The organism is Terrimonas alba (genome assembly GCF_042434975.1).
Lineage (GTDB): Bacteria > Bacteroidota > Bacteroidia > Chitinophagales > Chitinophagaceae > Terrimonas_B > Terrimonas_B alba.
Genome location: NZ_JBHMQM010000002.1, coordinates 806,809 through 1,001,895, shown reverse-complemented (window position 1 = coordinate 1,001,895; position 195,087 = coordinate 806,809). Strand labels below are relative to the sequence as shown.

136 protein-coding genes, 1 tRNA gene and 1 pseudogene (1 of these 138 only partly in view) are annotated in these 195,087 nt (G+C 41.4%); 51 read left to right on the top strand and 87 right to left on the bottom strand.

Annotated features, from left to right (window positions below; all coding sequences use genetic code 11):
• Nucleotides 1-103: 103 nt before the first annotated feature.
• From ACFEL9_RS08980 to ACFEL9_RS08970, 3 genes are read right to left on the bottom strand one after another with little or no spacing between them, the layout of a single operon-like run.
• Nucleotides 104-349, bottom strand: a complete 246-nt coding sequence (locus ACFEL9_RS08980) for a discoidin domain-containing protein (protein WP_385888606.1) — start codon at nt 347-349, stop codon at nt 104-106.
• The gene (locus tag ACFEL9_RS08975) at nt 342-800 is read right to left on the bottom strand and encodes an alpha-L-fucosidase (protein ID WP_385888602.1); all 459 of its coding nucleotides are present in this window, start codon (nt 798-800) and stop codon (nt 342-344) included. Before ACFEL9_RS08975 ends, ACFEL9_RS08980 begins: the two co-directional genes overlap by 8 nt.
• On the bottom strand, nt 797-2,437 hold the full coding sequence (locus tag ACFEL9_RS08970; protein WP_385888599.1) for an MGH1-like glycoside hydrolase domain-containing protein: 1,641 nt from the start codon (nt 2,435-2,437) through the stop codon (nt 797-799). The genes ACFEL9_RS08975 and ACFEL9_RS08970 overlap by 4 nt, the downstream gene beginning before the upstream one ends.
• Nucleotides 2,438-2,625: 188 nt before the next feature.
• On the opposite strand from ACFEL9_RS08970, the gene ACFEL9_RS08965 reads away from it, so the two are divergent.
• Complete coding sequence (locus ACFEL9_RS08965) at nt 2,626-6,123, top strand: VCBS repeat-containing protein (RefSeq protein ID WP_385888596.1); 3,498 nt, start codon at nt 2,626-2,628, stop codon at nt 6,121-6,123.
• 224 nt (nt 6,124-6,347) lie between these two features.
• On the opposite strand, the gene ACFEL9_RS08960 is transcribed toward ACFEL9_RS08965, so the two are convergent.
• The 3 genes from ACFEL9_RS08960 to ACFEL9_RS08950 form a co-directional block, all read right to left on the bottom strand.
• Nucleotides 6,348-6,773 (bottom strand): hypothetical protein, encoded by a 426-nt coding sequence (locus ACFEL9_RS08960; protein WP_385888594.1) that lies wholly within the window; start codon nt 6,771-6,773, stop codon nt 6,348-6,350.
• 241 nt (nt 6,774-7,014) lie between these two features.
• Nucleotides 7,015-8,463 carry a RagB/SusD family nutrient uptake outer membrane protein gene (locus ACFEL9_RS08955; RefSeq protein WP_385888591.1) on the bottom strand — a complete coding sequence of 483 codons (1,449 nt, stop codon included), beginning with the start codon at nt 8,461-8,463 and terminating at the stop codon, nt 7,015-7,017.
• Nucleotides 8,464-8,595: 132 nt separating this feature from the next.
• Nucleotides 8,596-11,649, bottom strand: coding sequence for a SusC/RagA family TonB-linked outer membrane protein (locus tag ACFEL9_RS08950; RefSeq protein ID WP_385888588.1), 3,054 nt, complete (start codon nt 11,647-11,649; stop codon nt 8,596-8,598).
• Between the two features lie 340 nt (nt 11,650-11,989).
• Between ACFEL9_RS08950 and ACFEL9_RS08945 the strand changes: the two genes are divergently transcribed.
• The 3 genes from ACFEL9_RS08945 (at nt 11,990) to ACFEL9_RS08935 (ending at nt 14,913) form a co-directional block, all read left to right on the top strand.
• Nucleotides 11,990-12,823 (top strand): ROK family protein, encoded by an 834-nt coding sequence (locus ACFEL9_RS08945; protein WP_385888586.1) that lies wholly within the window; start codon nt 11,990-11,992, stop codon nt 12,821-12,823.
• A gap of 220 nt (nt 12,824-13,043) precedes the next feature.
• Complete coding sequence (locus ACFEL9_RS08940) at nt 13,044-14,207, top strand: DNA-binding transcriptional regulator (protein ID WP_385888583.1); 1,164 nt, start codon at nt 13,044-13,046, stop codon at nt 14,205-14,207.
• A 247-nt stretch (nt 14,208-14,454) separates the two neighbouring features.
• On the top strand, nt 14,455-14,913 hold the full coding sequence (locus tag ACFEL9_RS08935; RefSeq protein WP_385888581.1) for a hypothetical protein: 459 nt from the start codon (nt 14,455-14,457) through the stop codon (nt 14,911-14,913).
• A gap of 132 nt (nt 14,914-15,045) precedes the next feature.
• Here the strand turns inward: ACFEL9_RS08935 and ACFEL9_RS08930 are convergent, their stop codons facing one another.
• Nucleotides 15,046-15,201 (bottom strand): hypothetical protein, encoded by a 156-nt coding sequence (locus ACFEL9_RS08930; protein ID WP_385888579.1) that lies wholly within the window; start codon nt 15,199-15,201, stop codon nt 15,046-15,048.
• Between the two features lie 341 nt (nt 15,202-15,542).
• Nucleotides 15,543-16,019 (bottom strand): energy transducer TonB, encoded by a 477-nt coding sequence (locus tag ACFEL9_RS08925; protein ID WP_385888576.1) that lies wholly within the window; start codon nt 16,017-16,019, stop codon nt 15,543-15,545.
• A gap of 554 nt (nt 16,020-16,573) precedes the next feature.
• Here ACFEL9_RS08925 and ACFEL9_RS08920 point away from each other — a divergent pair.
• Together ACFEL9_RS08920 and ACFEL9_RS08915 are read left to right on the top strand one after the other, a co-directional pair.
• On the top strand, nt 16,574-18,133 hold the full coding sequence (locus tag ACFEL9_RS08920) for an NAD(P)/FAD-dependent oxidoreductase (RefSeq protein ID WP_385888574.1): 1,560 nt from the start codon (nt 16,574-16,576) through the stop codon (nt 18,131-18,133).
• A 71-nt stretch (nt 18,134-18,204) separates the two neighbouring features.
• A complete protein-coding gene (locus ACFEL9_RS08915; RefSeq protein ID WP_385888571.1) occupies nt 18,205-19,464 on the top strand; it encodes a glycosyltransferase family 87 protein in 1,260 nt (419 codons plus the stop codon).
• Between the two features lie 46 nt (nt 19,465-19,510).
• Here ACFEL9_RS08915 and ACFEL9_RS08910 read toward each other — a convergent pair whose 3' ends face one another.
• The 11 genes from ACFEL9_RS08910 to ACFEL9_RS08860 all read right to left on the bottom strand — a co-directional run bounded on the left by ACFEL9_RS08910 (nt 19,511) and on the right by ACFEL9_RS08860 (nt 47,316).
• A complete protein-coding gene (locus tag ACFEL9_RS08910) occupies nt 19,511-19,939 on the bottom strand; it encodes a hypothetical protein (protein WP_385888568.1) in 429 nt (142 codons plus the stop codon).
• A 74-nt stretch (nt 19,940-20,013) separates the two neighbouring features.
• Entirely contained in the window at nt 20,014-20,844 is an 831-nt protein-coding gene (locus ACFEL9_RS08905; protein ID WP_385888565.1) for a hypothetical protein, read from the bottom strand.
• Nucleotides 20,845-21,088: 244 nt separating this feature from the next.
• Nucleotides 21,089-23,149, bottom strand: a complete 2,061-nt coding sequence (locus ACFEL9_RS08900) for a hypothetical protein (protein ID WP_385888563.1) — start codon at nt 23,147-23,149, stop codon at nt 21,089-21,091.
• Between the two features lie 155 nt (nt 23,150-23,304).
• The gene (locus ACFEL9_RS08895; RefSeq protein ID WP_385888561.1) at nt 23,305-25,845 is read right to left on the bottom strand and encodes a beta strand repeat-containing protein; all 2,541 of its coding nucleotides are present in this window, start codon (nt 25,843-25,845) and stop codon (nt 23,305-23,307) included.
• A gap of 188 nt (nt 25,846-26,033) precedes the next feature.
• Nucleotides 26,034-26,831: a toxin-antitoxin system YwqK family antitoxin gene (locus tag ACFEL9_RS08890; RefSeq protein ID WP_385888559.1), complete on the bottom strand. Its 798-nt coding sequence runs from the start codon at nt 26,829-26,831 to the stop codon at nt 26,034-26,036.
• Nucleotide 26,832: 1 nt separating this feature from the next.
• Nucleotides 26,833-35,400, bottom strand: a complete 8,568-nt coding sequence (locus tag ACFEL9_RS08885; RefSeq protein WP_385888557.1) for a DUF6443 domain-containing protein — start codon at nt 35,398-35,400, stop codon at nt 26,833-26,835.
• 25 nt (nt 35,401-35,425) lie between these two features.
• A complete protein-coding gene (locus ACFEL9_RS08880) occupies nt 35,426-36,346 on the bottom strand; it encodes a hypothetical protein (protein WP_385888554.1) in 921 nt (306 codons plus the stop codon).
• Between the two features lie 28 nt (nt 36,347-36,374).
• A complete protein-coding gene (locus ACFEL9_RS08875) occupies nt 36,375-43,217 on the bottom strand; it encodes a hypothetical protein (RefSeq protein ID WP_385888551.1) in 6,843 nt (2,280 codons plus the stop codon).
• Nucleotides 43,192-43,764, bottom strand: coding sequence for a hypothetical protein (locus ACFEL9_RS08870; protein ID WP_385888548.1), 573 nt, complete (start codon nt 43,762-43,764; stop codon nt 43,192-43,194). The genes ACFEL9_RS08875 and ACFEL9_RS08870 overlap by 26 nt, the downstream gene beginning before the upstream one ends.
• Nucleotides 43,754-44,869 (bottom strand): hypothetical protein, encoded by a 1,116-nt coding sequence (locus ACFEL9_RS08865; RefSeq protein ID WP_385888546.1) that lies wholly within the window; start codon nt 44,867-44,869, stop codon nt 43,754-43,756. Before ACFEL9_RS08865 ends, ACFEL9_RS08870 begins: the two co-directional genes overlap by 11 nt.
• A gap of 8 nt (nt 44,870-44,877) precedes the next feature.
• The gene (locus ACFEL9_RS08860; protein ID WP_385888543.1) at nt 44,878-47,316 is read right to left on the bottom strand and encodes a hypothetical protein; all 2,439 of its coding nucleotides are present in this window, start codon (nt 47,314-47,316) and stop codon (nt 44,878-44,880) included.
• Nucleotides 47,317-47,530: 214 nt separating this feature from the next.
• Here ACFEL9_RS08860 and ACFEL9_RS08855 point away from each other — a divergent pair, with 214 nt between their 5' ends.
• Together ACFEL9_RS08855 and ACFEL9_RS08850 are read left to right on the top strand one after the other, a co-directional pair.
• Nucleotides 47,531-49,447: a hypothetical protein gene (locus ACFEL9_RS08855; RefSeq protein ID WP_385888542.1), complete on the top strand. Its 1,917-nt coding sequence runs from the start codon at nt 47,531-47,533 to the stop codon at nt 49,445-49,447.
• 76 nt (nt 49,448-49,523) lie between these two features.
• Nucleotides 49,524-51,596 (top strand): phage tail-like protein, encoded by a 2,073-nt coding sequence (locus tag ACFEL9_RS08850; protein WP_385888539.1) that lies wholly within the window; start codon nt 49,524-49,526, stop codon nt 51,594-51,596.
• Between the two features lie 265 nt (nt 51,597-51,861).
• On the opposite strand, the gene ACFEL9_RS08845 is transcribed toward ACFEL9_RS08850, so the two are convergent.
• From ACFEL9_RS08845 to ACFEL9_RS08830, 4 genes are all read right to left on the bottom strand, one after another.
• Entirely contained in the window at nt 51,862-52,056 is a 195-nt protein-coding gene (locus ACFEL9_RS08845; RefSeq protein WP_385888536.1) for a hypothetical protein, read from the bottom strand.
• A gap of 125 nt (nt 52,057-52,181) precedes the next feature.
• Nucleotides 52,182-52,634: a DUF1572 family protein gene (locus tag ACFEL9_RS08840; protein ID WP_385888533.1), complete on the bottom strand. Its 453-nt coding sequence runs from the start codon at nt 52,632-52,634 to the stop codon at nt 52,182-52,184.
• A gap of 96 nt (nt 52,635-52,730) precedes the next feature.
• The gene (locus ACFEL9_RS08835; protein ID WP_385888531.1) at nt 52,731-53,699 is read right to left on the bottom strand and encodes an MBL fold metallo-hydrolase; all 969 of its coding nucleotides are present in this window, start codon (nt 53,697-53,699) and stop codon (nt 52,731-52,733) included.
• Between the two features lie 107 nt (nt 53,700-53,806).
• Nucleotides 53,807-54,130, bottom strand: a complete 324-nt coding sequence (locus ACFEL9_RS08830) for a hypothetical protein (protein ID WP_385888529.1) — start codon at nt 54,128-54,130, stop codon at nt 53,807-53,809.
• 99 nt (nt 54,131-54,229) lie between these two features.
• Here ACFEL9_RS08830 and ACFEL9_RS08825 point away from each other — a divergent pair, with 99 nt between their 5' ends.
• Nucleotides 54,230-54,601 carry a hypothetical protein gene (locus ACFEL9_RS08825; protein WP_385888527.1) on the top strand — a complete coding sequence of 124 codons (372 nt, stop codon included), beginning with the start codon at nt 54,230-54,232 and terminating at the stop codon, nt 54,599-54,601.
• 229 nt (nt 54,602-54,830) lie between these two features.
• Here the strand turns inward: ACFEL9_RS08825 and ACFEL9_RS08820 are convergent, their stop codons facing one another.
• On the bottom strand, nt 54,831-55,424 hold the full coding sequence (locus ACFEL9_RS08820; RefSeq protein ID WP_385888524.1) for a YciE/YciF ferroxidase family protein: 594 nt from the start codon (nt 55,422-55,424) through the stop codon (nt 54,831-54,833).
• Between the two features lie 468 nt (nt 55,425-55,892).
• Between ACFEL9_RS08820 and ACFEL9_RS08815 the strand changes: the two genes are divergently transcribed.
• A complete protein-coding gene (locus ACFEL9_RS08815; RefSeq protein ID WP_385888521.1) occupies nt 55,893-56,078 on the top strand; it encodes a hypothetical protein in 186 nt (61 codons plus the stop codon).
• 285 nt (nt 56,079-56,363) lie between these two features.
• On the opposite strand, the gene ACFEL9_RS08810 is transcribed toward ACFEL9_RS08815, so the two are convergent.
• A complete protein-coding gene (locus ACFEL9_RS08810) occupies nt 56,364-57,188 on the bottom strand; it encodes a Rieske (2Fe-2S) protein (protein WP_385888518.1) in 825 nt (274 codons plus the stop codon).
• A gap of 451 nt (nt 57,189-57,639) precedes the next feature.
• Between ACFEL9_RS08810 and ACFEL9_RS08805 the strand changes: the two genes are divergently transcribed.
• On the top strand, nt 57,640-57,855 hold the full coding sequence (locus ACFEL9_RS08805; protein ID WP_385888516.1) for a dodecin family protein: 216 nt from the start codon (nt 57,640-57,642) through the stop codon (nt 57,853-57,855).
• Nucleotides 57,856-57,873: 18 nt separating this feature from the next.
• The gene (locus ACFEL9_RS08800; RefSeq protein WP_385888513.1) at nt 57,874-58,701 is read left to right on the top strand and encodes a universal stress protein; all 828 of its coding nucleotides are present in this window, start codon (nt 57,874-57,876) and stop codon (nt 58,699-58,701) included.
• A 156-nt stretch (nt 58,702-58,857) separates the two neighbouring features.
• Here ACFEL9_RS08800 and ACFEL9_RS08795 read toward each other — a convergent pair whose 3' ends face one another.
• Entirely contained in the window at nt 58,858-59,415 is a 558-nt protein-coding gene (locus tag ACFEL9_RS08795) for a DUF4142 domain-containing protein (RefSeq protein ID WP_385888511.1), read from the bottom strand.
• 279 nt (nt 59,416-59,694) lie between these two features.
• Here ACFEL9_RS08795 and ACFEL9_RS08790 point away from each other — a divergent pair, with 279 nt between their 5' ends.
• A complete protein-coding gene (locus ACFEL9_RS08790) occupies nt 59,695-60,384 on the top strand; it encodes a TVP38/TMEM64 family protein (RefSeq protein WP_385888508.1) in 690 nt (229 codons plus the stop codon).
• Between the two features lie 218 nt (nt 60,385-60,602).
• Here ACFEL9_RS08790 and ACFEL9_RS08785 read toward each other — a convergent pair whose 3' ends face one another.
• The 3 genes from ACFEL9_RS08785 to ACFEL9_RS08775 form a co-directional block, all read right to left on the bottom strand.
• Nucleotides 60,603-61,883, bottom strand: a complete 1,281-nt coding sequence (locus ACFEL9_RS08785; RefSeq protein ID WP_385888506.1) for an MFS transporter — start codon at nt 61,881-61,883, stop codon at nt 60,603-60,605.
• A gap of 118 nt (nt 61,884-62,001) precedes the next feature.
• Entirely contained in the window at nt 62,002-63,111 is a 1,110-nt protein-coding gene (locus ACFEL9_RS08780; RefSeq protein WP_385888503.1) for an MBL fold metallo-hydrolase, read from the bottom strand.
• A gap of 10 nt (nt 63,112-63,121) precedes the next feature.
• Entirely contained in the window at nt 63,122-63,790 is a 669-nt protein-coding gene (locus tag ACFEL9_RS08775) for a metalloregulator ArsR/SmtB family transcription factor (protein WP_385888500.1), read from the bottom strand.
• A gap of 128 nt (nt 63,791-63,918) precedes the next feature.
• On the opposite strand from ACFEL9_RS08775, the gene ACFEL9_RS08770 reads away from it, so the two are divergent.
• From ACFEL9_RS08770 to ACFEL9_RS08755, 4 genes are all read left to right on the top strand, one after another.
• The gene (locus ACFEL9_RS08770; protein ID WP_385888497.1) at nt 63,919-64,701 is read left to right on the top strand and encodes a methyltransferase domain-containing protein; all 783 of its coding nucleotides are present in this window, start codon (nt 63,919-63,921) and stop codon (nt 64,699-64,701) included.
• Between the two features lie 47 nt (nt 64,702-64,748).
• Nucleotides 64,749-65,303: a TlpA family protein disulfide reductase gene (locus tag ACFEL9_RS08765; RefSeq protein ID WP_385888494.1), complete on the top strand. Its 555-nt coding sequence runs from the start codon at nt 64,749-64,751 to the stop codon at nt 65,301-65,303.
• A complete protein-coding gene (locus ACFEL9_RS08760) occupies nt 65,303-65,770 on the top strand; it encodes a protein-disulfide reductase DsbD domain-containing protein (RefSeq protein WP_385888491.1) in 468 nt (155 codons plus the stop codon). Before ACFEL9_RS08765 ends, ACFEL9_RS08760 begins: the two co-directional genes overlap by 1 nt.
• A 403-nt stretch (nt 65,771-66,173) precedes the next feature.
• The gene (locus tag ACFEL9_RS08755) at nt 66,174-66,851 is read left to right on the top strand and encodes a TapB family protein (protein ID WP_385888488.1); all 678 of its coding nucleotides are present in this window, start codon (nt 66,174-66,176) and stop codon (nt 66,849-66,851) included.
• Between the two features lie 182 nt (nt 66,852-67,033).
• On the opposite strand, the gene ACFEL9_RS08750 is transcribed toward ACFEL9_RS08755, so the two are convergent.
• From ACFEL9_RS08750 to ACFEL9_RS08705, 10 genes are all read right to left on the bottom strand, one after another.
• On the bottom strand, nt 67,034-68,629 hold the full coding sequence (locus ACFEL9_RS08750; RefSeq protein WP_385888485.1) for an FAD-dependent oxidoreductase: 1,596 nt from the start codon (nt 68,627-68,629) through the stop codon (nt 67,034-67,036).
• Between the two features lie 706 nt (nt 68,630-69,335).
• The gene (locus ACFEL9_RS08745; protein WP_385888482.1) at nt 69,336-71,210 is read right to left on the bottom strand and encodes an FG-GAP-like repeat-containing protein; all 1,875 of its coding nucleotides are present in this window, start codon (nt 71,208-71,210) and stop codon (nt 69,336-69,338) included.
• Nucleotides 71,207-72,724: an FG-GAP repeat domain-containing protein gene (locus tag ACFEL9_RS08740; protein ID WP_385888480.1), complete on the bottom strand. Its 1,518-nt coding sequence runs from the start codon at nt 72,722-72,724 to the stop codon at nt 71,207-71,209. The genes ACFEL9_RS08745 and ACFEL9_RS08740 overlap by 4 nt, the downstream gene beginning before the upstream one ends.
• Before the next feature lie 9 nt (nt 72,725-72,733).
• Nucleotides 72,734-75,208 carry a GH32 C-terminal domain-containing protein gene (locus ACFEL9_RS08735; RefSeq protein WP_385888477.1) on the bottom strand — a complete coding sequence of 825 codons (2,475 nt, stop codon included), beginning with the start codon at nt 75,206-75,208 and terminating at the stop codon, nt 72,734-72,736.
• Nucleotides 75,209-75,233: 25 nt separating this feature from the next.
• Nucleotides 75,234-77,420 (bottom strand): glycoside hydrolase family 32 protein, encoded by a 2,187-nt coding sequence (locus tag ACFEL9_RS08730; RefSeq protein ID WP_385888474.1) that lies wholly within the window; start codon nt 77,418-77,420, stop codon nt 75,234-75,236.
• 7 nt (nt 77,421-77,427) lie between these two features.
• Nucleotides 77,428-78,996 (bottom strand): glycoside hydrolase family 32 protein, encoded by a 1,569-nt coding sequence (locus tag ACFEL9_RS08725; protein WP_385888472.1) that lies wholly within the window; start codon nt 78,994-78,996, stop codon nt 77,428-77,430.
• Between the two features lie 263 nt (nt 78,997-79,259).
• The gene (locus ACFEL9_RS08720) at nt 79,260-80,954 is read right to left on the bottom strand and encodes a RagB/SusD family nutrient uptake outer membrane protein (RefSeq protein ID WP_385888469.1); all 1,695 of its coding nucleotides are present in this window, start codon (nt 80,952-80,954) and stop codon (nt 79,260-79,262) included.
• Between the two features lie 28 nt (nt 80,955-80,982).
• Nucleotides 80,983-84,012, bottom strand: coding sequence for a SusC/RagA family TonB-linked outer membrane protein (locus ACFEL9_RS08715; protein ID WP_385888466.1), 3,030 nt, complete (start codon nt 84,010-84,012; stop codon nt 80,983-80,985).
• A 28-nt stretch (nt 84,013-84,040) separates the two neighbouring features.
• A complete protein-coding gene (locus ACFEL9_RS08710) occupies nt 84,041-84,949 on the bottom strand; it encodes a carbohydrate kinase family protein (RefSeq protein ID WP_385888464.1) in 909 nt (302 codons plus the stop codon).
• Between the two features lie 11 nt (nt 84,950-84,960).
• A complete protein-coding gene (locus tag ACFEL9_RS08705) occupies nt 84,961-86,292 on the bottom strand; it encodes a sugar porter family MFS transporter (RefSeq protein ID WP_385888462.1) in 1,332 nt (443 codons plus the stop codon).
• Between the two features lie 285 nt (nt 86,293-86,577).
• On the opposite strand from ACFEL9_RS08705, the gene ACFEL9_RS08700 reads away from it, so the two are divergent.
• The 6 genes from ACFEL9_RS08700 to ACFEL9_RS08675 all read left to right on the top strand — a co-directional run bounded on the left by ACFEL9_RS08700 (nt 86,578) and on the right by ACFEL9_RS08675 (nt 95,614).
• Nucleotides 86,578-89,403 (top strand): hybrid sensor histidine kinase/response regulator transcription factor, encoded by a 2,826-nt coding sequence (locus ACFEL9_RS08700; RefSeq protein WP_385888459.1) that lies wholly within the window; start codon nt 86,578-86,580, stop codon nt 89,401-89,403.
• 412 nt (nt 89,404-89,815) lie between these two features.
• Nucleotides 89,816-91,222 (top strand): 3-isopropylmalate dehydratase large subunit, encoded by a 1,407-nt coding sequence (leuC, locus tag ACFEL9_RS08695; protein ID WP_385888457.1) that lies wholly within the window; start codon nt 89,816-89,818, stop codon nt 91,220-91,222.
• 46 nt (nt 91,223-91,268) lie between these two features.
• Nucleotides 91,269-91,865, top strand: coding sequence for a 3-isopropylmalate dehydratase small subunit (leuD, locus tag ACFEL9_RS08690; protein WP_385888454.1), 597 nt, complete (start codon nt 91,269-91,271; stop codon nt 91,863-91,865).
• Nucleotides 91,866-91,954: 89 nt separating this feature from the next.
• Entirely contained in the window at nt 91,955-93,484 is a 1,530-nt protein-coding gene (locus ACFEL9_RS08685) for a hydroxymethylglutaryl-CoA lyase-like TIM-barrel protein (protein WP_385888452.1), read from the top strand.
• Between the two features lie 33 nt (nt 93,485-93,517).
• Nucleotides 93,518-94,591, top strand: a complete 1,074-nt coding sequence (gene leuB / locus ACFEL9_RS08680; protein ID WP_385888449.1) for a 3-isopropylmalate dehydrogenase — start codon at nt 93,518-93,520, stop codon at nt 94,589-94,591.
• 249 nt (nt 94,592-94,840) lie between these two features.
• The gene (locus ACFEL9_RS08675) at nt 94,841-95,614 is read left to right on the top strand and encodes a M90 family metallopeptidase (protein WP_385888446.1); all 774 of its coding nucleotides are present in this window, start codon (nt 94,841-94,843) and stop codon (nt 95,612-95,614) included.
• A 271-nt stretch (nt 95,615-95,885) separates the two neighbouring features.
• Here ACFEL9_RS08675 and ACFEL9_RS08670 read toward each other — a convergent pair whose 3' ends face one another.
• A complete protein-coding gene (locus ACFEL9_RS08670) occupies nt 95,886-96,239 on the bottom strand; it encodes a GIY-YIG nuclease family protein (protein ID WP_385888443.1) in 354 nt (117 codons plus the stop codon).
• A gap of 309 nt (nt 96,240-96,548) precedes the next feature.
• Here ACFEL9_RS08670 and ACFEL9_RS08665 point away from each other — a divergent pair, with 309 nt between their 5' ends.
• Entirely contained in the window at nt 96,549-97,355 is an 807-nt protein-coding gene (locus ACFEL9_RS08665) for a phosphatase PAP2 family protein (protein WP_385888442.1), read from the top strand.
• 111 nt (nt 97,356-97,466) lie between these two features.
• Here ACFEL9_RS08665 and ACFEL9_RS08660 read toward each other — a convergent pair whose 3' ends face one another.
• The 6 genes from ACFEL9_RS08660 to ACFEL9_RS08635 all read right to left on the bottom strand — a co-directional run bounded on the left by ACFEL9_RS08660 (nt 97,467) and on the right by ACFEL9_RS08635 (nt 104,027).
• Complete coding sequence (locus ACFEL9_RS08660; RefSeq protein WP_385888440.1) at nt 97,467-97,688, bottom strand: hypothetical protein; 222 nt, start codon at nt 97,686-97,688, stop codon at nt 97,467-97,469.
• Nucleotides 97,689-98,075: 387 nt separating this feature from the next.
• Nucleotides 98,076-99,488 (bottom strand): hybrid sensor histidine kinase/response regulator, encoded by a 1,413-nt coding sequence (locus tag ACFEL9_RS08655; RefSeq protein ID WP_385888438.1) that lies wholly within the window; start codon nt 99,486-99,488, stop codon nt 98,076-98,078.
• Nucleotides 99,489-99,584: 96 nt separating this feature from the next.
• On the bottom strand, nt 99,585-100,028 hold the full coding sequence (locus tag ACFEL9_RS08650) for a response regulator (RefSeq protein WP_385888435.1): 444 nt from the start codon (nt 100,026-100,028) through the stop codon (nt 99,585-99,587).
• Between the two features lie 20 nt (nt 100,029-100,048).
• Nucleotides 100,049-101,473, bottom strand: a complete 1,425-nt coding sequence (locus tag ACFEL9_RS08645; RefSeq protein WP_512701505.1) for a sensor histidine kinase, YfiR-like protein-associated — start codon at nt 101,471-101,473, stop codon at nt 100,049-100,051.
• Between the two features lie 23 nt (nt 101,474-101,496).
• Nucleotides 101,497-102,060, bottom strand: a complete 564-nt coding sequence (locus ACFEL9_RS08640) for a TOL_0243 family YfiR-like periplasmic protein (RefSeq protein ID WP_385888432.1) — start codon at nt 102,058-102,060, stop codon at nt 101,497-101,499.
• Nucleotides 102,061-102,074: 14 nt separating this feature from the next.
• Nucleotides 102,075-104,027: a TOL_0244 family TonB-dependent receptor gene (locus ACFEL9_RS08635; RefSeq protein WP_385888429.1), complete on the bottom strand. Its 1,953-nt coding sequence runs from the start codon at nt 104,025-104,027 to the stop codon at nt 102,075-102,077.
• Between the two features lie 389 nt (nt 104,028-104,416).
• On the opposite strand from ACFEL9_RS08635, the gene ACFEL9_RS08630 reads away from it, so the two are divergent.
• A complete protein-coding gene (locus ACFEL9_RS08630) occupies nt 104,417-105,556 on the top strand; it encodes a toll/interleukin-1 receptor domain-containing protein (RefSeq protein WP_385888426.1) in 1,140 nt (379 codons plus the stop codon).
• Nucleotides 105,557-105,676: 120 nt separating this feature from the next.
• The gene (locus tag ACFEL9_RS08625; protein WP_385888424.1) at nt 105,677-106,129 is read left to right on the top strand and encodes a hypothetical protein; all 453 of its coding nucleotides are present in this window, start codon (nt 105,677-105,679) and stop codon (nt 106,127-106,129) included.
• 561 nt (nt 106,130-106,690) lie between these two features.
• Here ACFEL9_RS08625 and ACFEL9_RS08620 read toward each other — a convergent pair.
• Nucleotides 106,691-107,758, bottom strand: coding sequence for an AI-2E family transporter (locus tag ACFEL9_RS08620; RefSeq protein ID WP_385888421.1), 1,068 nt, complete (start codon nt 107,756-107,758; stop codon nt 106,691-106,693).
• Between the two features lie 388 nt (nt 107,759-108,146).
• Here ACFEL9_RS08620 and ACFEL9_RS08615 point away from each other — a divergent pair, with 388 nt between their 5' ends.
• Both ACFEL9_RS08615 and ACFEL9_RS08610 read left to right on the top strand, forming a co-directional pair.
• On the top strand, nt 108,147-108,962 hold the full coding sequence (locus tag ACFEL9_RS08615; RefSeq protein WP_385888419.1) for an HAD-IIA family hydrolase: 816 nt from the start codon (nt 108,147-108,149) through the stop codon (nt 108,960-108,962).
• A 204-nt stretch (nt 108,963-109,166) separates the two neighbouring features.
• Complete coding sequence (locus ACFEL9_RS08610; protein ID WP_385888416.1) at nt 109,167-109,577, top strand: fasciclin domain-containing protein; 411 nt, start codon at nt 109,167-109,169, stop codon at nt 109,575-109,577.
• A 63-nt stretch (nt 109,578-109,640) separates the two neighbouring features.
• On the opposite strand, the gene ACFEL9_RS08605 is transcribed toward ACFEL9_RS08610, so the two are convergent.
• Complete coding sequence (locus ACFEL9_RS08605) at nt 109,641-110,243, bottom strand: hypothetical protein (protein WP_385888413.1); 603 nt, start codon at nt 110,241-110,243, stop codon at nt 109,641-109,643.
• A gap of 263 nt (nt 110,244-110,506) precedes the next feature.
• On the opposite strand from ACFEL9_RS08605, the gene ACFEL9_RS08600 reads away from it, so the two are divergent.
• The 8 genes from ACFEL9_RS08600 (at nt 110,507) to ACFEL9_RS08565 (ending at nt 117,934) form a co-directional block, all read left to right on the top strand.
• Nucleotides 110,507-110,749, top strand: a complete 243-nt coding sequence (locus ACFEL9_RS08600) for a hypothetical protein (protein WP_385888412.1) — start codon at nt 110,507-110,509, stop codon at nt 110,747-110,749.
• Between the two features lie 147 nt (nt 110,750-110,896).
• The gene (locus tag ACFEL9_RS08595; RefSeq protein WP_385888409.1) at nt 110,897-111,178 is read left to right on the top strand and encodes a hypothetical protein; all 282 of its coding nucleotides are present in this window, start codon (nt 110,897-110,899) and stop codon (nt 111,176-111,178) included.
• A 382-nt stretch (nt 111,179-111,560) separates the two neighbouring features.
• A complete protein-coding gene (locus ACFEL9_RS08590) occupies nt 111,561-112,199 on the top strand; it encodes an adenylate/guanylate cyclase domain-containing protein (protein WP_385888406.1) in 639 nt (212 codons plus the stop codon).
• Between the two features lie 178 nt (nt 112,200-112,377).
• On the top strand, nt 112,378-113,436 hold the full coding sequence (locus ACFEL9_RS08585) for a helix-turn-helix domain-containing protein (protein ID WP_385888403.1): 1,059 nt from the start codon (nt 112,378-112,380) through the stop codon (nt 113,434-113,436).
• 74 nt (nt 113,437-113,510) lie between these two features.
• Nucleotides 113,511-115,019 (top strand): PQQ-dependent sugar dehydrogenase, encoded by a 1,509-nt coding sequence (locus tag ACFEL9_RS08580; RefSeq protein ID WP_385888401.1) that lies wholly within the window; start codon nt 113,511-113,513, stop codon nt 115,017-115,019.
• Between the two features lie 300 nt (nt 115,020-115,319).
• Nucleotides 115,320-115,496, top strand: coding sequence for a hypothetical protein (locus ACFEL9_RS08575; protein WP_385888399.1), 177 nt, complete (start codon nt 115,320-115,322; stop codon nt 115,494-115,496).
• 72 nt (nt 115,497-115,568) lie between these two features.
• Nucleotides 115,569-117,224, top strand: coding sequence for a hypothetical protein (locus ACFEL9_RS08570; protein ID WP_385888396.1), 1,656 nt, complete (start codon nt 115,569-115,571; stop codon nt 117,222-117,224).
• A 266-nt stretch (nt 117,225-117,490) separates the two neighbouring features.
• On the top strand, nt 117,491-117,934 hold the full coding sequence (locus ACFEL9_RS08565) for a septal ring lytic transglycosylase RlpA family protein (protein ID WP_385888393.1): 444 nt from the start codon (nt 117,491-117,493) through the stop codon (nt 117,932-117,934).
• Nucleotides 117,935-118,013: 79 nt separating this feature from the next.
• Here the strand turns inward: ACFEL9_RS08565 and ACFEL9_RS08560 are convergent, their stop codons facing one another.
• The 6 genes from ACFEL9_RS08560 to ACFEL9_RS08535 all read right to left on the bottom strand — a co-directional run bounded on the left by ACFEL9_RS08560 (nt 118,014) and on the right by ACFEL9_RS08535 (nt 126,105).
• On the bottom strand, nt 118,014-118,520 hold the full coding sequence (locus ACFEL9_RS08560; protein WP_385888392.1) for a transposase: 507 nt from the start codon (nt 118,518-118,520) through the stop codon (nt 118,014-118,016).
• 290 nt (nt 118,521-118,810) lie between these two features.
• On the bottom strand, nt 118,811-122,269 hold the full coding sequence (locus tag ACFEL9_RS08555) for a carboxypeptidase regulatory-like domain-containing protein (protein WP_385888390.1): 3,459 nt from the start codon (nt 122,267-122,269) through the stop codon (nt 118,811-118,813).
• Between the two features lie 68 nt (nt 122,270-122,337).
• Nucleotides 122,338-122,646: a hypothetical protein gene (locus ACFEL9_RS08550; RefSeq protein WP_385888389.1), complete on the bottom strand. Its 309-nt coding sequence runs from the start codon at nt 122,644-122,646 to the stop codon at nt 122,338-122,340.
• A 687-nt stretch (nt 122,647-123,333) separates the two neighbouring features.
• Entirely contained in the window at nt 123,334-123,654 is a 321-nt protein-coding gene (locus ACFEL9_RS08545; RefSeq protein ID WP_385888386.1) for a hypothetical protein, read from the bottom strand.
• Nucleotides 123,655-123,767: 113 nt separating this feature from the next.
• Entirely contained in the window at nt 123,768-125,027 is a 1,260-nt protein-coding gene (locus tag ACFEL9_RS08540) for a toxin-antitoxin system YwqK family antitoxin (RefSeq protein ID WP_385888383.1), read from the bottom strand.
• 529 nt (nt 125,028-125,556) lie between these two features.
• Complete coding sequence (locus ACFEL9_RS08535; protein WP_385888381.1) at nt 125,557-126,105, bottom strand: pyridoxamine 5'-phosphate oxidase family protein; 549 nt, start codon at nt 126,103-126,105, stop codon at nt 125,557-125,559.
• A gap of 350 nt (nt 126,106-126,455) precedes the next feature.
• On the opposite strand from ACFEL9_RS08535, the gene ACFEL9_RS08530 reads away from it, so the two are divergent.
• On the top strand, nt 126,456-127,187 hold the full coding sequence (locus ACFEL9_RS08530; protein ID WP_385888378.1) for a DUF1028 domain-containing protein: 732 nt from the start codon (nt 126,456-126,458) through the stop codon (nt 127,185-127,187).
• A 452-nt stretch (nt 127,188-127,639) separates the two neighbouring features.
• On the opposite strand, the gene ACFEL9_RS08525 is transcribed toward ACFEL9_RS08530, so the two are convergent.
• The 3 genes from ACFEL9_RS08525 to ACFEL9_RS08515 all read right to left on the bottom strand — a co-directional run bounded on the left by ACFEL9_RS08525 (nt 127,640) and on the right by ACFEL9_RS08515 (nt 130,822).
• The gene (locus ACFEL9_RS08525) at nt 127,640-129,253 is read right to left on the bottom strand and encodes an amidohydrolase family protein (RefSeq protein WP_385888376.1); all 1,614 of its coding nucleotides are present in this window, start codon (nt 129,251-129,253) and stop codon (nt 127,640-127,642) included.
• Nucleotides 129,254-129,262: 9 nt separating this feature from the next.
• Entirely contained in the window at nt 129,263-130,039 is a 777-nt protein-coding gene (locus ACFEL9_RS08520) for a uracil-DNA glycosylase family protein (protein WP_385888374.1), read from the bottom strand.
• Between the two features lie 444 nt (nt 130,040-130,483).
• The gene (locus ACFEL9_RS08515) at nt 130,484-130,822 is read right to left on the bottom strand and encodes a hypothetical protein (RefSeq protein WP_385888371.1); all 339 of its coding nucleotides are present in this window, start codon (nt 130,820-130,822) and stop codon (nt 130,484-130,486) included.
• A 701-nt stretch (nt 130,823-131,523) separates the two neighbouring features.
• Here ACFEL9_RS08515 and ACFEL9_RS08510 point away from each other — a divergent pair.
• Nucleotides 131,524-131,988 (top strand): hypothetical protein, encoded by a 465-nt coding sequence (locus ACFEL9_RS08510; RefSeq protein WP_385888368.1) that lies wholly within the window; start codon nt 131,524-131,526, stop codon nt 131,986-131,988.
• Nucleotides 131,989-132,483: 495 nt separating this feature from the next.
• Here the strand turns inward: ACFEL9_RS08510 and ACFEL9_RS08505 are convergent, their stop codons facing one another.
• Complete coding sequence (locus tag ACFEL9_RS08505) at nt 132,484-134,226, bottom strand: hypothetical protein (protein WP_385888365.1); 1,743 nt, start codon at nt 134,224-134,226, stop codon at nt 132,484-132,486.
• Nucleotides 134,227-134,391: 165 nt separating this feature from the next.
• Between ACFEL9_RS08505 and ACFEL9_RS08500 the strand changes: the two genes are divergently transcribed.
• Entirely contained in the window at nt 134,392-134,730 is a 339-nt protein-coding gene (locus tag ACFEL9_RS08500) for a helix-turn-helix domain-containing protein (RefSeq protein ID WP_385888362.1), read from the top strand.
• A 99-nt stretch (nt 134,731-134,829) separates the two neighbouring features.
• Here the strand turns inward: ACFEL9_RS08500 and ACFEL9_RS08495 are convergent, their stop codons facing one another.
• Entirely contained in the window at nt 134,830-135,315 is a 486-nt protein-coding gene (locus ACFEL9_RS08495; protein WP_385888360.1) for a hypothetical protein, read from the bottom strand.
• A gap of 205 nt (nt 135,316-135,520) precedes the next feature.
• Between ACFEL9_RS08495 and ACFEL9_RS08490 the strand changes: the two genes are divergently transcribed.
• The gene (locus ACFEL9_RS08490; RefSeq protein WP_385888357.1) at nt 135,521-138,292 is read left to right on the top strand and encodes an HD domain-containing protein; all 2,772 of its coding nucleotides are present in this window, start codon (nt 135,521-135,523) and stop codon (nt 138,290-138,292) included.
• A gap of 177 nt (nt 138,293-138,469) precedes the next feature.
• Here the strand turns inward: ACFEL9_RS08490 and ACFEL9_RS08485 are convergent, their stop codons facing one another.
• The 12 genes from ACFEL9_RS08485 to ACFEL9_RS08430 form a co-directional block, all read right to left on the bottom strand.
• A complete protein-coding gene (locus ACFEL9_RS08485; RefSeq protein WP_385888355.1) occupies nt 138,470-140,323 on the bottom strand; it encodes a DNA/RNA helicase domain-containing protein in 1,854 nt (617 codons plus the stop codon).
• Nucleotides 140,324-140,326: 3 nt separating this feature from the next.
• Nucleotides 140,327-140,656: a nucleotide pyrophosphohydrolase gene (locus ACFEL9_RS08480; RefSeq protein ID WP_385888352.1), complete on the bottom strand. Its 330-nt coding sequence runs from the start codon at nt 140,654-140,656 to the stop codon at nt 140,327-140,329.
• Between the two features lie 660 nt (nt 140,657-141,316).
• Nucleotides 141,317-143,962, bottom strand: a complete 2,646-nt coding sequence (locus ACFEL9_RS08475) for a DUF7133 domain-containing protein (RefSeq protein WP_385888349.1) — start codon at nt 143,960-143,962, stop codon at nt 141,317-141,319.
• 201 nt (nt 143,963-144,163) lie between these two features.
• Nucleotides 144,164-145,987 carry a right-handed parallel beta-helix repeat-containing protein gene (locus ACFEL9_RS08470; protein WP_385888346.1) on the bottom strand — a complete coding sequence of 608 codons (1,824 nt, stop codon included), beginning with the start codon at nt 145,985-145,987 and terminating at the stop codon, nt 144,164-144,166.
• A 67-nt stretch (nt 145,988-146,054) separates the two neighbouring features.
• Nucleotides 146,055-149,042, bottom strand: coding sequence for a LamG-like jellyroll fold domain-containing protein (locus tag ACFEL9_RS08465; RefSeq protein ID WP_385888344.1), 2,988 nt, complete (start codon nt 149,040-149,042; stop codon nt 146,055-146,057).
• 101 nt (nt 149,043-149,143) lie between these two features.
• Nucleotides 149,144-150,682 carry a sulfatase family protein gene (locus ACFEL9_RS08460; protein ID WP_385888341.1) on the bottom strand — a complete coding sequence of 513 codons (1,539 nt, stop codon included), beginning with the start codon at nt 150,680-150,682 and terminating at the stop codon, nt 149,144-149,146.
• 91 nt (nt 150,683-150,773) lie between these two features.
• Complete coding sequence (locus tag ACFEL9_RS08455; RefSeq protein ID WP_385888338.1) at nt 150,774-152,894, bottom strand: family 20 glycosylhydrolase; 2,121 nt, start codon at nt 152,892-152,894, stop codon at nt 150,774-150,776.
• A 43-nt stretch (nt 152,895-152,937) separates the two neighbouring features.
• Nucleotides 152,938-155,253: a hypothetical protein gene (locus tag ACFEL9_RS08450; RefSeq protein ID WP_385888336.1), complete on the bottom strand. Its 2,316-nt coding sequence runs from the start codon at nt 155,251-155,253 to the stop codon at nt 152,938-152,940.
• Nucleotides 155,254-155,295: 42 nt separating this feature from the next.
• Nucleotides 155,296-157,848 carry a hypothetical protein gene (locus ACFEL9_RS08445; protein ID WP_385888333.1) on the bottom strand — a complete coding sequence of 851 codons (2,553 nt, stop codon included), beginning with the start codon at nt 157,846-157,848 and terminating at the stop codon, nt 155,296-155,298.
• 114 nt (nt 157,849-157,962) lie between these two features.
• Nucleotides 157,963-158,145, bottom strand: a complete 183-nt coding sequence (locus ACFEL9_RS08440; RefSeq protein WP_385888332.1) for a hypothetical protein — start codon at nt 158,143-158,145, stop codon at nt 157,963-157,965.
• A 256-nt stretch (nt 158,146-158,401) separates the two neighbouring features.
• Nucleotides 158,402-160,144 carry a RagB/SusD family nutrient uptake outer membrane protein gene (locus ACFEL9_RS08435; RefSeq protein ID WP_385888329.1) on the bottom strand — a complete coding sequence of 581 codons (1,743 nt, stop codon included), beginning with the start codon at nt 160,142-160,144 and terminating at the stop codon, nt 158,402-158,404.
• Nucleotides 160,145-160,247: 103 nt separating this feature from the next.
• The gene (locus tag ACFEL9_RS08430) at nt 160,248-163,355 is read right to left on the bottom strand and encodes a SusC/RagA family TonB-linked outer membrane protein (protein WP_385888326.1); all 3,108 of its coding nucleotides are present in this window, start codon (nt 163,353-163,355) and stop codon (nt 160,248-160,250) included.
• 240 nt (nt 163,356-163,595) lie between these two features.
• On the opposite strand from ACFEL9_RS08430, the gene ACFEL9_RS08425 reads away from it, so the two are divergent.
• Nucleotides 163,596-164,486: an AraC family transcriptional regulator gene (locus tag ACFEL9_RS08425; protein ID WP_385888324.1), complete on the top strand. Its 891-nt coding sequence runs from the start codon at nt 163,596-163,598 to the stop codon at nt 164,484-164,486.
• Nucleotides 164,487-164,576: 90 nt separating this feature from the next.
• Here the strand turns inward: ACFEL9_RS08425 and ACFEL9_RS08420 are convergent, their stop codons facing one another.
• From ACFEL9_RS08420 to ACFEL9_RS08375, 10 genes and pseudogenes are all read right to left on the bottom strand, one after another.
• The gene (locus ACFEL9_RS08420) at nt 164,577-166,454 is read right to left on the bottom strand and encodes a glycoside hydrolase family 97 protein (protein WP_385888321.1); all 1,878 of its coding nucleotides are present in this window, start codon (nt 166,452-166,454) and stop codon (nt 164,577-164,579) included.
• 133 nt (nt 166,455-166,587) lie between these two features.
• A complete protein-coding gene (locus ACFEL9_RS08415; RefSeq protein ID WP_385888319.1) occupies nt 166,588-169,056 on the bottom strand; it encodes a hypothetical protein in 2,469 nt (822 codons plus the stop codon).
• Nucleotides 169,057-169,275: 219 nt separating this feature from the next.
• On the bottom strand, nt 169,276-169,722 hold the full coding sequence (locus tag ACFEL9_RS08410; protein ID WP_385888318.1) for an L-rhamnose mutarotase: 447 nt from the start codon (nt 169,720-169,722) through the stop codon (nt 169,276-169,278).
• A 116-nt stretch (nt 169,723-169,838) separates the two neighbouring features.
• Entirely contained in the window at nt 169,839-171,389 is a 1,551-nt protein-coding gene (locus tag ACFEL9_RS08405; protein WP_385888315.1) for a sodium:solute symporter family transporter, read from the bottom strand.
• Between the two features lie 17 nt (nt 171,390-171,406).
• Nucleotides 171,407-172,579, bottom strand: coding sequence for an enolase C-terminal domain-like protein (locus ACFEL9_RS08400; protein WP_385888313.1), 1,173 nt, complete (start codon nt 172,577-172,579; stop codon nt 171,407-171,409).
• Complete coding sequence (locus ACFEL9_RS08395; protein WP_385888310.1) at nt 172,572-173,480, bottom strand: aldo/keto reductase; 909 nt, start codon at nt 173,478-173,480, stop codon at nt 172,572-172,574. Before ACFEL9_RS08395 ends, ACFEL9_RS08400 begins: the two co-directional genes overlap by 8 nt.
• 222 nt (nt 173,481-173,702) lie before the next feature.
• Nucleotides 173,703-173,933, bottom strand: coding sequence for a site-specific integrase (locus tag ACFEL9_RS08390; protein WP_385888307.1), 231 nt, complete (start codon nt 173,931-173,933; stop codon nt 173,703-173,705).
• Nucleotides 173,918-174,145, bottom strand: a pseudogene (locus tag ACFEL9_RS08385) (phage integrase SAM-like domain-containing protein); the annotation flags it as partial. The pseudogene ACFEL9_RS08385 and the gene ACFEL9_RS08390, both read right to left, overlap by 16 nt.
• Nucleotides 174,146-174,314: 169 nt before the next feature.
• A complete protein-coding gene (locus ACFEL9_RS08380; protein WP_385888304.1) occupies nt 174,315-174,455 on the bottom strand; it encodes a hypothetical protein in 141 nt (46 codons plus the stop codon).
• A gap of 338 nt (nt 174,456-174,793) precedes the next feature.
• A tRNA-Cys gene (locus ACFEL9_RS08375) sits at nt 174,794-174,864 on the bottom strand.
• A 129-nt stretch (nt 174,865-174,993) separates the two neighbouring features.
• Between ACFEL9_RS08375 and ACFEL9_RS08370 the strand changes: the two genes are divergently transcribed.
• From ACFEL9_RS08370 to dapF, 4 genes are all read left to right on the top strand, one after another.
• Nucleotides 174,994-175,875 (top strand): nucleoside phosphorylase, encoded by an 882-nt coding sequence (locus tag ACFEL9_RS08370; protein WP_385888301.1) that lies wholly within the window; start codon nt 174,994-174,996, stop codon nt 175,873-175,875.
• Between the two features lie 80 nt (nt 175,876-175,955).
• Entirely contained in the window at nt 175,956-176,192 is a 237-nt protein-coding gene (locus tag ACFEL9_RS08365) for a four helix bundle protein (protein ID WP_385888298.1), read from the top strand.
• Complete coding sequence (locus ACFEL9_RS08360; RefSeq protein ID WP_385888295.1) at nt 176,192-176,422, top strand: four helix bundle protein; 231 nt, start codon at nt 176,192-176,194, stop codon at nt 176,420-176,422. The genes ACFEL9_RS08365 and ACFEL9_RS08360 overlap by 1 nt, the downstream gene beginning before the upstream one ends.
• 207 nt (nt 176,423-176,629) lie before the next feature.
• Nucleotides 176,630-177,415 (top strand): diaminopimelate epimerase, encoded by a 786-nt coding sequence (dapF, locus tag ACFEL9_RS08355; protein WP_385888293.1) that lies wholly within the window; start codon nt 176,630-176,632, stop codon nt 177,413-177,415.
• Between the two features lie 227 nt (nt 177,416-177,642).
• Here the strand turns inward: dapF and ACFEL9_RS08350 are convergent, their stop codons facing one another.
• Complete coding sequence (locus ACFEL9_RS08350) at nt 177,643-180,090, bottom strand: ABC transporter permease (RefSeq protein ID WP_385888290.1); 2,448 nt, start codon at nt 180,088-180,090, stop codon at nt 177,643-177,645.
• Nucleotides 180,091-180,669: 579 nt separating this feature from the next.
• On the opposite strand from ACFEL9_RS08350, the gene ACFEL9_RS08345 reads away from it, so the two are divergent.
• Nucleotides 180,670-181,608, top strand: coding sequence for a magnesium transporter CorA family protein (locus ACFEL9_RS08345; RefSeq protein ID WP_385888287.1), 939 nt, complete (start codon nt 180,670-180,672; stop codon nt 181,606-181,608).
• A 5-nt stretch (nt 181,609-181,613) separates the two neighbouring features.
• On the top strand, nt 181,614-182,078 hold the full coding sequence (locus ACFEL9_RS08340; RefSeq protein ID WP_385888285.1) for an NUDIX domain-containing protein: 465 nt from the start codon (nt 181,614-181,616) through the stop codon (nt 182,076-182,078).
• A gap of 138 nt (nt 182,079-182,216) precedes the next feature.
• Here ACFEL9_RS08340 and ACFEL9_RS08335 read toward each other — a convergent pair whose 3' ends face one another.
• Entirely contained in the window at nt 182,217-183,017 is an 801-nt protein-coding gene (locus tag ACFEL9_RS08335) for a queuosine precursor transporter (protein WP_385888282.1), read from the bottom strand.
• Complete coding sequence (locus ACFEL9_RS08330) at nt 182,992-183,294, bottom strand: hypothetical protein (RefSeq protein WP_385888279.1); 303 nt, start codon at nt 183,292-183,294, stop codon at nt 182,992-182,994. Before ACFEL9_RS08330 ends, ACFEL9_RS08335 begins: the two co-directional genes overlap by 26 nt.
• A gap of 259 nt (nt 183,295-183,553) precedes the next feature.
• Here ACFEL9_RS08330 and ACFEL9_RS08325 point away from each other — a divergent pair, with 259 nt between their 5' ends.
• Genes ACFEL9_RS08325 through ACFEL9_RS08315 form a run of 3 tightly spaced genes read left to right on the top strand, consistent with a single transcriptional unit; the run spans nt 183,554 to nt 187,946 of the window.
• Entirely contained in the window at nt 183,554-186,037 is a 2,484-nt protein-coding gene (locus tag ACFEL9_RS08325) for a YfhO family protein (RefSeq protein ID WP_385888277.1), read from the top strand.
• A complete protein-coding gene (locus tag ACFEL9_RS08320) occupies nt 186,034-187,164 on the top strand; it encodes a glycosyltransferase family 4 protein (RefSeq protein WP_385888274.1) in 1,131 nt (376 codons plus the stop codon). The genes ACFEL9_RS08325 and ACFEL9_RS08320 overlap by 4 nt, the downstream gene beginning before the upstream one ends.
• Complete coding sequence (locus tag ACFEL9_RS08315; protein WP_385888272.1) at nt 187,161-187,946, top strand: glycosyltransferase; 786 nt, start codon at nt 187,161-187,163, stop codon at nt 187,944-187,946. The genes ACFEL9_RS08320 and ACFEL9_RS08315 overlap by 4 nt, the downstream gene beginning before the upstream one ends.
• A gap of 13 nt (nt 187,947-187,959) precedes the next feature.
• Here the strand turns inward: ACFEL9_RS08315 and ACFEL9_RS08310 are convergent, their stop codons facing one another.
• Complete coding sequence (locus tag ACFEL9_RS08310; RefSeq protein ID WP_385888271.1) at nt 187,960-188,898, bottom strand: glycosyltransferase family 2 protein; 939 nt, start codon at nt 188,896-188,898, stop codon at nt 187,960-187,962.
• Nucleotides 188,899-188,912: 14 nt separating this feature from the next.
• Entirely contained in the window at nt 188,913-189,746 is an 834-nt protein-coding gene (locus ACFEL9_RS08305) for a glycosyltransferase (protein ID WP_512701504.1), read from the bottom strand.
• Nucleotides 189,747-189,848: 102 nt separating this feature from the next.
• Here ACFEL9_RS08305 and ACFEL9_RS08300 point away from each other — a divergent pair, with 102 nt between their 5' ends.
• The gene (locus ACFEL9_RS08300; RefSeq protein ID WP_385888266.1) at nt 189,849-190,685 is read left to right on the top strand and encodes an FkbM family methyltransferase; all 837 of its coding nucleotides are present in this window, start codon (nt 189,849-189,851) and stop codon (nt 190,683-190,685) included.
• An 8-nt stretch (nt 190,686-190,693) separates the two neighbouring features.
• Here the strand turns inward: ACFEL9_RS08300 and ACFEL9_RS08295 are convergent, their stop codons facing one another.
• Nucleotides 190,694-195,087, bottom strand: the 3' portion of a protein-coding gene (locus ACFEL9_RS08295) for a T9SS type B sorting domain-containing protein (protein WP_385888263.1). The gene runs 433 nt beyond the window's last position; only the last 4,394 of its 4,827 coding nucleotides appear in the window; the start codon falls outside the window, past its right edge; the stop codon is at nt 190,694-190,696.

The following is a 195,087-nucleotide window of genomic DNA, read 5'->3' as shown; positions in this document are numbered from 1 at the left end:
TTCATGAAAAAATAATACCGTTATGAATATAGCTAACTTTAATATTCCCGGAATGCACAACCGATTGTGCTATTTTTTCACTTATCGGATCTTCCTGGCCGGTTTAAGGCTGCTTATAGATTCCAAACGTATGAATGGCAGCACATGCTTTGCCAGATGTAATCCGCAGACGGACTTTTGATGCCGTTACAGGTTTGAATTTGACAAGCCATTTATACCCGATAGATTGTTTGCCTGCTGCTTCCGGAATCGCTGTCCAGTTTTTGCCGTTTGTTGAATAATCAATTGACCAGCCTGTAGTGCGGTGGCCCAACTCAATTACTTCCTCCAGCATTACAACGTCAAACATCCTTTTGGGAACCTAAATCAAAAGTGATGGTATCAGTTGCAAAAGCATCAGCCGTTGCATAATAACTGCTTTCATTATTATCCAACATGTTAGATGGTTTATAATTCGCTCCACGGGAATGCAATGTTTTTATTTTCGCTCCGGTGGCAAGATTGGTTTTAAACGTGCCATTGATTAAATAGCGCAGGCTATCTGTTCTTTGCGCATCAATAGGAGAAATTAATCCTTCCTTATTCGGTGGATAGTTTAATAATAACACACTATTTCGTCCAACGGAATTAAAATAAATATCCCAAAGCTCTTCAACCGTTTTCACTCTTGTATCCTCTTCGGGATGATAAAACCAGCTTGGGCGAATGGAAACATCCGATTCGGCAGGTATATAAGCTGTACCATTGACTTCACCTTCATTCAATTCTTTTATATGTCCTGCCTCATCTCCCCCGTTCAATATTTATTGATACCAGGTTTAATTTCGATCTCCTCAGTCCCTCCCGCCCAGGATACCGCCAGCTTTATCGCCATATTGGATTCAATCAGCAGTTGTGGTTTTTGTTTTGCATTGCTTCGACTTGCACAACGAAATGAGATAAGACCATCCTTACCCACCGGGTATTTATCAATGCCATGTTCTTCTGTCAAATTGATATCCCATTTTATCAACTGTTGTTGAATATTGGCTGTCATTCCAAAAATAGATTCAATTAAAATGGAAATAGGAACGAGCCCCGTCCAGCCGATAAAATCAGGACGGGCTAAAAAGCCAGGCGCTGCAGATTCAGGAGCATAATATTCAAAAAAAGTTTTCTCTTTCTTATACACTTCCGCTACTTGCTGATGATGTTTGATTGCCAGGTCAAAAGCCATTGACCTGAAGTTTTTTTTCTTCAATCCTGTAATGACCATGTAATTTGTAGGAGCCCACACCCCGCCCTGCCAGTAACGTCCGTCTGCCTGGTATTTTTCGTGATCGGCGGGCATGGATGGAATGGGATGTTTTCTTGCAAAAGTTTTGGGATCATTTAAATGTGCGACAAAACGTTGGAGCTCTTCCGGTGTAAGTATATCTGTCCATAGCGCCCAATAAGCGCCTATACTTTTTAGTGTCCCTTTTGAACCATCTGCGTAACGATCATAAAAGAAAGATGTTTTCGGATCCCACAATTTTTCCCGGATATATTTTCTAAGAAACTTGGTCTCTTCCTCGATGTCTTCAATTTCCTGCCACCTCTCCGTATAAAAACCAAAATCTACCAGGATCTTACCGATAAACAATTGTTGTAAACAGGTATCAAGCCAGGTCATGTGTCCATTTGAATAAATCGGGTTGTATTGTTTCGGCACACGTGGCTGATTGTCCATTCCTGTGCCCCAGCCGCTTGACCAGTAGGAACCATCCTGCCAGGTGCGGTATAGTCTCAGCCATTGATAATATCCGCAGAGAACCGGAAAAATTTTATGAATTCTATTCAGGTCTCCGAATTGGTGATAGTACTCCAGTTCACTCCAGGGGATAAGGTTTGGTCCTGTGCTCGTAGGATCGAAACGATGAAAACAATCGCCCCCGGTTTGGCCCCAAATTTCACGGCAAATAAATCCATCCGGATGTTGCTTGCAATAGAAATTATTTAATGTTTGTTGAAAAGGATATGCCTTCGATCCGTAACGGGCAAACATGGTGATAAAAGCGGAATCCCACATGAAGATATTTCCGTTGTAAGCCGTATCAATGTAGGAACAGATAAAACCTGATTCAGGAGCAGGATTTTTGATATTTCTGAAAGCGATTTCCCAGGCCTTCCAATACATCTCAATGGCCAGGTCATTACCCTTCCACACCGGCGCCGGCAACAATTCCTTCGCTTGTTGAAATGCAGGAGCGTTTACAATAGTTGGTTTGGCATTCCGAAATTCATTCTCGGTTACAAACACATTCTTTACATACGTGTTTTTGAATTCACAGCCACCATCAGCGATCTCTTCACCTTTGTGGATTTTTTTTTCATTTGCTTTTAGTACAGAACCTGGGACAGCTGTTGAAGCAGCTATTATTACACTGTTGCGTAAAAATTTTCTTCGTGAATCCATGGCAAATAAATTATAAAAGATAAAGGTAATCGGTTAAAAAGCTACCCTTGCTAAGATATCCCCGGTGGCAATATCGTTGCTGCGCAATTGCGCAATTAGTACTTCAAAATACGCAATAGAAAATAAATTGAACCCCAAAATATTTTTGAAAAGAAACTATTTTTAATCTCTTAATTACAGGCATTAAAATGCACAAACTCATTCCGCTTTTTCTTTTTGTGATCGTGTTGTTCTCCATCTCCGGATGTAAGAAAAACAGCAACAATATTGTACTGCTCGAACTACTGCCACCTGAAAAAACCGGTGTTGCATTCACTAATGAAATCAGGGAAGATGAAAACCTGAACATTTTATCATTCGAATATTTTTATAACGGCGCCGGTGTGGGCATTGGCGATTTCAACGGGGATGGTTTGCAGGATGTTTTTTTTAGCTCCAACATGGGCCAAAGCAAGTTATACCTTAACCGGGGCAATTTTATTTTCGATGATATCACTGATTCATCCGGAATCAATACCACCGGCAGATGGGCCGCAGGTGTTTCCATTGTGGACATTAACCAGGACAGTTTGCCTGATATATATCTATGTTTTGCGGGCCCGCACAATCCGGAGAAAAGAGCCAACTCACTGTACATTAATAACGGTAATAACACATTTACGGATAAAGCGAGTGAATATGGATTGGCGGATACCGGTCACAGTGTACAGGCTGTTTTTTTCGATTATGACAGGGACCAGGATCTTGATATGTACCTGCTCACAAATATTACTGATGAAACGGGACCCAATATCATCCGGCCCAAACGCAACAATGGAGAAATGGCTAATACGGACCGCCTTTATCGCAATAATGGGAATAATACTTTTACAAATGTTTCAAGGGAAGCAGGCATAACACACGAAGGATATGGATTAGGTGTGTCGGTCGCTGACATCAATGAAGACGGATGGCCCGATATTTTTGTATCCAACGATTATATTTCCAACGACCTGTTATACATCAATAATAAAAACGGCACATTTACCGATGTGGCCGGTACTGTCTTTAAACACACCAGTTATTCCGCCATGGGAAATGATATTGGTGATATCAACAATGACGGAAAACCTGATCTTATCGAGGTAGATATGTTGCCTCCTGATAACTATCGAAAAAAAATGATGCTGGGTTCAACGAACCATGACCGCTACCGTTCAGAATTGCAATACGGGTATGACCCGCAATTCATGCGAAATACCCTGCAATTGAATCGTGGCATTGATGTAAATGGAAATCCCAGTTTCAGTGAAATTGGCCAACTATCGGGAATAGCAGCAACTGACTGGAGCTGGAGCCCGTTATTGGTTGATCTCGACAATGATGGCTGGAAGGACCTGGTGGTAACCAATGGTTATCCGCGGGATATTACCAATCGTGACTTTATTACTTACAGGACGCAAGACCGTGGAAGTGAAAGTAGAAGTAAAAATTTATTTGCTGCTTTGCAGAAACTTGATGGCGCATTACTTCAGAGCTTTGTTTATCACAACCAACAAAATCTTATTTATAAAAACGTATCTGCTGAATGGGGCATTACTAAAAGTGCTTATTCCAGCGGCGCTGCTTATGCCGACCTCGACAACGACGGCGACCAGGATCTGGTCCTTGTAAATACCGGAACTCCGGCTAGCATATACCGGAACAATACCGATAGCCTGAAACAGCATCATTATCTAAGTATTGCATTGGCCGGCCCTGTTGGAAACATGAATGCTTATGGTACAAAAATCAACTTGTATGCAAATAAGCTGGCATTGTCCCAGGAGTATAACCCGGTGCATGGATACCAGTCATCGGTTGCGGGTCCTGTTTATTTTGGCATTAACAAGGAATCAAAAGCAGATTCCGTCATCATTACATGGCCGGACGGAAAAATAACCCGGTTATATAATATCAAGGCTGATCAGCAAATTCAAATCGCTTATTCTACCGGCAATTTTTCCGACAAAGAAATAAGTAAAGGGGATGAAATAATTTTTCAGCCGGTGAACAAGCAATACAGCATTCACTTCCTGCATAAAGAAACGCCTTATACAGATTTCAACATACAGCCTTTGCTACCGCACAAATTTTCGCAAAGCGGACCAGGCATTGCAGTTGGCGATATGAACGGAGATGGCCTGGATGATTTTTTTGTCGGTGGTGCATATCATCAATCCGGAGAACTTTTCTTTCAACAAAAAAATGGGACTTTTATTTCCATGCCTTTGGAAAACAGGAAGAAGCCGGAAGAAGACATGGGTTCATTGTTGTTTGATGCGGATAACGATAAAGATCTTGATCTGTATGTGGTGAGTGGTGGTAATGAATTCGCCGCCGGCTCCAGGTATTACCAGGATCGTTTGTATACCAATGATGGTCACGGTCGCTTTAAACTTAACACAGCCGCTTTACCTGTCGAAAACGCAAGTGGGTCCTGTGTTACCGCTTGCGATTTTGACCAGGATGGTGATCTTGATTTATTTGTAGGAGGTAAAATAAATCCACAACACTATCCCGAAGGAGGAAATAGTTTTTTGCTGGAAAACAGCAATGGAAAGTTTATTGATGTCACTGATGAAAAAGCTCCCGGGTTAAAAAATATCGGGATGGTAAATGCCGCGATCTGGTCTGATGTAAATAATGATCATCGCCGCGATTTAATCATAGCAGGTGAATGGATGCCGATTACCGTATTCATTAACGAACAGCAACAGTTCAGGAATGCGACACGCCAGTTTGGACTGGAGAATACTGTTGGCTGGTGGAATAGTATCCATGCCGGAGATTTCAATCGTGATGGAAGGATGGATTTTATCCTGGGTAATTTAGGCAGCAATAGCCGCTATACCACGTCGGCAACAAGTCCCCTGAGCATTTATACCTATGATTTTGGAAACCTGGGGAATCGCAATCCGGTCATCACTTATAAAGAAAACGGGAACAGTTACCCCATTCATCCACGGGATGATATGATGATGCAGTTACCCGGCCTGAGAAAGAAATTTCCCCTGTATCATGATTATGCAAAAGCCAGCATCACTGATTTATTTTCCCCGCAGGCTTTGCAGCAGGCGAAGCAGGTCACTGCAAATACTTTTCAGTCGGTGCTGCTGCAAAATAAAGGCGATCAACCCTGGGTGATTTCTCCACTTTGTACGGAGGCGCAATTCGCCCCGGTATTCGGCATTCTCGTCAATGATTACGATGCAGATGGCTTTGAAGATATATTGCTTACCGGAAACTTTTATGGACCGGAAGTAATCAATGGACAGTATGATGCATTTAAAGGGCTTTTCCTGCAAGGGAATGGCCAGGGAGAATTCAAGGTTAAAGAGAATGGCTTTCGTATCGAAGGTGATGGCAAGGGCCTTGCAGAAATTTTGCGGGCAAATAATGCACCCATTATCCTGGCGGCATTGAATAGTGATTCCCTTGTTGCAATGGAATGTCTTTCTCCTGACGAAGGGCTTCGAATACTGAAGGCAAGCGCTGATGATGCTTTAGCGATTATTCAGCTTGACAATGGAAAAACAATCAGGAGGGAATTTTATTATGGTTCCGGCTATTTATCCGGCACTGCAAGATATCTGCGACTACCTGGCAATGTGAAATCGGTGGAGCTATACAATTACAAAGGCGTGAAAAGAAAATTATCGTTTTAACGTGAGTTTGGGATGTTTTTCGATGATAAATGCCTTTCATTGCTCGTTAGGAACCGATGGTGGGTTGATATTATAAATGTTTGCACCCGGAGGTTGTCTGAAAAGTGTTTAGTAGCAAGAAGGACACTAAGAAAATACAAAGGGCACAAAGAAATCAGTACTTGTGTTCAAACGTTGTGTTCTTTGTGTCCTGCGTTGTGTCCTTTGTGCTCCGCAAATTAATGTCATTTTAATTCAACCGCATCAATCCTGGTAAAATATCGTACTTCGTATCTTACCTGGTTTTTTCCGGGAAATAAAAATTTCCTATTCTTTTTAAGCGCCATCCTGTTTTTGTCAAGGTGAAGGATAATAAATGCTGAAGGCTGATTACCCGATGTATCAGTTAACGTCAACGTTGAATCCGTTAAGTTATACCGGTACTCCATTTGCTCACCCATACCCTTTCGCAACACCGTATTATTTTTCCGGTATTCATACACTTCCTTCGGATACGGATTTGTATTGGTAAAACTAAATCCATTATAATTATCATAAATAGAATCCATGCGCCAATTACCGATGATTTGAACATCGGCTGATTGGTTACAGGATACACAGGCTAACCATAACGCCACTACTAAAATTCTACCAGCTATTCCCAAACTCATAATTTTGTCATTCGACTATATCAAAATAAGGTAATAAGGTTATTATCCATTTGGCATTTAAAGTTACTAAGGTAATAAGGTGTAGTCAGCAAGAGACCGAATAAACTGCCAGTTAACTTAGGACGAAAATAAATATCACGCAACGGCGCAGCGTCGCAACGTGCTTTGGTCATCAACAACTTTAAACGTAGCGCCGCAGCGTCGCCGCGTCGCCGCGAGAAAAAAAACCTTTGGAGTAGCTTTATTTAAAATCCGGGTTTTGTATCAGCACGCCGTTACTCAGATCAATTTGCCGTTGTGGTATCGGAAAGAGATAATTTTTCGGACGCTGAAAATTTCTTCCCGGTTTAAACTGCCCGCGATTTTTTGCATAATGCGTTTTGATATCTATTAAACTGGCTCTGTCCCAACGCATCAAATCCTGGTGTCTTTCATTCTCACCAGCCAATTCTACTCTTCTCTCGTGGATCAATTGCGTCATCGTAGCATTGGTAACATTGCTTAAACCGTTTCGGCTTCGTAATTTATTTATTTCAACATCCCCATTTGCTCCCGACCTGATCTTAGCCTCCGCAACGAGTAAGTATACATCTGCCGCTCTCAGCATCGGTATATTCATATTATTATCCAAACCACCATCGGGTCTCCAGCTAACATTTTTCCTGAAAAAATATCCTGTATTCGTAAGACCAACGGGAACAGCTTGCGGTCCGCCATTTGACGCACCCGGATCGATAATATCACCTACTTTTCCTATTGTATACGTCAATCTTTCATCATTGGCTTCAAACTCATCTGCAAGGTCTTTGATAGGCTCTGTGAATCCCCATCCACCCCAGGGCCTGGGAGCGGCATAAATAGCCTGAACATTCTCTGTCCAACCATCTGTACACTGGATAGCAAATAACATTTCAGGATTATTCTTCGTATCTGGTTTGAAGTTGTCTCCAAAGCTGGGAGCAAGCGCATAAGGCCCGGTGATCACTTTATTGCCGGTTTCAATGGCTTTAGCCCAATTTTCCTGGTACACATAAAACTTAGTGAGGTATCCCCAGGCTGAACCTTTCGTGGCTCTGCCAAGATTAGCTTCATCATGTTGCAAGGGCAAAAGTTCTGCTGCAGTTGTCAAATCAGATTCAATGATCGCTTTCATTTCATCCACTGTTCCTTTCGCCACGTTGTAAGTATTGCTAAGCACATTCTCTTCTTTGATAATAGGAACCTGTCCGTAGATCCGGTAGAAATGCCAGTAGATAAATCCCCTGATAAAATGAGCTTCCCCCAGTATCCTGTCTTTCAACGTTTGGTCCATATCGATATTCGGAACATTAATAAGCACTGCATTGGCACGGGAGATCACTTCGTATTTCCGGGACCAACTTTCATTAAGCTGCGGATTGCTTGGCTCATAAGTAAATTCTTCAATTGCCTGATCCTCGGGATGGTCACCCGCTCTCCACATATCATCTGAACAGATATCCCATGTTTGCTCGGTATGTGCAAACATATATTCATCACCAAGAAAAGAGTAAAGTGCATTGGAAGCTGCTATCGCATCATCCGCATTGCGCCAGAAATCAGCTGATGTGGACTGACCATAAGGTGTCGATTCCAGGAGATTTTTTTTGCAACTGCTTATTGATAGGACCGTCAACAAAACGAGTCCGCTTTTTATTACAATATGTTTCATCTGTCTATTTATTATTGTTTTTGGCCAGAACTTGTCCCGAACCTGTTTTCGGGATGGAACCTCGCAGATAATCATTCCTCTGTGTAAAAAAATTCTCTTGCTCGGTTTCATGTTAGTTAGTACGTTAATCAATTAAAAGGTAATGTTGACACCAAAAATCCATGAACGGGATTGCGGATATTGGGCAAAGTCCACATTGATTTGTCTATTACCATCTGTGTAACCGAGTTCAGGATCTAACCCCGAATAGTCTGTGATTGTAAATACATTTTGCCCCGTGATGTAAAATCTTGTACGCCCTATACCCATTTTACTGGTGATCTTTTCATTCAACGTGTAGCCAATCACCAGGTTTTTTAACCGGAAGAAGTCACCCTTTTCAATAAACATGTCGGAAGTTCTGTAGTTGCGGTTACTGCGGCGGGTCGTCATTCTGGGAATAGTGTTACTCGTATTGGGGCCCGTCCAGCGGTTGATTGTTTCTGCATACATATTGAATGAATAAGTAGGATCTATTCCCTGCATCCTGTCTGCGTTATAAATTTCCAGTCCGGCATTACCTAGGAAGAACAGCGACAAATCAAATCCTTTATATCCTACATCAGCATTTAAGCCATATACTACTGCAGGGTGCGGACTACCCAATTTAACTCTGTCTTTGTCATCGATCAAACCATCCCCGTTTGTGTCTATAAACCTAACGTCGCCTGGTTCAATCTGTCCTCCGGTTCTCCTGGGATCATTGGCAATGCTTGGATCTTTACTGATATCTTCTGCTGTCTGGTACAGGCCATCTGTTTTCCAACCCCAGAAAATACCAAGCGGCTGTCCCTCGTAGGTTCTGGAAATTTCTTCGTTTGGACGACCATAGGTTTGCGAGCCAATGAAATTCCCATCATATAATTTTGTCACTTTATTCTTGATGAAAGAAGCATTAGCACTTACACCATAGGTAAACTCACCCAATTTATTGCGATAAGCCAGGTCAACTTCTACCCCACTATTTTTAAGAACGCCTACGTTCTGATCCGGAATAGATAATGTACCTACGGTTCCAATTGTAGGAGGTGACAGCAACATATCGCGGGTTGTCTTGTTGAAATAGTTCAGTGAAAGTTGAAAGCGATTGTCAAACAGGTCTGCAGTAAGACCGATGTTGCTCATCTCTGCTGTTTCCCATGAAATATTCAAATTAGGCAAGCGGGTTTGTGTTGCTGATACAACCGTATTATCATTAAAGGAATATCTTCCTCCATTGCCAATTAATGCCAAATACTGTAACCCGCCTACATTTTGATTACCTAATTGTCCCCATCCGGCAGTTAATTTTAATTCATCGATAAAGCCTACATTGAAAAATTGTTCTTGCGATATTCTCCAACCAACAGAAAAGGCTGGAAAGTATCCCCATTTGTTTCCTTTTGCAAATTTTGAAGAACCGTCTGCACGAAATGTACCGGTAAACAAGTAACGTTTATCATAATCATAGTTTACCCGGCCGAATACAGACTGCAGTGCATCATAGTAGCGGTTGCCTGAGATGCTCCCCAGTGTCTGTCCGGCATCCAGATAACGTTGATTCGGATCTTCATTAAGATAGTCTCGTTTACTGGCGGAAAACACATCGCCATCGAAAGTCTGGGCCGTGTAACCGGCCACAACATCTAATTTATGTTTGCCGGCGAATGTTTTGTTATAAGAAAGAAAATACTCGCTTAGTAAAGAATAGGATTCGCTAAAGCTTTTGTTAAGGGAATTATTATTAGTAGTACGTGTCTGATCTGAAACAATAATATTGAAATTGCGTCCGGTATAGTGGTTTCCATCGAGACCAAAATTGACTTTCAATTTCAAACCATTTATTATTTGGTATTCAGCATTTAAATTTCCGAGGAGGCGGGTGTTGACATTGGATGCATCCACACTATTGGCCGTAAAAATCGGGTTATTGATATCTCCATATTCATTGGAAGCCTTTGATGTTCCCCAGGTACCATCATCATTTTTTACCGGTATAAACGGCATGAAACGAATAGCGCTCCAGATTAAACCATCCTGTGCAGATGTGGTGTTAAGACTATTATCATTGGAACGGGTCAATTGAAGGCTTTGACCAATCTTTAATCTTTTTCCAACCTTGTGATCTGAATTCAGGCGCACACTGTATCGCTTAAAATAAGAATTGGTAATGATACCTTTTTCATCATAGTATCCGGCAGATAACATAAATGATGATTTCGCGGAGCCACCTGTCAGGCTAAGATCCACGTTATTTACTTTTCCTTGCCGGAATAATTCATCCTGCCAATTGGTACGTTGAATTTTATTGGAAGGTTCATCCCAAACAGGATTAATAGCTAACCCATCATTGGTATATCGTTCCCGTTTCAGTTCCACCAAAGAAGCAGCATCTAACATGTCGATGGTTTTTCGTGCATTGGAAATGCCCGTGTAAGCATTCACCGAAATTTTAGTCGGTTGCTCAAAGCTTCCACGTTTTGTCGTTACAATTAAAACACCGTTTGCGGCACGGGTACCATAGATGGCGGACGCTGAAGCATCTTTCAATACTTCTATAGAAGCAATATCATTTGGATTCACTGAATTCAGGTTTCCTGCAGGAACACCATCAATAATAATGAGTGGGTCTGCATTGTTAATGGTACCTGTTCCGCGGATGCGGATAGACCCGGAATTCCCGGGACTTCCTCCATTTCTTACCACATTCACACCAGCGGTGCGCCCCTGCAATGCCTGCACTGCACCTGATACCGGCAGGTTTTCAAACTGATCGCCTTTAATTGATGCAACTGCACCGGTAACATCTTTCCTGCTTTGTGTTCCATAACCTACTACTACTACTTCGCCAAGGCCGGTTACGTTTGTTGCCAGCGACAAATCAATGGTCGATCTCCCATTAATGGCCACTTCTTCCGTTGAATAACCCGAACTTGAAAATACTAATACAGTATCACCGGCAGCTAATGCGATTGAATACGCACCATCATTATTGGACACTGCGCCCCTGGTGGTTCCCTTTACCGTGATGTTGACATTGGGAATTGGCTGGCCCGAGCCCTGGTCAGTTAGTTTACCTCTAACAGTGGACTGTGCGATAGCTATTGCACAACTTAACATAGTCAAAGCAAAAACCAATACAGGTCTTCGCATATGCGTTATTGTCATATTTTTTGGGTATTTGTCAGTTAATTTGGTGAAATGCATAGTATGGCAATACATTTTTATAGTGCTTCACGTAATCGGAGTATTTGAAGCACTCATTCAATAAGACAGTTATCGTTTTTTCTTTCCTAAAGATAAATTTCAACTGTCCGGGAACAATGCGCAAATGCGTATATTAACCATCTAATTGCGCAAGACCTGATTTTGATATTGAAAAAATAATCCGCTACGCATTTTGAAGAAATTACTGCGCAATTGAATCTGTTGCTTTGTAAAGGCAAGAATATATTTGTTGGAAGAACCGAAAAAAATTTCCCTTTATTTTATTCATTCATAGCAAATCATGATCATTGGAATTGATTTGGGAGGCACAAATGTCCGGGCTGGGTTGGTTGACAATGGCAGAATCCTTCAAATTCATCAGTCGGAACTTTCCGAAAAAAATTCGTTAGAGAGCACTCTTCAACAATTGTTTTCCAGCATTTCTTCTTTTACCAGCTATGACATAAAAGGAATCGGTATCGGCGTTCCGTCAATAGTCGACACAAAAAAAGGAATTGTCTATGATGTCGTTAATATTCCTTCCTGGAAAAAAGTTGATCTGAAAAAAATACTGGAGGACAAGTTTAGCATTCCGACGTTTGTAAATAATGATGTGAATTGCCTGGCTCTCGGAGAGCAGTTATTTGGACAGGCTTCCTCGTTCTCTTCTTTTGTGACGATTGCTATCGGCACAGGTCTTGGGGCAGCCATTATCATCGATCATAAATTGTATGAAGGTGTACAATGCGGATCGGGTGAAATAGGTTATATCCCTTACCTGGACAAGAACCTTGAGTTTTATGCCAGCGGCGCTTTTTTTGAAACCTTTTCCACTACTGCCCTTGCAGCTTACGATGCTGCCTTAAACAAAGATGAATCAGCATTACAAATGTGGGCATCGTATGGACATCATTTAGGACAGGTAATGAAGGTGATATTATATACCTATGCTCCTGAAGCAATATTTATTGGTGGTAGCTTGTCCAATGCCTTTCCTTTTTTTGAAACCTCGATGTACCAGAGCATGAGTGATTTTATCTATCCCGGCCTGCTTAAACAAGTACAGATACGCCCTTCTTCGGTAAAAAACATTGCCATTCTAGGAGCCGCTGCTATGGCTTATTCCAGGCAATGAATAAGGGGTGCGCTCCAAATCTTCGCAGTGTTGGGTTTTTCGCTGTTACAATTAATGAACTCTGCATCCCCTCCGTCGGAGGGGTAGAAGTGATTTCGCATAAAGGAAATTCAATTGGGGTTGGTTTGGAAAAACGAAAATCTGTGATACGCCATGAAGTATAGTAAAACCAAATTCTTCAAATTGTATTAAGTTTGAATGAACACATTTTACCACTGCAATGAATAAGATTATTTTGTTGTTCGATATCTCTGAACAATATGGTCAGAGCCTTTTATCAGGCATCGTGAATTATTATAAGGAAAATGAACCTGCTTTATTTTGCCGCATGCCCATTTATTACCGGGAAAAAATTGGTATTAAAGGAATATTGAAGTTTGCGAAAGAATGGGGCGCCCATGGAATCATAGCGCAATTGGATAATACCCGGGATGTAAAAAAAATTGCGGACTCAGGTATCCTGTTGATATTGGAAGATTTTAAAGAGCGGTTTGATGAATATCCAAATATTACCGGCGGGTACTATGAAACAGGTCAAATGGGTGCAGAATATTTTGTAAAAAAAGGATTCAAGCATTTTGCCTTTTATGGCTTTCGGGATATTGTCTGGTCGAGGGAACGGTTGGAAGGTTTTGAAGAATATTTGAATACACGTGGTTTTGAAGTATACAATTTTGAACATGAAGAAATACACGTGACTGATTTTTGGCTTTATAGACCCTCGGCGTTGAGTAAATGGTTAAAATCGCTTCCCAAGCCTATTGCAATCATGGCTTGCGATGATGCCCGGGCGCAGCATATTACAGAAGCCTGCAAACATGCCAATATCAAAATACCGGAAGATGTAGCGGTGCTGGGAGTAGACAATGATGAAATGACCTGCAATCTATCAGATCCTCCTATATCGAGTATCAGCCTTGATACAGAGAAGGGAGGATATGAAGCCGCCAGGCTAATGGACCTGATGCTCCGGGGCAAAATAAAAAAACCACGAAATGTGATGGTGATGCCCACTTATATTGTCACCCGTCAATCCACCGACATCACCGCTACCACCAATGCGCATATTGCCGTTGCTTTGAATTACATTCATAAAAACATAGAGAAGAACATTAACGTGAGCAATGTTTTGACGCAAATTCCTACCTCGCGGCGATCGCTTGAAAAGAGATTTTATGAAGTAACGGGAACAAGTATATACCAGTATATATTAAAATTGAAGATGCAGCGGTTTTCGCAGCGTTTGCTGAAAACAGACAAGAGAATTTCAGAAATTGCCCTCGATGCGGGCATAACGCTCACCAATAATTTATCCCGTCAATTCAAGCAAATTCACGGTTGCAGCCCCGGTGAATACCGGAAGAAACATTTGCCGAATAAGTAGGTGAGTTTATGATTCATCACTATCCGGGATGCAATCCTAAAGGTTGCATCCCACGAGCCAGCTATTTACCGGCTGCGCTTTTACCCTGACGTTAATAGGGAGTATCCCTACTGTAACCCTACATGAAACCGGGCATACAGCAGGGAGAACGCCGGTCAAAAACGGCAAAATCGGCATAAATGGCATAAATGGCCCATATGGACATCGGCCACTATGATTTGTGGCAGCCGATTTGTAATTTGGAAGTATGGCAAAACAAATCGGCCCGTTTTTTATCAGGGGTACCATCGACGGCATCTGTTTTTATAAAATGGATGGGGTGTATTATGCCCGGGCCAAAAGCAGTTTGGACAGGAAGCGGGTAAAACGGGATCCGGCATTCCGGGAAACCATGCGCTATGCAGGGTTGCTTGGTAAAGCGGCTAAAATTGCTGCTGCTATATACCGGAAAATAAAGGAAGACGGGAAAGGTTTGGTTTCGTATCGCCAACTTACTGGCCAGGCGATGCGGTTACTCAAAGAAAATAAAACAGTCGAGGAAGTGAGGGATTTGTTGCAACGGCAGTGGGTGAAGGATATCCCTGTTGTTTTAGCAAAAGAGAATAGTAGTGAGAGGATATTGTTTGGAGAGGAAGTATTGTTGTTGTTGTTTGGTGACATGAAAATCAGTAAGGAGAAATTTTGTTGTGATGTGCCGGCGCCGTGATGAGAAGACTGATGACATGCGGGCATAGGAGTATGGAGTTTATAAATGATTTTTATTCTTTTTCTTTTTCCTTAGATGGAATACTTCGGCAAGCTCTGGAGAAACCTGCTTGCTAGCAGGCAGGCAAAAAGATCAAGCCCCGATAACAATCGGGTCGGCCAACGCACGTGATGAGCCTGATGAATTGTAAGCCGTTGCCGTTTTAGGTATGGAAGGATAAAGTCCCTGTGTCTTGCTGTTGGAAGCAATGTGAGGCGCTGTTTTTTCGCTTGTAGTGTTTACAATCATTTCTCTCTTTTCTTTTTCCCTTAGATGGAAAAAGAAACAAAAAGATCAAGGCAAACACGATGGCTCCGCCGTTTTGCCGGGCCAACGCACGTGATTACCCTATTGAATTGTGAGCCGTTCCCATTTTCGGATTGGAAGGTCGAAGACTCTTCATCGTGCCATGCGGGGCAACGAAAGGCGCTACTTTTTCGCTTGTAGTGTTTACAGCAGAACGAGGTTGACAAATGGCGAAAAAGAGGCGCTGCAAGATTCATGTAGTGTTGAGGAAGATGTCATGCTTCGGCAAGTTCAGTATGATCTGTATTCATAATTGCGATGTGCCTGAAGCAGCCAGCTTGATTTTACGATTTTGTACCTGCAGGTGGCAAATTCACGGCTCTTACTTCAAAGCTCATCGCACCAATCTCTTTATTTTTTTTCTTTTTATTAAATACAGTGACCAGCACTCTTCCCGGTTTGGAAACACGGGCGATGAATTTGCCGTCTTCATTATAGATAATAGTTCCTTCCGAAATGGTTGCCTCAAGGTCTTCCGGTTTTACTTTGTCCACGTCAATGGTAAGCTCATTGTTTGCATCAGCATAAAGTACGTAAGGTGTCTTTGTAAGAATATTAAAACCATCCTGGGAAGTCATAAAAGTAACGGGTTGTTTCCTGTACGCATTAACCGGTCTACTGTTCTGTATGGCGGGAGTCCACATACCTGATTTGCGCATGATGCGTACCACCTCCTGTTCCATTCCGTATCCTTCCCTGGTCAGCGCTGTGATATCGGACACACGGCCTTCTTTATTGACAACAAATTGAACAATGATCAAATACCGTCCACAGGGAGCCCCGTTATCTACCCGTACACCGGGATTTAAGTTCTTTTCAAGAAATTTCCGCCATGCCTGTTCGCCGCCCGGAAAGGCAGCCTCAATTTCAACTCTAAGAAAACAGCAAGGACAATGCGATTAGTGTTGAGGTCCGGATCATCTGGTAAAGTTTAAAGATTGGCTGTTTATTTATTTTTAAGAATTGGCAGCGAAGGTAAATTTCGAACTTGAAAAACACAAGTTGTTACTCTTAAAACAATCATCATGACGTAAAAGACGACTTATTCTCCAGTCTTCGGAGCGCTGCGAATGCCACAAATCCGAAACACAAGGCCATTTGAAACATAACATTAAAAGAATTGGACTAAGCCTCTTGCTCAATATCGATCAGTTCATTAGTTTTCCTGGCACCTCAAATTATTAATTAGCCGGGCAAAAACGATAGCATTTAGGTCCATTGCTTATCTTTGTTTGGTTAACTTATTACTTATTTCAGTAATAAATTATAATATCTTTTACTTATCATTTACTACTACAATTTTCTCAAAAAATAAATGTCAAAAACAGCTATCATTATTGGAGCTGGGCCTGCAGGGCTTACAGCCGCTTATGAGCTATTACATAAAACAAATATTAAACCGATCATTCTCGAAAAAACAAGCGACACCGGGGGATTATCAAAAACTGTAAATTATAAGGGTAACCGTATAGATATTGGTGGCCATCGTTTTTTTTCCAAGTCAGAGAAAGTAATGCGCTGGTGGCTCAATATCCTTTCACTTGAAAAAACAGAGACGGAGGAATTTTCACTTCACTATCAAAACAAACAGACACAAATTTTTCCCCGTAATTATTCAAACAGCAATAATGAAAACGAAGAAAAGGTGATGCTGGTCAGGAATAGGGTTTCACATATTTATTACTTAAAAAAATTTTTTACTTACCCTGTTACTATATCATGGGACACTATCAGGAAATTAGGTTTTACAAAGATCATTCGCATATTCTTTTCTTATTCGTACATCAGGCTTTTCCCTCGTAAAGATGAAAAAACTTTAGAAGATTTTTTTATCAACCGGTTTGGCAAAAATCTTTACCGCACTTTTTTCAAAGATTACACGGAAAAAGTATGGGGAATTCCTTGCTCGGAAATACCTGCTGAATGGGGTGCCCAGCGAATCAAGGAATTATCAATAACAAAAGCTTTATTGCATTCCCTCAAAAAGAAACTGCCCTTTCGCAAAAAAGAAGACCTTGCCCAAAAGGATACGAGTACCAGTTTAATACAACGTTTTTTATATCCTAAATACGGGCCCGGTCAATTATGGGAAGAAGTTGCTAACATTATTAAAGCCAAAGGCGGTGAAATTCATTATAACCAGGACGTAACACGAATAACTACAAATAAAAATAAGATTATCTCTGTCGAAGCCGTTCCTGAAAATGGTACGCCCATGATATTCAACAGCGACTATTTCTTCTCTACAATGCCGGTAAAAGAGCTGATTGCAGGTATTAAAACCGGAGTACCGGAACAAGTAGCAAAAGTTGCTGAAGGACTTCAATACAGGGATTTTATCACTGTCGGATTATTGGTTAAAAAATTAAAAGTTGGAAATAAAAATAAAACTATAAAAGATAATTGGATATACATCCAGGAAAATGAGGTAAAAGCAGGCCGGCTGCAAATATTCAATAACTGGAGTCCGTATTTGGTTAAAGATCCCAGTACTACCTGGGTGGGTCTTGAGTATTTTTGCAATAAGGAGGACGCTTTCTGGCAACTGAGTGATGAAGAGATTAAAAAAATCGCTATTCATGAATTGGCCAAAATCGACCTCATTGAAAAAGAAGATGTACTGGATCATACTTTGATACGTATGGAAAAAACATATCCGGCTTATTTTGGAACATACAACCAGTTTCATCTCATCAGGGAATATCTTGATCAGTTCGAAAATCTTTTTCTCATAGGGAGAAACGGTATGCATAAATATAATAATGCAGACCACTCTATGCTTACTGCTATGGCAGCCGTTGATAACATTATACTAAACTCAACCAGCAAACAAAATATATGGGATATAAATAGTGAGCAGGATTACCAGGAATAATACTGATCCATGCTATAAAAGAAATATTTTTAACCGCTATAAACTATACATTGCCAAAAATCACAAGATATTTGATTATTTGTATTACAGGATTTTTTCTCCTGCTAACGATATTCAAATCACTTTATTTCACCAACAAGAATGGGGGTACTGATCTTCGCATCCGTGTGATAGCCTCCCGCTTGTTAGCTACTAACCATTCACCTTATTTCTATAAATGGAATCCTGCGGATGGCGAATACCTGTTAGATCCCAATGACCATGCAAACAGACTGGTAAATGGGAGTGTCGTGACACCTGCAATGCTGTATTTAATTTATCCTTTATCCTGGCAGTCATATCCGATGATACGGATAATATGGACGATTGTGCAATTTATCCTGGCTTTTATCACTCTATTTGTTTTGCTAAAAAACAAAGACAGCTTTCTGGCGTTTGTACCAACTTCTGTATTGCTGATCGGCTTGATAGCTACAGATGTTTGGTTGCTAAATATTGAACGTGGCCAGATTTACATATTTTATGCTTTCCTCTTTGCTCTTATATACAGCTTATACACTTCAACCAGTAAGCATAGCATGCTATTATCGGGATTTATCGGCGGCTTTTTTATACTATTCCGCCCTTTTGCCGCTATCATTGGTTTGGTCTTTTTACTAAGCGGAAAAAAGAAATGGGTGTACGGATGTATTACAGGCTTTATAGCAGGATGTTTCATGTTTGTGTTACCGCAACCATCTCTTTGGAAAGACTATTTTAAAGCGATGCATGAATATAGCAATGAATACACTGGCAATGCACATATAAATAGTAATGCAAAAGAATATACAAAACCTGCTGTCATTGAAGGGGCAGATAACCTGGGTCGGGGGCAGGGTTTTAATATTAGTTCATTAGATACTGTATATGATTATTTAAAAAAGACAGGCATTACTATTTCACAAAATCAGTCGTATATCTTATATGCCTTAGTGGTTTTTATCCTCTGTTTTTTCTTTTTCAAAGTACAAAAAAAAGATATTACACCTCAATCATTATTTCTTTTTGCATTCCTGCTGTATCTCCTGGCGGAACTATTTGTAACAGTGCCACGTGGTCGCTATAACCTGATACAATGGGTATTTCCGTTAGCACTTATTTTTTTACAGAGCAGATTTAACCAGCCTCAATTTATTCTATTAATAACCGGCTTATTATTATTGCATAATTTTCCTTTTGTTTTTCCTTACCAGGCTGTTTGTGCAGAGCTTCTTTTTATAGGCATCACCATTTATAATATATTTTTTACCAGCCCATTCAATAGGTTACAACAGGAGATCAGCAAAACCTGACGTACAAGTAAACAATAAGATTAAGAGATGAAATAAATTGAATGAATTAATATTTAACAATTGAAACCCTGAATGTTCCACTTGCAGGATCAATTGTTCCTGACGAATTGTTATTAAATCGTATCGTCACAGTGTTGGCAGCGCTTACCCAGGCACTATAAGAACTGTTGTCATTAACTGCAGCATTGGGGACACCCAGACTTACTGCATCACCATCTGCTGCACCTGTTATTGTAACAGTAAGATTAGATCCACTTTGCGCTGCTGTACTGGCAAAATCAAGCGTTGAAGAGGCGGTCAGCGTTTTAGCTAATGTATATCTTGTATTTGCAGAAGTAACAAAATAATTCGTTCCATCGTATTCGATAGCTCCGTTCTCAGGTGTACTCAAATTGGTGCCAGCCGTTAATTTTACTGGAGCCATGCCTGTCGATGCAGACCCAGCAGCAATCTGTAATTTTGCGGTTGGTGTCATGCCTATGCCTAAGTTGCCAGAAGCCGATAGTGTCATCCTCAGTATTTCACTATTTAATGTACTGCCGCTAACACCTACAGGAGTAGTGTAAAATTCAATGTTGCCTCCTGCGGCTGAGCCTGTACTTTTTCCCCTGCTATCTTTAATGTTTTACCAATAATATTTGTTCCAGAGACATTAGGAGTACGCAGAGTGGTGTTAACACTTATGTTTCCTTCTACCTGTAATTTATTTAACGAGTCATCCGTCGTTTTACCAATCAATATATTGCCTGTATTAGCGACTGCTCTGAGCCTTACTGTGCTGCCACCTGTGAAAATATCTATCCCCCCTGAACCACCCACTTTTAAAAATCTATTATTTGCGCCATTGTTTCCATCGGCCCAAACCCAACTCGCTCCTTGGTATTCAATGAACTTTAATCCTTTATTTTGGTAAGAAGGATTAGAAGGAAACCCAAATTCAATTGATTGATAAAAACCCGGATTACTATTAAAAACAATATCATAGCCGGAGGAGTTTGAGCTTGACACAATAGCCGCATCTTTGACAAAAATTTTTCCATCTACCCGCCCATTTCCTGTGATCCAAAAATTTGCATTTTGTCCTGATGCGTTTTGATTTTGAATGTAACTGCCGGACAGATTACCCAGTCTAAGTGTATCTCCTCCAAAAACATATACACTATCATTTACTTTTATCATTGATTTTCTGAACTCCGTTCTGCCATTGCCTTTGTTGTACAAAAAGCCAAGTATATGCTTTGTACTGTTTTCAAGGTTTAGCTCAGCATTGCAGGAATCATTGGTGATTAAAACACTATCGGCTTTTATTTTATGAATATATTGAGAATGGGAAAGCATGGATGCCAATAACAATACCAGGATAAACAATATTTTTCTCATTGACTATAGTGATTTTAGTTTTAGTTGCCATGGAGAGAAGATAACAGTTTTCGATTTTATTTATTATTTCCTTCTTTTGATCCGGCTCCTTGGTTCGTGTCTCACGAACCAATATTTTGACAAAAAACACAGCACCTGTTTCAATATCTGGCTTGCATTTATGCTTAAAAATATCTTCGACTATACAATTAGCTTATTTGGTTCCGGTTCGTGGAGACACGAACCGGGGCTTTGGACGAAACAATTAAAATGTTACGCCTGTGAATTTTAGCCATTGAGTTGATGTTCGTAGATAAATATTGCCGCTTGCATCCCGCTTAATATCTCCGTCACTACCGGAGGGATCACTTGAACTTGTTGGTGCTGTTGATGCTGGAAGGTTTAAACTATTTGCCTTAATTCCACCATTTACCTGTAATGCTGTTACGCCATCGTCAACCGCCCCGCTTAAAACGGTTCGTCCTGTCGGCTGTAAAATGTTTCCTGAAAACTTACTTGCCCCATTCACATAAATTTTATATGAACCTAAATTGACAATAGAGGTGTCGCCTATCAACAAACCGGCACCGTAAAATCTTCCAACTTCATTTAATCCGTTTTTAAACCTTATGTACCCGTCACCCGTGCTCATTAAATGAATATTATAATTTGTTTTTGTAAGTGGTGATTCGTAGTTGTACGAACTTACTCCGGAGTATATTTTTATATCGCCAGCTTTTACATTTTCCCCTATACCAGGATTCCCCCAACCACTTGTTGCCATTAATAAGTCAAGCCGCCCCTTAAGAGATTTAAGATTAAAAACATCAAAAATGGCAGTTCTGTTTGGCCCGGCTGCCGTTGTATCCGGGTCATTTGTGTTGTCTAATCTTAAAGATGGTGTTGTTGGGTGCTGTATCATTACATAGCCACGCCCCGCCGCTGGCTGTGGGTTCAACTGCATATAGCTACTTGTCCTTATTTGGCTTCCATTATGAACAGGGCCGCTTTCAAAATAAATGCTCGTATTGTTAGGCATTGTAAATTTCGAAGCTCCTTTTGACTGCAAAGAGCTAATCCCGTCATCAACCGCCCCACCCAAAATGGTTCGTCCTGTTGGCTGCAAAATGTTTCCCGAAAACTTGGAGGAACCATTTACATAGAACTTATGTACGTCCGCATTTACCAAGTTTGAATCTCCAATCATGGTCTGCCCTGCGAAATAATTTTTATCATTGACCCCCACCTGTTGAAATGACCAATACCTGTCAGCCGTATTGGAAGCTGCCAAAGCTGGGGCAAAGTAGCCTATAAGATTCCTTGCTCCGGATCCAGTAGTTTTCGAACCAACTGGATTTATCATATAAGTGTAAAAAACAACATTATCAAAGGTGTCCGCCCTGTTTACCTGCCATCCTGCCTGATACCAATTCACAGCGCCAGCATATCGGTTGCCACCTGAATTATTATTAAAATCAATATAATTAAGCATATTAACCCATCCAGCACCGCCAAAGGTGGCTTTGAACTTTCCAGTGGAGCCACTTGTCTTACCAAAGTTAGAGGTAAGCCAAAGATTATGGTTTCTCCAATCATCGGTATGAAGCGTATAATTAGGGTAAGACGGATAACCCTTAAATCTATGTATCATGTACAGTGAATTAGCATTGGGCATATAATACAAAAGATTAGCGCCATTCCGTGCTTTGTTAAAAAAAGTGTCAATATTGCGATATACATGGCTATTAAAAGCGGGACCTCCCCACAGATCGTAGGAGCCACGACTGGCAGGCTGCGATACCGTCAATATAGCATCTTCCCCGTAAGGTCCACCCTGCGCCCCCCAATAGCCGCCTCCCTTTGTCAGATCAGCCGTCGAAGTGTCGGCATCTTTTACACGGGCAGTAATATATATCTTTCCTTCATTGATGATAGTGGTAACCTTTCCAGAGGTATCAGAGGAAATTAATTTTTGTCCCTTTAACGTATCAATCCAAGCGTTAGCGGTTTGTTTTTGTTGAAACTGATTTTGAATGTAGTTGCCGGATCCGCTTGCCGGAGCTCTACCAATTAACTTTAGTGTATCACCACCTATCAGGTAAAGACTATCATTGAGTTTAATAAGCCCCCTCCTAAACTCCGTTCTTCCCTTCCCTTTATTATACAAAAACCCAAGTGTATCTTTTGTACTATTCTCCAGGTTTAGCTCTGCATTGCAGGAATCATTAGTGATTAAAACACTATCGGCTTTTATTTTATGAATGTATTGAGCATCGGATAGCAATGCCATTAATAACAAAAAAGGGATAAGCAGTAATTTCTTCATTGAACCAAATTTTACTTCAATCGTTGGCTTTTCATTTCATGGCACCTGCCTGCCGGCAGGCAGGTCATCTGTTTTCATTAAACTTTCTTGCTCCGCAACACGCCGAGTCGGCTTTGCCAGACTCGGCTGCGAAGTAAAGCTTTTTTCATACCCGCTTAATTAAAATTTTTACCATAAGAAACAAATACTACGGATGCTGAATGAACATAAAAAGATATCATATCAACAACATTAGCTGCTGTACTTAATGACAATGCACCACTGCCGCCATTTACAACCTTGCAGGAAGATGGCAAAGTCAACGTTCTGTTGCCGCTTCCATCCTGTGAAACTATAAGGTTTAAAGTACGACCCACTACAGAAGTCAGATTCGAAAAAGCAAGAGTTCTGTTGCCACCCAATGTAATTTCTCCATTGATGCCATTGGAAGCATCCCATGTAATGGTGGCACCATCCGTTAATGTTTGTGGAGTATAGTTAACAGAAGCGGGTGCATTTGCGATACTTAATTTGCCCTCGCTATCTGCAATCACCATTTTTGTAGTGCCGGTGGTAGATGGAGGCGTGAGATCTGTGTCAAGCGATGCAATGTATGTTGATTGATTAACCTTACCCAATATTATTGCATTAGACTTGTCGGTGGCGATACCATTGCCCAGGATAATGCTATTCGTAATAGTAGGTGGATTGATGGAAGCATAACTGCTGCCGCCTGGCTGCCCAAAGCTGGCTCCGTTATTAATATAATGGCCTATAGCAATAACATTACTATGCTGTACACTCCCCCAGTTTGTCCAATCGGACTCAGAGGCAGTAAAAGCGCTTCTACCGACTATGATATTATCAGTTCCCGTTGCAATATCATTTCCACTTAATGTGCCTATAGTTATGCCGGTGCCCGACGTTAACGCAGCGGAACTTTGATTTCCTATCGCGGTATTCGAACTGCTTGTTACCTGGTTTAATGCCATATATCCCAACGCTGTGGTCTTATCAACATCCCGGGTTGAGCCTGCGGATATTGCTCCTGTTCCCACAATTGTATTATAGTCTGAACTTGAATTCAAAAATCTGCCCGCACTGGCACCTACATAAGTATTGCTTAAACCTAAACCTTCGTTTGTAAAGACGCTGCCAAAGGATGTGCTCTGATTGCCCGACGCAATTACTGACACTTTACCATAAATAGTGGTACCAGCGTAGCTTGTATTATTTGATACGGTTAAATGTCCATTCAATAAAGTATTGCCGGATACCTGCAGCTGTTGGCCATTATCTGTGCTTGTGTTTAGCAAAAGCCGGCCGTTAGACAACAATTTCATCCTTAGCATTTCATTGTTCACGGTTGTACCTGAAGTACCACCCGCAGCAGTAGTATAAAACTCAATACTTCCGCCTGCACCTGTACCTGTAGATCTGCCGCCTGACAATTTTAACCTGTTTCCGGCAACGTCAGTTCCTGCTACATAATGAGCCATCAAACCATCTGATGATATAGTAGTTGAACCATCTTTTCTCCAGCTCATTGGCCTTTTCCCATTATCCAGCATCATAATGAGTGAATTGGGGTTCGTTGCAGAAGTTTGGTCATCGAATATCAATGTGGCCAGGCCATTGCCGGATGAATGCGCACCGGTAGTAACAAAGTATGATGCTCCGATATTGTGACCGTTCAGCGTTCCTACTTCAGGGACGCCTGAATACGAAGTATTGGCATTTTGATATTGAAGGCGGAAGGTAGACGTCGGAGATGTTCTTGCCCATGATTGATAAGTTGATGCAACCTGGGAATTAGACTTCGTGACTTGCAAAGCCCCATTAACGAGCTGTATTTGTGAGGATGCATTTGTACTTGAAAGAACATTTAATGTGTACGCCGAAGTAGGAAGTGTTCCTATACCGACATTTCCTGAAAAATAGTTCATTCCGGCTGCTCCATAAAAAGCATATGCCGTACCACCTCCTGTCGCAGTTGCATTTGCATAACATGCATAACCAGTACCGGCGTAACTATCAACGGTTGATTTAAAACCATAGGTAGAGTAGTTAATACCGGCAGCAGTTCTCAGGTAAGATAAGTCAAAGCCGGTTGCCGATGAGGTCATATGATTATCCGTAAGATTTATATAATAAGGAATAATTCCTGTATTGGGTGTACCCGCAACATTAAACAACTTCATTCCGACTGTGTTCACCGAAGTCAAATCCATCGTCATTATACCATGTGATAATTTATGAGGATTTGTACTATTACCACCAGTGATATTAAACAGATAAGAACTATTAGTAGGGTCGATCGTCAATTTTGACTTTGTTGTTCCATTGGCAGCACTTTGTCCGAATATGCCTTTTTCAATAAAAAAACCTGATCCCGCAGCTTGTAAGGCAGCTGTTTGATTTTGTATATAATTGCCATTTAGCAGGGCGGCGGCACCTTTTGCAGTATTCAATGTATCACTGCCAATAATATACAGGCTATCGTTAATCTTAATAAGCCCTCGCCGAAACTCCGTCCTTCCCTTTCCTTTATTATACAAAAAGCCAAGTGTATCTTTTGTACTATTCTCCAAATTCAATTCTGCATTGCAGGAATCATTGGTGATAAGCACACTATCGGCTTTTATTTTATGAATGTATTGAGCATGGGATAGTATGGCTGCCAGCAACAAAACCGGGATAAGCAGTAGTTTCTTCATTGAACCAAATTGTATAGTTACTTCATTTGCTTTTATGTCTAACACTGATCTTCTTTTATCTACTTCAATCGTTGGCTTTTCATTTCATGGCACCTGCCTGCCTGCAGGCAGGTCATCTGTTTTTTCATTAAACTTTCTTGCTCCGTAGCACGCCGAGTCGGCTTTGCCAGACTCGGCTGCGAAGGAGATTATTCGATTGTTTCTATTTTGTGGTCAGATATTATTGTTTTCTTTTTCCCTTCTACAGAGTCGTATAAGGTGCCAATTATTCTTAAAAGCTTTAAAGAAGCTTCAGTTTTAAATTTTAAGTTATAAAAAGAACTTGTATCAGAAATAGAATGTTCTTTTAATAAATGATTTATCGTATCCAACTCTACTACTTTTACTTTGGCTTGCGTAAATGGAACATGAGCAATTAATAAATAAATCTGAAGTGAATCTTTATGAATAAAATTATCCGATGAAACCAGTAAAGAATCTTCCATAAACTGATTAGCTCCTTCTAAAATATTTGCTTTTCGAATTCCCCGACTATATTCTCCGTATATCAAATTGCGGTCATTAAAATCGATGAAGTTGTAGTTACTTAGCGTTCCATCTTCTCTATAAAAAAAAATATCCCCTACTCGCTTATTCAGAAAATAGTAAGCCTTCGTTTTAAGATTTCCATTTGGATAATATTCGAAGAAATCGTTTGTTAAAGAATCGTTTCTAAAAAATCGCTTTTGCCATAATTTACCGTTATCATAAAAAAATAACGACTCACCATTTAAGTTTCCTAAAGAATCGTAATTGTCAATTGTTTTAATATTTCCGTTGATAAAAAATGTTTTATGCAGGCCTATTTTAGTAGTATCATTTAAAAAATAACCCTCACTATCGAGCTTTCCATCTTTATACTTTCTAATGTATTTAAGAGTATCCTTTTCTTTACAAGAAAAGAATAAGAAAAGAAAAGGCATAATTATTAAACAGCTTTTACTCATGCTATTGACTTTTCTTATATTCAGTTTTTATGCGGTAAGTTGTGTCACCAGTTGCATTTGTACTATCCTTAGTTTCACCTACAGTACCGCCACGTCCGTTGCCCTCAGATTTGTACTTATATCCGTTTTTTGTATATATTGTTTTATTCACAGGCACAATAACCGGCTGTGACTTCCCTTGTTCACTACTTGGAGTATTATTTCCTTTAATCTTATCAACCTGCTCAATTATAGCTTTGGTTCTTTTAACAGTACCAACTATTCCCTCAATTTGCTTAACCATAATATCTACGGCCTTTTTTAGCTGTTTCGCATCAGATCCTTGAATCCCTCCAAACTTATTGATTATCTTATCAAACATTTTTCTGGGACTATCATTTGGACTCATTGATCCCGCAAGACCTAACCAATCTTTTAAATCTATTGATTCCGTTCCTGGTGCTGCAGTGGGAAGTCCCTCTTGCCACTCCGTATCTTTTCCCTTTCCATAAATGCGATACCCGTAGGACACGTTATCGCTGTTATCACCCCGCACTTGGCCATCTAAGTATTCTCCAAATCCAATATATTGGGTATTTACATCTTCAGAAGTAGACTTAACGATGTCTTTGAAATTACTGTATTGTGCATTTTCTTCAATGCCCCTAAGGTCAATTGTCAAGCTTTGTTTCACATCTTCTTTCCTGAAATAGAAGCCATCCTCCCTCAATGACCAGCTATATTTAAAATAGCTTTTATCTATTTTTTGAATTTGTGTTGTTGTTCCATCTTTACCAATTAATGTAATTGTTATTATCCTATCTCTTCCATCAGGGTCAGTATATATAATCGGATTACCGCCTGTATAGAGATAAGGGCTTTCTCCTGGATATTTGTGTTGCAATGGATCAACACTTAACCATTTTCCTCCTAAACGAGGATCTAAAATCCTGTTATCAAAATCATACGCATTTCCTTCGCCATACATCTCATTGTCTTTTCTTTTCCCTCCAAAGCCATATTGGTAGCTATTTCCACTATTCCATTTTCTTCCAGGCATTTCCATCCCGCCAGGATAATAATCATTTTGTGAAAGAACTTCTGCCATATAATAATTCACTACACCACTGCTGTCGTTGCCAATCTTCTTATCACTAATAGTGCTTAATACATTACCCAAATGGTTACTCAATTCATAAGCACGGCTGCCCAATAATAAGCTATCATACAGATAAGTTGCTCCACCCACAACCGGCGGCGCAGTAGGCACAATAGTATCCCATTGCCAAATACCTAACCTGCTACTACCATAGAGATGTTGTTCATTCCACCGCAGTGCATCACTTCCTTTCTTTGTATAAACAGCCAGCACATTGCCCTGTGCATCTCTTACATAATAAGTAAGGGTATCGGAAGCGCCATATACTTTTTTTACAGTGCGGTTACCTGTGGCATCATACCCATATTCAATATCGGAGCCTGCGGCTTTATCAATCTTCTTTATTTTTCCATATACCGTCCAGTTTATATTAGAAAGCCCTTCGGCAGCATCAGCTTTCAGGTTGCCGATTAAATCGTAAGTATAGTTGCTGCTGCTTTGGTCATCTATATCTACAGTATAGTTGTTGCTACTCACAGCATCTCTTACATGGTTCAGCCGGTTATTTATTAGCCGGCCATTGGCATCACGGTTATATTTATAGCCAAGGCTGTCCATATCCAATGGCAGGCCGGTAGCATCTGCACCGCGGCGCAGGTATTTTAAAATATTACCATTGGCATCATAGCTTATTCTTTCGCTATAAGCGGTAATGATCGAGCTGTTGCTCCAGGTGCCGGCGCCGGCTGTTATAGTATGCCGGTTCATTTCCGTCAGCCTGTTAAGCTGGTCATAGTTATACGTATAACCGGCCACAGCGCCATTGCTTATTTTAGAAAGTGCCAGCGTAGTATAGCTGATATTGCCATTAAATAGCTGGTTGCCTGAGTTGGCAGATGATACAGGCGTAACGGGCTGGTAGGTTAATGCAAATGCATTGGCGCCTGTGCCTATGGGCGTATAGTCATCGTTATAATAACCCAATGAGAAACCATATACATCACGGCTTACTCTTGCAAAGATGGAACCCGGTTTACTATCCTGCCCTATATCTTTTGCAGAATCGAGTTCATAACTATTAATGCCTTTCAGCCATCCCTGCAGTGTATAGGCATAGTCAATACCCTGCACTTTGTATTGCCCCAGCTCTGTGCGGGCCAGCGGGCCATGCAGGTAATAGGTATAGCTGGCATCTTCCGTCCATACCAGTTTGTCGCGGCTGCTATAGCTGCTTACCACACGGTTATCGGCATCATAACTATAGCGGTAATAAAACTGGTCGCCCTTGCCATGCTGGTATGCTACACTATTTACTTTGCCGCTTACCAGGTCGTAATCATAATCTATTCTCTTTTTACCATTGCTGGCGTCAACAGCCACCAATGTCTTTACATGCTGCACCAGTGTTTTTACATTGCCATTTATATCATAGCTGTAAATAGTAGAGTCGCCCTCGGTATCATTTTTATTTTCGAGATAAATGCTTGCCGTTACCCGTTTGCGGCTGGTGCTGATGGTTTGTATTTCCAGGTTTACCGGTTCATCATAAATGGTTTTTGTCAGTTGCCTGTCGGTACCGCTGGCCAGCCAGTTTTTCACAGCGGTTGTATCCAGCATATTGATAGTGCGTATATCGGCAGAGGGGCTTGATTTTTCACCCACTTCTGTTATGCGCCCCAGCCCGTCATATTTTGTATAGCTAAAGCGGTTGGCTGCTCCGCTGTACGATGCATTTTCTTTTTGCTCTTTGTTTTGAGATACAGTAAGCCTTCCCAGCCTGTCGTAGAAGAATACAGATGTATCACCATCAGGGCTGTATTGCTGCACCACCTGGTTCAGTGAATTATATTGGTAAACCGTTGGCAAACCATGATCGGGGAACACACCGGCAAAAGGCTGCCATGTAAATCCTGTCAATACACCCGTGCTTCTTGTGATCATCTCAGGCACCAGGTTGCCGGCAGCATCGTTCATCGCTGACCAAAACAACAGGCCCGCCTGGCTCGATGGTGTTTGGCAGAAATTAAATGCATTCTGCCTCATCTCATTACTTGATAGCAAACGATCATAGATGCGCAGGTTTTTAATACTGCCCCGCAGCTTACCGGGCAGTGTGAGGTGAGCTGCACTATGAGAACCGGCAATCAGCGGCGCCGATCCCGACAGCGTTAGCGAATCGGTAAGATCATTCACACTGGCTGTTAAAGTAACCGGGTTGCCATTGATGTAGATACGCACCGGGTTAAGTGTATCCCCTGTGTATTGCAATGCCAGATGTGTCCATGTATTCAATGCAAAAAGCGATGAAACATTTCGCACCGATGCAGCGAGATATGACTTCTGCGTTGTATCGGGCCTGATGCCATACAGCGCAACGGCCAGTTTATTACTTTCTATTTTTAAAACAACACCGGCATGGCGATAAAAAGGATCTGCAGTAGCTGAAGTATCATACTCCAGTTCGCTCAGCTTGGATACCAATACCTGGTTCGCAAAAGAACTGGCATTGATGCGCATCTCGATGGAATAAGGTTGCGCTTCAAAAGCAGCAAGGCTATCCCATTCAATTTGCCCGTTGTTATTAAACTTGATGCTGTCAGAGTATTGATAGCAGCCTTCACTTTGCAGCAGGCGATGCAGTTTTACCAGTTGCAGGTCTTCATCATTCAGCAATTGCACACCTTCGGGCGGAATGGTTTTTACCAGGTTGCCGCTTTGATCATAATAATATAAGGTATAGTGATACTCATAAAGGTCAGCCGTCATATTCAGCTTCGGCTGCACATTCAGGCATTTGGTCATCCATGCATCGCGGAAGTCACGCCGCACCGAATCAATGTAAGCAATATAAGTGGCCGTAGCATTGGTAAGTGCCGTAGCAAACAGGTCGGCCATACAACTATTGGAAGTGCCGGTAATGGTTTGTTCTTCCGCAGCGGCCTGGTTGCAAAGTGTAAACGCATACGATGCATTCTCACAACTATCGAGAAAAGCTTTGTACTGCTCATAGCCAAGTGAAAAACCAAAGCGATGATTAAAGAAATTGCGGAACAGGGTTTCATAATCAGCATCGCTGCTGGTTATGGCCGGGAACTTAGTTTGAAATGCCGTTAAAGCTGTTTCTATCGAATCACAGCTTTGACAAGGCGAAGAACCCGGATCAAAGAGAACAGGTAATACAATATCATCTTTGAGTATGCCATTACAATTGGTGCAACTATTGAGCATATCATCCAACTCCAGTGAATCGAGTGTATAAACGCCACTGTAATTAGTCTTTAGCCAGCTATGGAAAGAAAGAGCGGAACCTGAAGCTGTCCACGAAGCCTTATATTGATTGAGTTTTTGGCAGATAGCATAATCGGTTTGCATGATCTGCTTTTCAATTGTTACTGGTTGCTTATCGTATGGATAAGGCTGTTCCAGCAGTTCGGCAGTGCATGAGTCGTTCAATGCACCTGATCCTAATATACCAACGATGGCTTCTTCAAAGCTGTGGTAAGTAGCAGGAATGCTTTCAGGAATAGTAGAAGCACCAAATATTCTCTCCATCGAGCAGCCTTTGGAGCATACCTCTATCAGTGCTGCTTTCAAATTTACCAGCTTTAATGAATCAGTTGGGTTAGACGGGTCGGCCACGCAACGGGATAATGAATTGATCCAAACATCTGCCTGCGCTTCACAGTTAGAAGCACATTCATCCAATATAGATTGAAGGCTTTCATCTGATGACTGTTGCGGGTTACTGTTTTGTGCATTATTAATAAACTGGTCAGGGTTGACATATTCAGGGTAACGACGTTGTTTATTTTTATAGTGTACTGCGTTGGTATCAGACGGACAAGAAGATGGATAAGTTGGCGGAGTATTGCAAATACCACCACAAGTGGAATCGTACACACAAACCCATACATTAAAGAATTTGCAGGATGTTGTAGCTCCTGTTTTTAAATCAAACACGGCATAGAAGCGACATGCACCATAACCCGATGGCACACCCGAGGGTGATGTATTGGGATTACCATATTGCACAAAGAAAGAGAGACTGTCACGGTCATACGGATTGTACACACCACCGGGACAGCTATAGTTACAGGTAGAATCAACAAAGGAAGAATAGGCCGAGGTATCGCAGGATACAAAAGTTATTGAATCCAGGATACTGTTTGCATTGGGGTATTCTTTAAATCTATCTCCGGGTTTGAATACAAATGTGGATTCAAACACAGTGCCGCCCGAAGTAGTATGTCCTTTTGCTTTTACATAAACAGTTTTTGACACACCGGGCAAAACTCCGTCTTTATAAAACACCGTATCTGTACCATTTACCGGTGAAACTATTGAGAAGTCAGCCGTGTCAGGGCAGGATATTAACGGACTCGCTACATCGTCGCCAATATAACAATTGACACAGTTGGCAAATATTGGATTGCTGCTGGTTCTTCTTGCTTCTTCATAAAAACGGGCTTTCAGATTGAGATACCATTGCTGGTACATAAACCATTCACGGTTACGGCTGCGGCAACTGCTGTCGGGGTTGCAGGCATCCCAGCCATTGTATTGCTGGTTGCAATACAAAACAATATCCACAACCTGCAATATATTCTTATCACTTTGCGCCAGTCTCACCATCGTTCTTGAAAACAGCCGTAGCGAATCCTTCATTTTATTATATAATGCACTGCCGCCACCGCCATTAAAGAATGGATCTTTTTTCAACAGCGCTTCATAGTCGTTGGGATCAAACCAATCACGGGCCATGGCCGTATCAGCTTCCCAATCCTGTATGTCCCTGTCAAACTTGGAGCTGGCTGTGTTAGCCACGCACCATAGATAGTAACAATATTCAGGATGCAATCTTACGAGTGAATCAGCCCAGCTATCTTTCCAGTATTTGATAAAATTGGAGTCGCTCAAATTTCTTACATCCACTTTTATTGAGTCCTCACCATACTGATCATAAAGCATGATGGAATCACGATTGCCTTCTTCATCCACGAAATAGCTGATCTGGTTTCGCCTATTTAAAACATTAATCGTTGGTTCAAGAAGAGTATAGTTATCGCTGTACAAAGCATACTGGCCGCCGGGTGAAACATCCAGTTTGAGGATGGCCAGTTTTTCATCGCACACATTATCACCGCAGCCTGCTTGTATGCTTTGGCAATGCGCAAGCAGTGACTGGTACAACGAGTCTATGTACAACGAATCCTGCGCATCAAAATAAACAGAATCATTTATGTACATAGATTTGAACCGGGCATAAAACTCATCCTTTTCTCCCAACTCATCAATGCAGGTCTCGCAGTTATTGTAGCATCCTGTAAAATCAGTATTCTTCAATTCTTCCAGCAAAAAATAGTTCAACTTTTTAATGTCTGAATTTTTGACAAGATGAGTGCTATCGAAAAAGTCAAGAGCATCTTTGCTTACTCTAAGGATATAGGTAATATAGTATTCGCCTATGTTTGGTATGCCAACAGTAACAGAATCTTCAATGACAGGAGGTAAAGGATTGCAGGTTGTATCAAAAACATTACCTGCCGGTACTGTATCTCTCATCAATAAATTGTTACAATCATCTTTTACCAATACTTCAAGATCATAATAACAATTGCTGCAGATGGTACTGTCTTTATCGGGCCCGTAGAGTTTGGAATATCGTAAAGGATCAACCCGGTACTTAAACTTATAATCGCCTGTAACGGGCGCAAGGAAAGTAGCGGAAGCCGTGAGTGAATAATCGCTGGTATTGATTCTGAAATCACCGGGAGTGATCAGTTCGCTGTTTATGGTAACAACAGTTCCTTCGGTATTCGAAGGCAAGGCCTGCAGGTTGTCTGGTTTTAAACCGGCCAAAGCGGTAGCCACTGTTTTACCACTTGCATCCACATAGCTTACACTAACCTGGTTGTTGGCATCAATCACCATATTTTTCAGGTAGTGCGTAAAAATTCCGGCCTCTGATCCAAACAAACGGTCAAGTTCATCCTGGCTATTGGGCTTGCCATAAAAATATTTTGTTGCATGCCCGGAATGAAGTTGAAATGCAGGGCCTACTCCACCTTGTTTCTTGATACGGCCTGTATTATCAGCCATGTATTCTGTAACAGTCAATGGATAACCACCTGCATTGGGAATGTATTTGGCATAATGATATTGATTGAGGAAAGGATTGGCGGTAGAATAATATCTTCCTGCGCCCGACTCGTAATCTATACTGTCGGCAGTTGTATTACAATCAGCATACAGCAGATCAGCAAAACTATAAGGAGCCGTGCCATTGCCATTTTTATTAAAACCGCGGAAATAATGAATGGTACTGTCATCGGTTGGCGCAGGCAAGATAGCAGCAGCCGGCCGGCCTAAAGCATCATAAATTGTTTCCTGTATTACCGATTTATTATCTGTATTGGTAAGCGTAACCGATTGCCTGTTGCGAAGGCTGCCGTCAAAATAACTGATCACTTCTTTTCGCTTTCCTTCTTCAGCAAATGAAACCGAAAATTGCCAGTTGAGGTTTTGTTCATGCCCGTCAATCTTCACTACAGCCGAACAATTATTACCAGCTCTTTTCGCATTATAATTCCAGTTGCCCTCCCATCGTACATTGTCTGTACTGATCTGTACACCTCGTATACGGAACAAAACATAACCACTGTCATAAGCCATATTCACCAGGTAATTAGGATCAGATGTCGTTATCCTGGAGCTGTTATTTTTAAACCATTTAGCCAGTGAGTCAGTTGGCACCCCGGTATAGTTGCTCCCGCTGGCATAAGTTTCAATCGAATTGGCAATCTGTGTATGCTTGTCTATAAATGTATATTCGAGGTCAAACATTTCAGCGCCGGGATACAAAGAGGGTATCCAGTCTAATTTTAACTGGTTGCCATTAACCACTGAAAAACTCGTTATATCCGTGCTGTTATCATTAAAGTGATATTTCCTGTTGACGATGATCTGCCCTTTTACCCGGAATATAGCAGGAATGGGGTTTAGCTCTGCTGAAGTTATGCTTAGTATCTTGACCTTGAATTTGTGTGCATCCTTGAATTTATAAAGAGCAATGCCCTTGTACGGTTTTCCGGTAACGGTGTCATACCGTACATCCAATGAAACATTGCTGTGGGTAACAGAATCGGTAATCTGGCTGGTATCGGCCTGGTTGCCGTAGAGATAGATCTTAAAATTAACCGTACAGGCAAAAGGCTGGTTGTAAAAATAGACCGAGGTATCGAAGTTGATCTCGAAAGAAACGATATCATCCACACTGATATGCTGGTTGATCAGGCTCCATGAGGCGGTACTATTAAATTTTTCATCAGCGACGGTGAAAAAGCTATCGACAGCCACCTGCGGGCCCTTCAGCTCGTTGATATAAGGCTCGGCTGTGGTTTGCGCTTTTCCGGCAAAACAGGAAAATAGTAATCCAAATAGGATCAGTCTGCCCGCTGTTACCAGGTTGTATTTTTTTTGCAATATTCTCATTCGTCAGTGCCGGTTAGTGGTTAAGCTATTCAGTTTGTCCAGTTGTACTCAGCAACTGGTAGGTCAAAAATGCCGGTTGTAATTCAACTTTATCCTTACTGATTTTTACAAATTTTTGTACGGGGTTAAACCCTTTCTCACCTGCTGACAGCTCATGTCTTTCCCTGTAAATGATCTCCACGTAATAACTGTAGGCATCTATTTCTGTTTCTTCTTCCGTGCCTGCTTCATTTGTTTCCGCTTCTTTAGCAGGACTTCCGTTTGCAACCGGACTATTGTCTTCTATATAATTTTCCTCTTCGTCGGTCAGCGGTGAAAGCCGCAACACCCCGATGAGCATTTTATTGATCTTATAGGTTTTCGGATCATAATAAATGCGGTAACCCTGTATCTGCGGATGCTGGATATTATCGATGGTCAGCATTTTTTCATTGCCTGATTGGGTAACTTCCGCATTGGCTTTTTGCTCCTGCATTATCTTTTTGAATTCTTCCATGTCAAAAAGCCGGGTACCCGCCTGTTGCTTTCCGGCTGCCGATAACGTGATCAACCTGCTGCGATGATCAATGGCCACGATATATTTATCCTGGCTGACGAATTCCATGGAGTCCAGCGAGTATTGGAAGTTGTTCCCGGAAAACGCATATTCAAACCCATGTTCTTCCATTACTTTTTCCTGGTCACCATTATCATCAATCAGCTTTACCAATCCCTTGTAAGTAATGCCACTGGCGCCGTAGTAAACATTTACCAGCTTATCCATTTCTTTCCACGGATCATCCCCGGTAGGTGTGCCGGTTTTTTCAACTTCCTCATTGTTTTTTTCTTCCTTTACCGATTGCTCAACATCACCGGCTTTACCTTTTTGTGCAAAAGTGTAGACTAATGTCAGCGCAATGAAAAGAGTAAGCGCAGTTAAGATTTTGATCAGTTTTTTATTAAGCATAAAACACGTTAAATCATTAATCAGTTAATTATCTTTTCCGGTACCCGGATCTTGTCTCTTTAATGGTCATGATACCTCTTTCCGTTTCTTTTTTCACCCGGACCAGCGTTCCTTCATCATCGTATTCATAAAAAGCGGCGAAATTATTTTCGTCGAGTTCAGCCCACAGCCGCTGGCTGGAAGGATCGTAAGCAAAAGATTTCATCTGGCCATCAAACGGATGAATGCGGAGATCATCAATGAATACATCGCCCCCGCCTGATTGTAACTGCAGGTTAAAGCTTGCAGCAGATGATGGGAGCAGGAACGGCACTTCAACTCTCTTCCATCCTTCGACAACCGGCCATTTGGATAAACCATCAATCAACGAAGCCCCGTTAATAGCGGCCTGAACCGTAGTAGATGGGTTTCTTGGGCTTGCATCTTTTACCCAGAAACTAAGCACATATTTTTTTCCGGGTATGGGTGAGAATCCTTTAGCCAGTTCATTAGAGGTCAGGATATATCTGCCTGAATTGTCAAAGCTGAAAATACCTGCTGTTGTATTTGTATAAACAGTTTTGGCAATGGTAGTAGTACCGTTCAGCTTCAAACTGTATTTACCGCTGTGCGCATAACTACTTGTTGTATCGATGGAACTTCCATTGAGATTTTTTCTAAAGTTGAAATGACCCGGGTTGCAGGTATCCGCGGAACTGCAATCCAGGGTGAATCCATAATCTTCAAATCCATCGTAAGCCACTTCTCTATACCTTGAATTGGAGGCTACTGCTACCGGCATCGATTCGAGATAACCAAACAAAGCAGCACTGTAACGATCGAGAGCATCTTTGTTTTCCAGCTCCAATCCTTTGCGGTTGAAATAGGTCATTTCATTCGCAGCGATCCATCGTGCGTCACTCGTTGAGTTTTGCTGCCATTGTTGCGATGAATAACTCCAGAAAGGATTGAAAATATTGTAAGCTCCTGATTTACGAATATTAGTGCTACCGAATTTATTGGGATCACCAACAAGATTTTCACGTTTTACCTGGTAAACATATTGGGATTTCGGTCGCCAGTTGCCAAGGATGCCGGTATAGTAGGGATTAAACTCATTGGTTTTTGTTTGATCAATCTTCCGGCAGAGACAACTGGAGTCCTGGGCGATCTTTGTGTAACCCGTCGGGCAGGTGGCATCTCCTACCTGAAACTGCTGCCCCACCATATTCTTGGTACTAAAAATAAGGTTGATGGAATTATAAGACGAGGCGGTATCTAATTGTGATAACGTATTGTCATATATCTCAGCACCGAAAGCTGCTGCGACTCCCAGATCCCGTCCTTCCATTACAATGGTGTGAGTGCCGGAATCCAAGTAGACAGGAAACAAATGCCACACACGGAAATTCTCCAGGTTGGTGAGGGTATCCTGTGCAAACAGGTTGTTATCGATTTTAACCCGGAAATGATTGTCTCCTCCTATTCCTATGTAATAAGTTTTTGCCTGCGAAGTATAAAAGGTCGATGAGAAACCGAGCCATGTGTTCAACGGCCGATTCGGATTACAAGCCCATATGCCGGCTCGGTTCAATGGACCTTTAAACTCTTCTACTGCTAAGGCCTGGAATTCTCCACCCGTGCTTTTATTTGCCTGCTTCTTCTTTCCGGGTATAGAGTCACTGATTTCAGTGACCACATTCGACCGGTTGTTTACAACCCTCCTCCCGGTATTTTTGGTTTTCGAACTAGTCATTTGCTGCAATGTCTGCTGACCGCAGCTTCCCGAACTGGTAGCAATACTAAGTCCACAATACACAGAGTCACCAATCCAAAAAGGATTAGCGGGAGCAAATCTTGATCTCGTGAAGTTGTCACTATTATCGTAGCAATCGTAGACATAGGTACCACATGCTGAGTAGGCATTATTCTTATCACCCGCACAAACAGTATAGGTTGTCGCGGGTATGCAAGCAGTATCCTTATAGCAAGTCAGCATATCGGCGGATAACTGGTACCCCTGGGGACAGGTGGTACATTTTTTTACCGGCACGCTCCATTCTTCATTGAATACGGTCGCTTTTGCATCTAATACTTTCATTAATACCGAAACATCCAGTTTATTGCCAACAATAGGATTGTTTAGCGAAGCAATAGTTGCTATCCCGGTATTGGCCATATTTCTTCTGCCTGAACGCAGCAACTTTACGGTAAGATTATTTACCTGTTGAATATTACCCGCAGCATCAATTAATCTTTTTTGAAAATTGCCGCTTACCGGTGAGTTGATGATCCAATATTTATTCTCAGAACTAACATCAATCAATTCATCGCCAGGTACAAGTAATTCATTATATGAAGTATTTGTTATCTGACCATCTGAACCAGTGGAAAAATCGGTCAGAACTGTTCCAATATTTTTATATGCCTGCGCCATGCCATCATATTTCCAATGCGCCGGGTAGGCAAATGAATAAATGGGGTCTTCAAACTCATTCTGTGTTTTCGTCAATAAAATATTACCCGTTTGTGCATCCCATAATAAATTTTCAGAAGTGATGGAAGAACCGTTTTCCGTCTTTTTTACTTTATACTGAATGGCAAACCGGTTAATGATTTTAACAGTAGAAGACGAACGGAAAGAACGGCGGTCATAGTTGACACCTATACCAGGAAAGAAAAAAGGCAGCGGGAAAAATAATATAGCACCGGAGCCTCCGCTTATCTTTACACTTACTCCTAAGTTTTCCACTTTTTCATCCCGCATGTCCGAGAACGTTTCGACGTCCATCCCAATCACACCATCAGAAACAATACCGTCAGCAGCTATAACTTTTACATCATTACGCAACTCTTTTTTCTCCGCCTTTTCATTTACTGATTGATAGAAGTATTCAACACTTGAAATATTTTGTCCCGACTTATTATAAATATTCACTGCTTTCGGTTTGCCATGCATATCATTCAACTCAACCGAATATCCCTGTGACACTCCTGTTACATCGCTTGAAACACCTCCGATAAGTTTAAAGAGTTTTCCAAATATCGGCTTCCTGTGTTCCAACGTGAGCACATCAATTTTGGTAGGATAATCTTTAGCGGTATAAAATTCACTAATGGTCACACCGGTACGATCCACTGTTTCGGCATCACCTGATCCAATGGTCTTAACCGTGACTTTACTATATCCTACACTTGCGGCGGGAAAAAAAGATTCTCCAAAAGGTTCTTCTATATAGTAATAATTATCAAGAGCCAAAAATTGGCTTTGCTTATAACGAACGGGTTGACGAAATGGATTCTCATCATTTCCAAGTAAGGGTTCATAAGATGCTACCCCGCTTGATATTAAATTGCCTTTTCCGTCTTTTGTTGTGTAATCATATACCTGGCTGTATGTTGCCGTTACGGCACCGGTAGTACCAGCCATATTTGCCCAGTCATCAGAAATATCAACCCGCTTAACTCTTAAGCCACCACCTTTTTTCTTCCAGTCAGGTGAACAAAGGCGCACCCATGATTTTGAAAGATCAACTTTATCGGAAAATTTATCTTTCCTGGCTCTTTTTTCAAATCCTTGTATCAGCTCTTTAATACTTCCAAATGCAGCAACAAGCGCCTTAATTGCTTTTCCAAGATTGGTTCCGTCATCATCAAGATTGTCAGAACCCGGATAAGCATACTTAGGAAGGTTGCTGCGGATAAATTGCCAGCCAGCTTTGGCAATGGGATTAGTATCCTTTATCTTCTTGAGTTTTATTTTGGCAATAGTGTCTCCTATCAATTCAGGCGGAGTGCTAAGATCTAATTCAGCATAACCGGGAACAAATTCTTTATGTCCTTTGCCATCAAGATCCAATAAGAATTTGAAATATAAATTTTGAATACCTTCAAAATATCTTTCCCGTAGTTCCTTGTTGTTCGCTACAGTGTCGGATAAATTAGCATAGATATAATCGGCGTCAGCAAGCCCGGTGCTATCTCCCGGATTGCGTATGCCATTTAATAAAAACATTTGAGAAGCTCGTCTGTCCTGGACAAATGCATAATCATCCGATTCATAAGTAATATTGATACTTCCGCCTGATGGAAGAATGATCTTTTTTAATTGCCAGGCAGAAGCGAATTGATCAGTAACGGCACTTTGCAATGTGTAAGGAAATTCAGAATTATTTAATCCAGAAGGATTACTGGCTACATCTTTAAAATTTCCCCAGCGATCATATTGGCGGTAATTGTAAAAATTATAAGAGGTATCATACACAAAATCATAAGGATTAAGGCTGCCTTTTTCATTTTGCCCAAACGTGAAATAAACTCTTTTCAAAGTAAGCTTGCCCGTATTGTTTATACTGTTTGGAAGCCCCTTGCACAAAGAATAATCATGAACAAGATGCACTACTTTAATAGGAACGGTTTTGGAAGGGTCGTTACCGTTTAATTTCAAATCTGATTTGGAGTAAAGCCTGATCTCTTTTAATCTTTTAAGTTTTACAGAAGTATTCACTCCGCCCCTGTTATTCGTTACACCAAGCGCATCTTCCCTGTCTTCGGTGATAAAATGAGCCACCATTGTTTTTGACTCAATGGAGTGGAGATACCAAACTTCTTTTTCCCCATATACATAATTAGCCTTATCGTCTTTGGGATCGCTTAAAAACCCTTCGTTATAGTTAGCAGTATCCTGCCCGAAAGCAAACGGTGTTCTCCATTTATACGAGCCATTCAGTTTGCTATAATTAAATTTAACTGCTGTACCCAGGTCATCATCTGTAATTCCGTTTCTGGTGACATCTACATAATCCGGTGATAATATGCCTGTGAGAAGATAGGATGTGGCATAAGCAGGTGTCACTTCTTTGCTATAGTAATTCTCTCTTCCATTTTTATTATTGCGTGAATTGTCTGTTCCGTGATTATACCTGATCAATCCTTTATTGCGCATCGCCAGGTTTTCAGGTACGCTGAATGAAACTTCTTCCTGGTAAGTATTGTAAACAGGCAATCCATAAACTGATCTTTTGCCGTCATCGCCTGTTACAGTGATCTCTGAAAAATGATGCTGTTTCCTGTACTCACTGGCACGTTGAATATTGGCTCTGATTCCACCGGAGTTGCAATTATTCAATACCAATGAATCAGGATGAAGGTCTTTGATCGTTTTGTCCAGTCCATGCTGTGCAGCTTCTTTGGCCGTGAGATAACTAAAAGCAGTATTACGTACTTCTCTTTTATTTCTTTTTAATGTGCTGGTGGCTTCGCCACTGGGTGATGCTTTTGTACGCAATTTATCAGAAGCTTCCGCACCTTCAATCGCATTGCCTATTGAACGAGGCAAACTAACAGCAACAGGTGATGTGCCTTTAATTACCGAGACAAAATCTTTATCATATGGCACCGGTTCACCCACTCTTTTAAAATAAGCCGGCTCATATAATGGATTTATAAGCGAAGCTGCCTGGAAATCACCTTTGGCTAAAAACTTATTTCTTTTCGTCCATTTTTGAGAAATTGTATTAACATCCTGCTTATACAAGTCGGCACCAACATCAAAATAAGTACCCGCACCTACTTCAATCCCCAGGGTATAGGCATCACTGGTATTTTTAATCCGCTGATCAAAGAAAACGCCGGAGCTTCCTCTATACAAACGATACTGCCCTGAACCGTCCTGGCTGGTAGCGCTAAACAAATCATAGGTTGGCACGGGTATAGGAAGATATTTGACTTCTTTGCTGAACGGAATGTCTTTTTCCCGGTTGAAATCAACCATAGCATCATTATCATCATTTGCCCTTTCACTGTGCAGGTAACCATAAGCAGGCGATAATTTATTTTCTCCTTTTACAGTTTGCTTCGAGTAAAAACCACTTACTCCTATACCAAGTAGTGCCACCCATAACTCAGGACCAGGATGAAGAGAAAATGAAAAAGATTCATTTTTGGTGGCATGGTCGATTGTTGGTGTATATGATTCACTGTTAAAAGAAATAAATGAACTAAAGTCTTTTCCATACATCTTTTTCTTTACTTCACCAAACATATCCAATTTTGCTTTGCTAAACGAAGCACCCAAAGTCATTCCTTGCAGACCTGCTCGAGAATTGTAACCAAACCCTATTGAACTTGATAAACCATACTGCTTATCATTTTTTACGATATTTTTCTTTAAAATAGCAGCGTTTAAGTCGATCGTAGCTCCATCCTGTGAACTTAGAGTCAGACCGCCGCTAAGGATCGAAGGTGAAGTTGATTTTGAAAGTGAATCCACATCATAACTTCCGTCCGGGTTGCTCTTTGTATTTTCTCCTGCGGTATAATCAGTAAAACTGACGCCGGGGTTTAAACCAATATCCATTCCTATCCCCCGATAATTATCTACTTTAACGCCGACGCTAATAGTAAGATTGAGATTTAATTTCCTTTTCTTTTTTTTCTTAAGCTTTATTTTCTTCGTTGGAACACCCAATAAATCCAATGTCATCGAAAATTTTCCTCCTTTTGTCACATGGTCTTTCATGTTCATTTCCCTTTCTTGCTTATCGGTACCGTTAAAATCATCCGGTATTCCTCTTAGCTGCCGGTTCAGTGAACCAACATTTAAATTCCAGCCATAGCCTGCCCAGGTTGCTTCATCATCCATGGATGCACCTGACTGATATGCAAGATTTACAGGATAACCACCCACATCCAGTAATGGAATATTGTATGAAAAATCTCCGCTGAACAGATCCACCATATCAGAATTGCCAATAGGCTGAAAGCTCTGTGTTTCGGGTTGTGTAGGACCGGATGTCAATGCATAAGCAAAGTTGGGAGCAACCAGTTCCATTGTCAGGATCAATAAAAGGAGGGCCGCTATTTTTTTATTCCGGCGTATTAGAAACTTCATTCGTCTTCTTTACTTTTAGTTTTGGTATTTTCTTTATGTCATCCTGGTTGTATACAAATGCTATTGTACCGATACCGAAAATTTTATCATTATAAATAACTGTAAAATCATTCCCGTTTTCTTTTTTCCCGGTTTCAAATGCCAGGATATATTCATAACTGCCGGAAACACCATTTTCAATCTTCTGACAGATACCCGGCATGATAGAATCCTTCCCCATGAGTAACACAAAATCTTTTTGCATATCAAAGTCCAGGTAGAGTAATTTATCTTTTGCCGGTTTTTCCCCGGTTGTCTTTTCAAACTTTGCATCAAAATAATAAAGCCCATCCTGCGCTGTAGTGTCTGCCTCCCGCCCCATTTTTTTATTCATCAGCCACCGGTATTCCGCTGGCATCCATTTCATGCTGGCATTTACCTCTCCTATTTTTATCTGCTGCATTATCTTGTTACCGGGGTCGTTGATATAGTCAACGTACCGGGTTTCAGACATCTTCGCTTTGCAACCTGTAACCAGGAATATAATTAGCACCCACTTATTGATCATACCGGATCTCATTCTTGTAAGTAAACCGCAGTTTTAGTTCCCTGCCATTGATCAACTTTACAGTCAGCAGGTACTCTTCCCCTTTTTTAAATGCTTTATTTTCCGAAAGATCAATATCATATTTATTCAACCCGGTCTGCAGTTTCAACTTAGGCAGTTCTTTAATGGGTACTGCCGGATTTGCAAGGCTCACAATCGAATAGTTTAAATAGCCTGCATTGTACGGGTTGTTAAATGAAAAGCGTATTATTTTATCGGCCGCATAAAAATTTCCGTCATTTGTCTCTTTCATCTCACGGTAACTGTCCGTATTCACCTGTTGTTTTTCTTCAGGACATTTGACCTTATACACCCAAATCTCGGAGCGTTTTAAAATGGTCTGGCCGGTATATACTATCACCTGCCAGGCATAACGTTTCCCCACCTTAAGCTCCGGTGCGTTAAATGGATAGCTTAATTGATTGACCGGAATGTTTCCCTGGTTGATAATGGGCGGGTTGTAATTAATGGCTTCAATGATATCCTGTTTTTCTTTTATTTCGGTTAACAGCAGCCTGAATCTTGCATCAGCCGGCATTGGCATTGGCGGCTGCCAGGTAAAATGCGGACGCTTATTGCATTCTTCATCACCATCTACAGGATTTATCAATAGCAAAGGCGTCAGCGGCTGTAATTCATGTGTAAAACAGTTCTCAAAAAAAGTAGCAGTACCCGGTAGCTTGGATTCACTCAGGTCCACTTCGAAACAATATTCGTACTCTCCTTCCGGAAACTTTCCGGATTGGCTCAGTGTAAGGCCATAGTAGTTATTACCAAAAGAAAAACGACCACGTGAAAAAGCCGTCCTGTCAATTGTATTATTACCGGCACGCAGTGAAACCCGCGGAATACTGATTGAAACAACATGGCCCGCTTTTACCTCCCGAACCTTAATGCTGATATTGGCCAGAACATCCTGCGGATATGCATTCACCAGTTGAACAAAACTCAACCCTTCAATGCTCTGACCGTATATTACGGGGTTAAAGCTGATCATTACGCTTTGGGCAAAGGAAGATGTAACAGTCAAAAAGACTGCTGCAACAAAACAATATAGCTTATTCAACTTCACCTTTATTTCTTTAAAATGTATTTAATACTGACATCTGCTCTAACCGGCGAGTTCCAAAGCGGTTGAATGAGTTGCAGGTTTTTCCTTATGTCTGCATATAGGTTGACATAAAACTTATCATTCAGTTGCCCGCTCAATGCCTGTCTTATTCCCGCTTGTTTGTACCACCCATTTACGGCGCTGTACACAATGCCGGAAGAAGCCGTAATCTTTTTCAGCAGCTGGAAACTGTAACCAATGTCCGTGTTGAAAGATGAATTAAAATAAACATACCGGGATGCATTGCCCGAACCGGTATAGCTGGTATTCGCAAACAGCACATTTTTGCCGATTGCGATGTTTTGAAAACTGCTTATTCCCAGCGATGAGTTGGAGATAATATCTGTTGCAGTCAAACTGTATAAGTTCCGCTGCCAGGACAGGGTAAAGTAGTTACGATAACCGGATCTGCCGATCTTTTTATATAGGTTTGACTCGACAGATAGTCTTTCTATTGAAGTAACAACGCTTTTTGTATTTTCTTCAATTCTTACCATCCGGTTGGGCTGATACCTCAAGCCGATAAACTGTCCTTTTCTCATGCGCCATTTTGCATCCATTACCATGTATACGTTTCGCCAACGGCTATCCAGTTCGTCATTAAATTTATAGTCACGCAGGTTCGCCCTGAATGAAACCTGCATCCTGTTTTTTAAAAAAGACTTCCTGACCTGTGAACCCAATTCAGTGGAACCGCCGGCCAGGAAACTGCTACCCGGGTTGTTATACCCATTGGCCACTTTACTAAAACTAAACTGGTAGGACAAGCCTTTCTCCATATTCTCATCCGCATACTTTAAGGAGAGGGCTGTGTTGTCTGTAAAATTTTTGGAAGAAAGAATTCTTGAAAAATTATTCTTTGACTTTAAGATAGTATCGGCAGTGTTATTATCCTGGCGGTAAGTAGTGGCAGACCGGGATAAATCTACCGCGATACTCCCCCGCTGTCCTATATTCAACTGGTTTGAAATAGTCGTCACCATTATTTTTCTGAACTCATTTGTATTGAATGACATTCCTGGCAAGGCATTCATCGATTGTTCAAACGATGATACTGACAGATGCGAGGTAGAGATCCCAGAAGACCCCAGCCCAATTCTTGCCGCCCTGACCTGGCCATTATTTGAAAAAAGATTGGTAAAACCCTGATCGAGCACTGAATTAATGTCTTTTTGTTTGCCTGCTACCAGCATAAAGGTCTTACCCTTATTATTCAGCCATTCGGTGCTGATACCATTTTGCAAAAAATGCTGAAATGACATCGGACTTAATGATAAAGCATCACGACCTATATTCAACCTGTTCACATTAAGGAAAAGCCGTTGCAGTCCTTTTAAAGAAAGCTGTTCTTTTGCTTTTTTCCGGATAAATGAAGGATCATTTACAAGCTGGCCGAGCTTATTTTTCTTCAATAGCTCAAACTCCTTTATTTTTTTCATCATCCCTGAGCTTTCCCATTTGGATTTATGCTCTTCTATTTTCAACAGCATTTCCTGCAAACCTTTCAATTTCTGAACGGATGTCTGAAGCCGGGCCATGTCGTCGGGGTTGACTTTTTCTCCCATATTTGCTTTTTGCCGGAGACTGGAAAGCAGTATTTCATCCTGCTGAGCTTTTTGTATAAGATCGCTCGACAAAAAACGCTGCCGCAATGCCTTCATATCGCTTGAAAAAAGTGAGTTAGGATTATGGACGATACCCTCGACATCCTGGTCCAATAAACCACTGTAGTTGCCAGCAACAGTGGAGATATCTTTTTTCAATAACTGCCCGGCCTGCTCTTTCAAGGTTTTAACCGGATCGTCCATACTGTTGACCACCGAAGAAGGATCAAGCTTGCCGGCCAGTTGTTTCTTTACCTGGTTTAAATACGCATCCTTATCAAACCGGAAATCGAAATTATTGGCAGAATAATTTTCGATATCGGCAAAAAGCTGGTTGTCCAGGTTGAATGAAACAGGGATACCGGCAACCATCCATGCACTATTCATCGCAAAATTTCCCTGGTAATAAGTATTACCGCCCGGCCAATAGGAACTATCAGATAATCCAGCGTATTCAAGACCTGCATTAACTAATACAACAGGTTGCTTAAAATATTTATCAGTTTCATTTTTTATATTTTTTTTCAGCTGATCTAAGGGTTTCCCAATAGAACTATTGAAGTATTTGCCCAATATTTTGCTTTCATTTTTTTTTAATGGAGAAACAATTCCTTTTAATCCGGGTACGATCGAGTCATTTATTTTTTTTTCGGACTGAGAAAAAACGGAGTTCTTTGAAAAATTTTGATTTGGCTGAAATGCAGTGTCAGTAACGGTTACAGGCGACTGTGACTGGGAGTGAGCTGAAAATAAAAAACCAAAAGCAATAAGTGTTAGCTTGGTTTTGTGAATTATCATGGAAGGCAGTTATAAATCAAAAATAGAGAAATTATTGAGCTGGCAAATTATTTTCAGAAGAAATGAAAATTATTTTTTTACCAACATAGTTACTAACACAATTGATCTTATTATTCAAAAAATAAATTATTGATTCTACTTTTCATTACTTTTTGTAATTATTTTCGGTCATCGTTTTTGATGCTCCGCCAAAAAACATTACAACCTTAACTAAATGAAAAAGTCACTGCTTACCCTTTTGTTATTAGTAGTCTCTATTCTTTCTTATTCGCAATTCATTCATAAAATCAAAGCTGATAGTGTTCTTATCACGAATGATTCCTGCAATGCAGAATTGAACCTGGAGAATAGTACAAAAGATACGATTGGCTTCCTGTATAATAAAGGAAATGGAAGGACCGAGTTTAGAAAAGGAGTGATTAAGCTTAATGATACTTTGTATATTATCGGAAGCGACACATTAAATGTTCCAAAAAGTATCAGCAGCGGCGACTATATCAAAAATCAAAATACGGCAGTTCAAACTGCTGATTTTTGGATTTCAGGAACTGCAAGAGCAGGAATTGGATACTTTCCGGTAATCACGAGTTCCGGAAGCGGAGATACGGGAAACTTTACAGTTAGAAGTGGAACAAGTATAAATGCCAGTTCAATACCTCAATTACTTGTTGAAGGGGCTCCGCATTTATCGAACAGAATAGTAATGAGGGGTAGCACAACTCCTGTTTTGTCGACTGGGCATGCTTATGCAAATATTATAATGGGTGAACAAGGAGTTAGCTATAATTCGTCTGCACCATCACCATTAATTGCAGGTCTTATTTTAAAACCACCCACCGCTGAAAAAACAGGCAGTGGAGCCGTTACTAATTTGGCGACTCTATATATCGAGGGATCTCCTATTTTATTAGGTGGTCTCGTTCCAACAGGAGGTTCTTACTCTATTTGGTCAAAGAGTGGACTAAATAGATTTGATGCAACAACTCTTATAGGCCGAACGTCGGCTACAACTTTGACAGGCACTAATAGTACACCTAAACTACAGGTAACAGGCAAAAGTCTTATTGATAAGTTGGTAGTAGGTCCCGCTACAGCCGAAGAAAATGGAATCCTTCAAATATATGGCAATACATTTATAGGTGGTACAAGTCCCAAAATAGAATGGGAAAACCAAACCTTAACATTGAGCGGAACAAGTACACAGGGTAGGTTATTACTTACTTCTAGTGGCACTGGGTCTGCCTTCGAAATACAACATAACAGAGATAATGGAATTATTTTTCGTATGCAAAATGTTACAAACGGACTGAACTCAAAGCCTCCGTTTAGTTTTATTTCAAAGGATGCTGCAACATTAACTTCCGGTGCCTGGCCTGAGACACAAGGAGAACAAGGCCAGTATTTTTCAGTTAACGGTACACATAACACAAGTTCTTGGGGTTCCATTGCAAGCAACTATCTTTCTTACTTTGATTTTTACCCACTCAACACAGGAACTGGAATAGTCAGAAGAACTGGGGTAAGCACAAATCCAACTTCTGCTATAGACAATATCGAAACGCTTTACCGTAATAAAAGATTATTTTATCCAGGTGGATCAACCCAGGGCAGAATTATCATAGGTACAACGTCAGATGATGGCACCAACATTCTGCAGGTAACGGGGGGCCTGGCATTAAACGGGAAGCAATCAATTGGCGCTTCTTCTGCGACCGCCTTGCTTCATTTAGGCGCCGGTGCGGGTAATGCCAGCAGTGCCCCGCTCAAATTTACAGCCGGTACCAATCTTACTACTCCTGAAAATGGGGCTGTTGAATATGATGGAACCAACTATTTTGTAACATCCGGAAACACCCGGTATACGTTGGCCAAAACGTTAACTGCCACAGCGACCCTGGACTTTTCCAGCACAGCCGCACAAAGCGGATCAAATCTTACCATTACAGTAGCAGGGGTAACAGATGGAGACGCGGTAAGCCTGGGCGTTCCCAATGCTGCCGTCAACGATAACAGTTCATTTTCAGCCTGGGTAAGTGGAACCAATACGGTAACGGTCAGGTTTAACAATTATTCATCCACTGCCATTGACCCGGCAAGCGGAACATTCCGGGTTACAATAAATAAATACTGAACTATTGGTTTATGAAAAAATATGACTCCATACTATTTCACTTAACTCCATATATGCTTTCGACAACTTCTTTTATATGAAACTACGTTCTTTACTCGTTGTATTACTTTTTATCTCTCCTGTCTTTTCCTACTCCCAGTTCATACATAAAATAAAAGCAGACAGTGTTCTTATCACCAATGATTCCTGCAATGCTGAACTAAACCTGGAGAATAGTACAAAAGATACACTTGGCTTTTTGTACAATAAAGGGAAAGGCAGAACTGAATTTCGGAAAGGGCTTATCAAGATTAACGATAGTCTGTATATTATCGGAAGCGATACATTGAATATTGCAAAAGGTGCGAGTGGCAATTATATACAAAATCAAACAGCTGCATTACAAGCATCAGGATCTGGTTTTTTTATTGAAAAAGGTATATTCGGACAAAGCACTGCGAACGGTACAACAAAGTCTAAACTGACTATAGATCCAACATCACCTACATATTTGATGAGTGTCGGGTTAGGTAATAGTACAAACCCTAATAAATTATCACATGGTGTAATGACTATGGATTTGACTTCGGTAAACACAACCGGAATGAAGCTATTTAATATTGCAGGTACACCCAATACAGGCATTATCCCTTTTTACGTAAACGTTACGGATAATCATATGACCTCATCAGCAACCGGCTTTGACTTATCTTACCTGCGAACTGCCGCCGGTGTTAACTACCCAACCTATGGTTTTAAAACAACGGTTGATAGTTATGCAGGTACTGGTTATGCGTATTATGCAAACGCAACAGCGACGGGAGGTGGAACAGCCTATGCATTCTATGCCCCTGCAGGAAGGAATTATTTTGCCGATAATGTATTAATAGGAACAACTACCAATATTTCATCCTCTAAATTGACGGTAGCCTCCACTACGCAGGGATTTTTGAAACCTCGCATGACCACAACTCAACGTGATGCTATTGCATCACCTGTTGCCGGATTAGAGATATATAATACTACAACAAACACAACAGATCACTATAATGGTACTGATTGGATAAGTGGTAATTATATTTTAAATCAGAATATGGTCGCCCAACCTGCTAATGCGTGGATAAACGGATTGTTTACTTCCGGTAAACTTCTTGTGAACAGTAGTTCATTTTTTGATGCAGCAAACACTGCTGAAATATACGGCAATGTCTTTTTAGGTAGCGGTACTGTAAGCTGGAATAATAGAATATTGACGATGAACGCTAATTCAAGTAATGGGGCGTTGGTGTTGAATGCACAGGGTACAGCTCCTGCTTTCGCAATTAGTCACAGCCGCTTCAATGGCTCGATGCTCACGTTGGGGAATACGGCATCTAATTCCACACCAGGATTCAGATTTTTTCAAAAAAACGCAGCAAATATTACTACAGCAGGATGGCCCAATACGGAGGGTGAATTTGGGGCAGTATATGGCATAAACCTAAATTTAGCTGGTAGCTCAACATGGAGTGGAAATGCAAGCTATTTATCTTTTGGTGATTTCTACCCGTTAAATATTACAAGCGGTGTGGTTAGGAGAACAGGTGTTTCTAGCGATCCTACGAATATTATAAGAGAAGTTGAAACATTAATGTTGAATAAGCGACTATTTTATCCGGGTGGTATTTCACACGGTAAAATCATTATTGGTTCGACTACAGATGATAATGTCAACATCTTACAAGTTCATGGAGGAGTGGCAATCAATTCAACTACCAACGGCTTTCTTAAGCCCCGTATGACCACAACTCAACGTAATGCGATCGCTTCACCCGTTGCAGGTTTAAGTATATATAATACAACCCTGAATACAAACGACACTTACAATGGCTCAGAGTATTTTTCTTTTGGCAATCAAATAATATTGCCGGCTACAAACACTGCAGCAGGCACAACCGGCAACCAGACCATAAACAAAGCATCCGGCACAGTAAATATTGCAGCATCCGGCACGACAGTCACGGTTACAAACAGTTTAGTGAGTGCCAATAGTATAGTAATAGCAACAATAAGAACCAATGACGCTACAGCCTATGTAAAGAATGTGGTTCCCGCAGCCGGAAGTTTTACCATCAACCTTGGCGCTGCTGCTACCAATGAAGTAAGTATTGGCTTTGTGGTTTTTAACTAAATGTTTCCTCATTAAAACTAAAGGCAAACATCATCCTGTAACGAAATTATCATCCTGTTTCCTGATTCGGTTCGTGCTATTGCCTTTTAACCCGTTTCATTTTATACAATCCCTCTTCGGATAAAAGCAACTCAAAAAAGTGAAATAAAAAAGCTGTCTCATTTTTATTTTGAGATGACCCCTAATGATAAACCGTCAATCGCTAACAGAAAATACTGCTATAAATATTCTTGCAACTGATTGTTCACGTTATTCATTGCCGGATTTATTTAGACATAACTCCAACGCGTTGTCTTAATTCTTTTGCAGCATTGACCATTTCACCTAATGCTTTTTTTGTTTTCTCCCACCCTCTTGTTTTCAAACCACAGCCGGGATTTACCCAAAGCCGTTCGGCCGGAATAACAGCCTTTGCTTTTTCATTAATGTAGTCATCTCTTTGTTTGAGGAAATGAACCAATGGCCGTTGTGAAAATTAAGGGAGGTGCAAACCGGCACGCTGTTTTTCTTTTCTTATTCCGAATGGGTTGCTACGTTTTGCAATTCCTTTGCATTGGATATACTATTTTGATAGTCGTGAACTCATCAGGCCGTTGTATCCAGTAATCGCCGGTGGTAATTTATCTGACCGAGGTGATAGCTCAAATGCGCGGCAAGATGAACAAGGAAATATTCGGTTGATGTTTTTTCAGCAAACACCAATAATGGATATTCCTCCTGCAATTTGTCAGCAGATAGCTGGCGCAGGGTTAGATCAATAATATTTCTTGTTTCAGTGATCATCGCCAATAGTTCAGCTTTGGGTACTCCCTTTTGCGAAAATTCCAGGTCACGGTTTCTTGTGTAAGCAAAATTTCCGAGTTCGGCGCCGATATAGGTCTTAAGATTACCCACTAAATGAAGACAAAGATTACCACCCGAATTGGCAATCGATTTTTCTGTTGCCCAAAGTCTCTCCTCGTTGTTGTATTGTTCAATTTCGGTGTAAAGTTTTGACAGGTCTCTGTGGAAAATTGCGGTCAGTGTTTCAGTCAGCATACAAGTAAAATATAACTATCTGACAAAGAAACGGCATTTTCAGATTTGCCAGTCAATCGCCTGCTAAAGGAACTATCGTGTCAAAGCGGGCCTGTTTTATTTTGCCGAATAATTCCAAATCCAATTGCTCTTAAACTTATCAATTCGTCCAAGTCCGGGAAAATCAAAATGAAATGCATTGACAAGCATGTTGTCTTTATAGGCCAATTCGAGTAGTTTAATCCTGGACTGTTTCGCCTGCTCGTGGCTTAAATCATAATTGGTGCGCCAATCGGTTCGCCCGATATGAAGCGGATGAAGAAAGGCATCCGATATATACAATAAGTGTTCATTTCCGGAATGAACGATCAGGGCAATTTGTCCCGGAGTATGCCCCTCAGCCTTCAACGCCGTAATGCCTGGGAGAAGTTCTACCCAATCGCCCCTGATTAACTGCAGGTCGTGCCCTTTGAGTGTTGTAATATTCTTTTCGATAAAAAGCTTAAACTGACCCGGCTGCTCGTCGGACCTTGATGAGTGCCAGTAATTCCATTCGTCTTCATGCATATAAAATCGGGCATTGGGAAAATTCAACTGCCCGTTTTCTGAAAATAGTCCTCCGATATGATCGGGATGGAAATGTGTAATGATCACATCAGTAATCTCACCTGCTGTAATCTTTTCCTGCTGTAGCAACTGCTGCAATTGTCCTCTGAATAATACAGAATCACCTCTGACAGTAACAGGCTTTTCTGAAAAACCAACACCCGTGTCGATGAGTATTTTCTTTTTCCCCTGCTGCAGTAATACGGCAATAAAAGGCGAAGGAATATTGTCCGGCGTTACCTGGTGTTTATCTAATGCGGCAGCCAACTCCTCCTGGCTGGCATTAATGAAAAAATCCTTAGCCTGGTAACGGAACATAAAATCCCGAAACACCGTACATTTAAAAACTCCGATGTTAAAGCTAACAACATCTTCAATGCTGCGAAACCCTGTATTGAACATCCCCAACCGGGTCGGCTGCATCAATGGCAACACCCCAAACAGGGTGCTGCTGTATTTAAGGAAGCTTCGTCTTTGCATGGTTTGGTCGATTACACTGTATGAATCTGCCCCGACCTCAGTCAATTAATATCACCAACAATTGATTGTCCTACTATTAAAAATGGAGTTTAAATATCTCCGCTTTATTATCGGTCCGCCTTACCTGTCGAAATAACATTGAACCAGGCATCTTCATCAATAGCTTTAAGCATATCCAACATCTTTTTGGTGCTTACCAGCAGACTTCGAATATCAGGATATGATTTAACCGGGGCGTAGAATGCATTGTAAAAAAAAGAAGTATACATGTTCTCGAGCATTATTTTTTCTTCCAGCGGCATACGGCCAGCCTGAAAACGCTGGGCCAACCGGTCCAAACAGGTAGTCCATGCATCCTGCAACAGGCATTTAGCTAATATGGCTGTCTCCACATTGATCAAAGTCGGGGCAATCGCTAAATCGGAGGTCATAATAAGTTAAATTCAACATTTAAGTCAAACTATCACTAATTTCTTTTGCTACAATGTGTCATCAGACAGCAATGGAAACAATGTTAAAATAGATATTTATTGATAAATTCCATATTTATCAAACGTTTTTTACAGCGAAAGATTAAAAAATCTTTTCATGGAAAAGTGGGTCTATACGGTATTATGTTTCGTGCAGGGTGGGTATACCGTTCTCACAGCGTTGTGGGCACTTGTGGATATCAAGAGTTTCATGGCCGTACGGGCCCGAAAACTGATATTTGGCTGGTAAAAACGGTAGCCGCATTGCTGGTCCCGATCGGTACCGGTATCCTGCCTGGCCCGCTTTTAAAAAGGGACTTTTGGGTAGTGTTGCTGTTAGGCACATTGACTCCGGCTGGTTTAGCCATAATCGACTTTATTACACGGCCTGGGGAACCATTAGATGGATCTATCAACTGGATGGCTTTATAGAACTTGTATTTCTGTTTGCCTGGCTATTTTTGCTGAGCCGGTTGAAGAAAATTTGAAACCTGCTGCCGGTGTCCCTCCTTCTTCCTTAAAAGTCAATCTTAAAGTTTCACTTTGTTTTTACTGGTATAGCTATTTTAGCATCTGCGGGCAGACCGAACCTCTTTCAGTCTCCAAAAAAAGCCGGGCTATAAACAACCCGGCTTGCCGCTAAATTGTAATCACTTTCTAATCAGGCGTCATCGTCCTCGGTATTGTCTTCCTGTTCAGCCTTCCAGTTGATGCTGCCTTCTGCAATTTCTGTAAGGCCGGCGTCTGTTTGTTTTTCTTCTTCCAGGGTAGAAGTTAAAATTTCTGCTATTTCTGTCTTACCCATGGTAGTGGCCAGTTGAGCCAATCCACCATAAGTGGCTATTTCATAATGCTCGACCTTTTGAGCAGAAATAATAATTCCCGCATCCCTGGTCATACTCCCTTCTTCGGTCTCCTCCACCACGGTATCTCCTTCCTTAAGCAATCCCTCCATAGCGTCGCATTTTTTTGCCTGCGCCTTCATACCCATCATTTCAAACACCTGCTCCAACCGGGCCACATGCTCTTCTGTCTGCGCCGTGTGTTCGTCAATAGCATCCTTAAGCTCCTGCGATGTGGCTGCCTTTTGCATTTTGGGAAGAGCCTTTGTCAAATGTTTCTCAGCCCAATAAATATCTTTCAGCGAATCCGTAAAAAACTTTTCCAGCTGAGAATTGGATTCATTACGTGATGAAGAACCAGTTGATTTCCTGGTTCGCACGGTAGCTGACTTCCTGGCTTTTGTGTTTGGCATCACTATATCATTTATTTGTTTAAAAAAAATGTTCAATCATTAAAAAGGGCACAAACGATATGCCATGAGTGATCCTTGTTTAATATACAACTGACCGGGTGATAATGGGGAGTTTGTTGCACGATAAGTGAGTAAAGCCATCGGTAGTTTCAGCCATAATCGAAAGTAGTCACAAGTCATCTTGCAGTAAATTATGTAACATTCACAGGTATTGTGATAGTAATTAAAAAATAGCCCGGCTGTTTTATTTTACCATCCCCAAAATTTTAGACGACCCGAACCTGGATGCCGCAGTGCCGGGGCGGCTGGCCGAACCAATACAGCGGGTAAAACTTTTCCTTTTTTGTGGATAATCATAGATTTGTCCATCATCATTTTTTTGTAACTTTTAAATACTAAAATCCATGACAGGATAAGTAGCCAGCTCATTATGTTAGCGTTCGATGTTTTATATGAAAATCTATTGAAATGAACATCATCGAAGAAAATGTAAATCAGCTTCGCCATGAGATAACCGAGGAAGAGGCAAAGGTCAAAGAAGCGATCCAGCAAGGAATTGTATTTGAGGAAGTCAAAAAAATGAACCGGTACATAAAAATTCTGAAGGCTCGGCTCGGGCATCTTTTGAAGGAAACGGATCCCAATAGCCAATAAAGCTTTTGACCTTTCTTCTTTATTGCGGTTACAATTGCAATCAATAAGATCCTATAAACAGGAATAATTCCTGCAAGGCGATAATCTATTTGCCCTTAACTGTCACATTATATTCAAGATCAACCTTGTCTTTTAAATCCGGGTTGGCGTCCCCGGTGATAGTTAAATATGAATTATGATTTCTTCCATTAAAAAAAAAACGATCCGATTTAACATATTTTCTAAGCCAGGCATCTCAATAAAGAGCATGTCTAAATAAACAACGTTTTAGCGACAGTATTTTTTCTAGCTATGCGACCCGGTTATGGGATGTTCATTTGATAGAACTAAAAATACATTTGTACCAGATGTCCTGACCGGGTAAGTATTAATAGATTTTTCGGCCGGACCTGCCATGACCCTGCCGGTATGTACATCGAATTGCGATCCATGCCAGGGACATTGCACTGTCCGGCATATCATAGAACCCGCAGCTAATGAACCACCCCGATGCGGGCAACGATCGTCAAATGCCGTATATCCTTTTTCGGTTTTGCAAATCACAATTCGTTTGCCCTGTATATGAACGAGCTTCATCTGATTAACTTTTAATTCATTAATTCCGGCCACTACAACTTCGCCATTTGCTTCGCTCACATTTTTATACTCCTCCTTCCATTTACCGGCGTAGGCATACCGTATATCAACTCCTATCTGGTTGCGATAGACCAATGTACCTCCCAGCCAACCTGCAATACCCAAAAGAACAACGCCGGCTATTTCCAATCCAATTATTGCGCCGATGGATACTCTATTATCTGTTCGTGCCAACAATGCCAAGCCAAAAATGGCCAGCACTATTATATTTATGAGGGCATGTTTAATGGCTCTTTTTTTGGCCGAACTCTTGGGCGGAACAACGTAAACGAAATCAATTACACCAGGAATCGCAGCCAACAAGGCAAAGGCAAGTCCGGCCATCAGTAAATACATCGCCGTGCTGTGAAAATCATTTCGGTCATATACAAGTCCCAGTACATCAAAAAATAAAGTACCCACAAAAAAGGCTATTGGGAAACCAACCAAAATGGGATGTAACGGGTGACCTTTGATATGGGCTTTACTTTTCATTTGAAATTTTAGTTGCTCCTTTTACTTCCTGCTGACGGAATCCTGGGCAAAATCATTTAACAGCCGGACTGTGCTTATCCCCCAGCCAATCTGTCGAAAAAAATTGACTCTGATAATATAGTCAGCGATAAAATTGTATACAACTGTGAGCTATATAAAACCATTCGAAAAATGGGCCAATTCGGCTGAAAATCCATGAAGGGCATACCCTAAAACCCAATTCCGTAACGCTGTACTTTTTGAATTCAAACCCGGATATTTCGGTATAAATTCCACATTATGAATCGCCGGACCAGGCATGTGCTACATTTCGCTGTCATGGTTGGAGAGTCTGTAGCCAGGTTGGTATCATAATTGTCGCAGATTAAATAAAATTCTACGGTGGTTAAAACCCATAGCCTGGTTCTCTAACCTTGTTTTTTCAATAGTATTGATCCTTTAAATTTTTTTTATGCCCATTGTAAAAGTGATAGAAGTAATAGCATCTTCTGCAAAGGGTGTTGATGATGCCATCCAAAATGCTGTGACTGAAGCAGCAAAAACAATCCATAATATTGACTCTGTGTTCGTAAAAGACATCAAGGCACATGTTAAAGATGGCCGGATAGTTACATATGGGGTAATTTGTAAAATTTCATTCCGGCTTGATCCGGATAGAGCGGAATAATAAAAGCCAGCTTAGCATATGAAAACGCTGCTCATTTGCACGGATTTTTCAGCATCCGCAAAGCACGCCGCCAGGTACGGATGCATGCTGGCAAGTCATTATAAATTCCGTCACATTGTTTTGCTTCATGCCTACCAAACAATGGTGCCTACCACCGTCCTGCCTCTTGAGAATACCCCTTATAAGGATTCTTATGACGTTTCATTGAGGCAATTAAAAGATCTGCAAAAAGAATTATCCGGGTTAACAGATAATGACATTATAATCAGAACAAGACTGGAAGCTGTTTCATTGGGTGAAAGCATTAATGATATCTGCAAAGAAGAAGAAGCAGACATGGTAGTAATGGGTATTACCGGCAAATCAAAATTTGAAAAATTATTTGTTGGGAGTAATGCTGTCACTGTTTCGCAAACCAGCAAGTATCCAGTGCTTATTGTTCCGGCTGAAGCACCCATCGAACCGATACGCAGTATCCTGTTTGCTTGTGATCTTAACGAAGTAACAGCAACAATACCCCTTGATTCATTGGATAAAATTCTTGCGTTTTTTTATGCGCCTTTATTTGTGGTGAATGTAGATAATAAAAACCGGCATTTTTCACCACAAACACCGGAAGAAATGTACCATCTGCACCACATTTTCGACAAGTATAGACCCCAATATGCATTTATCGATAGAGAGGATATTACCAGCGGTATAATCGATTATGCTGAAAAAAATTATATCTCCCTGATCATCACTGTTCGCAGGAATTACAATTTTATCCAACAGCTCTTTCACCGCAGCAAGACAGAAAAGTTGATCTATCAATCAATTATACCTTTATTAATTCTTCATGAATAAAGATGCGGCTTAATAGCGGGCGACACGTTTTATGGTTGGAATGCCTTGCATGCACTTCCGGAACTATAAGAATCTATCATCCGGTGCATCCTGCCTTACGATTAGAAAAGCAAAGAGAGCTGGTATAATACCATCTCTTTTTTTTATAACACGAAATCAATTGCTTTTATCCAACCTGCTTTCAAGCTTTTGGGAAGCATCATAGTGAGATTGCAAAACAGGCAATGTCTTAGCGATAATTTTTTTGAGCGTAGTATCATTATCAATCTGCCGGTGGGCCTTTTCAAATCGATTCAATAAGTGCAACTGGTTATCGCCTACTTCATCAGCCCATTCTTCATCCCATTCAACACCGGCTTTTTCCCTGATGGTAACTGCATTGGAAGTATCCGGATCAGGCAGGACAATATTGTTCTTTTGAGCATACTCCCTAAGCTCATTACTTAGGTTCTTATGATCCGGCAGCATCTTTTGTGCAGTTGATTTGACCTCCTGGTCCATGCCTTTGCTGACTCCGGCATTTAACAGTAGAATTAATCTTGCATTGTTGTCATCTGCTATGTCCGTCACGAAGTCCTCTTCCCCGGTCTCACGGGTACTTCCAGTAACTGTGGTATCAGCTCCTGACCTGTTAACACTTCCATCATTATTGCAGGTTACAAAAACCAGTATTGCAGCAGCCGGGATAAAATTTAACTGCCTGGTTGTTTTCATACAATAAAAATTTTAATGTCTCCAAAATCTAATCTGCTCAATTAAAGGCGTTATAAAAACTGTGCCGCTTGTAACCGATTTATAGAGAGTATGCCTGTTGTCATGCTTGCACAGCAGCAGTTATATAAGGATATCTTTTACCTATTTGCAATTTTTTCCCAAATTTTAGAAAAGCAAAAAGATACTCCTGCCTAAGTACTGCTGCCTTTTTTGGTCTGCAAATTGTTTTAAGAGTAAATAATCTGGTTCAGGTAGTTATTGGTCCCTCAAAAAGAAAGGATGAAGAAATTGCCCTTACTTGTTTCATTATCCGCACTTACAATTCTTGTTAGTCTCTACTTTATTATCCCTTCTTTTCAAAATTTTATCAGGGAAGCCTTTGATATATTAACCAGCGACGATGAAGAACGGATAGGCGAATGGGTGGCCAGGTTTAAGTTATTTGGCCCTGTTGTGATCATACTGATCATGGTCCTGCAGATGTTTCTCTTTATTGTGCCCAATGTATTTGTAATGATGGTTGCCATCATCAGCTATGGACCTTTCTGGGGTGCTGTGATTTCTTTTTTGGGAGTTTTCGCATCCTCATCAATAGGATATCTGATTGGCAACCGCTTAGGCCCCGTGACTGTGCATAAGTTAATGAGCGAGAAGGTACAGAAGAAAACAAGTGAATTTATCAGGCGATATGGGGTAACTGCAATTGCTATTACCCGTATTTCATCTTTTTCAAACGACTCATTAAGCATTGTTGCGGGCCTTCTAAAAATGAGGTATAGCAAATACATACTGGCCACCCTGGGCGGCATCACGCCACTAATAGTATTACTGGCTATTTATGGAAAAAATGGCAAAATTTTAAGTTCGTTGATCTGGATTGCAGTCATCTCTTTCATTATTCTGATTATTTACATCATCATTGATAAAAAGAAGAAAAAGAAGAAGGCTACAAGCCCGGTAAAAATTTGAATAATAATTTTAATCCTGGCAGAAGGAGTAATGAAACGCTATTACTCTTTTTTATACTTCAATTGATTCAGAGATATGAATAATGATGAATAGGTTCACTATTTTTAAAAGAAATGCTGCTAAAAAATCATTGCCCGGAAGATAACCTGTAGGAAACAGCAGGCAGTTAAACAGTTGGAATTACGCTTACCAGGATTATTCTCAGTAGTTGGCAAAGCTCAAATACTTTTATACCTAATTTGATGTGTTTTGGAAAATTTATTCCGAACCCAATCCCTAATCATTACGAAACTTTTGTCACTGCATTTCATTCGATAAAAAATAACTCCTGCAGAAAATAGTGTAAGCAAGCCTATTACCAGGATTGAAGCATTAATTCCAAATGTGTCGGCAATAATGCCGGTGAGAATGGCCCCAATGGCATAACCCAGATCCCGCCAAAGCCGAAACACCCCCAAACTATTAGCCCTGTCTGCAGGATGCGTATTTTCAGCAACCGTGGCGAGAAATGTAGGATATACCATTGCCGTACCCCAGCCAAGAATAGCAGAAAGAGCAATAAAGTGCGGCATGTTATCAGCAAAAAGCAAAGCAACTAATGCCAATCCCTGCAATATCATTCCAAGGAAAAGCAAATCCTTTTTGCAGAAGTAGTCGGCCATTTTTCCTGTAAACAATTGGCCTATTCCCCAGACCGCGGGATAAATAGCAGTTATTATTCCAATCTGTCCGATACTGAAGCCTTTTGATGCCAATAAAATTGGAAATAACCCCCATGCCATCCCATCGTTTAAATTGTTGACCAAACCAGCCTGGGTAACAGATCCAAGATTTTTATGCTTCCAGGTTGTCTGCCAGAAAATATTTGACAACCTGGGTATTTTACTGGTAGTAGTTTCTACTGCGACGTGATGTTTTGTATCCTTTATCAACAACCAACTCGAAAAGAAACCAAAAAGGGATAACACCACGCCGATGTAAAAGGGATAAGGCCGAAGACCATACTCTGACGCAACCCAACCTGTAAGAAAAGCAACCAATGCAACGGAAATATAACCGGCAAATTCATTTAGCCCCATTGCAAAACCTCGTTGCTTCTCACCAACCAGGTCAATTTTCATTACTACCGTACTGCTCCAGGCTAAACCCTGATTGATGCCCAATAAAACATTGGCGGCGACAATCCAGTTCCAGTTATCGGCAAACATTAATATAAAAGGAACCGGAATGCCAATCAGCCAACCAATAGTCAATAGTTTTTTTCGTCCCAATCTATTTGCCAGGGCGCCGGTGAAGTAATTCGTAATTGCTTTTACTATTCCAAAAACTACAATGAATGAAAGAATCGCTGTTTTCGCAGCTATATGAAATTCAACATCTGCAATCCGGGGAAGGATACTTCTTTCCAATCCGATCATGCCGCCAACGAAAGCATTAATGATTACCAGCAACGTAAACTGCTTCCAGTTTTCTTTTAATCCTAATTGTACTTGTTTCATCCTGAGATATTTTCAACTTGAAATAAACTGAGCATCCGGAATCCCGTCGTTCTTTTCTCCATAGCTTCTCAGATACCCTGACAATATTATTTATCTGATAATAGAGTGTCCTTTATATTTATGATACAGCACAGCGGTTTGCGCCAGCTTCCAGTTCAAACGATTCATTGTTGGAAAATTCACCAGCCAGGTTTTTTTCTACGATCGACAAATAATTTGCAGGAGTTGGTGGTATTTTTTGCAAAAGCCCGTTGATAAAATCATTTTCACTGCTGCTTAATAGGGCTATGTTTTTCTTTGCTTCACCAATTGTCGTGCTGATCATGACGCCATCAAAATCTACAGGTTTATTAATGTGAGCAGGAAGTATCAATACATTATCAGGGAGTGAAAGTAATTTCCTTAAGGAGTGATATAATAAGCCGGCCTTAATCCGGCTTTCTTCGATGCTGGCTTTGAGATCAGGCCTGCCGACTCCGTTTGTGAAAAGTGTATCGCCTGTAATCACAATAACATTCTCAATATAAAAGCTATAACTTTCTAAGGTATGTCCTGGAGTATGAAGGGGTTTTAAAGTAACTGCCCCAATTTTAAACCTTGTATCTTCAATTATTGGATTGTGTGGAAACTGCACCTTATTGGGACCAGGAAGGAAAAGCGGAACTTTAAAGAGATCAGCTACTTGTTTAGACCGGGAGAGATGATCTGCGTGAATGTGTGTCTCAATGACGTACCTGACAGAAAGCTTATATTGATTTATCAGTTGCTCATAAATCTGTGGAGGAATAGAAGCGTCGATAATAATCGCTTCATTGTTTGAGAAAATTATATAAGAAAGGCACCCTTTTCCGGTGCGTCTTACCTGCAATACTTCAAAATCCGAAAACTGCTTTTGAGCTACATTCCAGGCCCCGCTCCAGGCCTTCATCCCTCCCTGGAGGGAGTAGGCATCAATACCTTTTTCCCTTAAAGCATCGGAGGCAATTTGGCTTGTTCTGCCTGCAGCGCATACTGTTACCACTTTTGAATTATCCGGAATCCCGATTTCGTCCAAAACGGACTTATCCCCCTCATTCAAACGTTTATAAGCATCCAGGTAATGACTGTCCGGTATTTGCCATTCCTCCCGCTGCTCTTTTGGTCTTATATCTAAAACAAACACCGGCTTTTTTTCTTCAAGCCATATTCTTAGGGTTTCAGCATCAATCTTCATTTCTTTATTTTTCATATTAACATCATTAAGAGTTGGTTACTTCAATTGGCAATCCTTTCAGTTTCCAATCGGGAAAACCTTCAAAAAGGCGTTTGGCTTTAAACCCTTTCTTTATAAGCAGGGTGACAGCTTCATCCGCAAAAACACAAAACGGGCCCCTGCAATAGGCAATATATTCCTTATTCTTAGCCAGCTTTTTGAGTTTAGCTGACAATTCTTCGACCGGGATATTAATGGCATCGGGAATATGCCCATTGTTATATTCCCCCACCGGCCGAACATCTAATAAGACAATATTCTTTGATTTTAGCCTGTTCAATAGTTCATCTATTTTTACTGCTTCCAGGATATTACGTTTCTCCCTGAAATCTTTAATCAGCTTTTCCATCTCTGCCATTCTTTCCAGCCCTAATTCCCTCAATGTTTGCCAGGACTTATAAATTTCTTCATGGCTTAGCCTGTAATGAATAAAATTCCCTCCGCGCCTTATTTCCACAAGGTTGGCTGCCTTCAACACCTGTAAGTGCTGCGATGTATTGGCAACGGACATATCGGTATCAATTGCTATTTCCTCCACTGATTTTTCACCCTGGCCCAGCAGGTCAATAATCTCAAGCCGGTGCGGATTGGCCATCGCTTTAATCATATTCGCCAGGATGGAATACACTTTGTCCTTAAAAATTCTTTTTTCCATAATTAGTAGAAATATTGCTCAAAAATAAGTAAATTCAACTATTCAATAAAATTATTGAATAGATAGGTGAAGCGCAACTTTTCTTCCTATTATGCATGATCGTCTTCTAAAAAATAAAAAAGATTATTATGGAACCAATTGCAACCAGTCAGCTTGATACTGCGGACCTTGAGCAAAAAGTAAAAAATATGTATCGCGATGTAGCGTTGCACCCCGAACAGGAATATCATTTTGCCATGGGTCGCCAGCTTGCGGAAAAACTCGGCTATTTACAAATAGACCTGGACCGCATTCCTTCTCCCGCAATAGAATCGTTTGCCGGTGTGGGCTATTTTTTTGATTTGGCATCCATTAAAGAAGGAGAAACGGTACTCGACCTGGGCAGCGGGTCTGGCACGGATGCGTTCATAGCAGCTTTGAAAACTGGAAATTCCGGACAAGTGTGGGGTGTGGATATGACCGATGAGCAATTGGAAAAATCGGAACGTTTGCGTAAGGAAGCTGGTATTGAAAATGTTTCTTTCCGGAAAGGCTATATCGAAAAACTTCCTTTTGCCGGTCAAAGTGTGGATGTAGTGATCAGTAATGGTGTGATTAATTTATGCTCCGATAAGGAAAAAGTTTTTAAAGAAATCAGCAGGGTTCTAAAACCCAATGGCCGCCTGGCTATAGCTGATATTGTAACCGAAAAAGAGTTGCCGCAAAATGTTGTCGGCAATGCCACACTGTGGGCATCCTGTATAGGCGGCGCCAGCCAGCAGGATAATTACCGACAAGCCATTGAAAAAAGTGGATTACAATTACTGAAGGTTCGAACTAACCCCTCTTATCATTTTTTATCCAAATCAGCCAAAGGTGCGTCAAAAGACTATGGCGTAAAAAGCGTATCGCTATTCGCACAAAAAAAATAAAACTATGGATGCAGACAAAGAACTGCTGAAAATTAAAATCCCATGTTATGCAACGCCTTTTAAAATTTCTAAGCGGTATGTGTATTTTTTTTGCTACCGTTGCTTTATATGCACAGGATGAGCAACCCTTGATTGGCCAGCCGGCTCCTTTATTTGAACTTAAGGGGATTGACGATAAAACATATTCATTGGGCCAATTGAAAGGAAAGTATGTAGTGATTCACTTTGCAGCAACCTGGTGTCCTTTTTGTAATGCAGAAGCACCATTCCTCGAAGAACTTCACCAAAAATACCGGAACAAAAATGTGCAGGTATTTATAATAGATGTAAAAGAAGATAAGAACCTGGTCGAAAAGTCGCTGGCCCGTTTCCACTTTTCATTTCCTGTATTACTGGATACGAATGGAACAGTATCAGTAAAATATGCGCCCGAAGAGGTACAACCGGCTCTTGCAAGGCACGAAGTGCCGATTGCCTCTAACCTGATAATTGACAAGGAAGGAAAAATAAGGTTTTATTCTTTGCTGAATACAGTAAGTTTTGATGCAAAACTTACCAAACTAAAACAAAAATTGGATGAATTGCTGAAAGATAAAAACTGATGATGGTACATTGGCCTTTAATATTCCTGTTTCATTTTTTTCCTTTCAATAATCAAAGCGGCGCTGACAGTATTATAAAATTAACAGCGCCGGAAGTTATTGTTCATGCCGGGGAAAATGCAACAATAAATGTTTATGTTGTTGTAAAGAAGGGATTTCATATCCAGTCCCATGAAGTAATTGACGAATTTATAGTACCTACCACGCTTGAAATGAATACAGGAGAAATAATAACGACAGGCAAATACTCATTTCCCCCGGGAAAAAAATTCAAACTGGAAGGAACGGATAATTATCTGTTGGTATATGATGGAAACTTCAAAATTACAATACCATTTAAGGCAAGTGAAAAAATTCAAAAAGGAAAATATCCATTGTATGCCAAACTTCGCTACCAGGCATGTGATTCCAGAACTTGCTTTTTCCCTAAAAGCATTGATTTTATAATTTCTGTAACAGTACTATAGCATAATACTACTACTTAAATAGCTAGTTGAAATCATATGAATATTAATTTTTAAATCGCCGATGCAATACCAGGAGTATGATATAGGACCATCATTAACACCTTTCGTGAAAGTAATTTGGCCGATGGGAAAGTAATGTCCACCAGTATCAACATTCCAATAAACAGGCTTTTATTGTTTTTTGTGGTTTGATCTTTTACTCCGTTGACGTAACAATAAATTTCCGCCACTATGGTGACTTACCTTTTGATTACCGGATATCAAAGTTGTGATTGAATAAATACAGGATAGCATTTCCTAAGCAAAAAAGAAAAGCCATACGGATGCCCTTTAATTCCTCCCCCAAAAGTGGAATTTTCACTTCCCTTATCTCTTTTTACCTTTCCTATCTAAAACCATTGTCATGAAATATTTTCTTTCAATGCTGCTGCTCTGCCTGGCAGGCAATGTAGTTGTTGCGCAAACCTGCAAGGATTATTATTATCTCCAGAATAATAAGACTATCGAAATGACCATCTATAACAAGAAAGGGAAAGTAGGTGGCAAGATGACTTATGCAATATCCGATGTGTCTACAGCGGGCGGTACAACTACAGCAACGGTTAATTCGGATTTTACCGACACAAAAGGAAAAACTATTTCAAAAGCCAGCAACAGGGTGAGCTGTACCGGCGGCGTGCTGATGATGGATATGAAGATGTTCATCCCTTCAGCCCAGCAGCAGCAAATGGGCAATGCCTCGGCATCTGCCAGCAATGTGTTCATTGAATATCCCTCCAATATGAAAGAAGGCGATGCCCTTAAAGACGGCCGGTTTAGCATGGATTTTAAAATGGAGAGTGGGCTTGGCGGTAATGTATCCATTGTGATCACCGACCGGAAAGTAGCGGGTAAAGAGTCTATCAACACGCCTGCCGGAACCTGGGAGGCCTATAAGATCACCTACCAAAGCAAAACAACCATGAAGATTGGGATTGGTATTCCTATCAATATGGACGTAACAGAATGGTATGTTCCGGGATTTGGTGTGGTGAAAACGGAATCGGGAGGTGGCAAAACGGAGATTACAGCTATACGGTAAGGAAGATAATATATTCTCTTTCGCAAGGATTTTTCCATGTCAATTTCCCTTAAAACCACTCTGTAAAAAACGAAAAAGCGGCAATCATTTTATCTGCTGCCGCTCAAAATCTAATTCTGTTTTGCTTTTTCAGGAAGACCCCAATTAGACAGGGCAGTTAAGAACCAGATTCAAATATTGCATTATTCTGCAGAATGATGCTCATGCAATTCTATTCTTTTTAAATCAGCAATAGCCGGCCCATTGATCACCTTACCTTCTTTGGTAAACCTGGAACCGTGACAGGGGCAATCAAATGATTTTTCATCAGCATTCCATTGCAACACGCAGCCAAGATGCGGGCATACTGCACTGAAAGCAAACAATTCATTATTTTCATCTTTATAAACCGCAAATCTTTTCAATCCCTTACTCAAAATCGCACCTTCTCCGGCTTTTAGTTCATCGGTTTCATGAACGTCCGCTTTTACAAAATAGTCGGCATATTGAGCTGCCATATCTGCCATCTCTTTTAAATATTTCCCCGGAACTTTCAGCGGTAATCGTTTTGGAGAATAGATTTTTTCCCAGGCATTTTCCTTGCCCTGGATCAGGTCTGAAATTAAAATTCCCCCAATGGTACCATGCGTCATTCCGTTACCTGAATCACCTGTTATTATATAAACATTTTTATTCCCGGGATTTTTTCCAATGAATGCCATGTAATCAAGCGGCTCCAACACCTGTCCCGACCATTTATAAATAATTTCTGTCATCATCGGAAAATGTTCTTTGGTCCAGCTGATCAAACGATCATAGCGGCGCTCTTCCGGGATATTTTCATCATCAGCCTGGCCTGTTTTGTGGTCTTCACCTCCGGAAATGAGTAAGTCAAATTCCTCATCATATTGTTCGGTGCGAACATAGTGGTAAGGTGCGGTGTACCATTTTGAGTGCTGGTTGCCGGTATCCCACCACATTGCAGGTTCTACAGTTCCCTTTGGAATTTTTGCTCCAATTACATAGGTGCGAAAAGGAAATTGTTTCGTATGCATGGCCACCATATTATTCACTGGTGAGTTGGTAGCTACCACAACATGTTGTGCCGAAACCTTAAAGCCATTGCATTTCGCACCGCCATCATCAATATCCGTTGCTTTTGTTTGGGTATAAATCGTTCCGCCAAGTCTCTCAATTGCATTGGCAAGACCATTTAAGTATTGCATGATATGAAACTGGCCTTGCCTGGGAAAACGAATGCAGGGGCCGCTTTCAGAACTGATACCGGGAATTTGATCGAGCCATTCCGTACGCAGCCCGGCTTTCCTGGTGGCTTCAAATTCTTTTTGAAGATTTTCAATCTCATCAGAAGGATCGGGAAACAAATAACCACTTACACGTTTGAAATTACAATCAATGCTTAGATTGCCAACCGTTTCCTCTATCCAGTCAATGGCCGTAGTGTGAGATGCCGCAGCCAGCCTGCTGTCATCCTCTCCATATACTTCTTCAATTTGGAAATAGCGATCATCCAATGCACAGGTAAGATGCGCTGTTGTTCTACCCGTTTCACCACTGCCAATAAAGCCGTCCTCCACTAAAGTAATATTTCGTCCTGCCCTGGCAAGACAATAAGCGGTTGTAATACCTGCTATGCCGCCTCCAATGATCAAAATATCTGTGTCAATGTTTTGATTTAATGTTTTAAATTCAATGGGTTTCCTGGAGTCAATCCAGTACGAAATATTTTCTCCGGACGTTATGACGCTTCCTGCATTTGATTTTCCTGCCGTGCTCATTTCATGTAATTTAAAGTCGTTGAGTTGGTTGTTTCAATATTCAACACCCGCATGATGCTGCTGAAAAGACCACAAAGCGCATACCAGCCCATGAAACCCGGGCATAGCATTGTCCTTCAGCATGTAAAGATTTTGAATCGTTCAAAATCAGAAGAACGGTTTCGCTTTATTGGGGTAAAAAAAACCTCTTTACTGATTTGTCTTCCGACAAAACCGCAGTATTGAACAACCGGAAATATTAACGCCCGTTATTAAATACGTAAAATCCCAGTGCCAACACTGGTACATTTGCTCTTGTCATCGTCTCCCTTGCTTTCTATATTTGAAGTAGAAGTTGAATCATCCAATATCATTGAAAAGACCGTTCTAAATCCTTGTAAAAACCAACACTCAACTTCTCCGTCCATTAAATCTAATTAAGGGCCTTCGTGAGTAACGATGGCCCTTTTAGTTGAAATAAATGCGACCACTTCCATAAAATACATCGAATTTCCATCCCTGGTATGAATGCCTTTCCCTCATAATTCCTTCTTTAAGTAAAGTGTATCTTTCTTTTACAAATTACCGGCAGATATTTTTATGATCTTGTCCATCGTCCAATCGTCATTAATGATCGCATAATAAATAAAGCTCAGCGCCATGGGGACTGAAGGCGCAATTGCACTCAAATTATAGACGAATAATTTAAGGGAAACCCAGTTAATTATTAGGGGGAGTTAAATCCTTTGATAACATTTAATCCAAATACCTGCAGGCTTCCGCTATGTTGAGCTGCAATGATAATGTGCTGCTCGTTTCTTGTTTTTAGTTCAATCAGGGAATGTGCATTGCCCGGAATATAAATACCGCTTTCCCGTATGCTCAGTGCCTGGAATTCGCCATTGCCTTTTCCTTTTAACACCAACCCGTTTAGCGCATCCAGCCGTCCATTAAAAACTTCGGTGCCGAAATCATTGCCGCACATAATCAAATCAAGGTTGCCATCCCTATCAAAATCACCAGGCACCATAGCAAAAACCGGGGCCAACTGTGCCATCGCTGGTAATGGAGTGATTGCAAACTTTCCATTGCCAAGGTTCCTGATAAAGCTGCTCGAAAAAAAATTGGCAGTCAGTTTAAGCATCCCCTCCTTTTCCTTCTTTGAAAATAATTGCTCAAAAGGAGTTTCTGCAAATCCTTTGTAGGTTAAAGTCTTCTTTTTAATAAAAGGCAATTGATCGGCGACTTCGTCCCTGCTATGCGTGGTGAATTCCCGCATGTTTCCTTCGTTGTCTTTAAAATATTTGGTAGTGATCCCTTCAAAAATTCCATTTTTATCAAAGTCATTGTAATAATCATGAACCGGCAGTTTTTCACCTTTTGTCAAAAAAGAATTCTCCCCGAGATTACCAGCAACATAGTCGGTATCTCCGTCCTTATCAAAATCACCGGCAGCCAGGCAGTTCCACCAGCCCAATTTGTTAGCGATACCTGTGGTGGCTGTTGCGTCAATGAATTTCCCATTTTGATTTTTTAAAAAAAACAATGGCATCCATTCGCCCGCCAACACAAGATCGGGCCATCCATCTTTGTCATAATCTGTCCAGGTTGCATCACAGACCAGTCCCGCATTTTGCAATGATGGGGCAATTACTTTTGTCACATCGGTAAACTTTAGTTGACCTTGCCGCGAATCATTCCGATATATACAGCTGCTCACCGGTTTTGGATAATTGCCGGGTTCTACTCTTCCACCTATAAACAAATCCAGGTCACCATCCTTGTCAAAATCCGCTGCCCTTACACATGAGTTGCTCGTATGATTTAATGGCAAAACGGTGGAGTCGATCTGAAAATTCCCTTCGCCGTCATTTATAAAAAATCTATCCTGGTAAGATGCTGAACCGGCTTTAGCTTCATAGCCGCCAACCGAAACATACAGGTCCAGGTCACCATCTTTATCAGCGTCAAATAATTGAAGCCCCCGGTCATAAACAGGATAACCCGATTGCTTGTTCTCCATCAAATTTTTCCTTTGAAAATCCCCGGCGGGCTGCTGAACAAAGATTGTCCTGTTTTGCCCCCGCCCGCTTCCGATAATTAAATCTTCCATCCCGTCGTTATTAATATCGCCAGCTGCCATCGGCGGCGCATACTGCGAAAACTTGTGCGGCAACAAACGCTGGATACTAAAATCATTGAAATCTTTTTGCTGGTGTAGGTAATTCAACTGTAATAAATCACTGATTTCCCTGAACCAGGCTCTATCGTTATAATGTAGTTGTGTCCACACATGCATCTCCCGGGCATCGGATTGTTTTATTACCAACTGCTGGTCAGCTTTTACATTCGTTAATTTTTGTCGTTGATGATTGGACCAAATAACAATAACCGAATCAACCGTAGTTGCATTTCCGAGACCAAAAAAAGCGATATTTTGTATGGAAGATAGATAGCCTCTCACGGGGTTTGTTTCGTACACCTGTTCCTTACCATTATCCGTATATATTTTCACCCAGGCACCAAAAGCATCCTTATTCGGCGTATCGCTCTGCAGTTTTATTTGGAGGTAATGCCGAAAGGTTTCTTTTTTGTTGTTCAACGTATTTTCATATACAGTTGCCTTGTCATTGATATTATTGATAATAACATCCAGTCGCCATCATTATCCAGGTCAGCTGTTGCAGCACCATTTGAAAATCCCGGTTGATCAATACCCCATTCTTTTGTCGCATTGGAAAACTTCAGGTTGCCATTATTGCGAAAAGCATAGTTGGAAATTTTTACAACGGGAATTTTCTCCAGCAATTTCTCTTTTGAATTCATGGCAAAAGCTGAATTACGGTAAGCCACAAAATCATGATCGGTTATATCTTTTGGAAAACCATTTGTCACGATAATATCCCTGTAGCCATCGTTATCAAAATCGGCCACTAATGGTGCCCAGCTCCAATCCGTTTCTGCTATACCACTATAAAAACCGATCTCCGCAAATACAGGATGCGAGAGCGAATCATTACTGCCCGGACATTGCCCCATATTCAGTTGCAGGCAATTTCTTACATACTGATGCTGGTAACCATAAAAATCGTTGTTGAGATAATTCTGATAATTACCGGAGCCCAGCATAGTTTTCTTCCGGTAATTATCTTCCGGGTTCATGTCCAGTTCGATCACATCACTTAACCCATCATTATTAATATCCATCACATCCGCCCCCATGGCATTGGCCGCTGTATGTTTAAAGTAATCTTTCACCCGGTCGGTAAAGGTTCCGTCGCCATTGTTGATATATAAAATATTATTGGATAAATAATCATTGGCAACATATACATCTTTCCAGCCATCGAGGTTAAGATCACAGACGGTGACCGAATGCGCATATCCCTCTATCGTAATGCCTGCTTCTTTTGACACATTGGTAAATACAGGATGTTGTTGGCTGGAATCCCAGTCATTGCGAAATAACTTATCCGTATTGGGATGTTCTCCCTTTTTCAAAATTTTTCGATAACGGTTGGGGTGATCAATCTTGATAATTTCATTGATGGCGAGATAAACATCCAGGTCTCCATCATTGTCATAATCAAAAAAAGCGGCTTGTGTTGTGTGTGAATTATCATTAAGCCCATATTCCTTTGCCATGTCTCTGAATACCGGGATTCCATCTTTGTTCAACCCCTGGTTGATATAAAAAATATTCTCCCGTTTAATAGAATCTTTCAAAATAGTAGCAGAGACATAAATATCCTGCCAGCCATCATTATTAATATCAACAATAGCAACACCTCTCGACCATTTCTCCTCTCCTTCAACACCAGCAATCGTAGTGATGTCTTTAAATTTAAAATTGCCTTTATTGAGATATAGCTTATTACTTACCCTGTTCCCCGTAAAATAAATATCCTGTAAACCGTCCTTGTTGAAATCAGCAATACCCACGCCGCCGCCGTTGTAAACATTCTCCAGGTCGATGATATTAATAGAATCATTTTCGGGGATATCATTGCTGAAATTGATACCAGAATGTGATGAATTGACTTCATTAAATAATATGCCTTGCCTGCAGGAAGACAAAGCAATGAGTATCCAAACACCAACTACTATCCTCTTCATCGTGTTTCACTATTTGTTTATCACTAAAAGTTTGGCTTTGTAAAAGGTCGTATTGTTGACTGCCATGGTACAATAATAATTTCCTGCCGGCACTTTTGCTCCACTATCTCCATGCAAGTTCCATTCAATATACTTTTCCGATGTTGTCACCTGCTGTTTTATTTGTTTTACCACTCTGCCGGCGGCATCATAAAATTGAAGATGGATGGTACCGCTTATATTGCCCGGTATTTGAATATGACATTTTTCGGATGCCGGCACGGGCCATGCTTTGGTCATTTTATATTCAGGAGACGGATCAAATATGCCTGTTACTAAATTGCCGCGGTTCCATATTTGAATGGCAGTTGCAGTTGCATTACCACCTATACTAAATAAATCCAGTTTATTACTGGTATTATCCGAAGGATAGATCCTTGTTGCAAAAACCCACCTGTTATTGATAAATATTTCAATCACCGATCCATCAATAAATAAATGCCATTCGACAGGTTGGCCGGCCGGCAAATTGAAAAATTCCGACTGGATATCTCTCGGCGTATTGGAATTGGTAGAAGATTTTGTTCTGTCCACTATCATTTTTTGATTTTGATAGTCATACCAGATCTTCGTGAACTCTGTTTTGGTATCGTTTTGTCCCACAATAAAACCGGTTTGTGTAGCAGTACCGGGATTAATAGTTGCTTTTATTTCCATTTGCCATCCCTGTACATTAAGATAGTTTGAGCCAGTTGGCTGCACAGTGACAGTATTAATAGCTGTTGCTGTACCTCTTGTCCTTTCAAGATAAGGATGCGGACTTTGGTGCAAGGTATCATTGATCATTTGCCAAACCCTTGGCAGGCTAAAAATATTGGCCCAGCCATTTTCATATTGTTCCGAACCCGGCAACAGGTCAGGAATAATTCCGATTGCCGTTACCCTGTTTTGATCATCAACATTTACAGATGGCGATAAAAGCGAATTGATGATTTCAAGATTCTGTGCACGGTGATTCGTAGGAATAAACTTAGAGCCATCAAAATCACCTACCCAATAAAATGCTTTGGCAGCAGTACCAGGCACCGGTACTTTATTTACCAGCAACATATACTTATTGCCAAATTTCCAGAACACCGGCATTTCCCAAAACACCCCGGGATCATTTAAAAAAGATTCGTCAATAAAAAGCGGACCATCCAATTGCCACGAAACAAGATCGGTTGAGTGGTATAAAAAAACAGTGCCCGCTTGTGGCGATTGCAAACCGGTACCAATGATCATGTACCAGGTATTGGCTTCTTTAAATACATAGGGATCCCTGAAATCTTTATTGGGATAAGCAGTCGGTGCTGCGGGTATTAAGGGATTCACAACATTTCTTTGCCAGGTCATTAAATTATCGTTCGACGTTGCAGCACCAATGCCAGCTTTTATACCATCAACAGCTGTATAAAAAATGGTGGGCACACCTGCATCATCTTTTACCGCATGACCCGACCAGATACCTACTGTTTCAAATCCCCCGGGCTGCGGCCAAAGTGCTACTTGTTTTTCCTGCCAGTTCACCAGATCGGTGCTTACCAGGTGCCCCCAGTTTTGTTGCGAGAAGTAAGGACCGTTCCCATTTTTTTGATAAAACATGTGATACATTCCGTTATGAAATATCAAACCATGTGATTCATTAGCCCATGACGACTGGGGTGCAGGGTGATATTTTGGGCGGTGGAAATCAAATGCAAAACGAGAAGCGGGAACAGAAAGATCAGCAGCCGTAGAAGGATTGAGCAAATTGTACTCGTTGATAATCTGCTCTGCTGAAAGTATTTTTTTGCGAATGATGACTTCGTCTAAAATACCATTGAGATAATTGAGCGGAAATATATCCTGCTTTTCATTCGACGAACTTCTGGCGAGAAAAGTTTTGGCTGACGGCCATGATAAAGAACCGGGAGTAAAGGATTGGTTGATGAATTTAACAGCATTAACATAACCTGTTATAGTTCCCGATGTAGCATTGACGTTAACAACAACATAACTCCATTTGTAATGTTGAAGTGTGGAAGTGGATGTAAAATTGACAACCTGTGCTCCTACGGTAAATCGAACAGCCAGTCTGCCAAATTTATCAATGGCAATAAACGCTCCCCTGTCTGTTACCGGGTCCACATTGGTCCAGATGGCGGCTGTACTTACAGGATAGGTTTCCAACGCAATCCATGCACTCACGGAAAAAGAATCTTGCGGAAATACAGCATTACTGTTGCCTTCCCCAAAAAAAGTATAACCATCTGTCCGCAATGCCTGTTGACGAATACCGGGCACTCTTTCAATAACAGGCCATTTTGTTTTTATCGTGAAATCCGTATTGCCCACTGATTCTTTTGTGACTACACCCGAACTTTCATTAAGCCCCCAATAAGCCAGGGTGTCCTGTGCTTTTATATCACCGACCGGCAGCAGCAAGATTAGCATTATACAACCAATAAAAGTCTTCTTACTCATACAGTAGTTTTATTCGAATCACTCATCAGAAATCACTCTTGTTATTCGCAGAACGCATTTCCCATACAGTGATCTTTTCAGCGATAGCCGTTCCACCTTCAGTAAATAATTCCACCTGGTTGCTTTCTTTATATAAAGGAAAAATCCTGGTAGTAAAAGTCGCTTCGTTATTGATAAACACTTCCACCACGGAGCCATCAATAAACAAGCGAATGGTCAGCTTTTCATTGGGGTTGAGTAGATAATCACCGCTTCTTGTTTCAAGAGGAATATTTTTATTCAATGAAGATTTTGTTTGATCAGCAATAAATTGTTTTCGTTCCTCATCATAAAAAATTTTTGTCAACTCCTTTTGCTGGGGATGTTTGCCAATAATAAATCCAAACCGTTTGGTATCCTTAACGGTTATCTCCATTTCTATTTCGAGCTGGTGTTTCCCGTTGCTTAGCAAAAATGGTTTACCGGGAGAGATCATTTTCTTTGCAAAAACTTTTTTACTCCCCCGTAAAGACTTCACCGAAGGATGGGGCTGCTGACAAATAATCCCATTCTTCAGCGTCCACGTTCTTGGCATGCTGTACAAATGTGCCCAGCCTTGGTCATATTGTGCTTTGGCACTGTTTTCATCCGGAATGATGGCGATAGCGGTGGTGCGTCCTTCTGCATCCAGGGTTACAGAAGGCGATAACAAGCGGTTGATGACTTCGAACTTTTTGGGTAAAAGATGATCGGGCATAAATTTTTCTTCGACAAAATCACCTGTCCAGTAAAAAGCTACAGCAGGCTTATCAGGTTGCGGCACTTTATTGACCAGCAAAATATACTTGTCATTCATTTTCCAAAACACCGGCATTTCCCAAAAAATTCCGGAGTCATCTCTTAAAGGATCACCAACAAATAAATTATGAATGAACTCCCACTTATGCAGGTCGTTTGATTTGTACAACAGCACAGCGCCTTTCTCAACGTTGTTTTCTGTAATCCCATAACCAATGACCATATACCATTGCGAACCTTCTTTCCAAACATAGGGATCACGCAGATCTGGTCGGGAAAATTGAGCAGGAGCTCCTTTGATAACAGGATTGGCCGAAAACTTTTTCCACCCGATCAATTTATCATCTTGTGGATAAGCGAGACAGATTCCATTGGGACCATCCGTTCCGCCTGTATAGATGATCACCGGCTTGCCGTCATTATCTATTATACAATGACCCGACCATATTCCATACTGATCATACCCTGGTTCCGGTGACAGAGCGGGGCGATGTTCTGTCCAGCTCACCAGGTCAGGACTGCTGAAGTGTCCCCAGTTGATTTGACGCAGAAGCAGATTGTTTCCGTCTTTCTGGTTGAAAATATGATACCGTCCTTTGTAATAAATCAAGCCATGTGTTTCATTGGTCCAGTTAGCTGCTGGAAGCAAATGATATTTTGGACGATTAAAATCATGTTCAAATCGTGAAGCAGGAACATTGAGGTCAGGCCCTATTTTTGAAATAGCGAAATAATTGATCCTTTTAAAATCTTTTTCAATCAAACTTCGGCCGACGACAGTCACTTCATCGACAATGCCATTGATAGCATTGGTTGGAAAAATGATAATTGACCTTTGCGCTTCATCACGTCCAATAATCAACGAATCAAATGCTGCAAAGGTTTCGGTTTCCACATCAAGAATCTTTTTTCCATTCATCCATAATTCTGCTTTCCTGGGTAATATGTTCATGGAAACATGTTGCCATTGAAAAGCAGAAATCATTGTGTCAGCGCTGATATATTTTATTTGCTCAGCCTCTTTAATTCCGATCATTGGTACGCCAAACCGGTTGATGCAGGCGGATATACATTGATGATCATTTTTCAAAGCAAAAAATCCTGCCGTATCAGTTGGGCGTGTTTCCAAAGCAAACCAACCACTCACATTGAACGGTAATTTTAAATTGGGGATTGCCGTACTCATCCAGGTAGAATAACCATCTGTTCTTATCCCAGTGCCTTTATATGCTTTCACATATTCCGCTTTTCTTTTTGCCGTATGAATGGAATATATTCTGTTGCCGATCTTTTCTTTTACAGACAATCCCGGCATCGCCGAAAAAGGAAAATGCATGAGTGTATCGTTCTGACCGGAACCGGTTATATACAATGCAGCAAACCCAATTGTCATCAACCATTTCAGCATATACTTCTGCTGTTTAAAATTGTTCATCACCGTTTTATTTAACAGCTTTCATGCGCCAGATTTTCACCGACTGAAAATTGGCCTTTCCGCCTTCAGAAAATAATTGTATACCGCCTTCTTTTTCCAATGGAAATACGAGATCAGAAATAGTAACAAGTCCATCGTTGGCGAAAACCTCTATCACTGATTTGTCTACAAGTATGTTTAGTTTGATTTTTCCACCCACTAATGACACATCAGCTTGTTCAACGCTGGAAAATTTTGGATGAAAATTTACATTCCCTGATTTGGAGCGATCGAGTTGAAGCTGCTTCAGGTTATTATCGTACTTTATAATAGTTACTTCATTTTTACTCTTTAATAGTTTGAGACCCGCGGCTTTTGCCTCGCCGGGATCAATGATGATCTCCAGTTGGTAAGCATCGCCTTTGTAAGGAAGATCAAAACTATCTTCTACTTGTTTATTCTCAACTGCAAAAGCCTCCTGCTTCAGCGCATTCATTTCTGTCACTGGCTGCTGGATAAGTTTTATTTCATTGCCATATCGAACCAGGCTCAGTTCCCTGGGTATCGCATATGATCCCCGCCAAACGTTTCCTGTGGGAATTTCATTCGCATATTCCCAGTTATTCATCCATGCAACCAAAATCTTCCGGTCATTGGGTGCATTATTATAAGTAACGGCTGCATAAAAATCTTTTCCAAAATCGAGATAGGTTGGTTGTTTATAGTCATGATCCGGAGTAAAAGATGTGCCGTCAAAATTTCCAATAAAATACTGCATACCTACATATCCATCCTGTGCATGACCCGCAGAAACAATAAACACCCATTTTTTTTCATTGGTGCCTTTTACCGGTAGTTCTACCAGGTCGGGGCACTCCCATACTCTTGCGGTGTTGCCAACCTTCCCCCAAGTACTTATCAGCACCCAGTCTTTTAAATTTTTAGATGAATAAAATTGCGCTTCACGTTGCTCGGCCTTCAATACTACCATCACCCATTTCTGCTGCGGTTCATACCAAAACACTTTAGGATCCCTGAACTCCAATGACTGTATATCCACTACCGGGTTTCCTGCATATTTTGTCCAGGTGAGTCCATCGTCGTTACTGTATGCGATACTCTGGTGTTGAACTTTTGGTTTAAACTTATTATGCACAAAAGAAGTGTACACTGCCACCAGGGGTGTCTTCTGTGATCCATTGGCGAAGCCGCTGGTATTATTTTTATCTATCACCGCACTTCCACTAAATATCATCGTGGTATCATTATCGTTGGGATTTTTGTCTTCATACATGGCCACCGGCAATGTTTTCCAATGAATAAGATCCTTGCTCACTGAATGTCCCCAGCTGATATGTCCCCATTTAGCTGCAAATGGATTGTGCTGATAAAAAAGATGGTACTCGCCATCGTGATATACAAGGCCATTGGGATCATTGATCCAGTTCGAATCAGCCGTAAAATGGTAGGTCGGCCTGTACGCATCCGCAGTTATCGAAGGGTTCGGAATGGTGGATATAGTGGAAGAGTTGGAAGAATTACACCCAACATTGTTGAATACGAAAAGAAAGAGAACAGAATAGATAAATAGTTTCATCTGTTTATTTTTTTTTTATTTAATTAGGTCAGATGGAACGCCTCTAACATTCCCCTGTGCGTAGATTTAACATGGGCGTTTCATGTTTTAATTTCTTATGTTTTATGTCATCCCGGCTGTTCGGGAATTCAGGTCATCAATCAAAAAATTAAGGAGTGGGTATGAAACGACTGCTTGCTGCCTACGAAAATTTATAAATTAACCCACTCCTGTTTTTTTATGCCATAGAAGTTTTACACTTCCGGGCGGCTATTCAAGTTCATTTAATAGTTAGGATCCTGCTTATAACCACCCCGGCTAATATCAATTTCTGGCTGTGGTATTGGCAGGTAATCATGTTTGGTTGCAGTATAATTAGCTGCATTCAAATAAGGTCTTTTTGTTTTCTCTACCTGGTAATAGTTGTTAATGACAGATGCCGCTTCTCCCCATCTTACCAAATCATAAAAACGGTGTCCTTCCAAACAAAGCTCCAGTCTTCTTTCAAAACGCAATGCCTTCCTTGCAGTAGCCTGGTCCCATGCCGGTGAAGCAGGATAGAGTTCTACTTTGTAATTAGCGGCAGGCACAGCTGAACCCAGTTGTTTTACAACCGGTGCATTCTTCGCCCTGTTGCGGATTTGATTGATCAAACCTTTCGCTTCTTCCAGGCTTCCGCCAGATTCAATGATCGCTTCTGCTTTTAATAATAAAATATCTGAATATTTAATGAATGGAAAATTTAAAGCTCCCTGTGCCCAGGGGAATGCACCAGCACCCCTGAGCGGGGAATTGACCAGGATGATATTTTTCTTTTTGGAATAAGGACCGTAAGTAACTCCTTCCCTGATCCAGTTATTGCCATACACTTCACCCGTAAAATCCTTCCAGGGAATACCCGGGCGACCAATTGCATGATCCAATCTTGGATCAACAGCTGTGGTAATATCTGTTGGAGCAAGATCTGTAGTATTGTAGGTGTCAAATAAAGGCAAGCCTGTTGCAGGATCTACTTTAAAAGCATTTACTAAATTCTGGGTTGGACGATGAAAGCCATCACCGCCACCATAAGCAGGGCCGGGAGGCGAAGTCAGCAAATCGCCCCAGTTATAGTTTCCTCCTTCGGTGCCACCATTTTTTACCGATGTTTCAAGAGCAAATATTTTTTCGCCATCATGATCTTTTGTAGGATCAGAATACAAGTCCTGCAAATTGTCGACCAATTTGAATTTCCCCGAGTTGATGACTTCATTACAATTGCTGATTGTTTCCGCCCAGTTCTTTTGATAAATATTCCATTTGGCGAGATAAGAATAGGCTACATATTTATTGATGCGGCCGATATCCTGTCCATCGAATGGGATCGTTATGCCTGCACTCAGATCTTCCTTGATCTTATCCCACAATTGTTGTTCAGTGAGATCATTGGCAACTGTTCCTTCCTGGCCGCTTAAAATAGTTTCATCGATATAAGGATATGTCCGGAAATGTTTTTTCAATTCAAAATAATAAATGCCTCTCAGCACTTTTACTTCGGCAATGCGTTGCATCCTCAAATCATACCCGTCATCACCCAATGCATTCAATACCGTCAATGCTTTATTGCATCTTGAAACACCGTAAAACAATACCCGCCATTTATTATTGATCAGTGAATTGGTAGGTTCTACAATTCCAAGTTCAAGACTATTCAGTTCGCCGATATCACCAGTTCCGCCTCCGCCTTTATAGGCATCACCGCAACGCACATCGCTATAACTCCAGTTAGATGCCGGGTTGAAGATGGCTGCAATGGGTGACCAGCTATCGCTAAAAACCTGGTCCAATAAAGCATAGGCTGATACTACCAATGCTTCTGCTCCATCTTTATTGGTTAATGTCTCAGTACTTAATGCTCCTTTTGGCGCCTGGTCTAATATTTTGGTGCAGGAAAAACTAAGTAGTAGCACACCTGCTATTATTAAAATTTTATTACGCATGTTGTTAGTTTTTAAAATCATTTAGCAATTAAAATCCCACATTGACACCCACGCTGACGGATTTTGAGTGAGGATAAATGGTTTGTGTCAGCCTGCCTTCAAAACCAAAGGGCTCATAATCGAAGCCTTCGAAGCTGGTGAAGTTGAGCAGGTTTTGTGCCTGTACAAATAATCTCGCTTTTGAAAGTTTTATTCTGTCAAGTATTCTTTTTGGCAAATTGTATCCCAACACTGCCGATTTCAATCTTACATAAGAACCACTGCTGATATAAAAAGAAGAAGTTCTTAGCTCATCATTGGTATTGTTGGCAGTAAGCATGGGAATATCCGAATCGGTATTGATAGACGACCATGCATTTAATAAATCTTTATGGTGATTGGAATTGAAAAACACATTGTGTGTATTCATCTTGATCTCATCATAGATCTTGTTGCCTGAATTGGCATCAAGGAAAACAGTCAGATCGAAATCAGCATAAGACAACCCGGCATTCAGGCCCACAGTAAATTTGGGAAACGGGCTACCGAGGTAAGTTCTGTCATCCGGAGTTATTTCTCCATCACCGTTTATATCGCTATAACGGATACGGCCAAGTCCTTTTCCTGCCTGGGCGGCATGATCATCCACTTCTTTTTGTGATTTAAATATGCCATCAGCTTTGTACCCATAAAAAACAAACAAGGGTTGATCTTTGATAATCCGGCCACGAGCTGTTTCACGAATATCATTTCCGTCGGGACCTACGCTTACTACTTTGTTCTTAATGCTGGTAAATGTGAGGTCGAAATTATACTTGAGTTTTCCAGAACTTTGATTGCGATAGCTTAGCAGTAATTCAATACCACTGTTTTTTATATCACCTACATTTATAAAAGGAGGACGGCCTTCACCAATAACTCCGGGTGTTAATGCGGGATACAACAAATCATCGGTAGTTTTTACATAATAATCTGCAGTCAAATAAATGCGATTACTAAATAAGCCAAGGTCGATACCAATATTGGTTTGTTTGGAAGCTTCCCATTTTACTTTTGGGTTACCGATCTGGTTGGCATAATATCCTACCTGTGCAAGCCCGTTGGTTCCAAAAAGATCATAGTAAGAAAAATCTACCGCCGAAACAAAGTTGGTGGAATAGGTATAATTAGGAATACCATCATTACCATTCTTACCCCATGATGCTCTCAACTTAAGATCAGAAATATTTCTCGCCATAACCGACTGAGTAAAGAATTTTTCTTCACTGATACGCCAGGCGGCTGATACAGCAGGAAACACACCATAACGATTCAGCGGACCAAAACGGGACGAACCATCCCGCCTGATTGAAGCGGCGATTAAATATTTACCATCATAATTATAGTTAAGCTTACCGAATGTACCGATCAGCCCATACTCGTCCGCACCACCGTTGGCATCCGCCAATGCAGTACCGCCATTGAGATATTGATAGTCGGGACTTTCTAAAGCAAAATCACGGCGGGTAATAAAAAACGATTCTGATTTGTTATTGATCCATTCATATCCCGCCAACAATTGCACTTCATGCTTATTCTTTTTCCAGTCATACGTCAATGTATGTGTTGCTGTAAGATTCAGCACATTGTTGTTGCTTTGCGTTAGTGAGTTGGATGCCTGCACAAAGCGGCCCATAGTGTATTTGGGGTAAAAGCCTTTGAAATTATTATTGATCACATCTACTGCAAAGCTTCCCCTGTAAGTAAGTCCTTTAATGATTTCAATATCGGTAAATACATTCCCAAAAGTTCTCCATCCTTTATTTTTATTATCCCTGTTCAGGTATAATTCGCCGATGGGACTCAGCCGGTCACCAAGATTTTTTACCGGTCCACCCCAATTGCCCAAGTTATCTTTCAAAGGAATAATGGCATATTGGAAAATAGCCGACTCGATAGTTCTTGAACCAGCTTCCCTGTTGCCGGTCAGATAGCCTATAGAAAGATTTTCACCTACAGTTATCCGGTTAGAAACTTTAAAAGAACTGTTGATGCGTACAGTTAAACGGTCATAGAAGGTGTATTTGGCAAGGCCTTCTTCCCGATTATAATTAACTCCAAAATAAAAATTGGATCTGTCAGCGGCTTTAGAAATACCGAGATTATAACCCATGTTAGCAGCGGGTTTGTATACTTCTTTCTGGTAGTCCACATTGCCGGCGGGAATAGTTTTATTATCATCTAAAAATTCGGGAATCACAGGTTCAGGGCCGGTACCATATATCGCATCAGTAAGCGGCTGGTTATCGTTGATCTTTTGTTGCCACAATACTTTACCATATTCCATGGCATCCAACATATCCAGCCCGCCACGCAGTTTTTTAACCCCATAAAAAGCATCAAAACTTACCTGTACATTTTTTGATTTGCCTTTTTTGGTAGCTATAACTACTACACCATTGGCGCCGCGGGCACCGTATATAGCTGCAGACGCTGCATCTTTCATCACCTGCAATGATTCAATATCGTTAGGACTGATGCCGTTGATATCTTTTGTCGGCACACCATCCACCACAAACAATGGTTGAATGTCACCGAGAATACTGGAGATACCCCTGATGTTGATGATAGTACCAGAACCCGGTGCACCATCTGTTGTAATGTTGACCCCGGCAATTCTTCCCTGCAATGATGTAAGCAGGTTGGCATTAGTTTCTTTTAAGGTCTCTCCCAGTTTTACAACCGACACTGCACCTTTCAGATCTTTTCTTTTTTCACTAGTATAACCCAACACCACCACCTCGTTTAAATTCTGCGGATCCTCTTCAAGATTGATATTTATATTAACATCGCTTTCGCTGACGATAAGTTGGTGAGGCTTTCTGCCTATATAGGAGAACGTAACCACTTCACCAGTTGAAACCGGAATGCTAAAGTGACCTTTTTCATCCGACACTGTACTTCGGGTAGATGTTTGTACCGATACTGAAGGCAATGGTCTTTTATCTTTATCTGATATTGTTCCGGACAATATTTTCTGCTGTGCAAAACTAAAAAGTGCAACAAGCAGTAGCGTACATAAGCAAAGCAACTTTCGCATAAGTCAGAGTTTTAATTTTTAAGAGATACTAAGCAGTTTGTTTTTTTTCATTCATTAAATTTTCGACGTCGGTTATTTCATAGACAGGGCAGGCTCCATGTTGGGTAGCAATAAAAGCTCCGAGGCCGCAGGCAAAATCAAGCGCATCGTCGGGTGTAGCATTATCCAGTTGTTTGGCCAGTAATCCAGCCAGGAACGCATCACCACTTCCAACGGTGTCAGTCACTTCTACTTTATATCCATTGTGAGAATAAATATTTCTACCCGAATACCACAGCGCCCCTTCGCCACCTTTGGTTACCACTACATTTGAAATGTTGAATTGATCGCAGATTAATTTTATTCTGTCCTCTGTTTTATTGTATTGCGAAAACCATCCCGTGATTAGCTCAAGCTCGGCAAGATTGATCTTTACAAAGTCAGCCCTTGTCAATAAATCTTCTACAAGGCGACGATTAAAATGCGGAGCCCTTAAATTTATATCCAGCACTTTTGTAGCCGCCAAATCCAGCAACCTGAACAAGGTTTCTTTTGATAGCCTGCTCCGGGCCGCCAAACTTCCAAAGACAAAAAAATCAGCTTGGGAAACAAGCCCTGCAAAAGAGTCTTCCCAGGAAATAAAATCCCATGCAGCCGGTTTTACGATATCATACTCCATTTCGTTATGATCGCCGGGCTCCGCATATACTTTGCCGGTTTCATATTCATAATCTACCTGGAAATAATCTGTACAAACACCATGACCTGAAAAAATATTGACGAGTTCTTTTCCTTTATCATCTAAACCAATGCGGGTGATCAGTGCCGGTGCCTTTTGCTTTTTGTGCAGGTGATAAGCGACATTCATCGGTGCGCCACCTGGCAAAGCACCAGTTGGAAAAATATCCCAAAGAATCTCGCCAAAACAAACCACCTGGTGTCTTTTGTTGATCTCCATTTTTATTGCAGTTATTTTTTTATCAGTTTTGCTTCAATCGCTTCCAGTGATACTCCTTTTGTTTCCGGCATTTTAAAAATCACCCAGAATAATTGCAGCACCATCATAAGAGCAAAGAAGAAGAATAAAGGTGCCGGCCCAAATTTGGTAGCCAGTATAGGAAACACTGTTGTAATGATTGCTGCTAATATCCAGTGAGTAGAACAACCCAATGACTGCCCATATGCCCTGACATTATTGGGAAAAATTTCAGAGATAAAAACCCAGATCACGGCGCCTTGCCCAATGGCATGTGATGCGATAAACAGGAATAACAAAACCGGTACGATCATTCCACCCAGGTACTCAAAGTAAAAAGCCGCCGCCACTGCTGCCAGTGAAATAATATAACCGAGCGAACCGATCAACATTAATTTTTTTCTGCCCAGCTTGTCGATCAGGTATAAACCAAACATGGTGAATATGAGGTTGACCAATCCGATACCCGCACTTTGCAGAAACGCAGCATCTTTACCAATACCGGCCAATTCAAATACACGGGGAGCAAAATAGATGATGGCATTGATACCGGACAGTTGGTTAAAAAGCGCAATCAGGAAAGCTAATAAAATAGGAGTGCCAAAACGTCGGGTGAGAAAAGCCGCGATGGTCTCTTTTTGTTTTTCTTCCTCGATAGATTGCTGAAGGGATTGAATAGCTTCCTCTACTCCTTCAGGATCACTGGCCTGCAGGATGGAACGGGCAGTTGTATAATCTCCCTTATGCACCATCAGCCACCTGGGGCTTTCAGGCACAGAAACGATGAATACACAATACAAGGCCGAAGGAATGGCAACCACACCTAACATCCATCGCCAACTATCTTCACCACCGACACCTTGCAATAAATAGTTGGATAAATAAGCGATGACAATCCCAAAAACGATATTGAACTGGAAAGTGGCAACCAGTTTGCCCCGGTTTTTGGAAGGAGCTATTTCAGTAATATACATTGGAGCCACTACCGAAGATGCGCCAATGGCAAGCCCGCCCAACAAACGGAAAAGCATAAAGGAATAAACCTCCGGGGCAAGGGCGGAACCGATGGCGGATACCAGGTAAAAAATTCCGATCCAAAGTAAAGTTTTCTTTCTGCCAAATTTGGTAGCGGGTATGCCGCCGAAGATGGCGCCAATCACCGTACCATATAATGCCATGGCGATGGCCATGCCGTGTAAAAGGTCACTGAGTTGCCAGATCCGTTTAATATCCTGTTCGGCCCCTGATATAACTGCCGTATCAAAACCAAAGAGAAATCCGCCAAGGGCTACTGCAATACTCCACAAGAGCAATTTTTTATTCATATAGCATTCCGTTATATATGCAAAGTAGGTCAGAGTGTCCCCGGTATCATTTCGAATTTGTAAGAATTGTATTCAAATTTTGGAAGTCGAATAGTTGGACTTAATGAATTGAAAATCATGTATTCTCTTTTTCATCCATGAAGAGGAAAAGACTTATTTTTTGAAATTGTATAGAATAATTTCAATTCTGTTCATTTAAAATGGATAGAATACATGGCCTGATTTAAAGAAGAGCGGATTTTGAAAACTAAATGAACATTTTTAGTAATGGACTACTGAAAAAAAATGCAAATTGCAGATGTGACTGCTTCCCATATACACCAAGAGAATAAATCAATTCTTAGTTCCTGGATTGTATCCCTGGTTATATTATCCTGTACTGCATTTTTACTATCCTGCAATTCTGACAGAAAAGCAAAAAAATATGTAGTTGGCTTTTCCCAATGCACCGGGGTCGATGACTGGCGAAAAACGATGCTGGCCGAAATGAAACGGGAACTCTCCTTTCATGATAATATTGAATTGGCATACAGGGATGCAAACGGTAATAGTGATAGCCAGATTCTCCAGATTGAAGAACTCGTAAAACAGCCAATTGACCTTCTGATCGTTTCGCCAAACGAGGTAAAACCGCTAACGCCTGTTATTCAAAAAGTGTACAACTCAGGTATTCCCGTGGTGGTGGTCGACAGGCGAATCGACTCCAAAAGCTATACTTCTTTTATCGGCGCCTCCAATTATGAAGTCGGTCAAAATGCCGGGAGATATGCAGCTACTATATTAAATGGAGCAGGTAATATTATAGAAGTAACCGGCATACCTGATGCTTCACCCGTTATTGACCGGCACAATGGCTTTATCGATATTATTTCCGGCTATCCCTTGTTGAAATATGTAAAACGTTTTGACAACTACCTGACTACAACTCCGGGCGTCAATAATCCCGTGGAGGCCTATTTAAAAACAAATAACAATATTGACCTGGTCTATGCCCAAAATGATTTCATGGCGCTTGACATCTATAAAATTTGTGAGAAGCTGGGATTACAAAACAAAATAAAGATTATTGGAATAGATGGACTGCCATCGAAAGGAGGGGGTCTCGACATGGTTCAGAATAAATACATTTCTGCCACCGTATTATATCCTACCGGTGGCCAGGAAGCCATTGCCACCGCTGCAGCCATTTTGAATCAACAACCGTTTCTTCGGGAAAATCAATTATTCACCACCGTTATTGATTCCACCAATATCAGGATCACAAAACTTCAAAATGAAAAATTGTTGGCTCAGCAAAGAGATATTGACCGGAGCCAGAAAAAAATTGAGGATCAGGCCATCATTACCCAAAACCAGTCCAATATTATTTATACCATATCCATTTCATTGGCCCTTGCGCTGATCATGGGTTTTGTGCTTTTTTATCTTTTAAAAGAAAATAAAAAGATCAATGCCCGGCTGGCATTGCAAAACGAAGAGATCCTGGCGCAGCGGAACCAACTGATTGAATTAGGAAAAAAAGCCAAAGAAGCCACCGATGCCAAGTTTAATTTCTTTACCAATATTTCACACGAACTGCGAACCCCGCTCACACTGATCTTAGGGCCAATCGAAGAAATGTCCTCTTCTTCAAAACTCCATTCGGCTAAAGCGCAACTGGAAATGGTGAAGAAAAATACATTGCGCCTGCTGCGATTAGTAAATCAACTGATGGATTTCCGCAAAATTGAGCAGGGAAAAATGAAACTGAGAGCTACCGAGAATAACCTTGTAGCATTCGTTACTGACATCACCAATGCGTTTATCGAAACAGCGAAGAAAAAAACGATCTCTTTCAGGGTAGATGCAAAAGACAAGGAATTGAAAGTATGGTTCGACGTAAATATGCTGGATAAAATATTGTTCAACCTTCTTTCGAATGCGTTTAAGTTCACGAACGATCATGGCTGCATTACAGTGTCTGTTGCTAAAGATGAAAACAACTCAAAAGCAATTGTCAAGGTTGAAGACTCAGGGATTGGCATGAGCCGGGAAACACTGGAACATGCTTTTGATCTTTTTTACCAGGGCAATGAGGGAACCTATAAAGGAACGGGATTGGGCCTGGCCTTATCCAAAGAGTTGATTACACTCCACCATGGAGAAATTACTATTAAAAGCGAAAAATGGAAAGGAACAACATTTGAAGTATGCCTGCCGCTCGGCCATGCGCATCTCAGGGAAAGTGAAATAGCAAAAGAGGCCGCACCCGATTATCTTAACTATGAGGATGCCAAAATTTATCTCAATGATACGGAAACCATAAAAATGCCACCGATTGAAGTGGTTTCAACGCAGGCAAAAGAATATTCCATATTACTCATCGAGGACAATGCTGAGATCCGAAATTTTCTAAAAAAACAGTTGTCGGACAACTATGAAATTATGGAAGCGGAGAATGAAAATACCGGTCTGAACATGGCCTATGAAATTATTCCGGATATTATCATTTCCGATGTCCTGATGCCCGGCAAGGATGGTATGTTTATCGTAGACACCTTAAAAAATGATATCAGGACTTCTCATATACCGATCATCATACTAACCGCCAGGGCAAGTATGGAACAACAGATTGAGGGATTGAAGTTAAAAGCAGATGCTTATATCGTGAAGCCATTCAACATGGAGTATCTTAAAGAAACGATTAAAAACCTGATCAGGAACAGGGAGATTTTAAAAGACCATTACAGTAGTGAATTGCCCAATGAAGGATTGAGAGCATCGGCTTCCAAAAAAATTGATCGAAAATTTGTGAACGAATTTTCATCCATCGTGGAAAGTAATATAGCCAACGAAAACTTTACGGTAGATGACATTTGTAAAGAGATTGGCATCTCCCGGGTTCAACTCTATAAAAAAGTAAAAGCCGTTTTAGGGTACAACGTAAATGATTATATCCTGAATGTAAGAATGCAAAAAGCAAAGTATTTATTACTGAATGAAAACCTTTCCATTTCCGAAATCTCTTTTAAAGTTGGTTTTTCTTCACAGGCTTATTTCTCGACCGTTTTCAAATCGAAATTTGGCATGACGCCAAAAGCATTCAAGGAGAAGAATGTTGTTGGCAAATAGATTATTACTGTTGAATTTCGTAAACACCATTTATATCTGTACTATCTTATCCTCTTGATCCGCATATGGTCCGGGTATGTTGTCCATCCTGAACACCGGCTGTCCCCATATCGAATAATCTTTAGTTTAACTCAGCCAACTCATTAGTACTGAAGCAAAAATGTCGGAAAAACCGGTATGAAAAGCATTTGACTGAATAATAACAAAATATTGGTTCGTACAAATGCAGCCGAACTTTAGAGATACTTACCCATGGACCGATACCGGTTCGGCAAACAATTTTTACCTAATCATATGCTAAACAGGCGAAAAAATCTAAAACTTAAGGTATAAGCTTAAATAAATGTCAACCAAAAGAAAGAAATATGGCAATTTTTCAAGAATTTTGCACGCGATTTTAAAAAATTTACAAATGAGCAATACACCCAGTACATTATTTGATAAAGTGTGGGATTCCCATGTAATCAGGAAAATAGAAGATGGCCCTGATGTATTCTTTATCGACCGCCATTTTATTCATGAAGTAACCAGCCCCGTTGCGTTCCTCGGATTAGAAAATCGCGGCCTTAAAGTAATGTTTCCAGAAAAAACATTTGCTACGGCTGATCATAATACACCAACCATCAACCAGCACCTGCCGGTAAAGGATCCGCTTTCTGCCAATCAATTAAAAGCACTTGAAGTCAATTCAGCCAGGTATGGTATTTCACATTGGGGATTAGGCAATCCTAAGAATGGCATCGTGCACGTGGTTGGACCTGAAAACGGAATTACGCTGCCTGGTATGACCATCGTATGCGGCGACTCCCATACTTCCACGCATGGTGCGTTTGGTGCTATTGCTTTCGGTATCGGTACATCCGAAGTGGAAATGGTACTTTCTTCGCAATGTATCATGCAGCCCAAACCTAAAAAAATGCGCATCAATGTAAATGGTAAACTGGGCAAAGCTGTTACGCCAAAAGATGTAGTGCTTTATATTATAGCTAAATTGACAGCCGCGGGGGCTACCGGTTATTTCGTGGAATATGCCGGCGAGGTGTTCGAGAACATGAGCATGGAAGGAAGGATGACGGTTTGCAATATGAGCATTGAAATGGGTGCCCGTGGCGGTATGGTAGCTCCTGATGAAACAACTTTTGCTTACATCAAAGGAAGAGAAAAAGCTCCCAAGGGTGAAACATGGGACAAAGCATTGGCTTACTGGAAAACATTAAAGACAGATGCAGGTGCCAGCTTTGATGTTGAACATACTTATGATGCTGCGGATATTGAACCAATGATTACTTACGGTACAAACCCTGGCATGGGTACCGGCATTACCAAACATATTCCTGTTTCGAAAGAAGCCGGCAGCAGTAAAGCCAGTTATGAAAAATCACTGGACTATATGGGTTTTCATGAGGACGACAGTATGCTGGGTAAAAAAGTGGATTATGTTTTTATTGGCAGTTGCACCAACGGACGCATTGAAGACTTCCGTGCTTTTGCTTCCATCGTTAAGGGCAGAAAGAAAGCGGAACATATTACAGCCTGGATCGTTCCCGGTTCACATATAGTAGAACAGCAAATAAAAGATGAAGGCATACTGGATATATTAACTGAAGCAGGATTTCAATTACGTCAGCCTGGTTGTTCCGCTTGTTTGGCAATGAATGATGATAAGATACCTGCCGGCAAGTATGCGGTAAGTACCAGCAACAGGAATTTTGAGGGGCGGCAGGGACCCGGCGCCAGGACAATGCTGGCGAGTCCATTGGTTGCCGCCGCTGCAGCAGTAACCGGGTTTGTTACTGATCCCAGAGAATTAATAGGCTGACAAATGACAGTTGACTGTATTACCTTAACAAATTATAAACTTAACAATGGCTTACGATAAATTTACAGTGCTTACCAGTTCGGCGGTTCCGATGCCGATTGAAAATGTCGATACGGATCAAATCATACCTGCCCGTTTTTTAAAAGCTACAGAACGTAAAGGGTTTGGCGATAATCTTTTTCGCGATTGGAGATATAACGCGGACAATACGCCTAAAAAAGATTTTATCTTAAATAACCCTCTTTATTCAGGAAAAATATTGGTTGCCGGAAAAAATTTTGGCAGTGGCAGCAGTCGTGAACATGCGGCATGGGCCATTTATGACTACGGGTTTCGTTGCGTAGTATCCAGCTTTTTCGCGGACATTTTTAAAAACAATTCACTCAACATTGGCATACTGCCCGTACAGGTAAGTGAGGAATTTTTAAATAAAATATTTACTGCTATTGAAGCGGACCCGGCTACACCAATTGAAGTCAACCTTCCTGATCAAACCATTACTATCCTGGCTACCGGGGAAAAAGAGTCCTTTAGCATCACCGGTTATAAAAAACACAATATGATCAATGGTTATGATGATATTGATTTCATGCAGTCGCTGAAAGAAGATATACAGGCGCATGCCGCTAAAAGCATTTATTAAACCCCCAGCCCCTAAAGGGGAGCAATAGACTCCTGTAGTTTAAATAAAGACTATTAAGGATTTAGCATCAGCCAGCATACATAAAAATAATGCCACAGCAACAACACATAGAAATAATGGATACCACACTCCGCGATGGTGAACAAACCAGCGGCGTGTCGTTCTCGGCGTTAGAAAAGCTGACTATCGCCCAGCTTTTATTAACCGAAGTAAAAGTTGACCGTATAGAAATCGCATCGGCCCGAGTATCCGAGGGTGAATTTGACGCCGTAAAAAAAATTACGAAATGGGCGAAAGCGAATGGCTTTTTAAATAAAGTGGAAGTATTGACATTTGTAGATGGAGATGTATCGGTACAGTGGATGCAAAAAGCAGGTGCTAAAGTAATGAACCTGCTTACAAAAGGCTCTTTAAATCATTTAACGCATCAGCTAAAGAAAAAACCGGAACAGCATTTTGCTGATGTAGCGGCCGTGATCGAATTGGCCAGGAAAAAGGGATTGGAAAGCAATGTATATCTCGAAGACTGGAGCAATGGCATGCGTCACTCAAAAGACTATGTTTTTCAATACCTCGATTTTTTACAGCAACAGCCGGTAAAAAGAATTATGCTGCCCGATACGTTGGGTATATTGACCCCGGCTGAAGTATTTGATTACATATCTGAAATAGTACAACGTTATCCGCAGATTCATTTCGATTTTCATGCGCACAATGATTATGATTTGGGTACCGCCAATGTATTGGAAGGGGTAAAAGCAGGCGCCAAAGGAATACATTTAACCATAAACGGGATGGGTGAAAGAGCGGGCAATGCACCCCTCGCCAGCGCCATCGCCGTATTGAATGATTTTATGCCATCGGTAAAAACGGCCGTAGCGGAAAAGTCATTGTATAGAGTAAGTAAACTGGTCGAAACATTTTCAGGCTTCCGCATTCCTGTCAACAAACCCGTGGTAGGTGAAAATGTATTTACGCAAACCGCAGGTATACATGCTGATGGCGATAAAAAAAATAAACTCTATTTCAGCGACCTGATGCCGGAACGATTCGGCAGGGATCGCAAATATGCATTAGGCAAAACAAGTGGCAAGGCTAATATTGAAAATAATCTGCAGCAATTGGGCATCCAGCTTTCGGACGAGGACCTGAAAAAAGTTACACAACGCATCATTGAATTGGGTGATAGAAAAGAAGTAGTAACACAGGCCGATCTGCCTTATATCATATCAGATATATTGGACAGCAATACGATTGATGAAAAAGTAAGAATAGAAAATTATGTGCTCACCCATTCAAAAAATTTAAATCCGTCTGTTACAATAAAGATCAGTATAAACGGTGAAGTATTTGAAGAGCATGCACAAGGCGATGGGCAATACGACGCTTTTATGAACGCATTGAAAAAAGTATACAAGCAAAAAAAATCGGAGCTTCCCTTGCTGACCGACTACGCCGTACGTATTCCACCCGGTGGAAAAAGTGATGCGCTTTGCGAAACAATTATCACCTGGAAATATAATAACAAAGAGTTCAAAACCCGGGGCCTGGATAGTGATCAAACTGTTTCGGCAATTAAAGCAACACAAAAGATGCTGAATACCATTCAGCCCCAATAATTTTTTATATAGCACTCCCCAACAAAAATCAACATGGCAACAAAACATATCTTAATCGTTCCCGGAGATGGAATAGGACAGGAAGTAACCGCAGTAGGTAAAAAAGTATTGGATAAGATCGCCGCGAAATTCGGACATACATTTATCTATGATGAAGCATTAATCGGCCATGTAGCTATCGAAGCAACAGGTAATCCATTACCTGATGAAACATTGGAAAAGATGAAAAAATCGGATGCTGTGTTGTTTGGAGCCGTTGGCCATCCGAAATATGATAACGATCCATCCGCTAAAGTAAGGCCTGAGCAAGGTTTGCTGAAGATGAGAAAGGAATTAGGATTATATGCTAATCTTCGGCCTATTAAATTATTTGATGAACTACTGGGAGCCTCAAGCATTAAACCTGAAATATTAAAAGGCGCTGATATCCTATTCTTCCGCGAGTTGACAGGCGATATTTATTTTGGCGAAAAAGGTCGTAAGAATAATGGCGATACAGCCTATGATGTTGCTGAGTACAGCCGCTATGAAGTAGAACGTATAGCCCGCAAAGCGTTTGAAGCTGCGAGAACAAGAAAAAAGAAATTGTGCTCCGTTGATAAAGCCAATGTAATAGAAACATCAAGATTGTGGAGAGAAGTAATACAAAAAATAGCGTTGGAATATCCTGATGTTGAAGTAGAACACCAGTTTGTAGATGCAACCGCCATGTTGCTGATAAAGGACCCGCGTCGTTTTGATGTGGTAGTAACAGCTAACCTGTTTGGCGATATTCTTACCGATGAAGCTTCGCAGATAGCAGGTTCTATGGGGATGTTAGCATCTGCCTCCATTGGTGATGGCTCGGGAGTATATGAGCCCATTCATGGTTCGGCGCACGATATTACGGGCAAAGGCGTAGCCAATCCTTTGGCTTCTATTTTATCGGCTGCCCTGCTGCTGGATATTTCATTTGGCATGAAAGCAGAATCAGAAACTGTTATCAATGCCGTTGACCAGGTTTTAAAAGCCGGCTTCCGGACAAAAGATATTGCCGATGCACAAACATCTGCTGATAAAATATTAGGAACGGACGCAATCGGGGAAGAGGTATTGAAAGCTATCTAATTTACCCCTGTCTTACATAAAGTCAATGCCGGCGGCCTTCGAAGAGTTGGCAATCACATTCATACTACCTGCGTGAAAGAGGGAATGTGCCTGGTGATGATATTTTGAAGAAAGCATTATACAAGTGAGCAACACTAATAGTTCCACGGGTTAGTTTCTTCCAGGAGTTTTTCTTTACCAGGTGCATTTAATGACCTTACTTTCATTTCAGACCGCAAATTAAAGAGGGTTGTTTAACTTCATCCTATCATGGTGACCGTTTTGCAGATTTTATTTGTCCTGGTATTAATTGTTTTAATAATTCTGTTTGTATTTAAAATAAAAAGAGCAAACGAAGCCCTGCCACTGCCAGAGAATTACCGGGAGTTGCTTAATGACTACGTAAAGTTTTACAAGCAACTTGATGAGAAAGGAAAAGAAACGTTTGAAAAAAGAATTCAGCACTTTTTATCTGCCGTGCAAATAACCGGCGTAAATGCTATTGTTGAAGATATTGACCGGCTTTTAATTGCAGCCGGGGCCATTATTCCCGGTTATGCTTTACCCGACTGGCAATATATCAACCTGCATGAAGTTTTATTATACCCCGGAACATTTAATGAAGATTTTGACCAGGGGGGATCGGATCGCCATATCTCAGGCATGGTTGGTACCGGTGCTATGCAACATGTAATGATCATTACCAAGTGGCAATTAAGACAGGGATTTATTAATAACAATGACGCCCACAACACAGCTATTCATGAATTTGTGCATTTGATAGATAAGATGGATGGAACAATGGACGGCATCCCTGAAATAATTTTAGAACGCAAATACATAGACAAGTGGAAGAATATAATGGATTCAACTATTTGGCAAATGAAAAACCATGGATCCGATATTGATATGTACGGAGCCACTAACCATGCAGAATTCTTTGCTGTTGTTTCCGAATATTTTTTTGAGCGGCCCGACTTATTAAAAGCAAATCATCCTGACTTGCATGAAATGCTTGGGAGGATATATAAAAGGGAGATATAATTTCGAAATCGCATCGCATTGCGTGAGTGAATCTTTTCTTCCCTCATGATTTGGAATAATACTCAGATGATTGTTTTTAAGAGTCGCTAAATATGAGGGAATTCTGCTAAAAGCATCAACCTTGCTTTCAAGTTTAAGATATTCATATTTTTCTTTGATTTGTCTCACAAAATGATCTTTCCCCGGAGTGTTATTCCTGATAATATCGCAACTCACTTTTGATTTACCATTATCGATTGGCAACAACCCTGCCCTACCAGGCGGATAAGATTCAATTAAACCAAACCGCATATCCTTGCTTTCGTAAATGCCAGGCAAGTTTTTCTTCCATTATTAAGGCTTCCTGCCTGGTCATAGGTTTCAAATTGATGTGATCGTAAAGGCTGGGACGCAGATAAGCGCCATATTTTTGGACTATATAAGCTGATAGTTTGTGACCTTTCTTGTTAACGTATCCTGTCTTATGTTGCCTGAATCGTTCTGATGGAGTCTTACTTGTCATACCTACATAAAGACACTCGAGTACTCCATTAAATTGTGGGTTAGCAGCCCGAAATTTTGAATTTTCGGTAAACACCCGCTTTGATAGCTCAACAACGTAAACCCGGTATATTAGTCCTGGCACAAAAATTCTGATTTTTCCAAAGGGCAAAATAAGCATAATCGATGTTTCCAGGGCGGTCCTCTTACTGCTAACAATCGGATTGAATTGATTTAACAGGCTCTATCCCGGAATTAAACTAGCAACCTGCGATTGTTGAGGAAAAAATACCCGCTCTGCGCATACCCACCTACTTTAACAAGTCTGCAACAAAACCGATAAAATAAAATGTGCCCACCACAGTTTTATCGCAGTCATTGCCGGTGCCACGACCTTGATGCCGGTCAATCCCGCACAGTTGCGGTTCACAAACATTGATCAACAAGCCACCAGATGAATAGAATAAAAATCCGCGGCCTGCTGCTATTGGCAGCCATCCTATTCGTACTCCGCCTGCCGGCTCAAACCGCCGACAGCCTGTTCAATAACCACCCGGTCATAAAAGATTCGGCTTTATTGCATCTCTCCATCCGGGCGAATGAAAAAAGAAAACCCTTTCCTGTAAAGCAATTGGTTGCACCTACGCTGATGGTCATGTATGGTCTCGGTGGCCTGGAGAGCAAGAGTATTCAAAAGGTCAATAGCGAGTTGAAGGATGAGGTGTATTTCGCCAACACCAAAAAAGTCAAAATTGACAATTACCTGATCTTCGCTCCTGCTGCCACAGTGTATGGATTAAATGCCCTTGGCATAAAAGGCAAGCATAATTTTCGTGATCGCAGCATCATCTATCTAATGTCTAACCTGCTGATGAGCGGGATTGTTTTCTCGGTAAAAGAGATCTCCCACGAGTGGCGGCCCGATGGTTCCAATCGTTTTTCCTTTCCCAGTGGGCATACCGCTGCAGCCTTCGTCAGCGCCGAATTTTTAAGGCAGGAATACAAGGATGTATCGCCCTGGTACGGCGTTGCCGGCTATGCTATGGCCACTGCTACCGGTTACTTGCGCATGCACAACAACAAGCATTGGTTTAGCGATGTGGTTGCCGGCGCCGGTATCGGTATTGCCTCCACCCAACTCGCTTACTGGCTCTATCCAAAAATTCAAAACAAATTATTCAACAACAAACCCATGAAGACGATCGTTATGCCGGGATATCAGAATGGGGCGATTGGGCTCGGGTTGGTACATAGGTTTTAGCACATCCTGGCATTGCCTTAATCAGAAGGCTTAATCACCAACACGAGTTTGCGATGATCCTCGTGACAGGATTTGCTGGTAAAGAAAATAAAAAATCTTTGCCGCATATGGCTAAAAAAAATCATGGCCGGGACATTTGAGGTATCCTTCGGGTTGGGGAGGCATGATCCATTTCTCAAATGGTATTTCTTTTTTATTTGCCTTGCTTATTTCGTTCACTTTTTTGGATGGATAAACAACAGGAAGCGCCGGTATTTTTATTGCTGGCAGGACACTCTTTCTCCGTATTGTTTTACGAGGTAAGATTTTTATATCCGCGGCATACTCAGTCATAGGTAAGAGCTGGAGCTAATGCAGTGAATAAAATTTATTTCTTCAGAAAGTTACTTGTTTAATTATTAATTGCAATTGAAGTGGATATTAAGTTTAGAGAAATTTTCAACTATTATGTTGTTCCACTTATAAAATTTTAATTAATTACCCCTATCATCATAAATATTTTTTCTCTTTACTATCAGCTATCGTTAGACTATAAAAACTGATTCCGATACTCACACCGCAGTACAATATATTTTTTTTGTAGCACGATCTGCTTTGAATAAAATATTGGACGAACCAATCTCACGCGGCGACGAATAAACAACAGCTCCATAGCATCTCTATTGACCCGGTCCTGCTCTGAAAAATGCCTGGATGGAATGAGTGAGGATTGACGAAATCTCAATCTTTGCTTTTTTGTAAAGGCATGGTGATCATCAGCGAAAATCCTTTACCGGGTGTAGTTTTTATATCCACGTTTCCGTTGAAGACACTAAGACGACCTATGATGTTTTTTAACCCAATGCCTTTTGTTTTTGTGTCTGCTTCCATGCCTATTCCATCGTCAGTAATGGTCATGCTGAAAAGGTCCTTAGCCGTAGTGAGGATGATGGTTACCGCCCTTGCCTGGGCATATTTAATGATATTGGTAGATTGCTCTTGTGCTATGCGGTAAATAGCCAGTTTTTGCTGTTCATCCAAAAGGGACTCATCGAATTGGGTAATATCTACATGCACATCAAGTCCCGAAACCTCCAGCATTTTTGCTGCGAGTTCAGTTATCTGTTCCGCAAGATTAGTATGCTCGAAATCAGGTGCCACCAGTGCATGGGCTAGTTTCCTGTTTTCATCAATAGCCTGCTGCAGGCTGGCCATACAATTACTGACAAGCTCCCGGTTTTTCACCGGGTCCTCTTTAATTATGGATAAAAACAATTTAGTGCCAACCAGTATCTGGTTCACGTTATCATGCAATTCCTGGCCAATCAGTGTTCGCTCCTTTTCCTGCGCATGTAACGCTATAGCAGTCATCTTCAAATGTTCTTCTCTTTGCTGTTTAAAAAGTTTTTCTTCCAGCTTCTTTTTCTCCGTTATATCCGTCCTGATAGACAAATATTGGTAAGGCTTGCCCTTCTCATTCAGAAAGGGGACGATGGTAGCATCCACCCAATAGAAAGCTCCATCCTTTGCTTTGTTACGAAACTCACCCCGCCATATCTTTCCACTGGCGATAGTGGTCCATAAATTCCTGATATAAGAAGGGGAATGAAAGCCTGAATTGATGATGCGGTGATCCTGGCCAATAAGTTCCCCTGCATCATATTGTGATATCTTACAAAAATTTTCATTTGCATACAGGATGATTCCCGTCTGATCCGTAATGGCCACGATAGCCGCCTGATCCAGTGCATACTTATAATCGGTTATTTCTTTCAGCGCCCTGCGTTGTGCAAGCGACGACACTATCGCAGCCGGCAGTCTTTTCATCCTGTCTTTTAAAATATAATCATCCGCTCCCTGCTTGATCATTTCTGTCGCATACTCTTCGGATACGGTTCCGGTTACCAATATAAAAGGAACATGCTGGAATCGCCGCCGGGTTATTTGCAAAGCTTCAGCGGAATTGAACTGGGGCATAGAATTATCAGATAGTATAACATCGGGACCAAACTCATCCAGGCATTGTAAGAAATCTTTTCTATTCATAGCTAGCCGGAACTCGCAAGTTAGTTTCTCCCTGGTCAACAACCTTTGTATCAATTCCGCGTCATCGTTGTTGTCTTCCAGGAGTAATATCTTTAATGCTGGTTTCATCCGTTTATTTTTTATTATTTTTTAGCCGGAAGGAACGCCCTATAACTGCCCCCCCTTTGTTTCAAAAACTTTATATGGACGTTTCATACGAATATTTTATGCAGGAAGTTGATTAAGCAATAGCCAATAAAAGCCCAGATTTTTGATAGCCGCAGCAAATCCTTCAAAGTTTACAGGTTTCACTATATAACTGTTGGCTCCAAGATCGTAGCATACCCTTATATCCGGATCCTCCTTGGATGAGGTAAGCATCACCACGGGTATTGACCTGGTACGCGGATCAGCCTTTATCGCCTGCAATACCTCTATTCCATTTACTTTGGGCATTTGTATATCCAATAATATTACCCGGGGCAAATAATGCATTTCCTTGATGCCGGCATATTTGCCCGTTGCAAAAATGAAAGCCAGCGCTTCTTCTCCATCCTTCAGGTGAACAAGGTTATTAGCCATGTTGTGCTTTTTTAATTCGCGGATGGTCAGCTCTGCATCCGTACTATTATCTTCAACCAACAACACTTCAACTGAATCTGGATTCATATTTCTGATTTTTTAATTCATTAATCCTGTGGCAGGCTAAAATAAAAGCAGGCGCCTTTGTTCTCTTCGGCTTCTGCCCATACCCTACCGCCGTGTTTTGAAATTATCTTTTCTACGATGGCAAGCCCGACCCCGGTCCCTTCAAATTCTTCCGCCCGGTGCAGTCGTTGAAATACTTTGAACAATTTATTCTTGTACTTTTCATCAAAGCCCACCCCGTTATCTTTTATATAAAAAACGGCTTGCCCATCCATGCTGGCAGGTCCTATTTCAATGACCGGCTCGTCTTTTTTGGCCGAATACTTAAAAGCATTGGAGACCAGGTTTACCCAGACTTGCCGCATAGCATTGATATCCCCTTTCATATCAGGCATCTCATGGACGATACATTGAATCGCTGACTTCTTATCTTCAGGCAGCAATTCCTGTATCACCTCCCTGACCATTTCTGTGGTGGCGATATTCGTCTTTTTTATATCTTGTCTCCTGATGCGGGAGAAGGCAAGCAGGTCATCAATCAGGTGACCCATCTTCAATGCATTTCCTCTAATGACAGTAAGGAGCCGCCTTCCTTCATCATCTAATTTGTCACCGTAGTCTTCTTCCAACAGGGTACCAAACCCAATAACGCCCCTCAATGGCGCCCGCAGGTCATGCGAGATGGAATAAGAAAATGCTTCCAGCTCTTTGTTTACCGATTCCAGTTGTTCTGTGCGATCGCGGACTTTCTCTTCCAGGTGCTGACTGAATTCCTGTAAGGCCCGGTTCTGATCCTGTATCTGGTCAAGCATGTTATTGAAAGCATCGGTCAGTGAACCTAATTCATCGTTGCCTGTCTTTACCGCTCTTACGGAATAATCCTGCTGCCCGGAGACCATTTTCGCAGCTTCGGCCAAATGCAGAACCGGCTTTGAAATATTTTTCTGAAGTATCCTTGAAAGCACGTAAGACAACAGGAAGGACAAGAATCCCACCACACCGGCTACGATACCATAAAGCTGTAACCGATCATACATTTCACCCAGGTGGGACCTGAGATACAAGGTGCCCAGGTGTCTTGTATCCAGTATGACCGGCTGAAAACCTTCCAGGTGAGAATGCGCAAACTGATAACCTCTCTTCCCCGGTTTGACGGGTAATGTATCCTCGCCGGGAGTGGCCCTGTACTGCGAAAAAAGATTTCCCTCACTGTCATAAAGGGCCGCTGCCACGATATTGGGTTCCGTCTTCAATGCAGCCAGGATTTCTTTGGCGTCTTCCTGGTCCGCAAAGGCAAGCGCCGCCGTGCTGTTGGCCGCGATAATTTTTCCGATGGTGGAAAGCTTTTCGGTTGTTGTTTTCCGGAAGGCATAAAATTCATAAATAAAGAATGTGACGCAGGTTACAAACAATACCGTCCCGCTGATCAGAAACATGATTCTCATCAGCTTTTTTTGTATCGGCATATCTTTAAATAACCTCATCTTTTTTAACGGGATTTAACAACCTCTACCAGCCTGAGCAATTTTGAACTCATAACCAGGCTGGCCATTTTAGTAGCTTCCAGGTTGACCTGTAATTTTATTTTATCCTGTTTTGTAAAAAACCTGATCATCCCCCCCTGCTGCATAAAATCAGGAGCGTCACTGACAGTCAAAATATTCCGACCTTTTACTTTTTCGATAATGTGTTCTCTTTTGTTTGTCTCAGTTACATTAATAAACAATACGTGGCACGCTCCGACCTCCTCCATCGTATCGTAGTACTGTATAAGTAAAGGACGGCCATTAATTTTTTCGCCGTGTACTGTTTCTTCCAGGTAAGAGCCAAATGGGTTGGAGCCTACAATCCCGATAACCATGGGTGCCTGGTCGGAAGAAAATGAATTGGCGGGCCACTCCACAAATTGTGTAAAGTTGAAAAGAAAAACGGCCTTTAACTGGTACTCACGGGAAGGTTGTGTTGGAGCTGATATGATCAACAGGTTTATCAACAAAGGCACAGCCATGATCAACCGGGTAACCGGCGAATTGTTGACACACGATTTTCGCAACCGCGATATAATTTTTAAAATCGGCATAGGATCTTTCCGTATACGTTTCGTTCAATTTGGCGGCCCGGTGAAGCGATAAATTCAGGGTGGTGTTTGTCAAGCAAATTTTGTCCTACCACACTTAGTTCGATCGCTTTGCTCAATTTCCAGCCGATTCGCAGGTCCAGGCCCGTATAGCCCGGTACATGACGTGTAGTCAATTTGTCAACATAACGGATGACAACCCCTGCTTCGATCCTGCCCGGAAGATCCATGGATGATTGAATCAAAAACTGGTGCCGGGGATCATTACTTTCAGCCGATGCTTTGTTCAGGTCCTTGCTGCCGGCTTTCACCGACAACTCTTTTTTCAAAAAAGTATAACCACCCCGCAGGCTCCACCAATCCATCAACTGGTAAGTGGCCGATACCTCAGCACCAAAACTTTTTCCTTTCACACCATTCCCAAGGGTGACGGGAAAGTTGGAGGGTGGAGGACCCGGCTCAATACTTCGTATTTTATCATAGGTATTGTAGAATGTCGCTAAAGAGAAAGAAAGGTTCTGGATGGGCTGCGAACGCCATCCCAGCTCATAAGCGATCATCGTTTCCGATACGAACTTGTCATCGGTCACTATCAGCGGAACGTTCGGAGCTAAATATATAAAGAATTCGCGGTCGATCCGGGCTGGTGTTCTGACGGCCCGTGATACTGCCGCCCAAAGAGTCTGATTGCTTGTGGGAGTCCAGGTGAGCCGGCCATTGGGTTGGTATTCAAATCCGGTGTAGCTATTGTGTTCAATCTTGGAACCGATTGTCAATCGCAAAAAATTGTTGATAAGCATTTCGTCCTGCACGAAAATATTATACAAGTAAAGGTTTTTACGGGCCGGCAGAAAAGCCAGCAATTCACGGTTGGTAACGGTGTGATCCATTAGCCGGAAACCCAGCCCATAGGTTAACGTATGTTTTTTACCCAATTGGTACCGGTTCTGCCAATCTATATCAAATGTTTTCAGACCTTCTGTGAATTCATCTCCAAAGTCACGAAACGTATGGTCATAATATACCTGAAGCTGAAAAGCTGCGTTCGCATTCAGCGCATGATTCCACCTGGCCAGGATATTGTCGCCCCTTGTGATAACTGCCGTATCACTGGCATCCGGGTTAGGCTTGCCCGTGTACCAACTAACCTGCATTGACAGTTTGTCTTTTTCGGACGCCTCCCAGTCAAACCGGGAGCCAACTTTAAACATGGTCCATTCATCATTTGCCTTTGCTGCATTCGAATCAAGTACGCTACCCATTTTAAACCCTGTTCCAAATACCCGGTAAGAGAGATTCTTACCAAATTTTCCTCCATAGCGAAGGCTCCCCAGGCCCGGAAGATTGCTGCCCGCGGCCGCCTCAGCAAATAAACCTTTTGTATCCGCTGCGTTCTTTGTAATGATATTGATCACCCCATTCACCGCATTGGCCCCCCATAATGTTCCCCCGGGTCCGCTGATGACTTCTATCCTGTCCACATCTTCCAACAGCAGATTTTGTACGTCCCAGAATACCCCGGCATATAGCGGTGTATATATCGTGCGGCCGTCAATCAATACCAGTAATTTATTGGCCAGCACGTTATTGAAGCCGCGGGCACTGATGGCCCATTCACTCGAATTAGCCTGTGCCACCTGCAAGTTGGGTGCCAGCCGCAGTGCCTCCGTTAATGTTCTGGCGCCTGATGCACGAATATCTTTCTGGGTTATTACCTGGATGGCCGAAGCCACCTCTGTTAGTTTCTCTGGTCGTTTTGAAACCGACATCACTTCAATATCCATTAATTCTTCGAGGCTTAATTTTTTTAAGGAGTGTACAGAGAGCAGGCTATCGCTTACCTGGCCCCAACTTAACCGGGGCAGTAGCGCCAGGACAACGTTCAATAGTACGGCCAAAAAGAACAGATAGCAGTGAGCCTGTCCCTTGTTTCCAGGATTCATATTATTGGGATCTGATGAATAGATGGATTAGATCTTACTGATACCAATAGAGCCGCAACCAATGTACAGGAGAACCAAGAAAGTCATCTCCTGTAACTAAATGTACAAATTATCAGTATAAGTTAGAGATAATTATCTTTAAATCAGCCAGATGTTAGTGTTTACACTTAAGGGAATATGTCCTGTTGTAGTTCCTGATTATTTTTATGTGGCCCATTTTGATGAGGTGACGCCTTCCGTACATTTTTTGCTGCCCCATTCTGATAAACGCATCTTTTCCATTCACCCACTGCAGACACCTGGTTGCACCCGGTAAATAAGTTTTAACTTGTATCATCCTGTATTATTAATCAATAGCTGTTCAATAGCCTATTATTAACTGAAGCGCTATGCAATTGCTTTCGCAAATAAATATAGACCGTGATCAGGGGCCGGCTATGATACAGTTGTTGCAGGGCGACCTCAGTGCTATACCTGCCCGGCATGCCACCGATATACTGGTGATGGCCGCTTTTCCCGGTAATTATATTGCGTTAAAAGGCAGCCTGATTTATGCCTTACAGGAAAAAGGGTTAAGTGTGCAGGCACTGGCACAGAATAAAGAAACCGACCTACGCAGCCAGTTACATTGCTGGCTAAGCCAACCACTTTCAACAACCGAACAACAGCAGTTCAATTTCAAACGGATACTTTGTTTTGAACCTGGTGAAAAAATAAAAGATCCGCAAACTTCGGTCAATGATATTTTTCGCTGCATCAACAACTTTGTTTTTGAAGACGACAATAACGTGGTGGCGATGCCGCTTATCGGTACCGGTTACCAGCAGGTTCCCGTTGACAAAATGCTACCGGCCTTGTTAGTTGCTGCTACTTTCTGGCTGCAAAGTGGATTGCCCCTGCAGTGTATTAAATTAGTTGTGCACAACGAGGTGAAGGCGCAGGAGGCATTGACCATTTTCAACAAATTTGCAAACAGGTCAAATAAGGAAACGACAGAACAACCCTTTCGCCCGGCGGAAAAATTACCACCCCTGCCCCCTTCATCCCCGGCAGAAATCATTGTAACCGGTGAAACGCCGTCAACTGAACCCATTAAACCACCAACCGCTCCATCAACAAAAAAAGCTTATGATTATTTTCTCAGCTATGCTCATGTGCATGCCAAAGAAATCGAGTTTTTCGTAGAGCAACTGAAATCGAAAAACAACAAGCTTACAATTTTTTATGATAAGGACAGCATCCCACCCGGCGGGCTCTGGATACAGCAAATTTCAGCGGCCATCCAGCGGGCTGATAAAGTGCTGGTCTTCCTTTCACCAGACTATGATAATTCACCCGTATGCTGGGATGAATTTCAGTGCGCCAAACTCATGGAGTATAACCGGAAGAAAAGCATCATCCAAACCGTGTACCTGTATGGACATAAACAAACGGAGCTGCCACTTATCATGGGTATTTACAGCTACATCGATTGCCGCGAAGGCAACACGGAAAAAATTCAACATTGTGTGCAACAGTTGCTAAAATAAAGATTCGATTATCCCGATATATCCAATCGACGTTCGGTCCGCTGGTTAGCTGATAGTGACAAATGAAAATGGGTTTGACTAAAATAATCTCAGCCAATAGCGCCGTAAAAAATTATTAGTATGAAAAAAATTGTCCTATTCCTTTTATTGAATTCAGTCAGCATAATTTTTCTATATGCCCAACACGATAGTCCTGCAGCTCAGCAACGCAAAGCGATCAGTTTTTTAATTGATCAATATTCGCAAGCCAGGGAAAAAAGTGATACGGTGTTATTGAAAACTATTTTAACAACCGATGTAGATCAATTGGTTTCCACCGGCGAATGGAGAACTGGTATCGGCATAGCTGTACAGGGCATGTTGAAAAGCTCCGCCAATAGCCCCGGAACAAGAACGCTGCAGGTTAATAAAATACGAATGCTGAATCCAACGACTGCCATCGTTGATTGTAGATATGAAATACAACATACAGACAGCAGCGGGCGGCGAATGTGGAGTACGTTCATTGTTGTGCAGGAAAAGAAAGCCTGGAAAATCAGTGCAATCAGAAATATGTTGCCGGCCAGCCAATAACCAATAACTATAAAAGTTCTTCTTACTTTTTTTATGGAAAAAAGTAACAAAAAAGCCACCCGAAAAACGATTTACAGCCCGTTTTCGGGAACGCCCTGATTAAGCTGCTGTACTACTGTGACTTCAGCTAAACAATTCTATTCCCTTGCGCTTGTATCGGAAAAATCTGAATCTTTGGAGTACGTTCATTGTTGTGCAGGAAAAGAAAGCCTGGAAAATCAGTGCAATCAGAAATATGTTGCCGGCCAGCCAATAACCAATAACTATAAAAGTTCTTCTTACTTTTTTTATGGAAAAAAGTAACAAAAAAGCCACCCGAAAAACGATTTACAGCCCGTTTTCGGGAACGCCCTGATTAAGCTGCTGTACTACTGTGACTTCAGCTAAACAATTCTATTCCCTTGCGCTTGTATCGAAAAAATCTGAATCTTGAACGAAAGTGTCAACTTCAAGCACTCGTGTTGGTCGATGGAGAAACTTCAACAACTACGGCGTATAATTTTCGGTGTACGCTGACAGGGCAGAAATATTCGGATCGATAGCGAATAGCAACAACGGATATTATTGTTGCTGCTTCAATGGCTTTTTCTTTTTCCTCTCATGCCCGATTAAAAATCCATAGGGCTTTAGGGGTTCGATATGATCGCACACGATCTTTACAATGCCGAGTAATGGTATAGCCAGGATCATCCCTGGTATGCCCCAAATCAATTCGCCCAGCACCAGGATGATGATCGTAAATAAAGGATTGATGTTTACCTCGGCGCCTACAACGAGTGGTTCCAGCAGGTAAGTTTGTAAAAATTGAACGATGGCATAGGTTAACAGAACGGCGAGAATCATGGCTGTACCCCCGCCCTGTATGATCACCATAACGATGGCCAGCATGTTACCGGTAAAGTTCCCGACAAACGGAACTATTTCCAGCAATCCACAAAGAATGGCAAAGAACACTGCATATCTCACACCCACAATAGAAAAGCCAATACTGTACATCACCCAAAGACAGAGGATCATCAGGCCGATGCCGGTGAGGTATAGCTGCGTCACTTTTTGTATATCGTGAAGGATCTGTTGTGCATTTTCCTTCTGCCGGCCGGATATCAACTGCAGGATAAACTTTTTGATCCTGCTGCGATAGTACATAAAAAGAAAAATGTATACCAGGCATAAGATAAAATCAACCAACAGGCCCAACAGCGCAGGTCCCATATTGGCTAACACTCCGTTGACTGCACTGTTTTGAGCCTGCTGCTGCAATAATTTTTCCTGCTGTGTTACCGGTATCCCAAAATGAGTGCTGATATATTGTTCCACATCACTCAGCATTTGTCGCAGCCGGTTTTCAATATTACTTACCTCACCGGTAAGATCGGTAACCTGCCAGCTTATTAACAGGACAACGATGGTGATAATGCTGAGTAATACCAATATGCAAATCAGTATGGCAAGTCCCTTTGGAATATGTTTTCTTTCCAGCCAGCGGCCCAGGGGTAAGAACAACATAGCTAATAACGCCCCAAAACAAAGGGGTACCAAAAAAGGCTTTGCAAAATAGAGTCCTGCAACTACCAGGAAAACCAACAGTAAAAATAAAACAGCCCTGAACAGGCCGGAGGTTTGAAGCATTGCCTAAATTAAAATAAAATCCATCAATCGTGCATGATGCCGGTCAGCAGGTAACGTAACAATGACGCTTATCACTGTCCGTTCTGAACGGAGACCCGGACAGGCTATCCGCATTGCCTAAAACGGCTTCCTGGCTACGGCGCCAGGCATTGCAACTTCGACGGTGATATACAACTGCATTAAATTATTTTTTAAAGTACTTACTTGCGCAAATCATTTTCATTCTTGCAAAACAAACAGGAACCCTTATCTTTACTGCCTGCAAACCGATCGCCTGCTTTGTTGCAAAGCAGGCTTTTCTTTTTATAACGTTCTTGCCCTTGTATAACAGCCTTGCCAGGAAGGCTTGCCCTTTTAAAAAATTGAAATAACCTAAAAAAAATACCTTATGGAAAAAAAGGGCTTTTTGATTGACATGGATGGTGTGATCTATAAAGGCAATGAACCCATCCCCGGAGCGGTAGAATTTATTCATCGTTTGAAACAGCAGCAACATCCTTTTCTTTTTTTGACCAACAACAGCCAGCGGACAAGCCGGGATGTATGTTACAAACTTCGCAAAATGGGCTTTGAGGTACAGGATGAAGATATTTTTACCTGTGCCATGGCAACAGCCCGCTATTTAGCTTCCAAAAAAGAAGGCGGTACAGCTTATGTGATAGGTGAAGGCGGGCTGCTCACAGAATTGTATGGAGTCGGATATTCGATCGTAGATGATCACCCCGACTATGTCGTTATTGGGGAGGGTCGTACTATCATGCTGGAATCCGTAGACAAAGCCATCAACATGATTATGAACGGCGCCAAATTGATTGCCACCAACCTGGATCCCAATTGCCCGGTTGGCAGCGGCAAATACCGCGCAGGATGCGGAGCTTTTGTGGCAATGCTCGAATTTGCCACAGGAAAACAGGCTTTCAGTGTAGGTAAACCCAGCCCGGTGATGATGCGTATGGCCCGCAAAATACTTGGCCTCGCGACGGACGAAACGATCATGATTGGTGACACAATGGGCACTGATATTTTAGGCGCTGGCTCAATGGGATTTACAACGGTACTCACCTTGTCGGGTGTCACTAAAAATGAAGACCTTGACAAATTTGGTTATGCGCCTGATTTTATTATCAACTCCATAAAGGATTTACTGGACGATCACCTGTTTGAAAAATTATTAAAAAAGCAGGACTTATTACTGGTTTCGTAAGTGAACACAATGAAACAAAGACCGGCAGTGCCGGTCTTTGTTCTTCCGGATGAATTGAAGTATGCACAATACTATTTTTTCAGATCATAACTGAGCAATCATTCTGCAACTCTTCGCCTCCGCCAGTAATATTACCGCAGAATCGTTTATTAAAGCGTACCTTTTGCGGCTGCTGGTAATTCTACCGGCACTTAAATCAACTACATGGCAAATATTACGCAGATTGTTAATTCAGACAAGAATATGAAAACCTTAAAGAAAGGCCTTCATTATTCTGATCTTGACCAGTTGCTCAGCAGCAGCGGTCCCTTTACCTTTTTCGCCCCTTCTGATATTGCGTTTGAAAAACAGGGAAACAACTATATGGAAGACTTTTTAACAGTAGCCAATAAGCCTGCCTTAACTGACCTGCTGCATAGCCATATTGTGAGTGGCATGATCAGTTTTCAAAACCTGAAGGATGGCGACAAACTGACCACCTTAAATGGCAAGGAATTGCTGGTAGAAGTAAAAGATGGCCGGGTAAATGTTGATGGCAGCCCAATCGAAATACGCCAACAGCGAATTACAAATGGCGTGATCCATTCAACAGATACGGTGTTTATTAAAAAGTAATGCTATTACGCCGTGGCGGGTGTACTGAGCGCTGAGCCCGGCGAAGTGTGACTTAGCAGATTGCTAGGGATTGATCATAATATGCGCCCCGTGTGTTCCGGGATCCATGATCCATGGCATACCATCGGCGGATGGTTTTTCCGGCAAACCTGTACTTGCAGCAGTTGCATAAGGAATATAAATTACATACCGCAGGTAACCATTCTTCACTTCACCGGTTGCCCGATCAAAATCTTTATCTTTTGCTGAATAAACATACAGTGTTGCAGGTTGTTTGGGCATTTGCAGGGTGCCGGCCTTTACTTCTTTCTCCCGCTCAGCAAATACCTGTTGACCTTGAATGCCCTGCTTTCTCAGTTCACGTCCCCTTTGCATAAAGGGTTCCAGATCCCTGGCATAACACGCCACAGAAAAGTCGGGTGATTTAGGATCGTCTGCAAGACAAATCAATTCATTCGTGCCTTTTCTTAAAAGGACGAGTTGTGTATCGGCCGAATAGCCATAAACGGTGCAACTATCTCTCTTTTCCTGGGGAGCTGCTAATAATGCAGCTTTTATTTGAATGGCTGCTGAGGGCAGATCATTTTTAGAAGCGGGTGTTTCTTTTTTAGAATTACATCCGTAGCAAACACTGATCACTGCCAGGAACAAAAGAATAAGTTTCATACGAAGTCTTTTGTTGAAAATTAACTAAGGATAAAAAAACAAGGTCTTTTAAAGTTAGGTATTTTTTCTTTCACCCGCCACGCGGAATGGCGGCCACCCCCGATAATAAAAGAAGAACCGATCAACGCCCCGGAGTCTGTGTCATTGCGGGGGATGTGTTCATGAAAGCCGCCGAAGTATGACGAATGCTGAGCTAATTAGTTTTTGTAACTTACAAATGAACATCTTCATTTGTCGTGTACACCACTGGTCAACTATTGTTTATGCCTGATTATTATACACACATACTCGAGACAACCATTGAGGACGATAAGAAGACTCATCATATCTTGGTCGAAGCGGCCTTTGATGTTGACTCAGAACATACCGGCAGGTACCGGGTGACCCTGGATGATAAATCAACCTTTTTAATTCATACCCCTGATCTTGGCTGGATTGAAGAGGAACATGGCGTGACAGAACTATCCAAAAAAGTAGGCTATATGATCGAACATCATGATGCATAGATAAGTTCAGGTTGATTTTTTGTCACTTCAAATTTCACTTATTTCAAGAACCAACTTTCCGCACCAATGAAATCAAGGTTGGAGTGATTATATGTGGCAACATGGAAGCGATAGAACTTCGTAAATTTGTACAGAAAACCAGGTGTTATGACAAGTGAAAGACATATCATCAAGGTTGATAAAGAAATAACTCCCATTCATTACACAAAAAGAACAGAGCCGGTACTAACACCAGGCGCCGATTATTATGTTTGCTTTGGTAACAACATAGCTTATCCCTGTACACTTAAAGAGATCATTGAAGGCCGCAACAAAAGAGTGGTGATTACCAAGTATGACAACAATCAGCGTTTCGGTGAACATGTTCTATTTAGTAATGAAATAGGACAAACTCCGGAAGAAGCAGTCCAAAATACTGCAACCTTTTAAAAAGAAACAGGCAATCTTTTACGCCGTCACGTGTGTACTGAGCTCTTAACCTCACGAAGAGTCGAAGTATCTCCACCCGCTATTCCTGCCGGCAGGCAGGGATCTGTAGTTCAATCGTGAGCCGGTCAGCAGGTAGTGTAATAATGACCGCTAATCATATCTGTTCGGCACAAGACTCCGGAACTTATTTAAGTACTACCAACGATCAAACATATACCTCATCGTAAAAGTGATCGCCATGGAAATCAGCCTTTTGGTAGACTGAATTTTGCTGAAGCCCTATTAAGTCATTGAAAAGTTTAAAAAGTGCTCTCATTATAATACCAGGACTTGTTGAATTTTGCATAATCGTAGCTTTGCTTCAATGTAAACAAATTCCACTATGGAAGAGAATATCGCAATACTAATGGCTGATTTGTCAGGTTATACTGCACTTACAGAAACGCATGGTTCTGTCGCAGCCGCAGATTTAATCGACAAGTACATTGGAATTGTAGAGAATTCCCTGGTTGGAGATAGCAAGATTCATGAACGTACCGGTGATGAAATTATGATAATATCTACTTCCCCGGATTTTCTACTTGCAACTGCAGTAATGATCAGTAAGAATACAGAAAATGAAGAGAATTTTCTCCAGGTGCATGGAGGATTACATTATGGAAAAGTCTTAAAGAGAGCCAACAGTTATTTTGGATCTGCGATTAATCTAACGTCCAGGATCGCCGCTAAAGCAAAGCCCGGAACGTTTTGGTGCTCTGAAGAATTTGTGAATGCAGTATCAGACAAATCTGTGTTGACGTTGACTTCAAAGGGAAATCATCTTTTTAAAAATGTCAGCAAAGAAAAGGAAGTATTTGAATTGTGCGTTGAAGATAAAAAGACATTTTATATTGACCCCGTCTGCCGGATGCTGATACTGGATCCCAAAAATGCAATCGCACATCCAACTAAAAGTGATCACTATTTTTGTTCCCGGAAATGTCTCGAAATTTATACAACAGAACATAACGATCCTCAATGAAAGCAAATTCAATATAGCCCAAATTACTTTGGCTTGTTTACCTTATAATTCTATTCTATAAGATGCCGGAAGTACTGCTTGTAAAAAATATGGTCTGCCGCCGCTGCATCCTGGCTGTTGAAGACGTTTTGGCATATACATTCATTGTATATTTGGAATCACTCATAAAAAACTTACAATGGGCTTTGGCACTAAAGTACTTTTCTTTTTTAGTTCGTTGGGAGCGTTTAACGGTCTTATTTTAGGTATTTATTTTATTTTTTTCACAGCTAAAAAACACTTGTCCAATTATTTTTTAGGTGCTTTAATACTGGCACTGAGCATCAGGATAGGAAAATCGGTAGCCTTTTTTTTTGAATATAATGTACCGAGGACAATTTTACAAATTGGATTGACAGCCTGTACCTTCATTGGACCATTCTTGTATTTCTTCATAAAATCAGAATTAAATCAAACCGGGAAGCTGCCAAAACCATGGATGAAACAATTGGCAGGTTGGCTCTTATTAATTTTAGCCGTGGGTGTCGTTTATCCTTATGAACGTTATCCTTCTTTATGGGGAAATGTTATTATCCCTCTCATTTATCTGCAGTGGGGTTGTTATATAGCTTTTTCGATTTCACTATTAATACCTCTTCTAAAAAAAATCCGGAAAGAAAAGTTGAAACCGTTTGAAAAATGGATGTTGACCATCGGCGGAGCTGTATCGATAATATTTGTAGCATACGTTTGGGCATTTTTAAACATTACTAAAGGCAGCTACATTATCGGCCCCTTATATTTCTCGCTGATCATTTATTTGGTCGTGTTTGCCTTACTATACCGCAAAAAAGCAAATGATCTGTCTTCCTTTTCTACGCAGAAAAATGGCGACAAAAAATTGCAGGAGCAGGAGGCAAAATACATTTTAAGCAAGCTGGAAAGGGTTATGACGGAAAAAGAGCTTTTCAAAAATCCCAATCTCAAGGTCAATGATGTGGCCAGGGAAATCAATGTTTCCGGGCATCAGTTATCCCAATTGTTGAATAATAATCTATCGAAGAATTTTACGCTATTTGTCAACGAATACCGGATCAACGAAGCCTGTAAGATATTATCAGGAGACAGCAATTTTACGATAGATGCTGTCTCTTTGGAGGTGGGATTCAATTCCAAGTCTACTTTCTTCGCCACTTTCAAAAAACTTAAAGGAATGACTCCCAGCACTTTCCAACAATCGGTTACTCCGGATTTATAAACCCGTACTACTGAATTCAGGTTATCAGACCTTGCCAAAAAAAGTATCCCGGACATTTGAGAAAATACTTTTAAATGAAAAAGATAACCTTATTGTTAGGCTTATTGGCCGGTTTTTTTCCGGCATTTTCTCAAAGCACTCCCACTGAAAGACAATTGATAGAAAATACCATCCAGCTGTATTTTGATGGTTGGGCAACAGGAGATACTGTAAAATTGGGCAAGGCCATGCATGCTTCCTGTTATTTAAAAAATTACGGGGATGGGAAATTCACCCAATTTTCGAGAAACCACTACCTCAGTTTATTCAAACCCCATGAGAGACCTAAAAACCTAACCACCCGCATCGTTGCTATGGATATTACAAACAATATGGGTAGTGCCAAAGTGGAGATCAGCACGACAAAGGATCTGTTTACCGACTATTTCAACCTTATGAAAACCAGTGAAGGCTGGGTGATAGCCGATAAAGTATCTACCCGGACGCCTCATAAAATCGTTGACGTAAATGCCATCCGTCCCGAGAAAGAAACGATCCTGGAAGGTCTGAAACGTCCCTGGAGCATGGTTTTTCTATCAGAAGATGAAGTGCTGATCTCGGAGAAAGAAGGTGACCTGGTAAAATACAATCTATCGAAAAAAGAAAAAACCAGGATACAAGGCTTTCCAACCGACCTGGAAGATAGCCTGGGCGGCTTTGGAGATAACACCGGTAAATTCGAAGTTTTGCTTGACCCCGATTTTAAAAACAACAAATACATATACCTGTCTTATGCTGCCAAAGCATCCAGGGGAAGAACTACCAAAATTATCAGGGCCGTACTGGAAAATGAATCCTTGCAGCAGATCAAAGTGCTTTTTGTGGCGGAACCTTATACCTATGAGCGGGTTCATTATGGAGGAGGAATGATCTTTGGAAATGATGGCAAATTGTATTTTACAATAGGCGAACGGCTATTTACCGAAAAAGATGAACCGGCTATTCCCATAGCTCAAAATATTGAAGATAAAAGAGGGAAAATTTATCGGATAAACGCCGATGGAACGATCCCAAAAGATAACCCGGATTTTGGAGATAAAGCAACTCCGGGATTATATGCTACCGGTATCAGGGCAGCACAAGGCTTAACACTTGAAACCACTACCAACAAAATATGGTTCAGCGAGCATGGTACACAGCAGGGAGATGAAATCAATGTGCTGAAGGCAGCGGCCAATTACGGTTGGCCCATGAAGACAACGGGCAAATATCGTTTTGCAGAGTTTGCACCAACACCCATCCCCGGAAATAGCTACACAGAGCCTGTTTGGTCGTGGCTACACACCGTAGCGCCCACTGGTCTGCATTTTTACTCAGGCAACGAATTTGCTGCCTGGAACCGAAACTTACTCGTTGGTGGATTATCAAGGGGCAGTTTATGGCGGATGGTTATAGAGGGTGAAACTATAAAAAGTGCCGAGGAACTATTTACAGACGACCGGTTGAGAATACGGAAAGTAGTACAAAGTCCAATGGGTAAATTGTATATACTTTCTGATGAGCTGAATGGTAAATTGATACGAGTGAAAAATGGGGCTTATTAAACTAATGACAAATTACTTTTTAGATTATTACATTCATCAGCATGATAAAAAAAATTTCACCTAAAGCGAAACACGAATCATATTTCAAATGATAAAATATTTATCCCTGTTCTTATTTTATCCTCACAATTTAATTTTCCAATCCTTTCGGAAAGTTATCTGACTTCTACAGCAATGACGGAGACTCCGGAGCTTTGCTGTTTTTTGTATTATAGGAGTCTCCGTCATTGCGAGGGATGCGTACATGAAAACCGCCGTATAACGAATTCTGATAGCAGACCGACGTAATCTGATTTGATGATGATCAAATTAATTAAGATAGGATTCTTCATTCGTGTGGTTGGTGAAGATCCTTCGCTTGCTTCCTGCTTCGCTTTGCCCGCAATGACGCTGATCAGGAAAACGGCCACGGCGTACTTTTTTCGGCGAACACCTGCCAGGGCGAAATATACAGCACAACTCCTTCAGGTTGAATAATGATCAAAAAATAAATAGGTTTACTTTCGTTTCGCTAACGGATCGCCTTCCTGTAAAATATCAAAGCGATGAATGAATAAATCCGGGTCGCTGATATCTCAACTGTTTTCTATACGCAACCGGTATGGGAAGGAATTTTCATCTCAAAAATTGAATTTGCTGCATGCGCTGGGCAGGGAAAAGGTTACAAGCAAAAAGGCATTGCAATCTTACTATGACAGTTTACTTTACCTCCTGGCATATCCAGATAACCGATCCATTTACCAACTGGCGAATCAATCATTGCAGCAATTGCAATTGTACATTCAATCGCATGAAACTATAAAGGCAAGATTATATAATTCCGGCATCACGAATACACGGCTTTGCGCCGCCTTCAGTTTTGAGATCGTAAAATGGCTGAGAAATAAGCATCCAAAAGATATCCGGTTCCATTCGTTTGAAGCTGATGACGGACAAATCCAATCCATCCTGGCGGTTGTCATGCCCAGGGTAGAGTCAGAAATATTGCTGGATACCCATGGCGCATGGCGATCATGGCTTCAACAATCATTGAAAGAAGGAGAAGATATGCTGGACCGGCTGATCGCTGTTTTTGAAGAGACGGATATTCGTCCAAGTGTCAGGGATGAGCTTTGGGTGGCTATCGGGATAAATGTAGAAATTGATTTCCCGTCTCATCATTGTCTTCCGGGGTCTTTAATTGTTCCTTACTATCATCGTTCACTTATAAAAAAGAATTTCACCCAACCGCGGCACGATGCAAAACCCATCCGGGTAAGCCTTGATGAACAGGAAGCCGAATATATTATTGAATGCAGCAGGATGATACTGGTGCGCCAGCTCCGCGAAATTGATCCCATCACGTTTACGTCCAGCCGCCTTGTTTCGTATTACCGCCTGGCCCGTGGTCTTTCGATAGCGCTGATGGGTATGGTTGCTGAACGAAGAAGTCCTATTGACAGCTATATGGGATACGTGGTTTTTAAAAATGGATTGCCCCTGGCTTATGCAGGTTCGTGGATCTTGTTTGACAGTGGCCGCATCGGGCTCAATGTTTTTCCTGCTTACCGTGGCGGTGAATCCCAATACATTTTTGAACAGGTGCTGAAGTTGCACAGCGAAGTTTATCAGTTAAACCGTTTCAGTGTTGATCCCTACCAGGTAGGAAAAGAAAACAGCGATGCCATTCAATCGGGAGCATTCTGGATCTATTACCGGGCGGGGTTTCGTCCTATGGGTGAAGAACAAAAACAATTAGCTGAAGCAGAAGCACTGAAAATAAAATCCATCAAAGGCTACCGGAGCCCGGCTTCAGTTTTAAAAAAGCTGGCTGATTCAAGACTGGAAATACTATTGAAAAAAAACGCAGTGAGATTTGATGCAACTGACCTGAGCCTGGTATATGCCAGGATACTGAAAGATCAATACAACAATAACCGGAAACTGGCTGAAGAACACTGCTTCACAAAATTGGTTGAATGGCTGCAGTTAAAAAATCATGACGAAGAGAAGCTTCAATTCATTTTGAAGAACTGGTGTGTTCTCCTTTTCCGCAACGAACCTGCCTACCGGACAGGCAGGCAAGAATTGCTACGTAACAGCGGATTAAAAAAGATACTCAAAAAGTTGTTTGCATTAAAAGCAGAAGGCTCTGAAGAAGATTATATAGCGGAATTGCAGCAGGCAGGCGAGTTGAGAAAATTCTTTGAGAGAATGCTGAAGTAATTGAAACCAAAACACGGAAGACACTGACCACGTTTCGCAGTGCCCTGGATTTCTTTTCTTACGGACACACACAATGGCAGAGGGGGTTTATAGTATTCACTGCAATCCGGCGATCGTAAAATCCCCAACTGTTGCCGGTTTTACAACAACTTCAGTCCATTGTTTTACCGAATGCGAACAGAATGCGCTATTTTGATTCTATACCTGGGTGATGTATAGAACGGTGATGCATGATCGACTTTTTTGCAACAGCAAAATCCTGCTTTATGAACAAACATGTATGGCTTCTTTTTTTATTGGCTATTCCTGCCTGGGCTTGTTGTCAAACACTACCCGACAGCGTGGCCATTGGAAAAAATAAAAAGGCATCTGCTGTACAATATGGTGTTGCCAGTTATTACCACAATAAATTTGAAAACAGGAAAACGGCTAATGGTGAAATTTTCAGCCAGCAAAAAATGACGGCTGCCTGCAATACCCTACCCCTCAACAGCTGGGTAAAAGTTACCAATACAAGAAACAAAAAATCGGTGATCCTGCGCATCAACGACCGTATGCATCACAAAAACAAAAGGCTGATCGATCTTAGCCTTGCGGCAGCCAAACAACTCAAATACACCGGTCATGGTCTCACACAGGTAAAAGTGGAATATCTCGGCAAAAAAAAGCCAAAACTCAAGGAAAAGGAAGACTATGCGGGGATAAAATAAGTCATGCCGCATCGGAAAAGATCCGATGTTAACAGGAGAATAACCTGTGCCCTGGTTCGTGTCTCACGAACCAGTCATGCTAAAACACTTCCCACAAATCTTTCAGGAAAGAAAAATTTTTCTCATTTAATTCATAATACTTCGCCGAGGAATATTTATAATCACATGGGTGTTTAGCCAGTTGCCAGTGCTCCGCCAAAGGGTTATTATGAATATACTTCAACTTTTGAAAAGCTACTTCCCGGCTATAAAGATGAATAGCTAATGAATCCCTTTGCCAAAATTCATGTTTCTTGTTTTCAGCATCCACTTTATATAAGGCTAATTTTTCGCCGCCCTCTTTTAACAGCATCCTTCTGAATTCATGAGCCGTATATTTCAAAAAAGAACCCTGTGCCGTTTCTTTCCCATTCAATTCTTTTGTCCGCCATATAACATGAATATGGTTTGGCATAAGGACAAAAGCAAACACATCAATTTTTCCTTCGTTGGTCAGATATTCGAAAGAACTAAGAATAACATCTTTATAATTATCCTCCCATAAAAGCTTTTGCCATTGATTGATGGTAGCTGTCCAAAAAAACACTTCGCCAATCTCAATATATGATTTTCGTTTTTGCTTAAATATATCTTCCCCCGTTTTTCAAAGCTACCTAATGTAGATGATTCCGGCTCGTGAGACACGTGCCGGGGTTTTTTTATTTACTACGGACACTAACGCAGGCGAAGGAAGATTCTTTAGTTTGACAAGAAGCGATAGACACTTCCTTCCACGGATTCCCGTCTTTGCGAGGAATGCCTTTTTGATCTTGAAGTTTAATGATTGCTGATGGCATTCCGACGCAATCTGCTTTGAAGATGATTTTCCGGTAATGCTTATTTCATATTTCTAATTGAATTCATCGCAATATCATGACGTGTTTTCAAAACATTTGAAATGCTGCTGTATTGACCACCAAGCGCAGCTATTGATTGCTGCAGGGTTTGGAACTGTGTGTTCATTTCTTTCATTTTCCTGTTTACTTCATGCATGGCCGTTTCTTTATCCATGTATTCCATACCGGCCAATGTTTCCTGCAGCTCTGACATCACCATGCGCTGATTTTTTATATTGCTCCGGCTCGTATTGACCAACCTCTTTTCATTTGACGCATCAATGCCTAACTGCTTTTCAAGATCATCTAATGACGAAATTATATTCCGGATGTTACTGCGGCTTGTATTCACTCTTTGCTTTAATGATTCCGGCGCCATCCATTTTACAGGCCCGGCATTTTCTTTCTTGTTGTCATTGTTTTCATAATCCGGATCATCTGCAAGACTGCTTGCTGTTTTATTAGAACGGGATGAATTATGATCCTGCACTTTCATATTATCATTATCAGAATCGCCTGCAAAGATGCTTGCTGTTTTATTTGATCGTGATGAATTATGATCCTGCACTTTCATATTTCCGTTGTCACTGCCGCCGGCAATAATAGTTGATGACTTGTTTGACCTTGATGAATTATGATCCTGCACCCTCGTGTTGTTGCCTCCGAGTGTAACAGGAATTTCATCGTCAATAAATATTTTTTGTTCAACAGTGAAAGTATAATCACCTGCTTCCAGACCGGTAAATTCAAATTCACCGTTCTCATTGGTTTGTGTTGTTCTGAGATTGCCACCGGGATTTTTTCCGCCTTTAATAGCAAGCCCGCCAATAGGACTTCCGGGACGCATAGCTGCAGTAACAACGGAACCTCCGGGTACGAATGGCGCTGCCACAAACATTTCCTGTATTCCGTCTCCATCCACATCGCCGGTTGCCAGTTTTAATAACTTAATATTAGAACGTGGGCTCCATACTTCTTCATTATCTGCGTTGCCTGTGGCCATTCTGTCATTTGACTGGTTTGATTTAGTCTTTGTTTTAATGACTGCTTCTGTTGCGCCATCATCATCTGTGTCGCCATTAGCTTTCCTGTCGTTTGATTGATTTGATTTTGTTTTTGTTTTCACAACCGCATCTGCCATACCATCATCATCGAGGTCGCTTATCGTAATAGTGTACTGTTTTACCCTGGCATGATCTGTATTCACTTCAAGGCCTTCTGTTACATCACGGGTACTGCCATCCGAAAATGTTCCGGTAGCAATGAGTCTGCCGGCACTTTTGAGTACAGAGACAGATGTAATACGATTTGCACCAGCGTCGCCCTGCTTGTTTGATTTCAACACTTCCACTCTTCTTCTTGTCATTTGCATAGTATTTCCGTCAAGCACTATTCCTTTTGTGCCGGAAGCATTTGAAATAGTTTGTCGCGCAGCGGATGAAATATCCTGTGATGAACCATCGCTGAATGTTCCGGTTGCGCTGAGTGATTCAAATTCACCGTCACCATCCAGGTCGGCTTCAATAATTGTTAATGTCTTGCTCCTGATATTTGACCTTGATGTACTGATGCCTGCTTTTTGTGTCATAGCATCATTAACGTTCCCGGTGTTGATGATTAATTGCATGGAACCATCTCCCAGTTCAATTTTTCCCAGCAGGTCAGTTTTCGAGTTTGCAGCATAATAATCATAGCCCTTCTTACTTATATATCTTCCATTCAGCTTAACCACATAGTCTCCGTCAGGTACATTGGCAAAAAAGAAATCACCGCCAGGTTCTGTTATTGTTTTGGCCACTACCACCCCGCTTTCTGAATCTGCCAGCGAGACCATTATGCCGGAAATGCCATCGCTGTCATCATCGCTACCGCCTGCAGTTGTTTTTCCTTCATACAATGGATTATTGCCCTGCTGACCCTTGTCATTGTAAAGTGGGTTGTTATTTATGGACGCCATTTTTGCAACGGCAATACAAGGATTGCAAACGACGCCCTGCCCTTCTGCAAAAACAGGTTCATATTGGCGACGACCTGTTGACAAACCGCTTCCTCTTTCCCTTGATCTTTTACCACTGGCCATGCCGCTGCCTGCTTCTCTTGCATAAAGCGTAGTTACAACTCCCGGTGCATTATTGGTCATTCTTCCGGTAGCAGCATATGAGGCAGCAGCAGCACCACTGCCACCGCCACTTAGATTGCTTACTGAACGTTCTGCAATGGTTTGATTAGTTATAATACCGGTACTGCTGCCTGATGTCCAGGTGAGCCTGCCGGAAATAATATTTCTTGCAGCAACATCGCGGTGAATGACGCCACGGCTGGGTACTTCCTGCACCATTGCTCCACCGGCAGCATGTAAGCCTGCATTTACTTTTTCACCAAAGGTGGCTCCCTGTGTTTGCCTGGGAACGGTTACATTCATTGATATCCTGTTTGGCATGCCACCATCAATTTTCATTTTATTATTGTAGTCGGCCGCATCAGCAGGGCAGGCAAAAGTCATTTCCCCGGTAGTGCCGTCGGCATTGGTGATTGTTTGCTTTACAGCGCCGCAATTTACATTCGCTGTTCCTTCGCTATTTATATTTCCATATACAGGCTGGCCGGGTTTGTAAGTCCTTTTGCCGGTAGCTAACCCACTGCCTGCTTCTCTTGACATAGTTTGGTCAACACTGTTACCATCACCTGCATTTCTTTTTCCCGAAGCCTGCCCGCTTGCATGATCCCGTGACGACGGAATATTATAACGAACCGTGATGCCCGTAACAAGGTCTGCAATGTTGCGTGACAACTTTAATGCTTCAATACCACCGCCGCGGCGGGCATCATAATTATTAACTTGTGACCTTGTGCTCATATAATCGAGCCCAATGCCAAACGACCATATATCCGACCTGGTTTTATACTGTACACCCAACCCGCTTAAGAAACCCGGATAAATACTTTTTGCTGTTGATTCATTGCGATAGAGAGATCTTTGCGCACCTTTTTGTTGAATGCTGATCAACCCGCTGTTGTTAATGAATAAGCCACCTTTTGCATGTGCAAAGAGCTCTATTGTTTTTCCAAACCGGATGGCCGGGCCAAACAGCAGGTACATGTTTTGCTGTTTTGCTTTTGAGATGATCAGCTGATCAGGCGGAAAAGAAGTACGGCTTATAAATTTATTGATAGATGTTTCATCGGGTGATGAAGAGCCAAAGCCGGAACTGAACCCAAAACCGGCTTTGCCAAAAAAATATTCAGCTCCAAACCGGAAGCCTGCACCATCGCCCCGAAACAGTAAGGAATCATTCTTACGCTCAATGCCGGTAGAATAAACAGGGGAAAAAGAAATACTAAGCCTGCTGTTACTCCCGGCAGTATTCTGATTAAAAGTTCTAAGGTTTTGTGCAAATGAAGATGAGAAAAGAAAAAATACAAATAAAGATGCGAGGCAGCTTTGGTGGCAGCTTTTCATGTGGTTGGGTTTTATTGGATTAGAAAAATACAATTAATATTTTTTAAATCCTACACCATATAATGATTTTATTTAATCATCTGAACTTTGTGTGAAGAGATGCCGGTTGATTTAAAATTTGATGTTTTGTCTAAATGTAAATCCGGTGTTGAATTGAAGACGCCACGACGACCGTTGAATTTTCTTTTAAATATGGAAGACACGGATAGCGGAGTGTTGAATACGAATAATAGTATTAAAGACGATCCATACTCCGGACTCTCGCCATTGTGAGGGATGCCTTTTGTTTGTTGAAACATAGAGATTGTTGATGGCATCCCGAAGCAATCTGTTTCCGGTGATGATTCTTTAGTTTCATCATGTCTTACTTTTTTCATCTTTACTTACTTTTTTTCTTGATAAAAAAAGTAATCCCGATATGCATCGGGACAGGCGCCAAAATCAAGCCGATTCGATGCGGTAATTTCTTAAATCGAAGACTCCTGGTTTGAATCGGCGACGGGAAAATCTTTATTGTCGAAGAGCTTAAGGCCTAAGACTCCGCTGCGTGTTATGCGAAGCAACGAGAGGCGGCCCCCACCTAAATCCTCTCCGCCGCGGCGGAAGGACTTGTCTCCATAGCAATAACCGTTCTTACGCAGGGCGAAAAAGAGGCGCCGAAAGCTTCTTTGTGATGGTGGTGATTGGTAAGTGTTTTTATTATTGAGTGCTCCATTGTTCCCCGTCATTGCGAGGGCTGCCTTATGGTTGTTGAATTGTAAAAGTTGATAGTGGCAGATAGATGCAATCTGCTTGAAAGGATGTCGTTGATTTATTTTCTTTGATTTTCTCTTAAGGTGAAGAATGATGAAAGGACTGTTAGCCCCAGCGGGGCGATATGTTAGTAGAAAAAAATGATCAAATTGGGTTTGAGCCCCGGAGGGGCGACATTTTTAATAAGCATCTTTTGTGACGAAGACCATTTATGATTGACGCCGAGCCGATAGTTATCGGCTCCATACATCACACAAAGCAACGACATGAGACATCGCCCTGAAAATCTCTCTGGGGAAGCACTACTTGTTTTAATTTTTATTAAAATTCATTCCGGGTTGCGACAACCTGGCTGTTTCAGCAACGTATTTTGACCTGGAAGAACTTACATTTCTCAATTTGTTTCGTTTACACCATGCCTCCAATTCTTCTATGTTAATGCTGACAGGCACTACCTCCATCCCCTGTTCTCTTAATCCATTAACAGCTTTAGTAAATTCTACCATCCAATCAGCATAAGTGTCGCATAAGGCTTCTTTATCTTCCGCCACTCTTTTTAACTCCTTATAGCTATCGAAAGTATAATAACAAATGGCAACCATATTTAAAATTATCAAAATTATTGCAGTCATCTTATTATCGCATAATATTTGCAGACTTCAGGATAACCGTTGAAAGATGTATATTTTATTGAACAATTCAGACAAAATCGGACTCGGGAAGCAATTGAAATTTTGTCAAACAATTACCAATAGAATTGAAATGCTTCCCTGGCATATTTCTTAATCTTTTTCTTAGCTGATTTCAGCAGTATTAAGAATTTTTCTTTTGGCAATGTAGTAAAGAACATCTCATTATTAACCTGGTCTCGAATGGAGACGGGCATAAATTCTTTCATATTGATTGAATAGAGGTTAATAGTATAATAGCTTTCAATTGCGACAGACTCAACGCCAGGCATTTCAATATCCCTGAATTTACTTACCAGGAAAATAATAAATTCCTTTTCTTTTTCAGTGATACCTTTTCCCGTAACTGTAATCTCTTCCGGGTATCCTTTTTCTCCTATCTTAAATTCAATGCTTCCGTCAATTTCTTTTTGCTGATATTCTAACCGGCCGCGATTACTTTCTAATGACCGGATGATTTGCAATAAGGCATTCTCTACTTTTTTATTTTTAACAATGATCTCCGATGATCTTCTGTTTAGCAAATAATTTAATAAAGCAGTTCCTCCCGCCGTATCTCTCCGAAAAAAGTTATCGTATTGTATTTGCTCTGTTATCAACATCTTTGGCGGAATGAAGATATAGTCAGTGTAACGATCTTTCGGGTTTTCTCCATAATAACTACCGCTTGCGGAGGCTCTTTTAAATTTACCTTCCTTGTCATATTTCTCTTCAAATCTTAAAGACTCTTCACCGTCATCTCTTACCAAATAATATCTCCAGCCGCCTGATCTTTTGCCTGCAGAAAAAGACCCATACACTTTCAGGTTTGGCAACATGGATAAATATGGATTTGTGTGCCATTCAAACTTACCTGTTCCATTTTCGAGCATAGATGTTCCGTCAGGCAACTTGTATTGGATAACTTTAAAATCATCGGAAGGCCCATCAAAATTGATAATTGCTTTAAGACTATCATTTGAATAATACCAGTACCAATCTCCAATCATTAAACCTTCCCAGTATTTCCCGGACAACATTAATTTTCCATCAGGGTAGTAAAACCTGAATAACCCATCTCTTTTCCCATCGCTGCTATATTCTGCTTCCGTGAGCAATTGTCCATTCATATCAAAATCCATTTGTTTTCCAGTGTAATACCAGAAAGAATCTATCATGAGTGTGCCAATGCGGTAATAGACTGCTATTGGTTTTTCACATATCTGCCAGGCTCTGTTATAAAAAATAGTATCTGTAATTTTTTGTGCGTTTGATATGCCCTGCGAAGCAAACATTACAACAAGCGTCAACTTTATATGAATGTCTTTAATTCTCATTTTTTCTCCGGGATACTAGTCTAATCGACACAACTTGTTTTTCCAAGAGCCTTTGGAAGTTGATCAGCTCTTCCGTGAAGGTTGGGGACTCCCCGGCAAAGAATTAAAATGTTTTACGCAGGGCGAAAAAGAGGCGCCGAAAGCTTCTTTGTGAGGGTTGGTGATTGATAAGTGTTTTTATTATTGAATGCTCCTTTGTTCCTCGTCATTGCGAGGGCTGCCTTATGATTGTTGAATATTATAAGTTGTCTGTGGCAGACCGACGCAATCTGTTTGAAAGAACGTTGTTGATTTCTTTTTGATTTTCTCTTAAGTTGAAGAATGATGAAAGGACTGTTAACCCCGGCGGGGCGATATGTTAGTAGAAAAAAATGATCAAATTGGGTTTGATCCCCGGAGAGGCGACATATTTAATAAGTATCTTTTGTGACGAAAAGCCGTTTATGATTGGCGCCATGCTATACACAAAACAACGCTATGAGACATCGGCTTGAAAAGCTTCAGAAGGGAGAGTCGAGAAGGAAGTGCGTTAAATCACCGGGCTAAGCTCCGGATAAAAAGATTGAATCGCAGTTGGTGGTAACAGATGTTGCTTCCCAATCCATTTGTCAATCTTCACTTTTACAACGTGAATAGGGTTGGCTTCCGTTACAGTGAATTGCTTGTAATCTGATTCGGGTATATGTCCGAAGAATTTATCGAAGAAGAATTGCATAGCCTGCATTTTCTCTGCTTCATTATCAACAATCCTGATTTTACCATAGATAATGACACTTTGATACTCGCCTCCGAAATCAACTGCCTTTTCAGCCGTATATAACTTTCCGTATTTGTAGACAGAGATAGTTATATTTTTATCCGATACGATTTGCTGTCCGGAGAATCCATACTTTGAAAAATGAAAAACAACTTCATTGTTCGTTTTGTCAAAGGCAAAAAAGGTAGCTTGAATTAACGGATATTCTTCGGTAGCTACAGCAACCGTGCATGAAACTGAGTTTTCCAGTATCTTATGAAGAAATGTGCTATCCGTCTCCTCCCGGTCGGTTCTTCTTACTTTGTCAAACTGTCTTTCCATTGCTTATTAAATAATTGGTTTTATCGATGGTATAACGAACGGTTGAAGATAAAGTTCGACCGTCTATCTTGTTTCGCAGAGGAGTTTACAATGGATTGTGCATTGGCGAACTCGTCGTCATTCAATTTATTTCTCCGTAATACTGCGATCCTGCCTGCCCTGCCTACCGGACAGGCAGGAGGTAAGCAAGGTCCGGCAGGTAAATTCTTTTAATGCTAAATACTGCCAGCCGGGATCGCCTTTGAAAAATGGGAACCCCGGGAAGGAATTAAAATTTCATAAGGGACACCCGGGAAGGAATTGTATATTTATACATACACCATATTCTGATCTTCATCTAAAGATTGTATATGAAAACAACAAGGCAACTTTGCTTCTCCATTCTTTTACTTACCGTTTTTTATCTTCCCTCTTTCGCCACATGGTCAATCATTGTGATCGACCCCAAAACAAAAAAGATAGGAATAGCAGGAGCTTCCTGTACGGTCAGCGTTTATGGCATCGGCCTCATATTACCCGGCAAGGGCGCCATTGTGGTGCAAGCCAATGGCAATCCGTTCGCAAGATTGCAGGGATTCAAAATGCTCATGAATGGTGCTGAACCTTCAGCTATACTCGCAGAGCTCAGGCAGCCGCAGTACGATCCTGAACAGCAGCAGTACGCCATCATGTCTATGAATGATATTAACCAGCCTGCAACCTATACAGGCACAAAGACCATAGCCCATGCAGGCACATTGACTGGATATGGCATTTCTGTGCAGGGCAACATGTTAACCAATCGTGATGAATTGCAGGCAATTTTCGATGTTGCCGTTAAAGCGCAGAAAGATTCTCTGCCTATCCAGGAAATATTAATGCTTGCATTGGAAGCAGGTGCAAAATCAGGCGGTGACAAAAGATGCGGGGAACGAAAAGCATCCAGCGCCTTTGTAATCGTTGCCAAACCCGGCGATGTTGACGAATATTGGCTTAGTTTAATTGTTAACCAGGGCGACGAACATACCAATGCTGTTGAAGCGCTGCGTCAAAAATTTGATAATTGGAAAGCCAAAGAGAAAGCTAATGTCACTACTCAATAATTCAAACGTGCCGGAGCATTACGGCTCATGCCAATCAATAGCAACAGATAAATAAGGTCGGCGATAAAATAACCTGTTTCGCAGACGAGTTTTACGGGCGGATATGTGTATTGGCGAACTCGTCGTCATTCAACTTTTTCTCCGTAGCACGGCCGTTAAATTTCTTTAATACTAAATATTTCCTGCCGGGACATCGTCTTTGAAAAATGGGAGATTCGGAAAATAATTCGATGCCATGATGTCGCTCCACGCATCATTTTGTGGCATCAAATGAAGCATCGTTTTGCTGAAGCTGTTTTATGCCCTTCATGCATTGCCTTAGTTCGAAAAATTCCGATGCGTGGAGACACGTATAGGGGCTTTCTTTTTTTTTACGGACACTAACCGAGGCGGCGGGAGATCCGATGTTAACAGGAGAATAACCTGTGCCCTGGTTCGTGTCTACGCACCAGTCAGCCATACATTACCCGCAAGCCTTTCTTGATATACAACGGCAAGTTGTTTTGTAACTGAATAGCGTTGAGAAAATCTCTATCATCGGCTACCGTCATTTCATCCAACTTCATTTTTTCAACTATGGCGGACAAAGGCTGCGGCACTCCCCTTGGTTGTGGAACTACCTCACCGGCAAGCCGCAACTTCTCCCCTGCTATCTCATCATTGTGATCCAACACTAAAAACCATTGGGGATCGCTGGCAGCATTGGCAATAGAAAGACTGCGATGCGGATGGGTTTCCAGGTCTTTTGCCAACTGTGGCAAGTTTTGTAAGCCAGTCTTTAATTTTTTTATAGCATCACTCAATTTTAAATTATTCACCACCGGGTCACCGGATGGCTGCGTTAAGTGAAGCTGGTATTTTTTTGAGCCCACCATAACAGCTTCTTTGGGAACCTGCCAATGATTCATAAGCTGTTCATGTCCATAGCGGGCAATACCATTGATTACTACCAGTGAAATAGCGGTCTCTGAGCGGTTCAAAAAAGCATGATAGGGATCACCGGTAGTTCCTGTCATCACCAGCAGGTCGGCCCTTTTACCTGCTTCAATACTTCCCATTACCTTGTCCCATTTTAACATTCGGGCTGCGTTGATGGTAGCCATTGCGAGGATATCCGCATCTTTTTTCATCACTCCTAATTCGCGACTGACGAGCCTGGCTACTTTCAATTCGCCGAAGAGGTTTTTGCTGCCGGATGCTGACCAATCTGAACCAATGCCTATCAGCAACTTGTTTTTAACAGCTGAGACAATGTCGGCTGTTTGTCCATACAACAATAAATTACTCAATGGCGACCACACCATAGATGCTTTGTTCGCTGCCATTTTTTTAAACTCTGTTGCTTTCAATGCTACACAATGAATTCCACTCAATGCTTCTGTTATGGCCCAATTGCCATCCGGCAGTTTCAGGTCGTTAAAATGTTGCAGCGCCTCGGGATCGGTGCCTTCACTCAGGTGCAGCAATAAACAATGTTGTTTTTTCAACCGCTGGTAAAAGGCCTGGATCGATGCCGATTCAACATCGGAAATTTTAGCCAGTGCTTCGGGTAATTCCGCATCATCTGTATTCTCTACATTTCTGACTACGCCACGATAATACTTTTGAATACCATTGTTGCTGAAGAGTGCGATGCCCTGTGAAGTGGTAACTCCGCCCAACAGGCATTTGCATTCAACGTATCGCACAATCGCTTCAACATAGCCGGGTGTTTTACCCAGCACATTCATAGGACCGCTGATAATTTTCCGGTACTCTGCTGTGCCCGCCCATTGATCCCGGTTGGTATACTGTTTCGGTACCTGCCAAAGACGAAGGATATTATAGCTAAGATGATTGTGCAACTCGATGAGGCCGGGATAGATAATACCTTCCGTGTTAATTGGATCGATATGCCTGAAACCTGCTGGCGGCCGCGCCGTACTTTTTTTCACGGCAATGATATTGCCTTTATCAATATAAACGATGCCGTCATCGATCACCGTTCTGCGATTGTTCATGGTAACGATTCTGCCACGCAATGCATATTGCGGGCCATCCATGGGATCTCTTGCTATAACTGCCATAGTGTTATTTTATAGATCAGGCGCTTTCCAGGTAAGTGTGAGATCATCACCAGATGGCCGGCTCACACTGTTCATCCTTCCTCTTCCGGTAGTGCGCAGCCAACTGTCATCACCTAAAAATGCAGGAGCGCCAAAGGGCAAATCACGTCGTGGAACAGGTGCATAGTCAGCCTCCGTAAATCGTGTGCCGTACAAGGCGCCATCGGTGTCACCATCTTCGTCTTTGGTTACGATATTTCTCAGGGCACTTACAAGCCGGTTCCAATCTGCAGTTAGCTTCGCTTCATCATGACTATAACTGGGGTGATACGTCTCAAACACCGGTGTATCGCCTTTGCCCGGCCAAAGACGAATAGTTTGCTTCGCTATCTCACCAAAGGCAACAATGGCCCGTAGGGCCGGACCTGTTGCTTTAGTAAATACTTTATTTCGCCAACGGGTATGAGCAGGATCAACCAGCAGATCGAGGCCATCGGATAAATTGGAAGGATGAAGCGAATAAACAAATCCATTCAGGCAAACATAGGAACGGGTAATTCCAATTTTGGACAGGAAACCCTGCACCCGCTGGCCGGCATTACCGATTAGTGCTCGCCCACCTATTCGTTCGGTAGGTCCGGGGTCCGAAGCGACACATAGAATCTTTGCTGACTTATCCAGGCGGCCACGGTAAAAAACAGGTCCCCAGTTAAACCAAAACAATTCTTTGACGGGACTATAATCAGGATGCTGCTGCAATAGCCTGGCCATGGAAGGCGAAGGACCTTTGTCAAATTCAATGGGCATAGTGTAAGTTTTATTGGTCGTTGCCCGGGTACAGCTCATGGAAAATTTTCATAAGACTGTTGATTGAAAAGACGTTTGCCCTGTATGGGCAAAAGAAAAATGTATAAAATTTAATCGTAGTGTTCGACAGGCTTTGTCAATCCGGAGACCAAGTTAACTAAAAAACAGCAAGGAGATGACTGACAAAAAAAGCGGGTAAAGCATGAGAAATAACTGAATTCATAAACATGACATTATTGTCAAATATCTGTTGATCTGATGTAGTATAGATGACGAATACTTCAGATTTATCTTGCCGGCAGAAGTTCCTTAATGCCACAAGCATATAAAAACAATTTATTCTTCTTTTTATTGTCAACTTCCAAGAGTTTGCTCCCACCTGAGAAACCAATGACCCAAACCACCTCACTTAAGGTCACCACCGCTAGTTCCCGGGCACATTGTTTAGTTGGTATTAGGCTTTACATAAATTAATGGCGTAGGGCTGATGACTGTAATTTTGGCTGAGTTATTGGGTAACCGTGGATCCGTAAGTATCACCGGCGTGGTTTGGCTTCTAAACCCGGAGCCAGCAATTGTCGTGGTAATATCCACAGGAATCTTTAAATATTTTCGTTGTCCGTTAAGCCTTTTGCCAGGGAATGGATAGGATACATGAATTGTATCTTCAAAACTTTGAGGGGTGCCTATAGCAAGGTCTTTTATATAATAGTATTTGTTTAAACGGTTTAAAACGGACGGGTCAAGTATTGTAAACCCTGGCGGATTGAATAGTTGGTCCACTTTTAAATAAAAGCTGAGCGGTCCTTGGCCACTTAAATTACTCACGGTTATTAACCGGAATTATAAATTAGTCGTTTCTGAAAATTCCCATCTCCGCAATGCGAGTGTGATGAACACTACAAAACAGATGGGTAGAACGAAGGGCCGAACTTATGCATAGCAAAGCAATTATCTGAATTCTGGGAAGTGACTATCAGATTCGAACGTCTCAATTTCTTATGGAATCATCGTGCCGGTTCATCCGAAGAACAACAAATGTCTGCATAACAATTGTGATATGGATAAACTTGACGACCTCTAACTAAAAATTGAATGTCTCTTACGCCGTGGCGTGAGTACTTTTTTCGGCTAACACCTGCCAATGCGGAGACACATACCGAGGCCGGTAGCATTGTGTTAATTAAAATAAAATCCATCAATCATGTATGATGCCGGTCAGCAGGTAGTGTAACAATGACCGCTAATCTTTATCCGTACTGAACAAGACTCCCGGAATTCATTTAAGTAGTACCAACCACTTTGCTGGCTCTTATCTTTTGCGCTTTTACCCAAGGGATGACAGGGAGTATCCATATAGCATCTATCATTGAAACTGTTCTTTGACCGGCAGCATGCCGGTCAAAAGTGGCATAAACGGCATAAATGGCCTATACGGATATTGGCCGCTATGATTTGCTGCGACAGGTTTGTAGTTTGGATGCATGGCAAAACAATTGGGTCCTTTTTTTATCAGGGGTACAATCGGCGGCATCTGTTTTTATAAAATGGATGGGATATATTATGCCCGGGCAAAAAGTAGTTTGGACAGGAAGAGAGTGACGCAGGACCCGGCTTTCCGGGAAACGATGCGGTATGCAGGTTTGCTGGGTAAAGCGGCTACAATTGCTTCTTTTATCTATAAGCATTTGAACAAAGACAAGAAGGGTTTGATTTCGTATCGTCAACTTACCGGGCAAGCGATGCGGTTGCTGAAAGAAAATAAAACGGAGGAGGAAGTGAGGGAGTTGTTGCAACGACAGTGGGTTGAGGATATTCCTATTGTGGTTTCAGCAAAGGAGTATATCGGTGCGGGAATTTTGTTTGCAGAGAAGGTATTGTTGGAGATGTTTGGGGAAGTAACGATTGGAAAAAAAGATTTTTATTATCCGGAAGAAATACCGCCGTGATTTTTTCTTATTTACTTTTTTTCTTAACAATCCTTCGGCAGGCTCAGGAGTAACAAAAAAGTCAAGGAAAAACAAATGCTCCGCTGTTTGTCCGGCCAACGCACATGGAGACCCTAATGGATTGTAAGTCGTTCTTGTTTTCGGAGTGGAAGGACAAAGACTCTGAATCGTGTTATGCGGAACAACGGGAGGCGGCCCCCTCCTAAATCCTCTCCGCCGCGGCGGAAGGACTTTCCTCCGTAGGGGATTTCGAAAAAAAGAGGCGCCGGAAGTTTCGTGTTTTGTGTAGGGTTGAGGAAAATGTCATACTGCGACGGGCTCAATATGACAATGAGTTTGCGTTACGTCATACTTCGACAAGCCTGTCTGCCGACAGGCAGGCTCAGTATGACAATGAACTCACACTTCGGCAAGCCTTTCTGCCGACAGGCAGGCTCATACTTCGACAGGCCTGTCTGCCGACAGGCAGGCTCAGTATGGCAATGCGGGTTATGTTTATTCATAATCGCCGATGCAGCGCATGGATTCGTCGGTGGAGCGGAGAAGCTTGAGGGGCATGTGGGGACTTATTTCTTTGCGGAGCTTTTCACGAAGGCCTTTTATATGCATGGCGAGCATGCCGGCCGGGTTCCGGAGAATGGAAAAACGCTGGGCCCGGTCGAGGAAATAGAGATAACAATCGGAACGAAATTCTTCCCAACCGGGTAACAGCATCTTTTTTTCGACTTCGTTCCAGCATTCATGCAGCCAGTACTCATCGAGGGTTTTGTAATACATTTTCACATGCTCATCGGTGCAGCGCCGGATGGCTTCCTGCCGGTCGATGACCAATTTTTTTCCTCCTTTGTGTGCGGTGCAGTAATAGGTATAAGTTTCCTGGTCCACCCAGGCGATATTGGAGGCTTTGCAATTCTGTTTGTCCCGGTCTTTAAAGATGATGCGTTTGTAATGGCGCGGATTGGGCACAAAATGTTCGGCTACCAGTGTAGCTAAACCGAAGTACCTGCGAAGGCCACTTGTTCTCATCCGGATAGTGGGTGCATGCCCGCTCCTGCAGTTGGGTTTGATAATCCTGTCGCCGCGGTACACGATGCCGGCGGGTGAAATATAATGACCTGGAAAGTCGGGCATTTCTATTCTTTCCGGATCAATCCACACATACCGTTTTTCTTTTTTTGGTTTGGGCTGACCGAGCAGGTCCGCATTTTCTACCGAGCGGTTTACAAAACGGCACCAGTCAGCAACGCTTACCCATTGAATGTTCTCAACACTGCAGTTGTTACAATCCCGGTCTTTAAAAATAATCTTTGGATGCTGATGCGGGTTGGGTATAAAGACGAGGGCCATGAGTTTGGCGACGGCCACCCGAACCTGTTTGTCCTGTTCATTCCTAAGTTTTACCCTGGCGCAGCGGTTGTGGCTTTTAAGTGTTGAAAGCAACCTGTTCTGATAATACACGTTAGCGGCAGGTGTGATGGCATAACCGGGATAGCCGGGAATGGGCTTTGCGTCATCGTCTATCTTTTCCACGGCAGTACCCGGCAAATTAGCCGACCGGGAGCGGCATGTATAATGATTGTATTCTTTATCGCTTACCCAGGCAATATTGGCTACGGTGCAATTACGGTTATCCCCGCCCCTGAAGATAATGCGGCCATGGCCACAGGGATTGGGGATGAAAATAGTGGCGAGCAGTTTGGCGAGGCCGAGATATTTTTTACCCTCCTTATTTTTCAGCATGATGCAGAGTGATTTTTTTCCAGAGAGATCATAGGGTTTTAGCAGGCGGCCGTGGTGATAACAATGGCCCTGCGGCGTAATGTAATAACCGGGAAAGCCCGGCACTGCAACGGCAGCAGGATCGGCGGGAACAGCTGAGAACGGTATGCTGCCTTTTGGCTTTGGTGGTTTTGCTTTTATCTCCAGTGATTTGCCGGGGAAAAGATTGTGACGGACATACTGCCGGTTGCTGACCCAGCCAATATTATCCACTGAGCAATGGTGATGATTACCGTCTTTAAATATAATGCGGGTGTGGCCATTAGGATTTGGCAGGAAGGTTTCTGCCAGCAGTTTAGCCAGGCCGAGCTCCCTCGTGACTCCGTTTATTTTAATCCTGATTTTGACAGACCGGCCAGGTTTGCAGCTATGTTTTTTTAATTGTCCTTTATAAAACACCTGTCCCTGCGGGGTAATGGTATAAAAGGGATATGCGGGTATAGGAAGCTGAACGGGCAAGGCAAAAGAGGTTTGGGCCGCTGCCCGCTACTTTTTTTGCAGGCAACAGCAATGATGAAATGAGAGCTGTGAATTGGAAAGAAGGACTATGAAACCAGCTTATACCGGGTTGCGCGGCTTTTTGGCCCACTGGGTTTTGAGAAGGTGTAATTCTTTTTGGAGGTAATGAACTTTCATAGTTACAACCGGTTTTATAATAAGATCAAACACTTACCTATGGGTGATTGTGCCGCATACAATCATTGTCCAATTTTACTGCTTACTCATAGGCAAGTATTGAAAACTAAGATTGACACATATGTTATTGACAGGGTCAAAGAAAAAAGACTTGAAAAAAACCTCTCGCAGGCTGACCTCGCCTATGAGTTAGGCATGTCAGTTGGTTTTATCGGAAAGGTTGAAAGCAACAAGTACCCGGCCCACTATAATCTCAAACACTTAAATGACCTTGCCAAAATATTAAAGTGCAGTCCCCAGGAATTTCTTCCGAAGAAACCTTTTTAGTTATTGTTTCTTTTCTCTTGCTAATGTAAGTAATTTTTACACACTTACCTATGGGTGATTAAACTTTTTATAAAAAAATTCGCTGGGTTCAAATAACGATTATGATTTTAGTAATTGTGGAGACGATATATCCGTCGCATTGCCAGTTCGGGAATATGATTGTTGATACCTACGTCCCTCAATATCTGCATAGCCAATAACAATATGCATTTTCTCATTAGCCATGAGGTGAAAGTTGTTACCCAAAAAGATACTTATAACTTCACCCTTTTCTGCTTCTTGCTTACTCATATTTAACGTATAAGGAATATGCGTTTGCAGTCCACCTAAAATAATACCAAAGGCCTTTGAACCTTCATTTTTAAGCAAAATCGCTTTACCTCCACAATCATTTGGAGATTTATAAATTTGGAAATTTGGCCTTATTTCCTCCATCCTGAGTTCACCTTCTTTCAGCTTTCTTATTTTTCTTGGAACTCTTAAAGCTTTCCACCATTTACTTATGGGTAAGGCAAGAATAGCAACAATCAGCCCACCTATTGCCAGCCATTCAGTGAAACCCATTGTTAGCAGTTGAATCTTCATTTTAGTTTTCGTTCCTTGTATACTAATTTATTAATCGGGTCCTTCGAAACTTGTAGCTTGGTAAATTTATAATTTTTTGGTTGACCAGCTAGCCCTTCCTCATCTAAGGCCCCTTACTACTTTTTATTTTTATGCCGACCTTTACATAATTTTCCATGATATAGTCGAAACCTTTCAACTTTTTACCTTAAATAATAAAGTTATCATGAACGCTCAAGATGCTGTAACAGAATTAAAAAGCACAAGAATGTGGAAATGTTTGAATGAACTTAATCCCAAACTTGCCGAGCAATCAGTTAACTTTTTGGATCAAATAGCACCACTTCTCAAAAATATTAAAGTTCATTTTCCTTATTACACAAGACACGATGCGCATCACAGTTACGAGGTACTTCTTCGAATGGAACAAATTTTAGATCATCGATGCTTTCAAAGTCAGATGAAAGAAACCCTTTCCCCGGTAGAGCTATTCTTACTTATTTGTAGTGCATACGGTCATGATTTAGGGATGACCGTCTTTCCGGGAGAGGAGGAAGAGATAAAAAGACAATTTGGGCTTGAAAACAAAGCGAATTGGGAAACAGCTCCTGCACTCCAGCTTTTTTTGCGTAAAAATCACTCCCGACGAGGTGGCAATTATCTTTCATCTAACAATGAAAAACTACAAATTCCGTTAAGCTTGGTGGGACACGTAGATAAACTAATGATGGCACACAATTTATCAATAAATGAGCTGGAAAGTATGTTGGGCCATCATAAAAGACAAGCAGCAGCCAGTCAGGAAATCGATCTTTTGCAACTTGCCTGTATTTTATGCATAGCCGACTCTCTTGAATTCAGTGATACCAGAGTCGTTGACGGTGTTTTAAAAACACTGACGGAAAAAATTCAAACTTCCTCAGATGAGAAATCAATATTGGAGTCTTACCACGAGAATATGAAGCACGTTTGTATTGGCGATAATGTGGCGGTGTCCCAAAAAGATGGCCAAATAATTTTTTCAGGAACATTTAAGAATGCAGATACGCTTCATCTAGCGCATCAAACCGTCGACTTGATTGAGAACTGGATAAGGGATTATTGCGATATTGACTATCAGGCTCCCGTACGAAGGTTAAAATTAAGAAGTGATATGATAGTTCGCTCTTTCAATTTTACCGATGACTTTGTTCGGATTGGCATCAGAATAAAAAAAGAGAACATTATTAACCTCATATCTTCCAACGCAACATGGAAAAACGACCCTGCTCTGGTTGTTCGAGAGTTATTGCAAAACTCGGTGGAAGCTTGCCGGTATCGTCAATTTAACTCCTCCGCGAGAGATAATTACCGACCAGAAATACTAGTGAGCTTTAACCGGCAACAAAAAACTATCCGCATAACCGATAATGGATGCGGCATGACCCGAAGTGTCATATTGAATAATTTCTTGACGGTTGGCAATAGCCGCTCTTTCGAGCCAGGGTACGCGTCAGAAGGGTTTCACAGTTTGTCCCGCTTTGGGATAGGCTTTTGGTCCGTATTCACTATAGCCAATGAGGCAATTATTGAAACCGGTCCATTTGAATATCTAAGAAATCAAATTGTGTCAGAAGTAGACGGTTTAAGATTTGAAGTGTCGATTAACCAATTTAAGGATTACACAGTATTTACCTCTATCAAGAAATCACCTGGTACATCTATAGTGTTACGAATCAAGGACGAAATTTCGGTAAAAGATATTCCACCAAGACTCACCTACTATATTTCGAACTCCGATATACCTATCGTGATAGAAAGTGATCATGAGTCATTCAGTTTGCCTCGAGAAGTCGTTGCCCCGGACATAAAAAATTATTTCCCCAATAAAATGGAGTTGGTTCGTCAATTTGGGATTCAAGCGTTTAAATATGCTTCAGACTATGAAGATGTTGATTTGAAGCTGTTACTTATGTACCGCCTCGACAAAAAAGCAACCTTCCTTACAGATAGCCATAACCAAATATCTATAAGTCAACTTGGCCACCCAAGAAATCCTGAGCATAACAGAGTGGGGGTATGTGGCTTTTTATCGAACTTCGGACCGAACAGTTTTTGTTTTGGGGTTACAAATATTGGGGGCTACAAGGCTAACAAAAAGGATCCTAAAGGCATCTCCTTCACATTAAATCGAAATTCTATTATGGAGAGCCCTGAAAGTATCGCATTTTCCAAACATTTATTTACGGAGATGCATAAAGGATATATAACGTTTTTGAAATCGGTGAATTCGTATTCGATTGAAGAAATCTACAGACTCAATAAAGAATCTCATACACAATCCGGCGACCTCACTACAACATTTAACGCGAATGACCTGCCATTGTTTTTGAAGAACTTTCCGGAGTTAATTGTTTTTAAACTGTACAAGATCGATCGAAATAAATCATTTGAAAATTGCGAAGTTTCATTCTATGATTTAAATAATATACATCGACAAGACAAATTTGTTATAACTGCTAGTACATCTTTAGATTTCTTACCCAGGAATGTGAAGCATGATCAAAAAGCAAGCATGATTTACGATATAGTAAAACCAATTGACAAATTCCAGGGGATGTACTTAATTAGCGAGTCAGGCCATTTTAATATTCTCGATGCACATCAACCGGACGGGTATCTTGAAAGAATAATCGACGTTAGAGTAAATGGTGCTGTCCGACAAATGCATGTTTCAGTTTTACATCTTCAACAGGTCGATTTCTTGCAAAAGAATTCACACTTCCTCGGCTTTACTCGTGGTCATGATTGGGCTGGTTCGATCCGTATCAAAGACATAAAAAACGCAAATTTCATTTTGAATCATCAGGATTTGATCGTCGCCAAAGGCTCGGTGCTTGAAACGGATGTTTTGAATCTATTAAATGAAGGGCAGAATTATAAGCTTTGTTCACTAATTAATCAGCTTGAACTAGCTATACAGGGGTTTCCAAGCGAATTAGTCAAAAAATATTTATAGCCAGATAATTTGAATCATTTATGAAGAAACGATACCCCCGTTCTCTTGAGTCTTCGGCCTTTACTCACCGTTAGGACAAACAAAATTATAGGATGCTATTCAGCTTCAACGAAGCTGTCCTATCACGACAGCAGGGGTTAGTTGGTAGTCAATCCAAAAGAATGGTTTAGCCAATTATTAAATATTCGATTTAAAAAACTCTTCTGCCTCTTTGTCTGCGAAATAAACATAGCAACCTTTCATCCCTCTTGTCATCAGCGTTCTATATGTATTTTTAATTATCGATCGAAGAGTCGCTTTAGCTTCTTCAGGATTTTTTTCAATCAGCTTCTTATATCCAAAAACAGATTTGTCTGATTTTGCTCTTGCTGCCGGATGAGTCAGCACCTTGTTATCCCTCACAATGAGATCTGCACCAACAATTACACCTATATAATCCACTTCCAACCCCTGGCAAGTATGGATACAGCCAATTTCATTTACTGATTCGGGACTTATTATCCAGAGACTGCCATCCGCGGTAAGATTCCACTTCATTTTAAAATCAAATTCAGGAATCACCACATCATAAAGACGTGAGTCTTTTTTACTGTTCCACTCCCAGCAATAGCCTGCAACCATCCGGGATTTATTGTTGATCTTATTTTTTTCAACGATTGCGTCTCTCAATTCCACCGGGGAGGAAAAAATCCTGAAATCATAATCGATTCCTTCCAATGTCGGATTCGCCGTGTCCCTAATCTGCAACGTATGGTCGAGCCAGGCAAGATAACCATCTGATCCATTACAACGAAACTGCGAACTGAGTTCTGTTTCGTAAACCTCAACATCTGCCCTACCCGCCCATTTTTTGATTTCCTGTAATGTACCGATATCATTTAATGTGACCCGCTGGTCCTCGTCAATAAAAAATACAGTACAGCGTGCCGCACTTACCAGTTCCTTAATTTGGTTTTCTCCCAGGTTACTATAAAGTCCTGACTTCGCATTTAACCGGTGTGCCTCATCCACTATTAATGTATCAAATGTATTGGGCTTTGTATTAACGAATCCACCCGAACCTTTAAACAAGTTGGATATCTCACCCTTTTTGAGTGAGCCTGTCAGCTTACTTTCATACACTGCCCGGGGAGCGGCATTTTTGGAAACATATTGCACCACTAAGCCTCTTTTTGTAAGTTCAACCAGTAAATTAACCGCAACTACCGATTTGCCTGTGCCCGGTCCTCCGTTTACAATAAGTACTTTTTTCTTATTCGATGTGGCCTTTTGTGAGAGAGCTAACGCAGTTTCGTAGACTATTTTCTGGTCATCAATCATTACAAATTCCGTATTACCCTTCAACATCGAGACCATACTATCGGCAAGCATTTTTGAAGGACGGATTTTTCCATTCTCGATACGATAAAGTATTTTGCTCGTGTCGCCATATTTCACATACTGCTTAATAAAATCCCTCAATTTAGCAGCGTCGCCTTTTAAAAAAACCGGCGCTTTTTGAATGTGTTCCTTGTAATGATCATTGGTCATTACATCATCAGGTACATAGTTATGGAGATAAGCACAGGGCTGAAGATTGATCTTATCTTCCGCTACTGTTGCATTAAAATTATATAAAAGGCTTGCATATGACCAGGCTTGATAAGACGGGTGGGTAAACTCTCCAAAATGTTTCCCGACCCGGGTATTTACAATAGCATCTTTGGTAGAAAGAGTGGCCTCGGACCAGCGTTTTAGTTCGACGATGACGCAATATTCTATATTATTCTCGCCGCTGCCGGTTAAAATGAAATCGACTCGTTTTCCTGATTGGGGAAGTTGGTATTCTATGGCAACGCCGCAATTGTCCGGTATTCCATCATCCCGCAATACTCTTTCCATGTATTGCATGGATTCCCGCCAGGAACTGATTTCATTTGCGGCCGTTGATCTATTGAGGTGCTTTTTAAAAAAGTCTAAAATTTTGGTTTCGATCCTATCTTCAAAAACATCATCCCTGAAATCAGACTTGGTGGCGTGATAAACAATCATGAGCTAGAGTTCGTTATATTTTTTTGCGTTGCCTTTTGCTTTGTCAACCGGATATTTTACGGCATTTGTATTTAGCTTTTCTAAAACTATCTCTTTTACATTGAACTGGTGTTTATGTGCTAACAAAAAAGCAAAAGTGAAAACATCGGCCAACTCTTGTTTTACTTTTTCAACATTTACCTCTTCAGCATTTTTCCAAAGAAAAAGTTCGTTCAACTCCGCCGCTTCAATGGATATTGCTAAAGCAAGATCCTTTGAGTTATGAAACTGTTCCCAATCTCTTTCATCCCTGAACTTAGTTATCGCTGAAGTAATTGCTTCTATGCTATCCATAACAATTAATTATACCCACAAAATAAGTAAAGCTGAACAGAATAACCGAGTACATATTTTAAAAAGGTGTTGAAAACCGATAGTAGATATTTCATCAATGGTATGTTCCCGCGGAACACCTTGTGGGTAGAATAGCATTCAGGGGTTGGGCGGCGTTCCGTAGGAACGCCTTGTGCTTGTATTAAGAATTTTGATGATGGCACAAAACGTTCCGATGGAACGTTGGGAAATGTTTGTTCTTATGGTGCTACCAACAAGATGTCCCGATGGGACAAGGAAGATTTTCGAAATATGCCGATACTTCGACTCTTCGACAAGCTCAGAGCTCAGTAGCGAACAGACCCTGAAGAGTGCCCTTCGTCAAGCTCAGGGTAAACTGCAACAGGCGATGATCCTTCGACTTCGCTCAGGGCAGCAATGCAGCTGGTTAAATAAAAACTCTTATAAAAAACAAAGACCTGCCAATAAATATCAGCAGGTCTTTTCATTCCCGAAGTCCTAGCGATTTGTTAAAAACCTCTAATTGGTTGATATATAATAAGTAATGGATTCATACCTCTTCAAAAGATTTGCCCCGGTGCTGCAGCCACAAGGCGGAAAACTTCATCCCGATGCCTCCAGGTGCATTCAGCACAGCTACTCCCCCTGGCGAGACCATGCTTATTTCTTTTGTTGTGATAGCCAGGTTATCAATGACCCAAATTCCTCGTACGACAATGCATTGGCCAAACCGGCCGGCATCATTGAAGCCGGCAACTCTTTACGTGCCTGTATATCTTTTGTATTGATCGCATGAACTTTCCCTGCAATGTCGCGCAACATGATTCTGCCGGCTGATTCATCCGTAACAAAGCCGGTTACCGTTTTAGCATCTTTGGTAGTAATAACTACCGTTGCAAAACCCTGGGATATCGAGGCATTCGGTTTAAGAATAGATTCAGCGATTTGCTTCCGGTTCATAATCGAACCCACTTGTCCCATAAAAGGACCTTTCAGTGTTTCCTCCTTTTTTATACTATGGCAAGCGATGCAGCCCTGCTGAACAAACAAATTTTTCCCGATAGCCGGATCGCCCTTTATCTTATCCATCGCCAGCATAATATCCTCGATAGAAGATTGCCCGATCTGCCCTTTTTTGCTTTTAATTTTTTCAAAGTCAACCTTAGCTTCATCCTCCGCCGGATTTTCTTCTTTGTCTTCACCGCCAAATTGGGCGATGCCCATGCGCAGTTTACCATTCAGGCCGGCAAAGAATTGTTTGCCTGCTGCATTTGATTTATTCCATTCCTGTTCCAGGAATGATTTTATCATTCCCGATGCCGCCCATGTTGCAGGTTTGTAAAAAGGTCCATGACCATCCGGTCTTGTACTCCACCAGGTAGAGCCATCATACGGCGTTTCCCTATTGTACAATCGCCCCAGCGTAGCAAGAATTTTAGTTTTTAATTCTTTATCCGGGGATTGATTGTAAGCCGCCATTAAACCTTCTACTGCCTTCTGATCATACATATACCGCAACGCCCATAGTGCCAGTGTTGAATTGGGAGAATTGATAGCAGCGACACATTCATCTACAGCATTCAATTGTACCAACGCCTTTACAGCCAGGTGCGCCGGAATAATTTCTGTATTCGGCGTTGCATGCGGTCCTTCTGTTCCTTTGGGAGGAGCAACGAAGGATGCAGGCACCTGCACCTGCAACAATTCTTTCGCTGCTTCCATCCGGCCAAGTCTTCCCAGCCCAATAATGGAGGCCACCTGCACCCGTGATGAGGCCGTGTCTTTCAAGCCCCGGATAAAAGGCTCAACAGGTACCGCGGCTGAAAATGGTTTTCGATCCGCCAATGCACGTAATGCAAATTCTTTTACCGGTTCATCGGTACAGAGTTGAACAAGATTTTTAATCCCTTCCTTTCCTGTGACCTGGGCATACGTATAGATAGCTGCCACACGGGCAAACAAAGGAATGTCTTTATCTGTCGCTACATTCCATGCAGCGGTCGCCACTTTTTTGGCAGGACGGGTAAGTAATTCCTGTTGCGCACTCAGCCTGGCTACAGCGCCTTCAGCTTTTAATAAAGCGGCTAATTCTTTAACAGATGAAGATTTCAAATCGGGGAACTGCTGATACTGCCAATTTTTGGGTACAGCCCGAACGACAAAACCTTTGCCCGGATCGCCTGAATAACCAGCGCCATCCCAGGCGGAAAGGTATAGCCGGCCAGAACCATCCACGTCCAGGTCGGTTACCTGTGGCAGTTTGAAAAAGTCTTCCTCTTTCTGTATAAAGCTTCCACGGGAAGGAGTGACCCGGTGAATATACACTTCATTTCGTCCCCAATCCGCCATCATCGGAACATGATTGAATTTTTCAGGCCATGATGGATCATCCATAAATAATGACCCTGTTCCTGAACCGCCTCCTAAATCAACCATCGCAGGAATAATTTCTTCCGTGAAATGTTTAAATAAAACCGGGTAACCATATTCACCGGACTGTATATGATGAGAGAACCGGATATTCCATCCACCACCGTCATTGGTATTATCCCGTGTGAAAATGTTCATGTACGGATCAATCGCCACGTCATAAATATTTCTTGTACCGTGTGAAAAGATTTCCATCTCCGTTCCATCCGGCCTTACTCTTACTATACCTCCTCCATGCATGGTTAATTTTTTTCCGTCACGATCCACTGCCTGATGAAAACCAAAGTCTCCAACCGCAATATAGATCCAGCCATCAATACCCATGCGGATACCATTAGTGGCGTGGTCAGTACCGCGGCTCTGGAGGTAAACCGGGTTACTAATATGCTCGATCAATGGACTGGACGGGCCGTCAGCAACACCGTCCTGATTTTTATCTTCAAAAACAACCAGGTTCATACCGGTAGCCAGGGTATCGGTGAACACCGTATGCAAAACATACAATTTGTCACCGATTGGCAACAGACCGCGGGGATTATCTACCGCGGCATATTCCGTATGGCTATCTGCGATACCATCGTTATTACAATCCGATAACTTTACGATCATTCCTTTGCCGGGCTTTTTGCCCAGGGAACCCATCATATCTACTCCGACATACACTTCTCCTGTGGCTGCTACTGCAAGACAAGCGGGGCTGGGTACAAGCTGAGGTCCCGCAAAGGCGGTCACCTTTAACTCTTCCGGCCAGTTGAGGGATTTACCAATGGAATCAATGGATATTGTTGGTTTGGCGGGTTCACAACGCTGCATGCTATTCTTACAGCCAGCTAATAACAGGAACGCAGAGGCGAATATGAGCGTATATTTTATCATCGTGTTTTGTTTACTATAAAAACTTGAAAATTATAACTTATTATGACAGCGTGATATTTATTTCCTAATTAACCAGGTGATGTTGATGCGCTAAGGAAATGGTGGGTCATCACTTTTATTTAGTTTAATACTGAAGTATTGATTGGTGATTTCTGATTTGTCTTTTTATGTTTGGCTGTTCTATTATTTGGGATGCCATCGTTACCCGGGTAAGAAAATATCTTCAATAATCTTTGCATCCGTTTTAACCGCCGACACCGGCATTTGATTTAACTTGATTACAGGCCGTCCTAAACCTTCCATCGCATTGTGTTTTATAATTACTTTTTTGCAGGCCGTTAACTGAACAACAGGTTTTGAAGTTACTGCGCCTGTGAAGTTGGTGGGCACAATGGTATTGTTTGCGAATACCAGCCCCTCTGTGCTGCGGGCTGTTAACAACGGCATGGCATACACTTTAAACAAATTGTTTTCAATGCGTATGTTTTTATGTACAAAATATCCTTTGAGCAGTTCATGATTTTCGGGAACAATTTGAATGGCACCACTGCCTGAATTATAACCACATTCTTCAAATGTATTATTCCGAATGGTTACATCCTGCACAGCTCCTGATTCGAACCAGCTTGCCGCATCGTTGGCAATTAAAATGGGATACATGCCGGTCCGATAAAATGTATTGTTTTGTATAAGCGCTTTTCTGCGGGTGGTAAGAAGCAATCCCCTTGTATTCGTTCGTTCAAATCTGCTGTTCCGGATAATTACTTCGGGTGTCCATGCCAGGTTTTCAATACAAAGACCGGCATTCACAAATGAAGGCATTGTTCCGTCTACTTCAATTTCCATTTCCCGCCTGTTAACGAGTTTTGCCGATTTCAGTTTTGCAGTTCCTAAAGGCATCAATGTTTTAGGGTTAACAAATGCAATACTGTCGCCGGCAAAAAAAGCATCGAAGCCATAGGTTTGATGATGCATGAAACGAACTTTCAATTTTTGCGCATCAACTGCTGTTATTTGTAAATGGGTGCCATGTACATTCACAGGGTCATCATGTGAACCCGATGTAAAACAACTATCGATCTTAACCAATCCCCTGCATCCCGAGAAATGAAAACAATCGGCAAAAGCTGCAATGATGCGTCCTGAATTTTCACGGGGTGCTACCGTCACTTTCAACAAAGAAATGTTTTCCGAAAACTGCGAAACAATTCCCAACCCGTGCATGAAATGCATGTTTATATTTTCAAGCTGAATGTTTTTACTGAGATGAATAAAACCTCCGCAATTATCCCTGTAAGGATCTCTTACCGTAAGTATATCACCCGGACTAAACTTATTCTTTGAAAAATCCCCTTCGAAACGTACACGAAAAGGGCTGAGCTGAACAGCCTTGCTTTCAAGAAATGGTTTGAAGCTGCTGTAATGAAGCGTGTTGTTCCCCGGTTTAAAAAGAATGGTATGATGTGATATGGTTTTCCAACCTTCTCCATAAAAAATTATCCGTCCATTGTCGATCGCATATTTTGAATCGGGATGTATTTCTGTTTCAACAATGTTATCTGCAACTGATTTAATGGTCAGCTCTGACATGGTGGGCCGTTCATAATCGAACCGGATATTCCTGATCTTAACATTGCTGCTGTTGAGTATGGCAAATGAAATCATCTTGCCGTGAAGAACGACCAGTGTATTATTACCATCGAGTGTTAAGTTTCTACAATCTTCAAAGAGCAATGCAATGTTCTTTACTTTCGACAATGTATCATCCTCGGTAGAATTGGAAATGTAAAGTTCCCGCTTCACCGACCCTTCCGGCCAAATATCAATGCGTCCTCCGGGCAATAACAGAACAACATCATCCTTTGCTTTACAAGCTGCAATGGCTTTTTCCAGTGCAGTTGCTGCATTTTCAAAACTATTTGCTTTTACGCCATAATCAGCTGCATGTATGATTGTTTGACTCAAAGCACTTGCTACCGTTGTAAGCAGAAAAAACAGCACTATGTACTTTCTTATTGACCACATGATTTTATAAACATTTTTAATAGCTTACTCAAAAGCAAACAGGAAGGCTTGCCATCGAAACAATTTTTTACCCGTTCACCACAAACCAGGAGAATCCTTCTGCCGGAATAGTTACATCGAGCATGATCTCCTGCTGATTATTTAACTCATATTGTTTGATCTCTCCTTTTTCATTGATGAGTTTCGCCTTATTTTTTATACCCGTGTAATATAACGGCAGTTTAAACTGCTTGCTGATTGTTTTTTCCGTTGGATTAAAAATAATCAGCATCCCTTTTTCTTCAATAAATGGGTTAACATGAAACATTGCATCCAAATCACGACCGGTTGGTCTTGCGATATGAATAATATCGGAGGTAAGAATGGCCCGGTGCTGCTTGAACCACTTAATCCATTTATCAACCATCGCTTTTGTTTCAGGAGTATCATACAACCTGCGTCCTCTTAATGTAAACTGGCAACCACTTGCCAAATGCTGAAACAACCCCACTTCATAGCGATCAATATTTTTATTAAGCGGCTCCAACCCCACCCTTGGGTCATTGGTATAGAAGCCAACCAGTTGCAAACTCATCCAACCCATTGTTGGCGTTTTGTGCCAGGTGCCATCATAAATATACTGCCGGCCCAATAATAATTGTTGTTGCGGCGTAAGGTTGGCGCTGGCCTCACGATAACCCATACCCGTAGCAGCCTGACCGTTTAAAAAATACCAGTCGGGAATTGGTACATACATATTTCTTCTTTGCAGTTCATGCAAAACTTCTACCTGTGTTTTCCATTGTTCCCATTGCGAATCGAACATCCCCTTATGATGCGCATGATTGGTTGCAGCACAAACATCACCATGATAAGGGCCATCCATATTATAGGTCATCAAACCGGTTGCATCAAAGAACTTCCACATCTTCGGATAATAAACATCCTTCCACCTGCTGGCAATACATACACTCTGACCAAACAAACTTCCGGGTTTATCGGTAAGCGGATCAATACAATCATACTCAGCACCTCTTCCCCGTGATGCCACCTGCAATTCATATCCACCCAGTACAATGCCCTTTGTTTTTGCAAAGCCTGCAATCTCTTTCCAGAGCGACACATACGCTGTATCAAGGTTATCATGTGAAATACCCGGCCATGCCTGGATATCCAAACGTTCAAAACCAAGTTCGCCCATTTGGGTAATAAAATTTTTCAACTCTGTACGATCATGAGAAGTAATGCCGCCTGTAATCAACGACTCTGTTACCTGTGGTGCCAGCTTACGGTACATCCGGCGATGTGCCAAACTTTGCCGCTCACGATCATCGCTATCCTGCAGCAATTCAAAAGTGGTGAAAGAAGTAAAGGTTCCATTCGGTAGCACCGTTTCTGATGGCCCCATTGGCACACGGCTTACCAATAAGCTGTGATGAGGGAAACCGAGGAACTTATCTTCGGCCTGGTTGTGCGATGCCCATGTATTGTATTCCGCATCTACCCGCCAAGTAGTTGTAGAACTTCCTACCTGGTAAGCAGGCGGGGTGCCTTTGTAATGCATCAACGCACTGCCTTCAACATCGGCATTCGCTAACGCAAATGAATAATCGCTTTCAACATGTATGCGTTTTACCTGGTCCTGGTTAACAGCCAGCACTTCACATTCCGTTTCACGCACTACAAATGCCTGGTTTGATTTGTTATCAACCGTCATCCATTTCGCAATAACCGGCATGCCTTCATACAACTCATAATGAATATCGATTGATACGGTGTTTTTCCAATCGCCTTTGCTTAGGGGTGCCTGGTAATGCATAACCATGTGAAGACCTTTAGGTGGCCACTCGATATGTACTGCATTGTATTTCTGCTGCCAGGGATAACGGGCCTGCGGTTTTTTCAATTCAAGTCCGGCAAAACGAAACGCCGATGGTTCTGCCATCATATCTTTATACCAGCCTTCAAGCAGGTACGATTTTTCCGGTTGGCCGCTAAGTCCACCAACATTATACCATGTACTGTCAATCATTACTCTTGCCTCAGGTTTAATAGCACGCAAAAATTCAGCATCGTCCAAATGATTTTTAAAACTTACACAAGCCAGGTTATCGGCTATATAAAATTCACGGCTTATCAAACCGTTGGTGAGTAAAAGTTTTGCAGTAAGTCCGTCAGCACCGGGTTGTAAAAGTGCCTGTACTGCTGTGTTCACTTTATTAATAAGCCAATCGGGAGCAGTACCTGTTGCAGGGAATTGTGTTACTTGCTTTATTTGTTGATTCTTCAGTAATGAAGCAAGCAATGCTTTCTGTTGCTCCGTAGCCTGCTGTTGTTTTTGAGCAATCTGTTTCGGATTGTACAAGAGAAACCTGGCTGCATCAAACTTTGTAGCCTTCCAGTTGCTCAGGCGCACTTCATATACTAATCCACGAAACGAATTGACTCTGCCTGCAGCACCAATCGAAAATCCAGCAACGTTCTCCCCTGATGGCTTAAATACATTTTTCTTCTGGCCGTTTATGTAGACCGTACCGCTCTTACCATCACTAACCAATGCGATATGTGTCCATTCACCAGGCTGTATCGCTGCAAGAGGAGTTGTTACTTCAACACCGTCAACAAGCAATACCCAGTTAAATCCTTTTTGTGCAAGTTGGAACCCCTTTTTTCCATTGCCGAGCGTTGCTACTGTAGCAAACACAGGCGCCGGATCATTGGCGCCCTGTCTTGCGTTGGCCTGCAGCCACAGCTCCAGTATAAAAGGAGAATCCGCAATCGCAAAACTATCCTTCGATGTATAAGCAGCGTTGTCTTTTAACAGAATGGATCCTTCCCCATTTAATTTCTCATCGGCAGGAGCATCAGCAAAGAAAACAGGCTGGCCCGATTTTTTTAATTGATTCGTTCCGTTTACACTGAATATTTTATCCGGGCCATTAGCATATGTTACCGCACCGGCCCGACCAAAGTTGTAATGCAATATCACCTGGTGCTGTCCCCATAAGGACAAAGACAAAAAAACAGCAGCTATACAAAGGACCGGTCTTACTAAAAATCGGAAAAATTGCAACATATGATACTAAGTTTAGATTTGACGATACTCTTCTATTTTATTTAGTGCTCCCATTTTGTATTCCTATGCAGGCATATTTCACCTATGGTTAGAAAACTTTTTCAAAATGCTTTTTTCGCTACAGGTTGTTGCAGGATTTTCGCCGCCTCGGTGTCTTCGTATTGGTTCACCAGTTCAGCCAATTGCTTTGTTAGCTTGTTTGTTATTTTTTCATAGCCTTTTCCGCCAAATACATTCCTCATTTCAGCGGGGTCCTGCTGCAAATCGTAGAGTTCCCAACTTTCCACCCTTTTATAAAACCGGATGAGTTTGTACCTGCCGGTGCTGATGCCGAAATGAGGAGACACAGCATGCTCGCCATTTTCATAATAATGATAATAGAGCGCCTTTCTTCCTTTTGCCTTTTTACCTGTAAATTGAGGAAGAAAGGATTTGCCCTGGATATCTTTTGGAATGTTTACGCCGGCTGCATCCAGTATAGTGGGCGCTATATCGAGGTTCATCACCATGTTGATATTCACGGTACCGGGTTTCACCACGCCTGGATACCTCATGATCATTGGCGTACGGAATGATTCTTCGTACATAAAACGTTTGTCGAACCAGCCATGCTCGCCCATGTAAAAACCCTGGTCGGAAACATAGATTACAATCGTATTATTGGTCAGCTTATGTTTATCGAGATAATCAAGTGTGCGGCCAATATTTCTATCGAGTGATGTTGCCGTAGCTAAATAATCCCGAATGTAACGCTGGTATTTCCATTCGTCAAGCGCTTTGCCACTGAGGTTGCGCTTTTTCAAATCCTCATAAATGGGTTGGTAGCAGGCGTCAAATTTTGCTCTTTGCGCTGCATTCATTCTTGTAATGTTGCCATCTTTTATTTCGCCATCAAACATTTTTAAATCATAACCCATTCGCATGGTTTTGGCAATGGTCATATCCTGCACGGCAGCGGCTTCCCTGCCGTTGTAGTTGTCGTAAAAATTTTCGGGCAAGGAAAAAGTTGTGTTATCGAACAGCCCCATGTATGTTGTATCAGGCATCCAGGTACGGTGGGTGTTTTTATGACCAACTACCAGGCAAAAAGGTTTGGACGGATCTCTTTTATCCAACCAGTTTTCTGCTACATCTTCCACTACATTGGCAACATATCCTTCAAATTTTTTCCGGCTTCCATCCATCATCAAAAAATCAGGGTTGTAATAGCTGCCTTGCCCAGGCAGTATTTGCCAATAAGAAAAACCCCGGGGCTGTGTTTCCAAATGCCATTTGCCAATCCAGGCGGTTTGATAGCCTGCATTGCTCAATTCTTTGATAAATGTATTCTGCGAACCATCGAAGCGTGAGCTTTCATTGTCTTTAAATCCATTTTTATGGCTGTACTTTCCGGTTAATAGTACTGCACGACTGGGCCCGCAAATGGAATTCGTGACATAAGCTTTTTTAAAAAGCACCCCTTCATTGGCAATACGGTCAATGTTGGGGGTTTGCATCAACTTACTGCCATAGGCGCTGATGGCCTGGTAAGCATGGTCATCTGAAACGATGATGACGATATTGGGCCGTTGCTGCGCATAGGCCGTAATATGGAGACTTGTAACCAATAAGGCGAAAAGTAATTGCTTATTTCTTATCATTTCTTTTTTTTTGAACTCCGAAATTTAGGGACCACTACTGACTTATTAATGAATGCGATTATAAAATTTTGATGCTAAAACCAGATGCCGCCTATGGTACCAGCGTCTGAATTTTATCATTAGGTAAAATACAATTGAACACTTTTACCTGGTCGATATATCCTTTAAATGCATTTTTCTTATCGCCGATAAACTGAAGCGGGAAAAACAGGGTTTGCACTTTTGCTGTTTGTTTTCCATTTGCAAAGCTGCGTTTCGCTCCAGCCAAACGTTCTTTCAACAGGCCGTTTACATATAAACTGGTGCCTTTGTTATCGCCGGTAATAACAATATGGCTCCATTGCATTTCGGGTACTTTATAATCGAATTTGTAGTGATAACCTTCTCTTGAAAAACCGAGCATACCGGTATTTTGCTGTTTTAATTTTACCACGGCATCTTTCGATGAAAACAGTACAGCATCATCAGCATTGTTTGCAGATGGGAAGAGGGAAAAACTGATTGTATAACCATACCCAATACCAATAAAAGGTGTTTGGATAAAACTATTTCCACCCTTTAACTGAAGCGCCTGTTTTGAAACATCAATGTTTGCATTACTGAATGCAAGGATATTCTTTGCTTCTATTTTTTTGTTGTGTTCGTCAAAGTTATAATTCAATACAAGTGAGTCTTTGCCGTTGATCTTTCCCATCATATTCAACCCGGGCCCTTCTCCCAAACTTTTGCTTCGATCAATAAATGTTTCATACGACAATACCGTATCTGCCCCACCCCACATTTTTTGCGACAATACCTGCATAGCAGGAAACACCCGGTGATGCACATCTTTCTCCGTAATACCATTGCCTACATGATCGTTCCATACTGCAAACGAACCGCCTCTGATTTTTGGATCATCGGCGGCAAATGTGTCTTTCCCAACCATATTGGGTGTCCATTGCTGATAAATTTTTTTTGTGTTAAGATAATCGTAGTAATAACCTGCGGCAGGTACTAGATACAACCAGCCATCGGGTGTACTGATACCATCGTAGCCCAGTTTTGCCATTTCCTTTGGTTCTGCATAGCCATTGTACCACCAATTCATCGTTACGTTTTCAGATTTTACGGGAGTGGTTCCCTGTGCATGTGTAAGAGCCCCCCACATTCGTACTTTCTTGCCATAACGCTCCACAAAGCGAATATAATGATCAGTAAAGGCCCTGAATTTCTCTGCTTCTTTTTTTGCATACTCATCTGTTCCAATATGTACTTCTTTTCCAATAAACACCGGGTTGGGTCCTTCGAGGTATTCTTTAAACACGTTGTCAATAACGGTATAAGTAAGCGGATTGTACAGGTCGAGATGATCCATTCCGTAATCTTTACTACCAATTCCGGGCACCGCCTTACTGAACGCCAGCGAGTGGGCAGGCACATCTATTTCAGGAATGATGTTAACGCCATACAGTTTCGCCATCTGCTGCAACGCAATAAATTCATTTTTACTATAGCTGCCGTCTTTAGCTGTAAGATTGGGATAGGTTTTGTTTTCAAGACGAAACGCACCGTAAGTACTATCCCAGTTATCGCCAAAAAAACCTTTAAAGCCATTATCGTTTAAATGAATATGAAAATCGTTCATCTTGTAATAAGACATGAACTTTACATAATTCCTTAAGAAATCCATTGAAAAAAACTTTCGACCGCAATCAAGTACAAATCCCCTCACTGCATATTGAGGATAATCGTTGCAATTCCCTTTGGGAATAGCCCTGTGTTCTTTATCCTGTTCCAATATTTGCAACAACGTTCGTGTGGCCCAGAAAGCACCTGTTGCTTCCCTTGCATCAATGGTAATTATATCGTTAACGGTCAGGCTATACCCCTCTTTGTGACGGGTGGTATCTTTTGTATGAAGTGTAAAGTAAATATCACCAATGTTTGGCCTACCAGTTCTTACTGCAAACTGCTGATTAGGTCGCACTAACTTCAGGTCTTCCAGAAATGTTTTTGCTACCGGCAACAATTCGCCAGTGAAAGACGGGTCTACCACCAAACCTGTTTTGTTCTTCAAGATGAACGTTCCTGTTGTACCATGCCACTCCCGTAAAGCAGGAATAACAAACGGAGTTGGATTAATTGCTGATTGTGCAATGCCTGTGACTACTACAGCTATTTGGCAAATGATCATGAACAATGCTTGCCGGAAGTTTCTGGTTTTTATCATGATATAAATAATCGTTAGGAATCTCAGGGGACGGAAAAATTTTCTATTGCTGTTTTATTTTTCCACTTGCAGTAATATAAACCCGTCTTGTTTCACCGGCTTTCACGTTTACTTTCGGCCAACGTATAAAGGCTGTGTAATCGAGTGCTTTTAATGCTTGACGACTTGTTTCAGCAAAAACAGAAACACTTGCCTCAAACTGTGTTGGGTTTTTCAGCAACAGCGTCATTCCTTTCGCATCCTGCTTTACCAGTTTTGCTTCTACATGGTCAAACACATATACTTTTTTCTTGTCGGTTTGTACATATATACCCGGTAGTTCCAATCCCATGAGCATACCATTGGTTTCCGTCCATGAGTTGCGGGTGTTAATGAAATTGCCAATGCTTTCTTTTCCTTCTGCATCGCTGGGTTGTATACGTTCCATACTCGAGCCAACAAGATTATTCGTTGTTATATGATGCGGCGGTATGTTTACCGCTTCTGCGTGTGCATGCTGAATATCCCTTATTAAATCGGCATACAATTGATTACCTGTTGCCCGATAGAGTTTAAACAAATAATCGCCTGATGCTGTACAGATGCCCGGTGCTGCATGTTTGTTTTGAATACTTGCCCAAACGGCACCAGCCATTTTACTTTGCAGTTTTCCAATCTGGCTATTGGCAGGAAAAACAGGATCGTAGGAAATCGTCCATGTAGCGCAAAGCGCTGCCTGCACTTCTGCTTTTTGTAACCAGGTTCTATCGTTTGTATAATAGTACAGTGCCATTAATGATTCTAAAAATCCAAAAGCCGATTCTGAATTTGCATCCATCGAAATATCACCACAATCGCCACCGGTGAGTCCCTGCTTTACCACATCTCTAGTGTAATAATAGTTAGCGGCATCTTTTGCTGTCTGCAACCATTTCGGTTGTTTAAAATAGTTAGATGCAATCGCCAAGCCTGCGGGTGCAATAGCTCCTGCTGTTGAATTGAATACGGCTATTTCACCAGTTTCGGGTGCAATAAACTGTCCAAACTCACCATGCTTTTTCCAGGTGTTAGCAAAAGCTGTTGCCAGTTTTTTTGCAGCATCTTCCCATTCCGGTTTTATCATATTGCCATACCCTTGCGCTTTGAAGAGCAACAAATGTTTCATTAACCAAAGCAACGCATCGCTGTTTTTTCGCACCATAGCCTGCAAGGCCGGAAAATCGGGATGCATTTCTTCCGGACGCAATTCACCATTTGCCGTAATGCCGCCATAAAAATATCCGCTCTTTCCCTGTAATTTACTTACTACGAAATCAAGTTCGGCGCTCACACGATTGCGCTCTTTTTCGTTATTAAGCGCCAGCATGGGATAACTGTTCATCATGCCACTTACCCAGCCCAATTGAAAATCTTTATTGTTTTCGGGTGTGTAATAGCTGCCCACCGGAACGGTTACAAAATTATTGCTGCAAATAGTGGTTGCCAGTTCCAACTGCTTACTCATCGGCAACTGGTTACGTGGTTGGTTGGAGCCCATAAATCCTTTTCGAACCTTCATAAATTTTGTAAGCAGATCAGGAATGTTTTTTGCATCCGACACATATATCCTGAATTTCAAGTTTACTTCATCACCTGCTTTCCAATCAACTGCCTTGTCACCACTCTTGTGAAAATCGCCAAATCCAGGTGCCAGTTTTCGCATAGCCGGTACCGATAGGGAAAAGCTGCAACTATCCTGCGCTGCATTTTCTGTTATTGTCATTCCATGGTTGCCCCATTTCGACTGCTGATCTGTCAATACAATAAATCCTTTTTTTGCAGCAGGTGAATAAAAGCACATGGCGGGTGTAGCAGCATTGCCTGTTTGTAATTCCACCAACGATGCTTTGCCCTGTTCAATTGCAAGGCGTGGATTGTTGGAAATGGTAAGCGGCACTTTTGGATTATAGTACATATCCTTTGTGTAAGCAGGATTGTACGACGTCCCAATGGAATGATAACGGTTTCCATTATACACAATAGCAGGCACCATTACATAATTATCCCTGCTCCATTTACTGAAATCAAAAGAAACGGACAAGACAGTAGAAAGTGAAACGCCTTCTGTTAATTTAAAACTTGCCGTTACATCAAGGGCCTCCGGATGGCTGGCAACGGCTTTTGCATGCAATTGCATGTTCCAGTTATCGAATGTGAGCTGTGGAGCATTTTTCGCAAGAACAAATTTATCTTCAGGATTAATGCCTTCGTATTTTCTTACTCCTAACTGAATGGTTCCGCTGATAGCTTTTAATGCGTTGTTAACTTCGTTAAAAGACTGAGCATATACAACCTGCGAAATAAAACTGCAGGACAAAACAAGCAATAAAAATTTATACATTCTTACCATTTTTATATTAATGATCTTAACAACCACTCTTTGTTATATTTTTTCTGCTTTGCCAATTACCGGTACTACCAGTTCCAGTTTCACTTTTTCATTTCCTGTATGTAAAGCCTGCACCTTGAAACTGCTTTGTCCTTTGCTTATTTTTAATTGCTGTGCCAGGGGAATTTGTTCCAGCATTTTCCGTCCCTGATTAGTCACATACAGTTTGCCATTCTTGTAGATCACATATTGTCCTGCTGCTATTTTTCTATCAATGATAATTTCCGCACCGCTCCCTGTGATTATCTTTAAACCGGTAATACTTGAGTCTTTAGGTGCGTACACTTTAACAGCAAATTCCAATGCCTGTTCATCAAATTCGTTATGCAACTGCACCTGCATACCGGCAGCACTGTAAGGCATATCCCTGAAACGATTTTCTTTTAGCGGGTAAAGGTTAAATGATCTTGCACCGGTTTGTTCCAGATGAAACTTATAATCCAGGTCTTTCAATCTTTCTTTATGCGCTTTGGTAAATACCTGTGCAACACGGGCATCTTCCCATGCACGCAAAGCCTTGAAGATTGTTTCCTTCTCTGCACTTGCTTCTACTGTTTGCTGGCTAAGCCCCAGCATGTACAATGCATCCCATCCTATTGATTTTGCCTGCAGGTTTTCCGCATCATACACACTCCAGTCTACCTGGTAACTCTGTATACCAAAGGTGGCAGGCAAATAACTGCTTTCGAAAACATAACGCATGTCTTTGCCTTCGATACCCCATTTATTAAGTACCGGGCTAAACATATGATCGCCGCCACCCACATTGCAAACACTCATATAATGCCAACTGCCTTCACCAACTGCACTACCCATTACCCGCAGGTATTTGCCACCATTCTTTTTATAACTGTCAAACAATTTTCTGAAAAAACGTTTAAACGAATATTGTCCATGTCCCTGGTACATGCAGCTTTCCAGTCCATCGAAATCAATATAATCCATTCCGCCTTCGATTAACCATTTGCCGTAATAATCGGCATACACTTCCTGCAGGTTCATATCGGGTGCAAAGCCACGGTAACAGTTGGGTTGTAGTTTTACAATCGTTATGCCTGCTTTATATGCTGCACGTGCAGTATTGTGAAATCCTCTTTTTACATTTAAAAATCTATACGGTTTAGTCGTGCTGATTCCATTGTATTCAATCAGCTCCTTTCCGATCTTCAACACATTGGTATGATTGCCTTCCCATCCGCCAAACTCGTTGAAGTATGCCGTATCTGCCACGGTAATAATCGTATCAGTTTCCGATAAATCTTTTGTAAGGATAGTGCGTTGCATAATGGCCAAACTATCACTTGGCACCGGCGATACATCACTGGTACCTGGTTGTAGAAATTCGCAAAGTGTATGCAATCCATAACGAATGCCTTCCTTCTGCATGATAGCTCCATATTGAGGAACAGTAAGCGAAGCCGAACCACGGAAGTTGATCTTACGCTTACCCCAACGATCGGCAGGGTTTGGATAATACTCACCATAACCTTCATCCTGCACTCCTTTCATGTTGAGTTGCTTTGCATAGCTAACTAAACTATCGTGTGCGCCCCACCAGGCAATATCCGGACGATAGGCACCGGGATCTTTGATCCATTTACCATCTATTTCCGGATGTGGCAACCCTTCATTCAACACAATTTTTTCAATTGTTTTTAATCCCAATGAATCGGGACACGCATAGAAAGCAACAGTCGAACCGACAAAATGTGCATTGGCAGGAACCACTAACTGGTAACGTGATGAATTGGCTTTACCATCCAATCCTTCGGGATAGGCAGGGAAACGAATTATTTGTTCTTTTCTTCGATCCCTTGCATGCATGCTGATGGAAGAGCCAAAAGCCGGTTCCAGTATTGCACCATTTCCATAATTCATGCGGAAGTATTCTTCGGGCTGCGAATAAAAAGCCACGTCGCTGATACCATCACCGCCAATGCTGAACACTTGCCCTTCTTTCAAATGCGGTGGCAATGGATATTTCTTCGGATCAGGAGAATGAATAAAATAATACATGAACGACATATCACCATCAGTAGGCGGACCGCTGGTTGTATTATCATCCAACCCCAACAATCCAATGGCAAAATCATCGTTGCGTACAACACCAATAACATCACCAATAATTTTGGAGATATTGGTTTTATAAGGACCCCACACGATATTATCCACTTCACTTTGCTTTGTTAACGATAGTAATTGCAGGCGCAGGTATTGCTGTTTTTGTTCAGCTTTAATGCTGGCTATAGCTCCATTTGAATAGGTTAAAACAATTTCTTTCTTTGCTAAATTGTAAACTGCTTTTACCGGAAGGATATATTTTTTGTTTGCTTCCAGGCTCATCAATGCCGATGACATACCCTTAGGACAATACTCGACTCCCGTTTTCTTATCTTTTATGGATGTAATAAACCCTTTGCTATTGATGCCGATCTTTGCATATTGTGATTGCAGGTGGAATGACTGTGCCTGTATTGTGCTTATACACAATAAAACGAATGCTATGCAAACGTTGATGCGAACAACCTGTAAACCTAATTGTTTCATCTGTATATTTTTTATTGTTTTTGGTCAGATGGAACTTACCATGATAATCCGCCGCGGCGGACCCCTGTGTGATATAATGAAAATTTTATCATGGACGTTTCCTGTATTTGTTACTTATAAAGTTTGATGAATATTTTTGTTGATAATTCCACTTCGATAAATAGCCATTCCGTCAAGCTTCTCAAAAGCATAAAGTAACACAACGAACACTACGGCCCACGATGGACACAATGTGTTTGCAATTTGCTTACAACGGGTTGCGTTCCTGGTGTATTCTTTGCGACCCTTGTGTTCCATACATCTTACATTTTTGAGATAGCGTCTATGAAAACAAGCTGATCTTCTTTCAGCATTAAACGAATAAAATTATCTTATGTATAGCGATCACTATTCCGTCATATTGACAAATGTCAATGCTATTTTTACCGTTCATTAATTCGCGTTATGATTATACCTGAAAGAGACCAGGATTTCTTTTTTCAGAAGGATAAAATGCGAAGGGGACCAAAAAGTCCCCTGTTGCGTAACTAACAAAAACTGCTGCTTAAGAGAACTATTGCAGGGGATCGAAGTCGCCTCCCCAATTGTTATTTTGTTTTAACAATGGATTCCGATCTAAAATTGATTTAGGAATTCCATAAATATAATACTGGTCTTGCACTGCTATGTTAACGGCGTCGGTCTCAATAACTGTAGAAGTAAATTTTTCCCATGCCGTGTTTATATCTGTCAGCGGAGTTACATTTGATTCACCCGGCTTCAGCAATACTGCTATTCCGTGTCGTTGCGGTAAACCTCGCAGGTAATCAAACATTTTCCAACGGCGCAAATCATTCCAGCGTTTATTTTCAAAAGAAAACTCAACAAAACGCTCTTTCCGATATGCAGCTCTCATATCAGCCATCGTCAGTGCAGTAATTCCATAATCACCAGTTACACCGGGTAAAACACCTGCCCGGCTACGTATTTGTTTCAAAACATCTAATGCTTCAGTTGATTTGCCCAGTTCGTTCGCACATTCTCCATAATTCATTAATACTTCGGCATAACGGATCTCAATCCAATCCACGGCTCCATTATAAACTGTACCCTTGTCGATATTTTTATCAATAGCTTTTATTCGGTAAAAACTTGAATTGGACCACAATGGATCTTCGGTTACCTGGTTGTGTGTACCCTCAAGTCCTGTAGCACCATTGTAATTACTAATGCTTGTAAAATAGGTCCACAAATAAGTTTTATCATCCCGCATTCCTTTTAAATACTGATTGGGAGAACCATTATAATAAATATTGGCATAAAACCTGTCATCCCTGTTCCGGAATAAAGTATCATAACTTCTTGTTTGCGATTCCCAGGAAGAACCGTCCTTCATCGGAAAAGCATTTACCAATTCTAAAGATGGACGATCGTAACCTACATCATCCTTAGACCATTTTAAAGGCATCAATCCCCCCTGGAAATAAGTAGCCTGCGGATAATTATACCTGCGAACCATCACCACTTCCTTGTTTAACTCATCATCCCAAATTTTGCTGTAAGGGCTATGCAAGCCTTTGCCACGTGCATCTAAAAAATCTTTTGCTGCTTTATTTGCATCATACGCTTTTTGCCATGTGGCTACGCCACCAAGGCCGTTAAACAAAGGGCTTGCATAAAATAACAATACCCTTCCCTTAAAAGCCATAGCCGCGCCTTTATCAATCCTGCCCAGGTCATTGTCCGTAAATGCATCAGGCAGTAAGGCAATCGCATCTTCCAGATCCTTTAAGATTTGCGTTACACATTCCGACGTTTTATTACGTGGCCTTTGCAATTGTGTTAAATCGGTGGTTGGTTGCTGCGCCTCTAGTATTAATGGCACTCCACCATAGTCGCTTACCAGGTTATGATAAGCCCATGCTCTCCAAAACAATGCCTGACCTTTAATTTTATCTTTATCGGTTTGATTAAAAGTAGCGTTATCGATATTGCCCAGCAAAATATTGATGGTGCGGATATTGTTATACTGCCCGAAATTATTCCTTGAATCAAAAGTGGCTGTACCTCTTAACCAGGTATTTGTTTGCTTTTGATATGCCACCCCTTCATCTGTTCCATTGGCGCTACCATTTGGGTTCCCCGGCATCATCGCGGCATAGACATTATTCAGATACGCCGTGGCTATGCTTGCATCCGACCAGACTGCGCCAGGATTTACTGCAGCAAGATTCGTTTTATCAAGCACTTTGCTGCAGCTCATCATTCCCAAAGGAGTGAAAAATATGAGTATTGCTATTTTAAGATTACTTTTCATCTGTATATTTTTTACTGTTTTTAGTCAGATGGAATTCATCCCGACAGTAAACGTCGGGACTCATTTCATTTTCTTACTTTTTAGTTTAAACTGCATCTTATTGTTACAATCTTATATCAATCCCGATTGTATAGGTTTTCATGGTTGGATAACTCATAAATTGATACAACTCGGGATCATAAAACTTAAACTTCGACCGATAGAACAAATTCGTTGCCGCTGCAAAAATCCGGGCGTCCTTAATTGATAATTTACTTACTATTAATTCGGGTAGTTTATAATTCAAATTCAAATATTTCATCCGCAGGAGACTTCCGTTATACACATTAAATGTGGATGTCCATGTATAACCGTATGAATGTGGATTTCCCCAGGGATATATTTTGGGTGTAGAACCATTGGGGTTCTCAGTACTCCATGAATCGGCGTGATATTTTGGTACTTTACCGCCACCGCCAAAGTTTCTGCCCCAGGGATCATTGTAACTTACTTTGAATCCTGCCAGGCCTGAAAGCAATGTTTCTAAACTAAACCCTTTATACGATAATGAAATATTCAAACCGTAGGAAACCGGTGCATTTTCGGCTCCAAAATAGTTTCCAAGCACAACCTGATCGTAACCGTCTACTTTATTATCGGGCTTTTTATCCGGGCCACTGATATCTTCTAATAGCATATCGCCTAAGGCCGGTGCAATACCATTGATCGTAAATCCAGCTGGCAGCTTATTCAAATCTTCCTGTGTACGCAATATACCCAACGCTTTGTAGCCAGCGCCGTAAGCCATAGTTTTTCCGTTAGGGTTGGCATAATCCTGGGTATTGGCAGCCACGTCTCTTTTAATAACTTTATTAGTGGCATAACTAAATATTCCTTTTACGTCATAGCTAAAATCTTTGCCAATTCTATTATTATAACCCAACTCTATTTCAATACCATGAGAATTAACTTCTCCATAATTTTCTGCCGGTAAGGAACCTCCAAACTCAGCAGGAATGGCCAGGATTCGGGCACCTAATATATCATAGGTATGACGTTTCCAGTAATCAGCGGAGAACCTGATGTTTTTTAAAGCAGTCACATCCATTCCAATATTTGCAGAGTTCGATTTTTCCCAGGTTAAATTACTGTTAGGAATACCGCCATAACCTAAACGTGGCGCTGTAGTACCTGAGCTTCCAAGATAATATGTACTGTTTTGAATGTTATATTGTTCGAGCCATTGCCAGCCACCGATAGCATCATTACCCGTTGTAGCATAGGAAGCCCTTAACTTCAGAAAATTAATTGAACCGCCCAGTTTGGATGCCTCGAAAAAATCTTCATTAGAAATCACCCATCCTGCTGAAACAGAAGGGAACCATCCCCATCGCTTGTTTGGAGCAAATTTTACAGAGCCATCCCTGCGCACTGATGCTGAGAAAAGGTATTTGGAATCATAATCATAATTGATTCTCCCGATATACGACAACCGTCCATCCTGGCTTTCATTTCCACTTGTTGACCAATCAGCATTATTGGCGCTGGCAGCAAAAAACTGATCTGATGGAAATAATGGGAAATTATACCGATACATGGAAAAGAAATTAAAGTCCTGCTCATACTGTTCGTAAGCAGCCAGGACTCCTATTGTGTGTTTTCCAAATGTGTGGTCGTAATTAACCTGCCCATTAAACTGATAGGCATTCCATTTTCTGTATTCATTTCCCAAGTATTCCGATCCCGGATCCCCGCTTTTTACCGAACCGATTAATTCATCAGTGTATATTAAATTATTGGGCCCGGTCTTCTTGAAATCATATAGGAGCTGTTTTTTTGCAAAGGTCTTTATGTAATTGTTATCAAAATTTTTGCTATACGTTGCCTTCACACTCAACCCCTGCACGAAAGGAATTTTATATTCAGCCGTCAGCAAAGCATCTACCTGCTGATTGTTGTTACGCCAATAACCGCCATTTTTCATCATCTCCACAGGATTACCTAACCAACCGGGATTATTGGGCTTACCATTTATATAGGGGCTTGCAAAAACATCCCAGTATAATAATTTACCCCAAAGGTTATTCATGTCGATTGAGCCGTAATCATAAGTAAAATTGAAACGGTTGCGGGTACCATAACTACTGCTTAAGTTCAAACCAAGCGTGAGGTTTTTCACCAGGTTGGCCTGAACATTGGCCCGCAGGTTGTATTTTTTATACCAGACCTGTGGTAAAAAACCCTTTTCCTTAAAGAACGAACCACCGAGATACATTTTAATTTTATCAGTCCCTCCGGATGCACTTAAGGCATGGCGTTGACTCGTAGGATCAGTATACGCAGCATCATAATAGTTTTCTCCATTGGGATTATTTTTCATTACCCAGTCAATTTCTTCATCGCTCAACCCGCCATTAACAGCTTTTGACAGGTTCAATCCATCTCTAACCGGCATATATTCCGGTAGCTTACCTGTACTTTGCGAATTGAATGTGCTGTTATATTGTATAACAGATTTTCCGCTTTTCCCCGTTTTTGTAGTTACAAGAACAACTCCATTGGAGGAACGGGAACCATAAATAGCAGCTGAAGCTGCGTCTTTTAAAATCGAAATATCAGCAACCTCATTGGGATCTAAAGCATCAAAACTGGTTTTATCCCGTACTACTCCGTCAATAACAAATACCGGATCGTATGTGCCGCTAAAAGATGAACGGGAACGCACCTTGATATTAGAAGAAACACCAGGCGTACCTGTTTGTGAACTGATAAACGTACCGGACAACCGGCCAGCCAACACATTTGACAAATTGGAAGTAGGAATAAGCTCTATGTCCTTTGCATTAATTGATGAAACAGCAGAAGTCATTTTAGCCCGCTTCTGTGTACCATATCCCACAACAACCACGTCTTCCAGCGTTGTTGATAACGTGGTCATCGAAAGACTGATGTTAGCGGCTGCTTTGACCGTAACGGGCTCATATCCGGTTACCGTAATCTTCAAAGTGCTTCCGGCGGGTACGGTTATTTCAAATTGTCCCTGGTCGTTAGCAACGGTGCTTTCCTTACCTCCCACACGGGAAACTGTAGCGCCACCCAACACCGAATTATCTTTTGAATCAATAATTTTTCCTGTAGCCTTAATCGTGTTTTGTGCAAACGAGACTTGGGTAACCAGGAGGAGACAGAAAATGCCTAAAAGGCATTGAAGTGATTTTGTTTTTTTCCTCATAAACAAGCAATTAGAATTAACAATTAGTCTTTCAGTCCAGATTGAAAGCGCATTTCGCGGATAAAATTCACTTAATAAGCATTTTTAAACCACCACTAATTTGATTGTTACTAATGCTATTTTGCTATGTTGATAGTTTGTGTTTGCACCCGAAGCGGATGCACCCGAAACGGAAACGGGGTCATCCAAAATTTTCAATTAATTTGGTGTTTCCTTTTTCAACTACAATTTCAAAAAGCCATGCAGTATCTGTATGAGAATTTTACATTTCCCCCCGATCAGTCGTTTACCGTGCGGTCTGATATGCTGGAATTAAAAAAATACACGACGCTAAAAAGCCATGTGAACTTTGAAATTGCATTGCTGGAAAACTGTTCCGGCAAACGTTTTATCGGAGATCATATTGAAGACTTTGAAGACACAGAGTTAGTGTTGCTTGGCAGCTATCTGCCACATTGCTGGCAATATTACCAGGCCATTGATCCTATGATACAACCGCAGGCTATCGTTATTCATTTCTTTCCTGATTTTTTGGGAAAACAGCTACTCGAAAAGCCGGAGGCCAAACAGTTAAATGAACTCTTTGCAAAAGCAGCGAAAGGCGTATTGTTTACCGGACAAACAGTTCAGCGGGCAAAAATGGTAATGCAACAAATGTTGTTTGAAAAAGGGCTTGGCCGCGCAGCGCTGATGTTACGGCTGCTCGATATCCTGGCACAATCAACATCAGCTCAAGTTTTATCTTCTCCTTATTATAATGCCGTTGAAACATCAGGCGAAGCACAAAAAATAAACAAGGTCTTTGATTATATATTCCGAAATTTTAAAGAAGACATTGCATTGCAGGATGTGGCCGGCATTATTCCTATGTCCACTGCTGCTTTCTGTCGCTTCTTTAAACAAAAAACAAACAGGACCCTAATTGATTTTGTAAAAGAAGTGCGCATTGGACATGCCGCTAAACTATTGCTGGAAGGAGTCCATAATGTTACAGAAGCCTGTTATGAAAGTGGGTACAATAATATTTCCAATTTCAACAAGCATTTTAAGGAAGTAAAAGGATTATCGCCAAGAGATTTTATGAAACAATACGAGACAGCTGCTGAATCGCCGGCAAAAACTTCTTCCTGAGATATTTTTTTCGCTGATCAAACAAGATTAGCTGGAAGCATGTCAATTTTATCACGCAGGAAATAGACTATTCAGGGAATATGAGGTTTTTTATAACTGCTTTATCCAAACAGCCTGTCCGCCCGAGGGAATCAGTTTTGCCTCCAATACAGATATTGAACTCACATTTATTCTTTTGCTGGAAACTTTTGTTCTTACTTTAGAAGCAGGATCGTCATAATAAATACTTGCCTGGTATTTTTTTCCGGGAGTAAGAAATGTTAAAGGAATCTTCAGGTCTCTTTTCTCTGTATTGGTAATGCTACCTACAAACCAGTCGTTGCCTGTACGACGGGCAATGGTAATGTGTTTACCAATTTCACCATCCACAACTTTTGTATCGTCCCACACAGTAGATACATTGTCGAAAAACTCCAATTCAGGTTCGTCTTGTACATCTTCCGGTGTATCGTACCAATACAAAAACTGTAAAGGACTATAGAGCACAACTGAAAGCGCTAACTGATGGCCCGATGTAGTTTTCATAACCCTGGCATTTTGTGTCTCTGCCAATCGCGTCTTTAGTTGAGGACGATGATAGTAACAAATGGTATGATCGGCTGCTCCTGCAATGTAGCGTGTAAAAGGCTGAACGGTGCTGTTAGTCGCATCGGGCATTTCTTCATTGCCATGTATTCCTTCTTGTGTCAGCAGGTTGGGGTACGTTCTGGTAAAACCCGTAGGACGATATTCATCATGAATATCCACCATCAAATTATTTTTGGCGCATTCCTTTATGGCATCATGCAGCCAGGTTGTCCATTTATGCGATCCTACTTCCACAAAACCAAATTTAATACCTTTTACTCCCCACTTTTGATACAGCGGAAGTAATTCATCTAATTGTTGATATAATGCTCTTTGATTGACATATAAAAACACGCCGATGCCTTTTTCATTGGCATACTTTATTACTTCCTGCAAATCCAGATCGCTGTTGGGATTGCGACGTGGATCTACATTTACATGGGTCGCATCGGAAGCCACGACATATTCATAACCATACCAGCCTGCATCGAAATGGATGTATTGAAGTTTACGTTTTACCGCAAAATCAATCAACTCCTTTGAACCTTTCATCGTAAGCGATATTTCACGCATAATTTTACCCGGTTTTATCCATGATGTATTTTCGATGGCACAAGGTGGATTAAGATTCAACAGCAGATCGTTGTTTGCCAACAGATCGACAGGGCGTTTTGCCACCATTACGACACGCCATGGCGTGGAGAAAGGTGTGAAATAATCAACCGCTCCATACATTGATGTTTGAATAGTATTTGCTTTTGTGGGATGGAGTATAAATTTTGTACGTGAGTAGTTTACCATTTCAGCTTCGGCCAAGCTAACATATAAACCATTGGCCAGTTCTAAAGCAAGTGGTCGCTCACTTTCACCCGGCCAGTCTTTTAATAGTAACAAACTATAAGTGCTCTGCGCTCTTGATGCGAACCAAGCTTTTGTTCCTTCAGGCATTGAAAATTCAGTGTGTTCATTTGTTATACTGATGTCCATTCCTCCGTTCGGATCTTCCGGCAACAAATAACGAAATGCGATGCCTTCGTTATAAGCTCTTACCTGTATTTGAAATTTCTGTTTTGCATTTCCACGCAATAACGTAGCGGTCATTTCTTCATAATGATCTTTTACCATACTACGTTCGCCGTACACGGGTTTCCACATCGTATCTTTTTTTCCTCTAACAACATCAGCCACGATAAATCCTTTTTCCCATCCACCTAACCCTAATACAGATGAACGCACAACAAGTGTTTGTTGATAAGTTATATCGTATAACGGAGCGCCTTCGGCATTTACTTCAAATGAAAACTTTAGTTTTCCATCGGGTGAGGTAAGTTGTTGTCCGGATTGTGCAGACAGTTGTACATAAAGAATAAAAGAGGTAAGCGATAAAATAAGTTTATTCATATTTTTTTAAGGTTGCCACTTTTTTTTATCAGGCAGGGTCGTATCCGGTTTTAACACGTTTACTTATTCTATTGTTTTTTTGATGAACGTATATGGCCAGGCTGAAGAAAATTCTTTGTATTTTCCTTTTGTATCATATAGGCTTCCGCGACAATGGTTCAGACTCACCTTTTGTCCGAAGCTCCAGTTTGACATCAGCGCCGTTTTCGCCTGAATATTTGCCATCTAAAACAATGTGATTCTCTCCATTTATCAATTGTGGTAAGGGTTTAGACAATGTAATGGTTTGTAAGAGTTGCCACTGCTTGTCGTAAAGTTTTATCGATTGCCCGTCGCAAAACAAAAATTGGTTACGCTTTAAAGATATCGGTAATTGCAGGGCATCTTGCTGATTGATCGAAATGCTCGGGTTATCAAAGGTCACATCGGGATCGCTTTCCTTTGTTGGAGCAAGATTAATAATAAATGACGCAGCTTGAGAAGTAGCAGGATTGTTGAATTGAAAAGAGGAATAAGTTGGTTCGCCGGGCTGTTTTATTTTTTGATCATGTACCAGATAAGCATTATAAACTGGCTGTAATTGGTACTCGCCACTACTTGTTACTTGCAGGTGAAATTCTCTATTAATATCCTGCATTTTTTGCTGTTGCGATTCCGTAAACAGTCCTTGCAGCCTTGCAGTCTCCCATATTCTTATCGTCCGTAATATTTCATCTTTTCGTCCGTGCTTATTCAAAGTCTCAATGCTTGTAGCCAGGGCAAAACCTGCATTAAAACCAGCACCCCTGGCTAACATCCATTCAATGTCCTCCAACGAAGTTTCAGCCTTCAGACTAAACCAACCAAGCATCGAAGGCATAAGATTGCGACGAAAGAATTGTTGGTTCTTCAGGCGTAATTGCAAATGACTTTCGCGAAAGCCAGCATACCAGGGCTCGCCCCAATTCATACGGGTATAAACATGCCAGAAGAAATGACCCGGGTTACTTGCATCGTTAATTACCTTACCCTTTAATGCTGGCTTCAGGTTATCGAACCAGGCCTGGGTGAATAATTGTTTCCCATAATCACCCATGCCTTCACTCCAACACCCTTCCAGGCCATCAAACGAGACTTGCATTAAACCTGTTTCGTTAAACAAGCGGGCAATTGTTTTCGCTATCTCCTGGTCTAATTCGTGGTTGCCTAAGAAAACCTGGTAAGGATGATCCATTAACTTGCCAATACTGTCGTTTATAGAATGTGCCGATGCCTTTGTATTAAAAGCCCCCCGCTGGCAATTAAGCAGTTTCCATGGAGCCGAAGTTGAAACAGTTCCATAACGGATAATCTCCTCTCCTATTACTGCAGCCTTCAACGTGTTATTCTTAAACTGGTTAAAAAAGGAAATGTCTTTGATGGAAATATCTTTTGTAGTTGCATCTATGTTTTCGGCCAGTTGCGAATAACCCACTTTTGCCAATCGTGCATCGGGAACCGGCGTCACATAAGCATCGTTAGTAGTAATGAAGTTTGAAAGTGTATGTAGCCCGATGCGGATGTTTTGCGTTTTCGCTTTGTCAATGCAAGCCTTCAAACTTTGCCAATTGTTGGGAAATTCCTTGCTCTTTAATTTGAAGTGTCCCCAGGTTTCAAAAGGATCACCGTGATATAGATAGCGCAAACCAGCCTGGCTGGTAAGACCCATAGCTTCCTTCAGGTTGTTTTCGCCAAAATCCATAATTAAGTAAGACTCGGAAGCGTGACGAGCTTGCTTACCCCATACACCATCGAGCATCGGATGAGGCAAATTTTCTTTTAATTCGATAGTTGCAATAGCAGACAGAACTTCCAAAGCCGGAACACCGAATAGGGCTATCTTGCTTCCGACAACACCACCGTCTTCCCGATAAGCTGGTGAGAGGTAGCGATCATGACTCCAATTTTCTATAATCCTTTCCTTACTTCTATTGCGACAATATGCCTGCAACGAACTTCCATAGGGCATTGGTCTCGCCACATCGCCCCGGAACAGTTGCTTCGATAAATCATCTTTTACTACATCTACTTTATTACCTTCGGCAAATACATCATAGGAAGGCTGAATGTCGCTTTCTGCTGATGGGTATCCGCCAAGTGTTTTTATATTTAATGCTTGTATACCTATTGCAAAATCTTTATTTCGTACAACTCCTGCTACTTCACCAATTGTATCCCCGATCGTTGTAGGATAAGGCCCCCACAGGATCAATTCAGCATTTGATGCATTGGATAGTTGCATTAATTCGAAACTGATATAACCGGCATTTTGACTTGTTTTAACAACAGCCGTGTTTTTATCGGGATAATATAAAGTAATCTCTGACGATTTTTTCTTCCATTCCAACCGATCCGGGTTAATGATTTTACCATTGCGTTTTACACTTAACAAAAAGGAAGTTTCATTCGCAGGTAAATAGTTTTTGTTGAAAGGCAAGGCAAGAGCTTCAACTAACTGGCCAGACCCATTAAAACCAAGCCTGAAAGTTTTCGTTTGAAAAGAGATTTGTGCATTTGTAACAAAACTGCAGAAAAGTATAACTAACAAACCAACCAGGATTTTCGGGATTCTATACTGAATCATTTTTATGTATTTTCTGTAATGATTAAAAAGATTTTTCTTAAGGAGATTACCGACACATGATATTCTTTATAACCAGACTTGTTTTACTGACAAAACTATTTTGTGCGCAAATACCAAGACTGATCCCGCCAAATAGCACACCGAAAAAGATTCTCATGTAAGTAAATAATTATTAATCGATTTGAAACAATGATTGGCACTTATACAATGCCTGGTGATTTATTGATTACTGAACTGATAAAAAGGCATAGCTTCCACCCATGTTTGCCCGGGTAACGTTCCCTCTACTCCTCTTTGATACGCATTCATCAACCTGTTCCATTCTGCACAACGTGGATCATGTGATTCGGCCAGCCTACCCATTTCAGCTAAATCAGCGCCAACGGGAACTGTAACCTTCATCACTATTAAATAGTCGTACCGATAGAGCACAATTTTTTTGTACCCGGCTTTTTTAAATCCAGCTTCCACCTGCGGCCACACTTGTTTGTGATAATCGAGATACTCTTTTAATTTTAATGAATCATGCACAAGGTTTACAACAAATATTTTTTCTTCCGGCTGTTGTTGCGCTTTTGTTTCATTTTGTTTTTCAGAGCAACCGGTCAACATCACATTTGCATATAATACAGCAATAACAATTGCATAAGAAAATATTTTTTTCATTGTTTATTTTTTTTTTGTAGTTCACCAGATGTGGCTGTCCACCAAATTGCCTATTGTTAAAAAATGTTTTCATATTATATGCCGGTTGTTCTTCACGACAAGATATCGGCAATCACTTAACGAAAAACAAAATAAATCGCCCCCATTACAACAGCCAGTAAAGCCCACCTTATCCATACTGCTTTGGGTTGATGCCCGGCCTTTCTATTGGTTTCTACCAACGACGGAAGAGACTGCCGTTCATTTGGCTTCGTAAATAATGTTACCAATACGATTACTATTGAAAACACTAAAAATAAATAAACAGACAAAAGCAAAAAATGAGGCCAGAAACCTTTGTACGGATAACCCAACACATGACATAAGCCCACAATAAGCGAAACCAAACCGCCACCATACAAAACCGCTTCTGCAGCAATGCTGTTAACACGTTTCCACATAATACCTGCTAAAAAAACAACCGATAAAGGAGGCGCCAGTATCGAAACCAAACCCTGGCTTAATTCAAAAAAACCTTTTCCCGAATGAGAGTACAGGTAAGCAATACAAACCGCCAGTACAGCAGCAACCCAGGTTAGCCATTTGCCCATTTGTCGTTTACGCTCCTCACTCATGTCCTTAAATTGTGCTACCACATCAAGCGTAAAAACGGTGCTGAATGAATTAAGCCCGGATGACACAGTATCAATCAATGCGGCAATCAGCGCAGCGATACACAAGCCGAGCAGACCATGCGGCATCAACTGTGTTACAAGCGTGATGTAGGCATTGTCGGGTTGGGCCGTTTCTTTAAACAATACAAAGCACATGATGCCGGGAAAAATAAAAATGAGCGGCATGATTATTTTGAGTGCCGCAATAAACATGGCGCCATATTGCCCTTCTTTTAAATCTTTTGCGGCCAATACTTTTTGTACGATGGTTTGGTCGGCGCACCAATAGTAAATGGCAACAACAGGATAACCTGCCAGTATGGCGATCCATGAATACTCCGGATCGGATGCCGGGCGAAACAACTTCCAGTAATTAGCCGGCACCGCCTTTACGAAGGCCTGTACACCTCCGATCTTTTCCAATGCCAAGTACGTAAGAATAATGGAAGAGAAAATAATAATCAGCGATTGAAAAATACCAGTACGTACTACTGCTTTTAATCCGCCAATGGAAGTGAAGCTTGCAGCAATCACGGCGACGATGATGACAGATTTCATCAACGGCCATTGAAATATTTGGGAAATGATGAGTCCACCGGCATACATGGCACTGCCCAGCCATACAAACAGAATGGAAATTAAACTATAAATGATAAGAAAATTATACGACCGTTTTCCAAAACGAAGCAACAGAAATTGTGGTACAGTAGTTACTTTGGTTGCCATGTAATGCGGCAGGAAAAACATGGCCAGCAACATCAAAAATATCCAGGCCAGCCATTCGAAATTACTGCCCACTACGCCTTGCGAAAAACCAATGCTTGCAAAACCAATCAACATCATGGGACCTGCATTGGCGCTAAATAGCGAAAAACCGATCTGCCACCATTTCAGTGATCTTCCTCCTAAAAAAATATCGCCACTTTGCTTTTTGATGTAAAAACCAAAAGCCAAAAGCAAAATAACATACACAAGCAATACAAGATAATCTACAGAAGCAATCGTTACGTTCACTATAATAAGATTAAGGATTACATGATCACTACCGGGCGGTATTGAGCCACCTGATTATTTTGCCAGCATTGAGAACCTGCAATCAGATTTTTTTTCTGGCAATAATCCCAGTCAACACGAAGAGGCACTCCTTCGATAGCGGGAAAATGAAGCATCCCTTGTTTCCATTCCGGGCGAACATAGAAATAATCTTCCAATCCTGCATGTAGTGAATACAAAAATTCAACCTGACAGTCTTCTGCTGCAGAAGCAATAAAGGGAGCAGTAAAAAATGGGTATCCTCCGGATGAGAACTCTATCTCCTCTTTAGCAGCAAGATCCCGAACCCGTATCCATTCGTTCACCCCACTTATTTGTGTTGGTATCGGTTGTAAATGACGCACCCCTGCTCTCACTAAAGCAGGAAACACCAAAGCAGAACGCTCCGACTCTCCATACGATATTTTTAGTGCGGTGCTTTTACACAGTTGTTCGATCTGGTCGAGTGCTGCAGAATGCACAGGTTCTTCAAACCAGGCTATATCTTCATTACCAGTAAGATCAATAAATCGTAATGCCTGTTCGTAATTCCATATTTGGTTGGCGTCTATTGCAAGTTTGATGTTCTTACCCAGGAGGCTTCTTGCAAATCTTACACGCTCTGCATCTTCTTGCATTCTCGTTCCGAAATCCTTCCCTACTTTCATCTTATAACAATCAACTCCGGCATTCAGAAAGAAACTCACTTCAGCTTCCAGTTCCTTCAGCGAATAATTAGCACCACCTCCACTACCATAAACTTTTACTTGATTCCTTGTAGAATTAAGATATTGATGAAGCGGCAACGCATTTCGTCTTGCTGCTAAATCGTGGAGGGCTATATCTATTTGTCCTAACAATGCTGCTGCTGGCCCACGAAAGCCTTCATTACGTATCGACCAATACATGCGATGATACATAGTTTGATAAGAAGCATTGTTGTTATGAAACAAAATTGGCAGCAAACAGTTTTCAAAAATATTATTGTAAGAATGAAATACCGGAGCTTCGCCAATAAAGCCCTCTTCATCTTCAAGGGTGAGGATTGCAATACCAAAACTGTGAAAAGGTCCCATCGAAGCATCTTCAAATGGAATAATCGCTTTAGTAGGTTCCAGGATGCGAATCCTCGCCCTAATTATATTAAAAATTTCATTGTCTATTTTACACATGTATCTCCTTTTTATTAAGACTATTCATTATTTCCAAAAACAGAGTATTCGGTAATGGCCCGTTGTCAAAATCACTGAGCGTATCTTTTAGTTGTTCCCGGTTGGATGCCCCGATCACTATACAAAACGACTGTGGGATCGATAATAAAAACCTGTGCGCAAGTGTGTGCAAGGCCATACCGTGCCGGTAGGCAATATTTTTCATCTTTATAGCCGCCTCAACAAATTTTACATGAAGCCATGTTGGTCTATTGGATGTAAACGTTTCATAGTTGCCGCCAAGTAATCCCATATTCAAAGGACTTGCAGCGAAATAGGTGATTTTATTGTTGATACAGAACGGAAGATTTTCTTCTAATGCGACAACGGAGCATGCGTTGAGTTTATTAAATTCCATCAACACATCAAATATTTGCGGTTTCAGGTAGGGCAATAACCATAGCGGAGGATTGCCGCCTACTCCTATCTTCCGGGTGTAACCTTTTGTTTTAAATGTTTGTAAGGATTCAATTATCCTTCCAACTTCAGCAGGATTTATTGCATCAGGGTCGTGCAGAAATAAAACATCCAATTGCGATACGCCCAGTGTTTCTAAGCTTTGTTCTACACTACGTTGCATACCGGCATGGCTATAGTCGTATCGCCCCTCATCTGTTGCATAACACTTAAGCCTGCCCACTTTAGTACTGAGCTGCGGTTTTTCGCCGGGCCACAAACGAAGCGCTTCCCCCACATACATTTCTGCATCGCCATAAGCGGGGGCGGTATCAATTGCGTTAATTCCTGCTTCAAGAGCGGTGAGTATCGTGTCAACAGATTCCACTGGGTCTACCTTGCCCCACACACCACCTAAACCGGCTGTGCCCAGTACACATCGTTTTTTGTTTTCTGTTGCAAGCATGAATTCGTTTTACTGACACCGTTACAAAATTAAGCGCACCCAGAGGTTTGAACTGTTCTCATTTTGACTTATTTAAATGCTTTTTTGATTATTTGAGAACATTACCAGTCTGTTCATAATAGCTGAAAGCCGTTCAAAACATTCATTTTAGGCAACAGCGATATCTGGTATGCAACGTTTAATTACATGCGTAAGTTTGATCTGGTGAATAGCCGTGATAAATTAATAGAGGCAAATATCACTTTGGCGAATACCGCAAAAATCAGAATATCGCAACCCCGTCAGGCATCCCAAAACAAACAACCCCCGGTAATCAATTAAATGAAGATGTTTAGATAAATCCAACTTGTAAATTTTGCTGATTTCTTCACGGGCCAGGTAGATTGCATCAACTTCGTCTTGAAGAACCTTATAATCATCCAGGCCAATTGGTGGAATTATCTTTTTACGCATTCGGTTACGTAAAAAATGCGAAGCTGTTTGATGGTTTTTCCAATCGTGTTGACCTTTAACCCATAAATGACTTCCTTTCCTCTCTGCTGTATGTAATGGTAGGCAAGATAATCAACAAACGATTCATAAAAATCCAGGTCAAATGATTCGAAAGTGATTGGCTCATTCCGATATTTCCGAAATGCCAATAAATGTTCTTTCATATTTCTGTAAACCTGAGCATTCCAGTTGTTACTTTATGAGCTTTTGATTTTATGTATTCATCAATCTGAAAATAAACATCCAGATTCAATCTGGGATTTTCCATCGTTTTCTTCTTTTTCTCCTCGTTTAAAGTTTCCTCAATTCTTACAGCATCGATGTCCCATGAAAAGAAATCGTTCAGGAGTTCTCAATTTTCTTAGTAGCAGCAAGAGTAACGATATCTTCCACTTTCCTTCGTAATACCAAAAGTTGCCTGTTTAATTGTTCAGCGCATCCATAGCTTACAGGCAATAATTCTGAAATAAACAATTTTTTCACGTTCCAGAATTTTGGAGGAATAGCTATCCCGTATTCAACAATGTCCGGCTCTTGCTATCCAGACAATACTGAATATAAATGATGCTGGTTCCGTCCCAGCGAATCTTGTTTGCCTTGCAAATTGGTTTGATTGGTAACAACATATTTCACTCGTTTTTTTGTTCGAATCCTTTCAGGACTATCAATTAGTCCATTTAATCTATCAGATATGTTGTCAACTCTTGTAAAGCTACTTGAAGGGGAAAAATGACGCTGTTAACAAAACCCTGAAAACCAAGCATCATTGTAAGGATAGATTAAAATAAGAAAGGGATAACTTATCGTTATCCCTCAATCAGAGGTCCCTAGCGGATTCGAACCGCCGTACGAGCTTTTGCAGAGCTCTGCCTAGCCACTCGGCCAAAGGACCATCTTTTGTTTTATCGGCAGAGCTGCTCTGCCTATCCGCCTTCGGCGGACAAAGGACCCTTTTTTTGGATCGCTGCGAAAATAGGATATTTTTGATAATTGATTGATTCTGTCATCTTAAAAATTAGTCATGAGCCGCATTGCTGAGTCCGAACTCATTATTAACCCCCGCGGAGCCGTGTACCATCTCGATCTGCGCCCCGAAGAAATTGCCGGCACCGTGGTGACGGTGGGTGATCCCGACCGGGTGCGGGAAGTGAGTAAACATTTTGACTCGGTGGAAGTGATCCGGCAACACCGGGAGTTTATCAGCCATACCGGCTATGTGGGTAAGAAAAGACTGACGGTCCTGTCATCCGGTATCGGCCCCGATAATATCGATATCGTCATCAACGAACTGGATGCACTGGTCAATATTGATTTTGAAACCCGCCAGATCAAAAACCAACTCACGCCGCTGAATATCATCCGCATCGGCACTTCCGGCTCCCTGCAGGCGGATATCCCGGTAGATAGTTTTGTAGCCGCTACCCATGGCCTTGGCGTGGATAACCTGCTGAACTTTTACCGGCATGAGCAGAATGACGAGGAACAACAATTGCTGCAATCTTTTGTTACACATACACAACTGCACGGCCAGATGAGCTACCCGTATATCAGCCATGCGGCGGCTTCCCTGATCAAACATTTTGTAAAAGATTTTCACCAGGGCATCACGGTGACCTGCCCCGGTTTTTATGGACCACAGGGGCGGATCTTAAGATTAGGAATCCGCAACCCGAACCTGATCAACCGGTTGACGGATTTTCGGTTTGGCCAGCACCGGATCACGAATTTTGAGATGGAAACATCGGCGATCTATGGATTAGGAAAATTATTGGGGCATAATTGCCTGGCGATTAATGCCATCGTTGCCAACCGGATCAAACAGGAGTTTTCAAAAGACGGGAAAGCGGCGGTGGAGAAGTTGATAGTGCGATTTATGGAGATTTTTTCGAAAAGTATGGGCTAGTGGGGTGTGTTGGGGAATGGCTAGTGGGGATTGGGGAAGGATGGGAATAATTCATATTACATAAATTAAACCTGTCAACTATGCTGAATTTATCTCATAAGAACCTGGAAGTTTATCGATTTTCGTTGAATCTTGTAAGGGAAGTGTATAAAGCGACAAAGCAGTTTCCGAAAGAAGAACAATTTGTTTTGATTTCCCAGGTACGAAGGGCTGCCATTTCTGTTTCCAGCAATATTGCAGAAGGGGCATCACGGATATCAAAAAAAGAAAAAAAACGTTTTTATGAAATGAGCCACAAAATTTTCGAGCTACCTTAATGATGAGCGATGAAAATTTTGTGGGGAATAACATGTGGCCAAAGAAAAATTTAAAATTTTCACATGAAATATCACGTAGTTCTTTAGTTGAAGTTGATACACAATTTGAAATAGCAATAATTTTAGACTATTATAAAAAAGGGCAAATGGCTGAGCTGGAACAATATCTTGAATCAGTATTTAGAATGCTTAGTAAAATGATTGGAAACCTCGGAGGAGGGAGAAGCTAGTGGGGAGTGGGGAGTGGGGAGTGGGAAGTAGGGAGCTGGATTAGGGACAACATTACTAATAATAATTAAACTTATAGACTATGATAAATCTAACATACAAAAAAACGGAGCCAGAGCATGACATTGAGTCTGCATTCAGAACATGCAATAAAATGAAAGGAAACATCAACTTAAACCCCACTCGCCACTAGCCATACCCCATTTACTATGACAATCGAATTTTATAAATACCAGGGAACAGGAAACGATTTTGTTATTGTCGATAACCGGAGCAACAAATATTCATCTTTAAGAGAGTACCAGATCCGCTGGCTTTGCGATAGAAGGATGGGCATTGGCGCCGACGGTTTTATGATGCTGAACGAAAAACCGGGTTATGATTTTGAAATGAAATATTATAACTCCGATGGCCGTGAGGGCAGCATGTGCGGTAATGGCGGCAGGTGTATTGTAAAATTTGCTTACCACCTGGGCATTCACCGCAACGAGTATAAATTCATGGCGGTAGACGGCGAACATGAGGCAGAGATAGATGTTGACGGCATCGTGTCGCTGAAAATGAAAGATGTTGATACGATCCGCAAAGTGCATGGTGATTTTGTGTTAGATACCGGTTCTCCGCACTATGTGAAACTGGTAAATGATGTGATGGACATGGATGTTTACAAGAAAGGAAGGGATATTCGCTACAGTAAAGATTTTGAGCAGGAAGGTATTAATGTAAATTTTGTACAACAAGCAGGTGATGATAAGATCATCGTTCGCACCTATGAAAGAGGCGTGGAAGATGAAACTTACTCCTGTGGTACCGGCGTCACCGCTGCTGCGCTGGTTTGTTACCACAATGAAAATGGCTACAACGATGTAGAAGTTAAAACACTGGGCGGCAGTTTGACGATCGAGTATGACCGGCTGGATGATGACCGATATGCCAATATCTGGCTTTGCGGGCCCGCGGAAAGAGTGTTTGAAGGAACGGTGGAGGTGAAATAGATGAATGGGAAGTGGGGAGTGGCTAGTGGGGTGTGGGGAATGGCGAGTGGGAAGTGGTTAGTGGGGAGCGGGTCTTGCAATAAGCTTGTCAAAAAAGATATAATTTGTGATGGTCACTACTTGTCCTGGCAATAAGTAAAGAACAGACAAAAGTTAACCTTACATACCTGAGAAAAATTCTATTCTGTCCTCAAGCCGGCAGGCCGGCTTTTCACCAGGGGATTCCGTCACTCCGTACGGAGTGACTTCACCGGGTTTGCCATTGCCGCTTTTATTGCCTGGAAACTAATCGTTGCCAATGCAATAATTATGGCAACAAGTCCGCCTCCGGCAAATAACCACCAACTAATGTTGATGCGATAAGCATAATCCTGCAACCAGTTATTCATAAAATACCATGCTATGGGTGTAGCAATTACAAAAGCAATACTTATCAGTAAAATGAATTCTTTCGAAAAGAGGTAAATAATACTGCCGGCTGTAGCGCCAAGCACTTTGCGGATACCTACCTCTTTGATACGTTGCACAGCCATGAAAGAAGCAAGTCCATACAAGCCAAGGCAACTAAGGAGTATTGCGATTACAGCAAAAATTTTATAAAGATCAGATAGCTGGCTCTCCTGTTTGTAAAAATTTTCGATTTTATCATCCAAAAACTTGTATTCATAAACAAAATTGGGAAATGTTTGCTCCCATACTTTTTTAACAGATTGCAGTGTAGCAGACATGTTTGTGGTTGCCAATTTTATCCCCGCCTGGCTGTACATGGTGACGTTTGTGGTAATTAGCAATGGCGCCAAATCATTACGGAAAGACCTGTCATTAAAATCCATTAGCACACCAACAACAGGGCATTTTATTTTATCGCCCCATATGCTTATTTCTTTGTTCAATATATCTTCCGGTTTTTTAAATCCTAAACTTTTCACCAGCGACTCATTCACTAAAAACTCTCTTGTGTAAGCAGAACGCTGCAAATTTCTTCCGGCTACCAGTTGTAATTTATAAGCCGGCACATACCCGGTGTCGGCGAATTTGGTAATAACTTTAAAGTCTTCTTCTTTTATTGCATGGTCAAATTTGAATGTGCTCCATGTATCATTACCATCTTCAACCGGGGTGTTGGAACTGAAGCTTACTGCCTGCACACCATTTACCTGTAATAACTTGTTTTGTAAATAATCCAGCCTGCTGATGCGAAGACTATCTACACGGAAAGGAACATTTATAATTGCATCTTTATCGAAACCTAACGGTTGACCCATGAAAAAACTCATTTGCCTTACAATGATGAGTGTTCCGATGATCAATGCCTGTGCAATGATGAATTGAAAAACCACCAATCCTCTTCTTAACGAAATTCCTTTTGCCGTATTGACCGTGAGTTTACTTTTTAAGGCACTAACAGGATTGAAACGGGATAAAACAATAGAAGGATAAAAACCGGCAAGTGCGGTTACAACAATTGTTACAGTTAAAAGAAATAAAATAACTGCAGGATTGCTGAGTATGTTGAAAGAAAGCGAAAGTTCTAACAGTTGATTTACATAAGGCAGTGCAAGAACAGTTAGAACTGTTGCAAGTATTACAGCACTTGTAACAATCAAAAATGTTTCGGTGATGAATTGGATTTTCAATTGAGATTTATTACTGCCCAGGACTTTTCTTACGCCAACCTCCTTTGCACGATTAACAGCTTGTGCAGTGGAGAGGTTGATAAAGTTTACGCAGGCAATTAACAAAATGAATGCGGCGATCAGCCACAATACATTGAGTAGTTCCTGGCTGATTGTTTTGTTGCTGTAATTACCTGTTTGTGTATCATAATGCACCGCAGTTAATGGTTGTATAATATGACTATCCTTGTTTTCAGGCGATTGAACCTTTGTTGAATAGGCCCTTAGCTGCTGATTAAAATTATCAACAGAAATACCCGAAGGCAACATAATATAGCAACCAAAACCAGCATTTGTTCTATCCTCCCAATCGGTAGATTTTGCTATAATACTTCCGGTAAAACCTGATCCATAAGCCACGACAACTTTTAGCTGAAAGTCAGTATTTGCCGGTATGGTCGCAAGAATGCCTGACACTTTCAATACTTCAGTACCATGTTCGAATAAATGGCCGCCAACTTCCAGCTTAATGGCTTTGCCTATTGCTGTTTTCCAGTCGCCGAAATATTTTTCCGCCATCTCCTTTGTAAGTAATACATTGTTCGGTTCTTTTAATGATTCATATGAACCTGCAAGCAGCGGGTAGTCAAACATTTTAAAGAATGAAGGTTCTGTAAAAAATACACCTTTGCCCTCTTTAAATGTTTTTACCGTTGTTCCGTTATCACCAGGTATCAGCAATTGATCATCGTGACTTGCAAAAATCGGAGCTACCTGTTCTACCTGGGGAAAAGCCATTTTCAAACCTTCGGGCATGGGATAAGGAACATCTTTCCCATAAGCAATAGTTGCATCCTCTGCATGATGATATTCGGTAAGCACACGATAAATGCGATCTTTCTTTGCGTGAAAATTATCAAAGCTTGTTTGATATTGTATAATAATAAAGATCATCATACAAACGGCAATACCAACAGCTAATCCGCCGATGTTGATAATTGTGTAATTCCTGTTACGGCTCAAACTTCTGAATGCAGTTTTGAAATAGTTTTTAAGCATAGCTATATTTTATTCTGTTCTCAAGCTTTTCACAAGGTTCGCTACCGGTAATATGGTTCGATTAAAAAAATCTCAGCGATGGTAGCGTTACGGCATTTAGTATTAAAAAATATGCCGAACGAGCAATCAAGTGGTTTTCAATAGCTTAAGAAAAAAACTATACATAGCTGTTCGCTTTTGATACAATGGGCTGGCTCAATCCGATACAGTGGTGATCCGGGGAGAAGCCTGAAGTTTATTTTAGAAGCTGTTTGAAATAATTGTTCGATATATCTTATGGCGTTTCATGTAGCAGCGTGTAGTATCAATCCCTGACTTTTAAAATTCTATTTGTCCGATTTAATACTGAGTCTTACAAATAATCCGACGACTTCCATCCTACACGAATGCGTTCACTGCTTTATTGCCGGGCCCCCGGCTGAATTACTTTTTATCAATCCTTCCCCTGCCGACATTTATCGTCGCCCCCATGCCCTACTAGCCACCAGCCATCCACTACCTATTCCCCACAAGCCGCTTCCCACTCTCCTCTCCCCACCCCTCCCCACGTCATCGTTTCCCCCTAACTTTACGCCGCTTATGATAAAATACTTTAAAAATATTAATCATCAGACAGTCGAAATAGACAAGCCCGAAGATGGGGCATGGATCAATGTGTTGCCGCCACTGAAGCAGGAGGAATTTTCAGAATTGTCCTCCCAACTGGAAATACCCATCGACTTTTTGACCGACTCGCTGGATATTGACGAAAGAAGCCGTTTTGAAAAAGAAGATAATGTACGGCTCATTGTGATAAAAACGCCTACAGAAAATAACTCATTCAATGAAAGCGACGCCTATTATATTACCATTCCTATTTGTATCATTCTTACGCACAATCATACGGTAACGGTCAACTCTTTTGAAAACTCAGCGATCAAAAAATTCCTGAACACCTTTCAAAACAGGGATTCCGATAAAAGGAATATGGTTGTGCTGAAAGTGTTTGAAAAAATAGTGCAGAACTTTCTCGATACACTGAAAGAGATCAATCAACGCCGCAACATTTTGGAGCAAAAATTGTATGATGCCAGCCGGAACGAACACCTGCTGCAACTGATGCGCATTCAAAAAAGCCTGACTTATTTCGTTACGGCACTCCGGTCAAATGAATTGCTGTTTATGAAGCTCGAAAGAACCAATTTCCTGGGCCTGAATGAAGATGAGAAAGAATTTTTAGGCGACCTGATTGTAGACAATTCCCAGGCTCTTGAAATGGCGAATATTTATGCCACCATGCTTACCAGTACACTGGATGCTTTTGCCAGTATTATTGCCAATAATCAAAACCAGGTATTGAAAAGGCTCGCGGTAATCACCATTGTCTTAACTTTTCCGGTTTTGATATCCAGCCTGTTTGGCATGAATGTTCCCAGTGGTTTTGAACATTCACCCTATGCATTTTATATTGTCGTATTTCTTTCTTTAATCATAGCCTTAACGATTGGCTGGCTTTTTTTTCGCAAAAAAATATTTTAATTCGTATGTCAATATTTACTATCAGGGTGTACGGACTCCTGGTCAATGAAAAAAAACAAGTGCTGGTAAGTGATGAATATATCCGCGGCAATTATTATACAAAATTTCCGGGTGGCGGTTTAGAGTTTGGTGAAGGAACGAGAGATTGCCTGAAACGGGAGTTCAAAGAAGAAATGGATCTTGAAGTTGAAGTGGGTGAGCACCTTTATACTACCGATTTCTACCAGATGTCTGCGTTCAATCCCAGTCACCAGATCGTCTCCATTTATTATCATGTAAAAGCATTGGAAGCCATTAAAGTCCCGCTGCGGGACAAAGTTTTTGATTTTGATGAAATGCAGTTGGCTGTTTATAATGAAAAAGGTGAAACAGAAACTTTCCGCCTGATTGAATGGGATGACTTTTCAGCAGACAGCGTCACACTTCCCATAGACAAAGTGGTGGCCAGTCTTATAAAAGAGAAAAATTAGCCTGGAACCTCTCTCAAAAGTATTATTTCACGCAACGACGCAAAGTCGCCACGATGAAAACAGTTGAGCTTTAAAAAACGTTGTGTCGACGCGGCGTGGCGTGATGTTTTTCAACTTTTCGGATAACTTCCAGATCTTTTACTCATCGCCCATGGCAGCCTGTTTCATAGCAGTGGCCTGTTCAGGCCCGAGATATTTTTCGATCCGGTTGTGAACGAGATAAATAACCGGTGTCAACAGGATCGCCACTGTAAATTTATAAATGTAGTTCACGATCCCCACCGCAATAAATAAATTAAACGGCCATACAAAATCGTTACCGCTCTTGTTGACCCTTGTTCCCACGTAAAAGGCGATAAACAATACCACAAAACTGTCGATGAATTGCGAGATCAGAGTGGAACCGGTTGCCCGAAGCCAGATGTTTTTTTCACCGGTTGCTTTTTTTATTTTATGAAATATGAACACGTCAATCAACTGTCCAAGAATAAAAGCAGTGAGTGATCCGATGATGATGAAGCCACCCTGGCCCAGCACACTGTTATAAGCCTTCTCCATATCAGGCACGCCACTACCCTGCTTGCTGGTAATGAAAAAATCTGCAGGTGTCAATTTCATAGCGCCATAAAAAACAAGGAAAGCAAAGGCAATCAGGCCCGCTGTCAGCCACGATAAAAACCTCACTCCTTTCATCCCATAATACTCATTGATGATATCCGTCATGATGAAAACCACCGGCCAGAGTAAAACACCGGCTGTGAGATTTACCGAAAGATCGTTTCCAAACAAGTGAATACTTAGTGGAGCAAAACCTAGCGTTTTCTCCAACGAAAAAATCTTTACCCCAATGATCTCTGCGATCAGTGCATTAGCAACAAAAAAACCGCTTAATATCAAAAATAACCGGGTGGGCTTATGATGGATGATTGCCTTCAACATTGATGAAAATTATATAAAGCATTAAGATAAAAAGGAACACGATGTTGGCAATAATAAGCCAAAGCGGAACCGGGATTTGTTTTTTCCTGATCAGCACGATCAAATAGCAAACGAGGGTTGCGGGCACAATTAGCAAACCCATCACAAATCCAATAGTGATAATAGTGGAAGAAACGACTTCGGTATTCCCTTCTCTTCGCACCAAGAATGCCAGGGAAGCAAGGAAACATAACCCGCAGATAAAAGCCAGCCTTGACAAAAATAATAGCCAACCCATCGGTGATTTTCGTCTAAAATAGCATTATTTTGTCAGCCTGAAACTGAATGCCCCGGGCTAATTTTGCGGGGCTTTCTTTTAAAACAAAGCCAACGGATGTTCCTGCCTGGTCTTTCATAAACGATGACTGACCCAGGAAGATTAAAAAAATTATCAATGAAACCGACATGACAAAAATTTTCATTTTTATTACAACGGGGAATGAAAATTTTTGTCATCAAAGGTTCCATTCGGGCAAAATAGAATAAAAAATATACGAATGAAAAACGACCTGGTAAAAAAGATAGTTCCGCATGTAATCGCTGTATTGATCTTCTTAGTTGTTTCCGTTTTCTTTTGCAAACCTGTGTTGGAAGGTAATGTGCTCAACCAGCATGATGTGTTAGGCTGGAAAGGCGTCGCACAAAATGCGTTTGATTATAAAGAAAAGCATGGGCATTTCCCTTTGTGGAATCCCAATGTTTTTAGCGGTATGCCGAATTACCAGATTGCAGTGGAAGGAAAAAGTGTCTTACCCGATCTCAATAAAGTTTTTTCATTAGGGTTGCCGGATCCTATTCATTATTTCTTCCTGGCTGCTGTATTTTTTTATATACTCTGCCTGGCCCTGGGGATGAAACCCGTGGTGGGTATTTTCGGTGCACTAGCCTATGCCTTTTCAACTTACAATCCCGTTATCCTGAGTGCTGGTCATATGACCAAGATGTCAGCGATTGTCTATATGCCCTTGTTGCTGACCGGCCTTATTCTCATTTTTGAAAAAAGGTATTGGCTGGGCCTGGCGATTGCTACCCTTGGCACGTATATGGAAATAATGGCCAATCATCCCCAGATCAATTTCTATTTTTTTCTTGTAGCCGGCTGTGTCACGCTGGGATACCTGGCAACCTGGATAATCAGAAAAGAATGGAAGCATATAGCTATAGCTTTTGCCGTAACTGCTATTGCGGCTATAGCAGGCGTGGCTGCCAACTCCTTTTCATTTTTGATTGGATCCAGTTATGCAAAACATACTATACGTGGTGGTCAAAATATAAATATCGAAGGCGATAGTGTAAAAGTGAAAAAGACTTCCGGGCTTGATACTTCTTATGCTTTTCAATATAGCTTTTCGAAGGCAGAGCCATTAGTTATGATGATGCCAAATGCTTTTGGCGGCAGCAGCGCCAACCCTCTTGATGAAAATTCAAATGTTATCAAGAAGTTAACCGCTAAAGGATTGCCTGAAAATGCAGCCATGCAGGTGGCCAGTGCGTTGCCCAGGTATTGGGGAGGGCTTGAAAGTACCAGTGGCCCTGCATATATCGGCGTTATTGTTTGCTTATTGGCGCTGCTTGGATTTGTATTGGTAAAACATCCGCTTCGGTGGGGCTTGCTGGCAGCATCGGTTTTGTCCATCCTGATGTCGTGGGGCAAATTCTTCCCCGGGTTCAATATTTTTCTTTTTGAAAACCTGCCGATCTACAATAAGTTCAGGGCGCCTTCTATGTCACTGGTGATGGCACAGCTGACATTACCCGTGATGGCAGTATTGGCTGTTCACCATTTATTCTTTACCGAAAACAGCCGCGAATACGTCAAAACAAACTTCAAAAAAATACTCTATACACTTGGCGGCCTTGTTGTTTTAACCGGCCTGGTTTATATAGCAATGGACTACAGTTCGCCAATGGATGATTTTATGATTCAGCGTTTAAAAAGCATGGGTGCTGATGATGAAATTTCGAGAACCACCATTGCCGGTCTGAAAGCTGACCGCAGTGCCATGTTTGGCGGACAGGTATTGCGTACGATTATTTTTACTGCATTACTATTGGGATTATTTTGGGCTTTTGTAAAAAACATTTTAAAACCTTTCAGCATTGCAGTGATTCTAACTGTAGTAACGATAGGTGATTTATTAGTGATAGACAAGGACTATTTAAATGAGAACAACTATCAATCTAAAGACGAGCAACAAGCAGAGAACTTCACTAAAACAGCGATAGATGAGCAAATATTGGCTGACAAAGATTTATCCTACCGGGTTTACAATGCCGGACCAGACAGGTTTAGTGCAAGTGACTTCCGGGTCTCCGCCTTTCATAAAGCCATCGGAGGATATCATCCTGCGAAACTTAGAATCTACCAGGACATTATTGAGCGATATTTATATGGCGACCCAAATCCACAGATTCTTAATATGCTCAATACAAAATATGTAATTGCGCAAAATCCACAAAACGGGCAGCAAACCCTGATACCTAATCCCAATGCCTACGGAAACAGCTGGTTTGTAAAACATATCCGGTTTGTAAAAGACGATGTAGAAGAAATACAAACAATAGGAAAGACTGACTTAAAAAACACTGCCATTGTTCAGCAGGCCTTTGCCGCCAATGCAGCGCAGCCGTCTTTTGATTCAACTGCCACTATTGCCCTCACCAAATTTGATAACGATACGATGGAGTATACTTCCAATGCTCAAACTGCCCAATTTGCTGTTTTTAGTGAAGTATATTACCCGGATGGATGGAACGCTTATATTGACGGCAAGAAAGTTGATTATGTTAAAACCAATTATGTATTGCGGGGTCTCTCCGTTCCTGCGGGAAAACATACTATAAAATTTGTGTTTGAGCCGGAGATGTATAAAAGAGCAATGAGAATATGCTATATCGCTTCTTATTTTATTTTGCTGCTGGTCGGGTTGGGATTTTTCATGTCATGGTGGACTAGAAATAAAAACCAACAGGCGAAATGATACGCATTGCGTCTTTGGTGCCTTATCGTGTAATGCCGGCCAAAATGGGAGGACAAAAAGCAATTTATTTTTTCCTTAAGTATTTTTCACGGCATTGCGAAGTGATTTGCTATACCACTAAAAACAATACCGAACAAAGCGATGAACCGTTTATAGTAAAGAAGATTCTTGGCACTTACAAACTACGGTATATAAATCCTGCTTATTTTTTCAAACTCAACAACGAATTTCGAAAAGAGAAAATCACTCACCTGCTAATGGAGCAGCCATACTACGGATGGCTGGCAATTCTGCTGAAAATAACTACAGGCGTAAAACTCATTATACATTCCCACAATATCGAAGGGCTTCGCTTCCGGTCCACCGGCAAATGGTGGTGGCGGATGATGAGCTGGTATGAAAGTGCTGTACATAAAAAAGCAGATTTCAATTTTTTTATTACTGAAGAGGATTTGCTCCATGGAGTAAAAAACTTTGGAATACCAAAAGAAAAGTGTGCGGTGATAACCTATGGTACAGAAAAAAACACAGCACCTCCTGTTGAAGAAAAAAAAGCGGCAAAAAAAGAGATATGCAGTCAATTGGGCATTGCCGGCGACAATTATCTTTTGCTGTATAACGGCACGTTGAACTATCCGCCTAACAAAAAAGGCCTGGATTATATACTTGAGCATATAAATCCGATGCTACTGCAGCAAAAGGATATACGCTATACTATTATTATTTGCGGCCCCCTGCTTTCACCTGAATACAATGAGCTAAAAGAATACAGGGATCGTAATATCGTCTATGCTGGTTTTGTCAATGAAATTGACATTTATTTTAAAGCTGCTGATATTTTTATAAATCCCGTCACCGCTGGAGGCGGCATCAAAACAAAACTGGTTGAAGCATTAGCTGCAGGCTGCTCCGCTGTTTCTTTCGTCAATGGCGCTATCGGCGTACCGGTTGCCATCACCGGCAACAAATTAAGAATAGTTCCTGATCACGACATTAAAGCGTTTAGTAAAAATATTATTGCTGCCGCCGAAAGCGTAGAAGATCGTATTCCTGTGGATTTTTTTAATCATTTTTATTGGGACAATATAGCGAAGCAAGCTTCCGACATTATTAAAATAAAGCTGTGAATCCAACTATTTCCATCATAACGATTTGCTTTAACAACCTGGAAGATCTGATTACAACATGCAAGTCGGTTGATATCCAGGATACCCTACCTTATGAGCATTGGATCATTGATGGTTCAACCAATAACGATATCCGTAACTATCTGCAAGCTCAGGAACTGCCAGCCTACCGAAAATGGATCAGCGAAAAAGACAGCGGAATAGGCGATGCCTTTAATAAAGGTATTTTGCGGGCTTCCGGGACAATTGTAAACATGCTGAATTCAGGGGACAGCTATACAGACAATACTGTGTTAAAGAAGGTATCGGTTGTTTTTTCTAATGATGCGTCCCTGCAATGGATACATGCAAAGTACCAGATAATGAGAGGCGGCAAGTGGATCATTATCGGCAAGCCATTTGAAAAGGACAAGCTGTATCGTGGTATGCGCAGCATTTGCCATCAAACCATGTTTGTGAAAAAAGAACTTCATGAAAAACACGGCCTTTATGACCCGGAATTATCCATTGCAATGGACTATGATTTCGTTTGCCGCATTTACGAGGAAAAATTTCAATTTATACCCCAAGCTTTTGTTGTAATGGCCCCCGCCGGAGTCAGTGCCACTCAATACCTGATCTCGCTGAAACAGGCCAAAACTGTTTACTTACGGCATTTTGACTATTCGATTAAGCTAGATATATGGCAACTACGCCTTAAAATGCTACACTTCTTATTGCAATCGCAGGTGGGCAAATGGTTGTTTAAACTAAAAACAAAACTAAAGCTGGAGAATATGTGAGCACAATGATTAATCAACCTAGAAGATGGAGAATATAATTACAAAACATATATAATTTAGATAAGATCCCGCTACGCAAGGCCCCTGGTGATACCTTGGATTGAGCTATTATCATTTTTGAAAGTGGCATTGGAATATCCCCAGTCCAATAGGCCTGGACATTTTCTTCACTTCTCATTTTCAGATTTCTGAATAGCCTCCAATAATAATCATAAACAAATGGATTGCTTAAAATCTTTATTCCTAACTTTTCCAATAAAATAAAATTCTCAGGAATTTGAACTTCAGGAACAAGAAAAGTATACTTGGTTACCTGTTCCTCATGAAATCCTACACTTATTAAAATATCATCTATATACGCATATTTGACTTTTCTGAGACAACGAATGTAGTATTCAAAATCAACGACAAACTTAAATCTGTTATCATAAAACAGGTCTATATTATTCCGGATCATGGTGCAACTTGGATTTCCCACATAAACTTTTTTAAACAGATGCAAAGGACTCATTTTCAGAAATGCCAGGTCAAGGAAACTGCATTTCACTTTTTGTGAAGCACCCGTTTTTTCTGTAATATTTTGAAACGCAGAAAAAAAGAACGAGCATTCAGGTTTTGCTTTAGCGTTATTATAAAAAGTCTGTAGTGAATCCTTATCCGTAAACCAATCATCATTATGCATAAGCTTTATCCACTCTCCGCTTGCATGACGAATAGCCTCATTCCAATTCTCAGGGGTTCCTAAAGCCGGCCTGTTTCGAAAGTATTTTATCTCTTGCTTAAAACTCTTTTTTCCAACCAGCAACTCCACAGCGTCGTCCGGGCTATCGTCAGTAATGACAATTTCATAATTTTTAAAAGTCTGCGCCTGAATAGAATCTAATAACCGATCAAGAAAAACGACGTTTTTATATGCTGGGATACAAATAGATATTTCAACAGAGCTTTTCATTTTAAATGTTTAAATCACCTGACCAAATTATGAATAGCCCTCAAACCCAGTAACCTGTAAAACAAGAATTTTAATACCGGGTAAATCATTTTTTTTCTATTCAGCAACTTTTGCCTGCTAACCCAACGCCATCTGTTTTTAAAACTAATTTTTTGGTCTTTTAGCCAGTCAAGCCAGTACACAAAAAGAAGATGGTCATCCTGCCTGTCAAGTTTCTGTAATGCGAATGGCATCAGGTTTTTCTTTTGTTCATGAAAAATAAATGCTTGTTCTATCCAATTATCGCCAAAGTCGCCGCCTACTGTTAAATGCACCAGGTCGATCCGGTTGGTTACCAAAACTTTTTTAATCCTTGCTATGCGTAGCGAAAAATCAATATCATAAAAATGAAATCTTCTCAATAAATCATGATCGAATTTGATGGATTGCCAAATGACTTTTGGACAAGCCATAAAGACCCCATCGATACAAACCACCTCGTATTCATTCTTCTCCCATTTTTCTGGGAACAACAAAAGTTTATCTTCGCCATCCTGCCTATGCGTAATATTAAAATAGTCCCGTCCGCTGCCGCCAGAGTACCATCCCGAAAAATGATGACTTTTATAATCGCTTCCGGCAACCCCCACGAGTCCGATATCCGGGTCATTCTGAAATATTTCGACTAAGTATCTACCCCAATTTTGGGTTTTCATGACCAAATCTTCATGCAAAAAAACGATATATGGATAGTGTGCCTTTTCAGCCATTCGATTGTACACTTCGCAAATACCCAGGTTTTCTCTCCTGTTGTCAAATACCAGTAATTCATATTCGATACCAATCGTAGCTGCTGTACTCTGTTCCATTATTTGTAGTAGGGATGGATTAACAGAACAGACAACGAGAGACAGCATACCTGATTATAGATTGATGAACAATTGCTTATTTTGCGGATATATTTAGAATGCATGCAAAATAGTTCATTTTTAAACAATTTATTTAAAGGTATAGGTACCCGGATTAAGTCACTTTTTACACATCAGGGCAGTAAAGCCGGATTGAACTGGTTTTCTGAAAAATTCCTCAAACATGCTCCGGCTGGCGTCATCAGATCCTACCAATACAGAAACAAAAAAATTTATTACTCAAACCCATCTGAATTTTTACACGCTTTAAAAGAGATATTTATTCATGAGATTTATAAGGGCCAATACTCTCCTGGTTCGTATATCATTGACTGCGGGGCCAATATTGGCTTGAGTGTTATTTACCTGAAACAAATTTGCCCCGATGCTAAAATTGTGGCATTTGAGCCTGATGAAGAAAATTTTAAACTATTACAAGACAATATTTCATCATTTGATTTCAAAAATGTAACGCTTCGCAAAGAAGCAGTTTGGATAGAAAATACACAATTGCATTTTGCAGGACTCGGATCTATGTCCAGCAGAATTGGAGGTGCTCAGGGCGCTGAGACAAATGTTGTAACCGCTATAAGATTAAAGGAATTATTGACTGAACCCGTCGATTTTTTAAAGATTGACATTGAAGGGGCAGAGTACGAAGTCCTTAAAGATATTAAGGACCAATTATGCTATGTAAAAAATATGTTTCTTGAATATCACGGTAGCTTTGAACAAACGACAGAATTAACAGCCTTATTAAGCTGGATCACTACACAAGGATTTTCTTATTACATTAAAGAAGCAGCTGATATTTATCCGACTCCATTTTATAGAACCAGGAGGAACGGACAGCAGTACGACGTACAATTAAATCTATTTTGTTTCAGAACGGCAGTTTAATAAAAAAATCACCGGACCAATACAAAAGTTCCCTTCCTGAATACTTCAGCCTCGCATATCGTTTTTGCCTTTATCATGTATACATAAACTCCCCCATCCTGCTCAACACCTTTGTAAGTGCCATCCCAACATTGACCCGGATTTTTGGTGGTGAATATCCGGTTGCCCCAACGATTGTAAATGCTGAATTCAATTTTTTCAATCACACCCCAATATTTCACGCCATAACAATCATTCAGCCCGTCGTTGTTGGGTGTAAAGGCATTGGGCATCAGGTAGCCGCCCTTATTTACATTATCAACTTTTACAGTAATCGTATCATATCCATTACAACCTTCAAGGTCCGTCCCTTTTACGACATACGCAGTTGTAGTTGCAGGTGCTGCTACCGGGTTAGCTATGCCCGGATTACTTAAAGTTGTTGCCGGAGTCCATTCATATTGGACAGCCCCGGTAACATTAAGCTGACTACGGTCATTGCTACAATCAATATCATTAGTCTTCACCGCATTTACTGTTGGCAACGACATCACCGTTAGCCGGGTTGATAATGTAGCAGACTGATTACAGGTTGTTTCTGTTATCGTGACCTTAAAGTCGGCAGTAACAGCAGGGGAAACCCATGGATTGGCTACGGCGATATTATCCAGACCTTCAGCGGGCTGCCAGGCATAAGTATCCCCGCCAGCAGCGTTTAATTGAACAGAATCAAAAAGACAAACTTTTCCGGGAGCATTGATTGAAAAAACAGCATCAGGCCTTACAGATACTTCCACGGAATCGAGGTACTCACAGGTATTGGCATCCTTAATAGTTACATAATATTTTGTATTGACAAGCGGCGAAGCTATGGGGGTTGCTATTAGATGATTGTCTAATGATTTTGCCGGCGACCAACTATAGCTGTTTCCTCCTGTTACAGATAGTTGGACCGAAGCATTTTTACAGATCATTGTATCCTTAGAAATAACAATAGCCGGTTTTGTAGAAACATCTACAACAACAGAATCTTTTGCCGAACATCCGTTTAAGGTGCCGGTAACAATATATTTTGTTGCAGATATTGGCTTGGCTATGGGATTAGATATTCCCGGATTACTTAACGTTGCAGCGGGAGTCCATACATATTGATCAGCCCCAGTAGCATTCAACTGACTCTGGTCGTTCCTGCAGTCGATATCATTTGCTTTAGCGGCATTCACCGCTGGCAAAGGCTTAACAGTGACCGTTGCTGACAAGGTCTCCGATTGGTTGCAGATATTTTCCGTTATGGTGACGGTATAGTCGGTAGTTACAGAAGGAGAAACTCTTGGATTGGATATGGCGGTATTATTTAATCCATCAGCAGATTGCCAACTATAGATATCACCACCCGAAGCAATCAATTGCGCCGAATCAAAACGACATACTGGTTGCGGATTATTGATAGAGAAAACGGCATCAGGTCTTATTGATACCTGCACAGAATCCAGGTGCTCGCAGGTGTTCACATCGGTTATAGTAACATAGTACATCGTGTTGACAACAGGTGAAGCTACCGGATTTGCAACAAGATGGTCATCTAATGTAGCTGCTGGCATCCAGCTATAACTTGCTCCGCCTGTTACAGATAACTGGGCCAACGCGTTTTTACAAATCAATGTATCAGCAGAAACAGCAATAACCGGTTTTGCATAAATATTGACATGGACAGTGTCCTTTGCCGAACATCCGTTGGCCGTAGTTCCGGTAACAATATATTCTGTTGAAACTACCGGCGATGCAACAGGATTTGCAATAGCGGTAGCCGATAAGCCCGTAGCGGGAGACCATACATAATTTTCCGCACCTGTTGCATTTAATTGAACGGATTTCCCTGTACAGATGGTGGTGTCAATATTTGCCTGGACAGAAGGTTTCTCCACTTTTATTTTTACAGAATCTCTTTTTATAAATACTGGTGCAAAAGAGATATCGTCCAATGCAAAATCATTGCCTTGTACCAATGTATTTTTATTTACAATTGAAATAACAGCGGTGGTATTATTTCCCGAATTCCATGTTGTATGGAATTGAGTCCATGTACACGTAGGGAGGCTGGCCGTTATCATCGAACCTGCGTCTTTTCCATTAATAGAAAATTGTAGCTGGGCAGGATTGGGCGGCCACAACGCTTGTATCCAGGTAGAGAATGCGTAGTTTGTATTGGGAGTTACATTCACTGTTTGCTTCCATACATTTACGTCCGCTACCGGAGAGCCATTTACCAGCATCATGTTTCCATTGCCGGTTGTATGATCTTTGCAGGCACTGAGACTGCTATTCCAGCTTTGAGGATTACTACCAACAAAATACTGTCCTTCGGTTGTATTGTTACTGGCAAAATTATATCCTGAAGTAAACCCGGAATTCCCTTGTGAAAAATTGCCATTAGTTATAAGATTAGCACCCGTTACTTCTGCAGTGAAATAATAAGTTATATCTGCGGTGGCAGAGGTGGTAGGATTAGGAGAATTGGGATTGTCCAGGAAGGTAGTTGGCGACCAGCAAAAATTTAGTGATGGAATAGTAAGCAACTGTTTGGCAGCACCATAGCATATGGTGGTATCGGCAGTACGAACAAGCAGATTGTCCTGAAGTACGTTTACTGAAACCAATTTTTGAATACTATCAATACAACCAGCATCCGTTTGAACTTTAAGCTTTATTGTATAAGTACCATAATCATTATAAGTCACAACCGGATTGGGATCGCTTGTATTTGTTTGCCCGTCTCCAAAATCCCATATGTAGCTCTGTATATTTTCAAGATTTGTAACGATCTGAATGTTTTTTGGATTGCAGGGATCTTGTTTGATAGAAAAGTCAGGCTTTTCGGTTGGGCAACAATCCTTCACTACTATTTGCTTACAAACAGATGCCTGTGTTGGTAAACCATCATCAACAGTTAAATTAATATTGTATGTCCCAGGCAAACTATAAGTGATGGGCGGTGGATCTTGCAATGAAGAATTGGGAATATTGGAGTTGTTACATCCCGTAAAACGTAATCTGGTTATTGTTTGGTTATTTACATTCGTAATAAATGAATACAGATCTGAGCCTACCCTGAAAATTTTAGATAAACAATGAGGGAAGTTTAGATTACCGATATTCCCTAAGTTAACTGCTGTTGGTGTATTAGTAAGACTACTACCAAAATCAAGTTTAACAATGCCGGGGCTGACCGAGTTGGCGTTTATCACGTAACCTAACAATTCACCGCAAAATTTTATGACATATATGTCCCATGAGTTGTTGAATGTTCCATTGATATTACCAAGATTCTGGCCAGTAGGCATATTCAATAATGAATTACCAAAATTCAATCGTGTCAGCGCAGAACTGGTAGAATTGGTAACAAAAGCATACCAGTTACCATTATCATTAATGGCCTGAATACCGGTAGGATAGTTCAGATTGCCGATATTCCCTAAGTTAATTGCTGTTGGAGTATTAGAAAAGCTATTGGTAAAGTTGAACCTGGTCAATGTATTATTGTTTGCATTGACTGTAAGACCATACCAATTGCCATTGTCGTTGAACACATATAAATCGTGAGGATAGCTCAGATTCCCTATATTGCCCCAGTTAGTTCCTACAGGAGTTGGGTTAGCAATATTAGCACCAAATTCGACCTTGACAATGTACGAACCGTTTATTGTTCCTCCCACTATTATAGCATACCACAGTCCCTGATTCTTAACAACCTGTATTCCTTCCGGATGCAGAGGTAACGCTCCTCCAATGTTTCCTAAGTTTATAATAGTCGGCGTGTTCAATAAGCTATTGCCGAAATCAAGACGCTTTAATGTACCGCTGAAATGGTCTGTTACGAAACCATAATAATTATTGTTATCTGACACATAATCTATAAAGACGGGTCCTTCTAACTGACCTCCTGGATTACCAAGATTCACTCCCTCTGGCGGAGCATTGAGATTGCCTACACAAAAATTCCAATAATGGCTCGTCGCATTTAAGGATATATTAGAAATATTAACCGGGGTGTTAACACAAACCGTATCAGGAACAATAAAATCAGCTATTACTTCTGATAATGCAGGACAGTTTAATGGGGCAAAACTACAGTTAGGATTAGTTTGATTAATAACAGCATTACCGTTCAGCGTTCCATTCCATGTAAGGTTACCTTGCTTATTTAACAAGTCATCAAATGTATAATAAGCAACTAACCCGTTTTGACTGGCCGGATTAGGCAAAGAAGTATGCATAAATGCTTTCAGTTCAACCTGAGTCCTGGCGGCTTTCCAGATTCTTACTTCATCAATATATCCCGAGTGTTGCATATCCGCCGGCTGTACTGCACCCGCAAGTTGGCCTATTGTAGTGAGTAAGTTGTTATTGATGAGATTTCCGGTAC

What these genes read in the sequence shown, in the direction of transcription:
- ACFEL9_RS08980 (WP_385888606.1), bottom strand. Translation starts at nt 349, where the DNA reads ATGTTTGACGTTGTAATGCTGGAGGAAGTAATTGAGTTGGGCCACCGC.
- ACFEL9_RS08970 (WP_385888599.1), bottom strand. Translation starts at nt 2,437, where the DNA reads ATGGATTCACGAAGAAAATTTTTACGCAACAGTGTAATAATAGCTGCT.
- ACFEL9_RS08965 (WP_385888596.1), top strand. Translation starts at nt 2,626, where the DNA reads ATGCACAAACTCATTCCGCTTTTTCTTTTTGTGATCGTGTTGTTCTCC.
- ACFEL9_RS08960 (WP_385888594.1), bottom strand. Translation starts at nt 6,773, where the DNA reads ATGAGTTTGGGAATAGCTGGTAGAATTTTAGTAGTGGCGTTATGGTTA.
- ACFEL9_RS08955 (WP_385888591.1), bottom strand. Translation starts at nt 8,463, where the DNA reads ATGAAACATATTGTAATAAAAAGCGGACTCGTTTTGTTGACGGTCCTA.
- ACFEL9_RS08950 (WP_385888588.1), bottom strand. Translation starts at nt 11,649, where the DNA reads ATGACAATAACGCATATGCGAAGACCTGTATTGGTTTTTGCTTTGACT.
- ACFEL9_RS08945 (WP_385888586.1), top strand. Translation starts at nt 11,990, where the DNA reads ATGATCATTGGAATTGATTTGGGAGGCACAAATGTCCGGGCTGGGTTG.
- ACFEL9_RS08940 (WP_385888583.1), top strand. Translation starts at nt 13,044, where the DNA reads ATGAATAAGATTATTTTGTTGTTCGATATCTCTGAACAATATGGTCAG.
- ACFEL9_RS08935 (WP_385888581.1), top strand. Translation starts at nt 14,455, where the DNA reads ATGGCAAAACAAATCGGCCCGTTTTTTATCAGGGGTACCATCGACGGC.
- ACFEL9_RS08930 (WP_385888579.1), bottom strand. Translation starts at nt 15,201, where the DNA reads ATGATTGTAAACACTACAAGCGAAAAAACAGCGCCTCACATTGCTTCC.
- ACFEL9_RS08920 (WP_385888574.1), top strand. Translation starts at nt 16,574, where the DNA reads ATGTCAAAAACAGCTATCATTATTGGAGCTGGGCCTGCAGGGCTTACA.
- ACFEL9_RS08910 (WP_385888568.1), bottom strand. Translation starts at nt 19,939, where the DNA reads ATGACACCAACCGCAAAATTACAGATTGCTGCTGGGTCTGCATCGACA.
- ACFEL9_RS08905 (WP_385888565.1), bottom strand. Translation starts at nt 20,844, where the DNA reads ATGAGAAAAATATTGTTTATCCTGGTATTGTTATTGGCATCCATGCTT.
- ACFEL9_RS08900 (WP_385888563.1), bottom strand. Translation starts at nt 23,149, where the DNA reads ATGAAGAAATTACTGCTTATCCCTTTTTTGTTATTAATGGCATTGCTA.
- ACFEL9_RS08895 (WP_385888561.1), bottom strand. Translation starts at nt 25,845, where the DNA reads ATGAAGAAACTACTGCTTATCCCGGTTTTGTTGCTGGCAGCCATACTA.
- ACFEL9_RS08890 (WP_385888559.1), bottom strand. Translation starts at nt 26,831, where the DNA reads ATGAGTAAAAGCTGTTTAATAATTATGCCTTTTCTTTTCTTATTCTTT.
- ACFEL9_RS08885 (WP_385888557.1), bottom strand. Translation starts at nt 35,400, where the DNA reads ATGAGAATATTGCAAAAAAAATACAACCTGGTAACAGCGGGCAGACTG.
- ACFEL9_RS08880 (WP_385888554.1), bottom strand. Translation starts at nt 36,346, where the DNA reads ATGCTTAATAAAAAACTGATCAAAATCTTAACTGCGCTTACTCTTTTC.
- ACFEL9_RS08875 (WP_385888551.1), bottom strand. Translation starts at nt 43,217, where the DNA reads ATGAAGTTTCTAATACGCCGGAATAAAAAAATAGCGGCCCTCCTTTTA.
- ACFEL9_RS08870 (WP_385888548.1), bottom strand. Translation starts at nt 43,764, where the DNA reads ATGATCAATAAGTGGGTGCTAATTATATTCCTGGTTACAGGTTGCAAA.
- ACFEL9_RS08860 (WP_385888543.1), bottom strand. Translation starts at nt 47,316, where the DNA reads ATGATAATTCACAAAACCAAGCTAACACTTATTGCTTTTGGTTTTTTA.
- ACFEL9_RS08855 (WP_385888542.1), top strand. Translation starts at nt 47,531, where the DNA reads ATGAAAAAGTCACTGCTTACCCTTTTGTTATTAGTAGTCTCTATTCTT.
- ACFEL9_RS08850 (WP_385888539.1), top strand. Translation starts at nt 49,524, where the DNA reads ATGAAACTACGTTCTTTACTCGTTGTATTACTTTTTATCTCTCCTGTC.
- ACFEL9_RS08840 (WP_385888533.1), bottom strand. Translation starts at nt 52,634, where the DNA reads ATGCTGACTGAAACACTGACCGCAATTTTCCACAGAGACCTGTCAAAA.
- ACFEL9_RS08835 (WP_385888531.1), bottom strand. Translation starts at nt 53,699, where the DNA reads ATGCAAAGACGAAGCTTCCTTAAATACAGCAGCACCCTGTTTGGGGTG.
- ACFEL9_RS08830 (WP_385888529.1), bottom strand. Translation starts at nt 54,130, where the DNA reads ATGACCTCCGATTTAGCGATTGCCCCGACTTTGATCAATGTGGAGACA.
- ACFEL9_RS08820 (WP_385888524.1), bottom strand. Translation starts at nt 55,424, where the DNA reads ATGCCAAACACAAAAGCCAGGAAGTCAGCTACCGTGCGAACCAGGAAA.
- ACFEL9_RS08815 (WP_385888521.1), top strand. Translation starts at nt 55,893, where the DNA reads ATGAACATCATCGAAGAAAATGTAAATCAGCTTCGCCATGAGATAACC.
- ACFEL9_RS08810 (WP_385888518.1), bottom strand. Translation starts at nt 57,188, where the DNA reads ATGAAAAGTAAAGCCCATATCAAAGGTCACCCGTTACATCCCATTTTG.
- ACFEL9_RS08805 (WP_385888516.1), top strand. Translation starts at nt 57,640, where the DNA reads ATGCCCATTGTAAAAGTGATAGAAGTAATAGCATCTTCTGCAAAGGGT.
- ACFEL9_RS08800 (WP_385888513.1), top strand. Translation starts at nt 57,874, where the DNA reads ATGAAAACGCTGCTCATTTGCACGGATTTTTCAGCATCCGCAAAGCAC.
- ACFEL9_RS08795 (WP_385888511.1), bottom strand. Translation starts at nt 59,415, where the DNA reads ATGAAAACAACCAGGCAGTTAAATTTTATCCCGGCTGCTGCAATACTG.
- ACFEL9_RS08790 (WP_385888508.1), top strand. Translation starts at nt 59,695, where the DNA reads ATGAAGAAATTGCCCTTACTTGTTTCATTATCCGCACTTACAATTCTT.
- ACFEL9_RS08785 (WP_385888506.1), bottom strand. Translation starts at nt 61,883, where the DNA reads ATGAAACAAGTACAATTAGGATTAAAAGAAAACTGGAAGCAGTTTACG.
- ACFEL9_RS08780 (WP_385888503.1), bottom strand. Translation starts at nt 63,111, where the DNA reads ATGAAAAATAAAGAAATGAAGATTGATGCTGAAACCCTAAGAATATGG.
- ACFEL9_RS08775 (WP_385888500.1), bottom strand. Translation starts at nt 63,790, where the DNA reads ATGGAAAAAAGAATTTTTAAGGACAAAGTGTATTCCATCCTGGCGAAT.
- ACFEL9_RS08770 (WP_385888497.1), top strand. Translation starts at nt 63,919, where the DNA reads ATGGAACCAATTGCAACCAGTCAGCTTGATACTGCGGACCTTGAGCAA.
- ACFEL9_RS08765 (WP_385888494.1), top strand. Translation starts at nt 64,749, where the DNA reads ATGCAACGCCTTTTAAAATTTCTAAGCGGTATGTGTATTTTTTTTGCT.
- ACFEL9_RS08760 (WP_385888491.1), top strand. Translation starts at nt 65,303, where the DNA reads ATGATGGTACATTGGCCTTTAATATTCCTGTTTCATTTTTTTCCTTTC.
- ACFEL9_RS08755 (WP_385888488.1), top strand. Translation starts at nt 66,174, where the DNA reads ATGAAATATTTTCTTTCAATGCTGCTGCTCTGCCTGGCAGGCAATGTA.
- ACFEL9_RS08750 (WP_385888485.1), bottom strand. Translation starts at nt 68,629, where the DNA reads ATGAGCACGGCAGGAAAATCAAATGCAGGAAGCGTCATAACGTCCGGA.
- ACFEL9_RS08740 (WP_385888480.1), bottom strand. Translation starts at nt 72,724, where the DNA reads ATGAAGAGGATAGTAGTTGGTGTTTGGATACTCATTGCTTTGTCTTCC.
- ACFEL9_RS08735 (WP_385888477.1), bottom strand. Translation starts at nt 75,208, where the DNA reads ATGAGTAAGAAGACTTTTATTGGTTGTATAATGCTAATCTTGCTGCTG.
- ACFEL9_RS08730 (WP_385888474.1), bottom strand. Translation starts at nt 77,420, where the DNA reads ATGAACAATTTTAAACAGCAGAAGTATATGCTGAAATGGTTGATGACA.
- ACFEL9_RS08725 (WP_385888472.1), bottom strand. Translation starts at nt 78,996, where the DNA reads ATGAAACTATTTATCTATTCTGTTCTCTTTCTTTTCGTATTCAACAAT.
- ACFEL9_RS08720 (WP_385888469.1), bottom strand. Translation starts at nt 80,954, where the DNA reads ATGCGTAATAAAATTTTAATAATAGCAGGTGTGCTACTACTTAGTTTT.
- ACFEL9_RS08715 (WP_385888466.1), bottom strand. Translation starts at nt 84,012, where the DNA reads ATGCGAAAGTTGCTTTGCTTATGTACGCTACTGCTTGTTGCACTTTTT.
- ACFEL9_RS08710 (WP_385888464.1), bottom strand. Translation starts at nt 84,949, where the DNA reads ATGGAGATCAACAAAAGACACCAGGTGGTTTGTTTTGGCGAGATTCTT.
- ACFEL9_RS08705 (WP_385888462.1), bottom strand. Translation starts at nt 86,292, where the DNA reads ATGAATAAAAAATTGCTCTTGTGGAGTATTGCAGTAGCCCTTGGCGGA.
- ACFEL9_RS08700 (WP_385888459.1), top strand. Translation starts at nt 86,578, where the DNA reads ATGCAAATTGCAGATGTGACTGCTTCCCATATACACCAAGAGAATAAA.
- leuC (WP_385888457.1), top strand. Translation starts at nt 89,816, where the DNA reads ATGAGCAATACACCCAGTACATTATTTGATAAAGTGTGGGATTCCCAT.
- leuD (WP_385888454.1), top strand. Translation starts at nt 91,269, where the DNA reads ATGGCTTACGATAAATTTACAGTGCTTACCAGTTCGGCGGTTCCGATG.
- ACFEL9_RS08685 (WP_385888452.1), top strand. Translation starts at nt 91,955, where the DNA reads ATGCCACAGCAACAACACATAGAAATAATGGATACCACACTCCGCGAT.
- leuB (WP_385888449.1), top strand. Translation starts at nt 93,518, where the DNA reads ATGGCAACAAAACATATCTTAATCGTTCCCGGAGATGGAATAGGACAG.
- ACFEL9_RS08675 (WP_385888446.1), top strand. Translation starts at nt 94,841, where the DNA reads ATGGTGACCGTTTTGCAGATTTTATTTGTCCTGGTATTAATTGTTTTA.
- ACFEL9_RS08665 (WP_385888442.1), top strand. Translation starts at nt 96,549, where the DNA reads ATGAATAGAATAAAAATCCGCGGCCTGCTGCTATTGGCAGCCATCCTA.
- ACFEL9_RS08660 (WP_385888440.1), bottom strand. Translation starts at nt 97,688, where the DNA reads ATGACTGAGTATGCCGCGGATATAAAAATCTTACCTCGTAAAACAATA.
- ACFEL9_RS08655 (WP_385888438.1), bottom strand. Translation starts at nt 99,488, where the DNA reads ATGAAACCAGCATTAAAGATATTACTCCTGGAAGACAACAACGATGAC.
- ACFEL9_RS08650 (WP_385888435.1), bottom strand. Translation starts at nt 100,028, where the DNA reads ATGAATCCAGATTCAGTTGAAGTGTTGTTGGTTGAAGATAATAGTACG.
- ACFEL9_RS08645 (WP_512701505.1), bottom strand. Translation starts at nt 101,473, where the DNA reads ATGCCGATACAAAAAAAGCTGATGAGAATCATGTTTCTGATCAGCGGG.
- ACFEL9_RS08635 (WP_385888429.1), bottom strand. Translation starts at nt 104,027, where the DNA reads ATGAATCCTGGAAACAAGGGACAGGCTCACTGCTATCTGTTCTTTTTG.
- ACFEL9_RS08630 (WP_385888426.1), top strand. Translation starts at nt 104,417, where the DNA reads ATGCAATTGCTTTCGCAAATAAATATAGACCGTGATCAGGGGCCGGCT.
- ACFEL9_RS08625 (WP_385888424.1), top strand. Translation starts at nt 105,677, where the DNA reads ATGAAAAAAATTGTCCTATTCCTTTTATTGAATTCAGTCAGCATAATT.
- ACFEL9_RS08620 (WP_385888421.1), bottom strand. Translation starts at nt 107,758, where the DNA reads ATGCTTCAAACCTCCGGCCTGTTCAGGGCTGTTTTATTTTTACTGTTG.
- ACFEL9_RS08615 (WP_385888419.1), top strand. Translation starts at nt 108,147, where the DNA reads ATGGAAAAAAAGGGCTTTTTGATTGACATGGATGGTGTGATCTATAAA.
- ACFEL9_RS08610 (WP_385888416.1), top strand. Translation starts at nt 109,167, where the DNA reads ATGGCAAATATTACGCAGATTGTTAATTCAGACAAGAATATGAAAACC.
- ACFEL9_RS08605 (WP_385888413.1), bottom strand. Translation starts at nt 110,243, where the DNA reads ATGAAACTTATTCTTTTGTTCCTGGCAGTGATCAGTGTTTGCTACGGA.
- ACFEL9_RS08600 (WP_385888412.1), top strand. Translation starts at nt 110,507, where the DNA reads ATGCCTGATTATTATACACACATACTCGAGACAACCATTGAGGACGAT.
- ACFEL9_RS08595 (WP_385888409.1), top strand. Translation starts at nt 110,897, where the DNA reads ATGACAAGTGAAAGACATATCATCAAGGTTGATAAAGAAATAACTCCC.
- ACFEL9_RS08590 (WP_385888406.1), top strand. Translation starts at nt 111,561, where the DNA reads ATGGAAGAGAATATCGCAATACTAATGGCTGATTTGTCAGGTTATACT.
- ACFEL9_RS08585 (WP_385888403.1), top strand. Translation starts at nt 112,378, where the DNA reads ATGGGCTTTGGCACTAAAGTACTTTTCTTTTTTAGTTCGTTGGGAGCG.
- ACFEL9_RS08580 (WP_385888401.1), top strand. Translation starts at nt 113,511, where the DNA reads ATGAAAAAGATAACCTTATTGTTAGGCTTATTGGCCGGTTTTTTTCCG.
- ACFEL9_RS08575 (WP_385888399.1), top strand. Translation starts at nt 115,320, where the DNA reads ATGATCAAATTAATTAAGATAGGATTCTTCATTCGTGTGGTTGGTGAA.
- ACFEL9_RS08570 (WP_385888396.1), top strand. Translation starts at nt 115,569, where the DNA reads ATGAATAAATCCGGGTCGCTGATATCTCAACTGTTTTCTATACGCAAC.
- ACFEL9_RS08565 (WP_385888393.1), top strand. Translation starts at nt 117,491, where the DNA reads ATGAACAAACATGTATGGCTTCTTTTTTTATTGGCTATTCCTGCCTGG.
- ACFEL9_RS08555 (WP_385888390.1), bottom strand. Translation starts at nt 122,269, where the DNA reads ATGAAAAGCTGCCACCAAAGCTGCCTCGCATCTTTATTTGTATTTTTT.
- ACFEL9_RS08550 (WP_385888389.1), bottom strand. Translation starts at nt 122,646, where the DNA reads ATGAAAAAAGTAAGACATGATGAAACTAAAGAATCATCACCGGAAACA.
- ACFEL9_RS08545 (WP_385888386.1), bottom strand. Translation starts at nt 123,654, where the DNA reads ATGACTGCAATAATTTTGATAATTTTAAATATGGTTGCCATTTGTTAT.
- ACFEL9_RS08540 (WP_385888383.1), bottom strand. Translation starts at nt 125,027, where the DNA reads ATGAGAATTAAAGACATTCATATAAAGTTGACGCTTGTTGTAATGTTT.
- ACFEL9_RS08535 (WP_385888381.1), bottom strand. Translation starts at nt 126,105, where the DNA reads ATGGAAAGACAGTTTGACAAAGTAAGAAGAACCGACCGGGAGGAGACG.
- ACFEL9_RS08530 (WP_385888378.1), top strand. Translation starts at nt 126,456, where the DNA reads ATGAAAACAACAAGGCAACTTTGCTTCTCCATTCTTTTACTTACCGTT.
- ACFEL9_RS08525 (WP_385888376.1), bottom strand. Translation starts at nt 129,253, where the DNA reads ATGGCAGTTATAGCAAGAGATCCCATGGATGGCCCGCAATATGCATTG.
- ACFEL9_RS08520 (WP_385888374.1), bottom strand. Translation starts at nt 130,039, where the DNA reads ATGCCCATTGAATTTGACAAAGGTCCTTCGCCTTCCATGGCCAGGCTA.
- ACFEL9_RS08510 (WP_385888368.1), top strand. Translation starts at nt 131,524, where the DNA reads ATGGCAAAACAATTGGGTCCTTTTTTTATCAGGGGTACAATCGGCGGC.
- ACFEL9_RS08500 (WP_385888362.1), top strand. Translation starts at nt 134,392, where the DNA reads ATGAACTTTCATAGTTACAACCGGTTTTATAATAAGATCAAACACTTA.
- ACFEL9_RS08495 (WP_385888360.1), bottom strand. Translation starts at nt 135,315, where the DNA reads ATGAAGATTCAACTGCTAACAATGGGTTTCACTGAATGGCTGGCAATA.
- ACFEL9_RS08490 (WP_385888357.1), top strand. Translation starts at nt 135,521, where the DNA reads ATGAACGCTCAAGATGCTGTAACAGAATTAAAAAGCACAAGAATGTGG.
- ACFEL9_RS08485 (WP_385888355.1), bottom strand. Translation starts at nt 140,323, where the DNA reads ATGATTGTTTATCACGCCACCAAGTCTGATTTCAGGGATGATGTTTTT.
- ACFEL9_RS08480 (WP_385888352.1), bottom strand. Translation starts at nt 140,656, where the DNA reads ATGGATAGCATAGAAGCAATTACTTCAGCGATAACTAAGTTCAGGGAT.
- ACFEL9_RS08475 (WP_385888349.1), bottom strand. Translation starts at nt 143,962, where the DNA reads ATGATAAAATATACGCTCATATTCGCCTCTGCGTTCCTGTTATTAGCT.
- ACFEL9_RS08470 (WP_385888346.1), bottom strand. Translation starts at nt 145,987, where the DNA reads ATGTGGTCAATAAGAAAGTACATAGTGCTGTTTTTTCTGCTTACAACG.
- ACFEL9_RS08465 (WP_385888344.1), bottom strand. Translation starts at nt 149,042, where the DNA reads ATGTTGCAATTTTTCCGATTTTTAGTAAGACCGGTCCTTTGTATAGCT.
- ACFEL9_RS08460 (WP_385888341.1), bottom strand. Translation starts at nt 150,682, where the DNA reads ATGATAAGAAATAAGCAATTACTTTTCGCCTTATTGGTTACAAGTCTC.
- ACFEL9_RS08455 (WP_385888338.1), bottom strand. Translation starts at nt 152,894, where the DNA reads ATGATAAAAACCAGAAACTTCCGGCAAGCATTGTTCATGATCATTTGC.
- ACFEL9_RS08450 (WP_385888336.1), bottom strand. Translation starts at nt 155,253, where the DNA reads ATGTATAAATTTTTATTGCTTGTTTTGTCCTGCAGTTTTATTTCGCAG.
- ACFEL9_RS08445 (WP_385888333.1), bottom strand. Translation starts at nt 157,848, where the DNA reads ATGAAACAATTAGGTTTACAGGTTGTTCGCATCAACGTTTGCATAGCA.
- ACFEL9_RS08440 (WP_385888332.1), bottom strand. Translation starts at nt 158,145, where the DNA reads ATGGAACACAAGGGTCGCAAAGAATACACCAGGAACGCAACCCGTTGT.
- ACFEL9_RS08435 (WP_385888329.1), bottom strand. Translation starts at nt 160,144, where the DNA reads ATGAAAAGTAATCTTAAAATAGCAATACTCATATTTTTCACTCCTTTG.
- ACFEL9_RS08430 (WP_385888326.1), bottom strand. Translation starts at nt 163,355, where the DNA reads ATGAGGAAAAAAACAAAATCACTTCAATGCCTTTTAGGCATTTTCTGT.
- ACFEL9_RS08425 (WP_385888324.1), top strand. Translation starts at nt 163,596, where the DNA reads ATGCAGTATCTGTATGAGAATTTTACATTTCCCCCCGATCAGTCGTTT.
- ACFEL9_RS08420 (WP_385888321.1), bottom strand. Translation starts at nt 166,454, where the DNA reads ATGAATAAACTTATTTTATCGCTTACCTCTTTTATTCTTTATGTACAA.
- ACFEL9_RS08415 (WP_385888319.1), bottom strand. Translation starts at nt 169,056, where the DNA reads ATGATTCAGTATAGAATCCCGAAAATCCTGGTTGGTTTGTTAGTTATA.
- ACFEL9_RS08410 (WP_385888318.1), bottom strand. Translation starts at nt 169,722, where the DNA reads ATGAAAAAAATATTTTCTTATGCAATTGTTATTGCTGTATTATATGCA.
- ACFEL9_RS08400 (WP_385888313.1), bottom strand. Translation starts at nt 172,579, where the DNA reads ATGTGTAAAATAGACAATGAAATTTTTAATATAATTAGGGCGAGGATT.
- ACFEL9_RS08395 (WP_385888310.1), bottom strand. Translation starts at nt 173,480, where the DNA reads ATGCTTGCAACAGAAAACAAAAAACGATGTGTACTGGGCACAGCCGGT.
- ACFEL9_RS08390 (WP_385888307.1), bottom strand. Translation starts at nt 173,933, where the DNA reads ATGCGTAAAAAGATAATTCCACCAATTGGCCTGGATGATTATAAGGTT.
- ACFEL9_RS08370 (WP_385888301.1), top strand. Translation starts at nt 174,994, where the DNA reads ATGAGCCGCATTGCTGAGTCCGAACTCATTATTAACCCCCGCGGAGCC.
- ACFEL9_RS08365 (WP_385888298.1), top strand. Translation starts at nt 175,956, where the DNA reads ATGCTGAATTTATCTCATAAGAACCTGGAAGTTTATCGATTTTCGTTG.
- ACFEL9_RS08360 (WP_385888295.1), top strand. Translation starts at nt 176,192, where the DNA reads ATGATGAGCGATGAAAATTTTGTGGGGAATAACATGTGGCCAAAGAAA.
- dapF (WP_385888293.1), top strand. Translation starts at nt 176,630, where the DNA reads ATGACAATCGAATTTTATAAATACCAGGGAACAGGAAACGATTTTGTT.
- ACFEL9_RS08350 (WP_385888290.1), bottom strand. Translation starts at nt 180,090, where the DNA reads ATGCTTAAAAACTATTTCAAAACTGCATTCAGAAGTTTGAGCCGTAAC.
- ACFEL9_RS08345 (WP_385888287.1), top strand. Translation starts at nt 180,670, where the DNA reads ATGATAAAATACTTTAAAAATATTAATCATCAGACAGTCGAAATAGAC.
- ACFEL9_RS08340 (WP_385888285.1), top strand. Translation starts at nt 181,614, where the DNA reads ATGTCAATATTTACTATCAGGGTGTACGGACTCCTGGTCAATGAAAAA.
- ACFEL9_RS08335 (WP_385888282.1), bottom strand. Translation starts at nt 183,017, where the DNA reads ATGTTGAAGGCAATCATCCATCATAAGCCCACCCGGTTATTTTTGATA.
- ACFEL9_RS08330 (WP_385888279.1), bottom strand. Translation starts at nt 183,294, where the DNA reads ATGGGTTGGCTATTATTTTTGTCAAGGCTGGCTTTTATCTGCGGGTTA.
- ACFEL9_RS08325 (WP_385888277.1), top strand. Translation starts at nt 183,554, where the DNA reads ATGAAAAACGACCTGGTAAAAAAGATAGTTCCGCATGTAATCGCTGTA.
- ACFEL9_RS08320 (WP_385888274.1), top strand. Translation starts at nt 186,034, where the DNA reads ATGATACGCATTGCGTCTTTGGTGCCTTATCGTGTAATGCCGGCCAAA.
- ACFEL9_RS08310 (WP_385888271.1), bottom strand. Translation starts at nt 188,898, where the DNA reads ATGAAAAGCTCTGTTGAAATATCTATTTGTATCCCAGCATATAAAAAC.
- ACFEL9_RS08305 (WP_512701504.1), bottom strand. Translation starts at nt 189,746, where the DNA reads ATGGAACAGAGTACAGCAGCTACGATTGGTATCGAATATGAATTACTG.
- ACFEL9_RS08300 (WP_385888266.1), top strand. Translation starts at nt 189,849, where the DNA reads ATGCAAAATAGTTCATTTTTAAACAATTTATTTAAAGGTATAGGTACC.